Source organism: Halapricum desulfuricans (assembly GCF_017094525.1).
Classification (GTDB): domain Archaea; phylum Halobacteriota; class Halobacteria; order Halobacteriales; family Haloarculaceae; genus Halapricum; species Halapricum desulfuricans.
The window spans coordinates 170,022-393,767 of sequence record NZ_CP064788.1; the positions used below are offsets into that span (position 1 = coordinate 170,022).

222 protein-coding genes, 9 tRNA genes and 4 pseudogenes are annotated in these 223,746 nt (G+C 64.1%); 107 read left to right on the plus strand and 128 right to left on the minus strand.

Annotated features, from left to right (window positions below; translation table 11 throughout):
• Positions 1–229 precede the first annotated feature (229 nt).
• The 4 genes from HSR122_RS00835 to HSR122_RS00850 all read right to left on the minus strand — a co-directional run bounded on the left by HSR122_RS00835 (position 230) and on the right by HSR122_RS00850 (position 2,759).
• Entirely contained in the window at positions 230–1,189 is a 960-nt protein-coding gene (locus HSR122_RS00835) for a phosphotransferase family protein (RefSeq protein ID WP_229110759.1), read from the minus strand.
• Entirely contained in the window at positions 1,186–1,860 is a 675-nt protein-coding gene (locus HSR122_RS00840; RefSeq protein WP_229110760.1) for an HAD family hydrolase, read from the minus strand. Before HSR122_RS00840 ends, HSR122_RS00835 begins: the two co-directional genes overlap by 4 nt.
• Positions 1,861–1,941: 81 nt before the next feature.
• The gene (locus HSR122_RS00845; protein ID WP_229110761.1) at positions 1,942–2,271 is read right to left on the minus strand and encodes a hypothetical protein; all 330 of its coding nucleotides are present in this window, start codon (positions 2,269–2,271) and stop codon (positions 1,942–1,944) included.
• A 77-nt stretch (positions 2,272–2,348) separates the two neighbouring features.
• Positions 2,349–2,759, minus strand: a complete 411-nt coding sequence (locus HSR122_RS00850; protein WP_229110762.1) for an SRPBCC family protein — start codon at positions 2,757–2,759, stop codon at positions 2,349–2,351.
• 136 nt (positions 2,760–2,895) lie between these two features.
• On the opposite strand from HSR122_RS00850, the gene HSR122_RS00855 reads away from it, so the two are divergent.
• On the plus strand, positions 2,896–3,855 hold the full coding sequence (locus HSR122_RS00855; protein WP_229110763.1) for a carbohydrate kinase family protein: 960 nt from the start codon (positions 2,896–2,898) through the stop codon (positions 3,853–3,855).
• A gap of 75 nt (positions 3,856–3,930) precedes the next feature.
• Positions 3,931–5,004 carry a hypothetical protein gene (locus HSR122_RS00860; RefSeq protein WP_229110764.1) on the plus strand — a complete coding sequence of 358 codons (1,074 nt, stop codon included), beginning with the start codon at positions 3,931–3,933 and terminating at the stop codon, positions 5,002–5,004.
• Positions 5,005–5,023: 19 nt separating this feature from the next.
• Here HSR122_RS00860 and HSR122_RS00865 read toward each other — a convergent pair whose 3' ends face one another.
• The 3 genes from HSR122_RS00865 to HSR122_RS00875 are packed head-to-tail and all read right to left on the minus strand — an operon-like array spanning position 5,024 to position 5,833.
• On the minus strand, positions 5,024–5,245 hold the full coding sequence (locus HSR122_RS00865) for a hypothetical protein (protein ID WP_229110766.1): 222 nt from the start codon (positions 5,243–5,245) through the stop codon (positions 5,024–5,026).
• Positions 5,246–5,302: 57 nt separating this feature from the next.
• Entirely contained in the window at positions 5,303–5,578 is a 276-nt protein-coding gene (locus HSR122_RS00870; protein WP_229110768.1) for a hypothetical protein, read from the minus strand.
• Positions 5,579–5,581: 3 nt separating this feature from the next.
• Positions 5,582–5,833 (minus strand): DUF7120 family protein, encoded by a 252-nt coding sequence (locus tag HSR122_RS00875; protein WP_229110770.1) that lies wholly within the window; start codon positions 5,831–5,833, stop codon positions 5,582–5,584.
• Between the two features lie 101 nt (positions 5,834–5,934).
• On the opposite strand from HSR122_RS00875, the gene HSR122_RS00880 reads away from it, so the two are divergent.
• The 4 genes from HSR122_RS00880 to HSR122_RS00895 all read left to right on the plus strand — a co-directional run bounded on the left by HSR122_RS00880 (position 5,935) and on the right by HSR122_RS00895 (position 9,437).
• The gene (locus tag HSR122_RS00880; RefSeq protein ID WP_229110773.1) at positions 5,935–6,393 is read left to right on the plus strand and encodes a DUF5791 family protein; all 459 of its coding nucleotides are present in this window, start codon (positions 5,935–5,937) and stop codon (positions 6,391–6,393) included.
• Positions 6,390–7,274, plus strand: a complete 885-nt coding sequence (locus HSR122_RS00885) for an SDR family oxidoreductase (protein ID WP_229110774.1) — start codon at positions 6,390–6,392, stop codon at positions 7,272–7,274. Before HSR122_RS00880 ends, HSR122_RS00885 begins: the two co-directional genes overlap by 4 nt.
• A 63-nt stretch (positions 7,275–7,337) precedes the next feature.
• On the plus strand, positions 7,338–8,318 hold the full coding sequence (locus HSR122_RS00890; protein ID WP_229110776.1) for an NAD-dependent epimerase/dehydratase family protein: 981 nt from the start codon (positions 7,338–7,340) through the stop codon (positions 8,316–8,318).
• Between the two features lie 60 nt (positions 8,319–8,378).
• Positions 8,379–9,437: an NAD(P)-dependent glycerol-1-phosphate dehydrogenase gene (locus HSR122_RS00895; protein WP_229110778.1), complete on the plus strand. Its 1,059-nt coding sequence runs from the start codon at positions 8,379–8,381 to the stop codon at positions 9,435–9,437.
• A gap of 96 nt (positions 9,438–9,533) precedes the next feature.
• Here HSR122_RS00895 and HSR122_RS00900 read toward each other — a convergent pair whose 3' ends face one another.
• The 4 genes from HSR122_RS00900 to HSR122_RS00915 form a co-directional block, all read right to left on the minus strand.
• A complete protein-coding gene (locus HSR122_RS00900; protein WP_229110779.1) occupies positions 9,534–10,388 on the minus strand; it encodes a GAF domain-containing sensor histidine kinase in 855 nt (284 codons plus the stop codon).
• Between the two features lie 429 nt (positions 10,389–10,817).
• Positions 10,818–11,171, minus strand: a complete 354-nt coding sequence (locus tag HSR122_RS00905) for a hypothetical protein (protein WP_229110781.1) — start codon at positions 11,169–11,171, stop codon at positions 10,818–10,820.
• A 129-nt stretch (positions 11,172–11,300) separates the two neighbouring features.
• Entirely contained in the window at positions 11,301–11,777 is a 477-nt protein-coding gene (locus HSR122_RS00910; protein WP_229110782.1) for an FKBP-type peptidyl-prolyl cis-trans isomerase, read from the minus strand.
• Between the two features lie 141 nt (positions 11,778–11,918).
• Positions 11,919–12,890 (minus strand): DUF2800 domain-containing protein, encoded by a 972-nt coding sequence (locus tag HSR122_RS00915; protein WP_229110783.1) that lies wholly within the window; start codon positions 12,888–12,890, stop codon positions 11,919–11,921.
• 208 nt (positions 12,891–13,098) lie between these two features.
• On the opposite strand from HSR122_RS00915, the gene HSR122_RS00920 reads away from it, so the two are divergent.
• From HSR122_RS00920 to HSR122_RS00965, 10 genes are all read left to right on the plus strand, one after another.
• Positions 13,099–13,899 (plus strand): SWIM zinc finger family protein, encoded by an 801-nt coding sequence (locus tag HSR122_RS00920; protein ID WP_229110784.1) that lies wholly within the window; start codon positions 13,099–13,101, stop codon positions 13,897–13,899.
• A 118-nt stretch (positions 13,900–14,017) separates the two neighbouring features.
• Positions 14,018–14,176, plus strand: coding sequence for a DUF2080 family transposase-associated protein (locus HSR122_RS00925; RefSeq protein ID WP_229110785.1), 159 nt, complete (start codon positions 14,018–14,020; stop codon positions 14,174–14,176).
• Positions 14,173–15,954, plus strand: coding sequence for an RNA-guided endonuclease InsQ/TnpB family protein (locus tag HSR122_RS00930; RefSeq protein ID WP_229110788.1), 1,782 nt, complete (start codon positions 14,173–14,175; stop codon positions 15,952–15,954). Before HSR122_RS00925 ends, HSR122_RS00930 begins: the two co-directional genes overlap by 4 nt.
• Before the next feature lie 40 nt (positions 15,955–15,994).
• Positions 15,995–17,026 carry a hypothetical protein gene (locus HSR122_RS00935; protein WP_229110789.1) on the plus strand — a complete coding sequence of 344 codons (1,032 nt, stop codon included), beginning with the start codon at positions 15,995–15,997 and terminating at the stop codon, positions 17,024–17,026.
• A 33-nt stretch (positions 17,027–17,059) separates the two neighbouring features.
• A complete protein-coding gene (locus HSR122_RS00940) occupies positions 17,060–18,280 on the plus strand; it encodes a hypothetical protein (protein ID WP_229110791.1) in 1,221 nt (406 codons plus the stop codon).
• Between the two features lie 58 nt (positions 18,281–18,338).
• Positions 18,339–18,971, plus strand: coding sequence for a hypothetical protein (locus HSR122_RS00945; RefSeq protein ID WP_229110792.1), 633 nt, complete (start codon positions 18,339–18,341; stop codon positions 18,969–18,971).
• Positions 18,972–18,977: 6 nt separating this feature from the next.
• Positions 18,978–19,748, plus strand: a complete 771-nt coding sequence (locus tag HSR122_RS00950; RefSeq protein ID WP_229110793.1) for a hypothetical protein — start codon at positions 18,978–18,980, stop codon at positions 19,746–19,748.
• Complete coding sequence (locus HSR122_RS00955; protein ID WP_229110795.1) at positions 19,745–20,113, plus strand: calcium-binding protein; 369 nt, start codon at positions 19,745–19,747, stop codon at positions 20,111–20,113. Before HSR122_RS00950 ends, HSR122_RS00955 begins: the two co-directional genes overlap by 4 nt.
• A gap of 76 nt (positions 20,114–20,189) precedes the next feature.
• On the plus strand, positions 20,190–21,905 hold the full coding sequence (locus HSR122_RS00960; protein WP_229110796.1) for an SWIM zinc finger family protein: 1,716 nt from the start codon (positions 20,190–20,192) through the stop codon (positions 21,903–21,905).
• Positions 21,906–22,387: 482 nt separating this feature from the next.
• Positions 22,388–22,894, plus strand: a complete 507-nt coding sequence (locus tag HSR122_RS00965; protein ID WP_229110797.1) for an ERCC4 domain-containing protein — start codon at positions 22,388–22,390, stop codon at positions 22,892–22,894.
• A gap of 7 nt (positions 22,895–22,901) precedes the next feature.
• On the opposite strand, the pseudogene HSR122_RS00970 reads toward HSR122_RS00965, so the two are convergent.
• Positions 22,902–23,141, minus strand: a pseudogene (locus HSR122_RS00970) (hypothetical protein); the annotation flags it as partial.
• A 454-nt stretch (positions 23,142–23,595) separates the two neighbouring features.
• Here HSR122_RS00970 and HSR122_RS00975 point away from each other — a divergent pair.
• The 3 genes from HSR122_RS00975 (at position 23,596) to HSR122_RS00985 (ending at position 29,292) form a co-directional block, all read left to right on the plus strand.
• Positions 23,596–26,511, plus strand: coding sequence for a type IV pilin N-terminal domain-containing protein (locus tag HSR122_RS00975; protein WP_229110800.1), 2,916 nt, complete (start codon positions 23,596–23,598; stop codon positions 26,509–26,511).
• 793 nt (positions 26,512–27,304) lie between these two features.
• The gene (locus HSR122_RS00980; RefSeq protein ID WP_229110801.1) at positions 27,305–28,180 is read left to right on the plus strand and encodes a S49 family peptidase; all 876 of its coding nucleotides are present in this window, start codon (positions 27,305–27,307) and stop codon (positions 28,178–28,180) included.
• Positions 28,177–29,292: a hypothetical protein gene (locus HSR122_RS00985; protein WP_229110802.1), complete on the plus strand. Its 1,116-nt coding sequence runs from the start codon at positions 28,177–28,179 to the stop codon at positions 29,290–29,292. Before HSR122_RS00980 ends, HSR122_RS00985 begins: the two co-directional genes overlap by 4 nt.
• Positions 29,293–30,113: 821 nt before the next feature.
• Here HSR122_RS00985 and HSR122_RS00990 read toward each other — a convergent pair.
• On the minus strand, positions 30,114–30,479 hold the full coding sequence (locus tag HSR122_RS00990; RefSeq protein WP_229110804.1) for a hypothetical protein: 366 nt from the start codon (positions 30,477–30,479) through the stop codon (positions 30,114–30,116).
• Between the two features lie 882 nt (positions 30,480–31,361).
• On the opposite strand from HSR122_RS00990, the pseudogene HSR122_RS00995 reads away from it, so the two are divergent.
• Positions 31,362–31,577, plus strand: a pseudogene (locus HSR122_RS00995) (ISH3 family transposase); the annotation flags it as partial.
• Between the two features lie 54 nt (positions 31,578–31,631).
• On the opposite strand, the gene HSR122_RS01000 reads toward HSR122_RS00995, so the two are convergent.
• The 4 genes from HSR122_RS01000 to HSR122_RS01015 form a co-directional block, all read right to left on the minus strand.
• Positions 31,632–32,582, minus strand: a complete 951-nt coding sequence (locus HSR122_RS01000) for a tyrosine-type recombinase/integrase (protein WP_229110806.1) — start codon at positions 32,580–32,582, stop codon at positions 31,632–31,634.
• A gap of 198 nt (positions 32,583–32,780) precedes the next feature.
• Positions 32,781–32,852, minus strand: a tRNA-Thr gene (locus tag HSR122_RS01005).
• An 81-nt stretch (positions 32,853–32,933) separates the two neighbouring features.
• The gene (locus HSR122_RS01010; protein ID WP_229110807.1) at positions 32,934–33,596 is read right to left on the minus strand and encodes a DUF7114 family protein; all 663 of its coding nucleotides are present in this window, start codon (positions 33,594–33,596) and stop codon (positions 32,934–32,936) included.
• 94 nt (positions 33,597–33,690) lie between these two features.
• A complete protein-coding gene (locus HSR122_RS01015) occupies positions 33,691–34,521 on the minus strand; it encodes an NAD+ synthase (RefSeq protein WP_229110808.1) in 831 nt (276 codons plus the stop codon).
• A 188-nt stretch (positions 34,522–34,709) separates the two neighbouring features.
• Between HSR122_RS01015 and HSR122_RS01020 the strand changes: the two genes are divergently transcribed.
• Positions 34,710–34,780, plus strand: a tRNA-Gly gene (locus tag HSR122_RS01020).
• A 234-nt stretch (positions 34,781–35,014) separates the two neighbouring features.
• Positions 35,015–35,770, plus strand: coding sequence for a ribonuclease H-like domain-containing protein (locus HSR122_RS01025; RefSeq protein ID WP_229110809.1), 756 nt, complete (start codon positions 35,015–35,017; stop codon positions 35,768–35,770).
• A 35-nt stretch (positions 35,771–35,805) separates the two neighbouring features.
• Here the strand turns inward: HSR122_RS01025 and HSR122_RS01030 are convergent, their stop codons facing one another.
• Genes HSR122_RS01030 through HSR122_RS01045 form a run of 4 tightly spaced genes read right to left on the minus strand, consistent with a single transcriptional unit; the run spans position 35,806 to position 38,740 of the window.
• Positions 35,806–36,417, minus strand: a complete 612-nt coding sequence (locus tag HSR122_RS01030) for a rhomboid family intramembrane serine protease (protein WP_229110811.1) — start codon at positions 36,415–36,417, stop codon at positions 35,806–35,808.
• 54 nt (positions 36,418–36,471) lie between these two features.
• Positions 36,472–36,633: a hypothetical protein gene (locus tag HSR122_RS01035; protein ID WP_229110812.1), complete on the minus strand. Its 162-nt coding sequence runs from the start codon at positions 36,631–36,633 to the stop codon at positions 36,472–36,474.
• Positions 36,630–38,510 carry a ferrous iron transport protein B gene (gene feoB, locus HSR122_RS01040; RefSeq protein ID WP_229110813.1) on the minus strand — a complete coding sequence of 627 codons (1,881 nt, stop codon included), beginning with the start codon at positions 38,508–38,510 and terminating at the stop codon, positions 36,630–36,632. The genes HSR122_RS01035 and feoB overlap by 4 nt, the downstream gene beginning before the upstream one ends.
• Positions 38,507–38,740, minus strand: coding sequence for a FeoA family protein (locus HSR122_RS01045; RefSeq protein ID WP_229110815.1), 234 nt, complete (start codon positions 38,738–38,740; stop codon positions 38,507–38,509). Before HSR122_RS01045 ends, feoB begins: the two co-directional genes overlap by 4 nt.
• Before the next feature lie 111 nt (positions 38,741–38,851).
• On the opposite strand from HSR122_RS01045, the gene HSR122_RS01050 reads away from it, so the two are divergent.
• On the plus strand, positions 38,852–39,310 hold the full coding sequence (locus HSR122_RS01050; RefSeq protein ID WP_394355536.1) for a GIY-YIG nuclease family protein: 459 nt from the start codon (positions 38,852–38,854) through the stop codon (positions 39,308–39,310).
• A gap of 95 nt (positions 39,311–39,405) precedes the next feature.
• Here HSR122_RS01050 and HSR122_RS01055 read toward each other — a convergent pair.
• Together HSR122_RS01055 and HSR122_RS01060 are read right to left on the minus strand one after the other, a co-directional pair.
• Positions 39,406–39,478: transfer RNA gene (locus tag HSR122_RS01055), tRNA-Gln, on the minus strand.
• A 26-nt stretch (positions 39,479–39,504) separates the two neighbouring features.
• Positions 39,505–40,350, minus strand: coding sequence for a homing endonuclease associated repeat-containing protein (locus tag HSR122_RS01060; protein ID WP_229110818.1), 846 nt, complete (start codon positions 40,348–40,350; stop codon positions 39,505–39,507).
• A gap of 159 nt (positions 40,351–40,509) precedes the next feature.
• Between HSR122_RS01060 and HSR122_RS01065 the strand changes: the two genes are divergently transcribed.
• Complete coding sequence (locus HSR122_RS01065) at positions 40,510–40,926, plus strand: arsenate-mycothiol transferase ArsC (RefSeq protein WP_229110819.1); 417 nt, start codon at positions 40,510–40,512, stop codon at positions 40,924–40,926.
• Positions 40,927–40,967: 41 nt separating this feature from the next.
• On the opposite strand, the pseudogene HSR122_RS01070 reads toward HSR122_RS01065, so the two are convergent.
• Positions 40,968–41,118: pseudogene (locus HSR122_RS01070) on the minus strand (ArsR family transcriptional regulator); the annotation flags it as partial.
• A 118-nt stretch (positions 41,119–41,236) separates the two neighbouring features.
• Between HSR122_RS01070 and HSR122_RS01075 the strand changes: the two are divergent.
• The 4 genes from HSR122_RS01075 (at position 41,237) to HSR122_RS01090 (ending at position 43,811) form a co-directional block, all read left to right on the plus strand.
• Positions 41,237–42,403 (plus strand): permease, encoded by a 1,167-nt coding sequence (locus HSR122_RS01075; RefSeq protein ID WP_229110820.1) that lies wholly within the window; start codon positions 41,237–41,239, stop codon positions 42,401–42,403.
• Between the two features lie 41 nt (positions 42,404–42,444).
• Entirely contained in the window at positions 42,445–42,687 is a 243-nt protein-coding gene (locus HSR122_RS01080) for a thioredoxin family protein (protein WP_229110821.1), read from the plus strand.
• A 77-nt stretch (positions 42,688–42,764) separates the two neighbouring features.
• Complete coding sequence (locus HSR122_RS01085) at positions 42,765–43,100, plus strand: ArsR/SmtB family transcription factor (RefSeq protein WP_229110822.1); 336 nt, start codon at positions 42,765–42,767, stop codon at positions 43,098–43,100.
• Positions 43,101–43,220: 120 nt separating this feature from the next.
• The gene (locus HSR122_RS01090) at positions 43,221–43,811 is read left to right on the plus strand and encodes an IMP cyclohydrolase (RefSeq protein ID WP_229110823.1); all 591 of its coding nucleotides are present in this window, start codon (positions 43,221–43,223) and stop codon (positions 43,809–43,811) included.
• A 21-nt stretch (positions 43,812–43,832) separates the two neighbouring features.
• Here HSR122_RS01090 and HSR122_RS01095 read toward each other — a convergent pair whose 3' ends face one another.
• Positions 43,833–44,843, minus strand: coding sequence for an AAA family ATPase (locus HSR122_RS01095; protein WP_229110825.1), 1,011 nt, complete (start codon positions 44,841–44,843; stop codon positions 43,833–43,835).
• A gap of 159 nt (positions 44,844–45,002) precedes the next feature.
• Here HSR122_RS01095 and HSR122_RS01100 point away from each other — a divergent pair, with 159 nt between their 5' ends.
• Positions 45,003–45,554 carry an isopentenyl-diphosphate Delta-isomerase gene (locus HSR122_RS01100; RefSeq protein WP_229110826.1) on the plus strand — a complete coding sequence of 184 codons (552 nt, stop codon included), beginning with the start codon at positions 45,003–45,005 and terminating at the stop codon, positions 45,552–45,554.
• Positions 45,555–45,595: 41 nt separating this feature from the next.
• Here the strand turns inward: HSR122_RS01100 and HSR122_RS01105 are convergent, their stop codons facing one another.
• Positions 45,596–46,303, minus strand: a complete 708-nt coding sequence (locus HSR122_RS01105; protein WP_229110828.1) for a phosphoribosyltransferase — start codon at positions 46,301–46,303, stop codon at positions 45,596–45,598.
• Between the two features lie 102 nt (positions 46,304–46,405).
• On the opposite strand from HSR122_RS01105, the gene HSR122_RS01110 reads away from it, so the two are divergent.
• The 6 genes from HSR122_RS01110 (at position 46,406) to carB (ending at position 53,498) form a co-directional block, all read left to right on the plus strand.
• The gene (locus HSR122_RS01110; RefSeq protein ID WP_229110829.1) at positions 46,406–47,296 is read left to right on the plus strand and encodes a PhzF family phenazine biosynthesis protein; all 891 of its coding nucleotides are present in this window, start codon (positions 46,406–46,408) and stop codon (positions 47,294–47,296) included.
• Positions 47,297–47,479: 183 nt separating this feature from the next.
• The gene (mfnA, locus tag HSR122_RS01115) at positions 47,480–48,535 is read left to right on the plus strand and encodes a tyrosine decarboxylase MfnA (protein ID WP_229110830.1); all 1,056 of its coding nucleotides are present in this window, start codon (positions 47,480–47,482) and stop codon (positions 48,533–48,535) included.
• A 52-nt stretch (positions 48,536–48,587) separates the two neighbouring features.
• Positions 48,588–49,154 (plus strand): YqaA family protein, encoded by a 567-nt coding sequence (locus tag HSR122_RS01120; RefSeq protein WP_229110831.1) that lies wholly within the window; start codon positions 48,588–48,590, stop codon positions 49,152–49,154.
• A gap of 116 nt (positions 49,155–49,270) precedes the next feature.
• The gene (locus tag HSR122_RS01125; RefSeq protein WP_229110832.1) at positions 49,271–49,588 is read left to right on the plus strand and encodes a LiaF transmembrane domain-containing protein; all 318 of its coding nucleotides are present in this window, start codon (positions 49,271–49,273) and stop codon (positions 49,586–49,588) included.
• A complete protein-coding gene (locus tag HSR122_RS01130) occupies positions 49,503–50,027 on the plus strand; it encodes a LiaF domain-containing protein (RefSeq protein WP_229110833.1) in 525 nt (174 codons plus the stop codon). Before HSR122_RS01125 ends, HSR122_RS01130 begins: the two co-directional genes overlap by 86 nt.
• Positions 50,028–50,240: 213 nt before the next feature.
• Entirely contained in the window at positions 50,241–53,498 is a 3,258-nt protein-coding gene (gene carB / locus HSR122_RS01135; RefSeq protein ID WP_229110836.1) for a carbamoyl-phosphate synthase large subunit, read from the plus strand.
• On the opposite strand, the gene HSR122_RS01140 is transcribed toward carB, so the two are convergent.
• From HSR122_RS01140 to HSR122_RS01165, 6 genes are all read right to left on the minus strand, one after another.
• Positions 53,499–54,200, minus strand: coding sequence for a MinD/ParA family ATP-binding protein (locus HSR122_RS01140; RefSeq protein ID WP_229110838.1), 702 nt, complete (start codon positions 54,198–54,200; stop codon positions 53,499–53,501).
• Positions 54,197–54,571 (minus strand): DUF7857 domain-containing protein, encoded by a 375-nt coding sequence (locus tag HSR122_RS01145; protein WP_229110839.1) that lies wholly within the window; start codon positions 54,569–54,571, stop codon positions 54,197–54,199. Before HSR122_RS01145 ends, HSR122_RS01140 begins: the two co-directional genes overlap by 4 nt.
• Positions 54,572–54,878: 307 nt before the next feature.
• Positions 54,879–55,184 carry a DUF7521 family protein gene (locus tag HSR122_RS01150; RefSeq protein WP_229110840.1) on the minus strand — a complete coding sequence of 102 codons (306 nt, stop codon included), beginning with the start codon at positions 55,182–55,184 and terminating at the stop codon, positions 54,879–54,881.
• A 102-nt stretch (positions 55,185–55,286) separates the two neighbouring features.
• On the minus strand, positions 55,287–55,640 hold the full coding sequence (locus HSR122_RS01155) for an ArsR/SmtB family transcription factor (RefSeq protein WP_229110842.1): 354 nt from the start codon (positions 55,638–55,640) through the stop codon (positions 55,287–55,289).
• Between the two features lie 365 nt (positions 55,641–56,005).
• On the minus strand, positions 56,006–57,769 hold the full coding sequence (locus tag HSR122_RS01160) for an excinuclease ABC subunit C (RefSeq protein ID WP_229110843.1): 1,764 nt from the start codon (positions 57,767–57,769) through the stop codon (positions 56,006–56,008).
• Between the two features lie 76 nt (positions 57,770–57,845).
• Positions 57,846–58,436 carry a hypothetical protein gene (locus tag HSR122_RS01165; protein ID WP_229110845.1) on the minus strand — a complete coding sequence of 197 codons (591 nt, stop codon included), beginning with the start codon at positions 58,434–58,436 and terminating at the stop codon, positions 57,846–57,848.
• 111 nt (positions 58,437–58,547) lie between these two features.
• On the opposite strand from HSR122_RS01165, the gene HSR122_RS01170 reads away from it, so the two are divergent.
• The 4 genes from HSR122_RS01170 (at position 58,548) to HSR122_RS01185 (ending at position 63,131) form a co-directional block, all read left to right on the plus strand.
• The gene (locus tag HSR122_RS01170) at positions 58,548–58,811 is read left to right on the plus strand and encodes a hypothetical protein (RefSeq protein ID WP_229110846.1); all 264 of its coding nucleotides are present in this window, start codon (positions 58,548–58,550) and stop codon (positions 58,809–58,811) included.
• A 71-nt stretch (positions 58,812–58,882) separates the two neighbouring features.
• Positions 58,883–60,655 carry a site-2 protease family protein gene (locus HSR122_RS01175; RefSeq protein WP_229110847.1) on the plus strand — a complete coding sequence of 591 codons (1,773 nt, stop codon included), beginning with the start codon at positions 58,883–58,885 and terminating at the stop codon, positions 60,653–60,655.
• Between the two features lie 60 nt (positions 60,656–60,715).
• Positions 60,716–62,677, plus strand: coding sequence for a heme-binding protein (locus tag HSR122_RS01180; RefSeq protein WP_229110849.1), 1,962 nt, complete (start codon positions 60,716–60,718; stop codon positions 62,675–62,677).
• 139 nt (positions 62,678–62,816) lie between these two features.
• Entirely contained in the window at positions 62,817–63,131 is a 315-nt protein-coding gene (locus tag HSR122_RS01185) for a hypothetical protein (RefSeq protein ID WP_394355549.1), read from the plus strand.
• 28 nt (positions 63,132–63,159) lie between these two features.
• Here HSR122_RS01185 and sufU read toward each other — a convergent pair whose 3' ends face one another.
• From sufU to HSR122_RS14855, 4 genes are all read right to left on the minus strand, one after another.
• Positions 63,160–63,603, minus strand: a complete 444-nt coding sequence (gene sufU, locus HSR122_RS01190) for a Fe-S cluster assembly sulfur transfer protein SufU (protein ID WP_229110851.1) — start codon at positions 63,601–63,603, stop codon at positions 63,160–63,162.
• Between the two features lie 109 nt (positions 63,604–63,712).
• Entirely contained in the window at positions 63,713–65,137 is a 1,425-nt protein-coding gene (locus HSR122_RS01195) for a multicopper oxidase family protein (RefSeq protein WP_229110853.1), read from the minus strand.
• A gap of 291 nt (positions 65,138–65,428) precedes the next feature.
• Positions 65,429–65,959 carry an IS630 family transposase gene (locus tag HSR122_RS14850; protein ID WP_267491204.1) on the minus strand — a complete coding sequence of 177 codons (531 nt, stop codon included), beginning with the start codon at positions 65,957–65,959 and terminating at the stop codon, positions 65,429–65,431.
• Positions 65,928–66,452: an IS630 family transposase gene (locus HSR122_RS14855; protein ID WP_267491203.1), complete on the minus strand. Its 525-nt coding sequence runs from the start codon at positions 66,450–66,452 to the stop codon at positions 65,928–65,930. The genes HSR122_RS14850 and HSR122_RS14855 overlap by 32 nt, the downstream gene beginning before the upstream one ends.
• Before the next feature lie 394 nt (positions 66,453–66,846).
• On the opposite strand from HSR122_RS14855, the gene glpA reads away from it, so the two are divergent.
• The 4 genes from glpA to HSR122_RS01220 all read left to right on the plus strand — a co-directional run bounded on the left by glpA (position 66,847) and on the right by HSR122_RS01220 (position 71,474).
• Complete coding sequence (gene glpA / locus HSR122_RS01205; protein ID WP_229110854.1) at positions 66,847–68,541, plus strand: anaerobic glycerol-3-phosphate dehydrogenase subunit GlpA; 1,695 nt, start codon at positions 66,847–66,849, stop codon at positions 68,539–68,541.
• Positions 68,531–69,793 (plus strand): glycerol-3-phosphate dehydrogenase subunit GlpB, encoded by a 1,263-nt coding sequence (glpB, locus tag HSR122_RS01210; RefSeq protein WP_229110856.1) that lies wholly within the window; start codon positions 68,531–68,533, stop codon positions 69,791–69,793. Before glpA ends, glpB begins: the two co-directional genes overlap by 11 nt.
• A complete protein-coding gene (locus HSR122_RS01215) occupies positions 69,790–71,115 on the plus strand; it encodes an anaerobic glycerol-3-phosphate dehydrogenase subunit C (protein ID WP_229110858.1) in 1,326 nt (441 codons plus the stop codon). The genes glpB and HSR122_RS01215 overlap by 4 nt, the downstream gene beginning before the upstream one ends.
• 71 nt (positions 71,116–71,186) lie before the next feature.
• Positions 71,187–71,474, plus strand: a complete 288-nt coding sequence (locus tag HSR122_RS01220; RefSeq protein WP_229110859.1) for a PadR family transcriptional regulator — start codon at positions 71,187–71,189, stop codon at positions 71,472–71,474.
• 10 nt (positions 71,475–71,484) lie between these two features.
• On the opposite strand, the gene HSR122_RS01225 is transcribed toward HSR122_RS01220, so the two are convergent.
• Together HSR122_RS01225 and HSR122_RS01230 are read right to left on the minus strand one after the other, a co-directional pair.
• Positions 71,485–72,804 (minus strand): hypothetical protein, encoded by a 1,320-nt coding sequence (locus tag HSR122_RS01225; protein ID WP_229110860.1) that lies wholly within the window; start codon positions 72,802–72,804, stop codon positions 71,485–71,487.
• A 126-nt stretch (positions 72,805–72,930) separates the two neighbouring features.
• On the minus strand, positions 72,931–75,762 hold the full coding sequence (locus HSR122_RS01230; protein WP_229110861.1) for a DEAD/DEAH box helicase: 2,832 nt from the start codon (positions 75,760–75,762) through the stop codon (positions 72,931–72,933).
• A 332-nt stretch (positions 75,763–76,094) separates the two neighbouring features.
• Between HSR122_RS01230 and HSR122_RS01235 the strand changes: the two genes are divergently transcribed.
• The gene (locus tag HSR122_RS01235; RefSeq protein ID WP_229110863.1) at positions 76,095–77,378 is read left to right on the plus strand and encodes a M48 family metallopeptidase; all 1,284 of its coding nucleotides are present in this window, start codon (positions 76,095–76,097) and stop codon (positions 77,376–77,378) included.
• A gap of 81 nt (positions 77,379–77,459) precedes the next feature.
• Positions 77,460–78,410 carry an LEA type 2 family protein gene (locus tag HSR122_RS01240; RefSeq protein WP_229110864.1) on the plus strand — a complete coding sequence of 317 codons (951 nt, stop codon included), beginning with the start codon at positions 77,460–77,462 and terminating at the stop codon, positions 78,408–78,410.
• A 23-nt stretch (positions 78,411–78,433) separates the two neighbouring features.
• On the opposite strand, the gene HSR122_RS01245 is transcribed toward HSR122_RS01240, so the two are convergent.
• Positions 78,434–79,423, minus strand: a complete 990-nt coding sequence (locus HSR122_RS01245) for an aldo/keto reductase (RefSeq protein WP_229110866.1) — start codon at positions 79,421–79,423, stop codon at positions 78,434–78,436.
• Positions 79,424–79,555: 132 nt separating this feature from the next.
• Between HSR122_RS01245 and HSR122_RS01250 the strand changes: the two genes are divergently transcribed.
• Positions 79,556–80,788 (plus strand): digeranylgeranylglycerophospholipid reductase, encoded by a 1,233-nt coding sequence (locus HSR122_RS01250; protein ID WP_229110867.1) that lies wholly within the window; start codon positions 79,556–79,558, stop codon positions 80,786–80,788.
• Between the two features lie 305 nt (positions 80,789–81,093).
• Here the strand turns inward: HSR122_RS01250 and thsA are convergent, their stop codons facing one another.
• A complete protein-coding gene (gene thsA / locus HSR122_RS01255) occupies positions 81,094–82,773 on the minus strand; it encodes a thermosome subunit alpha (protein ID WP_229110869.1) in 1,680 nt (559 codons plus the stop codon).
• Between the two features lie 137 nt (positions 82,774–82,910).
• Positions 82,911–83,543 (minus strand): phosphoserine phosphatase SerB, encoded by a 633-nt coding sequence (gene serB, locus HSR122_RS01260; RefSeq protein WP_229110871.1) that lies wholly within the window; start codon positions 83,541–83,543, stop codon positions 82,911–82,913.
• Between the two features lie 640 nt (positions 83,544–84,183).
• Between serB and HSR122_RS01265 the strand changes: the two genes are divergently transcribed.
• A complete protein-coding gene (locus HSR122_RS01265) occupies positions 84,184–84,360 on the plus strand; it encodes an HVO_0416 family zinc finger protein (protein WP_229110873.1) in 177 nt (58 codons plus the stop codon).
• Between the two features lie 109 nt (positions 84,361–84,469).
• On the opposite strand, the gene HSR122_RS01270 is transcribed toward HSR122_RS01265, so the two are convergent.
• Positions 84,470–85,822, minus strand: a complete 1,353-nt coding sequence (locus tag HSR122_RS01270) for an RNA-guided endonuclease InsQ/TnpB family protein (protein ID WP_229110874.1) — start codon at positions 85,820–85,822, stop codon at positions 84,470–84,472.
• 46 nt (positions 85,823–85,868) lie between these two features.
• On the opposite strand from HSR122_RS01270, the gene HSR122_RS01275 reads away from it, so the two are divergent.
• Positions 85,869–86,093, plus strand: a complete 225-nt coding sequence (locus tag HSR122_RS01275) for a hypothetical protein (protein WP_229110876.1) — start codon at positions 85,869–85,871, stop codon at positions 86,091–86,093.
• 350 nt (positions 86,094–86,443) lie between these two features.
• On the opposite strand, the gene HSR122_RS01280 is transcribed toward HSR122_RS01275, so the two are convergent.
• A complete protein-coding gene (locus HSR122_RS01280; protein ID WP_157513551.1) occupies positions 86,444–86,638 on the minus strand; it encodes a cold-shock protein in 195 nt (64 codons plus the stop codon).
• Positions 86,639–86,913: 275 nt separating this feature from the next.
• Between HSR122_RS01280 and ilvA the strand changes: the two genes are divergently transcribed.
• Both ilvA and HSR122_RS01290 read left to right on the plus strand, forming a co-directional pair.
• Entirely contained in the window at positions 86,914–88,125 is a 1,212-nt protein-coding gene (gene ilvA, locus HSR122_RS01285; protein WP_229110878.1) for a threonine ammonia-lyase, read from the plus strand.
• A gap of 80 nt (positions 88,126–88,205) precedes the next feature.
• Complete coding sequence (locus HSR122_RS01290; protein WP_324254646.1) at positions 88,206–89,444, plus strand: aminotransferase class V-fold PLP-dependent enzyme; 1,239 nt, start codon at positions 88,206–88,208, stop codon at positions 89,442–89,444.
• A 37-nt stretch (positions 89,445–89,481) separates the two neighbouring features.
• On the opposite strand, the gene HSR122_RS01295 is transcribed toward HSR122_RS01290, so the two are convergent.
• Entirely contained in the window at positions 89,482–90,399 is a 918-nt protein-coding gene (locus HSR122_RS01295) for a sensor histidine kinase (protein WP_229110881.1), read from the minus strand.
• Positions 90,400–90,517: 118 nt separating this feature from the next.
• Here HSR122_RS01295 and citZ point away from each other — a divergent pair, with 118 nt between their 5' ends.
• From citZ to HSR122_RS01310, 3 genes are all read left to right on the plus strand, one after another.
• Entirely contained in the window at positions 90,518–91,654 is a 1,137-nt protein-coding gene (gene citZ / locus HSR122_RS01300; protein WP_229110883.1) for a citrate synthase, read from the plus strand.
• 113 nt (positions 91,655–91,767) lie between these two features.
• Entirely contained in the window at positions 91,768–92,436 is a 669-nt protein-coding gene (locus HSR122_RS01305; protein WP_229110885.1) for a DUF7119 family protein, read from the plus strand.
• A gap of 34 nt (positions 92,437–92,470) precedes the next feature.
• A tRNA-Lys gene (locus tag HSR122_RS01310) sits at positions 92,471–92,544 on the plus strand.
• A gap of 227 nt (positions 92,545–92,771) precedes the next feature.
• Here the strand turns inward: HSR122_RS01310 and HSR122_RS01315 are convergent.
• The gene (locus tag HSR122_RS01315; protein ID WP_229110886.1) at positions 92,772–93,074 is read right to left on the minus strand and encodes a ribonuclease P protein component 4; all 303 of its coding nucleotides are present in this window, start codon (positions 93,072–93,074) and stop codon (positions 92,772–92,774) included.
• Between the two features lie 92 nt (positions 93,075–93,166).
• Here HSR122_RS01315 and HSR122_RS01320 point away from each other — a divergent pair, with 92 nt between their 5' ends.
• Positions 93,167–94,225, plus strand: a complete 1,059-nt coding sequence (locus tag HSR122_RS01320) for a glycosyltransferase family 4 protein (protein WP_229110887.1) — start codon at positions 93,167–93,169, stop codon at positions 94,223–94,225.
• Positions 94,226–94,251: 26 nt separating this feature from the next.
• Entirely contained in the window at positions 94,252–95,385 is a 1,134-nt protein-coding gene (locus HSR122_RS01325; RefSeq protein ID WP_229110888.1) for a glycosyltransferase family 4 protein, read from the plus strand.
• 191 nt (positions 95,386–95,576) lie between these two features.
• Here the strand turns inward: HSR122_RS01325 and HSR122_RS01330 are convergent, their stop codons facing one another.
• From HSR122_RS01330 to gatC, 3 genes are all read right to left on the minus strand, one after another.
• Positions 95,577–95,822, minus strand: a complete 246-nt coding sequence (locus HSR122_RS01330; RefSeq protein ID WP_229110889.1) for a deoxyribodipyrimidine photo-lyase — start codon at positions 95,820–95,822, stop codon at positions 95,577–95,579.
• A 132-nt stretch (positions 95,823–95,954) separates the two neighbouring features.
• Positions 95,955–97,259 (minus strand): Asp-tRNA(Asn)/Glu-tRNA(Gln) amidotransferase subunit GatA, encoded by a 1,305-nt coding sequence (gatA, locus tag HSR122_RS01335; RefSeq protein WP_229110890.1) that lies wholly within the window; start codon positions 97,257–97,259, stop codon positions 95,955–95,957.
• Between the two features lies 1 nt (position 97,260).
• Positions 97,261–97,536, minus strand: a complete 276-nt coding sequence (gene gatC / locus HSR122_RS01340; RefSeq protein WP_229110891.1) for an Asp-tRNA(Asn)/Glu-tRNA(Gln) amidotransferase subunit GatC — start codon at positions 97,534–97,536, stop codon at positions 97,261–97,263.
• A gap of 262 nt (positions 97,537–97,798) precedes the next feature.
• On the opposite strand from gatC, the gene HSR122_RS01345 reads away from it, so the two are divergent.
• Positions 97,799–98,767: a transcription initiation factor IIB gene (locus tag HSR122_RS01345; RefSeq protein ID WP_229110892.1), complete on the plus strand. Its 969-nt coding sequence runs from the start codon at positions 97,799–97,801 to the stop codon at positions 98,765–98,767.
• Positions 98,768–98,808: 41 nt separating this feature from the next.
• Positions 98,809–99,285, plus strand: a complete 477-nt coding sequence (locus HSR122_RS01350) for an NUDIX hydrolase (RefSeq protein ID WP_229110893.1) — start codon at positions 98,809–98,811, stop codon at positions 99,283–99,285.
• On the opposite strand, the gene HSR122_RS01355 is transcribed toward HSR122_RS01350, so the two are convergent.
• From HSR122_RS01355 to HSR122_RS01380, 6 genes are all read right to left on the minus strand, one after another.
• Positions 99,275–99,451: a hypothetical protein gene (locus tag HSR122_RS01355; RefSeq protein ID WP_229110895.1), complete on the minus strand. Its 177-nt coding sequence runs from the start codon at positions 99,449–99,451 to the stop codon at positions 99,275–99,277. The genes HSR122_RS01350 and HSR122_RS01355 overlap by 11 nt on opposite strands.
• Positions 99,452–99,507: 56 nt before the next feature.
• A complete protein-coding gene (locus tag HSR122_RS01360; protein ID WP_229110897.1) occupies positions 99,508–100,365 on the minus strand; it encodes a carbohydrate kinase family protein in 858 nt (285 codons plus the stop codon).
• A complete protein-coding gene (locus tag HSR122_RS01365) occupies positions 100,362–101,351 on the minus strand; it encodes a ribose 1,5-bisphosphate isomerase (RefSeq protein ID WP_229110898.1) in 990 nt (329 codons plus the stop codon). The genes HSR122_RS01360 and HSR122_RS01365 overlap by 4 nt, the downstream gene beginning before the upstream one ends.
• Positions 101,352–101,430: 79 nt before the next feature.
• Positions 101,431–102,345, minus strand: a complete 915-nt coding sequence (locus HSR122_RS01370; protein WP_229110899.1) for a serine/threonine-protein kinase RIO2 — start codon at positions 102,343–102,345, stop codon at positions 101,431–101,433.
• A 421-nt stretch (positions 102,346–102,766) separates the two neighbouring features.
• A tRNA-Ile gene (locus HSR122_RS01375) sits at positions 102,767–102,841 on the minus strand.
• Positions 102,842–102,958: 117 nt separating this feature from the next.
• Positions 102,959–103,031 (minus strand) — tRNA-Asn (locus HSR122_RS01380).
• Between the two features lie 98 nt (positions 103,032–103,129).
• Here HSR122_RS01380 and cca point away from each other — a divergent pair.
• Complete coding sequence (gene cca, locus HSR122_RS01385; protein WP_229110900.1) at positions 103,130–104,533, plus strand: CCA tRNA nucleotidyltransferase; 1,404 nt, start codon at positions 103,130–103,132, stop codon at positions 104,531–104,533.
• A 24-nt stretch (positions 104,534–104,557) separates the two neighbouring features.
• On the opposite strand, the gene HSR122_RS01390 is transcribed toward cca, so the two are convergent.
• The 4 genes from HSR122_RS01390 to HSR122_RS01405 all read right to left on the minus strand — a co-directional run bounded on the left by HSR122_RS01390 (position 104,558) and on the right by HSR122_RS01405 (position 108,372).
• Positions 104,558–105,586 (minus strand): histone deacetylase family protein, encoded by a 1,029-nt coding sequence (locus HSR122_RS01390; RefSeq protein ID WP_229110901.1) that lies wholly within the window; start codon positions 105,584–105,586, stop codon positions 104,558–104,560.
• A complete protein-coding gene (locus tag HSR122_RS14950) occupies positions 105,583–106,020 on the minus strand; it encodes a histone family protein (RefSeq protein WP_229110902.1) in 438 nt (145 codons plus the stop codon). The genes HSR122_RS01390 and HSR122_RS14950 overlap by 4 nt, the downstream gene beginning before the upstream one ends.
• 45 nt (positions 106,021–106,065) lie before the next feature.
• Positions 106,066–107,493, minus strand: a complete 1,428-nt coding sequence (locus HSR122_RS01400) for a single-stranded DNA binding protein (RefSeq protein WP_229110904.1) — start codon at positions 107,491–107,493, stop codon at positions 106,066–106,068.
• Positions 107,494–107,571: 78 nt separating this feature from the next.
• Positions 107,572–108,372 (minus strand): class I SAM-dependent methyltransferase, encoded by an 801-nt coding sequence (locus HSR122_RS01405; RefSeq protein WP_229110905.1) that lies wholly within the window; start codon positions 108,370–108,372, stop codon positions 107,572–107,574.
• Positions 108,373–108,622: 250 nt separating this feature from the next.
• Here HSR122_RS01405 and hisS point away from each other — a divergent pair, with 250 nt between their 5' ends.
• A complete protein-coding gene (hisS, locus tag HSR122_RS01410) occupies positions 108,623–109,912 on the plus strand; it encodes a histidine--tRNA ligase (protein ID WP_229110907.1) in 1,290 nt (429 codons plus the stop codon).
• 78 nt (positions 109,913–109,990) lie between these two features.
• Positions 109,991–111,070 carry a tubulin/FtsZ family protein gene (locus HSR122_RS01415; protein WP_229110909.1) on the plus strand — a complete coding sequence of 360 codons (1,080 nt, stop codon included), beginning with the start codon at positions 109,991–109,993 and terminating at the stop codon, positions 111,068–111,070.
• Positions 111,071–111,084: 14 nt separating this feature from the next.
• Here HSR122_RS01415 and HSR122_RS01420 read toward each other — a convergent pair whose 3' ends face one another.
• From HSR122_RS01420 to HSR122_RS01430, 4 genes are all read right to left on the minus strand, one after another.
• Positions 111,085–111,501, minus strand: coding sequence for a hypothetical protein (locus tag HSR122_RS01420; RefSeq protein WP_229110910.1), 417 nt, complete (start codon positions 111,499–111,501; stop codon positions 111,085–111,087).
• 80 nt (positions 111,502–111,581) lie between these two features.
• A complete protein-coding gene (locus tag HSR122_RS01425; protein ID WP_229110912.1) occupies positions 111,582–112,925 on the minus strand; it encodes an alkaline phosphatase family protein in 1,344 nt (447 codons plus the stop codon).
• A 67-nt stretch (positions 112,926–112,992) separates the two neighbouring features.
• Positions 112,993–113,124, minus strand: coding sequence for a hypothetical protein (locus HSR122_RS14870; protein ID WP_267491210.1), 132 nt, complete (start codon positions 113,122–113,124; stop codon positions 112,993–112,995).
• A gap of 134 nt (positions 113,125–113,258) precedes the next feature.
• Complete coding sequence (locus HSR122_RS01430) at positions 113,259–113,792, minus strand: inorganic diphosphatase (RefSeq protein ID WP_229110913.1); 534 nt, start codon at positions 113,790–113,792, stop codon at positions 113,259–113,261.
• Between the two features lie 222 nt (positions 113,793–114,014).
• Between HSR122_RS01430 and HSR122_RS01435 the strand changes: the two genes are divergently transcribed.
• Entirely contained in the window at positions 114,015–114,374 is a 360-nt protein-coding gene (locus tag HSR122_RS01435) for a PadR family transcriptional regulator (RefSeq protein ID WP_229110914.1), read from the plus strand.
• 36 nt (positions 114,375–114,410) lie between these two features.
• Here the strand turns inward: HSR122_RS01435 and HSR122_RS01440 are convergent, their stop codons facing one another.
• Both HSR122_RS01440 and rnhA read right to left on the minus strand, forming a co-directional pair.
• On the minus strand, positions 114,411–114,965 hold the full coding sequence (locus HSR122_RS01440) for a DUF7108 family protein (RefSeq protein WP_229110915.1): 555 nt from the start codon (positions 114,963–114,965) through the stop codon (positions 114,411–114,413).
• A gap of 20 nt (positions 114,966–114,985) precedes the next feature.
• Positions 114,986–115,579: a ribonuclease HI gene (gene rnhA, locus HSR122_RS01445; protein WP_229110916.1), complete on the minus strand. Its 594-nt coding sequence runs from the start codon at positions 115,577–115,579 to the stop codon at positions 114,986–114,988.
• A 135-nt stretch (positions 115,580–115,714) separates the two neighbouring features.
• Here rnhA and HSR122_RS01450 point away from each other — a divergent pair, with 135 nt between their 5' ends.
• Complete coding sequence (locus HSR122_RS01450) at positions 115,715–116,677, plus strand: transcription initiation factor IIB (RefSeq protein WP_229110917.1); 963 nt, start codon at positions 115,715–115,717, stop codon at positions 116,675–116,677.
• Between the two features lie 90 nt (positions 116,678–116,767).
• Here the strand turns inward: HSR122_RS01450 and HSR122_RS01455 are convergent, their stop codons facing one another.
• Complete coding sequence (locus HSR122_RS01455; protein WP_229110918.1) at positions 116,768–116,980, minus strand: hypothetical protein; 213 nt, start codon at positions 116,978–116,980, stop codon at positions 116,768–116,770.
• 636 nt (positions 116,981–117,616) lie between these two features.
• Between HSR122_RS01455 and HSR122_RS01460 the strand changes: the two genes are divergently transcribed.
• The gene (locus HSR122_RS01460) at positions 117,617–119,740 is read left to right on the plus strand and encodes a PKD domain-containing protein (protein WP_229110919.1); all 2,124 of its coding nucleotides are present in this window, start codon (positions 117,617–117,619) and stop codon (positions 119,738–119,740) included.
• Positions 119,741–119,770: 30 nt separating this feature from the next.
• Here the strand turns inward: HSR122_RS01460 and HSR122_RS01465 are convergent, their stop codons facing one another.
• From HSR122_RS01465 to HSR122_RS01475, 3 genes are all read right to left on the minus strand, one after another.
• A complete protein-coding gene (locus tag HSR122_RS01465) occupies positions 119,771–120,370 on the minus strand; it encodes a DUF5789 family protein (RefSeq protein WP_229110920.1) in 600 nt (199 codons plus the stop codon).
• A 54-nt stretch (positions 120,371–120,424) separates the two neighbouring features.
• Positions 120,425–122,236, minus strand: coding sequence for a glutamine--fructose-6-phosphate transaminase (isomerizing) (gene glmS, locus HSR122_RS01470; RefSeq protein ID WP_229110921.1), 1,812 nt, complete (start codon positions 122,234–122,236; stop codon positions 120,425–120,427).
• A 539-nt stretch (positions 122,237–122,775) separates the two neighbouring features.
• Positions 122,776–123,717, minus strand: a complete 942-nt coding sequence (locus HSR122_RS01475) for an alkaline phosphatase family protein (protein ID WP_229110922.1) — start codon at positions 123,715–123,717, stop codon at positions 122,776–122,778.
• 113 nt (positions 123,718–123,830) lie between these two features.
• Between HSR122_RS01475 and HSR122_RS01480 the strand changes: the two genes are divergently transcribed.
• The 3 genes from HSR122_RS01480 to HSR122_RS01490 are packed head-to-tail and all read left to right on the plus strand — an operon-like array spanning position 123,831 to position 126,449.
• The gene (locus HSR122_RS01480) at positions 123,831–124,958 is read left to right on the plus strand and encodes a sugar-transfer associated ATP-grasp domain-containing protein (RefSeq protein ID WP_229110923.1); all 1,128 of its coding nucleotides are present in this window, start codon (positions 123,831–123,833) and stop codon (positions 124,956–124,958) included.
• A complete protein-coding gene (locus tag HSR122_RS01485; RefSeq protein ID WP_229110924.1) occupies positions 124,955–126,199 on the plus strand; it encodes a carboxylate--amine ligase in 1,245 nt (414 codons plus the stop codon). The genes HSR122_RS01480 and HSR122_RS01485 overlap by 4 nt, the downstream gene beginning before the upstream one ends.
• Before the next feature lie 40 nt (positions 126,200–126,239).
• Positions 126,240–126,449: a DUF1328 domain-containing protein gene (locus tag HSR122_RS01490; RefSeq protein WP_229110925.1), complete on the plus strand. Its 210-nt coding sequence runs from the start codon at positions 126,240–126,242 to the stop codon at positions 126,447–126,449.
• Positions 126,450–126,543: 94 nt separating this feature from the next.
• Here HSR122_RS01490 and HSR122_RS01495 read toward each other — a convergent pair whose 3' ends face one another.
• Positions 126,544–127,758 (minus strand): prenyltransferase/squalene oxidase repeat-containing protein, encoded by a 1,215-nt coding sequence (locus HSR122_RS01495; protein WP_229110926.1) that lies wholly within the window; start codon positions 127,756–127,758, stop codon positions 126,544–126,546.
• A 111-nt stretch (positions 127,759–127,869) separates the two neighbouring features.
• Here HSR122_RS01495 and HSR122_RS01500 point away from each other — a divergent pair, with 111 nt between their 5' ends.
• A complete protein-coding gene (locus tag HSR122_RS01500) occupies positions 127,870–129,657 on the plus strand; it encodes an asparagine synthase-related protein (RefSeq protein ID WP_229110927.1) in 1,788 nt (595 codons plus the stop codon).
• 16 nt (positions 129,658–129,673) lie between these two features.
• Here the strand turns inward: HSR122_RS01500 and HSR122_RS01505 are convergent, their stop codons facing one another.
• Complete coding sequence (locus tag HSR122_RS01505) at positions 129,674–130,303, minus strand: DUF7344 domain-containing protein (protein WP_229110928.1); 630 nt, start codon at positions 130,301–130,303, stop codon at positions 129,674–129,676.
• Positions 130,304–130,767: 464 nt separating this feature from the next.
• Here HSR122_RS01505 and HSR122_RS01510 point away from each other — a divergent pair, with 464 nt between their 5' ends.
• Positions 130,768–131,988, plus strand: coding sequence for an antibiotic ABC transporter permease (locus HSR122_RS01510; RefSeq protein ID WP_229110929.1), 1,221 nt, complete (start codon positions 130,768–130,770; stop codon positions 131,986–131,988).
• Between the two features lie 83 nt (positions 131,989–132,071).
• Here HSR122_RS01510 and HSR122_RS01515 read toward each other — a convergent pair whose 3' ends face one another.
• Complete coding sequence (locus HSR122_RS01515; protein ID WP_229110930.1) at positions 132,072–133,106, minus strand: GNAT family N-acetyltransferase; 1,035 nt, start codon at positions 133,104–133,106, stop codon at positions 132,072–132,074.
• 238 nt (positions 133,107–133,344) lie between these two features.
• Positions 133,345–134,559, minus strand: a complete 1,215-nt coding sequence (locus tag HSR122_RS01520) for a hypothetical protein (RefSeq protein WP_229110931.1) — start codon at positions 134,557–134,559, stop codon at positions 133,345–133,347.
• Between the two features lie 124 nt (positions 134,560–134,683).
• On the opposite strand from HSR122_RS01520, the gene HSR122_RS01525 reads away from it, so the two are divergent.
• Positions 134,684–136,318 carry an alkaline phosphatase family protein gene (locus tag HSR122_RS01525; protein ID WP_229110932.1) on the plus strand — a complete coding sequence of 545 codons (1,635 nt, stop codon included), beginning with the start codon at positions 134,684–134,686 and terminating at the stop codon, positions 136,316–136,318.
• A complete protein-coding gene (locus HSR122_RS01530) occupies positions 136,315–137,325 on the plus strand; it encodes a lipid II:glycine glycyltransferase FemX (protein WP_229110933.1) in 1,011 nt (336 codons plus the stop codon). The genes HSR122_RS01525 and HSR122_RS01530 overlap by 4 nt, the downstream gene beginning before the upstream one ends.
• A gap of 13 nt (positions 137,326–137,338) precedes the next feature.
• On the opposite strand, the gene HSR122_RS01535 is transcribed toward HSR122_RS01530, so the two are convergent.
• Positions 137,339–138,616 (minus strand): carboxylate--amine ligase, encoded by a 1,278-nt coding sequence (locus tag HSR122_RS01535; protein ID WP_229110934.1) that lies wholly within the window; start codon positions 138,614–138,616, stop codon positions 137,339–137,341.
• A gap of 301 nt (positions 138,617–138,917) precedes the next feature.
• Between HSR122_RS01535 and HSR122_RS01540 the strand changes: the two genes are divergently transcribed.
• Both HSR122_RS01540 and HSR122_RS01545 read left to right on the plus strand, forming a co-directional pair.
• Entirely contained in the window at positions 138,918–140,033 is a 1,116-nt protein-coding gene (locus HSR122_RS01540; protein WP_229110935.1) for an antibiotic ABC transporter permease, read from the plus strand.
• A 170-nt stretch (positions 140,034–140,203) separates the two neighbouring features.
• Positions 140,204–141,346 (plus strand): sugar-transfer associated ATP-grasp domain-containing protein, encoded by a 1,143-nt coding sequence (locus HSR122_RS01545; RefSeq protein WP_229110936.1) that lies wholly within the window; start codon positions 140,204–140,206, stop codon positions 141,344–141,346.
• Here the strand turns inward: HSR122_RS01545 and HSR122_RS14975 are convergent.
• The gene (locus HSR122_RS14975; protein ID WP_394355537.1) at positions 141,285–141,557 is read right to left on the minus strand and encodes a HalOD1 output domain-containing protein; all 273 of its coding nucleotides are present in this window, start codon (positions 141,555–141,557) and stop codon (positions 141,285–141,287) included. The two genes, HSR122_RS01545 and HSR122_RS14975, sit on opposite strands and share 62 nt — an antisense overlap.
• Before the next feature lie 264 nt (positions 141,558–141,821).
• Between HSR122_RS14975 and HSR122_RS01550 the strand changes: the two genes are divergently transcribed.
• Positions 141,822–143,063, plus strand: a complete 1,242-nt coding sequence (locus HSR122_RS01550) for an RNA-guided endonuclease InsQ/TnpB family protein (protein WP_229112167.1) — start codon at positions 141,822–141,824, stop codon at positions 143,061–143,063.
• Between the two features lie 37 nt (positions 143,064–143,100).
• On the opposite strand, the gene HSR122_RS01555 is transcribed toward HSR122_RS01550, so the two are convergent.
• The 9 genes from HSR122_RS01555 to HSR122_RS01595 all read right to left on the minus strand — a co-directional run bounded on the left by HSR122_RS01555 (position 143,101) and on the right by HSR122_RS01595 (position 151,313).
• On the minus strand, positions 143,101–143,814 hold the full coding sequence (locus tag HSR122_RS01555) for a DICT sensory domain-containing protein (protein ID WP_229110937.1): 714 nt from the start codon (positions 143,812–143,814) through the stop codon (positions 143,101–143,103).
• 2 nt (positions 143,815–143,816) lie between these two features.
• On the minus strand, positions 143,817–144,191 hold the full coding sequence (locus HSR122_RS01560; protein ID WP_229110938.1) for a DUF7344 domain-containing protein: 375 nt from the start codon (positions 144,189–144,191) through the stop codon (positions 143,817–143,819).
• A 131-nt stretch (positions 144,192–144,322) separates the two neighbouring features.
• A complete protein-coding gene (locus HSR122_RS01565) occupies positions 144,323–145,237 on the minus strand; it encodes a polysaccharide deacetylase family protein (protein ID WP_229110939.1) in 915 nt (304 codons plus the stop codon).
• Positions 145,230–146,315 carry a non-hydrolyzing UDP-N-acetylglucosamine 2-epimerase gene (gene wecB, locus HSR122_RS01570; RefSeq protein ID WP_229110940.1) on the minus strand — a complete coding sequence of 362 codons (1,086 nt, stop codon included), beginning with the start codon at positions 146,313–146,315 and terminating at the stop codon, positions 145,230–145,232. The genes HSR122_RS01565 and wecB overlap by 8 nt, the downstream gene beginning before the upstream one ends.
• Complete coding sequence (locus HSR122_RS01575) at positions 146,312–147,301, minus strand: glycosyltransferase family 2 protein (protein WP_229110941.1); 990 nt, start codon at positions 147,299–147,301, stop codon at positions 146,312–146,314. Before HSR122_RS01575 ends, wecB begins: the two co-directional genes overlap by 4 nt.
• Positions 147,301–148,671 (minus strand): nucleotide sugar dehydrogenase, encoded by a 1,371-nt coding sequence (locus HSR122_RS01580; protein ID WP_229110942.1) that lies wholly within the window; start codon positions 148,669–148,671, stop codon positions 147,301–147,303. The genes HSR122_RS01575 and HSR122_RS01580 overlap by 1 nt, the downstream gene beginning before the upstream one ends.
• Positions 148,658–149,638 (minus strand): Gfo/Idh/MocA family protein, encoded by a 981-nt coding sequence (locus HSR122_RS01585; RefSeq protein ID WP_229110943.1) that lies wholly within the window; start codon positions 149,636–149,638, stop codon positions 148,658–148,660. Before HSR122_RS01585 ends, HSR122_RS01580 begins: the two co-directional genes overlap by 14 nt.
• Entirely contained in the window at positions 149,635–150,732 is a 1,098-nt protein-coding gene (locus tag HSR122_RS01590) for a DegT/DnrJ/EryC1/StrS family aminotransferase (protein ID WP_229110944.1), read from the minus strand. The genes HSR122_RS01585 and HSR122_RS01590 overlap by 4 nt, the downstream gene beginning before the upstream one ends.
• Positions 150,729–151,313, minus strand: a complete 585-nt coding sequence (locus tag HSR122_RS01595; protein WP_229110945.1) for an acyltransferase — start codon at positions 151,311–151,313, stop codon at positions 150,729–150,731. The genes HSR122_RS01590 and HSR122_RS01595 overlap by 4 nt, the downstream gene beginning before the upstream one ends.
• Before the next feature lie 454 nt (positions 151,314–151,767).
• On the opposite strand from HSR122_RS01595, the gene HSR122_RS01600 reads away from it, so the two are divergent.
• Both HSR122_RS01600 and HSR122_RS01605 read left to right on the plus strand, forming a co-directional pair.
• The gene (locus HSR122_RS01600) at positions 151,768–152,310 is read left to right on the plus strand and encodes a DUF7344 domain-containing protein (RefSeq protein ID WP_229110946.1); all 543 of its coding nucleotides are present in this window, start codon (positions 151,768–151,770) and stop codon (positions 152,308–152,310) included.
• 419 nt (positions 152,311–152,729) lie between these two features.
• Complete coding sequence (locus tag HSR122_RS01605) at positions 152,730–153,410, plus strand: helix-turn-helix domain-containing protein (RefSeq protein WP_229110947.1); 681 nt, start codon at positions 152,730–152,732, stop codon at positions 153,408–153,410.
• Positions 153,411–153,821: 411 nt separating this feature from the next.
• Here HSR122_RS01605 and HSR122_RS01610 read toward each other — a convergent pair whose 3' ends face one another.
• Positions 153,822–154,625, minus strand: a complete 804-nt coding sequence (locus HSR122_RS01610; protein ID WP_229110948.1) for a TrmB family transcriptional regulator — start codon at positions 154,623–154,625, stop codon at positions 153,822–153,824.
• 375 nt (positions 154,626–155,000) lie between these two features.
• Between HSR122_RS01610 and HSR122_RS01615 the strand changes: the two genes are divergently transcribed.
• Complete coding sequence (locus HSR122_RS01615) at positions 155,001–155,816, plus strand: TrmB family transcriptional regulator (RefSeq protein WP_229110949.1); 816 nt, start codon at positions 155,001–155,003, stop codon at positions 155,814–155,816.
• On the opposite strand, the gene HSR122_RS01620 is transcribed toward HSR122_RS01615, so the two are convergent.
• Positions 155,817–156,143 carry a DUF7344 domain-containing protein gene (locus tag HSR122_RS01620; RefSeq protein WP_229110950.1) on the minus strand — a complete coding sequence of 109 codons (327 nt, stop codon included), beginning with the start codon at positions 156,141–156,143 and terminating at the stop codon, positions 155,817–155,819.
• A 191-nt stretch (positions 156,144–156,334) separates the two neighbouring features.
• On the opposite strand from HSR122_RS01620, the gene HSR122_RS01625 reads away from it, so the two are divergent.
• Complete coding sequence (locus HSR122_RS01625) at positions 156,335–156,766, plus strand: HalOD1 output domain-containing protein (protein ID WP_229110951.1); 432 nt, start codon at positions 156,335–156,337, stop codon at positions 156,764–156,766.
• 110 nt (positions 156,767–156,876) lie between these two features.
• Here the strand turns inward: HSR122_RS01625 and HSR122_RS01630 are convergent, their stop codons facing one another.
• A complete protein-coding gene (locus tag HSR122_RS01630; RefSeq protein WP_229110952.1) occupies positions 156,877–158,337 on the minus strand; it encodes an oligosaccharide flippase family protein in 1,461 nt (486 codons plus the stop codon).
• 396 nt (positions 158,338–158,733) lie between these two features.
• On the opposite strand from HSR122_RS01630, the gene HSR122_RS01635 reads away from it, so the two are divergent.
• Positions 158,734–160,008, plus strand: a complete 1,275-nt coding sequence (locus HSR122_RS01635) for a glycosyltransferase family 61 protein (protein ID WP_229110953.1) — start codon at positions 158,734–158,736, stop codon at positions 160,006–160,008.
• Here the strand turns inward: HSR122_RS01635 and HSR122_RS01640 are convergent.
• Together HSR122_RS01640 and HSR122_RS01645 are read right to left on the minus strand one after the other, a co-directional pair.
• Positions 159,963–160,997, minus strand: a complete 1,035-nt coding sequence (locus tag HSR122_RS01640) for a DUF1616 domain-containing protein (RefSeq protein ID WP_229110954.1) — start codon at positions 160,995–160,997, stop codon at positions 159,963–159,965. The two genes, HSR122_RS01635 and HSR122_RS01640, sit on opposite strands and share 46 nt — an antisense overlap.
• A 456-nt stretch (positions 160,998–161,453) precedes the next feature.
• Positions 161,454–163,238, minus strand: coding sequence for a hypothetical protein (locus HSR122_RS01645; protein WP_229110955.1), 1,785 nt, complete (start codon positions 163,236–163,238; stop codon positions 161,454–161,456).
• A gap of 223 nt (positions 163,239–163,461) precedes the next feature.
• Between HSR122_RS01645 and HSR122_RS01650 the strand changes: the two genes are divergently transcribed.
• Positions 163,462–165,369, plus strand: a complete 1,908-nt coding sequence (locus HSR122_RS01650; RefSeq protein ID WP_229110956.1) for a PKD domain-containing protein — start codon at positions 163,462–163,464, stop codon at positions 165,367–165,369.
• 195 nt (positions 165,370–165,564) lie between these two features.
• Here the strand turns inward: HSR122_RS01650 and HSR122_RS01655 are convergent, their stop codons facing one another.
• The 3 genes from HSR122_RS01655 to HSR122_RS01665 all read right to left on the minus strand — a co-directional run bounded on the left by HSR122_RS01655 (position 165,565) and on the right by HSR122_RS01665 (position 169,524).
• Complete coding sequence (locus HSR122_RS01655) at positions 165,565–166,605, minus strand: glycosyltransferase family 4 protein (protein ID WP_229110957.1); 1,041 nt, start codon at positions 166,603–166,605, stop codon at positions 165,565–165,567.
• A gap of 187 nt (positions 166,606–166,792) precedes the next feature.
• On the minus strand, positions 166,793–168,103 hold the full coding sequence (locus HSR122_RS01660; protein WP_229110958.1) for an asparagine synthase-related protein: 1,311 nt from the start codon (positions 168,101–168,103) through the stop codon (positions 166,793–166,795).
• Between the two features lie 1,181 nt (positions 168,104–169,284).
• Positions 169,285–169,524 (minus strand): hypothetical protein, encoded by a 240-nt coding sequence (locus HSR122_RS01665; RefSeq protein WP_229110959.1) that lies wholly within the window; start codon positions 169,522–169,524, stop codon positions 169,285–169,287.
• A 388-nt stretch (positions 169,525–169,912) separates the two neighbouring features.
• Between HSR122_RS01665 and HSR122_RS01670 the strand changes: the two genes are divergently transcribed.
• The gene (locus HSR122_RS01670; protein WP_229110960.1) at positions 169,913–170,200 is read left to right on the plus strand and encodes a HalOD1 output domain-containing protein; all 288 of its coding nucleotides are present in this window, start codon (positions 169,913–169,915) and stop codon (positions 170,198–170,200) included.
• A 101-nt stretch (positions 170,201–170,301) separates the two neighbouring features.
• On the opposite strand, the gene HSR122_RS01675 is transcribed toward HSR122_RS01670, so the two are convergent.
• A complete protein-coding gene (locus tag HSR122_RS01675) occupies positions 170,302–170,877 on the minus strand; it encodes a metal-dependent hydrolase (RefSeq protein ID WP_229110961.1) in 576 nt (191 codons plus the stop codon).
• A gap of 419 nt (positions 170,878–171,296) precedes the next feature.
• Here HSR122_RS01675 and HSR122_RS01680 point away from each other — a divergent pair, with 419 nt between their 5' ends.
• The 3 genes from HSR122_RS01680 to HSR122_RS01690 all read left to right on the plus strand — a co-directional run bounded on the left by HSR122_RS01680 (position 171,297) and on the right by HSR122_RS01690 (position 173,334).
• Positions 171,297–172,406, plus strand: coding sequence for a DUF354 domain-containing protein (locus HSR122_RS01680; protein ID WP_229110962.1), 1,110 nt, complete (start codon positions 171,297–171,299; stop codon positions 172,404–172,406).
• Positions 172,396–172,674, plus strand: a complete 279-nt coding sequence (locus tag HSR122_RS01685) for a winged helix-turn-helix domain-containing protein (RefSeq protein WP_229110963.1) — start codon at positions 172,396–172,398, stop codon at positions 172,672–172,674. Before HSR122_RS01680 ends, HSR122_RS01685 begins: the two co-directional genes overlap by 11 nt.
• Before the next feature lie 177 nt (positions 172,675–172,851).
• Positions 172,852–173,334, plus strand: coding sequence for an HTH domain-containing protein (locus HSR122_RS01690; RefSeq protein WP_229110964.1), 483 nt, complete (start codon positions 172,852–172,854; stop codon positions 173,332–173,334).
• A 116-nt stretch (positions 173,335–173,450) separates the two neighbouring features.
• On the opposite strand, the gene HSR122_RS01695 is transcribed toward HSR122_RS01690, so the two are convergent.
• Positions 173,451–173,813 (minus strand): hypothetical protein, encoded by a 363-nt coding sequence (locus HSR122_RS01695; protein ID WP_229110965.1) that lies wholly within the window; start codon positions 173,811–173,813, stop codon positions 173,451–173,453.
• A gap of 125 nt (positions 173,814–173,938) precedes the next feature.
• On the opposite strand from HSR122_RS01695, the gene nreA reads away from it, so the two are divergent.
• Positions 173,939–175,186 (plus strand): DNA repair protein NreA, encoded by a 1,248-nt coding sequence (gene nreA / locus HSR122_RS01700; RefSeq protein ID WP_229110966.1) that lies wholly within the window; start codon positions 173,939–173,941, stop codon positions 175,184–175,186.
• Positions 175,187–175,244: 58 nt separating this feature from the next.
• Positions 175,245–175,739, plus strand: a complete 495-nt coding sequence (locus tag HSR122_RS01705) for a hypothetical protein (RefSeq protein ID WP_229110967.1) — start codon at positions 175,245–175,247, stop codon at positions 175,737–175,739.
• Here the strand turns inward: HSR122_RS01705 and HSR122_RS01710 are convergent, their stop codons facing one another.
• Entirely contained in the window at positions 175,740–176,015 is a 276-nt protein-coding gene (locus HSR122_RS01710) for a DUF5808 domain-containing protein (protein WP_229110968.1), read from the minus strand.
• A gap of 168 nt (positions 176,016–176,183) precedes the next feature.
• Between HSR122_RS01710 and HSR122_RS01715 the strand changes: the two genes are divergently transcribed.
• Positions 176,184–176,678, plus strand: coding sequence for a hypothetical protein (locus HSR122_RS01715; RefSeq protein WP_229110969.1), 495 nt, complete (start codon positions 176,184–176,186; stop codon positions 176,676–176,678).
• 12 nt (positions 176,679–176,690) lie between these two features.
• Here HSR122_RS01715 and HSR122_RS01720 read toward each other — a convergent pair whose 3' ends face one another.
• The 3 genes from HSR122_RS01720 to hmgA are packed head-to-tail and all read right to left on the minus strand — an operon-like array spanning position 176,691 to position 179,333.
• Positions 176,691–177,896, minus strand: coding sequence for an SPFH domain-containing protein (locus HSR122_RS01720; protein ID WP_229110970.1), 1,206 nt, complete (start codon positions 177,894–177,896; stop codon positions 176,691–176,693).
• A 47-nt stretch (positions 177,897–177,943) separates the two neighbouring features.
• Complete coding sequence (locus HSR122_RS14875) at positions 177,944–178,072, minus strand: hypothetical protein (protein ID WP_267491211.1); 129 nt, start codon at positions 178,070–178,072, stop codon at positions 177,944–177,946.
• 49 nt (positions 178,073–178,121) lie between these two features.
• Entirely contained in the window at positions 178,122–179,333 is a 1,212-nt protein-coding gene (hmgA, locus tag HSR122_RS01725; protein WP_229110971.1) for a hydroxymethylglutaryl-CoA reductase (NADPH), read from the minus strand.
• 204 nt (positions 179,334–179,537) lie between these two features.
• Here hmgA and HSR122_RS01730 point away from each other — a divergent pair, with 204 nt between their 5' ends.
• Positions 179,538–179,825 carry a type II toxin-antitoxin system HicB family antitoxin gene (locus tag HSR122_RS01730; protein ID WP_229110972.1) on the plus strand — a complete coding sequence of 96 codons (288 nt, stop codon included), beginning with the start codon at positions 179,538–179,540 and terminating at the stop codon, positions 179,823–179,825.
• A gap of 73 nt (positions 179,826–179,898) precedes the next feature.
• A complete protein-coding gene (locus tag HSR122_RS01735) occupies positions 179,899–180,534 on the plus strand; it encodes an IS6 family transposase (RefSeq protein ID WP_229110973.1) in 636 nt (211 codons plus the stop codon).
• A 250-nt stretch (positions 180,535–180,784) separates the two neighbouring features.
• Here HSR122_RS01735 and HSR122_RS01740 read toward each other — a convergent pair whose 3' ends face one another.
• On the minus strand, positions 180,785–181,957 hold the full coding sequence (locus tag HSR122_RS01740; RefSeq protein WP_229110974.1) for an ISH3 family transposase: 1,173 nt from the start codon (positions 181,955–181,957) through the stop codon (positions 180,785–180,787).
• 230 nt (positions 181,958–182,187) lie between these two features.
• On the opposite strand from HSR122_RS01740, the gene HSR122_RS01745 reads away from it, so the two are divergent.
• Positions 182,188–182,649: an MGMT family protein gene (locus HSR122_RS01745; RefSeq protein WP_229110975.1), complete on the plus strand. Its 462-nt coding sequence runs from the start codon at positions 182,188–182,190 to the stop codon at positions 182,647–182,649.
• Positions 182,650–182,664: 15 nt separating this feature from the next.
• Here HSR122_RS01745 and HSR122_RS01750 read toward each other — a convergent pair whose 3' ends face one another.
• Positions 182,665–183,441 (minus strand): CPBP family intramembrane glutamic endopeptidase, encoded by a 777-nt coding sequence (locus HSR122_RS01750; RefSeq protein WP_229110976.1) that lies wholly within the window; start codon positions 183,439–183,441, stop codon positions 182,665–182,667.
• The gene (lonB, locus tag HSR122_RS01755) at positions 183,442–185,577 is read right to left on the minus strand and encodes an ATP-dependent protease LonB (protein ID WP_229110977.1); all 2,136 of its coding nucleotides are present in this window, start codon (positions 185,575–185,577) and stop codon (positions 183,442–183,444) included. It lies immediately after the preceding gene.
• 205 nt (positions 185,578–185,782) lie between these two features.
• Here lonB and HSR122_RS01760 point away from each other — a divergent pair, with 205 nt between their 5' ends.
• The 4 genes from HSR122_RS01760 (at position 185,783) to HSR122_RS01775 (ending at position 188,646) form a co-directional block, all read left to right on the plus strand.
• Positions 185,783–186,340 (plus strand): nicotinamide-nucleotide adenylyltransferase, encoded by a 558-nt coding sequence (locus tag HSR122_RS01760; RefSeq protein WP_229110978.1) that lies wholly within the window; start codon positions 185,783–185,785, stop codon positions 186,338–186,340.
• Positions 186,341–186,431: 91 nt separating this feature from the next.
• Positions 186,432–187,322, plus strand: coding sequence for a TIGR01548 family HAD-type hydrolase (locus HSR122_RS01765; protein ID WP_229110979.1), 891 nt, complete (start codon positions 186,432–186,434; stop codon positions 187,320–187,322).
• Positions 187,323–187,361: 39 nt separating this feature from the next.
• Complete coding sequence (gene npdG / locus HSR122_RS01770) at positions 187,362–188,027, plus strand: NADPH-dependent F420 reductase (protein WP_229110980.1); 666 nt, start codon at positions 187,362–187,364, stop codon at positions 188,025–188,027.
• Positions 188,028–188,232: 205 nt separating this feature from the next.
• Positions 188,233–188,646 (plus strand): CopG family ribbon-helix-helix protein, encoded by a 414-nt coding sequence (locus tag HSR122_RS01775; protein WP_229110981.1) that lies wholly within the window; start codon positions 188,233–188,235, stop codon positions 188,644–188,646.
• A 29-nt stretch (positions 188,647–188,675) separates the two neighbouring features.
• Here the strand turns inward: HSR122_RS01775 and HSR122_RS01780 are convergent, their stop codons facing one another.
• The 5 genes from HSR122_RS01780 to HSR122_RS01800 all read right to left on the minus strand — a co-directional run bounded on the left by HSR122_RS01780 (position 188,676) and on the right by HSR122_RS01800 (position 190,567).
• Positions 188,676–188,933, minus strand: a complete 258-nt coding sequence (locus tag HSR122_RS01780) for a DUF7123 family protein (RefSeq protein ID WP_229110982.1) — start codon at positions 188,931–188,933, stop codon at positions 188,676–188,678.
• Positions 188,934–189,101: 168 nt separating this feature from the next.
• On the minus strand, positions 189,102–189,443 hold the full coding sequence (locus tag HSR122_RS01785; RefSeq protein WP_229110983.1) for a high-potential iron-sulfur protein: 342 nt from the start codon (positions 189,441–189,443) through the stop codon (positions 189,102–189,104).
• A 106-nt stretch (positions 189,444–189,549) separates the two neighbouring features.
• On the minus strand, positions 189,550–189,843 hold the full coding sequence (gene yciH / locus HSR122_RS01790) for a stress response translation initiation inhibitor YciH (RefSeq protein ID WP_229110984.1): 294 nt from the start codon (positions 189,841–189,843) through the stop codon (positions 189,550–189,552).
• A gap of 34 nt (positions 189,844–189,877) precedes the next feature.
• Entirely contained in the window at positions 189,878–190,075 is a 198-nt protein-coding gene (locus HSR122_RS01795) for a hypothetical protein (RefSeq protein WP_229110985.1), read from the minus strand.
• A 210-nt stretch (positions 190,076–190,285) separates the two neighbouring features.
• Positions 190,286–190,567: a DUF7573 domain-containing protein gene (locus tag HSR122_RS01800; RefSeq protein ID WP_229110986.1), complete on the minus strand. Its 282-nt coding sequence runs from the start codon at positions 190,565–190,567 to the stop codon at positions 190,286–190,288.
• A 74-nt stretch (positions 190,568–190,641) separates the two neighbouring features.
• Here HSR122_RS01800 and HSR122_RS01805 point away from each other — a divergent pair, with 74 nt between their 5' ends.
• Positions 190,642–190,872 (plus strand): hypothetical protein, encoded by a 231-nt coding sequence (locus HSR122_RS01805; RefSeq protein WP_229110987.1) that lies wholly within the window; start codon positions 190,642–190,644, stop codon positions 190,870–190,872.
• Here the strand turns inward: HSR122_RS01805 and HSR122_RS01810 are convergent.
• Entirely contained in the window at positions 190,826–191,806 is a 981-nt protein-coding gene (locus HSR122_RS01810; protein ID WP_229110988.1) for a 5,10-methylenetetrahydromethanopterin reductase, read from the minus strand. The genes HSR122_RS01805 and HSR122_RS01810 overlap by 47 nt on opposite strands.
• Positions 191,806–192,558 (minus strand): coenzyme F420-0:L-glutamate ligase, encoded by a 753-nt coding sequence (locus HSR122_RS01815; RefSeq protein WP_229110989.1) that lies wholly within the window; start codon positions 192,556–192,558, stop codon positions 191,806–191,808. Before HSR122_RS01815 ends, HSR122_RS01810 begins: the two co-directional genes overlap by 1 nt.
• A 201-nt stretch (positions 192,559–192,759) precedes the next feature.
• On the opposite strand from HSR122_RS01815, the gene HSR122_RS01820 reads away from it, so the two are divergent.
• Positions 192,760–193,962 carry an alpha-amylase domain-containing protein gene (locus HSR122_RS01820; protein WP_229110990.1) on the plus strand — a complete coding sequence of 401 codons (1,203 nt, stop codon included), beginning with the start codon at positions 192,760–192,762 and terminating at the stop codon, positions 193,960–193,962.
• Between the two features lie 48 nt (positions 193,963–194,010).
• Here HSR122_RS01820 and HSR122_RS01825 read toward each other — a convergent pair whose 3' ends face one another.
• Entirely contained in the window at positions 194,011–194,505 is a 495-nt protein-coding gene (locus HSR122_RS01825; protein WP_229110991.1) for a metallophosphoesterase family protein, read from the minus strand.
• Between the two features lie 72 nt (positions 194,506–194,577).
• On the opposite strand from HSR122_RS01825, the gene HSR122_RS01830 reads away from it, so the two are divergent.
• Positions 194,578–195,816, plus strand: a complete 1,239-nt coding sequence (locus HSR122_RS01830) for an NUDIX domain-containing protein (protein WP_229110992.1) — start codon at positions 194,578–194,580, stop codon at positions 195,814–195,816.
• A 12-nt stretch (positions 195,817–195,828) separates the two neighbouring features.
• On the opposite strand, the gene HSR122_RS01835 is transcribed toward HSR122_RS01830, so the two are convergent.
• From HSR122_RS01835 to HSR122_RS01850, 4 genes are all read right to left on the minus strand, one after another.
• A complete protein-coding gene (locus tag HSR122_RS01835; RefSeq protein WP_229110993.1) occupies positions 195,829–196,632 on the minus strand; it encodes a DUF7839 domain-containing protein in 804 nt (267 codons plus the stop codon).
• Positions 196,633–196,719: 87 nt separating this feature from the next.
• Entirely contained in the window at positions 196,720–198,063 is a 1,344-nt protein-coding gene (gene sufB, locus HSR122_RS01840) for a Fe-S cluster assembly protein SufB (protein WP_394355538.1), read from the minus strand.
• 52 nt (positions 198,064–198,115) lie between these two features.
• Complete coding sequence (locus HSR122_RS01845) at positions 198,116–198,580, minus strand: NifB/NifX family molybdenum-iron cluster-binding protein (RefSeq protein WP_229110994.1); 465 nt, start codon at positions 198,578–198,580, stop codon at positions 198,116–198,118.
• A gap of 142 nt (positions 198,581–198,722) precedes the next feature.
• Positions 198,723–199,256, minus strand: coding sequence for a hypothetical protein (locus HSR122_RS01850; RefSeq protein ID WP_229110995.1), 534 nt, complete (start codon positions 199,254–199,256; stop codon positions 198,723–198,725).
• A gap of 88 nt (positions 199,257–199,344) precedes the next feature.
• Here HSR122_RS01850 and HSR122_RS01855 point away from each other — a divergent pair, with 88 nt between their 5' ends.
• Together HSR122_RS01855 and HSR122_RS01860 are read left to right on the plus strand one after the other, a co-directional pair.
• Positions 199,345–199,893 carry a GMP synthase subunit A gene (locus HSR122_RS01855; protein ID WP_229110996.1) on the plus strand — a complete coding sequence of 183 codons (549 nt, stop codon included), beginning with the start codon at positions 199,345–199,347 and terminating at the stop codon, positions 199,891–199,893.
• 72 nt (positions 199,894–199,965) lie between these two features.
• Positions 199,966–201,822, plus strand: a complete 1,857-nt coding sequence (locus tag HSR122_RS01860) for a DUF2070 family protein (protein ID WP_229110997.1) — start codon at positions 199,966–199,968, stop codon at positions 201,820–201,822.
• Between the two features lie 34 nt (positions 201,823–201,856).
• Here HSR122_RS01860 and HSR122_RS01865 read toward each other — a convergent pair.
• Positions 201,857–201,941, minus strand: a tRNA-Ser gene (locus HSR122_RS01865).
• A gap of 182 nt (positions 201,942–202,123) precedes the next feature.
• Between HSR122_RS01865 and HSR122_RS01870 the strand changes: the two are divergent.
• Positions 202,124–202,552 (plus strand): annotated as a pseudogene (locus HSR122_RS01870) (AAA family ATPase); the annotation flags it as partial.
• Between the two features lie 196 nt (positions 202,553–202,748).
• On the opposite strand, the gene HSR122_RS01875 reads toward HSR122_RS01870, so the two are convergent.
• Together HSR122_RS01875 and HSR122_RS01880 are read right to left on the minus strand one after the other, a co-directional pair.
• Positions 202,749–202,910 (minus strand): hydrogenase maturation nickel metallochaperone HypA, encoded by a 162-nt coding sequence (locus tag HSR122_RS01875; protein WP_229110998.1) that lies wholly within the window; start codon positions 202,908–202,910, stop codon positions 202,749–202,751.
• Positions 202,911–203,200: 290 nt separating this feature from the next.
• Positions 203,201–203,274 (minus strand) — tRNA-Tyr (locus HSR122_RS01880).
• A 108-nt stretch (positions 203,275–203,382) separates the two neighbouring features.
• Here HSR122_RS01880 and HSR122_RS01885 point away from each other — a divergent pair.
• From HSR122_RS01885 to ftsZ, 4 genes are all read left to right on the plus strand, one after another.
• Positions 203,383–203,616: an RING finger protein gene (locus HSR122_RS01885; RefSeq protein ID WP_229110999.1), complete on the plus strand. Its 234-nt coding sequence runs from the start codon at positions 203,383–203,385 to the stop codon at positions 203,614–203,616.
• A 69-nt stretch (positions 203,617–203,685) separates the two neighbouring features.
• Positions 203,686–204,231 (plus strand): double zinc ribbon domain-containing protein, encoded by a 546-nt coding sequence (locus HSR122_RS01890; protein WP_229111000.1) that lies wholly within the window; start codon positions 203,686–203,688, stop codon positions 204,229–204,231.
• A gap of 226 nt (positions 204,232–204,457) precedes the next feature.
• Entirely contained in the window at positions 204,458–204,646 is a 189-nt protein-coding gene (locus HSR122_RS01895) for a ribbon-helix-helix domain-containing protein (protein WP_229111001.1), read from the plus strand.
• A gap of 2 nt (positions 204,647–204,648) precedes the next feature.
• Entirely contained in the window at positions 204,649–205,839 is a 1,191-nt protein-coding gene (gene ftsZ / locus HSR122_RS01900) for a cell division protein FtsZ (RefSeq protein ID WP_229111002.1), read from the plus strand.
• A gap of 107 nt (positions 205,840–205,946) precedes the next feature.
• Here ftsZ and ncsA read toward each other — a convergent pair whose 3' ends face one another.
• The 4 genes from ncsA to HSR122_RS01920 all read right to left on the minus strand — a co-directional run bounded on the left by ncsA (position 205,947) and on the right by HSR122_RS01920 (position 212,007).
• A complete protein-coding gene (gene ncsA, locus HSR122_RS01905; protein WP_229111003.1) occupies positions 205,947–206,912 on the minus strand; it encodes a tRNA 2-thiolation protein NcsA in 966 nt (321 codons plus the stop codon).
• A 144-nt stretch (positions 206,913–207,056) separates the two neighbouring features.
• On the minus strand, positions 207,057–208,262 hold the full coding sequence (locus HSR122_RS01910; RefSeq protein WP_324254654.1) for a 5-(carboxyamino)imidazole ribonucleotide synthase: 1,206 nt from the start codon (positions 208,260–208,262) through the stop codon (positions 207,057–207,059).
• Entirely contained in the window at positions 208,255–210,126 is a 1,872-nt protein-coding gene (locus HSR122_RS01915) for a flippase activity-associated protein Agl23 (RefSeq protein ID WP_229111005.1), read from the minus strand. The genes HSR122_RS01910 and HSR122_RS01915 overlap by 8 nt, the downstream gene beginning before the upstream one ends.
• Before the next feature lie 48 nt (positions 210,127–210,174).
• Positions 210,175–212,007 (minus strand): flippase activity-associated protein Agl23, encoded by a 1,833-nt coding sequence (locus tag HSR122_RS01920; protein ID WP_229111006.1) that lies wholly within the window; start codon positions 212,005–212,007, stop codon positions 210,175–210,177.
• 90 nt (positions 212,008–212,097) lie between these two features.
• On the opposite strand from HSR122_RS01920, the gene ribH reads away from it, so the two are divergent.
• Positions 212,098–212,505, plus strand: coding sequence for a 6,7-dimethyl-8-ribityllumazine synthase (gene ribH, locus HSR122_RS01925; protein ID WP_229111007.1), 408 nt, complete (start codon positions 212,098–212,100; stop codon positions 212,503–212,505).
• A 9-nt stretch (positions 212,506–212,514) separates the two neighbouring features.
• A complete protein-coding gene (locus HSR122_RS01930) occupies positions 212,515–213,675 on the plus strand; it encodes a pyridoxal phosphate-dependent aminotransferase (protein ID WP_229111008.1) in 1,161 nt (386 codons plus the stop codon).
• A gap of 123 nt (positions 213,676–213,798) precedes the next feature.
• Here the strand turns inward: HSR122_RS01930 and HSR122_RS01935 are convergent, their stop codons facing one another.
• The 8 genes from HSR122_RS01935 to HSR122_RS01970 all read right to left on the minus strand — a co-directional run bounded on the left by HSR122_RS01935 (position 213,799) and on the right by HSR122_RS01970 (position 221,037).
• Positions 213,799–214,650 (minus strand): class I SAM-dependent methyltransferase, encoded by an 852-nt coding sequence (locus tag HSR122_RS01935; RefSeq protein WP_229111009.1) that lies wholly within the window; start codon positions 214,648–214,650, stop codon positions 213,799–213,801.
• On the minus strand, positions 214,647–215,042 hold the full coding sequence (locus HSR122_RS01940) for a 6-pyruvoyl trahydropterin synthase family protein (protein ID WP_229111010.1): 396 nt from the start codon (positions 215,040–215,042) through the stop codon (positions 214,647–214,649). The genes HSR122_RS01935 and HSR122_RS01940 overlap by 4 nt, the downstream gene beginning before the upstream one ends.
• 82 nt (positions 215,043–215,124) lie before the next feature.
• Positions 215,125–216,135 carry a zinc-dependent alcohol dehydrogenase gene (locus HSR122_RS01945; RefSeq protein ID WP_229111011.1) on the minus strand — a complete coding sequence of 337 codons (1,011 nt, stop codon included), beginning with the start codon at positions 216,133–216,135 and terminating at the stop codon, positions 215,125–215,127.
• Positions 216,135–216,920 carry a GTP cyclohydrolase IIa gene (locus HSR122_RS01950; protein ID WP_229111012.1) on the minus strand — a complete coding sequence of 262 codons (786 nt, stop codon included), beginning with the start codon at positions 216,918–216,920 and terminating at the stop codon, positions 216,135–216,137. The genes HSR122_RS01945 and HSR122_RS01950 overlap by 1 nt, the downstream gene beginning before the upstream one ends.
• Before the next feature lie 58 nt (positions 216,921–216,978).
• Positions 216,979–217,542 carry a phosphatase PAP2 family protein gene (locus HSR122_RS01955; protein WP_229111013.1) on the minus strand — a complete coding sequence of 188 codons (564 nt, stop codon included), beginning with the start codon at positions 217,540–217,542 and terminating at the stop codon, positions 216,979–216,981.
• A gap of 128 nt (positions 217,543–217,670) precedes the next feature.
• Positions 217,671–218,444: a CDP-alcohol phosphatidyltransferase family protein gene (locus HSR122_RS01960; protein ID WP_229111014.1), complete on the minus strand. Its 774-nt coding sequence runs from the start codon at positions 218,442–218,444 to the stop codon at positions 217,671–217,673.
• A 147-nt stretch (positions 218,445–218,591) separates the two neighbouring features.
• Positions 218,592–218,975, minus strand: coding sequence for a DUF7475 family protein (locus HSR122_RS01965; RefSeq protein ID WP_229111015.1), 384 nt, complete (start codon positions 218,973–218,975; stop codon positions 218,592–218,594).
• Positions 218,976–219,063: 88 nt separating this feature from the next.
• Positions 219,064–221,037, minus strand: a complete 1,974-nt coding sequence (locus HSR122_RS01970; protein WP_229111016.1) for an aldo/keto reductase — start codon at positions 221,035–221,037, stop codon at positions 219,064–219,066.
• Between the two features lie 125 nt (positions 221,038–221,162).
• On the opposite strand from HSR122_RS01970, the gene HSR122_RS01975 reads away from it, so the two are divergent.
• Positions 221,163–222,032, plus strand: a complete 870-nt coding sequence (locus tag HSR122_RS01975) for an alkaline phosphatase family protein (RefSeq protein WP_394355550.1) — start codon at positions 221,163–221,165, stop codon at positions 222,030–222,032.
• A gap of 40 nt (positions 222,033–222,072) precedes the next feature.
• Positions 222,073–223,185, plus strand: coding sequence for a glycosyltransferase (locus HSR122_RS01980; RefSeq protein WP_229111018.1), 1,113 nt, complete (start codon positions 222,073–222,075; stop codon positions 223,183–223,185).
• A gap of 397 nt (positions 223,186–223,582) precedes the next feature.
• Here HSR122_RS01980 and HSR122_RS01985 read toward each other — a convergent pair.
• Positions 223,583–223,655 (minus strand) — tRNA-Asp (locus tag HSR122_RS01985).
• Between the last annotated feature and the right edge of the window lie 91 nt (positions 223,656–223,746).

Genomic DNA, 223,746 nt, shown 5'->3' on the forward strand with positions numbered 1-223,746 from the left:
CGAGGTCCTGCCAGGAGGCCCCGCTGCCGTACTCCCGGAGCGCGTCCGCGGTCATCAGCCCGATATCGAAGGGGTCGCTCTCGTACCACGCATAGAAGCGGTCCGCGATGTCACGACCGTCGAAGGCACCCTGCTCAACGAACTGCTCGACCGATCCCGAACGACTCGATCCGAACGGTAGCGACCGCCGCCCGTCGGTGACGTACGGTGGCCCGACCGTCTCGCGCTCTCACGTGTCGGTCATCACAGCCGCCAGTGCGTCCCGGTGGAACGCGATGGCATCGCTCCTGCCGACCGGCGGGTATCGGGGATTGGTCACCTCGCCTCCGGAGTCGACGGCGCTCTCGGCGATCGCGGCGATCCGATGAGCGGGACGGACCGCCGGGAGGGGTCTGACGTCGGCGTAGCCCTCTCTGAACGCCTGCCGGAGCGGCTCGGGATCGGCGACGTACCAGTCCGCGACGAGGTACTCGGATTTGGCGACCGAGAGGGCGGGCGCGGCCGCGAGTGGCGCTTCCCAGTCGACGACCGCCGTGACCGAGTCGCCGGCGACCAGCGCGTTTCCCGGCCGGAAGTCCCACGGGAACAGTCGCGCGTCGGACTCGCCGTCGGACTCGGCCGCGACGACGGCCCGGAGATCATCTCGGAGCGGGTCGAACGCCGGCGGGAGCCGGTCGATCGCTCGCCGGCCGTAGTCCCGGAACCACGGCCCCCAGTCCCGGCCGTCCGACGTGAGGGTCCCGTCCGACAGCTCCAGTCGCCCGTGCTCGTCGAACCGGAACGCCTCGTGGAGCCGGGCGAGCGCCGCCCCGAACCAGCGCGCGAGGTCCCGTCGCGCCCCCTCTCCGATCGAGACGAACGCCTCGTGGAGATCGTCGCCGGCGACGTAGGCGGTGAGCATATACGCGACGCCGTCGTGCGCCCCCGCGGCGAGTACTGGCGGCACCGGGACGAACGTCCGCCGGCGCACCGCGCTCAACAGCGCCGCTTCGGTGCGAAGCCAGGTCCGCTCGGCACAGACCTGGACGACGACCGGCCCCCGGTTCGCGAACCGGGCAAGCGCCGTCTGCTTTCGACGCCCGCGATCGATCGACTCGACGTCGACCACGGCGTCGTCGATCGACTCCAGCGCGGCCGCAGCCGCGGCATGCGCCGACTCGCCGTCGAACGCGGCAGTCAGTCGGCTCATCCGCTCTCCCGCAGTATCGCCGGCAGTTCGACCAGCGAGTCGATCACGTACTCCGGTTCGTACGCCCCGGCGTCCTCGTCCGCTCGCAACCACGCCACCGACAGCCCCGCGTTGTGTGCACCGGCGACGTCGTAGGCCAGCGAGTTCCCGACGTACAGCGTCCGCTCTCGGGCGACATTGAGCTCCTCGAGGGCGCGATCGAACGGCGCGGTGTGTGGCTTCGACCGGGGCAACTCGGCCCCGTAGACGACCACGTCGAAGCGACCCGTGACGCCGAGCGCGTCGAGTTTCGTCCGCTGGCGGTCTCTCGGCCCGTTGGTGACGACGCCGATCGGGCCGACTCCGGCCGCCCCCTCCAGTGCAGTCTCCGTCCCCGGCAGATGAGTTACCGCGCTGTCGTCGATCTCCGAGACCAGCGCGCGGGCGACCGCGAGCGTGTCGACACTGGATCGACCGTGCTGGGCGGCGACCCGGGCGAGTCCAGCGCCGAAGTATCCGACCGTGTCGCCGTGATCCGGCGGCCCGTCCAGCGCCTCCCAGAGGGCCGGCGGGTCGCCGAACGGCGTCTCACCGACCCGCTCGAACGCCCGCTCGTAGACCGCCTGCATGTCCTGCGTGCGGCGACAGAGCGTCCCGTCGAGGTCGAAGAGGACCGCGTCAACATTTGCCATGGACGAGCCTTGGCGCTGCCGAGGGAAAAGCCGGCGGGCGACAGCACCGACCTCAGTTTCACACCAACGACTTCTGGCCGGCTATTCCGGCGTCAACAGTGATTCGACCCGTTCGAGTTCCCCGTCTTCCAGACCGTCGAGTTCGGAGAGCGGCGCAGCGAGAACGCCCGCGGCAATCGCCGACGCCGTCTCGGCGAGTACCCGCTGGCGTTCGTCGGTGAGGCTGTCCATCGCGTCCAGACGGGCGGTCGCGCGCTCCAGTTCCCGCCGTTCGACCGTCCGACTGCGTCGCCGGACGGCTTCGAGCGCGTCTTCGACGACGGGGTCGCAGTCGTCGGCGGCGCTGTCAGGCCGTTCCAGCTTCGCGGCCCCCGTTCGGTCAGTGCTCGGTTCGACGCCGTCGCTGCTCATGCCCGACATTTGACGCCCGTCCCGAAACAACGCTTTTGCGAACATATTCGGCTTGTCGCGTTCTGCTGGGCGGTCGATCACTCGACGCGGTCTTCGAGGTAGTCCAGTTGGGCTTGGAGTTCTTTGCGGCGCTGGCGCTGTACCACGGTCGCGTCGAGAATCGACCCGCCGGGCGCGTCGAGCGCGAACTCCGTGCGTGCGGTCACCGCAGTCGTCCCGTCCCGCTCCGTGAGTTCGTACGTCGTCGTCATCGAGTCGAAGACCCCGTCGATCTGCTCGTACGCCAGCGCCGCCTGCTCGTCCTCGGAGACCCGCAGCGTCAGCGATATCCGCAACAGCCCCAGCGCCTTCGAGATCTCCAGTCGGTCGCCGTCGATCTCGACCTCGTCGAACCCCGACGCTCGCATGAACGGCTCGAGGTCGTCGAGCGCGTCCCGGATCTCGTCCGACGAGGCCTCGATCGACCGCGTGACAGTGACAGTTTCCATAGCGATCGTCGTCGGTTCTTGGGTACCTTCGCCATCGACGAATACCTTCGTGCGAACGTGTTCGTCTCGATGTCGGCCCCGACCGCGACGGTCGTTCGATAGCAATACTATTGGACAATCGCACGTACACTCCGATATGGACGATCCACAGGTACTCGTCGCAGGAGAGGCGTTGATCGATCTGTTTCCGGCGACTCCGGGGCCGATCGCCGACGCGGAGACGCTCACGCGCCGGGCGGGCGGCGCACCGACGAACGTCGCGGTCGCGCTGGCTCGGCTCGGCCATCCGCCGCTTCTGTGGGCGCGACTCGGCGACGATCCCTTCGGCGATCACCTCGCGGACGTGCTGACCGACAACGGCGTCCGCGAGGAGCTGCTGGAACGCGACCCGGAGCGGAAGACGGCCCACACTCTCGTCGGCAAGGACGAGGACGGCGACCAGTCGTTCACCTTCTTCGCCGACGAGACGGCGACGTTCGCGATGCAGCCGGGGGCGGTCCCGGCCGAGACGCTGGAGCGCGTCGAGTGGGTCCACGTCGGCGGCGTCACGCTGCACACCGAGCCGTCGCGGTCGGCGACGCTGGAGCTGATGGAGCGCGCGAGCGAACGCGGCTGTACCGTCTCGTTCGATCCGAACACGCGGGCGGACCTCTGGCCCGAGGCGTCGGTGCTCGTCGAGACGCTCGAGCGCGCGCTCGGACTCGCCGACGTGGTCAAGACCGATCGGGACGACCTGTCGGTGCTCGTCGATGCGGCCGACGAGGACGCACTCGCGGCGGACCTCCTCGAGCGCGGGCCCCATACCGTGCTGCTCACCCGCGGGAGCGAGGGCGCGATGGCCCGCGCGTCCGAAGCTGCCCCCTGGGGCCCGGCTGAGACGACCTTTGGCGGCTTCGAGGTTGACGTTGTCGAGACGACCGGTGCCGGGGACGCGTTCGTCGCCGGTACGATCGCCGGACTGCTCGGCGAGCGCTCGCTTTCCGAGACCGTGCGCTACGCGAGCGCGGTGGGGGCGCTTGCGACCACCGCGACCGGCGCGATGGACGGGTTGCCATCGGAAGACGACGTAGCGGAAATAATTGCCGATAACGCCTGAAGCGGCCGTTTTCGCCAGATTCGCGGATCGGAAGAACGGCAACGATTATACGTCGGGCAATCCCATCGACACGGTATGCAACGACGTGCCGCGGCAGTCTATTTCGTCCTCTTCGCAGTCGTCAGTGCGGGAGCGTACACGTACGTCGGGATGGCAGAGCGACCGCAGGTCGACCTCTCCGGCGAGACCTACGCAGAGGGGGAGACGCTCACAGTCGGGGATCGAACCTACACGGTCGCGTCGGTCGGTGACAGTTCCGGCGAACTGACCTGGACGGATCCGGACGCGACGTATACGGCGACGCTACAGAACGACTCGACGGTGTCCTGGCAGGTCGTCTCCTGGGACGGCCAGCGCGTCGACCGGGTGACGGTCCCGAACGGTTCGACGGTCACCTTCGGCGACCGCGATCACCGGATGCGGTTGAACGCCTCGACCGACCCTCCGACGCTTCGGCTCGAAGCGGTCGAGAACAGCTCGATCAACACGACGTTCGAACGCGGTGAGACACTCTCTTTCGAGTACGACGACCAGTACGTCCCCGACGGAACGATAACGAATGTCACCTCGGACGAGGCAACCGCGTCGTGGGGCTCGGCGTATCTGGTCTCCATTCCCAACGAGACCGACCCGGCGACGGCATCGCTGATCCAGCAGCAGAACGTCACTCGCCTGCTGTTGACCGACGACGCCGTCGAGGACTCGCTGGGGACCGCTCCCGACGGGACGCGGTACGTCCAGTACCGCAACGGCACCCAGCAACCGCTCGCGGCGTACCTGCCCGAGCCCGAGATCAGAACGCTCGCCGAGGGCGAGACGCTCACCTACGAGGGCAACGAGACGACAGTCGGGAACATCACCCGCTCGACGCTCCCGCTGAACCGGACCGGTCCCGGAACGGTCGGCGTGGGACTGTCGGCGGGACAGTCGGTAGACCTCGATGGGCAGTCGTACTTCGTCCACATCCCCGATTCGGGGACAGTCCAGCTCGCCCCGAACACCACCGAGACACGCGAGGCCTACCGTAACTCACAGGAGCAGATCGACGACTATCAGGAGCGCAAGGCCGGCCTGTGGGGCGTGGTCATCCTGAGTTCATTCGCGGCAGTGCTGTTGCTCGGACTGTCGTATCTGCCGAACAAGGATTGATACCGTGAGTCGGCTTTGATCACTGCCGGACGAGCCAGACCAGGCCGGCCCCGACGGCGATCGTCGCCAGCACGCCCAGCAGTTGCAGCACCGAGGCCGCGAGGCTGCCGTTCGTCTGCCAGGGCATCCCGGCGATGGTTCCCAGGCCGATCAACACGAGCAACGCGCCCGCGAGCGTGCCGAACAGTTCGAGCCTGTCCGACATCTCGAGTGCGTCGTTGAATCGTCCGTCCGTGCTCATATCCCCCCTCTCGCGTTTCAGGGTGGTAAAGAATCCGGTTCGAGCCGGAACTAACCGTCACACCGTGCCGGGACGGATCCGGAACTGCTCGTACTCGCCGTGAGACAGTTCCAGCGCCCCGAGCCACCAGTTCCAGCGTTCGATCAGGGCGTACTCGTCCGGGGCGTCGTGGAGGTTCGAGACGACGACAGTGACGGTCAGTTCGTGGCCGAAATCGGCCTCGAACCGTCCGGAATCGGTCAGATCACGCGCCTGTCTGGCGACGACGTGTGCCGCCCGCTCGCCGGCCTCGAACTCCGTCCGGAGCGTCGCTTCGAGCGTCGTTGGATCCACAGGTCAGAACGTGTAGCCGTCGTCGCGCGGTTCGTCCTGCATCGCCGGGTCCTGCTGGTCCTCGACGGTCTGGGAGAACATGTCCTCCTCGGTGGCCCCCGTCGTCGGCTCGTCCTCTTCGACGTCGTAAGCGGAGACGCCCATCGTCAGCAACTCCTCGACGGCCTGGTCTCGGTTGACGAACTCGTCCTGCTCGACCAGCCGCCGGATCTCGTTCTCGATTCGATCCGGCAACGAAACTTCGATTTTCGGCATGTGTGTCGCTCTAGGTCGGACGTGTATAAATCCACGGGGGCACATCGACGAGGAGAGCGCGTACGACTACACACTTGTGTCTCCGGCCCATAGCCCTGTGCATGCTAACGGGACGATTTCCCGACGCCGGCGAGCGCGACCCCGAAGCGTTGCTCGTCGCGTATCTGGACGTGCTGGGCGACGTGATCGACGAGCAAGGGGTCGAAATCGTCGCCGCGGAGACCGACCTCTCGACGGCGACCGTCGAGACGCTCGCCGACGGTGTGACGACGGCGTCAGACGCTCCGGACGTGGCCGAACGTGCCGCCGATATCACACTCGATGAGGCCGCCGCGGTCCTCGCGCGCTCCGCGGAGTTTCCGGACGCCGAGACGGTCGCCGCCGAGGCCCGTGACATCCTGCTGATGGGGATGACGACGGCCGTGATGGACGTTGACGCCGTCGCGTCCCGGCTCGACGCTACCGACCCGAAGACGATCCAGCAACAGGTCGAGGGCCGTCATCCGATTACGCTCGAGGAATACGCCCGCATTCACTCCCTGCTGGAGGGGGCGCCGTGACTCGCGTCGCCGTCCTCGGCTGTGGCTACGTCGGTTGCGAGCTGGTCCGACAGCTCCAGCCCGATCACGAGGTCGTCGGCGTCCGTCGCTCGGAATCGGGGCTTCGGGCCGTCGAGGAGACGGGCGCGACGGCCGTCAAGGCCGACGTCACCGAACCCGAGACGCTCGCGGCCGTGCCGGACGCCGACTGGGTGGTCTTTGCCGCCTCCAGCGGCGGTCGCGACGCCGAGGCCGCCCGCGAGACCTACGTCGAGGGACTCCGGGCGACGATCGACCACTTCTGTAGCCGCGAGACAGTCCCCGACCGGATCGTCTACACGTCGAGCACGGGCGTCTACGGCGACCGTGACGGCGACTGGGTTGACGAGGATACGCCGATCGGCCCCGAGACCGAACGCGGGCAGGTCCTGGCCGAGGCCGAGACAATCGCCCGCCAGCGCCCGATCGACGACACGGACGGCACGGTCGCCCGCTTCGCCGGCCTGTACGGACCCGATCGCTACCGTCTCGATCGATATCTCGAGGGGCCGGTCACCGAGGGACACCTGAACATGGTCCACCGGGACGACGCCGCCGGTGCGGTCCGGTTCCTGCTTGCAGGCGGGCACGCCCGCCGCGAGGTCGTCAACGTCGTCGACGACGAACCGGTCGAGAAGTGGGCCTTCGCCGACTGGCTGGCGGCGCAGTGCGGCGAACCCGAACCGGCCAAACGGACCGTCAGCGAGCGACTTGACGATCCCGAACTGTCGGACGCGGCCCGGAACTGGATCGGGGCCGACAAGCGCGTCAGCAACGAGAAACTCCGGGCTCTCGGCTACGAGTTCGCCTATCCGACTTACCGCGATGGGTACCGGGCGGCGATCGAGGCCTATCGCGAGTAGCCCCTGCGGTTCCGGGGCCTGTCGCGCCCAACAGTTTTCAGCCCGTCGCTCGCACGTAGGGCCATGCCGACAGTACTGTGTATCGGTGGGACGCGCTTTATCGGCCGGGCGACAGTATCGGAGTTTCTCGAACACGGATACGACGTGACGCTCTGTAATCGCGGCCGTCACCCGAACCCGTTCGCCGATAATCCCCATGTCGAGCACGTCACCTGTGACCGCCGCGAGGACGACCAACTGCAGGCGGTCGCCGAACAGGTCGATCCCGACATCGTCGTCGATCTGGTCGCCTACCACCCCCGCGACGTCCGGGTCGCGACGGACGTTTTCGCGGACGTCGATGCCTACGTCTTTGTCTCCAGCGGGGCCGCCTACGCGGCCGAGGACGTCCCCAAGCGGGAGGGCGCGACAGCACTGGAGTCGTGTACCGACGCGGAGGCGGTCGACGACACGGCCGCCACCTACGGCAAGCGCAAGGCAGAGGGCGATCGCGCGGTCTTCGAGGCGGCCGCCGACGGCGTGCGAGCGATGAGCGTCCGGCCGACGATCGTCTACGGGCCGCACGACTACACCGAGCGACTGGACTACTGGCTCGCCCGGATCGACGCCCACGACCGGATCGTCGTCCCCGGCGACGGCGGCTCCCTGCACCATCTCGTCTTCGTCGAGGACGTCGCCAGCGCCCTGCGGATCGTCGCCGAGAACGGGACCGCGGGCGAGGCCTACAACGTCGCCGGCCGGCACGCCCCGCCGCTGGGCGAACTGATCGAGCTGGCCGCCGAGGCGCTCGGGGCCGACGTCACGCCAACCCACGCCGGCGCGCGCGAACTCACGCCCGACCTCGAGCCCGACGGGTTCCCGCTCTATCGGTCCCGTCCCCACCTGCTGGCGACCGAGAAACTCGCGTCGCTGGGCTGGCAGTCGACGCCGCACGCGGCGGCGCTGGAGACGACCGTCGAAGAACACCGCCGGAGCGACCGGGACGGCAGCGACCGGGGACCGCACCGCGACGTTGAGCGCGACGTTCTGAGCCGGCTGGACTAGTCATTCCCGACCCAGCGCGGCGACCAAACCGTTATCCCACCGGCGAGCGCATGTTCCCTCATGTTCCAGAAGTCGATCTGGATCCGACTGCCCCGGAACGTCCTCGTCGGCCACGGCGTCCTCGAGGACACCGTCACGGCGGTCGAGGAACTCCACCTCGCCGGGCGGCCGCTGATCGTCACCAGCCCGACGCCCAGAGAGGTCGCCGGCGAGCGCGTCGCCGAACTGTTTGCGGCGGCCGGACGCGACCCCGAGACGATCGTCGTCGAGACGGCGAGTTTCGACGCGGTCGAGCGCGTCATCGACGCCGCTGACGACGCCGACGCGGGCTTTCTGGTCGGCGTCGGCGGCGGCAAGCCGATCGACATCGCGAAGATGGCCGCCGACCACCGCGGGCAGGGGTTCGTCTCGGTCCCGACCGCGGCGAGCCACGACGGCATCGTTTCGGGCCGGGGGTCGGTCCCCGAAAAGGACACCCGCCACAGCGTCGCCGCCGAGCCGCCGCTGGCGGTCGTGGCCGACACAGCGATCATCGCCGACGCCCCCTGGCGGCTCACGACCGCCGGCTGTGCCGATATCATCTCGAATTACACGGCTGTCCGGGACTGGAACCTCGCGCGTCGCCTGCAGAACGTCGAGTACTCCGAGTACGCCGGCGCGCTCTCCCAGATGACCGCCGAGATGCTCGTCGAGAACGCCGACTCGATCAAGCCTGGACTGGAGGAGTCGGCCTGGATCGTCGTCAAGGCGCTGGTCTCCTCGGGGGTCGCCATGTCGATCGCCGGCTCCTCGCGACCCGCCTCTGGGGCCGAACATCTCTTCTCGCATCGACTCGATCGACTCGTCCCGAACGCGGCGCTGCACGGCCATCAGGTCGGCGTCGGATCGATCATCACCGCCTATCTCCAGGACGGCGAACAGGGTATGTGGCGCGAGATCCGCGACGCGCTGGAGCGAATCGGCGCGCCGACCACGGCCGAGGGGCTGGGCATCGACGAATCGACGGTGATCGAGGCGCTGACCAGCGCCCACGAGATCCGCGACCGCTACACGATCCTGGGCAACGGCATGAACGAGGAGGCCGCACGGGAGGCCGCGCGCGTGACCGGCGTGATCTAGGCACGCGCCGGCGTGACTTCTCTGATCGTGACCGGGTCTCGATCGAGAACGGTCGGCCGACCGTCACTGACCGACCGGCCGCTGTCGGTCCCGGCGCTACTGTGACTGTCCCGTCCCGACGAGCTGTCGGTTCATCGGTGGGCGGGGGATCGTCAGCGCGATACGCGTTCCCGACGCCGTGACCGACGTCTGTACCGTTCCGTCGTGTGAGTCGACGATCCACCAGACGATCCACAGCCCGACGCCGGTGCTGTGAGAGAGATGGGTGCCCGATTCGCCTCGCAGGGCCAGTCGCTCGTGCTCCGGAAGTCCCGGCCCGTCGTCGGCGACCTCGATCGTCACGGCTTCGGCCGCTGTCTCGACCGTGACCGTACACGTCGGCGCTTCTCCCCCGTGTTTCGCCGCGTTCTCCAGCAACTCCTGTATCGCGGTCTTCAGCGTCGGAAACGCGAGCAGGTGACACTCCTCCGGGATCCGCGTCGAGATCGTCGCCTCGGGGTACTCCGATTCGACGGCCGTGCGACTCTCCTCGACGACGGCTCGCACGGACTGTTCGACGAGCGTGGAGTCCTCTTCCGCGATCCGGCGCAACTCCCGGGATTTCTCGGTCAGCGCGATGAGCCGCTTGAGCGTCGACTCGAGTTGCAGCGGATCGTGCGGCCGGTCCAGTTCCTCGATGAGACGCTCGACGTGACCGCGAACGACCGTCAGATCGTTCCGGAGGTTGTGTCGCAGGATGCGGGCGAAAATCGAGACGAGACGGTCGTAGCTCTCGAGCGCGAGTTCCCGCTCCTGCAACCGGAGTTCCGACGCCAGCGTCGAGGCGAGCCAGTCGGCAAACGCCACAGCGGCCTCGTCGAACGGATCGTCGCGGGCCCTCTCGTCGACGAAACAGAGCGTCCCGACCGGCCGGTCGCCGAGTCGCAACGGAGTCCCGATGTAGCTTTTCATAGTTGTGCAGCGCGGAACCCCACGACTTCAGTCGTGGGAGGAAGCGCGTCGGATGCGCCGCCGACCACCGCGCTCTGGCCGGCGATGGTTTCGCTATCAGTACACTTAATACGATTGAGTTTATATATTAATCTTCACTCTGGGGCGGCCAAAACGGACGCCTCAGAGGGGCCGCCGTAGGCCGGCCCCGAACAGCGGGACGCCGACGACGCCGCTCCGACCGCCATACTGGCGGCGTGAAGCGTCCGAGTCCACGCTGAATGAAAGCGGTGTGTTGACGCCAGCCCCCTCGCCGGATAAAGCCCGGCGAGAGTACGTGCGACCGAACAGAACAGTTCGGTCGCACAGAACCACGGCGTCGTGCAACCCGCCCATGACGGCTGATAAAGCGAGGGCGGAAACCTCCACGGGGAAAGCCCTTGACTTTAGTCATGGGTAGCTTACCCCGTGTGTTTCGTACGCGGGGTCGTCCGCCCAGCCCTGGTTCGGGGCGTCGTAGAGAGCGACAGTGTCGTCGCGATCGATTGTCCGACGGCAGAACGTCTCCTGCAGGTCTGCCGTCGCTCCGACGGGGAACGCGCCGTCGGACGGGTCGGTACTGGCGATGACCCCCCAGTATCCGAGCTCGGGGACGATCCGGGTGAGATGCGCGTGTTCGACGCCGAGCCCGTCGGCTCCGAGTTCGAGTGCCTCCTCGGTTTTGGCCTGGAAGTCCGCCTGCGAGTCCAGTATATCCGCGACGCCGATGAGGGCGTCTTCCAGCTCTCCCTCGCTTGTACCCATATCACGCGATAACGTGAGCGTACAAAAAACCCTGCTCCCTACACAGATATACTGGTTTTAATACTAAATTGTATAAAAATAGGGGATGGGGCATCCGCCCGGTAGACTGCGCGGCGCGCCGGGAGGCCGCTAGTCTCGAACTTCGAGGACTTCGACCTCAAAGGTAAGCGTCTCGCCCGCGAGCTGGTGGTTGAAATCGACCTCGACGCCGTCCTCGGTGACGGCAGTGACGTCGCCGTGCAGGCCGTTCTGGGCGTGGACGTGCAAGCCGACCGCCGGCTGCTGGCCGACCATCCCCTCGAAGGTCTCCGGGTCGTACTCCCTGACGCGGTCCGATTCGTGCTCCCCATAGGCCTTCTCGGGCGGGACGGTTATCGTCGCCGTCTCTCCCTCGGCCATTCCGACCAGTGCCTCGTCCAACCCCTCGATGATCTCGCCTTCACCGACGGTGAATGCCAGCGAGGCGTACTCCTCGGGTTCGATATCGCCGGGTTCGGCCAGTCCGGCCTCGATAGCGACCTCGCGCCGGGAGGTGTCGAAGATCGTTCCGTCATCGAGGCGACCGACGTAGTCGATGGTCACCCCATCGCCGGGTTCGATTGACATGCCTATGGGTGGGTCACTCCCACGTATAAATCCTGTCGCTCGTCCCCGAGCGCGGACGCCGACTGCCGTCCTGGCCATAGTGGTTGCTGTACGTCTGTTCCGGGCAGAACTTCCAGTCTTGTACAGACCATCGTATCCGGATTACCCCTGCATCTGTGTTCCCGTACTGAAACTGGTGAGGTCGTCGATGCGTTCCTCGAGGGCTTCGATCTCCTGTCGTAGCTCGTCGGACTCCGTGTCGCTACTGGCCGCAAGCCGGTCTTTCAATCCCTGGAGTCGCGACTCTTTGACATCCTCGTCTACGTCTGCCTTCCGGACGTATTCGCTTTCATCAACCTCATAGATATCCGTTTCCGAGAGTTCAGTCACTTCCAGTGCCTCGTTCACCTTCTTCGAATCGACGCTCGTGACGCGCTCACGGTCGATCCCTGCGTCTTCCAGTGTGGCTAGTACCTCCTCTTCGTCTTTCAGCGATCGATTGCGGCGCGACGTTCGCTGGACCGAGCCGTACTGGCCGTGGACTGGTTGGTCGTGGTGGAGACGGTCGAGTAACACGTCGGCGATGTCCTGCCGGAAGTCGTTCGCGTTCCGCTGGACGTCCGAACAGAGCGTGTAGAGGTTCACCAGCGCATCCGTCTCCAGCGCCGTGAGATCGGAGACGTCCTGACGTTCCAGCGCGTCGATGAGGAGGAGCGCATCGGAGTACACGTCGAGTCCATCAGGCTCGACACGGTCGCTCTCGGCAGACGCCGATTCGTCACTCAGGAGTTGCGTATCGGTCGTCTCCTCTTTTTCGATGATAACGCCCTCTTGTTCGTCGACCTCGAATCGAGGATGCAGGCTCAGTACTGCCGGGTACGGGTCGGCATCGGGCGGGAGCCGATCGAGATCGAACTCGTCGTCCGAGTCCTGAATACGTCGGTAGAGGGTCTCGAACTGATCGCGCTGGAGCGGGCGACGCTCTCCAGTATCGCCGAACGTGACGACGACGCGGTGTTCCTGAACGTCCGTAACCCGGAACCTGTCGTGAGAGAGCGGTGTGATGAGTTCGGCACCGTCGTCCAACTCGTCAAGTTCCTCGAGCAGGGTGTGCCAACTGACGCTAAACGGCATAGCAGGAGGTACGACTGCTCGACTGAAAACGTTCAGGACCATCGGACGGCTGTCTGGCATGTATTCAGTCGCCCCACTGCGGCAGAGCGAACGAACCGCTTGACAAGCGCCTCGCGGCGACGCTCACGATGGCGCTGGCCGATCCGAACCGGCAAACCACCGATTCGGCACCGAAATCGAATTCTACGACCGCGTCGAAAGACGAGTCATGAACGTCGATAGGGAAACGGTCAAGAACAGAAGCACCGATGCGGTGTTCGAACGTGGAGTCAACTACCGTGACGAGGGACGCATTCAGCAACTCGACCGATTTGGCGAACTCGTTACGGCCACCGTCAGCGGTTCGAAGTTGTACGACGTGACCGTCGAATTCGGCGGGCGGAGTATCGACACGCGGTGTACCTGTCCATACGACGGGGGCGGGGACTGCAAGCACGTCGTCGCGGTACTACTGGACATCGCTGCCAGTCCGCCACAAGACGAGAGCGAGCGTGTCGAGACAGTCATCGACGACGTATCGACTGACGACCTGCGTGGGTTCGTCCGTGACGCCCTCGCCGAACACCCGGAGTTGCGCGAGCAGTTTCTCGCACGCTTTGGCGACGACCACAGCTCGGTCGAGGAGTACCGTGAAGAGATCGCACAACTGTTCGAGCAACACGCGGACCCAGGCGTGTACGACGCGATTGACTTCTCCCGATTTTTCGAGATTGCTGAACAGTACCGTGACCGCGAGCGGTATCTGGCCGCTGCGACTGTCTACCGAGCGGTGTTCGAGGAGATTGACGAGAAGTATAACTGGATCGACGGCGCGCACGACCACTACGCGATGACCATCCAGACCGCACTCGACGGCTACGCCGACTGCGTCCTCGCGACCGACCCGACTCCCGAGCAGTTCGACACGTACGCTGGCGTGCTGAAGAAGCGGGCGACGACGGAGCCGCGGATCAACGACGAGCAGTTCTGGCGGGCACTCGACGATCTCGAGGAGCGGTACAATGATTGATGTGCGGCGGTGATGTAGTGAGGGTTGCGTTACTGTTACGAGATTCAGTAGTATTCGGTAGTATACGGCAGTCTTTCGTAGCGGAACGCTTAACTATATGTATAGCATATAGAATGGTATGGGCGACAGGTACGAGATTGAAGGCGAAGAAATCGTTGAACGGCAAGTCAAACCATTTGGGAGTGGCGGCGCGCACGTCACAGCCCCGAAAGACTGGATCGGTGCAACGGTTAAACTCGTCCGCACTGACGAACCTGCCACCGAAGACGACGAATGACCCAGCTCACCGAACAATTCCACGTCCCCGACGAGTATCACGAGGCGTGTGACCGCCTCACCACGCTCGTCGAAAAACACACTCGGCGACTGCTCGCTGATGAATACTGGAGCGACGACCATCTTGACGCCATCAGTGACCAGACGGCCCAGTCCTACACCTACATTCGAGACGACGACCACGACGCCTTCGAGAGCGTCGACGAATACGTCTACAGTCGATTCAAGCGGTGTGTCTACCACCGCGTCACGCACATTCTCGATGCCCACACCGACGAGTTCCACGCCTTCCAGTTCGTGACCGAAACTGTTGCCAAGCGCAAAATCCGACGCATCGGGTGGCAGAGACTCCGCACACGACTGTACGACGAGGAGTCGCCATACATCGAATGGCGCGTCTTGGAGTCCGTTGTCGACCAACTCAACACCTACTATGACACACATGGACGGTTCCCCGAGGCGTACACGGAACTCGTCGAGACGCCCGATCCCAACGGCACACTCCCGTATGCACCGGACACAGGCGACTACCACATCCACGAACTATCGATTGAAGACGGCGACCTTTGCTTCGTAGTGAACGCGCCGGACTCACTCTCGCCGGACAGCTACCACGACTGGACAGACCACGAAATCCGCTTCCCGACCCACGCACGGTTCAGCGAGATGCTCGACACGGGAGACGTGAAAGCCCCCACACTCCATGCCTCCGAGTATGGGTACACACTTGACGTGCCCGTTGCTGTACCCGACCAGGACACTGAGACAGTCAGTGACCGCGTGTTGTCGGTTGACCTCGGCGTGAAAAAACAGGCCACGGCGGTCGTCTTCGATAACGGCGACGACAGGACACACGAGCAGATTTCACCACCGCAGTTTCTTGACCATCCGGCCAAAGACAAACTGTTCCGTCTCAAGGCTGACGCCGAGGGCATCAACGACCGACTGGCAGCACTCCGTCGACAGGGCACTGCCCACACGGAACGGTTCACCCACTTGCTCAGTGAGTACCGCCAGACACGGCGGAAAGAGCGGCGGTTGCGTGAGCAAATCCAGCACGACGTAGCGAACCAGTTGGTGTGGCTGGCGATAGAGTACGGCTGTGAAACCATCGTGTTCGAGTCACTCGGGCAAATCGACGCACCAGAGACGAGCGGTTCAGTTGCGTGGTCGATCTCCTCGTGGGCTCGCGGCGAACTCCTCGATCGCGTCGGATACAAAGCCGAGTTGGTGGGGATCGACTTCGAGACGGTGAACCCGTGGGGAACGAGCCGACACTGTCCGCGATGTGGCGAACGTGGGCAGACGGTGAAAGCACCAGACAACCACACTGAGTGCCGTCACGGCGGGCACTTTCACTGTCCTGAGTGTGGGTACGAGTGCGACCGCGACGTAGTTGGGGCGGTGAACGTCGGTCGGAAGCACCTCGACGGCTCCAAGATGGAGGAGGCGAACCCTGCCGCCTATATGGAGGTGGGGAAGCACGCCAGTTTTCCATCACTGCGAGGTGCCCGTTCTACTGGCGGTGAGCGGAGCGAGGCTTCGCGAGCCTCAGAAACGCTTGCCGTTTCTGGCGTTCAGTCCGCGACCGACCAACAGGATCAGGCGAGCGGTCGTCAGACCCACCTGTCCCAGTACCGTGCTCCGTCACTCACTGTGAAACGGAGCGGGACAGACACGGGTGGACTGCCACACAATCACGGTAGTAACACGGGCGAGCGGACGCCCAGCGGTAGTGTGACACGGCACGTACTCGCCAGTGCTCCCGATTATGGGTGAATGCTACCAAATGCTACTGAAAATCAGAACGGTATAGACGATGCCCCACACCTGCGAGGACTGCGGTGCGGAGTTCGAAACGCTGTCGAGCCTGCGCCTGCACGATGGTCCGGACGACGAACCTACCCGGGACGATGAGTGGTTCGAGGAGCGCAGGGCCGAGATCAGGAAGCAACGACGCGAAACGGCACGGAGAGTCAAACGAAACGCCAGCCACGAACTGACGGACGCCATCGACCAGGCACAGCGGGGCGAGGAAATGGCTGTCTATCAGGCCCTCGCACAGTACGAACGCCATCTCTCCGAAGAGTGGGCAAAGGGCGAGGACGGAGAGTACTGGGGGTTTCACCGCGTGTTCTATGGCCCAGTGGTCGGGAGTCTCGAACCGTTCGTCAAGCGGGAAGGATGGTCGTGGTTGCTGGACGTGCTGGAGGCCTACTGGCCCGACGCCACGTACGACTTCGAGACCTATCCCGAACACGAGGACTTCGGTGGCGCTGAGCGAGGTGATTTCGAGGAGTACCCACACGTCAGCCACGTGCTCGCGACTGTCACTGGCAAGCAACTGGTTCGAACACGCCGTGCCGACGGTGTCAGAGCGGCTCCAGCCGACGCACTCGACTATCTGTTGGAGTTCCACCGCCACCCTGGCGACCAGCACCCCTGGATCGATTCGATGAGCTACGGCTGGGGTATCGGCCATCCGGACCACCCGTTCGAAGACACCATCGAGACACTGGTCGACGGAGAGTACGAAATCTGGGTGAGCACAGCTATCGAACACGCGATGCACGCCGACCAGCACGCTGCGACGGACCTCGTCGAAGCCCTGTTTGCTGCGGGTATCGTCACGGACCCGGCCCAGATTCTCCATCTTCTCGGGCGAATCGACGACGGCTACCCGCCCGATACGAGTGACCACTGGGATTGGGGATCGCTATTGCCCGAATTTCACGCGGATGGCTTCGACTGGGACCCTGTTGTTCGGGACCGACTGCGGGCTGTCGTCGTCGACTGTGGGCTCGCCCGGCAGTTACCCGACGACTGGGAGTTCACCGATATTGTTCTATAAAAGTTTGTGTGTATCGCCGAATATCTCTTCGGTATGAACAATAACCCTGACGAGTACGAGGATGTAGACCTGCCAGAAGGTCTCGATATCGCTCCTGCCGAACTCGAAGCGGTCTCCGAAGAGTTGGCTGTTGTCGACGAGGCGATCGAATCACTCTCTCCCGAACAGACGGCGGCGATCGAGGAAGTTCTGGAAGCGCTGGACGGCGAGGCGGTCGTTCCCGAGCGGGACACGCTCTTCGCAGATCTCGATACGACGCCCGAAGAAGCCCAGGAAGCCCTCGATATCCTCCTCACGGAACTGGAGGAGTCCGACATCGATCTCGGTACTGGACCGGGCGACGACGACAGTCCGTCGGTGCTGGATACTGAACAGGCCGAACGCTTCCTTGAACTGTACGGTCGGCTCCTCGTCTACGTCAACGATCGGTTCGACGTTGTCAGCGGAATCGACACTTACGAGGAGTTCAGCGAGGCGTTTATGGACGAAATCTATCCAATTCGCGAACGGCTATACGAGGAAGATGCCGAGTCGCTCATCGCGGACTTCGTCGCCGAGAACCCTGCGGGGCTGTCCGAGTCCGAGCTGGAAGTGCTCAGAGAATGGCGTGACTACGAGTTCTGTGAGTTCGCCGCCGTCGTCGAACACCGCGACGACGATACCATTTTCGTCGAACCCGAAGCGCCGCAAGCGTTCGCCGTGACCGCGATCCACGACCCGTTCGAGCAGCAGTTCCCGGAGCCAGTGCTGCCAGTGATACTGAACGACCTGGTGTTGCTCCCGTTCGAGGGCGAAATCGTCCACGACGGGTGGCTGCTGTCCGAACCACTCGGTCCGATGATGCTCGACCTCCTCGACATGGACATCGAGACGGCGTACGGGGAAGCCAAACACAGCCACGGAATCGTCGAGTCGCTTCCTCCAGGCGAGGGCTCGGGGACGAGCGACGCCGAGCGCCTCCGCTTCTACACGAAGAACGAGGAGAACCGCGAACGCTTCGCCGACGAGATCGAACAACTCAGAAGCCGGAGCGACGAACTAGAGCGAATCTATCACGAGCAGATGGGGAAGGCACAGGCACGGAGACTCGGGCGCGAATTCCGCGATCTTGACCTGCGGGAAGCCTACGTCGCCATCTACGACGGTCAGGTCGTCGCGACCGCGCCCACCGAGGACGCACTCGCCGAGGCGTTGTCTTCCATTATGCCCGAGGACGCCGTCGACCATCCCTACATTTACCACTACGATCCCTGATCTCGTCGAACGCTCGGCATCGGAAAGTATTGATACTGTCCTGACATACAGTCCCGTAATGGCCGATGTAGACCAGTACAAGACCTATCGGGAAGTCGGGACGCAATTGAACAGCGACATCCTCGAGGCGTACTCTGACCGGGAACTGATCGTAGAAACCGCGTCCGAGTTGGACATCGAATTCGACGGACTGAACCTGGCCTACGAGTTCGAGTCACAGATGGCGGCCCACTTCGAGTTCGCGCTGTACGAATACCGCCGGGACGGGGCCACCGCGGCGGAGCGATACCTCGAAGCGGAGCGCTGGGAGAGCGAAACCGAACGGGAGATTCTCGAAGCCACCGTCGACGCCGAGCCCTCGCTGTTCGAGGTCGAATCCATCAGCGACTCAGGGCCCCGTCTGACCGTAACCGATCTGCTCGACGGTCGCGAAGAACAGACGCTGTTGGACGTCAATCTCAGCCGAACCGCAGAGCCGGGTGTCGTGCTGTTTTTCAGACCCGTTCAGTACGACGAGTTCACGACGACTTCCGGCGTCTCGTTTCCGTTCCCCGGCGAGGAGAAAACCCACCTTCTCGAAGAGCACGACCGTCGAGTAGAGCCAGACGAGTCGAAAGCGGTCTCTCGACAACGGTTCGTCGCGTTCCACGACCTGTATCGCGACTATGGCATCTACATCCAGTACCGGTGATCAACAATGAGTGAGCTAACAGACAGATTCGTCATCGAGATCGGAACCGGAACGGTCGCGCACATCATCGATATGGACGCCGATCAATCGGAGACGGACTCTCGCTTCTCACTCGGGCTCAGTGGTCCCGGCGAGAAGATGTGTAGTCGAGGGAACCGCCATCCAGGAGACAAGCGAGTCCCGTTTGCGGAGTTTGCCTCCCACCACGACATCGACAAAGTAGGATTCGAGGGCGATGCACCTGACGAGATCTGCTCGTACTGCTGGTCGAACACGCGTGAAGCAGTGGAGAACGACCGGGACCCTGACGACCTGTCCGAGCAGATCGGTACTGTCGGGTATCGCCTCCGGTGGAAGCAAAAAGGGCGTGCACGCGAGGAGTGGTACGATATCGTCGTCAGACCGGAGACGACGATGGCGGAACTGGACAGACTCGTGTGTCGGATCACGACGCTCGACGACTTCCACCTCCGGATGTACGGCCTCGAAGACGAGTACCTGGAGTCCAGTCTCAACGTCCTGCCCGACCACCAGTACGAGGAAGCGGGCGACCGGACGTACACGAGAGCGAGCGAGATGACGATCGCGGACGTCGCCGAACGGGCCCGACTCCGAGAGGGCGACAGACTCAGCCTCATCTACGACTTCGGGACGCCCTCGCACTACTACTGCATCGTCAAGGAGGTCTACGAACCAGACAGACTCGACGAGGTGCTCGACGGCGACGTGATCACGTCGACCGACACGGCTGCGATCGTCAGGGAGAAGCGACCATGACACAGGAGACAGAGCAAGAGCGAAACAAGCGAATTCGGAGGGAAGTACTCACCGACGCCTACACCACAAGCGAGCGGGCGATCAGCTGGTGCTATCACCTCGAACGCGAGATGACGTTCCCGTTTCAGGCGCGGTGTATCGAGGGGCGAACGATCTCGCCCCTGCACGAGGGCGAAGAAGTGCCTGTCGTCGGGATGACGGATGAGGTCGTCAGTAGTCGTGAGATGTTCGTCCTCGTGGAGTGGATGGACAGGGAGTTCGGTGTCCCGTTGTCACAACTCGAAGTACTCGACGTGGATCAGGACACTCGAGAGGCAGTCGACGACTGGCACTACTGGAACGGCGAGGGCGGCCGATTGGGCTGAGAGACATTGCGACCAAGCCCTAATGATGAGACAGCGTCACGTTTTCGGGACGTACCACAGTAGGCATACACACAGCATGGACTACCCGGCCCGCGAGGAAATTCGGTCTCTCTGTACCGAACAGTCGTTCGAACGCGGTGTCAACTATTACCACCAGGATCGGGTGCAGGAACTGGAGGTTGACGGTGACGAGATCAGAGCTACTGTTCGCGGTTCCAGCTACTACGACGTCGCTATCGATATCGTGGACGATACCATCCGTACCCACTGTAGTTGCCCATACGACTACGCAGGTGACTGCAAACACATCGTCGCGGTCCTGCTCGCTGTCGATGATCGAGACACCGAGACGATGAGTGACACTGATCCCGAACGAGATGAAACGGTCGACATCGAATCGTTGGTCGAGCAGACAAATGCGGAGGACCTCCGAACGTTTCTGCTGGACATCGTTGCAGAGGATCAGGATATCCGTGACCGGTTCGTCGCGTTCGTCGGCGAGGACACGGGCAAGACGGTGTACGACTACAAGCAGGAGATCGATCGACTGTTCGATGACGCTGTCAGTCGCCGAGGGATGGTCGAACACGACACGCACATCGACTTCTCGCAGTACACCGACCTCGCGGAGACACATCGAGAACGGGGCCACGTCGAGACGGCGACGGATATCTATCGAGCGGTTTCCGAGGCGATACGCGAGAATCTGGACCAGGTCGACGACAGCAGCGGGCACTACGGCCGCGAGCTGGAACGCGCTATCGAGGCATATGCAGAGACGGTCGCAGAACAAGAGTTCGACCACGAGCGAAAGCAGTCGTACATCCAGTATCTCTGTGCGGAGTTCGTCAGGGCAGACCACGGCTTCGCCAGCGACTACTACGACGACGCACTCCGAATGCTCTGCACGGAGGACGCGGACCTCGCATACTGGCTGGAGCAACTTGACGCCCACGTGTCCGGTGTCACGCCCGATGCAGTGCTCTCGGGAGAGTTGGCCTCGAAAGCGGACGACCGACGAGATGTAACTGCGGACAGCGTCGATACATCCGACGGATCAGCGAGCGACGACGATTCCACAGACCACCCCGAGCGGACGGACGACGTTCTCTACGCATCCGATTTCACCGATGGTCCGCTCAGCACCGACGATTTCACCAGTGGAGCGCTTGACGTCGAACACTTGGCCGTTGAGACACTGCAATTCGAGTACTTCGTCGGTGACGCGTTCGAGGAGTTACGCGTCGATGAACCGACGACCGTCGAGAAACACACCGCTAGCGTCGAACCGACCGAATCAGGAACGACCGACACGGAGATATCGTCGTCACTCCAGAAGCGACGGATATTCTCGACCTACGTTTACATCCTCGAGGAACTCGGCGACGAAGACGCCCTTTCGCAACTCTACGAGGAAATCTACCTCGAGAGCAAGCGCTTCTGCGAAGAGTATGCCCGACGGCTGATCGACGAGGGCAACGAAAGCCGGGCAATCGAAGTGATCGAAGACGGGATCCATACCTTCCGGTCACCCTGTACCCTTCGCTGGCTTGCCGCCGACCTCTACGAAGACCGGGATATGGACGAGTACCGTGACCCGGTCGCAACCACGGCGCCGGTCGAGTACTTCGAACTCTACCGGGAACTGCTCGTCCCGTTTGCCGCTGACGACACCGGCCGACGACACTACCGAGAGATCGCCGACCACGTGAAGTACCCCGCGCACGGTGGCGCGAGGCTTCGCCGTTTGGCCTCTCCCAACAGGGAGCGTAACGGCGGCAGGCGAATTTAATTCCCTCCGCACTTCCCAGATGGGTCGTGTGGGAGCAGTAACACCCGAACACACCGCGAATCCCACCGCAACAGGGGTCGCCTGTTGCCGCCGTGGGTGGTGTGTCCGTGGAGGTCGGCGGCTTCACCACTGCCCGACACACTTGAAGCCCGGCGCAACCTTGCGGTGTTTTGCGAGGCGGATACCGTGGCTCCCGTACTGTAAATATGGTTCGACAGCAACTTGAAGATATGGATTGTGCAGCGGAGCGTACGCGCTTCACCCCCGCCCACGGTGGGGCGGGGAACTCGCGCTGCTTTCCGTTTAGAAGAGATGCAGGGGTTGGTCCCCGAAGCGCGGTTCGAAGAGTTCGTCGATTTCCTGAAAGACACACACTCTAACCGGCCGGCGTTCCTGGACGAACTGGAGAAGGCCGGATTCTGATTCCCGCTATCCTCTCTTGCTGCGAGGGTTTATCTCCGATACCGGCCCCAGACGCGATCATGGACGAGATACGACACGCGAACTCGCTCCCCACGACGATACTACGAGACACCCGCGAACAGCGGCCCTGGACGTTCGACGGGTGTGCAGTCGAGACGCGTGACGTAACACTCTCGACCGGGGACTACACCGTCCCGACTGCCTGTACGCACGATCCCGAATCGGACACCTATCACCCACGGTTCGCGGTCGAACGCAAGTCTGGCCACGACTTTCTCACCGCACTCACGTGGGAGCGAGACCGATTCAGTGACGAGTTACGGCGGGCCGCCGAGTGGCCACACCCTCTCGCGGTCGTCGTAGAGACATCCTGGGAAACTCTCCTCCGGAACCGGGGGTGTATGGCGTGGCGGGACATCCACCCGAACCAGGTCGTCGGGACGCTCTCGGCGTGGACACGTCACTACAACGTCGCGTTCCGTTTCGCCGAGTCCCGTAGACGAGCCGAGTTGTGTGCGTTTCTCCTGCTGGTCCGTCACAGTCTCCGACGACGTGAGCAAATCTGACGCGAACTCACTCCGTCCAGAAAGCTCGCTGTCGAGCTTCGACCTCGCCGAGAACCATCGACAGCACGTCGCGCCACTCCGCCGGATGTGAGATGTCGTCGCCGGGTGTCGGCGCGTCCGGACCGGGGTGAACGTGGTCACGTGTGTTGTGATCCGAGGGATACCGATCCCATCGGCGGTCGAACTCGCTATCCCGGTGCTCTTCGTGGTAGTGCAACGAGAAGTCCCCGTTCTCGAACCACACGATCAAGCGCACGCTCGGGATTCGTTGTGCGAGCGCGCTTGCGCAACTCATCGGAGGGAAACGCTCTTTGAATTCACTCAACAACTACTGATACTGCCGGCTGTAACAAACTGAAGGAATTCGCCACCCCGGGGTGGCGAATATCTTTACGAACTTACAGCCGGCAGTATGAATCCGGTTGTGAGTAAGTCACATTTCCCACCGGGTTCCTCAGACTGGTAGCATCAGCGATATATGATCACCGAGCGGCGGTGACCTGAATCGCTAAACTAGAACGGATGGCGTTCGTACAGATATCTGGCACAACGGCGTGCCAGATCATTTCGAAATGGTATAGCCACCGGCATGACCCGTACCCAGCACAACGATGGCATAACGGGGGTGGCCGACATGTGGTGACTACAACGGTGATTTGGGTTATCGGTTCTTTTTATGCGTAGCGTCGAAATCCTCGTGTATGGTACGACCCTCCCGCCGGGGCTTCCTTGAAGGAAGCGCCCTGACACTTGCAGCGCTGACTGGAGTTTTTAACCCTGCAACCAACGTACACGCTTCCAGCCGATCGGCTGAGACGCTGGCCGACCTCGACATTTCGGCACCGTTCGCCGACGCATTTCTCCCAGTTCCAGCAGAGGACGCGCTATCGACAACGTATGCAACGCTCATCGCAGAGCGCGTTGACGCTGACACGGCAGAGGAGCTGAGCTACCGTGCTCGCTCCACGACCGAGCAGCTCGACATCGATGTCGACGAACTGTCTGCGACAGTTGCGGTCATGCCGGCCGATCGTGGGATCCGACTGGTGACGGCCGCTGGCGGCTTCGACCGGCTCGATCACGGCGAGACGCTCGCGGTCGGTGAGAGGAACGGGACTACCGGCGGCGAGTCGAACGACGGCCCCTCCACGGAAGCCGAGACGACGGACGAACTCCCTGCCGGCTGGCGGCTCACCGACGACGGTGAGATTGCACTCGTCACCGGGGACGGCGTGGCGGCCGCTGCGATCGGCAGTACATCTTCGTCGAGTCCTCGCGGTCGTTCGACCCCGTCGGGAGACGACGTGAGCGACCAGCGGATCGAAACCGTCCGCGAAGCCGGCCGTGCGGCCGCAGGCGAGGCTGACCGGTTTGCTGCATCGCCGCTGGGCGCGGCCGCTCTCTCTCGGCTTGGGGGATTCGAAACAGTGCTTTTGATTCCGGACGCCGATAGTGGTCCGTTTCTGTCCAGGGTTCCCGACAACGTGGACGCATTCGCCGTCGGCTTCGAGACCAATCCCGAGGACCTCAGAGACATAGAAGGAACGGTAGAGAACGCATACGTGATCCGTGCGGTTGATGGTGCTGACGGGCTCGACGACGAGACCGTCGAGCGACTCGTGCGTACCGTCGATCCCGCCGTTCCGGTCGAAACTGATATCACACGAACTGACGGACTCGTACTCGTCGATGCCGTCGTTGAGGCACCGCCTGAGTTCGACCGCGAGGCATCACCGGACGCCCGAGTACAGTCACGGTTCAACCGTGCAGCCGGAACGGTGACGTTTGAGCACGTCGAAGGCGAAGCGGTGCCGGCCGACGAGCTGGAGGTATGGCACAGCGGCGAGGAGGTGAGCGATACAGTCCTCAACGGGGAGGAATTCACGGCAGGCGACGAAATCACTGTCGAGACCGGGCTGATCGCGACCGTCACGCTACGGTGGTTCGACCCCGATGCGAACGTTTACGACACGTACGCCAGCGAACGGGTCGACCGCGAGGCGTTCGCCTTCAACTACGACATGACAGCCGAGACACTGGAGCTCACCTACGAGGCCGAGCGCTCCGCCGACGCGAGCAACCTTCGGCTGGTCCACCGCGGTGAGAGCGGCGTCCGAACAGTTGGAGACGAATTCGTCGACGGAACGCTCGAACCCGGCGATTCTGTCACCGTCAGGGACGTGTCTGTTGGCGACAGTGTTCGACTGGAGTTCGACGTCGAGCAACCGCCGGACGGCGGTTCGCTCGTCCATTACCGTGCCCGCCCCCCGAGCGTTTGGATCAGCTCGCGCGCCGAGGAAGGGACTACAGTGAGATACGACGGAGAAGAGTCTCGCCCTGCTGACGCGTTCGTGACGCTGGTCAACGGAGAACCAACCGACCTGCAGTTCGCCGACGAGTACGACACTCTCTCGGGCGACGAGGAATTGGTACTCGGCGAACTCCCACTGGGGAGTACGGTCGCAGTCGAGTGGCACGAGCCGAACGAACCGGTCGTTATCTCCGAAGAAGAAGTCGTGCCAAACACTCACGCATCAATAGAGTACGACCCAGACGCCGGCGAGATTACCGTCCAGCATCGAGGCGGTCGGACGCTTCCCGCTTCGGAGCTGGAGCTACAGGCCGGTCGGGCGCCAACCGATGTCCAGCCCGCGGACAAACTCGACGAGTTCGGCCCCGATGACTCGTTTACCGCTCCGGTTCCGCCACTCTCGCGGGTACGACTTGTGTGGACCGGTGGCGAGGACGAGCATTACCTCGGCGGAACGACCACGGCACGCGACGCAGTCGCAGCCACTTACGATGTCGACACCGAGGCCATGACGATCGAGTACGTCGGCGAGCAGCCCGCCGACCCCGAGCGGCTGCGCGTATCGGTGACCGGTACTGGTAAATCCCGAGGGCGAGAACTAGATCGGGAGTCAGCGTTTGCGGCCGAATACGACGAATTAACGGCAGGGGACGCGATCACGGTCGACGACGTCGGGCTCGACAACACCGTGGTCGTCAGTGTCCACACCGAGTTCGAGAACGGTGCGGCGACCAGCTCCGTCGCTCACTTCTCGGCGACACCCCGTCGCGGATTCGTCGTCGACGATGGGGGCGACAACGAGGCGTCTGGGACGACCCTCCGCTACGTCGGCGAGGTTCGCCGTGACGCCGACGCGTTCCGGGTCCTGATCGACGGCGAGCCCGCGACAAACCAGCCCACTGACGAGACGGATCGACTAACTGGCGGGGAGACACTGTCGCTCGGCGACCTGTCCGCCGGCACGTCAGTCGCTGTCGAGTGGGCTGCCGGCGACGAGACCCGAACCGTGATGGAGCACGTGATCCCACCGCAGGCGACGTTCGAGGTCACATATGAATCGGCCGACGACGGCAAGGGCGGCGTCGTAACGTTCACCCACGCCGGTGGCGACACACTTGACGCCGACCGCGTTGACGTGGTCGTCGAACCGGCGACCGATGGATTGCGTCCCTGGGATTCCGACACCGACGAGGTGACCGCCGGCGATGAGACGAGCGTCACGGCCGACACGGAACCGAAGCTGGCTGTCGTCGTCTTCAACGAGCACGAAACACTTCACCACGAACCGCTCAACCGAGACACGTGAGCGATAGGGATACGAGCGCATATCCCCGCCTTCCCGTGTGTGAGCGTTCCGACACCCTGTCGGTGTAGTCCCGTGCAAAACAATGTGGGTAGTATCGCTTGTACCGGCACTTGTTTCACAGCCAGCAACTGTCCACAAAAGCACCAAGACCTGTGGCGTAGGTTTTCGCGTGACGGCGTTGTGCCGGTGACAACGAGTCGAACTCGTCGAACACGTGCGTACACGACAGGAAGTCCGTAATCAGCATCATCTGTCTTTGCCACTGCCTACGTCACGCTACCACTTCAACGTGCAAAGCTGAGTTACTTTCTGTTTGCTGTGGCGCTATATAATCTGTGGGTGTTGACGAATCTGCTCCTCACGCCAGATCGGGCGGTCGGGGGAATACCAGTCCTCCCGACCGCCCTGTTCCGGCACTTTCTGGGTCCTATCCCGGGCGGGTAGGGTTGCTCTCGGCGGTTGATTCGGGCCGGTCCATGAGTGGGGACACAGGTAAAACGCAGTTCAGTGTTTCAGCGTCGGCAATTCGGCTCCGTAGGCTGCATATTTTCGCGGTACTGTCCCGGGCTATCCGTTTCGGCAAGTCTCCGGTTCCGCCTCACTGGTGATCGGCATTGTCCCCGGCAAAGTGATTCCGAGCCAGAAACAGTGCGGCACCTGTCTTGTGTGCAACGGAAGAACACGCAGGTGCATGCCCATTGGTCCACTCAGATCGAGACGGGGGCAATTGGCCCTCGTCGTGATCCTTGCGGTCGGTACGGGTGCCGTACTCGCACCACAGGTGTACAGTTCGGTGACCGGGCCAGAGGGAACCGTCGCCGTGGTCGAACTCTCCGGGACGATCGATGAGCCGACCGCCCAGTTCGTCGAGCGGCAACTCCGGGACGCGCGGCACAACAACTCGATCAAGGGTGTGGTCCTCGACGTTGAGAGTGGGGGCGGCCTTCCTGCTCAAAGCGAACGGATCTACGCCGCGGTCGAGCGGACGAGCGAGGAGATGCCGGTGATCGCCACCGTCGATACGCTTGGTGCCTCGGGCGCGTATCTCTCGATGGTCCCGGCCGACGAGATCTACGTCGCCCCCTCGGCACAGGCGATCGGCAGCGTCGGCGTGACCGGAGCCGCACCACAGTCGCTACAGCCCTCGGCCGGCGACACCGGGCCGAACAAAGGCGGGTTCCACCCTGACGAAGCCAGGGAGAACCGGGAGATCCTCGCGGAATTGTTCATCGAGAGTGTGATGACACAGCGTGGCGACGAGATCGAGTTGAGTCGCACGGAGGTCTCCAGAGCGAAGGTCTACCTGGGCACGGAAGCCGTCGAGAACGGCTTCGCCGACGAACTCGGCTTCGTCGATGACGCGATCGCCGACGTCGCCGACCAGGCCGGTCTCGACTCATACACGGTCGAGACCCGGGATATGGAACAGCAGGGGAACCTTCTGGGTAGTCTGCCGATCGGCGATGCTGAAAGCGACGCTGTCGTAACCGTCCGGACGGATGACGGCCTGAGCCGACAACTGGTCCTGGCTGTTGCCCCCCAGTTCGTCGATCGCGCCGTCGGCGACGACATCGAGGTCGTCTATCACTCGGGCGAATATCTATCGAGCGATAGGACCGGTCAGCCGGTCCGTGATCGCGCTCCCGAGACCGGAGGTGACGGAGAATGAACCGCTATATGACCGCTGTCGGTGTTTTCGTCTCTGTACTGCTGCTGACGGTCGGTGCCGTCACAGTTGCCGGATACGTTCTCGCCGAGGAGACGCCCGAACAGCCCGACATCGAGACAGATCAGTGGCAACTCGACAACGTCCAGCCTGACGGAGCGACCGAAGGCGGAGCGATCGAAATGGCGAGCACCGGAGCATCGAAGACAGTTGTCGTCCACCTCGGAACTCCGTCGAGTAGTAGCAGTTCGGTACTGGATGGAATCCCACTCCAGGGCGTCGATAGAGCGATCACGACCGGTTCGGCCGCAGGCCGTGAACGAGCAGTTACAACGCTGCTCTCGACGCTCGTGTCCAACGGACACGAGGTGGAATTCTACACCGGTTCCGCGGGAAGCGGCTCGTTCGGTGACACCCCAACGCTCGCGGACGATCTGACGGATGCCGACGCGTTCCTCACGACTGCTCCGACCGCCCTCTCGACGACTGAGCGGGAGACGGTGACCGCCTTCGCTGACGCGGGTGGCCGGGTCTTCGTCGGTGCCGATCCCGGCGAGGCACGCGGCGTCGCGGACCTCGGCTCGGCCGTCGGGATCTATCAGGAGACCGGCTACCTGTATAACGTCGTCAGGAACGATCAGAACTACCTGAGTATCTTCGCCGAACCGGCAGGCTCGTCCTCGCTAACTAAGGGCGTCGAGCGCGCCGTCTTCCGCGGTGCCGCGCCGATCGGCCAGTCCGGAACCGGCCCGGCACTGGTCACCGGAGGGGAGACCGAACTCTCGACGACCCAGCGAGCCGACGCCTACGGGGTCGCCGCCGTCTCCGGGAACATCTCCGTCGTGGGCGACACGAGCTTCCTGCAACCCGAGAACGCGTATCGCGCCGACAACAACGTGTTGATCGGCAACGTCGCGGACTTCCTCGTGACCGGAACCGTGAGCGAAACCGCGGTCGGACGACTGGGCGACGACGGTGGAACCACGTTGCCAGGCAATGGCGGGATGCAACCGCCGGGCGGAAACGTGACCCAGCCTTCGATCGGCGAAAACGGATCTGCAAGTCAGAATGCGTCCACATCTTCCAAAGTCGAGATGATCAGTCGCAACGACTAGCAATTATCCAATCGATTCTGCGTTTCCCGTGTTGCTCAACGCAATTATCATCGGTCTGTGATTGAGACTGTCCTCTTCGCACTCAAGCAACGGTACGGTGACACGTTCCGGGCTTGAACCTGGTTCGGACAGTATCGGGAACGTGTGCTGAAAGCAGCCGTGAGAAATCCAACAAACGTATTTTCTCTAGCCATTCCAGTTTCCACGCCGACCACAGTAACACGATTACTTGACAGATAGACGTACCAATGGACGATAAACGAACCGCCAGATCTGGCGAGACACAGCAGACAAAGTATTTCGGATACACTCAGATCAGGACTGTCGGTGTCTCTTCTTCGATCTCCAATGCCCGCATTTCCAGTACTTCTCCCGGGGCTGAATGAGCAACTGCCACGACATCGGGTACCTCCCGGAACGAGACTGTTGCGTCATATTCGTAATAGCGTGTACACGACTTACAGTCTTCGTCAGTCAACAGCATGACTTCCACGATGTTTCGGTCGGATTCGTGGTTGCGGGCGTACGAAATATCGAGTGGCTCACACGCTGCTGTCTCCGATATTATGGCTTCGAGGTGAAGTTAGTTGACGGATACATCAAACCGGGGCAATATTTTCTTCTGTTTGTCGTCACACCCACGAGCACGGACATCGACGGTTCTATCTGTCACGAATAGTTCATTCCTGTCGCGTCCGAGACACCCGCTTGCGGCGACGAGTCCACCACACGTCCCAGCGAGGAACCTACGACGATTCATCATCGATGATTAGAACGTGACAAGTTGGTTAGCCTGTTCGTGATCAGTCCTGACAGCATCATCAAACGCCGAGCAGGCTCCTATGCACTGTCCACAGCGAGTCCGTCGGTATCGAGACGTGGGCGGTTACGACACTCGAAGAGACGGACTGATCGACGAGCCGTACCCCCTCGTGTGCCCGTAGATCCGCCAGTAGTGTAACGAATGCCTGGCTCGCTGAGGGATTGTCGTCAAGAGAGAACGTGTACCGTAGCTCGGTGATTGCCGCGTTCCCCTGGATCGCGACGCCTGCCTCCTGGATCGAACGGACAAACCGACGGAGTCTCTCGGGGGACGAGGGCAGCACATCGAGGAGTCGCCGGCGCATCGGTTCGTCGAGACTGACGTGTGCAGTCACGACGCTGTCCTGAGCCGACGCGGTGTCCACCTCGCCCCGTGTGGATCCCCCGACCCGGGTCGATCGGCGTCGCCATCTCGCCAGTCGCTCGGCTGCAGCGGTCCGAGTTGCGTCGACAGCCAAGTTGATCCGTGATGGTTCAAGAACGAGGACTGACGCGGGCTCTACCCGGGCCAGGAGCTCGCTCGGGGACTCCCGGGCTTCACGATGACGATCAGCCGATGACGCCGTCACTGTGACACCGAAACCGGAAGCTGTCCCAGTGCTGTTCGATCCCTTGGTCCGATTGATCCGACTGAACGCGGTGTGACGCTGTAGGTCAGTTGCGATCGACCGCACATCGAACGAGCCGATGGCCGTGCCCGAACCGCCGCTGAGTTGGCCGTCCCGTGTCTCGATCTTCCCGGCGATATGATCCACGTCACCTGGGGAGACGATGGCGGCGTATCGACCGATAGTCCCGAAGGACACTCCCGGGACCGCCGGGAGTCCGATCTGGCCAACGATAGCTGGGTCTCCCGAAACAGTAAGTTCCGTAGTGCTCTGACTGGCCGACTGTTGGTCTTCGTCTCCGGATGGTCGTCCCGTCGCGGTCGCTCCTACATTCAAGAGTGAGCCACCGAGCGCGATCGCGGCAACCTGTGAGAGGAACGATCGTCTGGTCTGCATGGGCCAGAATACGTGTCCAACGGCCTTACGAACTGACCTCCGTTTCAGAGACAGAAACGCGGTTAGCACCAAAAGGAACGGAAGTTGACCCATCCGTTCCAGTGTTTCTGACTCATAGGGATCAGCAGAGATACTCATAGATTCTCGGTGAGTTCAGCGAGGGAAGTTTTGGTACTTCCCGACCAGCGTAATTAGCGGAATTGAATCGTCGAGTTAACCAAGAGAAAGTGTCTGGATATGGACGTGTTCAATATCCCCGATCCAGACGAGTACCTTTCGGCGTCGGACGTAAAAGACGTAGCGGAAGAAGTCATCGCTCCACTCCCGTTGCCGGGTGTCGAGGGGAGCCCCCTCGACTCCGGCGACATCTGGCTCGTCGTTATCTTGGCCTGCGTCAACCAGAACTCGATCTGGGATACCTGCAACGATACCAATGGGACTCCGTGTGACGACACCGTTCACAGGGTCCGAGACGGAATTGAAGAGCTATTCGATGCTGTTGACGGCGTCATCCTATATGTCAACTGAACTACGTTCGTACTTCTCGGTAGTGGGTTTGGATTTGTGACGGCACTGTTGGGCGGCCACGGCCAGCCCTTCCTCGTCGGCAATGTAGGTGGCTGTACTGTGACGGATACTGTACGGTGTTAGGTCCCGGTTCTCCAGGTCCAATCCTGCTTCCTCGGCGACGTTGCGGAAGACGGTACGGAACGAATCCTTGTCGTACCGGTTGCTGTATTTGGTCAGCCAGAGGGCGTCACAGTCGTCGTATTTTTCTCGTGTCTCGCGTTCGTCGATCCAGCGCTTGAGGATGGAGACGGTCTCGTTTTTCAGGGCGACGATCCAGTTTTCCCGGTTCCAGTCCTGCTTTGTCACTTCGTCCTTCGGTTTCTGGAGGCGTTGTGCGAGGTAGGTTTTCCACCGGTCGCGTTCCTCAGGTGCGACGGAGTTGTAGTGGGGGACGCTGCCGTATTCCATCGCGGCTTCACGGAGTCGGCGGCGGTCCTGCCGGGTCAGGTAGTCCCGGGGCTGGTAGTTTGTCGACGGGTCGCTGTATTCAATCTCGGGATCCCATTCGGTGTCGCTGCCGCGGGCGTGTCGTTTCCACTTGAACAAGGTGCGGGCGGCTTTCTGGTAGTGGCATTTCGTGGATTCTTTGTAGTCCTGCCGGGCGAGCCACCGCATCCAGGTGTCGGCGTGGTCGGTAGTGAGGTCCTGGATGTAGCGGCCTTTGCGGTCCCAGATGAAGCGATAGAAGATGTCGAGGCGGTTCATCCGGTTCTTGGCAGTGGTGTAGCTGTATACTTCTGCCTTGGACGGATTCTTGCCGAGGGATAGCATCCATTCGGCGAGTTCGCGGCGGTGTTCGCGGTAGGTAATCTCTTGTTTGGGGTTGAGGAATTCTTGTGCGTCCTCGGTGACGAGGACAATCCCGTCGACTTTGTTATCGGCGCTATGCGGCATGTTCTCGATCCCTCCGGCTAGAAGCTAGCGATCTGAACCTGCAAAATTTAAATTCCTTTTCCAATATACCTGACTGTTCCACAGAATCGCGTGACAGCGTCGGGGTAGTCACATTCGAACCACCCTCGCGTCCTTTCACCCTGGTCATTGTTGCAACGACAGATAGTGTGATAACTACCGGATGTAACAGGGAAAGAGAGCCTAGGCCGGGATTTGAACCCGGGCTCTCGTCCTTACCAAGGACGCGCTTTACCGCTAAGCTACCCAGGCGCGCATCTGTTGGTTACCCCGAGTTGTCTTTAGGCGTTTCGATTTGGCGGTGGCAGCTGTCGCGCCTCGAGAAGCGTTCGATCAGTGATCGACGGAGGTCCGGACGCCGTCAGTACCGCTGGAATCGACGTTCACGACGGTGGTGAGTTGGTCGTGAAGCGTCCGGGGCAGTGATCCGTCAGAAGACTCGTCCCCGAGATCCGTTGCGAGCTCGCGAAGCTGGGGCGTCGGGCTGACGCCGGCAGCGGTCGCGCCGGCGACGGCGGCCAGTTCGAAGACGTCACGTTCGAGGTTCGCGTCGAGCGATTCGCCGGTCTCACGGGCGACGGTCTGATCGCGGCCGAAGGCTCTGACGACCGCGACGGCCTCGTCGCTGGCTTCGGTCCGGGCGAGCAAGTAGAAGCCACGGGCGACGAGGATATCCGCGACGAGAATATCGAGGTTGGCCGCATCGCTTTCGCCGGTCGCCCACGGCTGGTCGGCAGCGAGCGTCCGCGTCCGACTGAGACCGACATAGATGAGCTGGACGCCGGCCGCTCGCTTGGCGAGCGCGTCGTCGGCGTCGAGATCGGCGGTTGTTCGACCCGAGCGTTCACGGATCGCGTTCGCACACGCGACGGTGAACACGCCCGGAGCCATCGACTCCTGGTCGAACAGTTCGCCGATCCGCTCGTAGATGGCCTGCGGGTCGACGTCTTCGACGGCGTCGAGCGCGGCCGCCCGGATCGCCCCGGCTTCCTGCATCGAGTGATGCTAGTGGTGGGACAGGCAAAGACCTTTGGAAACGACCACTCGCTGTCGTTCTGGCGATCGAGTGCCCGTCGGTTTCGGAACGCAGCTAGTACGGCGCGTCGGGACCGGGCGGGACCTGACGCTTGTGTGCGCTGTGTTCGTACAGCGCCCGGACGCGCTCGACGACCGCCTCCTCGACGCCGATCCCGCGAGCGGTCGCACCGACGGGCACGCCGCCTTCGACGTGCAAGGCGAGGATCGAATCGAGCGTGTCGTACTCGATCCCGAGTTCCTCTTCGTCGGTCTGACCGACCCACATCCCCGCAGTTGGGGTGCGCGAGGCGACCGATTCGGGGACGCCGACGTGACGGGCGAGCTGGCGCACCTGCTGTTTGTAGAGGTTGGCGATCGGATGGCAGTCGACCGCGCCGTCGCCGTACTTGGTGAAATAGCCGATCAGCGCTTCCGTCCGGTTGCCCGTCCCGATCACCAGCCCGTTCTCGGTGTTGGCCACGAGGTAGTTCAGGACCGCTCGCGTTCGGACCCGGACGTTTCCGGCGGCCATCTGGTGATTGCGTCCTTCGGGGTACGCCTCGAGGAAGGCGTCGACAATCGGGCCGACTTCGATCACGTCGTGCGGGAGTTCGAACGTCTCCGCGACGCGGACGGCGTCACTCATCGTCTCGTCGTCGTTCACCTCGCTGGGCATCACCAGCCCGTGGACCCGGTCGGGACCGAGCGCGTCGGCGGCGAGGCCGGCTACGAGGGCGCTGTCGACCCCGCCGGAGATCGCGACGACGGCCGTCTCTGTCCCCGCCGCGTCCATCTGTTCTCGGATGAACGCGGTGATGTGCTCGTGTCTGTCCCCGAGTTCCGCGTCGGTCAGCGAGAGATCGAGCGGTTCCTCGGCCTGTGCGATCGTTTCCTCGTCGGTCATGTACGGGGGTTTCGGCACGAACGAGTAAATAGGCACCCGTCCGCTCGGCAGAACTGGACGACCGTCGAACGGTTCGAAACGCTATATTGAAGTGCGACGGCCGTTCAGAAACGTAGTGACGAGCGCGCCGGTGGTGAGCAAATCTGTCGGATTTGCGAGTCTCGGTGCGATGTGAACGCAGTGAACGAGCGCCGGTGGTCTAGTGGTAGGACATGAGCTTCCCAAGCTCATAGCCCGGGTTCAATTCCCGGCCGGCGCACTTCTGCGAGGAACGGGCGTGACGAGCGAAGTCGCCAGCGGGAATCGAATCACGCGAGTCCCAGCCCACGACTGATCTCGGCCGCCCCTTCTATAGATTCGACTACATCACTGATAGATTGATTTGATTGATATTTGAACTACGGATGATGGCAGTTAGAGGGGGCACTACCAGCAACGGACTGTCGAACGCGGCAAACGCGAGATTTACAGTGCTCGAAATCTCACGGAGAGTGTGCGCGTCGAGAACAGCTTCATTCCGGTTGAGGGCGTCGGCGAGACGACCGAGCGACGCCTCTGGGAGCAGGGGATCACCCACTGGGAGGAGTTCTACCCGGACGCGGTCGGCGAGACGACCGGCCGACGCATCGAGTCGTTCATCGACCGGGCGAGCGACCGCCTCCGGGCGGGCGACGCAGACTTCTTCGCCCGGGAGTTCCCCAGCGCTGAGCAGTGGCGGCTGTTCGAGACCTTCCGCGAGAACGCGTGTTTCTTCGACATCGAGACGACGGGACTGGACGAACGTCGCAACGAGGTGACGACCGTCAGCGCCCGACTCGGCGACGAGACGACGACGCTCGTGCAGGGCCGCGATCTCCATGACGACGCCCTGCGGGACCTGTTTGCCGACGCCGACCTGCTCGTGACCTTCAACGGCAAGCGCTTCGACGTCCCCTTCCTCGAGGCGAACTTCGACGTCTCGCTGTCGGACACGCCTCACCTCGATCTCATGTATCCCTGTCGTCGCCTGGATCTCACGGGCGGTCTGAAGACCATCGAGGGGGAGATCGGCATCGACCGCGATCGCCCGGACATCAGCGGCCGGGAAGCGGTCCAGCTGTGGCACCAGTACGAGCGCGGCGACGAATCTGCACTGGAAACGCTCATCTCGTACAATCGCGAGGACGTCGAGAACCTCGAACCCCTCACGGAACGAGTCAACGAGCGCCTCGAGCGCTCCGTCCTGCCGGAGACGGCGACGCTGCGGTAGCGAGACGACCCTTCTGTTTCCGGTGGAGATCGGCTTTATCGCCGGCTGTAATGTGCCGAGGACGGACCGGTGGACGACCGAAGCAGGTGTCGGCGACCGCTGAGGACGCCGACCGCGAGACCGGTGAAGTGTGCGATCAGGGCCGTCTGTGGGCCGGCCGTCGCGAGCGTCAGGCCGGCCGCCACCACGAGCAGGAGACCCAGTTGCGCGACCGGACTGACCGTGATCCCGCCCGCGACGAACTCGGTCAGGCGGTTCCCGCCGAGGACGTAGCCGAACAGCGCGAAGACCGCGCCGCTGGCACCGAGCACCGCTGCCCGGTGGTCGAACACGAGCGTCGCGACGGTTACTTCCATCACGCCGGCGACGATCCCGGTCGCGAGGAAGAACGCGTAAAACCGGGCTGGAGAGGTTTTGCGCTCGAGAAACAGGCCGACGACCACCAGCCCGATCAGGTTCGACAGGAGGTGCCCGGGCCCGCTGTGGGCGAAGACGCTAGTCAACAGCGTCCAGGGGTTCTCGCCGAGCGGCCAGGCGAGCGCGAGAGCGTAGGGGTCGACGCCGACGATCGCCAGCAGCATCTGTGCGATGCCGACGACGACGGCGAGGGCAGCCAGCGACAGGGAGGGACTCGAGGGCTCGTCCATACCGGCCAAAGGGTGTGGATCGGAAAAAGTGAGGTGGTCGTGCCGACAGCGCGATCAGTCTCCCGAGCGGATCTTCCGCCCGATTTGCTGGAAGACGTCGTTACAGGCGTCGCAGTTGGCACAGCCGATCTCGCTGCAGTCGATGGCCGCGCCGCAGCGCGGACACTGCAGCCCACGGGAGAGATCGAACTCGAAGTCGCAACTCGGACAGATCATAGGATCACCGCCAGCAGGCCACCGACGCCGAAGGCGACGACCCAGGAGCCGATCCACATCAGTAGCGCGCTCTTTGCGTCCCGTTCCTTGAGGATCATCACCATCGCGAGGATGCAGGGGACGAACAGCGTGATGACGACCAGTCCGACGAAGGTCTCGGCGGTGGTGAACGCCATGTCGGTCATCCCGGCCGCAGCGAAGTCACGCCGGACCAGTCCCAGCAGGAGGACGCGCGCGAACTCCTGGGGGAGTCCGACCAGTGCCGTGACCGGCGACAGCGCACGCTGAATCAGGCCGAACCCGCCGACGTATTCGAGCACCGAGATCGCGATCGCGGTCACGCCGAACAGCGGGATCGCCTCCCGGAGGAACATCTTCGTCCGGTTGTAGGTCTTCCGGAGGATGTTCCGCGGGCGCGGGACGCGCATCCGCGGAAGCTCGGTCACCAGCGGCGTGCTATCGCCGGGAAGCGTCCGGTCGAGGAAGAGCCCGGCGACCCCGAGCACGACCAGCAGGACGCCGAGGTAGCCGAACCACCAGATCAGCCCCAGGCCGGCGAGCAGTCCCATGATGATCCCGAGCTGGGCAGAGCAGGGCACGGCCAGCCCGAGCAGCGCGGTCGAGATGAGGCGCTCGCGGCGGTTGCCGACCATTCTGGTCGTGATGACCGCCATTGTCACACAGCCGACGCCGACGATCATCGGGACGATCGCCCGGCCGTTCAGCCCGATCCGGTTGAGCCCGCGGTCGGTCAGCACGGCCAGCCGGGGGAGCATCCCCGAGTCCTCGAGGATTCCGATCACGAAGTAGAAGGCCACGACCAGCGGCAACAGGACGCCGACGATGTACTGGACGGTGATCGTCAGCAGGCCGAGGTTGCCGTTGATCAGCATGAATTCGACCGGCTCGGCCCAGCCTGCAGCAGGCAGAAGACTCTCGACGGTGTTGTTGACGACCGGGTTGTAGTACTCGCCGAACACGATCGTCTCGAGGAAGCCGACGATCTTCTGGGCGACGACAACCCCGATGAAGTAGAATATTCCACCCAGCATCACGAGCGCGATCGGGGTCCCGGTCAGGGGGTTGAGCATGAGATCGCTGAACCGTTCGGCCCAGGACGAATCGCGCTCCTCGCGAGAGAGGACGCCGCCGACGATGTCTTCGACGCGGCGACGGCGGTGTCCGTAGACGTCTTCGCGCTGGCCGGTCTCCGCGAGCGCCGGGACGCCGCCGTCGGCGACGACCTTGCCGGTCGAAACGCGCTCGGCGGTCGGCTCGTCGCCCTCGACCAGCAGCGTCTTCTCCGCGCGCGTGGCCTCCACATCGTCAGGCAACTCGTCGAACCACCGTTCGATCGAGGTCGACTCGGGCGCGCGAGCCTCGTCGACGCGGTCGCGCAACTCGTCGATCCCCTCGCCGTCGACCGCGACCGTGGGAACGACCGGGACGCCCAGTTCGGCTTCGAGCGCGTCGGCGTCGATGTCGATCCCGTCGGCCTCGGCCTCGTCCATCATGTTCAGCGCGACGACCGTCGGGATCCCCATGTCGAGCAACTGCAGCGTCAGGAACAGGTCCCGGTTGAGCTGGGTCGCGTCGACGACGTTGACGACCGCGTCGGCTTCGAGAACGATCTCGCGGGTCACTCGCTCTTCCTCGTCGAAGCTGGAGATCCCGTAGACACCGGGGGTGTCGGTCAGTTTCGCGTCGCCGAAAGCGGCCTCGGTCGTGTCGACGGTCGTTCCCGGGTAGTTCGAGACGTCGACGTACTGCTCGGCGAGCTCGCCGAAAACGACGCTCTTGCCGACGTTCGGACAGCCGACCAGCGCGACCGTCTCGTCGGCGTCGACCTCGTTGTCGCGGGTCTCGTGACAGCTCATCTATCGGCCCCCGCTCGCGAGATTTCGATCTCGGCGGCCAGATCGGCCCCGAGTGCCATTTCCGTGCCGTTGCGCCTGAGAACGATCGGCCCCTTCCGGAGCCGATGGCGACACTCCACGGTTCCGTCCAGAAAACCGAGCCTGAGCAGGCGCGCCCGGACGTCGTCGTCCGGTACCTGCTCCAGCGAGACGGACTCGCCCGGGGCCGTGTCGGCCAGCACCTCAGTCATTTAGGTCCACCTAACTGAAGATAGCCAACCAAAGGGGTAAAGAAAGGGCGACGGTTCCCAGGCGCTGAAAACAGATATTGACAATTGTGTAGAATTCGGCCAGCCAAAACCATGCGGCAGTGCGGTTTTGTGTACGACAGTGCAAGCAAGATTGTGACGAGTGGCACCTACACGCTGTTGATCGAGCTGCCCGAGTCGGTGACGATCACGTTCGGGGCGGCCGGCGAGCGCGAACTGGCGGCCGGAACGTATGCCTACACCGGCAGCGCGTTCGGCCCGGGTGGGTTCTCCCGGATCGATCGCCACCGACGAGTGGCGAGTGGCGAAAACGACGCGCGCCACTGGCATGTCGATTACCTGCTCGGCCATCCGGGCACGCGGATCGTCGAGGTCGTCCGCTCGGCCGAGGCCGACATCGAGTGTGCGGTCAGCCGGCGTCTGGCCGGCGAGCCGATCGAGGGGGTCGGTGCGTCGGACTGCGACTGTAACAGCCATCTGGTGTACGGCGGCGAGGGCGAAGCGTTTCCGGACGAAGTTCGGCGGACACACGCGAGTGCGCGAAACGATTGAGTTCGTAGAACGACTCGAGACCTAAGACGGCTTTCGTTCGCCGGAAATCGTTGCGAGGGATCGCGTCGCTACTCTCGAATTAGTCGCCAGAGAAGTAGTCCTGGGAGGATTCGAACCTCCGTCGAGGGCCCCAGAAGCCCGCATGATTGGCCACTACACCACAGGACTGCATTCGACAGAATGCCGTGGGTTTACTAAATGTTGTCGCTTTCTTCTGGGGTAACTACGAGGCGCTCGTAGTGTTCTTTCCGATGGCAATTCGCGCAGAGAACGACACACTTCTCGACTTCTGCGCGTATATCCGACTCGGGTTTGCCATTGGCAATCATTTCGCTGACACCTGCGTATTTCTCCGAGACGTGATGAAACTGCAAACACACTGGATCGGTCTCCGAGCAACGCTGACAGCCACGCGTGCGCTTGTACTCGTAAGCCCACTGCCGGAGCCGTTCCACTCTAGTCTGAGGCCCTTCCACCATCACGTGCGCCTCTGGCGCTGAAACGTGTTCTTTTGCGTGGCAATTTGCACACAGAATCTCACATTTCTCCATTTCGGCCTCGATATCGGATTTCGAGTATCCGTACGGGATCATCTTGTTGACGGCCATCTCCTTGTCCCCACTCGATAGGTGATGGAAATCAAGACAGGCCGGGTCAGACTCGGTGCAGTTGCGACATCCGTCACTGTTGGCTTTTCGCTCGTGTATCCACTCGCGAAGGCGCGCACGGCGTTTGAGGGTCCGTTCGGTATTCCACTCCCGGTTTTTGTAATGCCAGCGTTGATATCTCGTGAGGTCTTCCCAGATGAGTTCGTCTGGAAGATCGACGTCATCCGGTTTGGGCTGGACGCGGGATCCGTGCGAGTCATACGTCTCCAGCCCCGCCGCTTCCTTCGCGTCGTTCCAACCGCCCATCACGCGCTGAATCGTGCCCGAGGCAGGAGTTAGCCCCAACCCCTCGTACTGGGCTTTCGTCGGAGACTCGCCCAGCGCCTCGGCGGCTTCCCGCAGCGCATCGACACACTCGGACTCGGTGGTCACACCACACGTTGTGCCGTCTTCCGGGATAAAGAGATGGGACGTACCCGTTTCCGATGAGATAGCTCGGAAAACACAGTCTGGACCGTCTTTCGGCATTCTATATACACGATAATAGAGGTCTTAGCAAACGCTATTCCGCACCCCTTCGTCTCGGCAGATATGACCGATAATGTCAAACTCGGTTTCGTCTGTGTCCAGAACGCGGGTCGAAGCCAGATGTCAGCCGCGTTCGCGCGCCGAGAATGGGACCGACGAGGGCTGAACGGGGATGTCCAAATACTCACCGGCGGGACCGACCCCGCCGAAGAGGTCCATCCGGAAGTCGTCGAGGCGATGGCCGAACTCGACATCGATATCTCCGACCGCCAGCCCCGGGCGGTCTCGACGGACGAACTGAACGACTGTGACGTCGTCGCCACCATGGGCTGTTCGACGCTCGAACTCGACGCCGACGTCGACGTCCGCGACTGGACCTTGGAGGACCCACACGGCAAAGACGTCGAAACCGTCCGCGAGATCCGCGAGGAGACCGAGGGTCGGGTCACCGACCTCTTCGAGGAGTTCGTCGAGGCGTAGCTGATTCGAGGTCCAACAAGCCCTGATTGCCGGTCGCTCTCGCGAGCGCCATCGAGCGCGATCACGAGCGCGGTCGCCCGCCTCGTGGTCCGGTACGTGCGCCACTTGCCCTCTTTGCGGCGGGTCACCAGTCCGGTTGAGCTTCGACAGCGCGTGGCTGATCGCCCTGTCGCTGACGTTGAGCAGCGGCGCGAACGCACGGTGCGCGTCAGAGCACAATCCTCACGATCGATTCTGTTTCAATAGTTTTTGAAACCATCAACTATATGTGGGTCTGCGTTTTAGATTGATTTGAAATGGTGGTCGCACCGTGACGCCGATCGACGTGCTCGTGCCGATAATACGGGCCGGAATCGACGAGACGCTGTCGTACCTGACGCTGCACGTCATCACGTGCCTGGTGCCTGCGTTTTTCATCGCGGGCGGGATCTCCGCGGTGTTGTCGGACCGGTTCATCGAGAAGTATTTGAGCAGCGACGCACCCAAGCTTCAGGCGTACTCCATCGCGTCGGTGTCGGGAGTCGCGCTGGCGGTGTGTAGCTGTACGATCCTCCCGATGTTCGCCGGCCTCTACAAGAAGGGCGCGGGGATCGGTCCCGCGACAGCCTTCCTGTTCTCGGGCCCGGCGATCAACGTCCTGGCGATCGTGTTCACCGCCCGCGTGCTCGGGTTACCGCTGGGCGGCGCGCGAGCGTTCTTCGCGGTCGCGATGGCCGCCGGGATCGGCCTGACGATGGCGCTGGTCTTCGGGAGTGGCGACGACAGCGAGTCGCCCGAGGGGCAGACCGTCGCCACCGACGGGGGCCAGATCGTCGCCGAGCGCGACCGCCCCCTCTGGGTGACGGGCGGCTTTTTCGGCAGTCAGGTCGCGATCTTGCTGATCGCCGCCACCGGCCTGCTCACCTGGGCGGTCAAGGCCCCGCTGCTCGCGCCGTGGTTCGCACTGCTGGGGTACCTGCTGTACACGCAGTTCGACCGCGACGTGATCGACGAGTGGCTCCAGGAGACGTGGTTCTTCACGAAGGCGATCTTCCCGCTTTTGATCGCCGGGACGTTCGTCATCGGCATCATCGGCGCTATGGCCGCCATGGCTCAGGGAATGGGGCCGCTGGAGACGGTCACGACCGACGCCGGCGAGACCTTTACCGCCCATCAGGTCGCACCCGGGTTGTTGACCCAGGGAATATTCGGCGAGACGACGCTGCTCTCGTCGGGCTTGGCGTCGGTCATCGGCGCGGTGCTGTACATGCCGACGCTCCTTGAGGTTCCCATCATCGGGTCCCTGTTTGGCTACACCAACGGCCTGATGGCCGACGGGCCGGCGCTGGCGTTGCTGCTTGCGGGCCCGTCGCTGTCGCTGCCGAACATGCTGGTTATCTGGAAGACTATCGGCACCAAGCGGACGGCCCTGTACATCAGCCTCGTGGCGGTTTCCGCGACCGTCGCAGGGCTGATCTGGGGGCTACTGATCGTCTGACGTATCGACCTATAACCAACACACACCACACAACACAACCCATGAAAATCGAAGTCATCGGACCTGGCTGCGCCAGGTGCAAGAAGACCGCACAGAACGTCAACAAAGCGCTTGAGACGCTTGACGGAGAGGTAGAAGCAACCGTCGAGAAAGTCGAAGCACAGATGGAGATCATCGACCGCGGCGTGATGCACACGCCCGCGGTCGCCGTCGACGGCGACGTCGCAGTCGAGGGCGAGATCCCCGACGTCGATCAGCTTGTCGACCTGTTCGAGACGGCCTAGGGCCGCTTTCCCCGGCGGTTCGACTGCGTGGATGCACACACTGATTTGTGTGTACGTTCTATCCCCACACACCAACCATGTCCTCACAATCGAACGACTACCGGGTTTCACCGGAGACGATGTCGGATCTGGAGTCGATGGCCGCGACCTGTAACGTCGAGAGCGCCCGGGATATCTTCCAGGCGCTCTCTGACGACCGACGTCTCACGATCATGCGGCTGCTCGGCGAGTCGGAACTCTGTGTCTGTGACATGGTCGAGCTGTTCGACATCGAGTACTCGAAGCTCTCCTATCACCTCAAGAAACTCAAGGAGGCGAACCTCGTTGAGGCGGATCGGGAGGGCAACTACGTGACATACCGGCCGACCGAGCACGGGGAGGACGTCATCGAGATCGTCCGTAGCATGTGCTGACAGTTTCGGCACGGACGGGCGTACTCGCAGGACCGCTGGTACTGCAGCGAGGTGCGTCACTGTATACCACGACGCTCCGGGACCGATACGACCATGTCAGCGGCGCGAGCACGGACAGACATGTACGTCGGACGATTCGTGATCGTCGGGCCCGAGGTCGGCGCCTATCGCGTCTCCTCGCGCTCGTTTCCACATCGCCAGGCTGTCGACCGCGACGGCACCGTTACGATCGAACCCACGCCGGACGCACCGCCGTCGGACAACCCCTATATCTCGTATAACGGGTTGCGCGTGACCGAGAACGGTGCGGTCGTCGGCAACGGCAGCCACGTCGACCCCATCGCCGAGAAACTGCAACTTGGCTATCCAGCGCGAGACGCACTCGCAGAGCCGCTGCTGGCGCTCGATTTCGAGAAGGACGACTACGACACCCCGCGCATCGCCGGCATCGTCGGGCTGGACGACGACCCCACGGCCGAGGACGCCGTGATCGGGACGGTCCGTCGGGATGCGCTACTCGTCGAGGAGGTCACCGAACCGACGCTGGTCGCGACCTACGAGAACGACCGCCCCGAAGCGTTCGATTTCGAGGCGGGCGACGCCGCCGGGGCCGCCCGCGAGGCCTACGATTTGGACTTCGAGCACGCCGTCTGTGCGGCGGGCGTCGCCGTCGACGGCGACGGCTTCGAGACGGCGATCGTCAACGAGTAGACGGGATACGCGTCTCGCGTGTCACGCCCGCGTTTCCGCCGGCAGCGACGCCAGAAAGTGCGAGAGGTGCAGCCGATCGTCGGTCCCCTCGACCAGGTCAAAGTCGATCTCGCCGGCGAGTTGGTGGACCCGGGCGAGTTGCCGCCCGGTGTAGCGTGATCGGGCGGTCCGCAGGATCGCCTCCATCAGCTCGGCACCGCTGTAGCCCTCGTCGACGAGCAGGTCGTCGAGCGTCGAGCGCGCGTCGTCGAAGCGCCCCTCTTCGGCGGCGACGAGCATCGCTTCGACGTCGTCGTCGGCCTCGACCTCGCCGAGTACCTCGTAGGCCGCGTTCATCGTGATCTCGCCTTCGGCCTCGGCGGTGGTCTGGGCGCTCAACACGGCCGTCCGGACGTCGCCGTCGGCGTAGCCGGCGACGTACTCAAGCCCCTCCTCGTCGTGGTCGACGCCTTCGGCTTCGACGATCCGTTCGAGGACGGCGACGAGTTCCTCGTGGGTCGGCGCGCGCACGGGAACGGGGAAGCAGCGCGAGCGGATCGGCGCGATCAGCGTGCTGGGCTGGCGCGTCGCGATGACGAACTGCGTGGCCTCGTAGTACTGCTCCATGACCCGACGCAGCGCCTGCTGGAAGTCCTCGCGCATCGACTCGGCGTTGTCCAGCAGGATCGTCTTGTAGTTCCCGCCGACCGGCGTGTAACTGGCCGACTCTTTGAGCACGTAGTTGATCATCTCCCGCTTTGGGAGGTCGCTCTTGCCGGCGAGAAACGACCGAAACCGGGGGTCGTTCTTGATCTCGGTCTTCGAGCGGTCGAAGAAATCGGCGACGTTGAGCTCGATGAAGTCGTTCTCGGCACCCTCGTGTACGTCGGCCGCGAGCGCTCTGACGGCGGCGGTCTTGCCGGCCCCTTTCGGTCCGTGAACGAAGAGGTTCATCGGTTCCTCGCGGGCGCGTTCCACGCGCTCGCGCACCGTCCCCTGGGGCAGGTCGTCGATCGCCGGCGCGTGCGTCTCGGTCCACAGCGGCCCGTCCATCGGGTCGGCGTAGGCGGGCGGCGTTGAAGTATCCTGCGAGCGACGGGCGGGCGGGTCGAACGACAGATCCCAGTCGGCAGGCGTCGACCCGCAGGAACCGACTGCGATCGGTCCCGGAAGTCGAAGAGCGTATGAACCAGCCAGCCTACCTGACGACCAATGAGTGCCGACGAGACCCACGAGAACGCCGAGCAGGACGTCATCGCGGTCGACGCCGAGGACAACGAGCAGGGGCTGGTCAACCGACTGGATTCCCACACCGGCGACGGGATCCGCCATCGCGCGTTCACCGCGCTGCTGTTCGACGGGGACGGGAACGTCCTGCTGGCCCAGCGCGCCCCGGAAAAGCGGCTGTGGAACACCTACTGGGACGGGACGGTCGCCTCCCACCCGCGGGAGGGACAGACCCAGGAGGAAGCGACGGAGATCCGCCTGGAGGAGGAACTCGGCGTCACGCCGGACCAGTACGAGAACCTCCGGGTGACCGATCGCTTCGAGTACAAGCGCTACTTCGAGAACGCGGGCGTCGAACACGAGGTCTGTACGGTGTTGCAGGCGACGCTGACCGACACGACGCTCGATCCCGATCCCGAGGAGGTCGCCGGCCTGCTGTGGGCTCCCTACGAGCGCCTGCAGGACCATCCCGAGCAGTACCGCCAGCTTCGGCTCTGCCCCTGGTTCGAAATCGCGATGCGCCGCGACGCCGACTAGCGATTTCACCTCTTTCTCGTTCGAGTGGATAGCGACGTTGCTCAGACCAGTCGCCACTCGGTCCGGCCCTCGTCGGGGCTGTCGACGGGCTCGATCACGTCGCGGCGTTCCATCTCCTTGAGGACTTCCCCGAGGCGGTCGGGCTGGGCGATCTCCATCTCGATGCGCTCGATCCCGTGGTACTCCCGCAGTGCCGCGCGGATGTCTTCCCGGTCGAAGGTCTCGGCGTCGGATTTCTCCATCACGCCCGAGACGAGATCGACCATGTCCTCGACGAAGTTCCAGGGGTAGACGATCCAGGCCCACTGCTCGAGGCGCTCGCCGACGAAATCGGGTTCGAACTCGCTGGTGCCAAGCAGTTGCAGCGTCGCCGTCCGGACGGCGCCGGGGTCGCGCTCGCGGACGTATTCGGCGGCGTGAGCCATCGACTGGCCGGTGTCGGCGATGTCGTCGACGATTAGGACGTCCTTGCCCTCGACGGACCCTTCCGGCATCGGGTAGCGCACCTCGGGCTCGTCGCCCTTGGCGGCTGCGCCGACGTAGTGTTCGATCTTCAGGCTCGTCAGGTCGTCCAGCCCGAGGAAATCACAGAGCGTGCGCCCGGCGAACCAGCCGCCGCGGGCCAGCGCGACGACGACGTCCGGCTCGAAGTCGTCGGCCTTGACCTCGTCGCTGACCGCCCGCGTGAGGCCGTAGATGTACTCCCAGTTCGTGATCGTGCAGGGGAACTCCTCCGGCAGGTCGCTCATCCGGTAGTCACCGTCCGAACGATTGCTCCGACCGGCCATTAACCCGGCGGGTTCGAGCGGGAACGCCAAACCGTTAACCGGCCAGCCCACCCACCGACAGCCATGGACACCCGCGACGCATACCTCGTCGACGCGTTCACCGACGAACCGACCGACGGCAACCCCGCCGGTGTCGTTCCCGAGGCCGAGGACCTCGACGCCGACCAGATGGGAGCGATCGCGAACGAACTCGGGGCCAGCGAGACGGTCTTTCTCCGGGACAGCGACGGCGCCGACCGCCAGCTCCGGTATTTCACCCCCGAGACGGAGGTCGATCTCTGCGGGCACGCGACGATCGCGGCCCACGCGTGGCTGTACGAACACGGCGTCATCGGGGCCGGCGAGCATACCGTCGAGACGGCCGTCGGCGTCCTCGACGTCCGTGTCGAGTCCGACGGCACGGTCTGGATGTCCCAGAACGACCCCACAGTGGTGGAACTGGACGCGGACGCGGCGCAGGTGGCCGACGCGCTGGGGATCGAAGCCGACGCGATCAGGACGGTCGGGTTGCCGATCGCGCGCACCTCGACGGGCCTGCCCTTTCTCGCGGTGCCGGTCGAGTACTTCGCGCACCTCTCGTCGATGGAGCCGGACATGCGCGCGATCGAGCAACTCTGTGCGACGCACGACGCGACCGGGATCTACGCGTTCACCTTCGACACGCTCGAGGGCGACTCGACGCTGCACGGGCGGATGTTCGCTCCCGGGGCGGGCGTCGAAGAGGACCCGGTCACCGGGACCGCCAGCGGCGCCGTCGGGGCCTATCTCGCCTATCAGGGGGCACTGGAGGAGACGACGGACATGGTCTTCGAGCAGGGCCATTTCCTGAATCGGCCGGGGACGGTCTCGGTCAGCGTCGGTCCGACGGTCGAGGTCGGCGGACGAGCTGTCACGACGCTCGAGGGAACGGTCGTCGTCCCCGAGAGCGACGACGACGAGATCATCGAAGTGTGATACTGGTGGCTATACGGTCGGAACGATATCTGGCACGACGGCGTGCCGGATCATTTCGAAATGGTATCGCCACCAGTACGGGCCCGGATCGGTCGACGGTCGGCCGAGTTCTCAACGGTTTATCGGACGAAATCGACCGATAGCGCAACTCCTATACGGAAGAAAGACAAACGTGTGACCAGTATGCAGCGGCTCGAGTCGGCGCCGCAGGACTTCGATCGGGTGCTGTCCTCGATGTGCACCGAGCCACATCCGGCGGCCCGACAGGCGGCCGAGCGGTTTCTCGCGACGAATCCGGGCGACCCGGAGACCTACCGGACGGTCGCCGATCTGGAGCGCGACGCCGTCGAGTTGCTCGGGACGGTGACCGGCCTGCCCGAACCAGCGGGCTACGTCACGAGCGGCGGGACCGAGGCGAACATCCAGGCCGTGCGGATCGCGCGCAACCGCGTCGAGACCGACGACCCGAACGTCGTCGTGCCGACACATGCTCACTTCAGTTTCTGGAAGGCGGCCGACCTCCTGGGGGTCGAACTCCGGACCGTGCCGGCGCGCGACCACCGCGCGAACACCGACGCGGTAGCCGAGTCGCTCGACGGGGATACCGTGCTCGTCGTCGGCGTCGCCGGATCGACCGAGTACGGTTACGTGGACCCGATACCGGAACTGGCCGAGCTGGCCCACGACGCCGGCGCGCTCTTTCACGTCGACGCCGCGTGGGGCGGGTTCTATCTGCCCTTTACCGAGCACCGGTGGCACTTCGGTCACGCGGACATCGACACGATGACGATCGACCCTCACAAGGTCGGGCAAGCCGCAGTACCAGCGGGCGGGTTGCTCTCGCGATCCCCGACACTGCTTGATGAGCTGGCGATCGACACGCCGTACCTCGAATCGACCGAGCAGATCACGCTGACGGGCACGCGCTCGGGGGCCGGCGTCGCCAGCGCCGTCGCGGCCATGGAGGCGCTGTGGCCCGACGGCTACCGCGAGCAGTACCGCCGCTCGATGGACAACGCCCGGTGGCTCGCCGACGAGCTGGCCGAGCGGGGCTACGACGTGATCGAACCGGAACTCCCGCTGGTCGCCGCGGACGTCTCCCAGTCGCTGGTCGAGAAACTCCGCGACCGGGGCTGGCGCGTCGCCCGGACCGGATCGGACGAACTCCGGGTGGTCTGTATGCCCCACGTCACCCGGTCGATGCTGCGGTCGTTCGTCGCGGATCTGGACTGGTACTAGCGCCGAGCCGAAACCGATACGTTTTATCAACCCGTCCGATCCAGTGACTACCGTGTCCGTCGAACTGGTCCCCGTCCTCGCGAGTGGCACACTCGAAGGGCTCTACGCGACGATCGAAGGTGCAATCAGGACAGCGACGGGGCCAGTCGGGCTACTCCTGATCGGGGTCTACTCGTTTCTGATCGCGTTCGTGCTCCCGCTGCCCAGCGAGATCGTCCTGGCTCCCGCGAGTCACATGAACCTCGGGCTACCGACGGAGGCGAACGTGGCACTGATCGTCCTCGTCAGCGGGCTCGGCAAGGCGGCCGGCAGCGTCTTCGCCTTTCACATCGGACAGGAGGCCAAGCAGTCGGGCCCGGTCATCCGGTTCGTGCGTCGATCGCGGTTCGACATCGTCAGCTGGTCGGAAAAGAAGACGGTCGAGCTCGCCCAGAAGTACGGCTACGTCGGCATGGCCCTGGCGCTGTCGGTCCCGGGCTTTCCCGACACGATCTCGATCTATGCCTTCTCGGTGCTCGAGACCGATTACTACCGCTTCGCGGCGGCGACATTCGCCGGCAGCGTCGGCCGGCTCGTCGTCACGATCGCGGGGTTCGCCAGCGTGACGGCGCTGCTGTGACGCTCGTCGGGTTCGCCAGCGTGACTGCACTGTTGTGACGGGTTTTCTGCCGAGAACCGCGCCGTGATATCCTGTCACTCAGATACACTTATTGTCTCGGTCGTCGTCTAGAGCGCATGCAGACTCGTCGCATCTCCTCGCAGTCGGTTCTCGGAGCGCTCGTGATCGTCATCGGACTCGCACTACTGGCGGAAACGACAGGCTATGCCGACGTCAGCGTCTTCTGGACGTACGTCCCGTCGCTGTTCGTCCTGCTGGGGCTGTTCGCGCTGGTCGCCAGCGGGTTCCGGAACGTCGTCGGTCCAGTGGCCGTGATCGCCGTCGCTGTCGCGTGGCAACTCGTCGCGCTTGATACGGTCGGTTGTAACGATTTACCGGTACGATCGCATACCGGGTGCGATCGACCCGGAACAGACTTACAACCGACCGTATGAGTATCTCACCGCCGAGGAAGTCATTCAGCTGTGGCCGCTCGCGCTCGTCCTGTTCGGGCTGTCGCTCGTGCTCGGACAGTATCGGTCGCAGGTCCAGCACGTCGACGGATCGTACATCACCGGGCTGGGCGTGTTCGGTGACACCGAAAAGCGGGCGTCAAAGCTGTTCACCGGCGGGTCGCTGACGGCGCTGTTCGGCGGAGCCACCCTGGATCTGCGCGACACGACGCTCGAGGGCCGTCCCGTGACCGTCACGGCGACGGCCGCGTTCGGCGGCGTCGACCTCATCGTCCCCCGCGAGTGGAACGTCGCCCTCGACGTGTTGCCGATCTTCGGCGGGGCGAGCGACGATCGACTCCGGGCACAACACCAGCACGACGACGTCGATCTGATCGTGACCGGGTTCGCTGTCTTCGGCGGCGTTGCCGTCAAGGACTGATCGATTCCATCCCGGTCACACGGATCGGCTCACTGTGATTGCTGTACCGGTGCGACCGCACCACTTCGTGCGGTCGACCCGGAAGGGACGTACAGTAATCAGTATGTTGCCGAGAGCGTGCCGACTGTCGCTCCGTTACGATTTCCGAAAATCGGTTTCGAGGTTCGTAATCTTTCGCCGGGCTTATTACGATGTGCGGACTCCGGTGGGACAATGACAGACGACGAGAGACCGACGATCCTGCTGATCGGGAGCGGCCCGATCCAGATCGGACAGGCCGCGGAGTTCGATTATTCCGGCGCGCAGGCGTGTCGCGCGTTGCAGGAAGAAGGCGCGCGGGTCGTGCTGGTCAACTCGAACCCGGCGACGATCATGACCGATCCGGAGATGGCCGACAAGGTGTATCTGGAGCCGATCGAGACCGAGCCCATCGCCGAGATCATCCGCAAGGAGCAGCCGGACGGCGTCATCGCCGGGCTGGGCGGCCAGACCGGACTGAACGTCACGGCGGAACTCGCCGAGGAGGGCGTCCTCGAGGAACACGACGTCGAGGTCATGGGCACGCCGCTCGAGACGATCTACGCGACAGAGGACCGCGAGCAGTTCCGCGACCGGATGCACAAGATCGACGAGCCGGTCCCTCAGTCGGTCACCATCGGGAGCATGGATGAGGTCGAGGACGCCGTCGAATCGGTTGGCGGGCTGCCGGTCATCATGCGCACGACCTACACTCTGGGGGGCGCGGGATCGGGCGTCATCGACAACATGGACGAACTCACGGAGGCCACCAGGAAGGGGCTGCGCCTCTCGCGGAACGACGAGGTAATGATCACAGAGTCCATCGACGGCTGGGTTGAACTCGAATACGAGGTGATGCGCGACGCCGACGACTCGACGATCATCATCTGTAACATGGAGAACATCGATCCGATGGGCATCCACACCGGCGAGTCGATAGTCGTCACGCCCAGTCAGGTCATCCCGGACAAGGGTCACCAGGAGATGCGCGACGCCGCGCTGAAGGTCATCCGGGAACTCGGCATCGAGGGCGGGTGTAACATCCAGTTCGCCTGGCACGACGACGGCACGCCCGGCGGCGAGTACCGCGTCGTCGAGGTCAACCCCCGTGTCTCTCGTTCCTCCGCTCTCGCATCGAAGGCGACCGGCTACCCGATCGCCCGCGTCACCGCGAAGGTCGCGATGGGCAAGCGCCTCCACGAGATCGAAAACGAGATCACCGGCGAGACGACCGCCGCCTTCGAGCCCGCGATCGACTACGTCGTCACGAAGGTCCCGCGCTGGCCCAAAGACAAGTTCCGCGACGTCGAGTTCGAACTCGGGCCGGCGATGAAATCGACCGGCGAGGCGATGGCGATCGGTCGCACCTTCCCCGAGAGCATGCTGAAGGCGCTTCGCTCCAGCGAGTACGACCCGGCCGCCGACTGGACGGAGGTCGACGACGCGACGCTCGAAGCGGAGTATCTAGAGCGCCCAACCCCGGACCGCACCTACGCCATCTTCGAGGCGTTCGACCGGGGTTACTCTGTCGAGGAAGTCGCTGCGCTGGCCGACATCAAGGAGTGGTATCTCGAACGCTATCAGGAGATCGCCGAGGCCGCCGAGGCCGCCGCCGAGGGCGACTTCTACACCGCCGGACAGGCCGGTTTCACCGACCAGGAGATCACCGCCATCGCCGGCGGCGAGTTCAACGACACACACCGGTCGTGGCTCCCCGCAGAGATCGAGGTCGAGGAAGGCGACGAGGGGACCGAGGCGGCCGCCGACGGCGGGAGCGAGGCGACTTCGTCGCCCCGACAGGACGGCGGTACCACCGCCGTTCCCGAGGAAGTCACCGTCGAGACCGTCGAGGCCGAGACGACCGACCGGGACTTCAAGCTGGTCGACACCTGCGCCGGGGAGTTCGAGGCGACGACGCCGTACTACTACTCGACGCGTGACCCGCTCTCGGGGATCGATCGCGACGAACTGCTCGTCGACCGCGAGGTCGAGAGCGTCGTCGTGGTCGGGGGCGGCCCGATCCGTATCGGGCAGGGCGTGGAGTTCGACTACTGTTCGGTCCACGCCGTCCGTGCGCTGCGTGAGATGGGCATCGACGCCCACGTCGTCAACAACAACCCCGAAACTGTGTCGACGGACTACGACACCTCTGACGGCCTGTTCTTCGAGCCGATCACCGCCGAGGAAGTCGCGGACGTCATCGAGGCGACCAACGCCGACGGCGTGATGGTCCAGTTCGGCGGTCAGACCTCTGTCGACATCGGCCACCCCCTCGAGCAGGAACTCGAGCGCCGCGAGCTTGACTGCGAGATCATGGGCACCAGCGTCGACGCGATGGACCTCGCGGAGGACCGCGACCGGTTCAACCGCCTGATGGACGACCTGGGTATCGCCCAGGCAGAGGGCGGGTCGGCCACCAGCGAGGAGGAAGCGATAGAACTGGCCCGCGAGATCGGCTATCCCGTCCTCGTGCGCCCCTCCTACGTGCTGGGCGGGCGCGCGATGGACGTCGTCTACAACGACGAGGACCTCAAGACTTACATCGAGGAGGCGGTCCGGGTCAGCCCGGACAAACCGATTCTCGTCGACGACTTCCTGGCCGACGCGGTCGAGCTGGACGTCGACGCCGTCGCCGACGGCGAGGACGTGCTGATCGGCGGCGTCATGGAACACGTCGAGACCGCCGGCGTCCACTCCGGCGACTCCGCCTGCATGATCCCGCCGCGCAGTCAGGAGATCAAGGCGGTCATGCCCCGCATCCGCGAGGTGACCGAGCAGATCGCGGACGCGCTGGACACGGTCGGGCTGCTGAACGTCCAGCTTGCGGTCCGTGACGGGACGGTCTACGTTCTGGAGGCGAACCCCCGCTCGTCCCGTACCGTCCCGTTCATCTCAAAGAGCACTGGCGTCCCGATCGCGAAAATCGCCGCGCAGGTCATGGCCGGCACGACCCTCGAGGAACTGGACATCCAGGAGCAGATCCCCGATCAGGTCTCGATCAAGGAGGTCGTGTTGCCGTTCGACCGCCTGCCCGGATCCGACCCGCGCCTCGGCCCGGAGATGAAATCGACCGGCGAAGTCATGGGCACCGCCGGCAGCTTCGGCAAGGCCTACCAGAAGGCCCAGTCGGCCGTCGGCAAGCCGATCCCGCTCGAGGGGACGGCGCTGGTCGACCTGCCGGTGCTGGGCTACGAGGAGCACTTCGAGACGCTCGATCTCGAAGACTTCGAGGACACCGACGCCGTGGTCGAAGCGATCAGAAACGGCGAGATCGACCTCGTGCTCTCACGGGAACGCGACATCCTCGAGGCCTGCGTCCAGGAGACCGTGACGTACTTCTCGACCATCGAGAGCGCCGAAGCGGGACTCGAAGCGATCAACAGCGCCGACGAACCGCTGAACGTGCAGGCGATCGGCGACCGCCCCACCGACCAGCGCGAGTGGGGACGGTAGTCACGGGGATCGGACGGACACCCGACGACTTTTGAGTTCCCGTTCGGCGTCAGTTATCGTCTCCGCGACGGTCTCGAACGCCTCGACAACCGGACTGTCAGGATAGGCGTCACGCACCGGCTGCCACGTGCGCTGGGCTCGGGCGGCGTCGCCGTGACGTTCGATCGTGACCGTCGGTGCGCCGATCGCCCGTTCGAGCCGGTTGGCGATCACCTCGTCACCGGCCGACTTGTTGAGCACGGCCGAGACGACCGGCGTCTCGAGTGCCCGCGCCAGCTGGCGAGTCCGGAGCGCACTCGACAGTCCCGCACGCGTCGGCACAGTCACCAAGACAGCGCCGTCGGCACTGAACAGCTGAGAGCCGACGTCTGCGCCCATGCCAGCGGGACAGTCCAGAATCACCCGTCCGTACCGGCGGTCGAGCGGACCGACGATGTCGGCGATCCGCTCCAGATCGGCGGCCCGCGCCCCCGCGAGCGTCCGACCGCAGGGGAGCACGTCGACAGTGCCGACTCGTTCGACAGCATCGACCGGCGACGCGCGCCCGGCGAGCACGTCGTGGAGGTCCGGCCCGCGTCCCCACGGCAGGTCCGGCGTCGTGAGATCAGCGTCGACGACGACGGCGTCGAGTTCGCGGGCGAGGTTCAGCGACACTGTCGACTTCCCGACGCCACCCTTGCCGCCACACACGGCCAGAATCATGACTCCTCGCCGAACAGCTCCGCCGGCGGTTCCCACCCGCCCAGTTTCGCGACGACGGCCTCCGGGTCAGTTTCGTCGACACCTACGCGCCGTGTCGCTGTGACTTCGACCGGCCTGTGCCCCGGAACGTCGGGGAGCGCAACTGGACTCGCGAAGCCGACGCCGCGTGTCCGTCCCGGCAGGATCGTCCCTGTCCAGGTGTCGTCGTCCCAATCCGGCGTATCGACGACGCCGGTCCGTGGCGGCCAGATCGGCCCCTCGAGCGCGCTCCGGAGAGTGACTCGCTGGGGCGTTCGCCGAGTGTTCGACACTCGAACCGAAACGAGGGTCACGCCGTCGCGCCTGCTGGCGTCCGACTCGATCGAGACCATACGGCTACTCGCCGCGTGTTCGTATATAAATATGGACACGGCTACTGGTGGCCGCGGTTGGTTCCGGGAGGGAGTATACGTTTGCCGGGTCGTGCAGAGGCTCCGTGGTCGACACATCTCGACTCCTCGTCGACGGTGCCGCCGAGCCGACGCTCCGGCACGCGCTCGCGGAAGCCCGCGACGCAGTCGTCGAATTCGCAACCCCGGTAGAGATCGTCGTCTTTGTCGATGCCGGGACAATCGAACCCGGCGCCGTCCGAGCGGCCGTAGAGACCCCGGTCGGAGTGGCAAACCGGTACAGCACGCGTCACCGATACAGCGAGAGATACAGCATCGCGAACCCGACGATGAAGGGGATCGTCTCGGACGCCTGGAAGAAAATCCGGACGAGTTCGACCGTTTCGGTCATCCAGCCGATCTGGGTGACGACGTTGCTGACGGCCACGCCCATGCTGATGAACGCGAACCCGATAAAGGCGTACTGGAGTCGCTCGGTCCTCTGTGACCGGTAGGCCTGAAAGCTGATGACCGTCAGCCCCAGCGACAGACCGAACAGCGTGAGACGGAGAAGCATCAGTACGCCCTGCGCAGCCCAGATGGTGAGATCCGCCATACAGTCCCGTGGGATAGAGACCTACTAAGGCATTTTCATCGCACTTTCGAACGGCTGGATAGAAATCACGATCTGTCTGCACGAGCGAGGTCCGCGGACCCGTCACTCCGCGCCGAGTTCGTCCCAGAGCTGGCTGAACCGGTCGGGCAGGTTCTCGGTGCGGTAGATCCGCACCTGATACTGATCGTCTTCCAGCGAGATCACGGTACTCTCGAAGTTCGACTCGAAGACCTTGTAGTGGTTGCCGTCCTCGGCGACCAGCGTCCGATCGGAGATCAGATCGTACTCCTCGAGCATCTCGATGCGGCGATATACCGTCGGTAGCGAGAGGTCACACTCCTCGCTGAGTTCCTTCGCGGACTTCGGCTCGCGGCTGACAGCCGCGAGGAGGCGCCGAGCGTGCTGGTCCCCGATCGTATCCAGAATCTCCTCGATGCTTCGGTCGTCCTCTGGCACTACTCGCTAGTTCTCACGGGCGGTCAAAAAAGGCTTGTTAGTCGCGGCTCGACATCGGGTCAGCTTCTTCTCACTGCGAAAACGCTGACCGGGGATTAAGAGCTATCCGGTCATTTCGCCGGATGGATCGGATCCGGCCGCCACTGGCCGTCTCGAGCGCTCGTTTCCACATCCCCCCAGGTGTCGTCGTGACGGCTGTTAATCCGAACGCCAGAACTGGCGACCCGGAGCCGATCCACCGGCGTGTGGCTCCACGCCGGGACTCTTCCGAAACGGTCACACAGCTCGCTCATACTGGTGGCTATACGAACGATATCTGTCACGACGGCGCGTCAGATCATTTCGAAGTGTTACAGCCACCACTATCAGTTCGATCTGACCGCCGACAGCGCACGCTCTATCGACTCGGCCGTCACCTCGCCGACGCCCTCGACGGACTGCAACTCCTCGAGCGAGGCGTCCCGGATCGCCTCGACGCTGCCGAACTGTCCCAGCAGTCGCTTGCGCGTCTCCGGGCCGACGCCGGGTACCTCGTCTAGCGGGGTCGAGACGTCGTCTCTCAGCGTCTGGTGGTACTGGACGGCGAAGCGATGGGCCTCGTCGCGCACCCGCTGGAGCAGGTGCAGCTGCGGCGCGTCGTCGGGCCAGTGCTCGACGCCCTCGGGCGTGACGACCAGTTCCTCGGACTTGGCCAGCGCGACCGCCGGCACGTCCCAGCCGGTTTCCGCCAGCGCGTCGCGCGCCGCGCCGAGTTGGCCCTCGCCGCCGTCGATCAACAGCAGGTCCGGATCGGCCCGATCGTCGCGGCCCTCGATCGCGCGTTCGGCCCGCCAGCGCACCAGCGACCGCATGTTGGCGTAATCGTCGTTTCGATCGGGGAGTCTCTTCCGTCGGTACGCGGCCTTCTCGGGACTGCCGTCGACGAAGGTGACGTCGCTGCCGACCGCCGATCGGCCCTGCGCGTGGCTCACGTCGAAGCCCTCGATGCGCTCGGCCCGGTCGAGCCCGAGCGCGTCGGCCAGCGCGGCCGTCTCATCGCGGTCGCCGCCGCGTCTCCGGGCGTTTTTCAGCGCCAGATCGACCAGCGTCGCTTCCCGGCCCGCGCCGGGAACCCGGAGATCGACGCCCTCCCGATCGAGCCACGAGCGCAACTCCGCGTCGTCGGGTCGGTCTGACAACAGCAGGGCGTCCGGGAGATCGCGCTCGGCGTAGTACTGGGCGACGAACGCGCCCAGCACTGCGCCCGCGCCCTCGCCCTCTGGGTAGTTCAGGCGGTGGCGCTCGCGCTCGACCAGCGACCCGTCGACGCTCTGTAAGCGCGCGACCGTCGCCCGCTCGCCCTCGACGGTGACGCCGAGCACGTCGACAGTGCGCTGTTCGCCGGTCGCCGTCGCGACGGCGTCGCTGCTCTCGGCGTGGAGCGACTCGACGGCTTTCAGGCGGTCCCGGAGGTTCGCGGCCCGCTCGAAGGCCTCTTGCTGGGCGGCCTCGTTCATCTCCCGGCGGATCGGGTCCGCGACGACGCCGGTCTCGCCCTCGAAAAAGCGCTGTACGGTCTCGCAGTCGGCACGGTAGTCGGCCTCGCTGATCTCGCCGGTACACGGCGCGGTGCACAGCCCCATCTCGTAGTCCAGACACGGTCGGTCGCGGTCGGCGTACTTGTGATCGGAACACCCGCGAAGCCCGTAGGTTTCCCGGACGGCTTTGAGGACGGTCTCGAGACGGCCCTTATCGGTAAACGGGCCGTAGACGGTCGCGTTCTCGTCCGGATCGCGGGTAATCTCGATCCGCGGGACGGGATGGTCGGTCAACTGGACGAGCGGGTAGGACTTGTCGTCTTTCAGCCGGACGTTGTAGCGGGGCTGGTGGCGCTTGATCAGGTTCGCCTCAAGCAACAGCGCCTGGGTCTCGGTGTCGGTGACGACGGTGTCGATCGTTCCCGCACGGTCGACCATCTGCCGGATGCGCTCGCCGCGGGGATCGGCGTAGGAGCGCACTCGATCGCGCAGGTCGACCGCCTTGCCGACGTACAGGACTGTCGCGTCCTCGCTGTCCCCGCCGAGAAACCGGTACACGCCCGGTTCCGTCGGGAGATCGCCCGCCCGCTCGCGCACCGCCTCGGCGTCCATCGTCGGCCCTAGCGGCGACGACGGTTTGGTCCTGTCGGATCCACTCCCGTGGCGGACGGGGACGATCCGCTCGTGGCTACGTGTCCCCGGTCGATCCCGGTCGGATCGCGCTGTCCAGTCTGTCGACGACCGCCTCGGCGTCAGACTCCGGCGCGGGCAGGCTGATCGACTCGTCGTCTTCGGCGAGGTCGACCACGAGCGAGCGCTCGCGCGACCAGAGGTAGACGCCGAACGGGACGATTGCAAACAGCAACAACAGCGCCCCGGTAAGCTGCATGAACTCCCCGAGGTTCCGGAGGATCGAGATGATCTGCTCGAACAGCCCCAGCACGCCGCCGATCCCGAGTTGTCCCGTCGATTCCGGCATCGCGACGTCCGAGAGAACCGAATCGAGCGGCACCAGTAGCCCCGCGACGATCAACACCAGCCCGTAGACCGTCGCCCGGACGGCGTACCCGAGAAACCGTGAGTCGCCGTTCGACTCGACCGAGACGCCGGTCACGTTCGGTCGGTCGGCCTGCTGGAAGTTCTCCCCGTCCCGTTCGGGCGTGAACGCGAGCACCCGGTGGCTCGTGACGGCGACCGTCGCCGTCCCGACCTCGAGGCGCTCCTCGACGGTTTCCCCCTCGTAGAGCAGGTCCTCGATCCGCTCGCTCCAGCGGCTCATCGGCTCACCGTAGCACGGCCCCGATCAAAACGATAGGGGATCGGGGGCGGACGCCAGCGGTCGTCGCCTCGAACCGTGATATACAATCGTCTGCCCGCCGAACGTCCGCTCATGTCAGAGACGGTGCGGTGCTGGCTGGTCGAACGCGACTACTACGACGAGGACCTGGTGACGCTCGTCTACGCGACGCCGGACGGATCGCGCCATCTCACCCAGCAGCTCTCGACGGCGCTGCTGAGCAAGAAGCCGCCGACGGCTGCCAAGGACGTCGAACCCGACCGGCTCGAACCCGTGGCCGACGAGGAGACCCGAACGCGCTACGCGACCGAGGCCGAGCGGATGGTCGACCGCCACGACCCCGACGACCGGGTGTGATGGCCTTGATTCGCCGGCCGAGAGCGTCCCATTCACAATCCTCTTGACGACGTGTCCCCACGGTTCGGGTAATGGTTTCGACGCTGACGCTGGTGATCGCGGGGGTGTTGCTCTACACTGTCGTCGCGATGGGGCTTCGACAGCGCGGGGTGCTCCCCGAGTTCGTCCACGTTTCCGGCCCGCTGACGACGATTCACACGCAGCGCGGCAAGCGGTTTCTCGATCGGCTGGCCCGACACGAGCGGTTCTGGCGCGCCTGGGGTAACCTCGGACTCGGGATGGCGCTGGTGTTTCTCATCGGGCTGTTTCTGGTCGTCCTGCTGTCGGCCTATCAGAGCCTGCTCCAGCCGGCGGCCTCGGCGATCCAGGAGCCACAGAACGCGCTGGTCATCCCCGGTGTCAACGAGTTCCTGCCGCTGTCTGCCGCCCCCGAGATCGTCTTCGGGCTGCTCGTCGGGCTGGTCGTCCACGAGGGCGGGCACGGCCTGCTCTGTCGGGTCGAAGACATCGACATCGAGTCGATGGGGATCGCCCTGCTGACGGTCGTCCCGCTCGGCGCGTTCGTCGAACCCGACGAGGAGGACCGCAAACGGGCCGGCCGCGGCGCACAGAGCCGGATGTTCGCCGCCGGCGTCACGAACAACTTCGCGATCACCGTGATCGCGTTTGCCCTGCTGTTCGGGCCGGTGACAGGGTCGATCGTGGTCGCGAGCGGCGTCCCGGTCGGCGGCTCCATGCAGGATTCACCGGCGCGCGTGGCCGGGATCGACGGGGGCGATCGGATCGTCTCGATCGCCGGGGTCGACGTCGATTCGTCCGCCGACGTCGACGCCGTGCTGGCCAATCACACCGAACAGAACGTGACGGTGACGACCGGTTCCGGGGAGTCGGTGCCAGTCAGTCGCTCGGCGCTGGTGACCCGCGCGCTCGCGGGCGGGCCGTTCGCGATCGACGCCGGGGCGACGATCGCCGCCGTCAACGGCACGACCGTCGATACCGAAGCCGAGTTCGCCGCCGCCGTGGCCGACCGGCCGACTGCGCGGCTCACGACCGCCGACGGATCGGACGTGACCGGCCCGATCGGTGCCTACGCCAGCGCGGTCGACGAGGGCGGCCCGCTGGCCGATGCCGGTGCACCTGCCGGCGAATCGATCGTCGTGACCCGCGTCGACGGGACGCGCACCCCCGACGCCGAGGCGATGCAGGACGTGCTCGCCGAGCTCGACCCCGGGACGACCGTCTCGGTCGAGGCGTCCGTCGACGGATCGGTCGACCAGTACAACGTCACGCTGGACGAAAACCCCCGTACCGACGGCGCGCTCGTCGGCGTTCTGGGCGTCCAACCCGGATACAGCGGGCTCGTGATCGACGACTTCGGGATCCAGGTCTACCCCGCCGAGTCGTATCTCGCGGCCCTGTCCGGTGACGGCGCGCTCGGCGGGATCGGTCAGGGCTCGCTTGCGACCGTCGCCGTGACGCTGCTGGTATTGCCCTTTGCGGCCGTCGCGTCACCGTCGCTGGGCTTTAACTTCGCCGGCTTCCTCGATCCGATCACGAGTTTCTACGTCGTGCAGGGACCGCTCGAACCGCTCGGCGGCGGCGTGTTCCTGCTCGCGAATCTGCTGTTCTGGACCGGCTGGATCAACTTCAACCTCGGGCTGTTCAACTGCATCCCGGCGTTCCCGCTTGACGGCGGGCACCTCCTGCGGTCAAGCACCGAGGCGATCCTCGCGCGGACGCCGCTGAACCATCGTCGGCACGTCCGGACAGTCACGATCTCGATCGGACTGATCATGGGTGTCAGCCTGATCCTGATGCTGTTCGGCCCACAACTCCTTTCCTGAAACGAAAGGTATTTTCCTGAAAGGCAAACGTCCTTATGCCCGCGTCCCAAAGTGGCGACGATGACTACAGAGCGACGGGACGCGCCCCCCACGGCGGAAGGGTGGTATGTGCTGCACGACGTTCGGACGATCGACTGGGCCGGCTGGGCGGAGGCCGCCCAGCGCACGCGCGACCGGGCCATCGAGGAGGGTATCGAGTTTCTCCAGTCGGTCACGGCCGTCGAAGACGCCGACGCGGGCGACTCGATGGTCGTCTCGATGCTGGGACACAAGGGCGATCTCATGATCGTCCACATGCGACCGACACTCGCGGATATCGACGAACTGGAGCGTCGGTTCGAGCGCACGCCACTGGCGTCGTTCACCGAACGGGATCGGTCCTTTGTCTCCGTGACCGAGGCCTCTGGCTACTCCGAGCGCGGCCGGGAGTTCATCGAGGGCGATCTCGACGATGACTCGGGGCTGGCAAGATATATGCGCTCGCGGCTGTATCCCGAGATTCCCGAGAAAGAACACGTCTGTTTCTACCCGATGGACAAGCGACGCGATCCCGAGTACAACTGGTACGATCTGCCATTCGAAGAGCGGGCCGAGCATATGGACGCTCACGGCGACATCGGCCGCGAGTACGCCGGGAGGGTGACCCAGATGATAACCGGCGCGATCGGCATGGACGACTGGGAGTGGGGCGTCACGCTGTACGCCGACGACATGACCGACGTGAAGGACCTGCTCTACGAGATGCGATTCGACCCCTCCTCCTCGAAGTTCGCCGAGTTCGGCCCCTTCTGGATCGGCCGGCGCTTTGACCCCGCCGATCTGGACGCCCTGCTGGCCGGCGAGCTGCTCTCGACCCCGTGGGAAGACGCTGCGGGCGACCACTCGGGACACGGCCGCCCGCCGGCGACGCCCGAGGACGCCGCGGAGGGGCACGGCGAGAACGGGCATCCGCACGAGGATAGCGAACACTCACACGGCGACGACGAGAGTGACGACCACCCCGATGGCGACGAAACGGACGAGCATCCGAGCACGGGCGGCGGTCGGCCGGCGACGACCGATTCCTGGAGCGAGGCGATCGCCGAGATCGACGACGTGACCGCCCGACTCGCCACTGCCGGCCTCCACGAGGGCGAGGACTACACGGGAGAGGCGTACGCGCTCGTCTTCGAGACCGACCGCGACGCCGCCGACCTGGCTGACGAGGTCGAGGGGCTGGCCTCGAACTTCGATCACTACGACACCCACGTCACGACGGCGGTCCGCGCCAGCGGCGGCCACACCTATCTGGTGAGCCTCTGGGCGACCGAGGACGCCGCGCAGACTGCCTCGGGATTTCTGACTGATCTCGACGGCATCGACACCGGCGCGCGCGGCTGGGCGGGCGAGCCACGGGGCGAGACGGGCGACGGCGCGAGCGGGCCTGCCGGGACGGACGAGGACACCGACATCCGGTCGCAACTGGCCAACCAGGGGATCTACGCCGGTCAGCCCCACGGCGAGGACGTCTACGCGCTCGTCGTCTACTCCGAGGCGGACCTCGACCGTCTGCGCTCGGCCGTCGAGGATCTGCGCGCGTCCTTCGATGGCGACGATCACGTCAAGACGGCCGTTTACGACGACCCCGACGACGAGGTCGCGGCCGTCGTCAGCCTCTGGGCGGACGAAGCCGCCGCACAGCACGCGAGCGGGGACCTCGAGTCGGTCCCCGGCGTCGTCCGAAAGGCGGGCGAAGGAGAGGGGTTCGGCACGATGGGGATGTTCTACACGGTCAAACCCGACTATCGCGAGGCGTTCGTCGAGACCTTCGGGACCGTCGGCGAGCAACTCGCGACGATGGACGGCCACCGCGAGACCGCGCTGCTGGTCAACGACGACGACGAGAACGACATGTTCATCGCTTCCCGGTGGGACGACCGCGAGGACGCGATGGCCTTCTTCCGGTCGGATGACTTCCGAGAGACCGTCCAGTGGGGCCGCGAGATCCTGGCTGACACGCCGCGACACGTCTTTCTGGCCTGATCACGATGCGGTAGGCCGCCATCCGGTCCAAAGCGAGAAGAACCTGGAGCTATGACGGACAGGTGTGACGGACGACTTCGATCGGCAACCGGACGTACCCGGACGCAGCGAACCCGACGACGCGCCGGGGAACGACGCGATCGACGACACGCCGACGATCTCCTGCGAGCGCTGTGGCCGATCCTGGGATCTGGCGTACGAACTCGATGAACTCGCCGTGGGCAATCAGGCGGTCCAGCAGTTCGCGCTGGACCATCACCGTCACACCGGCCACTTCCCCGACGGGATCTCGACCTGGCAGGCGAGTTGCCGACAGTGTCCGGAGACCGTCGAACGCCTCGAGGAGAGCGCCGCCAGACGCTGGGCCGAGACGCACGCTCGTCACACTCGACACAGCGTAGCGATCGAACGCGGCGAGCAAAAGGTGGACGTCGTCACCGCGCCGGAGCGGTGACTGTCACTCGGGACCGTCGCCAGCGGTCCTACTCGGGCACGTCCGGATCGTCACTTTCGGTCCGCGTCTTGTCGAGGTCTTTCTCGCCGAGGTAGATCTCCGCCCCGTCCTGGGCGACTTTTTCGGCCAGGACGGCGCATTTCACCCGCATCGGCGAGATCTCGACGCCGAGCATGTCGATGATGTCGTCGCGGTCCATCTCCCGCAGTTCCTCGATCGAGGTGCCCGGCAGTCGCTCGCTGAGCATCGAGGCCGAAGCCTGCGAGATCGCACAGCCGTCCCCGCGGAACGCGACTGCCTCGATGGTGTCTTCGTCGTCGTCGAGGACCACGTCCATCTCGATGGTGTCACCGCACATCGGGTTCTCACCGACGTGCGTGAACGTCGCATCCTCGATCTCCCCGTAGTTGCGGGGATTCTTGTAGTGATCGAGGATCTGCTGTCGGTACATGTCCGAGCCGCCGATACCCATTGTTGTCCGACTGTAAGCGTCTCCGCCGCAAAAGCGTTCCGCGGGAGACGCTGGCACGCGGTCCGACCCGCACGGGTACGGTGCGACCGTTGAGTTCCGGGAGTATCAGTCACTCGATATACTGGATGAGACGGGCCATCCCGGATTCGAGGTGATAGAGGTTGTGACAGTGGAACAGCCAGTTGCCGGGGTTGTCGGCGAGGAAGTCGAACGTCACTGTCCCCATGTGGCCGGGAACGACGACGGTGTCCTTGACTGCGTTGCCGACTTGGAAGAAGTGGCCGTGGAGGTGCATCGGGTGGACGACCGGGCTTCGATTCCGCATCGTGACCCTGACGTGTTCGCCCTCTTTGATCTGGAGGGGGTCGGCGTCCGGGTACGCCTGCCCGTCGATCAGCCACCCGGACTGGCCAGCCGAGAGCGTCAGGTTGAACGTCCGGTCCGGGCTGCCATCGAGCCCGTCGATCGGCGTGCGTGCGACCAGATCGCCGTATGAGAGTTCCCGTCCCGTGGCGGACGGCGAGACCGGCGCGGAGGTGCCCCCGTCGTACGACAGGAGCGCTCTGGCAGGCGACTCACGCCCGTTGAGAGCCGTCGCCAGCAGCTCCCACGTTCCGGGGTTGGTCGCGTCCACGACCACGTCGTAGCGCTCGCCCGCTCCGAAACGGAACGAGTCGACAGCGACCGGGTCGACCGGCCGGCCGTCGGCGTGCGTGACCGTCATCGGGTGGCCGCCCAGTCGCACACGGAAGTACGTCGCGCTGCTCGCGTTGATGAACCGAACGCGGACGCGCTGACCCTCTCGAACGTCGAGCCGCTGGGGGTCGTTCGGCGGGCGACCGTTGGCGAGTAGCGCGGCGTACGGCGGTCGCCTGTCTCCCATCATCCCGCCCATACCGGGGCCGCCACCTCCCATACCTGGACCGCGCCCGCCGCTGTCGGTCCCCTCGTAGAGTGGCTGGGGCGCTCCGTCGAGGTAGTCGTCGAGTACCACCGTGTACTCCCGGTCGTACTCGACGTGTGGGTCGGATTCTTCGACGATTAGCGGTGCAAGTAGTCCCCGGTCAAGCTGGAGTCCGACGTGGCTGTGGAAGAAGTACGTCCCGGCCGGTTCGGCACGGAACCGGTAGGTGAACGACTCGCCGGGCCCGGCCGGCTGCTGGGTGACGCCCGGGACGCCGTCCATCGGGTTCGCCACGGGCACGCCGTGCCAGTGGACTGTCGTCTCTCGGGGCAGACCGTTCGCCAGCTCGACCTCCAACACGTCGCCCTCGGGAACCCGAAGCTGGGGCCCGGGAAACCCCTCGTTGTATATCCAGGTGTCCGGAGACAGGCCGCTGGCCGCCTGTGCCGGGGCTGGCCGGACCGTCGCAGCGGTGTCTGCCGGTCCCGATGGCGGCGAGCGCGGTGTCGCAGTCGGGACGTCGCTGTCGTTCGACAGCGCTCCGATTCCCGTACAGCCCGTGAGCCCCCCGAGGCCGGCCGCGCCTAGCGCAGCCAGGAACCGTCGCCGCGTCGTCGATGACCGAGTCATCGTGCCCCGGGCGCACCGGTGTCGTTTCCGGTTTCTCCCGTGTCAGGCACGCTGTCGCGGAAAACACCTGCCGTCTCGTCCGCGCGCGCTGCACGCGAGTCGATCTCGCCTACTACCCTGTCAGACAGCCTCCGTCTCACGTCGTTCATACTCTACGGTACTCGCTGGACGCGGATGACGGTTCCGCGTATGCCGTTGACAGGCGTGTCTGTCCGCCGCTGTGCCGCTGTGGTCCCGTCGTGTGATAGTGACCGTTGTACCGATTTGCCGGTGCGACCGCACGGCGAGTGGTCAGCGTAACTTCTGGACATCTGGGAGGAACGTCTCGATCCAATCACTAGCGAAGCTGACCTGCTGACTCAACCGGTGGAATGTCTCGGTGAGGAACTCTCGAAAGTTGTCTTTGTCATCGAAGATTTCAGGAGAGATATCTCGTTTGAGGTCTTTCCAGAGCGGTTCGATTGCGTTCAATGTCGGTGAATACGGCGGAATGAAGACGAACTCGATGCCGAGTTCGTCGGCCCGTTGCTGTGTGAGTTTCGCATGGTGAGAGCCGTAGTTATCGGCCACGAGCAGAATCCGGCCCCGCGGATTCTGCTCGCGGATCTCCTCTAACGCCTCGACGATTGTCTCTTTGACTAACCGCTTTTTGAACGTAATCACACTTTGACCAGTCAGCGCGTAGAAACCGATCGACCGCCATGGAAACGTCACTAGCGGTTTTGCGATCGTGACCGTCCGATCAAACGACCAGAGTCGCTGTGAATTCTCGAACGGTTGAGGCCACGCTTCATCGAAAAAACCCCAACACGACGGGATCATCCTCCTCGGTATCGTGGTCGTCCTCGCCGAGCGCCTCAGTCAGGCGCTCGGCGAGAATCTCATCTGCGTCAGCCGGACTACGCGGATCCATCGGCCGCGGCTTGGCGTAGTTCATGCCCGCGGCACGAAGTTTCCGGCTGAGATGCGCCGGGTGGTAGGTGACATCGTAGCGGTCTTCGATTAGGGCGTGAATGGCTTGCGGTGTCCAGGGTTGATCCTCTTCGAGGATACCACAGAGTTCATCGAACTGCGTGGGAGTGAGCTTCGGCGGCCGGCCGCCGCCGAAGCGCGGGCGGAGTCCCTCTACACCGTCATCATTCCACGCGCGAGCCCATCGACGCGTCGTAGATCGGGAGATTCCGACGCGTCGGCCCGCCTGCTTGCGGGTATCGCCCTGATAGAGATTCTTGATGAAACACAGCCGCCGGACGAGACGGGTCTCGTCCGCCGACTGTGCATCTTCGATAGCCTGCTCGAGCTCTTCTTCCGACAAATGCCGCACTAACTCTCCGCGTTGGCTTGTGTTCATCGAGAGCTATACGCTTCCAGAAGAGTCAACTCTTTCGCAGACCACTCTTCGTGCGGTCGATCCGGAAGGGACGTACAACGGTCACTATGAGCGTTCGTTGCCCGGAATGGCGAGGTCGCCCCCGTCCCGTCTGCCCGTCCGCTCGTCCAACGGCGTAGTTGTGTCCCGTTTCTCCACAACTCAAACCCTTCAGGACACAACTGATCCACAGAAACGGATAGGGAAGCGTGAAATAACTCCGGGCAGACGAGAACCCCCTCTCGGAACAGTTGAGTATGTCCAATACTATTCTTTATCAGTAACTGGGGTAGCGTGAGTAAACTAAAGGGGAGTGATTACCAAGTCCCGACGAGAACCGATGAGTGAACCATCGACGATCGTCATCGGAGGCGGTGCGACCGGCGTCGGGATCGCGCGCGACCTCGCGATGCGCGGGGTCGACGTGACCCTTCTGGAGAAGGGGAATCTGACCCACGGGACATCCGGCCGGATGCACGGGATGCTCCACAGCGGTGGCCGGTACGCCGTCACCGACCAGCACAGCGCGGAAGACTGCATGACAGAGAACCGTATTCTCCGGGATATCGCTTCCCACTGCGTCGAGATGACCGGCGGGCTGTTCGTCCAGATGCCCGAGGACGACGACGAATACTTCCAGCAGAAACTGGAGGGATGTCGCGAGTGTGGCATCCCCGTCGAGGTGCTGTCCGCCGAGGAGGTCCTGGAGATGGAGCCGTATCTCTCGGAGGACCTCGAACGGGCGATACAGGTGCCCGACGGGGCGATCGACCCCTTCCGGCTCTGTGTCGCAAACGCCGTCAGCGCGGAGAACCACGGGGCACGGATCGAGACCCACTCCGAGGTGACCGACCTCCTCGTCGAGGACGGCGAGGTCGTCGGCGTCGAGGTCGAACACAAGTCAGGGGCGGGGAGTCGCGTCCACGGCGCTGCCGGCGAAACCGAGGAGATCTACGCTGACCACGTCGTCAACGCTGCGGGAGCATGGGCCGGGGAGATCGGTGCGATGGCCGACCTCGACGTCGAGGTCATCCCGGCGAAAGGCGTCATGACCATCATGAACGTCCGGCAGGTCGACATGGTGATCAACCGTTGCAAGCCGCGTGGCAACGCGGACATCATCGTCCCCCACGAAACGACGGCCATCCTCGGGACGACCGACGAGGAGGTCGAAGACCCCGAGGACTTCCCGGAGGAGAAATCGGAGGTGGACTTCCTCATCGAGGAGATGTCGAAGATGGCGCCGATCCTCGAGGACGCCCGGACCCTGCGATCGTACTGGGGCGTGCGACCGCTGTACGAACCGCCGGGGACGGGCACCGAGGAGACCGAACAGATCACGCGGAACTACTTCGTGCTCGACCACGACGATCGGGACGACACGCCCGGCCTGACGACCGTCGTCGGCGGGAAGTTCGTCACTTACCGGAAGATGGCCGAGGACTGTGCCGATCACGTCTGTGGCCGGCTGGGCGTCGACGCCGAATGCCGGACTGCCGACGAACCGCTCCCGGGCAGCGAGGACGGTGCGATACTGAGCGACGCGATGGACCGCTACGGGCTGCGATCGCCGCTGGCCCGACGCAACAAACAGCGACTCGGAAGCCGCTACGACGACGTGCTCTCGGGCGGGGATCCCAACCCCGTCGTCTGTGATTGTGAGGGCGTGACCCGTGCCGAGATCCAGGACGCGATCGAGAGCGCCGGGACTGACCTCAACTCGGTACGCCAGCAGACCCGCGCGTCGATGGGGACCTGTCAGGGCGGGACCTGTGCACACCGGCTGGCGGCCGAGCTCCACCCCGAGTACGACGAGGAGGCGGCCCGGGCCGCACTCGAAGAACTGTACCAGGAGCGCTGGAAGGGCCAGCGCCACGCCCTCTGGGGCGAGCAACTGGACCAGGCGACGCTCAACCACGCGCTGCACGCGAGCACGATGAACCGCGATCGCGACCCCACAGACGTCAGCGTCGACTTCGAGTCGTTCGACGCTGGTCGTGCCGTGGCCGACGGGGGTGACTCCGATGGCAATTGAAGACGACGTGCTGGTGATCGGCGGCGGCATCGCGGGGCTGTCGAGCGCCATCGCGGCCGCGGAGACGGGCGCACGCACGCGTCTGATCACCCACAAACAGAGTACGCTCGGGAACGCAAGCGGGCTGGTCGACGTGCTCGGCTACGCGCCGGACGACGATACGCCCCGTGCCGATCCCTACGACGCGATCGCGCAACTCCCCGCCGAGCATCCCTACAGCAAGGTCGGGGCCGACGCTGTCCGCGAGGGGCTGGCGCTGTTCGACGACGCCGTCGGGGACCGCTACCGCGGGAGCCACTCGGCGGCGAACGCGCTCGTTCCGACACACGCCGGCTCGGTCAAGCCGACGGCGCGATACCCGCGTTCGACCGCCCCGGGACTCGTCAGCGACGACCGGGACATGCTGCTTGTCGGCATCGACAGCGTCACCGGCTTCGACGCGCCGATGGCCGCCGACCATCTCTCGGCCGTCGGCGTCCCCTTCGACGTGCGCGGTGAGACCGTCCGCTTCCCCAAATCGTTCCCGCAGGACGCGGACGTGACACGCTATGCCCGCGCGCTTGACCGCGACGAGTCGGTCGACGACGGGACCGTTCGGGAAGTGCTTGCCGACCGCGTCGAGGCCGTCCTCGAAGACGAGCGCCGCGTCGGCTTCCCGGCGATGCTGGGCGACTCTCGTCACGAAGCCGTCCGGACGGAGTTACAGGACCGGCTCGGCGTCGACGTCTTCGAAGTGCCCACCGGGCCGCCGAGCCTTCCGGGACTGCGTTTGGAGGACGCCCTCTACGACGCGGCCGAGGACGCTGGCGTCCGGATCACGTCCGGCAACCCGATCGTCGACTTCGACGCCGACGGCGGCCGGGTCCAACAGGTGCTCATGGACCGGCTGGGCTCGGAGGTCGCCTACGAGGCCCAGCAGTACGTGCTGGCGACCGGCGGCCCCGTCGGCGGCGGGATCGAGTCCGACCGGGACGTCGTCGAGGAGTCGATCTTCGGTCTGCCGGTTGAGCACCCCGAGGATCGCTACGAGTGGTTCGACGACGACGTCTGGGGCGACCACGCCTACACGGAGTTCGGCGTCTCCGTCGACGACGATCTGCGCCCGGTCGCGGGCGAGGAGGTACAGTTCGAGAACCTTCGCGCCGCCGGCAATGTGATCGGCGGCTACGACTTCGCCACCGAGAAATCCGGCTGTGGCGTCTCGCTGGCCACGGGCTACGTGGCCGGCAGTGAGGCAGGTGAGTTGACATGAGCAAACAAGCAGAATCCGAGACGTTCGATCCAGTGGACCTGTTCCCGGATGCGACGGATATGGACCTCCGCCCGGGAGTCGACAAGTGTGACAAGAACGGCAACTGTGAGACGGTCTGTCCGGTCGCGGAAGTCAACGAGGACTTCCCGGGGCCGAAGTTCCAGGGGCCCGAACAGTGGCGACTCACCCGCAAGGGGGACATCGAGTTCGACGAGTCCGTCGACAAGTGTCTGAACTGCATGCGGTGTGACACCGCCTGTACGAACGACGTTCCGCTGGGGCAGATGCACAACGTCGCCCGGGCGAACTACGTCAAAAACCAGAAAAATCACGCCTCCCGGGAGTACCTCCGCAACAAGATGCTGGCCAACTACGGCACGCTGGGGAAACTCGGGAGCATGATGCCCCGGATCTCCAACGCCGTCTTCGGGCTCGGCGCGACGCGCTGGCTGAACGAGAAGCTGCTCGGCTTCCCGAGCGAGCGTTCCTTCCCCGATTTCGCAACCCAGACGTTCCGCGGCTGGTGGAGCGACCGCGGCGGCGACGCCACATCGGCCGAACGAGCCCGCGAAGCCCGCGAGGCGCGCGGCGAGACCGGCGTGGACAAGAAAATCGCGTTCTTCCACGGCTGTTACGCCAACTACCACCAGACCGAGGTCGCAAAGTCGATGGTCCGGCTCTACGAGTCGCTGGGCTACGAGATCGTCGTGCCCGAACAGAGCTGCTGTGGCACGCCGATGTTCGCGAACGGGATGCTTGACGACGCCCGTGGCGTCGCCGAGGAGAACGTCGACACCTTCGGCTCGCTCGTCGAGGACGGCTACGATCTGGTCGCGACCTGCACCTCCTGTTCGATGGCCCTGCGCAAGGAGTACCCCGAACTGTTCGACATCGACGGCGTCGAGGAGGTCGCCTCGCACATGTTCGACGCGGTCGAGTATCTGCGGGTCAACGAGGATCTCGAAGCCGAACTCGCCGGTGCCGACGTCGACTTCCCGGCGATGACCTACCACGCCCCCTGTCACGGCGAGGTCATGGGCGTTGAGGGAATCGTCACCGAACTCTTCGCGGATGTCGACGGCGTCGAACTCGACGACACGGGCGACGTCTGCTGTGGCCTGGCCGGCACGTACGGCTGGAAAGACGAGAAGTACGACGACTCGATGGAGATCGGCGCGGAGATGTTCGAGGCCTTCGAGGAGGCCCCCGGCGAGGTCGCGCTGACAGAGTGCCCGATGTGTAGCGCCCAGATCGAACACGGCACCGGCTACGAGGTCAGACACCCAATGGAACTGCTCGAGACGGCGCTGGTCGAGTCCTGACAGCGTCGCATCGACTGCCATCCGACGAGCGAAGCGCAACGGAGTTGTTGCCTGCCCCCGACCGTCCGGGCATGAAGTGGCTCCAGAGCGGCCGTCGCCGCGATCTCTGTGTCCTGCTGTACGGCGACGACGGGGTGCCCGCACAGAAACTCAAGACGGCGCTCGAACGTCGCTACGACGAGCGGATCGATCCCAAGCAGTTCTACGGCGCGCTGGAAGCGCTCGAACGACTGGGCCACGTCCGGTCCCGAACCGAGGGGCTGAGCGACGTTTACGAGCTGACTGACGCCGGACGGGAACACGTCGAGGCGTACGCCGCGTGGCTGGACGAAGAGGTCGGATGTGGCGAGAGGCGCTGATTTGCCACAGTCACGATGACGAAGCGTTTCCGAACCGCTGTCCGATAGCGAACAGTGGGGTGCCGAGGAGCGCCGTCCCGATCGATAGCAGCAGCAACATCGCCGGGGTGACGAACACGACCCCGGAGCGAGGCACGAACGGAAGCGCAGCCGCGACCGCCCCGAGCGCGGCGACAAAGGGGAAGAGGAAACGGCCCCAATGTCTCGCGGCGGCGAGAATACCGAACGGCAGGAAGACCAGCTGACCGGCGACGAGCACGAGCAGTCCGCCCGCCCGAGCACCGACGAGCAGCGCGAGTGTCCACACCGCGACTGCGGCCACAGCCATTCCCGGGACGTTCCGGTCGGTCTCCTCGTCCACGAAGTCGGCGAGCGCGGCGGCCGTGGCCGTCGAGAGCGCCTGCGGAATCAGTCCGATGCCGACTACTCCCAGGACGACCCCGACACCGTTGCCCGCCAGCGCCACGACGGCGGTGAGGCCAGCGTACAGGCCGCCGCCTGCGGCGAGCCATCGCAGGACCGTCCGCCCCTCCCCGAGCGTTGCGGGGAGACGATCACCGGCGAGCAACAGCCCGGTCGCGACGAGCGCGAGAAGTGCGGCCGGAACTGTGGCGTACGCGCGCAGTTCCGACTCGATCATCCCGAGTGCGTGCAGCCGAACCGCGCCGACAGTGACCGCCTGTGCGAGGAGACCGTCGTCGGGAGCGAACGCGACTGTCGCCTCGCGGCCGAGCGGGGAATCGAATCGTTGCCTGTCGTCGCCGGGCCTCCAGACGGCCCGGTTCCTGCTGACTGTCCCCCCTGGCGGTGCGTGGGTGATCGCCGTCCCGGACGGGCCTTCGACGGTGAGCGCGTCCGTGTTGATGTACGGTGCGCCGTGGGGCGGGTAGCGAGCGAAGCCGTCGAACAACAGCACACCGCCCGGGTATCGGTGCGTAGCGTCCGAGGCCGTGAACGTGGCCGTGACGGTGGGGTCGGCAAGCGCCACCGAGAGGTTCTCAGGGTCGTCCACGACGGTCCGGTACGAACTGTAGCTCTGACCGACGGTGCGATAGAGGAGCGTTCGGTTCCCGGCGAACCGCTCGGCGGCGTCCCGATTCAGGGTGGCGGTAGCCGTCCAGTGACTGTCCCCGTCGGCGGTGATTTCGACGGTAAGACTGCTCTCAGTGACGGTGGCGTTCACGCCGTTGTCCTCGGCCGCTCGCTCGAACTCCGGCCCGCAGATCCCACAGACCCCTTCCGGTGGCGGGGTCGTCGAACCTCCGGGGGCAAGTATCGCCACGACGAGCAATGCCGCAACGATGGCGAGGATCACGTGGCGAGTGCGCATTGTCGGAGTGTGATTTCCCGATGCACTAAATATCTATATATTTGGTATTAGACAATTCTGGCAGGGTCTCTGTTAGTTCAGAATTTTCAGACGAATTTTGCGAATGACCCGAAACCGCCCAGCAGCTCACTCCCAGAAGGATTTCGTCCGGGCGTACTCGCGTTCCCGGGCGAGGATATCCCGGTAGAAGTCGTCCTCGTCCTCCCGAAGTTTGTTGATGATCCGGGCGGCGTTATGTGGCCCGACGCCGCGGGCCGCGAGCGCGATGATCGCCCGCTTGCCGTGACTCTGGACGAGACTCGCCGCCCGGTAGGCCCGTTCGGTCTGTTTTTCCTGTTCGTCGTCCTTGTTGTCGGCCTTCACGGCCTGGACGACCTCGTCAGCCCAGGGGTTCAGCGCGGCGATCTGGGTCGACCCACAGTGGGGACACGCCGGCTGGTCGCTGACGGTCTTGACCGTCCGCCTGGATTCCCAGTCCTGACAGTGCAGACAGAACAGCAACACCTGGTCGTTCTGGATGCGCTCGCGCACGGTCTGGACGACGCTGGCGTCGGCGTTTTCGGGAGCCAGCAGTTCCTGGCCGCTCGAGCGGCCGCCCCGGCCGAGTGGGGTGCGCTCGCCGACGGTCTCGACGCTGATCGCGCCTGACTGGATCGCTTCGAGGATCTCGCTCGCTTCCTCAACGGCCAGTTCCTCGTGGAGGACTGCCCGCAGCGCCTCGTCGTAGACGGGGGTGTCCTCCAGCGCCGCGAGGAGCCGATCCCGACCGAATCGGTTGCTCCCACTGCCCCGCCACCGCTTGAGTGCCCCGAACTTCGCAGCGACCTGGGCCAGCCGGAACTTGAGTACGTCGGCGTTCTTGAGGCTGAGTTCGATGATCGCCTCCAGATGGTCGGGATCAGTTTCATTGAGCACTTCGACGACGTCCCGGGCCGCGACCCCGCCGGGCACCTCCAGCTCGATCCGGTAGGGGTCGATCTCCATGCCGACCGAGGAACCGGTCCGCTGGCCGAGCATCGACGAGACGAGTCTGCCGAGCGTCTCGTTGACGGTGTGTCCGAAGTGGGCGTTGATCACGACTTGCCGGCCCCGAAACTCCACGAGGAGCCGGTCGTCGGTCGGCAGCGCGGCCTCGTGGCGGTCCAGCGGGTCGAGCGCCTCGGCGATCGTGTGCTCGTCGGCCGGGTAGTGCCGCCGCAGGTCCCGGGCGGTCGCTTCCGGCGTCGCGCCACCCCGCAACTGCGTGCCCGTCACCTCGCGGATCTCGCCGACCTCCTGGGCGACCTCGTAGGGGACGGGGATCTCCTGGCCGACCCACGAGGGGACTTCACCGCCGGGGTCGGCGACGGGGCTGACCTGGACGCGCTCCTCGTCCTCGTCGATCTCGACGATACGCCACATCTCCCCGCGCTGGATGAAGATCTCGCCGGGCTGGGCGAAGTTGACGACGAACCGCTCGTCGAGCGTCCCGATGCGATCGCCGGAAGCGACGTCCTCGACGGTGTAGGTCGCCTCGTCGGGGATCATCGAGAGGTTCTGATAGAAGTACTGCCAGGTGCCCCGGCGCTTTTCGAGCGTATCGCGGTCCTCGTCTAGCCAGACCACGTCGTTGCCCGCGAGTTCCCGGACGACCTGCTTGAACTCGTCTTCGCCGACCTCCGCGAAGGGGTAGGCGCGAGTGAGAATCTCGTAGGCCTCCATCGCCCGGATCTCGCCGACGTCCATGACGAGGCCGGCGATCTGGTTGGCGACAGTGTCGAGGCTGCCGTGGTGGATCGCCGCGGGTTCGACCTCGCCCTCGCTCGCTCGACGGGCGATCGCCAGCGCTTCGAGCGTGTCGTCCGGGCGGGTCGTGATCACCGTCCCCGAAGAGACGACGTCTCGACGGTGGCCGGCCCGGCCGACGCGCTGGAGCAACCGCCGCACCTCGCGGGGGCTGTTGTACTGGACGACGTGATCGACGTGGCCGACGTCGATGCCCAGCTCCATCGAGGACGTACACAGTAGCGCGTCGAGGTCGCCGGACTTGAACCGGTCCTCGACGTCGATCCGGGCCTCCTTCGAGAGCGAGCCGTGGTGGACGCCGATGTCGGTGCCGAGCTTTTTGAATCGCGAGCCGAGCGCCTCGGCCGTCTGACGCGTGTTGACAAAGATCAGTGCCGAGTCGTGATCGGCGATGATCTCGTCGATCGCCCGGACGTGGCTGGCGACGTCGGCGTCGGTCATCAGTTGCCCGGCGAGTCGTTCGTCCTCGTCGGTGACTCGAGGTTGCCGGACTTCGACATCGAGGCGACTCCCGACGTCGACTTCGACGATGCGACAGCCCCGATCACCGGTGAGGAACTTGCCGACCTCCTCGGGGTCGCCGACGGTCGCCGAGAGGCCGATCCGCTGGAAGGGGCCGGCCAGTTCGCGCAGCCGCTCCAGCCCGACGGTCAGTTGCGCCCCGCGTTTCGCGGCGGCCAGTTCGTGGACCTCGTCGACGACGACATGTTCGACGTCTTCGAGTGCGCGTCGGAGCTTCTTGCCGGTGAGCATCGCCTGCAGCGTCTCGGGCGTCGTGACGAGCACGTCCGGAGGATCGTCGGCCTGCTTGCTGCGCTGGTAGTCGGTGGTGTCACCGTGACGGACGTCGACGTCGAGATCCAGCGTCTGGCCCCACCACTCGAGGCGTTCGCGCATGTCCCGGTTGAGCGCGCGCAGCGGCGTGACGTACAGCGCGCCGATCCCGAACCGGTCCTCGCCCTCGAGCGCGTCCAGCACGGGCAACATCGCCGTCTCGGTCTTGCCAGTCCCGGTCGGCGCGACGACGAGCGCGTCCCGTCCTCGTGCGATCGGTCCGATCGCGCGACGCTGTGGCTCGGTGGGCGTCCGAAAGCCACGCTCGCCCAGCGCCTCGCGGACGGCCTCACCCAGTGCGGTGAACGCGTCCCGACCGTCGACCGCTGACTCTGCCATCGGGTCCGATTGGGGCTTGAACCGATTAAGCGCCGCGGTGGCTCCCGACGGACGCATCGCCGGCAACGACTACCGGAACGCCGGGAGTTATCAAACACAATTGTTAATAATTATGTATGACGCCACAAAGTACGATACACGCTTGCCCGTCCTGTGAGAGTAGCCAGCGGGTGAAAACCGCGCACGAACAGGTACCGGGCGGCACAGACTGGCGGCACTACGAGTGTCGGGACTGTGGGTACGAATGGCGCGTCTGAGAGTCGGTCTGTCCGGTCGTCCCCGGGGCTAACAGTCCATAGCTTTCTCGTCGGTCGGGGTCCGAGTGGCGTGACATGCTCGAACTACATGCGGCCTTCCTGGCGCTCGTGGGGGGGACCGAACTCTTTTTCGCCGCGCTGGCGCTGTTGAACGTCCGGCATGGGGCCGAGACCGTCGCCGAGCGAGCGGAATGGGTCAGCGAGCGTCTCGGTGTCGCGGATACCGAACGGCTGGTGGCGTATCAGCGTGCCGGCACGGGGCTGTCGTTGCTTCGGTCGGTCGTCGGCCTGGCGGTCGTGTTGCTCATGCTCTACTCGGGGCTGTTCGGCGACGTCGTCGCCGCGCTGGAAGGAGTGGCGCTCCCGCCGGTCGCGCGCGGCGTGATCTTTTTCGCCGCACTCGTCGTCGTCGCGCGCGTCGCCAGCGCCCCGTTCTCGCTGTACGAGACGTTCGTCGTCGAGGAGCAGTTCGGATTCAACCAGCAGTCGCCGCGGCTGTGGCTCCGGGACCTCGTCGTGGGGCTGGTCGTCTCGCTCGTGCTCGTGGCGATCGTCGCCGGCGGCGTCCTGCTGACGCTCGAGCTGTTCCCTGAGTGGTGGTGGGTCGGTGCCTGGGGGCTGTTCGTCGCCTTCTCGCTGGCGATGCTGGTGATCTATCCACGAGTGATCGCGCCGCTGTTCTACGACTTCGAGCCGGTCGAGACGAGCGATCTCAGGGACGCGGTCGATGACGTCTTCGAGCGTGCCGGCTTCGACTGCGAGCAGGTGTACACCATGGACGCCTCCAGTCGCTCTTCGCACTCGAACGCGTACTTCGTGGGCTTCGGTCGGACCAAGCGAGTCGTCCTGTTCGATACGCTGATCGAGCAGATGGATCACGAGGAGATCAAAAGCGTCCTCGCACATGAACTCGCCCACTGGAAGCGAGGGCACATCTGGAAGCAACTGGCCAGTTCCGCCCTGCGAATCGGGATCGTACTGGTGATCTTCTCGGTCCTGATCGAGCAACCCTGGCTCTACGAGATGTTCGGCGTGCCGGAGACGGCCTACGCGGGGCTGGCGCTCGGGACGCTGTGGATTGAGCCGCTGGTGCGTCTCAGCGCGCCCCTGGAGAACCGACTCTCGCTACGACACGAGCGGGAGGCCGACAGTTTCGCCGTCGATGTCATGGGAAGCGGGTCGGCGCTGTCGGACGCGCTGGCGAACCTGACCAGCGAGAACCTCGCCAACCCCTTCCCCCATCCCCTCTATGCGACGTTCCACTACACTCATCCGCCGATTCCAGACCGAATTAGATATATCGAACGTCAGGGCGATAGCGGGAACGCGGACGGACACGCCGGCGAAGCGGCGGGCTGATCGGAGCGACGGACCCGGTTCGGCACCGACCCTCATCGATAGCAGATACTATATGCGGGAGCGTCCACAAACAGTAGCGTAATGGATCTGCCCGAGCCCGTTCGATCGGCACTCGACACACTTCCGGCTCCACGCACAGTCGTGGTCGCCGTCGTCGTGTCACTGGGATTGATCGCCCTGCTGGTGACAGTACTAGTCGCGACCGGTGTCCTCGCACAACCGACCGTCGAGAGTATTGACAGCCAGTGGGGTGAGGCCACCAACGAGACAACACAGATAGAGACACAGGCCATCGTCGACAATCCCAATCCGATCGGGATACCCGGCGTCGTCTCCGTCGAGTACACGGCGTCGCTGAACGACATCGTCCTCGTGGACAACGAGAAGTCCGGGATCGGACTTTCTCCCGGGAAAAACACCATCGAGTTTACCGCCGCGATGGACAACGACCGGATCGCTGACTGGTGGGTCACACACATCAACGGCGACGAACGATCGACGATGACAATCGAGCCGACGGTGAGCGGGCCGGGAGTCAGTCAGTCGCTGCCCGATCAGACCTCTGACATCGAGACCGACCTACTCGCCGGTCTGAACACTGCCGAACCGCAGCCGGTCGGGACGAGCGACCGAGAGTACTTCACCGCCGAGTCGACCTCGGTCGAATGGGGCGAGGCGACGCCACAGGTGGCCCCCCTCGATATTCGGAGCATGCTACGAAACGAGCAACCGGTGCCGATTACGATCCGGGAGATCAGTTACGACGTCTCGATCGGCGGTGTCACGCTGGCCAACGGCAGCCAGGACGACGGAACGACGATCGGACCGGGAGAGAGCGGGGTCGTCGATCCGACGATCGACCTCGACAACTCCCGGATGGACGAGTGGTGGGTCAGCCACGTCGAAAACGGTGAACGATCGACGCTTTCGGTCGACGCGTGGGCGACGATCGAAGCAGGTGGTCAGACCGAGACAGTCCCACTGTCGATGTTTGCGACGAACGAAACCGTCGAGACGGATCTGTTGGGCTGACCCAACTGTTCCGCTGCTGTCGTCTAGATTCCTTCCAGCGGCGAGTCCTTCGACTCGGCGAGGCGTTCGAACTGTTCACCGGTCAGTTCGACCTCGGTCGCACCGAGGTTCTCCTCAAGCTGTTCGACGGTTCGTGCACCGACGATGGGGGCCGCAACCGACTGGTGGTGCATCAGCCACGCGAGACTGACCTGTGCCGGCGTGGCGTCGACTTCCTCGGCGACGGCCCGGACCTCGTCGACGACCTCGAAGTTCGCCTTGGTGAGGTAGTAGTCTTCCCAGCCCTCGTCTTCCGAGGCCGTCGAGTCCTCGGGCATGTCATCGCGGCTGTACTTGCCCGTCAGCACGCCCTGTCCGAGGGGGCTCCACGGGACGAGTTCGATCCCGTAGTCGGCACACATGTTCAGATAGGTGTCCTCGACCTCCCGGTTGACGAGATTGTACCGCGGCTGTGAGACGGTGAAGGGTTCGAACCCGTAGCGTTTGGCGATCTCGTTGGCCTTTGCGACGTGCCAGGCGTCGGGGACGTGTGTCGAGGCCCCGAGGAAGTTGACCTTGCCGTCCTCGACGACGCCGTTGAGCGTGCGCATCAACTGCTCGGCAGGTGTGGCATCGTCCCAGCGGTGGATGTACAGCACGTCGAGGTAGTCGGTCCCGAGGCGGTCGAGGATCGCGTCGACTTGCCGCCGGACGTGGGTCCGCGAGAGCCCCCTGAAGTTGGGGTTGTCCTCCCGTGTCGGCCAGTAGACTTTCGAGGCGATGACGTACTCGCTGCGATCACGCTCGGCGAGCCAGTTGCCGATCCAGCGCTCGCTGTCGCCGTCGCCGTAGATGTCGGCGGTGTCGATGAACCGTCCGCCACACCCCTCGTAGGCGTCGAGCAGTTCGTAGGCCCGTTCCTCGGTGATCTCGACCGAGTCCTGATCGGTCGTGCGGCCGAACCGCCAGGTCCCGAACGCGAGTTCGCTCACTTGCAGGCCGGTGCGTCCCAGGGGGACGTATCCGAGTTCCATACGTACACGCGGGGTGGCCCGGGCTTGAAATTTCTGCCCGCTTTCGACCCTGAATTGCGCCGCAAAACGGGCCGTCTGACAGCGATCCGGAAGTGGAAAGCGTTATCAATTGCTGTCTGTGTTTGGTAATTAATGTCCGACCGTTTCGACGTGGTCGTCGCCGGGGCCGGCCCGGCCGGCGCGCAGGCCGCACGCGACATCGCCGCGAGGGGGTACGATGTCGTCGTGCTGGAGACCGAGCCCGAATCGGAGTTCCCGCGACAGAGCAACAAGTCGACCGGGGGGACGTTCCCCTCGATGCTCACCGCGTTCAACGTCCCCGACGACGTCGTGATGCAGTTCACCGACAGCGTCGTCCTCGAATCGCCGAACCACCACTTCGAGCAACCGCAGGCCGGAGCCGTCCTCGAGTTCGCCGACTTCAAAGAGTTCCTCGTCGAGGTCAGCCGAGCGAACGGTGCCGAATACCGCTTCGACGCCCGCGTGTCCGGCCCGATCATGGAGGGCGGAGAGATCGTCGGCGTCGAGTACAACGGCGATCGGGAGGTCTACGGCGACGTGGTGATCGACGCGACCGGCCCGGCGGCCCCGCTCGCCAAGGCGCTGGGCGTCACCAACTTGCAGCGCGAAAAGCAGGCGATCGGGATCGAGCGGGAGTTCGAGGGCGTCGACCTCGACCATCCCGGGTACGCCGACCTCGAGGATGCGATGATGCTGCGACTCGATCACGAGTACGCACCGGGTGGCTACTCCTGGATCTTCCACACCGGCGAGGACACCGCCAAGGTCGGGGTCTGTTACATCCAGAACGAACAGTACCAGCAGTACGCCGACGGCGATCGGACCATTGACGGCTACCTCCAGCACTGGCTGGAAACCGACCCCCGGTTCGAGGACGCTGAGCCGATCGAGGGGACCCAGCACCGCGGGTCGGCCCACATCCAGTCGCCCGGCGAGTTGAGCACGGACAACTTCGTGGCGATCGGCGACACCGTCCCGACGATCGACCCGCTGTGGGGCGAGGGGATCAACAAGGGGATGCAGTCGGCCCGCGCCGCCGCGATCGCGGTCGATCACTGCCTCACGCCCGACGAACGGGACACCTCGGCCGACAACATCTCCGTCTATGACGACCTGTGGCACGAGACCGTCGCCCCGGACATGGACTCGCGGCTGTTCATGACCCAGTTGATGTATTTCGCGCCCAACGAGCGCTACGATCGGTTCATGCGCGACCTCGATCGACTCGACCTGCAGACGATGCGCCGGGCCAACGAGGGCAGCTGGCGTGCGATCTCGAAGCTACTGCATCTCGACGACGTGCCGCTGCTTGCGAAGTTCGCCGGTCACTACCTGCGGACGTAGTGTTTTTCGACAACTAGGGAACGATCCCCAGCGGCTACCGTCAGCGTCCGCGCTGATCCCGCTGAGATAGTGAACTGCCTCGGGGCATTCGCCTCGACAGCCTGTAACTCGTTGCGTACACCAAAAGAAAGCCGCTCGTTCGAAACGCAGTGCGGTTGCGGTGGCGGTACGGTAGGTCGGCAGGGAATGCACCCGCTCGCGCCCGACCGGACGCGAGCGGCCTTTTTCCCCAAGTTTTTACGCCGGAGTGGTCCGCTGCGCGCCGACAGGCGCGCATGCGAGACCCGACGGCGTAAAAAGTGGGTTTACATCGCGCCGCCCATACCGCCCATACCGCCCATGCCGCCCATGCCGCCGCCCATACCGCCGGGGCCGCCGGCACCGGGTCCGCCTTCATCTTCGTCGTCGTCACCGGCGCCGCCCTTGAGGTCGCCTGCGGCGATCACGTCGTCGATACGCAGGATCATCACGGCGGCTTCGGTCGCGGACTCGACGGCTTGGGTCTTGACGCGCAGCGGCTCGACGACGCCGTCGTCTTCCATGTTGACGAGGTCGCCGGTGTAGGCGTCCAGTCCAATAGTCGTGTCGCCGGCGTCGTGCTGGCTGCGCAGATCGACCAGCGAGTCGATCGGGTCCAGCCCGCCGTTCTCCGCGAGGGTGCGCGGGATGACGTCGATCGCGTCGGCGAACGCCTCGACGGCGAGCTGCTCGCGGCCGCCGACGGAGTCGGCGTAATCGCGCAGACCGAGCGCGAGCTCCGCCTCGGGAGCGCCGCCACCGGGGACGACCTTGCCGTCATCGAGCGTGACCGCGACGACGCCCAGCGCGTCCTCGACGGCGCGTTCGACCTCGTCAACGACGTGCTCGGTGCCGCCGCGCAGGATCATGGTCACGGCCTTGGCGTCCTCGACGTCCTCGACGAAGATGCGCTCGTCGCCGGCGATCTCCTTCTGGGAGACCGAGCCCGCGAAGCCGAGATCGTCTTCGCTGACGTCGTCGATATTGGAGACGATCCGCGCGCCGGTCGAGCGCGAGAGCGCCTTGATGTCGGATTTCTTGGCGCGACGGACCGCGAGGATCCCCTCCTGAGCGAGGTAGTGCTGGGCCATGTCGTCGATCCCCTTCTGACAGAAGACGACGTCGGCACCGGCGTCGGCCAGCTTGTCGACCATCTCCTTGAGCTGTTCCTCTTCCTGATCGAGGAACTGCTGGAGCTGGTCGGGATCGGAGACGTTGACCTCGGCGTCGAGCTCGGTCTCCTTGACCTCGATCGCGGTGTCGAGCAGCGCGATGTCGGCGTCCTCGACGCTGTAGGGCATGTTCTCGTGGACGCGCTCCTTGTCCACGATGACGCCCTCGACGAGTTCGGACTCCTCGATGGAGCCGCCGACCACGGTCTCGACGTCGACGTTGTCGGTGTCGATACCCTCCTCGTCGGCGATCGACTGGATAGCGTCGACGATCAGTGCAGCGAGCGTGTCCTTGGCGGACTCGGCGCCCTTGCCGGTCATCGCGGTCTCGGCGATGGACGCGAGGATCTCGGTGTCGTCCTCGTCGACCTCGATAGCCATGTCCTCGAGGATCTCCTTTGCCTGTTCGGCGGCCTGGCGATACCCCTGCGCGAGGACGGTCGCGTGGATGTCCTGATCGAGCAGGTCCTCGGCCTTCGTGAGCAGTTCGCCGCCGATGACGACGGAGGTGGTCGTGCCGTCGCCGACCTCGTCCTCCTGGGTCTGGGCGACCTCGACCATCATGTTCGCGGCGGGGTGCTCGATGTCCATCTCGTCGAGGATGGTCACGCCGTCGTTCGTGACGACGACGTCGCCCGTATCGGAGACGAGCATCTTGTCCATCCCCTTCGGACCGAGCGTGGTCCGAACGGACTCGGCGACGGCCTTCCCGGCCGTGATGTTCATCGACTGTGCGTCTTTCCCGGATGTCCGCTGGGACTCCTCTGAGAGTACGATGAGGGGCTGGTTACCCATCTGCTGAGCCATAGTCAAGCGTCGATTGAATGTGATTCTATATAAGCCTTTCCTTGGAAGGCGAGAATCCGCATTTTCGGAGCCGGTCCCGAAGATATGTGAACAATTGCCGAGCGGGTGTATAAGCGCGAGCGCGATCAGAAGACACCGTGATCCTCGAGGACGGTCTGTAGTTCGGCCATCGAGGAAACGACGACGTCACAGGCGTCTTTGACCGCGGGTTTGGGGTCGTATCCGATCGCGAGGCCGGCGGTTTCGAGCATCGGCAGGTCGTTCGCGCCGTCGCCGACGGCGACGGTTTCCGAGCGATCGAGGCCGAGATCCGAGGCGACCTGATCGAGTGCTGTGTCCTTCGTCCCTTCGATCAGCGGTCCCTCGACCTCGCCAGTGAGCCCGCCGTCGCGGAGGGGAAGCCGGTTTGCGACGATCGTGTCGACCTCGGTGCCGGCCGAATCGAGCGCTGTCGCCACACCCCGCTCGAAGCCGCCGGTGAGAATCGCGGTGTGAACGCCGGCCGCATCGAGCGCGTCGATGACCGCCGCGGCACCGTCCCGGAGCTGGACCTGCTGGAAGGCCGCCTGTGCGCGCGCTTCGTCGAGCCCCTCGAGCAGCGCACACCGCTTTCGGAGGCTTTCGGCGTAGTCGATCTCGTCGTTCATCGCCCGCTCGGTGATCTCGTCGATTTCGTCGGCGACGCCGCACTGTTCGCCCAGCAGAACGACCATCTCCGAGTCCGAGAGCGTCCCGTCGAAGTCGAAGGCTACGAGCATGCCGGTGTTTCGGGGTGGGGGGTCACAAACCCCCCGGTTCGATCCGATAGCTACATCCAGGGCGGACGGCCAGCAACGAACGGACAGATGACCGACGTGTCGGTTCGAACGGCCGGGCCGGACGACGCCTGTCGGTCATTTCCTCGCGCACGGGGTTCTACGAGTCGCAGGGCTACGTCCGCGGCGAAGGCCGGACGCGCGAGATAGACGGCGTCGAACTCGCGTTCGTCCTGCTGGAAAACCGCTCCGCCCCTGACAGCCTGCCCGAAACTCCCGTCAATCGCTCCGAGGTCGGTGTCGGAACGGAAGATTGTGCCTGAACGACGCCGCTATATCGCCCGTATATTATCACATTCGATAATTCGACCACAAGATATTTGTATAAGTGACGCCCAGAAACTGGTAGTGGCACCGCCCCACCGGTGCCATGATCCTTTCCCCCCACCCCCACCCCCACCCCACCTACTTTCGGAGGTCAACTCCCCAGGAGCACCTGTAGCGGATCCTCGAACGACAGGGATTCCTTTCCGGGCGCATAGTCGCGATACTGTCGACGCACGCATTCCCCGGATTGATTCTGCTCTGTTATGCGTTCACAAACCAATAAGCATATATGCTGTCGTGCTATACCATCACACGCATGGCCTCAGCACCGAGCGACGATATGTTTGACGAGTTCCTGTCGCAGCGTGGCCACAACATGGATTCCGCCGGCTGGGAAGACAGCTACAACAAGAAGCAGTGTCCCGAATGTGGTGGGCTCCACGACAGCGACGCCGTAGAGTGTACAATCTGCGGCTGGTCGCCCGCTCGGTGACGGTTCGCGTTCTCGCCGGTTTTCGAAGGCGTGTCTTCGCTCGCAGGCGCGCCTGAGGGACGATGACATCCTCCCCGGCTTGAACGCCGGGGTTTCCTCCGTTGGAGTCTCAGCCGGTCTGTGATTCCCCGGAGGCAACATTCCCGTTGTGGTGGACGGTACTCGGGTCTGTGCGCTGTTCTTTGGGACTTTCGTGAGGGTGTGGTGTCCCCGACCAGTTGTGGTCGTCCCACTCGAACCGCACGGGCCGTGCCATCGGCCTGACTTCTTTGCTCGTATGCCGCTTCAGGAACGTTTCTGACGCTGTAAGGTCTGCGTGCCCCTCGAATCCACACGGACAGGTGAGCGTGTCCTGATGCCGTGTCGTTCGGTCTGTCGAACCGCATTGCGGGCACTCTTGGCTGGTCCAGGCTTCCGACCGGACTTCCACCGAGATGCTGTATTCTTCGGCGGTACACGCCAGTCGCTCAGTGAATTGCTTGAACGCCCAAAAGTTGTGCGTCTTGGCGTTCGTCTCGACCGACCAGTGCGTTTCGAGTACGTCGGTCAAGCCACCGATATACACCGTGTCCACGCCCTCGGCGTACAGTCGTTCCAGTAGGTCACGGCACAGTGCTTCTTGAGCGTGGTCCCGGCGACGAGTGCGTTTCCGGTACAGCCGCCGGATACGCTCGCTACTGTACCTGCCTTCCCGTAGTTTCGACTGCAACCGGGCGATTTCTCGCGTCGTGTCACGGAATCGCTGGAACAACTCCCGGCCCTCGTACAGGTATTGCTCGCCGGTCGTGGTGGTACAGGCAACGAGATTGTTCGCACCAATATCCAGAGCGGCCTTCTCTGAGGCCAGTGGAGTGTCCCGTGCATCATCAGAAACAGTCACGGGTTGCGAAGCCCGGAAGGTGCAATCAGTCTCGTCGTACCACAGTTCCAACCGGCTCTGGTCGTCGTAGTCAGGCCAGTTTGGTTCACCAACGATTTCCAACCGAAGACGGCTTTTCGGGCTGTTGTGCCTGTCACGGAGTTCTTTTCCGACAACCATCTCAAGCCGGGAGCGGTCGCCCCACTCGACGGTGTATGCGTCCTTTCGGACGACGCCTTTGAGAACACGTCCGTCGTCCTCGTTACCACGGAACCCCGGCGGTTCGGGGTGTTCCGTAACCGACGTGTTCGACTCGTCGTGATACGCCTTCTTGTTCTCGAAGAACCCGCGCCACGCTTCGGTGTTTGCTCGCCGGACAGTTTGAGCGGTGGACGCGCCGAGAACGCCTTTGTATTTCCCTTCGAGTCGGCCTGTATCGGCATCCCACACGTCGCCCTCAAAACCGTCTTCGTCGTTGTAGCGCATGAGGCGTTGGTAGTTGATTTCGTTCCAGAGAGCGGAAGAAGCGTCCAACAAGTCCCGTAGCACCTGCTCTCCATCGTCGGAGAGGGGTCGCACGGCAAACGTGTTGGTACGCTTCATGCCACAATTCTTTTCACGTCTTCGCGTCAAATAAGTCTTGTGAGACATGACCGTTGACACACCGCTTACGTGTTACATCTGTGGAGAGACTGATGATTGGACGACCGTTGATTTGATTGGTTGTTTCGAGGACCGGCAGGCCGCAGGAGAGCGGTTTGAAGAAAAGCATGGGAAGAAGCCGGAAAGTTATCTGTTCGTCTGCCCTGAGTGCAAAGAGGAGAACCCGCACCATGCCGAAAACTGCTACGAGAAGTACGGGAGAGTCGAATGAGGCCAGCAATTGACCTCTCTCACGGATTGCATGGCCGTCTGAAAGATTACGCGGAGGCGAATGACTTGGAGCTTTCAGAAGCGTATGCAGAGGTGTTAGAAGCAGGTCTTGAAGCGTTGGAGACTCAAGACCAGCAGTAACGCGGTGGTTTCTCATTAGAGCTTACGCGATTCACGCCCGGCCTGAAGGCTGGGATTCTCTCGCTGTCTCAAGATAGCGGCGTCGCTCTCGGAGTGATCACTGTCGATCTACCGGTGTGACCGCACTCGTACCCGAAACAGACGTACAGTAGTCACTGGGACCTGTAGCGTCGATAAAAACGGAATCGCAATAAAGCGATAGTGCGAAATCTACTGCCGAACGACGTTGGTCGCTCGCGGACCCTTGGGGGCCTGTTCGATGTCGAATTCGATCTCCTGTCCTTCCTCGAGATCCGGACCGCCAACGTCTTCCATGTGGAAGAAAACGTCCTCGTCCGCGTCCTCAGTCTCGATAAAGCCGTAACCGCCTGTGTCGTTGAAGAAGTCAACCGTACCGTTTGCCATTGCAACTATCTAGAAGGGAGGGGGATATGTAAGGCTTCCGAGGGTCCCGTTACCAAGGGCCCCGAGAACAGGACAACGCATCGTCGACACAGCGCTTGATCTGATCGGCGTCTGCCAGTCGTCTGACGGGCGGGAGAACGCACTCGCTGTCCGGCAGTTTCACTTTCAGTCCGCTTCCCTGGCGTTTATGTCCGATCCCGACCCAACTGGGAGTGCTGTCACACGTTCCATCCTCCTCCCTCACACCTAACTGACCAGCGGCGCAACCGTCGGGTATGCTGTCGTTCGATGACGTACTCGCTGCGCGCGACCGGGTCGCCGAGACCGCGCGGCACACACCGCTGGATTACTCGCACACGTTTTCGTCGATGACGGGCGCGACCGTCCACCTGAAACTGGAGACCTTCCAGCGGACGGGCGCGTTCAAGATCCGCGGGGCGACGAACCGCATCGCGACGCTGAGCGACGCCGAGCAGGCCGCCGGAGTCGTCACCGCGAGCGCGGGCAACCACGCGCAGGGCGTCGCGCTCGCTGCCACGCGGATGGGCGTCGACGCCAAGATCGTCATGCCGGAACACGCCCCGGTCTCGAAGGTCGAGGCGACCAGGAGTTACGGCGGTGAGGTCGTCCTCTACGGCGAAGACTACGACGCTGCGGCCGAGCGCGCCCACGAGATCGAACGCGAGGAGGGTCGCACGTACGTCCACGCTTTCGACGACGAGATGGTGATGGCCGGGCAGGGCACCATCGGGCTGGAAATCTACGAGGACTTGCCGGAGGTCGAGACGGTCGTCGTGCCGATCGGCGGTGGCGGACTGATCTCGGGGATCGCAACGGCGCTCAAGGGCCGCGACGAGGACATCCGGGTGATCGGTGTGCAGGCGGAGGGAGCCGCGAGCGCCCCCGCGTCTCTGGAGAAAGGCGAAATCGTCGAACGCGACAGCGTCGAGACGATCGCGGACGGGATCGCCACCCGGAAGATCGGCGAGCGGACCTTCGAGGTGATCCGCGAGCGCGTCGACGAGGTCGTCACAGTCACCGACTCGGAGATCGCCGTCGCGCTGACGAAACTCCTCGAACGCTCGAAGACTCTCGTCGAGGGCGCGGGCGCGGTCCCGCTTGCGGCGCTGTTGGCCGGGAAGTTCGACTACGAGGACGACGAGATCATCGTCCCGGCGCTCTGTGGCGGGAACATCGATCTGAACGTCCTGACGACAGTGATCATGCGCGGGCTGATCGAGACCGGCCGATATCTGCGCTTGCGGACGGTCCTGAAAGACCGGCCCGGCGCGCTCGACCAGCTCGTCGAGGTGATCTCCGAACAGGACGCGAACATCTACGCGATCGAGCACGACCGCGCTTCCCGGGACATCGCGCTGAACGACGCCGAGGTCGAACTGGATCTTGAGACGAAAGGCCACGAGCACGTCCAGTCGTTGCTCGATGCGCTGGAGGCGAACGGCTACGAGATCGAAGTGCTGGTGTGACGATCGCATCGGTCAGCGCGATGGGTCTAGGCGGACCGAAGGAACCACGTGTCTCCGGCCCCCACCTTGAGGTAATGACCGTGAGCGAATCCGGAGCGCTCGACGTCGAGCGCATCCGCGAGGACTTCCCCGTGCTCGAACGCGAGTTCGACGGGACACCGCTCGTCTACCTGGACAACGCCGCGACGACCCAGACGCCGGAGCACGTGATCGACGCGATCTCCGACTACTACCGGGAGTACAACGCCAACGTTCACCGCGGACTCCACCATCTCAGTCAGGAGGCCTCGATCGCCTACGAGGAGGCCCACGACCGTGTCGCCGAGTTCATCGGTGCCGACGGCCGCGAGGAGATAGTCTTCACGAAAAACACGACCGAGAGCGAGAACCTCGTCGCCTACGCGTGGGGACTGCGCGAGCTCGGCCCGGGCGATACAGTCGTGCTGACCGAGATGGAACACCACGCGTCGCTGGTCACCTGGCAACAGATCGCCGAGCGAACCGGTGCGGACGTCGCGTACATTCGGATCGACGAGGACGGTCGCCTCGACATGGATCACGCGCGCGAGGTTATCGGCGACGACACCGCGATGCTGTCGGCGGTTCACGTCTCGAACACGCTGGGGACGATCAACCCCGTCGCCGACCTCGTGGACCTGGCCCACGATCACGACGCGCTGGCCTTCATCGACGGGGCGCAGGCAGTCCCGAACCGCCCGGTCGACGTTGAGGCCATCGACGCGGACTTCTACGCCTTCTCTGGACACAAGATGGCCGGCCCGACCGGGATCGGCGTCCTCTACGGCAAACGGCACCTGCTCGACTCGATGGAGCCGTTCCTCTACGGCGGCGACATGATCGAGAAGGTCACCTTCGAGGAGTCCCGATGGAACGAGCTCCCCTGGAAGTTCGAGGCCGGGACCCCTTCGATCGCCCAGGGGATCGCGCTGGCGGAGGCGTGTGACTACCTCGACGCGATCGGGATGGACCGGATCGCCCGCCACGAGAACGAACTCGCCCAGTACACGCTCGAACGCTTTGCGGAGTTTGACGACATCGAAACTTTCGGCCCGCCCGCCGGCGAGGAACGGGGCGGACTGGTCTCGTTCAACCTCGAGTCCGTCCACGCTCACGACCTGTCCTCGATTCTCAACGATTACGCCGTCGCGATCCGGGCCGGCGATCACTGCACCCAGCCGCTGCACGACAAACTCGGCGTCGCCGCGACCGCGCGGGCGTCGTTCTACGTCTACAACACGCGCGAGGAGATCGACGTGCTGGTCGAGGCGATCGACGACGCACGCCAGCTGTTCGGCTAGCAGGTCGAGTCTCGCCGGTCTCGGATAGCGAGCGTCGCTACGATCGGTCGTCGTCGATGCGCGGAACGGACAGCGTCACGGCTGTGCCGCTGAGCGAGCTCTCGGAAACGGAGAGGCGGCCGCCCGCTTTCTCGACGATCAGTCTGACGAGCCACAGGCCCACGCCCTCCGAGTGGGCGAGCACGTCCTCGACGTCGCCTTTGACGGCGGTCCGCTCGCTGTCCGGCAACCCCGGGCCGTCGTCCGCGACGACAACGCGTATCGCCTCGCTGTCGGCCGTCAGCTCGATCGTGACAGTCGCGCCCGGTCCGCCGTGTACGACTGCGTTTTCCAGCAGTTCGGTGATCGCAAACCCCAGTCGCGCGGGCACGAGCGTCCGCAGGTTCTCGGGGCCGTCGAACGCGATCGTCGCGTCCGGGTAGTCCGACCGGTACTGGGCACAGATGTCCGTGATCGCCCGCGAGAGGTCCTGCTCGACGCGGTGGTCGGCCGATTGTGCGGAGACGCCACGAAGCAGATTCGCCTTCTCCGCCAGCGTCGCCAGCCGGTCGGCCTTGCGTTCGAGGACTTCGAGGTGCGGTTCGACCTCGTCGGCGTCTCGGGCCGTCTCGACACGACCGCCGATGACGGTCGCGATGTTGCGCAGGTTGTGTCTGACGATCCGATGCAGGATACTCAGTTCTCGTGTCTGCTGGCGGAGTCGCTGTGTCGTCTCGCGCTGGCGTTCGTGGGCGCGTGCGGTCAGTCCGTAAACCAGCAGTGCCGAGATGACCACGAATAGCCCGCCCTTGGTCGCCTCGATTCGGAATCTGGTTCTCGGATCCGAGACGAACAGGTACACGATTGCGTCCGAAAACAGGATCCAGAGCACCCCGAACGCGAAGTACACGCCGGCGATCCGTCTCGCCGTCAACTCCGGCAACGACGGTGAGGGGAGGTCGTCGAACGGGGCCATCGACGTGGTGTGATCCGGAGATACGAAGGGGCGACCTATAGGCGTACGGGTCGGGGATGTGGGAACGTGTAGCGCGGAAACGACAATGTTTTTCCGCCGAGGTTGATTGCAGTACAGTATGTCCGACGACCTCAAGAAGGGGCTCGAAGGCGTCCTCGTCGCCGAGTCGGAACTCAGTTACATCGACGGCGACGAGGGGCGGCTCGTCTATCGCGGTTACGAGATCGGGGATCTGGCAGAGCGGGCCAGTTTCGAGGAAGCGCTCTACCTGCTCTGGCACGGAGAGTTGCCGACGGCGTCGGAGCTTTCGACGTTCGAGGAAGGACTGGCCGCGAGCAGGACGATCGACGAGGACGTCCTCGAGACGGTGCGGCGGCTGGCCGAGGCCGACGCGAACCCGATGGCGGCGCTTCGAACGGCGACGTCGATGCTGTCGGCTTACGACGAGGAGGACGGCGAGCCCGGAACGCGAGAAGAGGACCTGGCGAAAGGCCGGCGGATCACCGCCAAGATGCCGACGATCGTGGCGGCGTTCAAGCGGATGCGAGACGGCGACGACCCGGTCGCGCCCCGGGAAGACCTCGATCACGCCGCGAACTTCCTGTATATGCTCAACGGCGAGGTCCCCGACGACAAACTCGCCGAGATCTTCGATATGGCGCTGGTCATCCACGCTGATCACGGGATCAACGCCTCGACGTTCGCCGCGATGGTCACCGCCTCGACGATGTCGGACATCTACAGCGCGGTCACGAGCGCGATCGGGACGCTGAAAGGCGGGCTCCACGGCGGCGCGAACCAGAACGTCATGGCGATGCTCAAGGAGATCGACGAGAGCGAACTGAGCGTCGTCGAGTGGACGCGCAACGCGCTGGAGGACGGCAAGCGGATCCCCGGATTCGGACACCGGGTCTACGACGTAAAGGACCCGCGCGCGGCGATTCTGGGCGACCAGTCGCGGGCGCTGGGCAACGCCTCGGGAGAACTCAAGTGGTTCTCCTACAGCCAGGTCATCGAGGAGTTCATGGATAAAGAGACAGGCATCGCTCCCAACGTCGATTTCTACTCGGCCTCGACGTACTACCAGATGGGGATCCCGATCGATCTGTTCACGCCGATCTTCGCGCTGAGCCGGGTCGGCGGCTGGATCGCTCACGTGCTGGAGTATCAGGCGGACAACCGACTCATCCGCCCGCGGTCGCGATACGTCGGCCCGACCGATCAGGCGTTCGTTCCGATCGACCAGCGGGAGTGACTGCGTGGTCGGGCCGTTCGTGGCGTTCTGACCGGCGACAGGGACATCCGAGCAAGGTTCGGAAATCGCCGGTGACGAGAGATTTTTCCGCGGTGACTCCCTTTCGAGGAGTAATGCCGCCGGAGGGGCCAGCACCGCCAGCCGATCGTGAGTCGCCAGTCGGACAGCCGGTCATCAGAGGCGATCCGGCGCTCACCGGACAGCAACCGGGCGAAGCCGTACAGTTCGATCCCGCCGATCCGGACAGTGTCGCCGAAGCGGCCGAGACAGTCGCGGCGTTCGCCGACAACACGGCCGGGGACGCGGACAACGTCTACATGTTGCGGGGTGCGGCCGCCTGTGCGGCGCTGGTCCGCGGCGAGGGGTCCTACAAAGCCGCGGCCGAGCGTGCCGGTGACGAAGCGACGGTCGCGTTCATCCGCAAGTGGTCGCGGGTCCACGATCTCCCGGAGGCGATCCGCCGCCACGTCGCTCGCGGCGATATCGCGCCCACGGCGGCCAAGCACATCGCCCGGGTGTCCGGCACGGCGCGCTACTTGCTCGCCTGGGCCGCCCTGGATCACGATCTGACCGTCCGGGAGATTCGGTCGATCGCCAGCCGGATCAACGACGGCGAGGAGGTCTCGCAGGCGCTCGCCGCCGAGACGGGCGCGCGACTCGGACAACTGACGATCGATCTACCGATCGACGCGTATCTGTGTCTCCGCCGGCAGGCGTCGCTGTCGAACGCCGAGCCGGGGGCGTTTCTGGCCGAAGATATCGAGCCCGACGACCAATCGTAAGGTCTTAAGCGATCACTGCCCGACCTGTAGGTGAGGGCCGGTAGCTCAGTTAGGCAGAGCGTCTGGCTTTTAACCAGACGGTCATGGGTTCAATTCCCATCCGGCCCGTAGCATTCTGCTGCGGGCAATCCGCGAGCAGCGAATGCGCTACGATGAGAATTGAATCAGGGAGTGGGAGGTGAGCGAGTAGCACGAGCGAACGGGAACGACCGTGGTTCAATTCCCATCCGGCCCGCTATTGCGACGAACGGACGTGAGGAGCTATGCGGCTAAGGAATTGAGCCCTGGAAGTCACAGCCCGCACAGCGAAGCGAGCAGGAATGTCTTCCTCTGGTTCAATTCCCATCCGGCCCGCTGTACCGATATCTCGCCTGTGCGCCACAGCTACAGGTAACGACGACGTGACCTTCTCGCGTCCGGACGCGAGCGTTACGGCCGGGCAAGAGGTAGGCGTCGCAGGCGTCGCAGGTGAATCGGTCGAAGTCCGCCGGCAGCGACAGGCGGTTGCGCTCGGCGATCCGGCGGGCGCGGCGGACGTATTCGCGAGCTCGATCCTGCTCGTCGCCACGGGCGGCCTGTTTGGCCCGCTCGTGGAGGATATCGATCCGCTCGCGGGCGATCTGCTGGTCGCTGGCCATCCATTCGATCGTAGGTCGATCCCGCGGTTAGATGTGTCGTTGTCGTCGGCCGAGTCGGCAACGTTTATTGAGTCTGCCGGAGAGAATCCGGTGTGCGCGTCCTGAACTACCTCGAGTTGGAGGACCGACTCGACCGCAGCGGGATCAGCACCTCCGTCGCCCACCAGCGGGCCGCCCTCTCGCGTGCCGACGCCGACGTGAGCTACGTCACCACGCCATGGTACGACGGCGACGTGGTGCTGGCCGGGCTCAACCGGCTCGTCGACGGCCAGGGGATGACCGAGTTCGACGTGGCCCACTGCAACCTGATCGGTCCGGGCAGTGCCTTCGTCGCCCGCCAGGCAAAGAAGAAGGACATCCCCCTCGTGTTACACGCCCACGTGACCGCCGAGGACTTCGCCGAGAGCTTTCGCGGGTCGACGTATCTGGCCGGGCCGCTTCGGCGGTACCTGCGCTGGTTTTACTCGCAGGCCGACCTGGTGCTCTGTCCCAGCGAGTACACCCGTCGAACCCTCGAGGAGTATCCGATCGATGCGCCGATCCGCTCGATCACCAACGGGATCGACATCGACTCGATGGCCGGTCACGAGCAGTTCCGCGAGGAGTACCGCGACAGATACGACCTTGATGGGATGGTCGTGTTCGCAGTGGGGAGCGTCTTCGAACGCAAGGGCCTGACGACGTTCTGTGAAGTCGCCTGGAACACCGACTATGATTTCGCCTGGTTCGGCGAGTACGACAGCGGCCTGCTGGCTTCCCGGACGGTTCGCAAGTGGACGAAGAACCCGCCCGAGAACGTCACCTTCACCGGCTGGATCGAGGACAAGCGCGGCGCCTTCGCCGCCGGCGACGTGTTCTTCTTCCCGTCGAAGGTCGAGAACCAGGGACTGGTCGTACTCGAAGCGATGGCCGCCGGCAAGGCGGTCGTCCTCCGGGACATTCCGGTCTTCCGGGAATACTACGAGGACGGTCACGATTGCCTGCTGTGCTCGACTCGCGAGGAGTTCGAGAACGCGCTCGACCGGCTCGAGGAAGACCCCGACCTCCGGGCGCGCCTCGGCGAGAACGCCAAAGAGACGGCCAGAGAGCACAGCCTCGATCGCGTCGCCGAGGAGTTGACCGACGCCTATCGAGAAGTCACAACACATTAATCGTCGGTCGTGCAATCGACGGACGAATGGGCACACCGAGCGTCGCCGCGTTCACCGACACGTACTTGCCGACGGTGAACGGCGTCACCTACACCGTCAAGTCCTGGCGCGAGGCCTGGGAGTCGCGGGGGCACACGATGGACCTGGTCTACCCGAAGGCCAGCGAGCACGACCCTGGGGACGGTGAATATCCCGTTCGGAGCGTTCGGTTCCCCTTCTACGAGGGGTACCGACTCGGCGCGCCACAGGTGCCCGACGCGGTGACCGACGCCGATGTCGTCCACACGCACACCCCCTTTGGCGTCGGACTGAGCGGCCTTCGACTCGCCCGCTCGAACGACCTGCCGCTGGTCGCGTCTTATCACACGCCGACCAGCGAGTACGCCGAGTACATCGCGTTCAACGGGGCGATCGAGCGGACGGTCAGACGCTGGGCCCGCACGTACGAGCGATGGTTTTTCGGCCGTGCCGATCTGGTCATCGCACCGAGCGAGCGAACGCGTGACCACATCCGCGAAGCGGTCGGCATCGACACCGAGGTCGCCGTGGTCCCCAACGGCGTCGATATCGACCGATTCAGGCCCGTCGATACCGACGACTTCCGCGACCGCTACGACATCGGTGACGGCCCGGTCGTCGGCTACACCGGCCGCCACGGCTACGAGAAGTGCCTCTCCGACGTTCTCGCCGCGACCGGGGGGATGGACGTGACGGTCCTGTTCGGCGGCGACGGGCCCGCCCGTGAGGACCTCGAGGCCCGCGCCGAACGGCACGACGTCGACGCGCGGTTCCTGGGCTTTCTCGATCGCGAGGAACTGCCCGCCTTCTACTCGACGCTCGACATCTTCGCGTTCCCCAGCCCCGTCGAGACGCAGGGACTCGTCGCGCTCGAGGCCAACGCCTGCGGGACGCCCGTCGTCGGCGTCGACACCGGCGCGCTCTCGGACACCATTGTCGACGGCGAGACCGGCTATCGATATCCGCAGGGCGACATCGAGTCGTTCCGGGACCTGCTCGAACGCGCGCTACAGGAGCGTGATAGACTCAGCCAGACGTGTCTCGACCGGCGTGAGCAGCTCAGCGTCGAGCACTCCGTCGATCGCCTCGAAGACCTCTACGAGTCGGTCCTGGCCGACTCGAAGACGACCCTCCTCAGGTGAACTCCTCGAGACTCGCCTGCCCGTCGCGATCGGTGTCGCTATGTGTTCCCGGCGTCGGCTCGAAAACGACCCGCGCCGCCGAATCGCCGGGTCCGACAGCGCCTCGCTGGCTCGATCCGCCAGCGCGGCGTATCGGCCGGTCACGCCCCGGTTGTAGTAGATTTCGCAGCCCCGATCGAGTAGGGAAGCGATCACTTCCCGGGATCGCCGTGCAGCAAGGCGAGGTCGCCGCCCCGGTCGCGATACTGGCGGCGGAGATCGCGCAGCGACTCGTGGACGAACCGGAGTCGGGCGTCACAGGCCAGCCCGTCGCTCCCGTAGAACTGCGGATCGAAGACGAACACCGGTGCCGGGGTGCCGTCTTCGGCGGCCGCCGCGAGCGCGGGGTTGTCGACGCTGCGCAGGTCCGCCCGATGCCAGACGACGATGTCGCTCACTCACGTCTATTCGGACTGATAGTGGTTGCTGTAACGATTTACCGGTGTGGCCGTACGACTGCGTGCGGTTAACCCGGAACGGAATTACAGCAACCACTATGAATCGACAAATGCGGCGGGGTCGCTCAAGCGCTACGCCAGCGCGCTGCCGGCCCGGATGATCTCCCGCTCGCCGAAGGCCGGCCCGATCAACTGCAACCCGACCGGCAGGCCGTCGCTCGTCTCGCCGGCCGGAACGGAGATCGCGGGGAGGTTCGCGAGGTTGACCGGTGTCGTGTTGGCGTCGGCCAGGTACATCGTCAGGGGATCGTCCAGGCTCTCGCCGCGCTCCATCGGCGGAACCGGCATCGTCGGCGAGGCGAGCACGTCCGCCTCTGAGAGGGCCGAATCGAAGTCCTGCTTGACCCACGCGCGGGCGTCCTGGGCCTGCTTGTAGTACTTGTCGTGGTACCCCGCCGAGAGCGCGTAGGTCCCCAGCAGGATCCGGCGCTTGACTTCCTCGCCGAAGCCCTCCTCGCGGACCGCCGCGAACTCCTCGTTCCAGTTGCCCTCGTACTCGGGCGTCGGACCGTAGCGCACGCCGTCGAACCGGGCCAGGTTCGAGGAGGCCTCGCTCATCGCGATCACGTAGTAGGCCTCGACGGCGTGGGAAAGCGACTCCATTGCGACCTCGTGGTAGCTCGCACCCCGCGCTTCCAGTTCGTCGATGGCGTCCCAGAAGGTCTCGACGACTCGCTCGTCGGCCCCCTCAAGCAGTTCGGTTGGGATCCCGATCTCCAGGCCATCGACGTCACCGTCCGCGGCGTCGGCGAAGGCGTACTCGCGCACGCCGTCGGGGCTCCGCTCGCCGACCTCCTCGTGGGCGTCCCGGGTCGTCGAGTCGCGGTCGTCCAGTCCGGCGATCACCTCCAGCAGTTCGGCGGCCTCCTCGACGGAGGGGGCGATCGGGCCGATCTGCTCTAGGGAGTTGGCGTAGGCGATCAGCCCGTATCGGGAGACCAGCCCGTAGGTTGGCTTGATCCCGACCGTGCCGGTGAACGCGGCCGGACAGCGCACCGAGCCGCCGGTGTCGGTCCCCAGCGCGAGGTCGGCCTCGCCGGCGGCCACGGCGGCCGCCGAGCCACCCGAAGAGCCGCCGGGAACCCGCCCCTCTGCCGCGGGATTGTCGGTCGGGCCGAACGCCGATGTCTCGGTCGTCGTCCCCATCCCGAATTCGTCCATGTTGGTCTTGCCGGGGATCGTCGCGCCCGCCTCGAGCAGGCGCTCGACGACCGCCGCGTCGTAGGGCGGGACGTACTCCTCGAGCATCGCGGACCCGCAGGTCGTCCGCACGCCTTCCGTCGAGATGTTGTCCTTGACCGCGACGGTCTTTCCGGCGAGCGGTCCGTCTTCCTCGCCTTCGATCGTCTCCCGGGTGATAAAGGCGTTGTAACTCATCTCACGACACCTTCGGTCCCTTGAAAAAGCCCTCCTCGTCCTCGGCGTTCTGGAGCGCCTGCTCCTGATCGAGTGACTCCTTGCGTTCGTCGGGTCGCATCACGTTGACGAGATCGGCCTCGCGCTCGACCTCGGGCACCTCCTCGAGCGTCTCGAAGGCGTCGAGAATCTCGCCGAACTGTTCGGCGAAGCGCTCGAGTTCCGCCTCGTCGAGGTCGACCCGGGCGAGGTCGGCGACGTGGCGAACCTCCGCGGGATCGACGGCAGAATCGCTCATATTCCACCGGACGGCTGGCCCGGCGGTAAGGATTTCGATGCCGCCCCGCTCTCGCTGTCGTAGCCAGTCTCCGCAAAAACGTGCCGGAATCGACGCGCTCGTCGCGAAACGCGAACGCAGCGTACACGATCGATGAGGTGTTTTTTCGATCGTGGAAACAGATTTTTCGGCTAGCCAAAGATTTAAGACGCTTGCACCACAACAGGATATCGAAGTCAGGTAGTTCTGTGGGCGTTTGCCCGCGACGTATACATCCCAACCAATGACAGACACGACCATCAGACGCCACGAGCAAACGAGTCAGCGAGAGACGACCGATGAAACGGCCGAAGAGGACCTGGTCTGTCCCGAGTGTGGCGGGACGCTCGCGCGCGATTCCGAACGCGGCGAGACCGTCTGCCAGGAGTGCGGGCTCGTCGTCGAGGAGGATGAGATCGACCCCGGGCCGGAGTGGCGGGCGTTCGACGCCAAGGAGAAAGACGAGAAGTCCCGCGTGGGCGCGCCGACGACGAACATGATGCACGACAAGGGGCTGTCGACGAACATCGGCTGGCAGGACAAGGACGCCTACGGCAACTCGCTGTCCTCGCGCCAGCGCGAGAAGATGCAACGGCTTCGAACCTGGAACGAGCGGTTCCGGACCCGTGATTCCCGAGAGCGCAACCTCAAGCAGGCGCTGGGCGAGATCGACCGCATGGCCTCGGCGCTTGGCCTGCCCGAGAACGTCCGCGAGACTGCCAGCGTCATCTACCGACGCGCGCTACAGGAGGATCTGTTGCCCGGCCGTTCGATCGAAGGCGTCTCGACGGCCGCGCTGTACGCCGCCGCCCGGCAGGCCGGCACGCCGCGCAGCCTCGACGAGATCGACGCCGTTTCTCGTGTTGACAAGGACGAGATCGCGCGCACGTACCGGTACGTCGTCCGCGAACTCGGACTCGAGGTCAAGCCCGCCGACCCCGAGAGTTACGTCCCTCGATTTGCTTCCGATCTCGATCTCTCCGAGGAAGTCGAACGACGCGCTCGCCAGCTGCTCAGCACGGCCAAGTCCAAGGGCGTCCACTCCGGTAAATCGCCAGTCGGACTGGCCGCCGCCGCGGTCTATGCCGCCTCGCTGCTCTCGAACGAGAAAGTCACCCAGAACGAGGTCTCCGAAGTGGCCAACATCTCCGAGGTCACGATTCGCAATCGCTATCACGAACTCCTCGAAGCCGAAGACGACATCCCGACCTAGCGAACCATACGCTCTTGCTCCGCGAGTCCCGAGTCGCCCGCATGGAAACGACGCGCCATTTCGTCGCGACCGTCTACGTCGTCAACGACGGTGCCGTCGCGCTACATAATCACGACAAGCTCGGCATGTGGCTTCCGCCCGGCGGTCACGTCGATCGCGACGAACTCCCGCACGAAGCTGCCGGACGAGAGGTACGGGAGGAGCTGGGCCGCGATGTCAAGTTGCTCGCGCCGCGTGAGGGGATCTCCTCGCCGACGGTCGAATCGATCCCCCAGCCACAGCACTTCCTGCTCGAAGACATCAACACCTGTGACGGGGCTGTCGGACACCAGCATATCGATTTCGTCTTCTACGGTCGGGTCGACGACCGACGGATCGATCCGGAACCCGGCGAGGCGGGTCGGGAGGCCTGGGAGTGGTTCGACGCGGCCCAGCTCCGGGCTGAACCCGATCGTCTCGAACCCGACGTGATCGAGATCGGGCTGCAAGCGATCGAGGCCGTCAGCGCTACTCGATGACCAGCAACCGGCCGAATATCGCGACGCTCGCGAGGAAGAGGCCACCGAAGATCACGTAGAGGAGGCTTTTCACCGCCAGCGGCAGCGGCAACAGGAAGGTACCGACTGCCAGCCCGAGCGCGACGACCCCTGCTGCCGCCCCGGCGAGTACGATCCGCGGGACCATCTGGTGAGGACTGCTCGGCCCTGTCCTATCAATGTATTCCTCAGCGATCGCTTCTATCAGGCCGAGTCAGCGAGTAGCGCGTCGATGTCGTCCCACGAGAGGCGCGTGCGAGCCCCGAGCGACTGGACGGCCACCGCACCGCAGGCGTTGGCGACCGCGAGTGCGTCCGCCGCCGAGCGGTGCCGGCGAGTCGCCAGGAACCCGCCAGCGAAGGCGTCGCCAGCACCGGCCGTATCGACGACGTCGGCGTCGAAACCGGAGTGTGTCTCGACACCGCCGTCGCGGAGCTGTGCCCCTCTTTCGCCCCGCTTGACCACGACGGTCTGTCCGGGCCGGCTCTCGCGTCCGATCGACTCGAATTCCCGTTCGGTGACGAACAGCAGGTCGGTCCGTTCGAGCACCGGCTCGTACTCCTGATCGGCGACCCGTCGGCCCGGATCGAAGCTGACGGACACGCCGCGTTCGGCGGCCCGGCGAGCGAGTTCGAGCGCAGTGTCGGGCCGTTGGCTCGTCAGGTGGAGGTGTTCGACGTCGCCGAGCGTTTCGCTCGCTCCCGAGTCGATATCGAACCGTTCGTTCGCGCCCTTGTTGCCGAGCATGAGTACCTCGCCCGCCTGATCGACGATCAGGTACTTCGTCGTCGTCTCGGCTGTGACGGCTTCGAGCAGTCCCGTCTCGACGCCGAGGTCCGTCAACTCCCGCCGGATCTCCTGTCCGCGCTCGTCCCGGCCGACGCTCCCGAGCAGCGCCGTATCGACCTGCAGCTGTGCGAGGACGGCCGCTGCGTTCGCCGCGCTGCCGCCGCCCGACTGGCGTCGGCCGGTGATCCGTGCCTCGTCGTCCGGCTGTGGCAGTCGATCGACCTGCAGGGTGACGTCCCAGTTGGCGTGCCCGGCACAGAGGATGTCGGTCACTGTTCGTCACCTCCGAACTCCGTGCTCGGCCTCGATTCGATCCAGGGGTCGGCGACCGCCTCGCCGAACAGTTCGCGCATCAGCGCCACGATGCTCTCGGGCGGGAACTGCCCGCGTTCGGTGACGATCGCGTCCACGTACCTCGGGGGCGTCACGTCGAATGCCGGGTTCTCGACGCTGATGTCCCCGATCGCCTCCCGGTCTGGACGGTCGATCACCTCTGATTCGTCCCGGGTTTCGATCTCGACGAGATTGCCGGTCATCGTGTCCGGGTCGAGCTTGATCGTCTGGGCCGCGACGACGATCGGCGTCCCCCGGTCGCGGGCGTTGACCGCCAGTCCGGACGTGCCGATCTTGTTGATGACGCTGCCGTCGGCGGCGATGGCGTCGGCTCCGACGAGAACGTGATCGACGTCGTTGAGATACCGGCGGGCCGCTGAATCGACGATGAGAGTCACGTCCACGCCGAGCTCGACCAGCCGCTCGGCGGTCAGTCGCCCCTGATTTCGCGGGCGCGTCTCCTTGACGATCGCTGACACCTCTTTGCCCTGCTCGCGTGCGGTTTCGACGCAGGCTAGCACGTCCGTCGAGTGGCAGTGGGTCATGATACGGTCACCGTCGCGCAGGCGGTTGGCCCCCACGCGCCCGAGGTCCGCCTGTGCGTGATCGAGGCGCGTCCGGAACTCTTCGGCCCCAGCGACGGTGTTTCGGCGGAGCGTCTCGACGCTGTCCCCGTTCATTCGCTGGAGCACGTACCGGAGCGCGTTCGGCAACGAGACGGCCGTCGGCCGCGTCTCCAGCAACCGCCGGGCCGCGGCTCGCAACTCCGCGCGGAACGCGTCGGGCGTCTCCGCGTCGCTGTGCTTGGCCTGCTGTCGGAGCGCGTCGGCGGCCGCGTCGGCGATCGCCGCGGCTCCGCGGGTCTCCATCGCCGCGATGTCCGCCGCGATCCGCTTGACGCTTGCGTCGAGATCATGGGCCCCCATACCATGGGATTACGTCCACGGCAGCCAAAAGATGATGGGGCCGTTGCCGGGGTTCGAATTCTATATAGCGAGAAATGGTTTATTTTCCGCCGAACGCGCGAAGCGACTCGAAGTCGTCGTCCCGGATCGCCCGGCTGATCCCTTCGATGTCCGTTTGTTCGGGCATCTGACCGGGATATTTTCGGCGGAAGTAGCCTACGATGTTGTCGATGTCGCGTTCGAGGAGTTCGTCGCTGTTCTCGTGGTCGGTGGGCACAGCCTGGGGCCAGTCGAAGATCGTGATCCCGTCGCTAGCGACGAAGACGTTGTACTCGCTGATGTCGGCGTGGACGTATCCCTCCTGGTAGGCCGTCTGGATCTCCCGGAGAACCATCTCCAGAAGCGACCGGGCCTGCTCGGGGTCCAGCCGCGCCTTCGAGAGTTCGACACCGTCCATCCGCTCCATGACGACCGCGTGGCGGTTGTGATCGATCGGCTGCGGGACACTGACGTCGGGATATAGCGTTTCGAGCGCGTCGTACTCCCGCTCGGCCGCCTTGCGCGCGGTGTACTGCCAAGAGACGTGTTCGCGGTCGGCGGTGTACTCCCGTTCGCGCATCACTTCCCGGAAGTTGGTGTACCCCTCGCGGTGGAACTTCAGCGCCAGCGGCCGGTAGGATCGTGCTTCGTAGACGTCGCTTTCCTTGCCGACCCCGAGTGGCGAACCGACGCCGTCGATCGTCTCTCGCTGTGCGAACGTGTGCAACGCCAGCGCGTCGTATCCCTCGAAGGTGAGCGTGTATCCCTCGTACTGGATCGTCTTGCGTTCGATCAGTTCGCGGTCCATGCAGCGGTCGAGTCGATACTCGACGTCTTCGGCCGTCAGCCGCGAGAACTCCGGGATCTTCTCGCGCTGGACCCACTCCGAGAACCGCATCCCCTGCTCGATTCCCGAGAGGAGATGGAAGTCCTCGGGTTCGAGTTCCGCCATCACCGGCGCGACGTTCTGGACCATATGCCTGCTGTACTCGCTTGAGCGCCAAAAGGCCGACGTGTAGTGTGTTAAAGCGTATAACGATATATCAAATACTTCCCTGTGCATGCCAGAAGTTCGGGGGATATTTCGACAGGACAATACGTATTTCCTCGATCGATTCGAACCCGCTTAGATCGATTCGATCACCGCTTCTCGAAAGCGCGGCGACGAGTCCTCGCTGGCGTCGATACCAGCCGTCACACACGAATACATAGTCGAATCGAGACGCTCCGCTGCAGCGGTCGCGGTATCGGCCTTCTCGATCTGATCCTCCTGACGGTTTGACGATGATGCGATGAACGGCCGAACGTCGCATCACTCGAGACACGATACCGTTCGCATCGTCTGGTTCGGATCCTCCGGCGACACTCGTCGCTACTCACTGCTGTTCGCAGGGAAATGGGCCCTGCCGGATTTGAACCAGCGCTCAATCGGTTATGAGCCGATCGCTTTAACCAGACTAAGCTAAGGGCCCTCATCTCGACGTTTTCGGTGCGTCGACTAAACTGTACCGTCTCGTTCACAACAGAAAGACACCGTCCCGAGAACTGTGAACAGTTCTCGTGGGCCGACAAATCGCTCCACGATTTGACGCCGCCGCCAGGACTCGAACCTGGGACAACCACGTTAACAGCGTGGTGCTCTACCAGCTGAGCTACGGCGGCCCGTGATCGCATCTTCAGGTAGTCGGAGTCATTTGATAGGGCTTTCGCTTCGCTCGCACACCGACACGCTTTCACGTACTTGTCGGCATCCTTCAGGTATGGGCGACGAGTTCGACGCCGTCGTTGCGACGGTCCGCGAACGGGCCGATCCCGACCGCGAGGAGCGAGCGCAGTTGCACGAGGCCGTCGAAACGCTGACCGCACGTATCGAAGCCGCTATCGAGGCGTTGCCGGTCGAGGCCGACGTCGTGCAGGTCGGTTCGACCGCCCGCGGGACCTGGATCTCCGGGGACCGTGACGTCGATCTGTTCGTACGCTTTCCGCCGGGTCTGCCCCGCGAACAACTCGAAGACTACGGACTCCGGATCGGCCACGAGGTCCTCCCCGACGGCCGCGAGGAGTACGCCGAACATCCCTACGTCGTCGGCGAGTTCGACGGTTTCGACGTCGATCTGGTCCCCTGCTACGCCGTGGAAGACGCAACGGCCATTCAGTCGGCAGTCGATCGAACGCCGTTTCACACCGAGTATCTGAACGAGCGCCTCGACGATAATCTCGCGGCTGACGTCCGGGTCTGCAAGCAGTTCCTCACGGCGATCGGCGTCTACGGCAGTGATCTCCGGACGCGCGGCTTCTCGGGCTATCTGACCGAACTGCTCGTGCTCGAGTACGGCGGCTTTCGCCCGTTCGTCGAGGCCGCGACGGACTGGCATCCTCCGGTGGCCTTTGATCCAGAAGCGCACGGGCGGCGCGAGACGGCGCAACCGTCCCGGAACGAGGACGTCACTGCTTCCGACCTCCCGTTCGACGATCCGCTGATCGTGATCGACCCGACCGATCCCGAGCGCAACGTGGCCGCGGTCTGTAGCGAGGAGAGCGTCGCCCGACTCCAGCATTACGCCCGGGAGCTGGTCACCGACCCCCGGGTCGAACTGTTCGAATCCTCCGAGCCGGCACCGCTCGACGCCGACGAGGTCCGGGACGCGTTCGATCGCCGGGGGACGACGCCGGTCGCGATCGGCTTCGAGACGCCCGATCTCGTCGAGGACGATCTGTACCCCCAGCTGGAGAAATCCAGAGCCGGCGTCGTCGGGCTGCTCGAGCGCCACGAGTTCGACGTCCTCCGCTCGACGGCGGTCTCCGACGACGATCGAACGGCCGTCCTCGCGGAGCTGGGAGTGACCGAGCGTCCGGCCGTCCAGCGCCACGAGGGACCACCGGTCCACGTCCGCGAGCACGCCGCGAACTTCTTCGAACGGTACGACGGTGCGGCCGCCGCCGGGCCGTTCGTCGACGGCGATCGCTACGTCGTCGAGCGCGAACGGGAGTTCAGGACCGCCGCGGCGCTGCTGGACTCGGACGCGATCTTCGAGGTCGGGCACGGCGCTGCCGTCGAGCGACAGCTCGGAGCGTCCTACCGGGTCTACCAGGGTCGGGAAGTCGGGACGCTGGCCGAACGGTTCGGCGTCGAGCTGGCGGCGTATCTCGAACCGACACCCTGACACGGTCCGCAGCGCGAAGCGACGCTAGCCGCTCTCGTCGGGCTCGACCGAGGGGAAACCCTGCTCTTTGAGGCTGTCGATAACGGAGCGACCGTTGTCGTTGACCGACCACTCGCGGGTCGGCGGTTCGTGACCGTCGAGCACCTTGTGAACCATCTTGACGCCGTCAGAGAGCGTTTCGAGGCCGTAGCCCCCTTCGAGTACGAACCCGAGGCCGGCGTCGACCTCGTCGGTCAGCGTCCACAGGAAGTCGGTCATCAGGCCGTAGCCGTCGGTCGTGACGACCATCCGTGAGATCGGATCGTGTTCGTGGGCGTCGAAGCCGGCACTGACCAACAGCAGGTCGGGATCGAACGCCTCCAGCGACGGGCCGATCACCTCCCGCAGTGCGGCCATGTACTCGGCGTCGCCACAGCCCGCGGGGAACGGGGCGTTCAGCGTCGTCAATTCGGCGTCGTCCTCGCCGGTCTCGCCGACGGCACCCGTGCCCGGATACAGCCCCTCCTCGTGGAAGGAGACGTAGAACACGTCCTCGCGGTCGTAGAACATGTCCTGCGTGCCGTTTCCGTGGTGGACGTCCCAGTCGAGAATCGCGACGCGGTCGGCCGTCTCGTGCTCGATGACGTGCTGGGCCGCGACCGCGACGTTGTTGACGAAACAGAACCCCATCGCGTCGTCCTCGACGGCGTGATGACCGGGGGGCCGACCCAGCGCGAACGGCGTCTCGTGGCTCGGCCGGTCGTCGAGGGCCGTCGTCGCGGCCCACTCGGCGAGTCCGGCGCTCGCGAGCACGGCGTCCCAGGTCTCCTCGACGGCGACGGTGTCGGCGTCCCAGTTGCCGCCGCCGTCCTCGCAGAACTCCCGGACTTCGGCGATATAGTCGGCGTCGTGGACGTTTGTCACTTCGACCTCGGTCGCCGAGTCGGCCGCGACGTACTCGACGTTGTCACACTCCGAGAGACTCTGGCGTATCGCCCGGAGGCGGTCGGGGCTCTCCGGGTGGCGCGCGCCGGTGTCGTGTTCGAGGCAGATCTCGCGGTAGCCAAACCTCATTCAAAGTAGGGCCCGAGTTCGTCGTATAGTTCGATGTCCTCCCCCTTAACGGTACGCCGTCCGGCATGGCGTGCCAGGACCGCCGCGGCGGCCGCGACGGTGTCGGCCTCGTCTTCCAGCAACGACGCGAGCGCGATCCGGGCGTCCATCGCCACGCGGTAGTCCTCGATGTCGAGCCGCGCGATCCGGTCGACGGGCGCGATCGGTAACTCCAGGGCGTCCGGGTCAGGAACGGTCTCGACGCCGAAGTCCTCGGGCATCAGGGTTTTCCGGCCGTCCGCGGTCGCGCGCTCGGCCGCCGCGACCGCGCGCTCGGCACCCCGTTCCTGAATCCGGCGTGTCAGCGCCTCGGTCGCCTCGGAACTCACGCGCAGGTCCCCGGCGTTGCGACGGATGATCGAATCGACCGGAGCGAACGGTAGCTCGACGCTCATACGCCATATCGGGGCCGATGCGGGCTTAAGAGTTTCCCGTCTGCGCTAGAAGAGCTCCTCGGCGTCGACTCGGTCGGCCCGGCGCTGGCCGCGCACGGTGACCTGCTGGCCGAGCTGGACGTGCTCGTCGGTCTCGACGCTGATGGTCTCCTCGCCGTCGTCGACGATCACCGGATCGCCTGTCTGGACGACCGTCCCTGTCACTTCTATCTGCTCGCCGCCCGTGCCGTCGCTGTCGTCACTGCCGACGCCCGCTGGCTCGCTTCCGTCGTCGGTCCCGCGGTCGTCCGCGAACGTGTCGAGGCCGGTCGACGATTCGCTGCTGGCGCCCCCGCTGTCTCCGTTGCTCGCCGCCCCCGCACCGGAGCCGTCCTCCAGCACGACGACCGCCGACCCCCAGCCTGCGGACGCCTCGAGGTCGTCCTGCCAGCCGTCCTGAATCTCGGCGTCAGCGACGAACACCTCGTCGCCCGGCCCGAGGTCGATGTCGGCCTTTTCGCCCCACAGTGCCACCCGGATGTCGCCGGTGTCGTCCTGGATTCGGACGTTGCGGACCTGCCCCTCGCTGCCGTCGTCCCGATCGAACGTCCGCTTCGGGTCGGCCGATCGGACGACGCCGCCGATGTCGACCGTCTGGTCGAGTTCGACGCCGCCGATCGGGTCGGTCTCCGGGCTGAAGTCGATCTCGTCGTCGATCGCCTCGACCGCCCCGCGGTCGCCGACGTGCAACTCCAGGCTGCCGTCGCGCTCGCGGACGTAGCCGTCGACGACCTCGACGGGCGTGCCAGCCTCGAGTTCCTCGGCGCGGTCGGCCCGGTCGTCCCACAGCGTCACGCGGATCCGCCCGGACTCGTCACCCAGCGTGAGGTTCGCGACCCGTCCCTCGCTGCCGTCGTCGCGGTCGAACGTGCGAACCGACTCGGTGTCGAGGACGATCCCCCTGACGTTGACGTCCGATTGCCCCATCGACAGCGAGTCGACGTCGGTCCGCCCGTCGAGGTCGACCTCGATCTCGGCGTCCTCGTCCGGTTCGGCCTTGTCGACGCTGACCTCCAGGCCGCTGTAGCCGTCTTTTGGCCGGCCCTTGACGCGCAGGACGTCACCCGCCTGGAGCTCTCCGTCGTCGATCGAGCGGGCCTGTTCGTCCCAGAAGGAGAGCCGCACCTGTCCCGTCTCGTCGGCGGCCTCGACGTTGATGACGCGGCCGTCCTCGTCGTCGCCGTCGCGCTCGAACGTGCGCAACTCCCCGATCGAGGTCACCTTCGCGAGGAACTTCACCTCGTCCATGCCGGGCTCAATGTCGGCGATCGCGTTGACCTCGTTCTCGCTGAGTTCGTGCGCGATCAGCATCGCCGCCGTCTCCTCGTCCGCGAGCCCCCCCATCTGTTCGACTTTCTGCTCGACGGCCTCCCGGAACTCCTCCTCGGAGACGTCGGCCTCGAGATCCGCGTAGACGTCCTCGATTGCACCCATGGCTAGCGGTGTTGACGGCTGGATCGCGTTTAAACAATACGGTCACGGGGCGTTCGAGACGCTCGACGTCCGGGGCACTCACTCGCGAGTCCCGGGCACCCGGCCGACAGTCACGTAGAACGGGACCGTCTCCCGTCGGCGATAGTCGCGCCGTTGCATCTGTTCGACGACCGATCGGCCCATCGACCGCCACTCCTCGCGCAGCCGTTCGTAGGCCTCGGGGCCGTCGCCGGCGACCAGTTCGGCGCGGCTGTCGGCCAGGCCGTCGCCGGTGGCCTTCAGGCGGGCGTCCTCGACGGCCTGCTCGGAGTAGGGCGGCTCGACGGTCCGGACGTGGTCGTACCGGCGGGTTCGAACGTCTTGCAGGCCGGCCGCTTCAAATCGCTCGCGCACGTTCGCGCCCAGCGTGACGTCGGTATCGACGCCGTCGAGATACCGCTCGCGGGCGCGGCGGGCCAGCGACGGCTCGGACTCGACCGTCGACTCGACGGTGACGGCCCCGTTGTCGGGTTCGACGGCCGCGACGAGGTCCCTCGAGACGCGGGCGAAGTCCCCGATCGCGGCATCGGGATCGGGCAGATTGATCAACAGCGCCTGACAGACGACGAGATCGAAGCTGTCGTCCGGGAACGGCAGTCGCGTCGCGTCCCCGCGAACAGCCGGGGGTTCGAGACGGGCGAGCAGGTCGGGGTCGGCGTCACAGCCGACGACGGTACCCGGGACCTCTTCGCGGAGAACGCGCGTGAGCTCGCCGGTCCCACAGCCGGCGTCGAGCACGCGCTCGCGGCTGGCCAGTCGCAGGTCGGACAGGGCCTCGCGGCTGCCCGCCCACATACCCTCGCGGGTGGTTTCGAGGTACTCGGCGCTGAACTGGCGCACAGCCGCGTTTGCGAACCCAGAGAGAAAAGTCGGCCGATCCGTGCCGGCGGTCCGAGCTAGCAAGCCGGTGACATCCCGGGGCAATCCGCCGGAGCCGTTGTCCCAGCCTGGACTGCACTGGTTCGTCTCCGGCATTGACCGGGAAACACTCGTGTCTCCCGTCTGTCGGATTGGCAACGGCTGACGCGGGTGGGCTTTCTCTCGACCCGTTTCCGAACCCCTATGTCGCTCCCGTGATCACAACGGAGTAATGACCGACATCGAGAGCCTGAAGGGATTCTACGATCGGTATCCCGAGGAGTTCGCCGCCTGGCGGGACGTCATCGACGTCGTCGAGACGACTGCCGCGGAGTTCGGCTTCCGGGAGATCGACACGCCGGCCGTCGAGCGTCGGGCGCTCTACGAGATCAAGTCCGGCGAGGAACTGATGGACCAGACCTACTCCTTCAAAGATCGCGGGGGCCGGCAGGTCACGCTCACGCCCGAGCAGACGCCGACCCGTGCGCGGCTGGTCCAGCAGCGCAAGGACCTCAAGACGCCGATCAAGTGGTACGACACCTCGAAACGGTGGCGCTACGAGAACGTCCAGAAGGGCCGGGATCGGGAGTTCTTCCAGACCGACATCGACGTCTTCGGCATTGAGTCCGTTGAGGCCGACGCCGAGGTCATCGCCGTCGCCGCGACGATCTACGAGCGGCTGGGCGTGGCCGACCGCGTCGAGTTTCTGATCAACGACCGGACGCTGCTCGATGCGCTGCTGGCAGCCGAGGGGATCGCCAACACCGACGCGGTGATGAAAGTCATCGACGACAAGGAGAAACTCGCCCGCGAGGAGTTCCTGACCGAGTTGCGCAACACCGGCGTCGCTCACGAGTCGGCCGAACGGATCGACGAACTCACCTCGATCCGGGGGCCGATCACCGAGGAGATCGACCGGTTGCGCGAGCTCGCGCCCGACGACGAGGCTGCCGTCGAGGCAGTCGATCGGATGGCTGATCTGGCCGACGCGCTGGAGTCCTACGGCGTCGCTGAGGCCTGCAAGCTCGACCTGTCGATCGTCCGCGGGCTCGCCTACTACACGGGCCTGGTCTTCGAGGCCTTCGACAGCGAAGGCGAGTTGCGCGCACTCTTCGGCGGCGGTCGCTACGACGACCTCGTGGGCCTGTTCGGCAGTCAGGACGTGTCTGCGGTCGGATTCGCCTTCGGCTATTCGACGACGCGCGAACTCCTCAAGATGGAAGGCGAGTGGCCCGCCGAGGAGGTATCGACCGACGTCTACGTCGCCGCTGTCTCCGGGGACGTTCGCGAGGCGGCACTCGGATTCGCGAGCGGTCTCCGTGAGGCAGGGCTCGTTGTCGAAACCGATCTGGCGAACCGCGGGCTCGGCGGCCAGTTCGAGTACGCCGACAGTATCAACGCCGACACGGTCCTGATCGTCGGCCAGCGCGACCTTGACGACGGGGTCGTCACCGTCCGTGACATGGACAGCGGCGACGAACGGCGGGTGTCGATCGAGGACGTCGTCGACGAACTCGCGTAGCTGTCGTCCCACTCGGACGATCAAAGACCGACCGAAGCGGACCAAACGTTGATTACGCGATGTGCCGACCCTGCGTGTATGAAGGTCGTCCTGATCGGGGTCGGTCAAGCCGGCGGCAAGATCACCCAGGCCCTCGCCGCATACGACTACGAGATGGGGTTCGACGCGATCCAGGGGGCGCTGGCAGTCAACACCGCCGAGGCCGATCTGCAGGCACTCGATATCGACACGCAGCTGATCGGGCGCGATCGCGTGAAAGGCCACGGCGTCGGCGGGGACAACGAACTCGGTGCCGAGATCATGCGCGAGGCGTCGACGGAAGTGATCGACGAACTCGACGGCCGGATCACCTCCCGCGCGGAGGGGATCGTGATCGTCGCCGGGCTCGGCGGCGGGACCGGCTCCGGCGGCGCGCCGATGCTGGCACGCGAACTCAAGCGCATCTACGACATCCCCGTCTACGTGCTCGGTGTGTTACCGGGACGCAACGAGGGGTCGATCTATCAGGCGAACGCCGGTCGGTCGCTCAAGACCGTCGCCCGCGAGGCCGACGCGACGGTCCTGATCGACAACGACGCCTGGCACGACAACGAGGAGAGCCTCGAGGCGAGTTTCGAGACGATCAACCGGAACATTGCCCAGCGCGTCGGCCTGTTGCTGGCCGCCGGCGAGGTCGTCGACGGGGTCGCCGAGAGCGTCGTCGACTCCAGCGAAGTCATCAACACGCTCCGGCCCGGGGGGATCGCATCGATCGGGTACGCCTCCGCGGCGGCAGCCGAGGACAGCGCGGACAACGTCAACAACATCGTCACCGCGACGCGAAACGCCCTGCTCTCGGGGACGAGTCTCCCGAACGCGGTCGAGGCCGACACGGCGCTGCTGGTGATCGGCGGTGACCCCGACCGCATCGCCCGCAAGGGCGTCGAACGCGCGCGCCGCTGGCTCGAGGACGAGACCGGCTGTCTGGAGGTCAGGGGCGGGGACTTCCCGCTCGATAGCGAGCGACTCGCCGCGCTCGTGCTGCTCGGCGGAGTCGAACGCTCCAGTCGGATCGACGAGTTCCTCGACCGCGCTCGCGAGGCACACGAGCGAGCCAGCGAGCCGACGCCGGATCCGAACGACGCCTTCGAGAACGATCAGCTCGAAGACCTCTTTTGACGGTCGACGCGTCGTCACTCGTCGAGGTCGAGGTCTTCGAGCGCCGCGGCGACGTCGTCGTCGTCGGCCTCGTCTTCGTCGGGGAGCGCCACGTCGTCGTCGGTCTGCTCGTCCTGCGACGACTCGTCCGACTCCTGTGAGGGGCTGTCGGGCTCCGGTGGCGGATTCTCGGCAGTATCAGGTTCCGTCGACGACGCCTCGGAAGTCCCCGATCGGCCGGGATCGAGCGACGGGCCGCTTGACTCTCCCAGGTCGGCGTCGAGGTCCCCGCCGGGTGGGCTGTTCCAGACGTCGTGTTCGTTGAGCACCGTGTCTCGATGGCCCAGTAGCCACTCGACGTAGCCGTCGAGGTCCTCGAACCCGTGCTCGTCGGCCTCGCGGCGCAGGTTGTCTATCATCGCCGGATCGAGGTCCAGGGAAACGTCCGCCATCGTTTCCCGTTCGTCGGTCGAAGTATAAATACTCCTGTGTCGCAACCGCCGATCGGCTCGACGGGCAGTTCGATCGACGACTAGACGAGGCTGCGGCCGTCGAATTCGGTCCGGTCGTACTCGATGTCCATCAGCGAGAGGATCGTCGGCGCGATGTCGAACAGGTCGGCGTCCTCGATGCGGACGTCGGGGTTGTCGACGTACAGCGTCGCGTTGTCGAAGCTGTGCATCCCGTTGCGCGGCCCCACGCCGAAGACCTCGCTGTCGCCCTTGAACCCGGCCTTCAGGTCGAATCCGTGGTTGGGGATCACGACCAGATCGGGCGCGATGTCGTCGTGATCGCCACGGAAGGCGTCCTCGCCGGTGACGACCCGGTCCGCGACCGGGTTGCCGTCCGGCCCTTCGAGGCGCTCGAGTTCGGCCCTGAGTTCGGCGCGTACCTCCTCGTACTCGGATTCGGGCACGCTCCCGCGCGGTTCCCGTCCCTCCAGATTGAGGTAGAACCGGCCGGGGATCAGCGAGTACGCCGTCGTCTCGTCGGCGATGTCGCCCAGCTCCTCGTGGTCCTCGTCGTCGTAAGAGAGCCACCCTTCCCGGGCGAGCCACTCGTTGAGATGGACCTCGTACTCCAGCGAGGTGAACCCGTGGTCGGAAGCGACCATCATCGTCACGTCGTCGGCGAGCAGTTCCCGCAACTCACCGAGGTAGTCGTCGACCGTGCGATAGAACTCGATGAACTCCTCTCTGTACTCGCCGTCCTGCTCGTAGTCCTTGAACAGGAAGTGGTTGACCCGGTCAGTCGTCATGAAGACGCCGAAAAACAGGTCCCAGTCGTCCTCCTGAATGTAGTGTTTGAACGCCTCGAACCGTCTTTCGAGCGTCTCGTGGGCGTCCTCGATGAACTCGCTCTTGTCCGCGTCGTGGCCGAGTTTGGCGTTGACGTCGATCCGGTAGTCGATCCCCTCGAGGTAGTCCCGAAGCTCGTCGGGGTAGGCGGCCTTTTCGACGCTCGGCGAGAGAAAGCCCGAGACCATCCGCTGGACGTCACGCTGGGGCGGGAACGTGACTGGCACGTTCATTACCGTCGCTCGCCTGTCCTCGGCCTCGATGCGGTCCCACACCCGGGTCGCCTGCACGTCCCGACCCATGGGGACGTAGGTGTCATACGAGCCGACTTCCCGGTCCTGGAAGCCGTAGACGCCGGTCTCGCCGGGGTTGACGCCGGTCGTCAGCGACGGCCAGCAGGCGCTGGACTCGGGGGGGACGATACTGTCGATCGCGCCGGCGCTCCCCTCGTCGGCGATCGCGGCGAGGTTCTCGAACTCTTCCTCGTGGTCGGCGAGCAGGCTGTAGGGCACCCCGTCGATCCCGAAAAACGCGACACGGGGCCCGCCATCGCCTCGAAGCCGGTCGAACAGTCCCATACTCCCGTTATCAGTGACAGCCACAAGAAGCTTCTTTTCGCACGTTCCCTCCAGCAGGGGGAACTGCTTACGGCTCGTCGTCCGCCGAGGAATCGTAGTTCTCCGGCACGACCGTCACGTGATCGAGCCCCGACCGGGGACGGCGCTCGGGGACGACCGTCGGATGATCCATGCCGGCTGACTGACGAGTGGTTGCCATCGCAGGCGTTCCTACGCGCTCGATCCGCATATAATTACCCATGCTCATAACGAATCGGAGCGAACCGGAGCATGTCCGGGATGCATACGAAGCGCTGTCGGACGCAGCAACGGCCGGAAATCGGCGTCGCGGCGCTACGCGAACGTTTCGTCGTACAGTTGCTGGGCGTGTTCGATCGCGTCGAAGGCGGCCTGCTTGTCCTCCCAGCCCAGCGTTTCGACTTCCTTGCCTTCTTCGAGGTTCTTGTAGGTCGCGAAGAACTCGTCGATCTCGTCGAGCGTCTGCTGGGGGATGTCCTCGAGGTCCTCGATGTGGTCGTACCGGGGGTCCTCGGTCGGGACGGCGATGACCTTGTCGTCCTGCTCGCCGTCGTCGTCCATCTTCATCAGCGCGACCGGGCGCGCCTCGATGACACAGCCGGGGAAGGTCTGATCTTCGACGAGCACCAGCACGTCGAAGGGGTCCTCGTCGTCGTAGTAGGACTGGGGAATGAACCCGTAATCGGAGGGGTAGTGAACGTTGCTGTGCAGGACCCGATCGAGCACGACGCCGGGGATGTCCTTGTCGTACTCGTATTTGTTGCGCTCGCCTTTGAGACACTCGACGACCGCGTAGATCTCTTCGGGCGGGTTCGGTCCGGTTTCCAGGTCTTCCCAGAGGTTCGTCATCACTCGCCTCTCCGGGCACCGGCCAAAAAGTCCTTTCGACAGCAGCACCAAGCCCGAACCGACTTCCGGACCGGACCGCGAAATCGGGGACCACGACAACGGTTACACTACATCCCCTCGACACGACTAATGTACAGTTAACCCGTCGAGGAGTTACGAAAACGACGGTACTGCTGGAGAGAGTTAACAAGGGTTAAATGTCCCCATGACATCCAGTTAACCATGTCAGAGGCACAAGCAGTTCAGAACGATCCTGGCATTACCAAGGAACTGACGGCGTTTCAGCGGAACATTCTGGTCATCCTGGCCGAGGAGTCCCGCTACGGGCTCGCGATCAAGCGCGAACTCGAGTCGTACTACGACTCGGAGGTCAACCACGGCCGGCTCTACCCGAACCTCGACGACCTCGTCGAGATGGGGCTCGTCGAGAAGAGCGAACTCGACAAGCGGACCAATCAGTACGCGCTGACGGACGACGGCTACGAGGCGCTGCTCGATCAGTTGGCCTGGGAACTGTCGAAGATCGTCACCGACGACGCTCGCGCGGCGGATCTGCGCGAATTGATCGAGCGAGCCAACTAGACGGCTTTTTCGGCCGAGCAGACCACCGGGGAGCGGCTAGGCGTTCGTCCCGTCTCGGTCTGTCGTCGCTGCTTCGATAGTGTACTCGATCGACAGCGAGAGTCGCTCGCGCTGGTCGTCGCTGGGCCAGGCGTTACGCGGGAAATACTCCTCGCGGAACTCCGCCAGTTCGGCCTCGGTCAGCGACTCGATCGGTTTGGCGTAGTGGTTGCTCGCGAACTCGGCCAGCGCCCGGGCCGTCGCTCCGTGCGTCTCGCCGTGTTCGTCCTCGACTCGCTCGGCGATCTCGGCGTTGTGTGACGCGACCGCCTCCCAGTCCTCGGGCTCGCCCGGCCCGGACAGCGACCGCTCGACGCCCCGCTCGAGGTCCTCGATCCGTTCGGTGCGGACCAGCCCCTCCTCGTCGAGCCACTCCTCGGGATGACAGACGAGCGTGTCGTCCGCCTCGCGGACCCGGGCCGTGTAGCCGTACTCGGCGAGGGTCTCCTCGCGGTTCCGTCGGTACGCTCGCGCCTCCTCGCCGCTCGCCCGGCGTGCCAGTCGCGTCAGTCGTTCGGCCTCCTCGATGGCCTCCTCCGGCAGGTCGGTCATTCTCGTCCCTCCATGGCGGATCACGCCTCGTCGAGCGCCTCGTTTGCCAGCTTGTCAGCGCGCTCGTTTACCGCTCTCGGAACGTGTTCGATCGACCACGAGTCGAACTCCGAGAGCAGTTCCCGGGCACGGACCCGTCGCTCGCGCAGGTCCGGATCGTTCGTGTTCCACTCTCCCCGGAGCTGTTTGACCACCAGTTCCGAGTCGCTTCGGATCCGGACCTCCTCGAAGCCGTGGTCGGCGGCAACCTCCAGGGCCGTGACCAGCCCCTCGTACTCGGCGCGGTTGTTGGTCGCCCGGCCAATGCGCTCGCTCCCCTCGCTGACGATTCCGTCGCCGGTCAGGACCACCCAGCCGATCGCCGCCGGCCCGGGGTTGCCACGGGAGGCCCCGTCGAAGTAGACGTGCGCCCGGCCGCCGCCCTCCCGCAACAGTCCGGCGAGTCGCTCCGGGTGCTCCCCCTGAACGACTACCTTGTTCTCGTAGGCGACTGCGATCGCCCCGCCGTGGCGCGCGCGCCAGCGCTCGTGGTCGGTATTTCCGGGTTCGATCTCGATCCCGGCCGCTTCCAGCCGCTCGCGAGCGGCCGATTCGTCACACTCGATGACCGGCATTCGCGTCGAAATCGCGGCGCTGTGGGCTTACGGCTTGCGATCGACCCGATCGCTCTATTCTGTCCTGTCATATTGGTCAGAATACCTGGCCACCAAAGGCTTTAAGTTAAGCGAAATTGCTAATATAAAAGTGCGATGACACGGTCCACCCGCCAGCGGGAACGCGAGTCCGAGACGGAGACAGACGCCGAGGAGGAAGTCGTCCAACAGTGTCCGGAGTGTGGGTCGGAGGAGCTCGTCAAGGATGCGGATCGAGGTGAACTGGTGTGTGACGAGTGCGGGCTCGTCGTCGAGGAGGGGAACATCGACCCCGGCCCGGAGTGGCGCGCGTTCAACCATCAGGAGCGCCAGGAGAAATCCCGGGTCGGCGCGCCGACGACGAAGACGATGCACGACAAGGGGCTGACGACGACGATCGACTGGAAGGACAAGGACGCCTACGGCCGCTCGATCTCTTCGAAAAAGCGCAGTCAGATGCACCGCCTTCGCAAGTGGCAAGAGCGGATCCGAACGAAGGACGCCGGCGAGCGCAACCTGCAGTTCGCGCTTTCGGAGATCGACCGCATGGCCTCGGCGCTGGGCGTCCCGCGATCGGTCCGGGAGGTCGCGTCGGTGATCTACCGGCGCGCGCTCGACGACGACCTCATCCGCGGCCGGTCGATCGAGGGTGTTGCCACGTCGGCACTGTACGCCGCCTGTCGGAAGGAGGGGATTCCGAGAAGTCTCGAAGAGATTTCCGACGTCTCTCGGGTCGAGCGCAAGGAGATCGGCCGGACGTATCGCTATATCTCCCAGGAACTCGGTCTAGAGATGGAGCCCGTCGATCCCAAGAAGTACGTTCCGCGGTTCTGTTCTGAACTCGACCTCTCTGAGGAGGTCCAGACGAAAGCCAACGAGATCATCGAGGAGACCGCCGAACAGGGGCTGCTCTCGGGCAAATCGCCGACCGGCTACGCCGCCGCTGCGATCTACGCCGCGTCCCTGCTCTGCAACGAGAAGAAGACCCAGCGAGAAGTCGCCGACGTCGCGCAGGTCACTGAAGTTACGATCCGCAATCGCTATCAGGAACAGATCGAAGCGATGGGCATCCACAGCTGACACTGCCAGCTGTGTCATTTTGGGGATTCGCCGCACTGGACCGTGCATATCTCGACACACGGATAGCCGCAGGATGAGTCGCTGGCCACCTCACCGCCGACGCCACGCGGCGCTGAGAATGAACCCGAGGAGGACGCCGGCATACAGCAGGAGTGCGCTCCCGTCAATCCGATCGATACTGACGAGGTACGCGAGGCCCGCAAAGACGAGCAGGACGACGAGTGCGGCCGTCGCCTGCAAAGCCACCGTATAGACCTGCTTGCTCGTATCTCGGGCACGCTCTCTGTGTGTCTGTTCGGCCATAGTACAGTTCTATCACGCCGGATGGGTAGTTATTACTTCGATACACTCAGTAAGCTCCCGCGTTGCTGGGACCGGCTCCTGTGATCTACGCCAGCTGCCGGACAGCCGCCGCTTCGATCGGTAGCCGAGTAACACGTCGGCGGTAGAACCCGTGCAACCGCCAGTAGGATATAATTACTTGCTGATTTCGACGGTTCTGACTGTCGTATGACATTCCTACCTGAGTCAGCGCGCAGTAGGAGTATCCTACCCGGCCGCAGATGGATCAAGTATCGCAAGTAGTCAAATATCGCTATCTGGAAATATATAATACGTATCTGGAATCTATCCGGCACAGAAATTTGCCGTACCACTACTGAACGGGCGAGAAGAGTTTTACGAGAATGGTGCTCCTACCGATCCATGGCAGACAGGTACGATGGTCATACGCCATGCGACGAGACGGAGCGAGACACGAACGGTAATAATACCCGCTTCAACGCGGGGGAGAATGAAGGTCCTACCGGCAGTAATAGCAACCTACAGCGCCGTTCGCTTCTGAAGCTGATCGGTTCGGCCTCAGTTGCGGCAGCCGTTCCGGGACTGTCCAGTGTCGCGTCTGCGGAGACGACGTACAACGGGATCACGTTCGATCGAGTGGTCGACGCGGTCGACGATCTGGGGATGGACCCGAACGGCAACGAGCCGATCGACGCAGCGTTCAACGACGCCATCAAAACGGGGACACTGATCGAGTTCCCGCCGGGCGAGTACCTGATGGAAACCGATCACAGTGACGCGGGCGTCTCCCGGTTCGGTGTTCGCGGTCTAGGCGACCACCGCAACGACGTGCAGTTCCTGCCCGAAGCAGGGTCGGGGATCGCGTTCCTGCACGGTGGCGGGCCTGGGCCGTACATGATCGAGAACGTTTCCTTCCACGAGCGAGACGACGAGACCTCGATGGTGTATCTCGGGATGGGATCGGAAAACGGCGTCTACGTCGGCAACGTCGAGTGGCTCGGTCGGTCGCCGCTGGACGACGCAAGCGACTACCACATCAGCGCGGACGTGTACGATCAGGACGCGGTATCCGTCTTCGAGAACGTCTACGCGGGGCTGGACAAACCGGCTATCGAGGCCGATTACCCGGAAGGAATCGCGTTCTTCCGCGCCGGCCCCTCCCACAAGGGCGAAGTGATCATCCGGAACCCGGTGATCCACGAGCGCAACTCCGCGGCGACGCGACTGACAGCCGGCCCCGGTGTCACGACCATCGAGGGCGGGGAGTTCGTCAACAACCAGAACGCGAACATCCGGTTCGGTGCTGGCGATCACCCATCGAAAGTCTCCAGCGCGACCGGTTGCTACGTCAAGGCTGACGGGTCCCGCGACTCAGCCGATGCCATCCGGGTCGACGCAAGCAGCAACGGATACACCGGAGCGGTCTTTCGCGACATCGAGATCGAGTGGACCAAGGAGACGGGCCGTGGCGTCATCGCCCTGCCCGACTGGGGCGGTCACGGGAGTGCGGCGTTCTACGACTGCGTCGTGCACAACGACGGCGCGGAGACGCTGACCGTCAACGCGGATTCGGTGTCACCCGACGACGACGCGGTCGTACTCGAGAACTGTTCGTTTACCGGCTCCGGGCGTGGCTTTGACGCGGCGGACCGCGACGGGAGCGTCATCCGCGACTCCTGTATCGACATGCCGAACGCGTCGATCGAAACCTTCGAGACGGAGAACGTCTCGAACGGCGGGTGCGGCGAAGACACCAACGAGGGACCGTCGGCGTCGATCACGGTGACGGACAAGACCGACCTCACGGTCGAGCTCTCGGGTTCGGACTCCACGGACAGTGACGGCGACATCGTCGCCTACGACTGGGATGTCAACGACAGTTCCTACCAGAGTGAATCGATTTCACACACCTTCGATTCCGAGGGGACCTACAGCGTCACGCTGGTCGTCGAGGACGACGACGGTGCGACCGATTCGACGACGACCGAGGTGTCTGTCAGCGAAACCGCTCTGGAGAAGCACCTGGAGATCCGCGGAACCGGCATCACCACCGAGTACGCCTTCGAGGTGAGCGAACAGCTCGAACCCGTCTCCGGGACCATCGAGGAGTGGGACGACGTCACCGAGACGAGCGCCACGGGCTACGTCACTGAAACCAGCCACAGCGACGAGTTCTGGATTGACGGCGACATCACGTCCTTCGAGTTCCTCGAGGGCGAGGCCGATGTTTTCCTCGACGGCGAGCAGATCGACCCGACCATGGATCGACTCGAGATCCGGGGGACCGGCATCACCACTGAGTACGCCTTCGAGGTGAGCAAACAGCTCGAACCCGTCTCCGGGACTATCGAGGAGTGGGACGACGTCACCGAGACGAGCGCCACGGGCTACGTCACTGAAACCAGCCACAGCGACGAGTTCTGGATTGACGGCGACATCACGTCCTTCGAGTTCCTCAAGGGCCGCGCGGAGGTCTATCGGAACGGCGACCGGATCTACCCGACGGAGCGCACACTGACGATTCAGGGGACCGGCACGCCCACTGAATACGCCGTCAAGGTCGGCGGCGAGATCGAGGGCGTCTCGGACACTTTCGAAGGCTGGGACGACGTCTCCGGCGACACCGCGAACGGCTGGGTCACCAACCCCTCGCACGTCGACGAGTTCACCTTTACCGGCGAACTGACGAGCGTCGAGTTCCTGCAAGGCGAAGCCGACGTCTTCGTCGACGGCGAAGCGGTCGACGTCTCGGCGATCTGATCCCGTCGACGAGAGGATCGCAAACTGCGATCACACACCGAGCCACTCGTCGTTGCTGACCTGATAGCCGTTCGCCCGGCAGTATTTCGCCGCCCGCCGGCGCACGTCGCGTGAACCCGGGAGTTTGCCCTTCTTGTCGATCTGTTCTACGACCCAGTCCCGGACCACAGAGATGCCCTCGTCGTCGTCGACAGCGTCGATCGCCTGCAGTTCCAGAAAGGTCCGCTCGTAGGCCTCCCGTTGAGACGTGCGAAAGTCCGCCTGTTCGATCCCTGCAGCTGCCTCGACGATCCGTTTCATGGCCGAAGCGATCGTCGGCCGCTGGACCCGCGTCCGGACGGCGGCTGGCGACTCGAAGGTCTCGACGTCCGTCTCCGGGAGCAGTTCGGCGACGGTGTAGACGCCGGTCTCGGCTTCGATCTCCCGATCACCGACCGTCTCGACGATCTCGGCCCCCGTTGCCGGGAACGCTACCGTGTCCAGTTCCGTCTCGAAGAAGGCGAGGGTGGAGGTATCGACCGGGGGTTCGGGTTCGTCCCCGCGCTGTAGTTCCGCCTCTATCTCTCGTTCTCGCTGTCTCTGCATCTCCTGATCCGCCTGGTTCTCTCTGCCGTTTTTGTCGTCTGCCATTCGTATGTATAGCGTCTCTGGTTTGATAACTCTGTGGCTGGCACCGGGTCTCGACTATTCGACGGTCACACTCTTCGCGAGGTTGCGCGGTTTGTCGATGGAGCGCCCCATCTCGTTGGCGGCATGGTAGGCGATCAGCTGGAGCTGGACGTTCGCGAGCGCAGCGACCAGATCTGGATGTGTCGCGGGGACGGGGAGGAACTCGTCGGCCGTCTGTGCGAGTTGCGACGCCGTGCGCGGTCCGACGACGATGACTGGCCCCCCGCGGGTCTGTATCTCCCGGACGTTGCTCTCGAGGCGGCTCAGGTGCTGGCCCGTGCCGATGGCGAAGACCGGCGTCTCCGAGGTCACGAGCGCCAGCGGGCCGTGTTTCAGTTCTCCCGCAGCGAATCCTTCGGCGTGTTCGTAGGTGATCTCCTTGAATTTCAGGGCACCCTCCAGGGCGACCGAGAAGGCGCTCCCGCGGCCGATGAAGAAGTGGCCGTTGTCACCGAGACAGCGTCGGCTGACGGCTTTCGCCTCGGTGGTTTCGATCACCGACTCGACGTTCTCCGGGAGTGATTCCAGCGCGCGCAGGCGCTGCTCGTGGCCCTCGGTCGGCTCACCGGTGACGTCCCGAACGAGCCGTTCTCCGAGGAGGACCAGCGTCGCGACCTGTGAGGAGAACGTCTTGGTGGCGGCGACGCCGATCTCGGGCCCGGCACGGATGAACAGCGCGTCGTCACACGTGCGGGCAGCAGTCGATCCAATCACGTTCGTCAGCGCGAGCGTCCGCGCGCCACGGTCCCGAGCGCGCTGCAGCGCTTCCAGGGTGTCTGCCGTCTCACCGGACTGGGTGACACCGATCACCAGCGTGTCCTCGTCGACGGGGGCAGGATAGGCGGCGTACTCGCTGGCGATGAACGTGTCGGCGTTGATGCCCCAGTCCGAGAGCAGTCGCTCACCGTACATCCCCGCGTGGTAGGAGGTTCCACAGGCGACGAACTGGACGTTCGAGACGTCCTCGAACGACCCCGGCGGGAAGTCCTCGAGCACGACGTCGCTGCCGTCGATCCGCCCGTGCAACGTCTGCCGGAGAGCCATCGGTTGCTCGTTGATCTCCTTGAGCATGTAGTGGTCGTAACTCCCCTTCTCGGCGTCTTCGGGATCCCAGTCGACGGTCTCGACCGAACGGGAAACGGGGGTACCGTCGAGATCGGTGATCCGGTACCCCTCGGGTGTGATCGCAGCGATGTCGTCGTCCTCCAGATAGACGACGCGGTCGGTGAACTCCAGGAACGCGGGGACGTCACTGGCCAGGTAGTTCGCCGACTGACCGTCTCCGATCACCAGCGGCGAGCCGTTCCGGGTCGCATACACTGTTGGGTCGCCGTCGACCAGCAGCGCGATGGCGTAGCTCCCGTCGAGCTGATCGACCGCGTCGCGGAAGGCGGATTCGGGATCGTGGCCCGCGGCGAGTCGCTCCTCGACGAGGTGGGGGATCACTTCCGTGTCGGTGTCGCTGGTGAACTCGTGGCCGCGATCCTGCAGTCTCTCACGGAGTTCGGTGTAGTTCTCGATGATCCCGTTGTGAACGGCCGCGACCCGCCCGTGACAGCCGGTGTGTGGGTGAGCGTTGTCGTCAGTCGGCGGGCCGTGTGTACTCCAGCGCGTGTGGCCGATACCGACCGGTCCGTCGACGTCACCCGCGGTGAGTTCGGACTGCAGTTCCGAAACCTGACCTTCACGCTTGTTGATATCGATGCCTGTCCCGTTCTGGATTGCGATACCCGCCGAATCGTACCCGCGGTATTCGAGGTTCTGGAGCGAGGTCAGCAGCGGGTCGAGCGAGTCGTCGCTCCCGACCCGGGCAGTGATCCCACACATCAGATCGACACCTCCGACGTGACGACGGACGGGATCCCCGCCACACCAGTGTGATATATCGCCCGACGCGGCCGGCAGTGAGCGTTCGAACCGAATGTCGACGGCCGTTTCGAGTAGCCGGTCAGTGACGGACGTTGCATCGGGCGACTGCTGGGCGCAAGTTGCATACGGGTTCGGAGAGTGGCGCTGCGAGTCGTGGTCACACGCATTGGATCACGATTCGCGTCTCTGAGGCGCATACAGACAGACGGTTCAATATTCTCTTTGTTATGAACGGGCTTGTGGGGCTGAGGTCGGCCGGCCCGCCGATAATCGATGGTTACCGCTCCCCGTCACAGCGAGGATCGGACTGGAGTCGCTGGCCGCTGTCGTCGGTGCCGTGTGTGTTCCCTGTGGCGAAGACAGTCATAGTCTACCATCACTCGAGATCCGTGACGCGCTCGCAGAATGAGGGTCGTTCATACTGCTGGCTATACCATTTCGAAATGATTCGCCACTCCTGTGTGGCGAATATCTCGCCGAACGTATAGCCGGCAGTATCACTCCGCGTAGCCGAGCTGTCGGAGCCGATCGCGAACGACGTCGTCTTCGACGTCTGCCGTGTCGCTTTCGGGTGGTTCGGCGACGATAGTCCGCCGCGGCCCGGACTCGTACTCGAGCCAGGGGACGCGGACGAGTTCGGGGGTGTACACGCCGGGGGGATGTCCCCACTCGCGGATCGGCAGCGGCCAGGACCGCTCGCCGAGCATATTGCCGTGGTCAGACGTCACAACCGTCTTTCCCGACAGTTCGTCGAGCAGTTGCTGGACGTACGGAACGACCAGATCGAAGTTCGCCCGGTAGGCGTCGACAATCGTCTCTGGGTCGATGTCGGCCGATTTGTGCATCATCTCGTTCCAGACGTCGGTCGTGATCTCGGTCGGGTCGGGCACGGTCTGTTTGTCTAGTTTCGTCTCGGACGCGATAAACGGGTAGTGCGGTTGCATGAAGTGGACGACGAGGCGTTTCTGCGGGTATTGCTCCGCGGCGTCGAGTGCGTACTCGACCATCGTCTCCGGATGGACGGAGTTCGACTCCTCGTCCCAGCCGTCCTCCTGCCAGACGTTGACCACGGCGTGAAACTTCGGATTGTATCTTTCGGGGTATCCCCGCTGGAGGATCGGGCTCGCGGTCACGTAGACGGTGTCGGTCAGGTCCCGTTCGTGGAAGTTCCCCCGGATGAACTCGGAGGTGTGGGCCGCCCGTGACTCGCGCTCGCGCAGCGTTCCTGGGAGCGTGGACCGTTCCGCGAAGAGGTCGTACCGGCACGCATCGAGGACGATCAGCGTGTCCCAGTCCTCGGCGACGACGTCGATGCCGTCGTGGTTGAACGTGCGTCTGTAGCCGCGCGTGTAGTACAGCCGGTTCGCCTCTCTCACGAGGAGGTTCGGGCTCTCGATGGCCCACGTGAGCGCCTGTTTGAGTTGCCGTGTGGAGATCATGCGGTTGCTGTCGGTCGAAGATTGCGTTACAGCCGTGTTGTAAGAGGTTCGCTACCGTCGGATCGATCCAGTAGTACCCGTCTTCCGTCGCGAGAGTCCGCCGTCGCGGATGAATGGGCCTCATAACAACGCCTGCGGGATCCAACGCCTCGACAATGGGGTTGCGCGCACTTCTCGAGTCGACCCGCTCGGCCCTCGCGACCGAGGTTCGAGGGGTCGACCAATCCGATCTCACGTGGCGGCGTCGGCTGTGGCTCTACCGGCACGGGTTTCTCTCCTCGAAAGACGCCGTCTGGGATCTCACCCCCGGGACTGTAGCGCAGTACCTGTCGGACGTCGAGTACCGCCGGATCAGGGGTATCGACGACCCCTATACCGAGGCCCTGGCGAACAAATTGCTGTTTCACCTGCTCGTTTCGCCGACGCACGACCACCTTCTCCCGGACATCTACGGCGTCGTCATGGACGGCACGTTCGTCGATGTCCCGGGGATCCCGGAGGCCGGCTCGTTCGAGCAGTTCCTCGGGAGACTCGCGGACGCCCCGGCCATCGCGAAACCCATACAGGCCGCTAGGGGTGACGAGATACAGCGCATCGACAGACTGGACGGACAACTCCGTCTCGACGGTCGCCCGATCGAACGGACGGCCCTGTCCGAGACCCTGATCGAGGGCCGGGACCGACTCCTCACCGAACACGTCAATCAGGCCGAGTACGCGGCACGGATCGCCCCGGACTCGACGAACACGATCCGGCTTCTCACGATGACCGATCCCGAAACCGGCGAGCCGTTCGTCGCCAGAGCGGTCCATCGGTTCGGGACACCATCAAGTGGACACATCGACAACTGGGAGGCGGGCGGGCTCAGCGCCGAGATCGATCTCGATACCGGGACGCTGAGCAGGGCTGTAGCGAACCCACACAGTGACACGGTCGTCGAGGGATGGAACGACAGCTACCCCGAGACTGGGACCCAAATCGCCGACTGCACCGTCCCCGGATGGGACCGGATCAGCGCGTCCGTCCGCGAACTCGCCGGGGCGTACGGCCGGCTGTGGCCACACGTGGGCTGGGACGTCGTTGTCCGGGACGACGCGGGGTCAATCACGGTATTAGAGGGAGATCCACAGTCGGCCGACCCGGACATACAGGCACACGGCCCGCTCCTCGTCGACGACCGCGTGCGCCGGTTCTATCGACATCACGGCGTTCTCTCGTCCGAACGGAGGGGGCTCGCGTGACATCCCGTGACGGCACCGACGGCGTGCTCGTTCTGGACAGCGACACGCAGTGTGCGATGAGCGTGATCCGCTCGCTGGGTAGCAAACACGTGCCCATCACGGCCGGCGGCCACTCCCGATGGTCGCTGGGGATGCTCTCGCGGCATAGCGACGAGACGTACGTCTATCCAGATCCCGACTCGGACCATATGGCGTTCGTCGATCACCTCGTCGATCACCTGCGTCGGGCCGACTACGTCGCCGTCATCCCGGCCACCGATCACTCCTCGCTCATCCTCTCGCGGTACAAGGAGCGGATCGAGCGGACGGGGACGACTGTCGCCGTCGAGGACAGGGAGACGTTCGACCGGGCGTTCGACAAGGGCAAACTCGCGGACGCGCTCGCCTCGATCGACGTGCCGACGCCGGAGACGTACAGTCCGGCCGATATGAACGACGTCGCTGCGATCGCGGACGAGATCGAATACCCGGCGCTGGTCAAGCCCCGTTGCAAGAGTCACCTCCACGACACCGGCTATACGGTGACGCTCGTCGGTGACGAGAACTACGTCCACTCGCCCGAGGAGCTGCGACGAACCTATCAGCGGCTCAGTCGCGAACAAGACCACGCGGAGGGGCGCTATCCCCTCGTTCAGGAGTACGTGCCGGGAACGACGACCACGACGGTCGCGCTCGCGGACGGCGGTGACGTGCTGTCGTACTTCCAAGAGGAGCGACTCCGGACCTACCCCGTCTCGGGCGGGAACTCGGCGCTACTGGCGGCGATTCGCGAGCCGACGATGCTCGAGTACACCGAGCGCGTGCTCGACCGCCTCGACTGGACGGGGCCGGTCATGGTGGAGTTCATGCGGACGCCGGACGGGGAGTTCTACGTCATCGAGGTCAACGGCAGATACTGGGGCTCGCTCCCGTTCGCCGTCGAGAGCGGCGTGGACATCCCGTGGTTCCATTATCTCCTGCTCAGGGGCTTCGATCCGTCACCCCTGATCGACGTCGGGGCCTACCGGACCGACGTTCTCCAGCGCCGATTGCTCTACGAGGACATCAAGTGGCTCGGAGAGCACCTCGCCAGTGGTCACCCCTGGGCAGTCGTCCCGTTCGTCCGCTCGTTTGGAACGACGCGTCACACGTTCGTCTCTCTCGACGACCCGGTTCCGACCGCCGGTGCGCTCCTGCAGGGCGTCTATCTGGCCGCACAGTCGATACGACAGCGCGTGCCCCCTGGCGAGAACCAGTCGTAACGGTCTGTTAACTATACGACCTGCTGTCGAAGACCCGGACATGGGATTTACACAGGTCACACTCATCGAAGCCACACGCGTACCGCTCCAGTTCGGCGGCGATCTCATCGGACTCGCGATCCTCTTTCTCATCCTGGCGGTGATCGCGGGGATCGCCGGCGCGAGCGGGGTCGCCGGATTGAGTATGACTATCGCCAAATGGCTCGTCATTCTCTTTGTCGTGCTCGCGATCATCACGTTCGTCCTCTGACGCGGATCATATCGCTTCGGCCGCCCTGTCTCTCCCGAGCGCTGGCTCGCGTCGAGGGAGTCACTCGCTACTAGCTGCTGTCGACCGACAGGGATCATTCGCCACCGGCTGCTGCCGACCGACAGTATACCGCGAGCGCGTAGGCCATCCAGGCCTGACACCACCGCATCAGGGTGATCCGCTTCGTGTAGAAGCGGCGTTTCTGGACGTAAAACCGTCCGTCCCCGGCATGGAGGTGCTCCAGCGTCCAGTCGATGATACGGCGGGCGAACTGCAGGTCACCGGCGTAGGTGAACACGAGGATTCCCTGCGCGGCCGCGTGGACGTCCCGCGGGTACGCTGCGGACTCGTCGAAGCGCGGCGCACCGTCGCTCTCGAACAGCGCGTTCCGGAAGAACTCGACCGCGCGATCGAGCACCTTGTCGTACCGCTGTGAACCCGTGACCTCGCGGTACCGCTGGAGGCACTCTATGACGAAGCCGTTGTGATGGGTATCCATCGAGAGATGTGACGCGTCGGGCGGATCACGATAGTACCACCCGCCGCTGTCGGTCTGGCGCGCGACGACGTAATCGAGGAGTTTCCGTGCCCGTTCGCGGAGCGGGTCGTCGCCGAAGCGCGCGTAGAGGTCCACGAACGTCCGGGCAGCGAGCGCGCCGGCGTTGAGCGTGTAGTGGTCGGCCGTGTCTTTCGGGTAGTAATCTATCTTCGCGCCGTCTTCGACCTCGCGGTAGTGCATGTCCTTGACCAAGAACGCCTCGGCCGTGCGTGCGACGGCCGCGTATTCCGGATCGTACTCGGCCACCGCGAGCAGTGCCTTGACACCGTAGGCGGTCGACACGACGTCGGGCTCGGTCGGCAACGTCCGGTGGTCGAGGTGCTGGTTCTCGTGGCGATGGCCACCGCAGAACCCGCTGTAGCCGGGGAACTGGTTGTCGAGCAGCCAGTCGGCCAGTTGAGTCGCCTCGCGCGCGTGCTCGAAGTCAGTCTCGAACGACGTGCGGTCGAACGCCCGGTGTGCCAGCGCGAACAGCGCCGTTCCCTTGAAGTTGCGGCGCTGTTCGACCAGAAACAGCGGGCGAACGTTGACGGGACTGCGCTTGATCGTCTCTTGGAAGGCGAGGTTCACCCACCGGTTGTCGAACGGGAGCGCCTGCCGGAGGCGACTGCTCATGCCGTCAGCGTAGTCCCAGCCCGTGTACTCCCGTTGGGCGGCGTACTCAAGCGCCGCGAGCCCGGCGGCCGCGGTGCTGTCCGTCGGGGGACTCGCACACTGTCGCCCGGCAGGCGACCGGCGGTTGGCAACCATGTGAATCGACGTACTGACCGTGGGTGACACCGGCGGACACTTCGTTATAGACCCCTGTCCCGACAGGTAGCAGGCGTATACTGATTGGCTGGACCGGGTATTGTACTCCCAATGACCGGAATCGTCGGCGGCACCGTCGATCAGGCACAGCTGAAACAGATGGTCGAGACACTGCCACGGGAGCCGTGGTACGAGACAGAGCGGTTCGAGGCCGGCGAGCACGGTCTCGCGCTCCAGCATCACGGTGAGAAAGACCCCAACGGATACACCTTCTGGAGCGACGGGCAGGTCGCGGGCGTGATCGACGGCGCGGTCTCGAACCGTGACGCGCTGGGCTGGGACGACCGGGAGATATTCGAGCGACTCCTTCGCTCTCCGGAGGCGACGCTTCGAGCGCTCGACGGACCGTTTACGATCGCCTGTGTGGACGCCGACGACGACAGAGTGATTCTCGCGACCGACAAGATCGGCAGTCGGATCCCCCACTACACGACCGAGCGAGGATTCGCCTTCGCGTCCAGGCTGGCACCGTTCCTGGGATATCTCGACGAGGCGGCGATCGATACCCAGGGCGTCAGCGACCTCCTGCTCATGGGACACATGTGGAGTGACACGACGCTTCTGGAGGGAGTCAACGCAGTCCATCCCGCAACGGTCATCGAGTATCGAGCGGGGGAGATCGACGAGCGACGATACTGGAAGCCCGACTACAGGCCGGCGAAGCCGACCGACGAGTACCGCCACGAGTGGACGAACGCCTACCAGCGCTCGGCCGAACGGACGGTCAACACGATGGCAGGTGACGTCGGGCTGTGGCTGTCTGGCGGCCTCGACAGCCGAGCGACGGCGAACGAACTCGCTCGCGCCGACGACGGAACCCTCGAGTCGCTGGTGACGTACACCTACGACGCGAACCCCGGCGGCGGGGTCAACCTCAGGCTGGCCGCGGAGACGGCCGAGGTACTCGGCCTCGACAACGAGACGGTTCCGCTGACGGTCGAGCAGTTCACCCCGATGCTGGAGAAGGCGGTCTCCGTCACTGACGGGATGTTGAAGTGGAACACGCTGCTCAACCTCACCGCCACGTTCAACATCGACGATCGCGACCCGGACATCATGCTAGAGGGGATCGCAGGGTCGTTCGCCGGCCACCATCTCTCCCGACACCACCTGACTGAACCGTCGTCGCTCGTCGAGTCGATGTACGCGAGCGAGGCGACCCTGTCGGCCGAGGCAGTCGAAGACCTGCTGGCCGTGTCGGTGGACCCGCTGGGCTCGTTCCGCAAGGAAGCCCGCCGGATCGACGAACCGACGCTCACCGAGGGAATCGTCGATGCCCACTACCAGAACTACTTCCCGCGTCTCGCGCACGCGAGCAATCCCGTCGCGCGCAATCAGGTCGGAACGCGCGTCCCCTACGCCGACGGGGAGTTCCTGTCGCAAGCCGCGAAACTCCCCGTCTCCTGGCGGATGGGCGCGCTACCGTTTTCGGACGGGGAACTCATTTACGGTCTCGTCGAGCCGAAGATACAACTGATTCGCACGCTCAACGCCGATCTCGCGGAGATCCCCTACGAACGGTCGCGGCTGAAACCCTCCATGCCGTACCCCCTCCACGTGATCGGGTTCTACACCGCGACCGCCATCGCACAGTTGCTGTCCAGGCCGACCTACGGAAGCGCAACCAGCAGGACCGAGACGTGGTACAACACCCACGAGGAGTTCCGGACGAAAATTGACGATCTCCTCGACGCCATCGGTGAACGACCGTTTATCGACGACGAGGCGGTCGCCGTCTACCGGGAACAGCTGGGCGATGGAGCCGACATGAACGCGATCAGCGCACTCACGACGCTCGAGATCTGGCTCCAGCAACACTTCGATCGACACCGAGAGTGACGTATACCGGCCACTATCACGACTGCAGCGATAGGTCCGGGGCGTCCTGTGACGTTTCGTCGAACGAGTGAAAGACCGTACACACGGCCATCGCGGCGAGTACACCGCCGAGTACCACCTGTGGCGTCAGTATCGACGGTGCGAGCTGCGCGAGCACCGCGGCGTACATCCCCAGACCGCCGAGCACGATCACACCGTAGTAGTGATACCACGGGCGGCGTGACACGGGCCCCTGGAGGTAGGGATCGAGCTGCTGCGCCTGGTCGGTCAGTTCCATCCGGCCGCGCGCCCGGTTGAAGTCGATAACGCCCATGTCGTCCATCTTCGGGAGATGGCACTGATACAGGCCGACGTAGACGCGCTTGCGCTCGTCGTAGGAGATCGCCGACTCGTCCTTGTCGTTTTCCAGCGCCGCGATGTGTTCGGCGACAGTCCCGAGTTCCGCGGGACCCTCGTTCGCTTGCAGGTACTGGATCACTCGCCGCCTGCGCTCGTTCTTGAGCACCTCGAAGATGATGTCGACCGAGAGATCAGGCGCCGGCTCGGCTGGTTCCTCGAGCACGGTTTCGTCTTCGATCTCTTCCGTTTCGGAGAGCGATGTCGCATCTTCCAGCGCCTCTTTAGTAGCCTCACCAATACTACTCATCGAATCCCCTCTGCAGAGTCGTTTCTCCCGTGTGTGACTCGTTCCGACTCGATTCGCCGATCGTTGTGCGCGTTCGCTCCGCTATCATGCGATTGTGTCCCTCCTGTGTTAGCTGTGCCCCTGCATCGATGCCCAGTATGGGATTATTAGTCCACTCCCCACCGTCTCTAGTCAACCCACTACCACCGAGCGGCTGTGTCCCAACGCTCATAGGAGTACGTTTCTGGCATACTACCGAGAACCAATTGGTTGGGTCCCCAACGCTTTTACTATACCCTCCTGTCCAGAGCACCGTTTCGCTGGTAATCAGAGTATTACCAATTCAGCCCAGGCCGAGATATCTTCCATATGACTCACACCGTTGCCCTCTCGTACGCAGTCCGTCTCGTGGGGCGTCCACACAGATGACCGACCAGCGCGCTCGAGCGACCGCAATCGACACAGCAGCTTCTGACTCTTCTCTCATGGATCGGGAAGTAGTCTCATTACTCCGGAAGACACTGGCGTACGGCCGTCGCCACGACTACACGGGCTGGGACTACGGGGACGGCATGAGTAGTCGACTCCTGCGGGCACTCCCTGTCGAGAGCAAGTGGCTGAACATCGCGTTCCAGGAGACCGTCAAGCGACCACCGATCAACCTCAGGCCGCTGTTTCTGGTCGAACAGCGCCGCAACTTCAAGGGAACGGCGCTGTTCGCGATGGCCAACCGAACGCTCTACCAGCTCACCAGCAGGGCAGGCGAGCACACGGATGTCGACGTGCGAGCGGAGACGATTCGACTGCTGGACTGGCTGCTCGACAACCAGTGTCCCGGCTACAGCGGGTTTTGCGGCGGACACCAGCACCGACTGCAGCATCTCAACGGACGAATCGGGGACCCAACCGATCCGGACGTGGTGTCGACGTCCTACGCCGTTCGGGCACTGCTCTCGAACGCGGACCTCGGGGACCGTTATCTACAGGAGGCCCGTAGTGCTGCCCGGTTCGTCGTCGAGAACCTCGACTACCGTGAGGTCGAGGACGGCGCGATCATCGATTATCACCTGAACCACGGCGATCACTACACGATTAACGCCGGTGCACTCGGAGCCCGCCTGTTTCTGGACCTCTACGTGGTCGTCGGCGACGAGACGTATCTCGACCGGGCGACGGCCCTGCTGGATCACATCGCCGGACTGCAGACCGACAGCGGCGGATGGTACTATCGTGACCCGGCCGATGCGTCCCATCTCTCGATGGACTCGCACCACAACGGATTCGTCATCGAGTCCTTCCAGCGATACGCCGAGGTCGCTGACGACTCTCGCTACACGGACACGCTCGAGCGGGCGCTGTCGTTCTATCGGTCGCTGTTCGAAAGCGACGGCGCGCCGCGCTTCGACGAGTCCGCAGCGTACCCGCGGGACATCCACGCAGCTACCCAGGGAATTCTCGTGTTCACATACGCCGGGGAGTTCGACAGGGCGCGGACCGTCATTCAGTGGGTCCTCGACAACCTCTACGTCGGTGATGGGCGGTACTACTTCCGGAAGCATCGCTTCTACACACAGCGGATCACCCTGATGCGGTGGTGTCAGGCCTGGATGGCCTACGCGCTCGCAGAACACTTCCGTGTCAGCAGCCAGGAACCGCTACAGCGACGCCGGCAGTTGCCGCTCGCGTCCTGCCAGTCCAGAGAGTAGCGCAGCCGATTGGAGGAATGCCCACTCCGACCGGGTGACGGACGGCAGCTTCCCGCCATAGATTGGTACGCTCATTCCGATACCTACCGGTGGCGGGTCAGAAACCGGTAGCCCGCTTTCGCGAGTGTCGTACGCATGCCCGACGATTCGACGACGTAGTACGGGGATAGCTGACCCCCGAACTTCGATTTGTACGCGCACAGTCGACGGGTGTTCGCCCCGACAAGGTCGTAGTAGTCGACGTTCGAGAACTCCGGGTCCGTCAGGACGTCCTCGATGATCGTCCGGTGTACCAGCGAGTTTACGCTGACGGTGACACCGTCACCGTCGTCGGTTGTTTCGTAGCTTTCACCGATGCCCCCCTGCCAGAAGTACACCCTGTCGTCCGAGGCGAGCGTGATAATTCCGCTGAGGTACTCTCCCGCGGGATTTCGGGCGACGTAGACTCTCGAACGATCCGGGAGTGCATCGAGCAGGTCCCGGACGTACGGCCACGCGACCTGTCCGATGTCGTCGCGCTCGTCGTACCGACCCCCGACGTGATCCACGATCCGTTCGGCGGCCTCCATGCCCTCTCGTGTCACCGTGAGTTCCGTCTCGGCCGCCCGCCGAAACTCCCGGCGGCGGCTCCGGCTGAACGACTCAAGGACCGTCTCGATATCAGGCTTGTCGACGTCGACGAGATACGTGAACGCCGGTTCTACGTGGAAGTCCTCCCAGTGGAAGGGGCGCGGATCAGTGAACGACAGACTACACCGCATTCTGAGCAGCGACAGCGCGTCGTTCGCGTCGAGTTCCTCGATCACGCCCTCGACGAACGCGCGTGTGACCGCTTCCTGCTTGCTCCGCTTGGGGCTGTTGGGCATGACGATCGGCCCGAGACGCGGCACGCCCATCCCCGGCGGCGGGGAGAAAATGACCCGACCGACCGACAGCTCACGGACGAACACCGGCAACAGGGCGACCGGAGACGTCCCTTTGAAACCGCCGAGCAACTGTAAGTCGCCGCTCGTGTGGGCATCGAGAACTGATAGCGCTTCCGGAGTGTGAAACACCTCGAACCCGGATGCTGGAAGCAGTTGTCCCCACTCGTCCAGCGTAACTCGTTTGATTTCCATGGCCTAGTCCCGTGGTATCGGCTGTGTGTGATACTGCTGGCTGTCACTCCGTGCGGGCAGTCGACAGTTAGGAGTGCCGACGTCGCTCACACGAGTACAGTCGATGGAATGCGCTGGGCTCGCAACGCCGACGACGATGCCGTGGCTGTCGTCCCTGCAGACAGTCACAGCGGTCTGCATCGCCGATGGGGCTGAACGATCCCACGACCGACCTGGTACGGACATACAACGGACACCATCAGGGACCGCGTCGGCCAGGCCCTTCGGGCGGGCCTCCGCGGCCGTCGTCACCGTTTCGACCGTTCGTATCCGCGTGGTCCGGGGGCCCTCGCTGTTCGTCATCGTCGTTGTCCTTCGAGTCACCGCCATCGTCTTCGCGATGGCCCGAACGATCCCGGTCTGCTTCGTCCCGCCCCCCTCGCGGCCGAGGAACCAGTCGGACGGTCGCCGATCCGGTCCCGTGGGTGCCGACAGCGGTCTCGGCTTCGAGCCGGATCGTCGCGGTTTCCTCGCCCGTGAGGTCTACGTCCGACATCCGGAAGAACAGCCTGACGACCCCGTCCCGGTCTGACTGGCGGCGTATCTTGACGGGCCGAACACCGCTATGCGTGCGGATGGTTCCGTGATCGACGTCCTCGACCGGATGCGTGTCGGTCGAGTAGAGATCGACAGCGAGTAGTCCGCGACTGCGTGGGTTAACGCGGCCCTGCGGGATCCTGACGTCGAGTCGACCCGACTGTGGCTCGTCCTCGCAGCGACCCGTGTGGATCCGGATCGGCTCGTCCATCGATATCGAGGTCCGATCGGGGTCCGACCGGTCCCCCGAGAGCACCTGCCAGTCGGTGATCCGACCCTCGTAGTGCTGGTCGAACAGCGCAGCGTCCTCGTTGAACGCCGGATCGATCGTCACCTCGAAGGAATCGCCCAGCGGACCGTACACGCCGCCGTCGGTCCGGAAGTCGTCCCAGGTCCAGTCGATCTGCTGGGGATCCTGATCGAGCGCCCACCTGTCGTAGTTCGCCGAGCCCGAGTACAGGTCGTCGGTGACGACCCACTGTCCCGAATCCGGGCCGCTGAACCGGAACGTGGCCGAACCACCGCCGTCCTGACTCCCGGAACGGTCAGTGTCGTATCTGTCGTGAACGACGACGAGATAGTGCTCGCCCTGCGGGTCTCGATACAGGAAGAGGATACTCGTATCGTCACGCTGGAGGTCGGTCGTGCCGGCAGAGCTGTACTGGGTCTGTGCCTTTCGCCAGTCGTACAGGTTCTCGGCCGTTTCGTCTCCGCGCAGGGGCGTGATCGGGAGGCACTCCTCGCCCTGCTCGAGCACGAACGTTCTCGATTCGTCCCCGACCCGGCTCGCCCCGAAGGCGGTCCCGCCAAGCATCAGTGTGCCGGTCGCGCCCAGAACGGTTCGTCTGGTCAGCGAACCGATTTGCCTGCCTACCATGGTGACATACAAGCCGTATCCGCGTATTAGTATACAGTCGTTATCCGCGGCCCCATTCTGTTGTTTCTATGGGGTGTTTCGTAAGAATAGCCATAACAATAGCCGCGTGCGGTCGTCTTCAGCTATGGATACTCGGGATGGCGGCGTGCGGACAGTCGTCTTTGGTCTCGACGCCGCGTGTCACAGCGTTCTCGATAGACTCCCCGAGGACGCGGTCCCGACGCTTCGTTCGATATTCGAGACCGGTGTCGACGCCCCCCTGCGGTCACAGGTGCCTCCCTGGACACCCAGCGCGTGGCCCTCCCTCTATACGGGGATGAATCCGGGCAAACACGGAATCTTCGACTTCCTGTCCTTCGATGGATACGAGTGGGACGTCGTCAACGCCACCCACTGCCGAGAACGCCCGATCTGGGAGTTGCTCGACCGTCACGGGTTCAGTAGCGTCGTCGTAAACGTCCCGGTGACACATCCGCCGACCGCGTTCGACGGCGCGCTGGTGCCCGGGTATATGGCTCCGGAATCCCCGACGTGTCATCCGGTCGGTCTCTTCGATGAACTGGAAGACGCGATCGGTTCCTATCGGATCTATCCCGACGAGTCCGGGGGCGAGCACGGATACACCGCCGCCGTCTCCTCCCGGGGCGCGGCGTTTCGCTACCTCGCCGATCGGTTCGACCCGGACTTCGGCTTCCTGCAGTTTCAGGCGACGGACACGGTCTTTCACGATCGGCCGGACGACTGGGAGGCCATCGAGGCGATCTACCGTGCGGTCGACACCGAAATACAGCTGGTGCTGGACGCCTGCGATCCGGACACCGTCTTCGTCGTCAGCGACCACGGGATGGGACCGCTCGCGGGCGTCGAGTTCCGCGCCAACGACTTCCTCGCCGGGCGCGGGGACGTTCGGACCGTTGCAGGCGGTGACGGGATGCCGACCTGGTCGACGGTGCGTGACAGCGAGCTGAAAACCGGCGGGGGCGCGGCGGATCCGCCGCGCCGGGAGCAGGTGGCGGCGCTGCGGGACAGCGCACTGACAGCCGCAGTCAGTACGGCCGCTCGCCTCGGACTCACGAGTCAGCGGATCGGTCACGCCCTCGAGCGCGTCGGCCTCGCGGAGACAGTTGCTCGCGCGGTACCGACGAGCGTGATCAGATCCGGCTCAGAGCGGGTCGACTTCCCGAACTCGGCCGCGTACATGCGCTCCAGAACCGAGTGCGGGATCCGCCTCAATCTCGCCGGGCGCGAGCCGGACGGCGTCGTCCCGCCCTCGGAGTACGAGACTGTCCGGGCCGAACTGATCGCGGCGCTGCGCGAGGTCGAGGCCCCCGACGGGGACTCTCTGTTCGAGGCGGTTCTGCCGCGGGAAGCGGTGTTCGAAGGGCCACAGATAGAGCGGGCAGCCGACATCGTCCTCGTCCCGGCGGGATTCGAGCACTTCCTCTCGGCGGAGATCCGGGGCTCGGTGTTCGGCCGGCCGACCGAACCCTGGAACCACAAGCTGGACGGTCTAGTTGCCGCCCGGGGCGAAGTGATCGACGCGGACAGGTCCCTCGAGGGAGCGACGCTGCTCGATATCGCGCCGACCGTCCTCGCGACGTTCGGTGTCCCGGCCGACCGACGGATGGACGGGACGGTGCTGCGGATCGTCGAAGGGGTCGGCCGGCAGGACTATCCCGACCCACAGCGGACCACGCGGACCACGACCGACGACGCGACCGTCGAGCAACGCCTGACAGATCTGGGCTACATAGAATGACCATCGATATCACGAGCGCGGACGACATGACGCCTGCAGAGTGGAACACCCTCGTCGAACGGGCCCGCTACACCGACGCGATGCACCAGTGGGAGGCGCTGGCAGTCATCGCGAGACACGCCGACAGCACTGTCCACCGGCTGATCGGACACAAGGGCCAGGAGCCCGTGGGTATCTTCCCGGTATTCGAACGGCGTTACGGGCCGATAACAGCAGTCTTCTCCCCGCCACCGGGGCTCCGGATCGTCTATCTCGGTCCCGGGCTGCTCAACATGGACAAACTCACGCAGCGAAAGACCGAGCGGCGCCAGCGGGCGTTCATCGACGGCGTTCTGGAGTGGGTCGACGAGCGCATCGGTCCCAGCTACATCCACGTCCGGACCACGCCGGGATACCCGGACGTCCGCCCGTTCACCTGGAACGACTGCACGGTGTCCCCGACTTACACCTACCACGTCGACATCACCGGCCCGGAGTCGGACCTCCTCGATCGGTTCAGTCGGGACGCCCGCACCAACATCAGGGACGCCGCGGCGACCGACTACGACGTCGACGAGCGTGGCCCGGAAGCGATCGACCGGATCGTCGAGCAGGTCCGCTCGCGCTATGCGGCCCAGGACGTTCCCTACGACGTGACGCCCTCGTTCGTCCGGGAGCTGTACGAGCAAACACCCGACGGAACGATTCGCCCATTCACCTGCCATCTCGACGGGTCGTTCGTCGGCGGCATCCTGGCCGTGGCGTTCGACGACACCATCGCCCGCTGGCAGGGTGGTGTCAAACCCGACGTTGACAGTGACTTCCCTATCAACGACGTGCTGGACTGGGACGTGATGCGCGCCGGACGGGAGATCGGCTGCACGACGTACGATCTCGTCGGCGCGAACTTCCCCCGTATCAATCGCTACAAGTCGAAATTCGGTCCGATACTGACACCGTTTTACGAGGTCGAACAGGCCTCACTGCTCGGCTCACTTGCAGCACGGATGTACAAACACCGGAAGTAATTGCGGCACGCTATCAGACGCGTTCATCGACATTTGCGGGTCGATCCATTCCCTCTGGATGGTTCTCTTCGTTCTGGAAGTTCCGGCTCGGAGTCACCCCGGAAGCCAGTGTCTCCCGGACACCACTGAGAAATAGCCGTGGATCGTCCAGCCGAATGTAGTCGAACCGAGGATGGCGGATCGTCGAGGTGATCATATTCCAGAGGGTTCCGGCGGTCGACGGCCGTTCGATGAAGGGCGACTCATCGCGCCAGAGGCTTGCCAGATGGGCCAGTTCCCCGTACGCGATGTGACAGGCTACTCCGGGCTCGTACTGATTCTCGATTTCCTCCCCGCGCCCCATCGCTCGCTGGTAGTAGTAGTACGGGAAGTCCGCCCCGGCCCGAACTGCCTCTGGCATCGACTGCCAGACACGCGGGTTGATCTCCAGGAACTTCCACTCACCGGTCTCTGCGTCTTTGACGTACTCGATACAGGCGTATCCGTGCCAGTCGAGCTGTTCCAGGAGCGTCCGCGCGGCGTCATCGACTGCCTGTGAGTGTACGGACTTCCGGTAGACTCCGCCGCCGCCAACCCAGGAGTTCTGCCGTATCTGTCGGTGCTGGTACGTCGCCAGCGGTTCGCCGTGATCCCACAGCGCAGTGTAGAGGTGCTTTCGCTCCTGTGGGATGAAATCCTGAACGATTGGGTCGTGATGCATCTCCTCGCGAAGTTCGTCCACATCGGGGCGTGCTCCAGCCGGCACTGATCGGACGTGTTTGACTTCCTGAAGTGATCCCGCCGGGAAATCCTCAACGTAATCCCCAGTGAGAATGTTGTACCGTGATTTGACGATGACGTCTCGATCCCACGAGTCAACCTCCGAAAGGAGTCGCGTGTCGGCATGAGGGACTCCGACTTGAGCCGCAGTCTCCGCGAGTCGGTGTCGGTCGTGACCGCTTTCGAGGACGTCCAGCGAGGGTGTGACGAGAGAAATGTGCTCTTCGAACTCCGCACGGAACTTGGCGAAGACGTAGGCGTCACACTCACGAACAGGATAGGCGGTAGCGATGTCGGGACGGCGAGCCAACTCCAGTAGCGAATCCTTGTACGCGAGCAGGTCGTTCGGCGATGCAGGTAGCAGTACCGCTTCCGAACAGTACCGAGAGGCGAAATGCGGGATCCGTTCCCGGGGCGACGCGACGACAGTGTCTATCCCACGACGATGCAGCGAGCGCATGATGGCGTAACTTTTCAGTTCTTTGCCAGTCGGAATGAGAACAGCTCCACCCCGAACGGACGACTCGGTCATACGTCAATGCTTCCGCCGAGTCACTATTCAGTATACACGTCATACTCCAATGCGACCCCCTCCTACGGGGAATGCATGCGACAACTCACAACTGTAGCAAGTGCATACTTACTGCCGTCGCTATGGAACGTGGATGTGATTGATGGCTAACAAACACATGACGAGAAACTCATATGAGGATCGATACGTATCCCAAAACAGAGATACAGTACCGGATGTATCGTTTCTCACTGATCGACTAGAGGCCACGCTTGCGTACTCGCGTGCCAGAGACTACACCGGCTGGGACTACGGTGACGGGATGGACAGTCGCCTCAGACGCGCGATCCCTGTCGACTCGAAGTGGCTGAATATCGCGTTTCAGGAGACTGCGAAACGCTTTCCGGTGAACATCCGTCCACTACTGGGCGTCACACAGCGGCCCAACTACCAGGGCCATGCGTTGTTCGCGATGGCCAACCAGACTCTGGATCGGATCGAAGCAGGTGAACGCGGACGCCGACTGGGGGTCGACTACGGTGAGGAGGCACGCACACTTGCGGAGTGGCTGGTCGAAAACCGGACACAGGGCTATAGCGGGTACTGTGCGAGCTATCCCCATCCGATCCAGCATCTTGACGGGTTGGGCGAACCGGGCGAACCTGATATCGTGAACACGTCTTTCGGGGTGGAGGCGCTGGTTCGCGCAGGCGAATTCGACGCTTCCTATCCCGAGGTCGCCGAGAGTGCCAGGGATTTCGTTCTGGACGATCTGGACTATCGTCCGGCCGAATCCGGTCGCGGCGCGGTGATCGACTACCACACCAAACACCCACAGGAGTACTACACGATCAACGCCGGCGCACTCTGTGCACGGCTCTTTCTGGATCTGTATGACCACTTCGAGAACCCGGCCGATCTCGATCGGGCACGAGAACTACTTGACCACATCGAGGATCTGCAGACTGACCGGGGTGGCTGGAAATATCGCGATCCACCGGACTCTTCGCATCTCTCGATGGATACCCACCACAACGGGTTCATCATCGAGTCCTACCAGCGCTATCGAGACGTCGTCGAGGACGGTCGGTACGACGACACGCTGGACGACGCGCTTGCCTTCTTCCGTGGGGAACTGTTCGCGGACAACGGAGCGCCGAACTTCGACGAGCGCTCGACGTTTCCCAGAGATATCCACGCGAGTACGCAGGGCGTGCTCGTGTTCACCTACGCCGGTGATCTGGCGTTCGCGCGGCGGATCCTCCAGTGGGTCTTCGAGAATCTCTATGTCGGTGACGGGCAGTTCTACTACCGAAAGGAGCGGTTTTTCACGCGGCGCGTGACACTGATGCGGTGGTGTCAGGCTTGGATGGCCTTCGCGATTAGCGAATATCTTGACGCATATACAGACGGTCAAGGCGACCGCACCGGGGCTTGATTCCGGTTCACTTCTGCTCGGACTGATACTGGTGGCGATACCATTTCGAAATGATCTGACACGCCGTCGTACCAGATATCGTCACGAACGTATAGCCACCAGTATGACACACCCGGACCAGGCCGGTAATCAGTGCATAGTTTTGCCCTCATTTCTCCCATCGTAAGGGTATGAACGCCCACGAGGCAGTCAAATCACTCTATCTCAGAGCGGGGAGGGTGGTCTTGGACAACAAACTGCTTGATGCGAAGTGGTTCGTCGAACAGGAGATTAATACCTGGACGGACTGGATGGACGTCCCGGTTCGTCGCCGCCTGCCCCTGTGGAGACAGGGGTTTCTCAGCCCGAATATCCAGCTCTACGATCTAGAGAACACCGATCCGGAGAAGTACCTCAGTCATCTCCAGGCGTTCCGTCTGTACGCCCGTGCGAACGGTGATCACCGCTACCTCGTAGACGATAAGCTCAGCCAGCACTGGATGCTGGCCGACTATCCGGACAGTCGGCCGACGGCACACGGACTTCTCGACCGTGGATACGTTCACGGTGTCGCAGGAACCGAACTCGACGCCGATGCGGTCGCGATCGAAGACTGGCTTCCGGAGACACTTGAGGCCGAATCCCGACTCGTACTCAAACAACTCCGTGGAGAGGGCGGCAATCAGGTGATCGTCTGCAGTCACGATACGGACGGGTACCGCATCGACGGAGAACCGGTCGACGAAGCCGAACTCTGCGAGCAACTCGAACCACTCTCGAGCTATCTGGTGTCTGCGTACGTCGACCAGCACGACTACGCGGCCGAGCTGTATCCTGATTCGCCCAACACGATCCGGATCCTCACTGTCTGGGACGACGAAACCGACGACCTGTACGTGCCCGCGGCCTGTCAGCGGATCGGAACCGATTCATCTCGCCCCGTGGACAACTTCGGTGCGGGTGGTATCGCGGCGAACCTCGACGTCGAGACCGGTGTACTCGGGCAAGCAGTCCAGTATCCGTTCGGAGGATCCGTGTCCCGGTTCGAGAACCACCCGAATACCGGTGAGCGAATCGTGGGTGTCTCGATTCCGCATTGGGACCGGATCAGGACTACCGTCGAAGAGATTGCCCGCGACAATACGAACATCCCGATTATTGGCTGGGATGTCCTGCTGTCAGAGTCGGGTGAGCCGACAATTATCGAGGCCAACACCGGGACGCATCTCGATGTTCTACAGGCCCATCGCCCCTTGCTGGCGGATCCAGACGTTACTCGAGTTGTCTCGCGGTACTTGCCCGAGGTCCAGTACCAAGCTGCTCCCGCACCCTGACCTCGCTGCTGGTTACGAAGACGGTGCAACCCTCGTATTCGAACCGGAATTCTCGCCTCTGATCCGATGGAGACCCGAACAGCGCCTCGAGTGCATCTGGATCGATGACGTTCGCCAGCGGCTCGAGTTCCTTCGGTGAAATACCCTTTGTTTTAGCAACGGAGTTTACAATATTATGGGTTATAGGTTCAACGAGGTCAGGTTCTCGCATAGGATTCTGTAACTCGGTAAATGATAAAAGCTCCCTTCAGAATTCCTGATAAGTGAGAAATGCTCTCCGTCGCCGAGATCACAAGGGTACTTGCGGGCACGGAGACTCCGCTCGGGTGACGTCGTCACGACCGCGTCGGGGGAAGAATCGATCCTGTTTATATACATATCGAGGCGAATACCCCGACCCACCGTGGTCAGGGATGAAGCCGTCACACCAGGATACAAACCATTAAGTCGATATATCGCTAATCAGCAGACAGCGATGGAATACAGTCACCGCTACCGCGCCTACCCGACAGACGAGGTAGCGGAGCGGCTGGAACACCATCTCGATGTGCATCGCCAACTCTACAACCACGTCCGCTGGGAGTACGAGAACAGCCCAGCGGACGACAAGCCCAGCGAGTACGACCAGAACAACAACCTCCCCGAGTGGAAACAGCGGTGGCCGATATTTGCTGAATTGCACTCGAAAGCCGCCCAAGCCACCGTCGCACGCTTCTACCACAATCTCACCATCCTGCGCAAACTCAAAGAGAAGGGGTACGACGTCGGTCGGCTCACACGCCAAGCGCCCAGTGAGTACCGGAGCGTGACGTACAACCAGTCTGGTTTCGACCTCGATGAAAAGAGGGGCCACGACACGGACGCCTACGTCCGCTTCAGCAAGATCGGGTGGGTGAAAATCCGATACTCACGTCCAATCCCTGACCACGCCACGATCAACGAAGTCACGTTCAAGAAGGAGACGACCGGCGAGTGGTTCGTCTCTTTCGGGCTGGAAACCGATGATGCCGTTCTGCCCGAGAAGCCCGACGTGGATTCGCTGGACGCGAGCAACAGCGTGGGGATCGACCTTGGCATCCAGAAATACATCCATACCTCGGACGGGACGACTGTGGAGTGGCTCGACCTCGAAGACGAATACGAGCGACTCCGGCGCGAGCAACGGAACCTCTCGCGGAAAGAACACGGGTCGAACAACTGGGAGAACCAACGGAAGCAGGTCGCCAAAGTCAAGCGTCACATCCGGCGCAAAGTGCTGGACTACCAGCACAAAATAACGACGTGTCTCGTCCGCGAGTACGACGCGGTGTTTGTCGAGGACTTAGACGTCACGGAGATGTTGGAGCAGTCGCACAATGCTCGGAACAAGCAAGATGCGGCATGGCGACAATTCATTCAACTCCTCGAATACAAGGCCGACCTGTACGGGTGTCACGTCGTGCAGGTCGAACCCAAGGGGACAACGAAAGAGTGCGCTCGATGTGGTGTGGAGACGGCGAAGCCGATCTGGGTCAGGGACCACTCCTGTCCGAGTTGTGGATTCGAGACGGATCGGGATGCGAATGCTGCGATGAACGTCCTCAAACGGGGGTTTGCTGCACTAGGGCTGGGATGGCCCGAATCAACGCCTGTGGAGACCGTGACCGCTACGGACACGGATGACATCCATGAAGTGTCTGCAAGTCACGTCGTCGAAACAGGAAGCCTGTCCTCGTGAGAGCAGGATTCCCCGCGCCACCGTGCGCGGGGAACATTCAATTGTCGGTGCCACTCTCGGCGAGGGTCGTCGCGATTTCCGCAACCTGCTCGGGGTCGTTGGTCCAGACCCCGTCGTACCCGTCCGCTTGCTCCCGTGCGAGCAGTCCACAGGCCTGCATCTCGTCAGTACCGCCGTCGAACGCGAGGACCCAGTGACGATCGATCCCCTCGGCCGGCTGGCCGTGGTAGGTCACTCCCTGGATCTCCGGTGGCTTCCAGTCGGCGACGCCGTAGATATGAATGTCGAGGTCCGTGTCGGTCGCGAGCGTTCGATACACGTCGGCCTGGGACTCGAACGTCGAGAGCGCCTGGAAGCTCACCCGGAGCGTCCCGCGTCCGACGCGATAGGCGCGGTCTTCGATCTCCCGACTGACCGCGAGCAGTTCGCGTCGAGTCATTCCTCTGACCAGCGTGTCGTCGATCAGATCGAAGACAGCGCTGTAGCCCGCCGCGACTTCCTCGCGCTCGGTCGGCCGGACGAGCGGCGGTTCGAGCAACCCTTCGAGTGCCGTGACTCCCAGTGATCCCACGAACTCGCCGTCCGCCTCGAGGACGACGAACGGGTCCGGACCGCCCGGAGGCAGGTGGCGGTGTTCGACGGTGACGCCGTGTGCGTCGAACCACTCCTCGATGTCGGTTGGCCCACCGCTTCGATAAACCGTAAGCCGGTACTCAGTGGATTGCAACTCCTGGAAGTACGATTCGAACATCGTTACGAACGGCTGGCTTCGACACTCCGGCGGACGATGTCCCGGACAAGAGGTTCGAGCGACTCGGGCGTGACTGCCCCGCTCTCGCGGTCCCAGGCTACCAGGCCTGCCTCGACGAGCAACGGTAGATGGATATGGTGGAGCGCGAGATGGTGCTTCGTGTGATCGGCAGGAGTGCTCATCGTTCCTCTTTGGGTGGCCTCCCACCCCGTGAGAACAGTGGCGAGTTCCTCGATCGGGGTCTCCCCTTCTTCGAGCAAGTGATACAGCACCCGGCGTCGCTGGACCGACGAGAGCGCGTCGTAGAACCGATCCTCGGACAACCGTGAGTCGCTGCTACTGGCGGCTCTTCGATCGGTCTTCTCAGGAGCGACCATACACTATTATTCATTATAGATCAATATAATCATTCCCCTATGGGTGCTACTATCCGATACGTCTGTGGCCGGTGACGATCCTGTCCAAACGAGTTGGTCTCGCTCGGGCGGTCCGTCTCTCCAGTTGCGGACTACCAGATTTCCGTGCCCGCCGCCAGAGACGAGCGTGTCGTCCCCGGGGTGGACTCATCCAGCCGATCCAGCAGTGCCGCCGGCGGCCCGATCCACGCGCCGACGTCCTGAGCGTGTTCGATCAATCGACGGTACAGCCGTCGATAACCCGGGAACTCCCGTTCGTTGAAATACCGCGGGTGCCACAGCACCGTCATCACGGCGTCGTTCTCGCGCGCCTCGGCGACGAGATCCGCACAGGCCTGCCAGGCCGCCTGGGGTCGTGACGCGGGATCGGGGAGGGTCTGTTCCATCAGCGTCAACGGGAGCACGGTGAACGACTCCGAGAGCGGTTTCACGAGTCCGTAGTCGTACACGAAGCCGTAGTCGGTGCTGGATCCGAGCGTCGAGTCGTATTCCAGTCCCAGTTCGGCCTGGATCCGCCAGGTTTCGGGCGTGTTCATCCGGAGGTAGTGCTGGCGGCCGCCACGGACCGGGTGACCGAGTACGTCCTCCAGCTGCTCTTTCTCCTGGAGCAGACACTCGATGTCGTCGCCGGAGTGATACGAGCCGTGGAGGCCGACCTCCCACCCGCCGTCGTCGAGTTCCCGGATCACCGCTGCGATGTCGTCGTCGGTCGGATCGTATCGACCGAGCTGCTGGATCCAGGTATCGGGCCGGACCCAGTCGAGGGGGTCGCCGCTGGCGAACGGTCCTGGCTCGCTGAGGAAGTAAAACGCCGACCGAACGCCAAGGTCGTCTTCGAGCGCCATGATCTCCTCGAACTGCCAGTAGGGGTTCTCCCGGGCGACAAACGACCGCAGGTGATCCATCGACCGCTCCGCGAGTGTGTAATACAGCGCCTGGTGGAACCGCTTGTACGGCCGATCGACGTCGTGTGTGAGACACAGCGCGAAGGAGTGATCGTCAATCATCGTCGGCCATGGCAGCGGGTGGGTGGCTCAGTGCTCGGACGACGCGCTCTGCCGCCTCCCCACCACCGTACAGCGTCGGCTTCGCTTCGGGGTTCGGACGCGGGCGTGTGAGTGCTGTCCGGATCGCCGCCGGGTCGGCATCGACGAGGACGTTCCAGCCGGCCTCGACCGTCTCGGGCCACTCGGTCGTCTCCCGGAGGGTCACACAGGGGCGGTCGAGATAGAACGCCTCCTTCTGGACGCCGCCTGAGTCGGTGGCGACTCGCTCTGCGCCCGAGAGTAAGGCCACGAAGTCCAGGTAGCCCACCGGGTCGACGAGTTCCAGTGCCGAGGCCGCCTCCTCGTGGAGACCGTACTCCTCAAGTGCCGCGACCGTACGCGGGTGAGCGGGCAGGACCACCGTAGCCGACACGCTCGCGAGTCCCTCGACGATCGACCGCAGGCGGTCCTCGGCGTCGGTGTTTCGCTCGCGGTGGACCGTCGCGAGGACGTACGGCTCCCCGGTCAGTCCCAGGTCATCGACGATCGTGGAGTGCGCCAGTGCGTGCTCCCGGACCGCCAGCAGCGCGTCGTACATCACGTCGCCGGTCACGACGACCTCGCCCCGGACGTCGCCGGCTCGCAGCGTTTCGGCGGCCCGATCGGTGGGGGCACACAGCAGGTCCGCGCACTGGTCGACCACCACGCGGTTGACCTCCTCGGGCATCGACCAGTCGCCGCTGCGGACGCCGGCCTCGACGTGGACGAGCCGAACCGGGCGCTTTGCGGCGACCAGCCCGGCCCCGAGCGTGGAGTTCGTGTCGCCGTAGACGAGCACGACGTCGGGGGCTTCCTCGTCGACGACGTCGTCGAGTCGCTCCATGACCTGGGCGGTCTGGACGGCGTGACTGCCCGAGCCGACGCCGAGGTTGTACGACGGCTCCGGGATCGGGAGTTCCTCGAAGAACACCGACGACAGCATCTCGTCGTAGTGCTGGCCCGTGTGGACGAGCACCTCCTCGTGGCGGCTGAGCTGTTCGGAGACCGGAAAGGCCTTGACGAACTGCGGCCGGGCACCGACGACGGTGAGGACTTTCATCCCTTGACCTCCAGTTCCTCGTTGTCCCGCCGGTCGAACACGACCGCGGCGACCAACATGACGACGCCGAACAGCAGCCCGTACGTGGTTGTGCGCCCGCTCTCTCCGGCGTTCCACAGCGACCGGATGCCGTGGCCGAACCCGGCCAGCAACCCGGTCGCGCTGAACCCGTAGAAGGCGGCAGGGGGATGGACACCGTCGTCGAGATGGCGAACCCGGAGTCGCCACAGGAACTGTCGTGCCAGCAACAGCGAGAGCTGTGGCACGAACGAGGAGTACTCGATGTGGCTGGTCTCCTCGCCGTAGACCGCGGGCATGTCGACGTCGGCGATCCGGAACCGATGGACGTTCATGTGAACGAGCATATCGTTGCAGAACCCGAACCGGTCGTACACCGCGTCGAGATCGATCGCCTCCAGTGCTTCCCGGGAGACTGCCGTGTACCCGTTCTGTGGGTCCATCATCCCCCAGTAGCCGCTGGCGACCTTGGTGAGGAGGGTCAAGATTGCGTTGCCGAACAGCCGCCAGCGGGACATCGACGCCCGGTACTCCGGTCGTTCGAGTCGGTTGCCCTTGGCGTAGTCGGCCCGACCCTCCGCGACCGGATCGACGATCCGATTGAGGATGTCGGGGTCCATCTGTCTGTCGGCGTTCATCACAGCCACGACGTCGATGCCGTCCTCGACGGCCTGGCGATACCCCGTCTTGATCGCGGCCCCGACACCCCGGTTCCGTTCGTGTCTGGCCGTCACGACGCGTTGCCGGTAGCTGACGCCGCCGTCGGCCGTGACGAGTGACTGCTCGCTCTGTCGGTCGTTCATTCGCTGTGCCTGTTCGGTGATCTCCGTCCAGGTGTCGTCAGTCGAGGCGTCGTCGACAGCGTAGATCCGGTCGACAAAGGCCGGGACCGTCGCGATAACCTCTCCGACGAATCCCGCCTCGTTGTAGGCGGGAATGACGACGCCGACGGTCTGACCCTTGTACATCACTCTACCCCGCGGCCGTCACCGATCGTTCGGACGGTGTGGCCCGACCCCGTGAGGGTCAGCGCCTGCCGACCGTCGACGACGACCATGGGGTCCATCCGGTCCCACCGGACCCGGTCGAACGCGCTGTGATCGGTGACGAGGACGGCGGCATCGAGATCCAGTCTGTGCAGTTTATCGACGCTCGTCGGCGTCCCCTCAAACGGAGAGAGGTCCGAACAGACCGGATCGACGAGGTAGACGTTCGCGCCCAGCTGGTTCAGATCCCGGACGACGGAGAACGCTGGCGAGTACCGGACTTCGTCGACGTCCGGCCGGTAGGTCACCCCGAGGACGGCCACGTTCGCGCCGAACAGCGGGTGATCCGATCCGTCCATGGCCTCCCGGAGTTGCTCGATCGCGTACAGCGGCATGCTGTCGTTGATCTGGCGGGCCATGCGCACGATCGGGGCCGAGGTCTCGATGCTGTCCAGCAGGAAGTAGGGGTACACCGGAATGCAGTGACCGCCGACGCCGATACCCGGTCTGTGGATGTCACAGAACGGCTGGGTGTTGGCGAGTTCGATCGCCTCGGGGACGTCCACGCCGAGTTCGGGGGCGACCGTGGCGAGTTCGTTCGCCAGGGCGATGTTGACGTCGCGGTAGATCCCCTCGAACACCTTCACACACTCGGCGGTTCGGGCGTCCGGGGCGGCGTGGACGTCGTTCGTCGTGATCTCCCCGTAGACGAGTTCCGCGACGCGCGTGCTCTCGTCGTCGATCCCGCCGACGATCTTCGGGTAGGCCCCGCGGATGTCCTGCAACGCGCGTCCGCTCATCGTCCGCTCGGGACAGAACGCCAGCCCGACGCTCTCGGGATCGGGGACGCTCCGGCGGAGGATCGGCCACAGCGTCTCCGCGCAGGTCCCGGGCGGCACCGTCGACTCGACGACGACGATATCACCGGGATCGAGTTGCATGCCGATGTCTCGGGTGAGCGTCGTCAGCGTCGACAGATCCGGCACGTCCTGATCGTCGAGCAGGGTGGGGACGATCACCACGTGGACGCTCGCATCGGCGGCAGCTTCCTCAACGTCGGTGGTCGCCGACAGTGCTCCACTGGAGACGGTTCGCTCAATCTCCGCCTCCAGTCCGGGTTCGTTCTCGACGGGCGAGCGACCGTCGTTGATCGTCCCGACGACCGACTCGCTGATGTCGACGCCGGTGACGTTTCCGGTGACGGAAGCGTAGACGGCCGCGAGCGGCACCCCCATCTTTCCGAGTCCGTACACGGCGACCGGTACCTGTCCGTCGGTGAACGCACGCCGCTGTTCGTCCGGCGTCGCTCCCGAACCGTACAACCGTTCCAGTGACTGTTCAGATCGTGACATTTGGTGCCACCTCAGATTCCTCCGCGGCGAGCGCCTCGATACGGTTGGCCAGCGCCAGTGCCCGCCGTCCATCTTCGCCCGTCACGATCGGTTCCTCACCGGATCGGACGGCGGCCGTGAACGATTCGAGCTGGTTTTTCAGCGGTTCGCCGTTCTCGACCATCGGCTGCTCGATCAGGTTCTCGTATCGATACCGGACTGACCCCTTCTCCTCGACGAACTCGGGGTAGGACTTGCGGTAGATGTGGACCGAGCGATCGATGTAGTCGACGTCGACCTTGCAACTGCGGGCGGTGATCGAGAGTTTCCGGATCTTCTGCTGGGTGAGGCGGCTGGCCGTGAACGTCCCGATGACACCGTCCTCGAAGGTCACCGAGGCGGTGACGTACTGGCCGTCCTCGGTCCCGTCGGCTGTCACGCTCCGGACTGGAACGTCCAGCACGTCCAGAACCACGTCCAGGTCGTGCAGCATGAGATCGAGCGCCACGCTGGTGCCCATGTCCCGGTCCAGTGGCGGTCCGAGCCGGCGGGCATCGACGGCGATCACGTCCAGGTCGGCCACGACGTCCTGAAGGGTCCTGACGGCGGGGTTGAACCGCTCGATGTGCCCGACCTGCAGCACCACGCCGTTGTCCTCGGCCTGCTCGATCAGCGTCTCGGCCTGTCCGTCGGTCTCGACGAACGGCTTCTCGACGAGCACGTGGATTCCGCGGTCGATCGCCCGGCTGGCGATATCGTAGTGATACGCCGTCGGGACCGCGATCGAGAGGACGTCGACCGCCTCGAAGAGGTCCTCGGGGTCGCGGGGACTCGTCCCGTGGTCTGCGGCGACCGACAACGCGCGTTCCGGATCGTTGTCGTAGATGCCCACCAGATCGACGTTCGGGAGCTCCTCGTAGACGCGGGCGTGATGGCTCCCCATCTGGCCGACGCCGTAGACGCCGGCGGCGAGGGTTTCGTCGGTCATTCGCCGATCGCCTCCCAGGCGCGAGTGAGGTGTCTCTCGACCGCCTCGACGATGGTGGTGATGTCCTCGTCCGTGAGCCCCGGATGGACCGGCAGCGAGAGCACTTGATCCGTGGCTCGCTCGGCGACCGGTGTGGTGGCCTCCTCGCCGGCATAGGCCCCCTGTCTGTGGATCGTCGTCGGGTAGTAGACGCCGGTTCCGATGTCGCGCTCCTCGAGGTCAAGTTTCAGCGCGTTGCGCTGGGGGTACTGGACGGTGAACTGGTGGTAGGCGTGCTCGGTTCCGGGGCGCGGTTCGGGCAACTCAAGCCTGTCGCCGTCCAGTTCCTCGAGCAGGCGCTGGGCGTTGCGGCGGCGCTGGTCGACGTAGTACGGGAGTTTCTGCAGCTGGGTGAGACCGATCGCGCCGGCGATGTTGGTCATTCGGTAGTTGTGCCCCAGCGTCGCGTGCGTGTACGAGCCCGTGCGCCCGTGGTTGATGAACTGGTCGGCTCGACGAGCGACAGCCTCGTCGTCGGTGACGACGATCCCGCCCTCGCCGGTCGTCATGTTCTTGGTCGGGTAAAACGAGAAACAGCCGGCGTCACCGATCGTGCCGACGTGTTCGCCGTCGATGGTCGCGCCGTGAGCCTGGGCGGCGTCCTCGATCAGCGCCAGGTCGTGGGCGTCGGCGATCTCGCGGAACCGCTCCATCCGCGCCGGCTGGCCGTAGAGGTGGACGACGAGTATCGCGTCGGCGTCGTGTTCGCGGACGGCCGCCTCGGCGCTGTCGGGATCGAGATTGAGCGTCTCGGGATCGATATCGGCGAACACCGGCTCGGCGTTGGCGAACCGGATCGCGTTCGCGGTCGCGATGAACGAAAACGGCGTCGTGACGACGCTGTCGCCCTCGCCGATACCGAGCGCTTCCAGAGCGGTGTGCAGCGCTGCGGTCCCGTTGACGGTCGCGACGCCGTGCTCGGCACCGACGTACTCCGCGAACGACGCCTCGAACTGTTCGACCTCTTCTCCGGCGACGAGTCGACCCTCTTTGATCACGTCTTCGACGCTCTCGAACTCCGGCTCGCCGATGTCCGGGGCTGCAAGCGATATCATGCGATCGTGTTCCCCCCTTCGAGCGGGTCCGGCAGCGGTTCGTGTCGCGCGGGCGTGCCCACGGCCAGCGTCTCCGGCGGGACATCCTCGGTGACGATGCTCCCGGCGGCGACGAACGATCCGCGGCCGATGGTCACGCCGGGGAGGATCGTCGCGTTCGCGCCGACGGAGACGTCGTCTTCCAGCGTCGGGCCCTCCAGATCCTGCTCGACGCGGACCGGGTACTCGTCGTTGGTCAGGACCGCGCTCGGGCCGAGAAAGACAGAATCGCCGATCGTCGTCTGCCGGGGGACGTAGACGTTCGTCTGGCAACTCACCGACGAGCCGATCGTGCAGGCCCCGTCGACGACAGTATTCGTCCCGAGCAGGACGTCGTCCCCGATCGTCGTGTCTTCCCGGACCAGCACGTTGTGGCCGGTCGAGAAGGAGTCGCCGATCTCGACGTCGTCGTAGATCACTGTCCCCGACCGGATCGTTGCGTCGTTGCCGATCTGCGTCTGATCCGTGTCGCTGCCGTTGGAGCGGCCGAGCGTCGCGTTCTCGTCTACTGTACAGTCGATACCGAGTGTGACGTATTCCATTGCAGGTCCTCGCTGACCGGTTTCACGGGTGGCCAGCGCTTACGCCATGACTCGGGTCGATTGCCGCTTTGTTATTGAGTGCTTTGCGGGGACCACAGGATCGTACTATCGCAGGACATCGGTCCGATATTCTCTCGTGAGCCGCGTGGCCGTGGTTGCGATACCGACCTGCCGGGACGACCACACGTCGGAAGCGGTCACGCCGCTCGCTCTCGGCATTCACCGCTTTGCAGTCGTGCGGTTACACGCGAGAACGACGTATCTCGACATGATAAACGGACGCCCCGGGAGACGACCTCCGCGTATCGGTAGGCGACTGTATCGCCCCACAGTAGGTGAATACTACGCTCCGCTGGTGACCATAGTCACGTCGTAACAAAGTGGATACGTCGTCTCTTCTTCGGCACGTCTGATCGCTCGGACGAGTATACGTGATCAAGACAACACCGATATAATGTCAGAAGAAACAGATATGCTCTCGCCCGACCAGGCGTTCGATATCCTGAGCAACCAGCGTCGTCGGTATGCCCTGCATTACCTCTCGGACCATCCCGAAGGAGAGAAGCTCCAGGAACTCGCACGCCAGCTCGCCGCCTGGGAGAACGAGATCGCCGCCGAAGAGGTCTCAAAGAAACAGCAAAAACGTGTGTACGTCTCTCTGTATCAGACGCATATCCCCAAGCTCGAAGCCGAAGGGGTCGTCGACTACGATAGCGAGAGCGGGCTGATCACGCTGACTCGCCATGCGGACGACGTCACGACCTACCTACAGGACGACGAAGACCGGTCTGACCAGTGGCACCGCTATTATCTCGCTCTGGTCGTGGCCGGTACCGTCGTCTTCACCGCGACAGTTCTCGAGCTTCCCGTCTTCGCTGTACTCACACCGACGATCGTCGGTCTCACGATTCTCTTCGCGTTCGGTGTTCTCACTGTCCAGTACTTCCTCGTGCGTCGCCGTGAGTCACAGGGGGTATCCAGGAGCAGTGAGCACTAGTCCTCGTCCTCGACGGGAATCAGTTCCTCCGGACTCCGCTTGTACCGCGGTCTGTTCGCGAACTTCCGAATCAGTTCCTTGTCTTCTTTCGAGAGGTGTTTCGTCATCACCCCCGCTTGGACTGGAAGACGTATAAGTACGTCCCGACTTCCTGCACGTATCGATGCCTAGGAGCAGCATACTCACACATGGGTTCGTTTACCTGTGACTGATTATGCGACAATAACCACGTTTTAAGTAACTCCGGAGTGTGTCTATGACATCATGTGTGGGACACAGCGACGTATTCGTGGAGGTGATCGTCCGCTCGAACGGATGTGCGACGACACGGGCCGTCGCACTGCGTCCGAACAGTGTGGTCGCCACTGCCAGCCAGAGATCGGGCCGTTGATCGACATCCCGGGACAGGCAAGGTGACCATGGGGATCGTTACCGAGATCACGGTCCCCGGCGATGCGTTCGAACTCGGGGCGTCGCTCGCGCCGCTCGAGGACGTGCACGTGACGTTCGAGCGAGTGGTACCGACCGGCGGCCAGCTGTTTCCGTACATGTGGGTCTCGACGGACGATCACACGCTGTTCTGTCAGCTCCTCCAGCGGAACCCGGCGGTCGAGGATCTGGAGATGGTTCACCGGGAGGAGGAGCGGGCGCTGTACGACGTCTCCTGGTGTGACGACACGGACGGGTTCCTGTCCTGTCTCCGGACCACCGACCTGGTCGTGCTCCGGGCTGGCGGCACAGCCGGTTCCTGGGAGTTCGAACTCCGGTTCGCCGACCAGGAAACTATCTCCGCCTTCCAGAAGAAGTGTGCCGACTGCGCGATCTCGATCTCCGTCGACAGAGTCACCACCAAGAGCGTCTCGGACCCGCTGGAGGAGAAGCTCACGAAATCCCAGCGCCGGACCGTCCAGCTCGCCCTCGAAAAGGGGTATTTCGACGTGCCGCGAAAGACGACGCTCGTGGAACTGGCGGCGGAACTGGACGTGTCCGATCAGGCAGTCTCGGCCCGGATCCGTCGAGCCACCAAAAAGCTCTCACAGCAACTGCTCTTGCCCTACCAGTCCGAGGAACACAAGCAGGCACCACCGAAACAGCGATAGTTTCCACCATCGACCGGGCACCGAATCGCTTGTCGCTGTTCTGTCGTGTGTATCGTTGGGTGTGGATATCCAATGCCAATGTACAACTCGATTCCGACCGAAGGTGTTGTCAGGTCGGCGATGGCTGTGCCGGGATCAGTCACCCGCTGATCGTGATCGGTTGCCGATCACTGTGATAGATCCCCCCGATCGATCGCCCCCACCTCAGACGGGTATATTCGTGCCCAATCCTGGCGCGGACCCACGACCGGCCTGATCGGTTGCGTTCCAACCGGAAGGAACCGTCGACGTAGCTCCCACACCCATCCCCACCCACCACACCCGACGTTCCTTCCGTTTCGTGCCGACCGGGACACCACTCGCGAGATCTGTCGCCCGCCCGGAGACACATCTCCATCACAGTGGTCGCTGTCAGTGTTTTGGGTCGCGGTCCTGCAGCAGGCCCTGCGCCATGAGCCGCCGTGAGATCACCACGAGCCCGTTCCCGAATCCCTCACCGAAGATAGCCCGCTCCTCCTTGCTTTCGGGCATGATCGAACTCACGAGAAGCGTCGACCGGTCGACCATGAGCAGCCGGCCGATCGCGGTCTCACCCTGGGTATCGTTCGCCCCCTGCAGCCACTCCAGCCCTGAGACGAACGTCGTCGCGTTCGGTATGGCGTCCCGGATCTGCTCCTGGAGCGGCTCGCTCAACGCGCCGACGATCAACTCGATGTCGTCCTCAACCGCGTTGAGCGTGTCGACGAGTGCCGGGGTCAGCAGCGACTGGTCGCCGAGTACCAGCACGACCTCGTCGTTCGCATCGGTTATGAGTCCGTTCGTCCGGTTCTCGATGGCCTCCTGACCGACCATCGACCACACCTGCTGGACGGGCGATTCGTCGTCCTGCTCGACCACTTCGACCGTCTCGAGGGCGCTCTGCAACCGCTCGACGCGGGCCTCGTACTGATCACGGAGCGTCTCGGTGGCCTCCGCGATCGAGACCGCCCGAAACCGCTGTGGGCTCGAGTGGTGGATCTCGACCAGCCCCTGTGCCTCTAGCACCCGGATCGCGTCGTAGACCCGCGTGCGCGGCACCTCCGTCATCTCGCTGAGTTGTTTGGCTGTGCCCGTCTCCAGGCGCGACAGTCCGACGAAACACCTCGCCTCGTACTCCTTCAAGCCGAGTTGTTGGAGGAGTTCGATCGCTTCCTCCAGGTTTTCTTCCGTGCTCATTGTGTCCCAACCTCCCGGGAAAACTCCCGGGCCTTGTACACCGGTACGCGTCCACAACAGATATGTATTGTCACTCCGTCCGTGACTGAACGGACAGATTGAGATTGTTTATCGGCTCGTATCACTTTTTTCGCCCGCAATTCGACGGAATCACAGATTTGTGAGGATTTGAGTAACACCACTCAGTCCGGACTGGGGTCGGTCGCCTCCGAACTGTATCCGAACAATCACGTAACTCAGTTAATCACAAAAGAGATATACGGTACGATTCCGTATCGTTCAACTGGCACGCAGACCAGTGCTGTGTCCCAACCACCTTGCTGCTGCGTGTCACCCAGCCGGCCCACCCGGCTGGGTACATACTACTCCCGAGTGATGACGCCCGATCCAACAGCGGACCCACAGACGGTCGCCACCGAGCAACTCGAGCAGTTCGGGTTGAGCGCGTACGCAGCGCAGACGTTCGTCGCGCTCGCGAGTCTCGGTACGGGAACGGCAAGGGACGTGAGCCGAGTGTCGGACGTCCCGCGTACGCGCGTCTACGACGCGATCGATGAACTACACAGCCGGGGCCTCGTCGACGTCCGGCAGTCCTCGCCCAAGGAATTCTGGGTCATCTCGGCGGAAACTGCGACGCGAACCTTCGAGCGGGAACTACAGCATCGTACGGATCTGCTCCGGACGGCACTGAGCGAACTCGAACCCGAAACGCGACAGGACGAACAGCGAGGCGTCTGGACAGTCGAGGGCCAGCGAGCGGTCACCCAGCGGGTCGTGGAGTTTCTCGCCGGTGCCGAAGACGAGATCGTCTACATGACCGTTGCGGACCTCCTGACTGCTGACCTGCTCGAAGGATTGCAGGACGCGAGCGCGCGCGGCGTCACGGTCAACCTCGCCGGCGTCTCGAATCCAGTCCGGGATCGCATCCGGGAGGAGGTCCCGGACGTCGAGACCTTCGAGTCCCTGTGGGACTGGTCGGATACGCCCGCCGGCCGACTGCTGATGATCGACAGAGAGCAGACGCTCGTGAGTGTCCTGGTCAACGGCGACGACGCGGTCCCGTCCGACCCACGGTCGGAAACCGCGATCTGGGGCACGGGCGAGACGAACAGCCTCGTCGTCGTCCTAAAAGCGATATTCACCTGGCAACTCGATAGAGCTGACGACGACGGAACTGACTCGTCGGCGTGATTATCTGTTTCCGGCCTTGACAGGCGGAACGATCGTCTGCACCGGCAGTGAATCCATGACCTGCTCGAGTCCGTCATGGGCGTGATACTGCACGGCCCCGCTGTCGCGGTCGTACTCGACGATCCCGTAGGACTGGAGTTTCGGCAGGTGCGTGTGATGGAGTTCGGCGTGGATCTTCTCACGGGAGTTATCAGGGCTATCGGCGAGTAGCCGTACCGTGAGATCTTCGACTGTCGTCTCCCCTGCCGCCTGCAGACACCGGATCACCCGACGCCGTCGACCGTCAGCGAGCAACTGGAGACACTCGTCCATGATCGGTTCTCTCATGGGCGAACGTTCGACCTCCACACACATCACTGTGTCATATTTTCACAAACAAAGTGGTTTTGATGATATGAGTAACAGTAGTCGATGTGAACGTACACGAACGCCTGCAGTCCGGATCGGGTGCGACGGGCGGCCAATGGCAATTCTTTTGGGATAACTTATTTGTTGTACCGACGCTAAGTCTTCGTATCGTGTCTGAAGATATAGAAAAGCATGCTTCAGGGGGAGATGCTAGGCCCGAGGGGAATTTCCACGAGGCCCTGCAAGAACTGTTGATTTCGGCACACGAAAACGGTATCGATGTTACTGGTGGGTGGCAGATCGTTCCCGAGGGCGACACGGCGCTGGCGTGGGACGTCGAAATCACCCAGCTTGCCCGAGAGACCACACACCAGTCGCCGACGACGGATAGGTTTCCGATCGATTCGATTCTGACGGCTGTGGCGTCTCACGAGGGTGTCGAAAAGACTGAGCTCCCGCCGTTGCAGGATTCGATCGACGTCGAGTCGCTGGAGACGATGTTCGACGACCTGGCCGATGGACAGCCCGGCGAAGTGACGTTTTATTATTCCGGACACAGGGTCACCGTCTACGGGGACGGACGGATCACGGTAGAAGGATAGATCACACCAGCCGGAGATAGTTCACGATCAGTTCGGTCGTCGTTGCGCACGACGAAGTCGTGGAATTCCGCGCTGCCGTGGCGGCGTGATTTCGGTTCAACTGGACGGTGTCAGGTCAGTGTCGACCTGAGCGACCCGAGGTCGATCACGTCGGTCAGGGCCACCAACACCAGCCAGACCGCGCCACCGATACAGACTACACCGAACAGCAACGGGATCGTCGTCGCAAAGCTGACCAGTGGATACACCACGGTCGACATTCCGGCCGTGATGGCAGCGATGACGAGCGTCGACCGGGCGAGTTTACCCTTGTCGAGGGGCAGCTCGCCGGAGATGATGTACAGTTCCGTGCCGACATAGATGCTGTCGGTGATCACGGTGGCCACGGCCGCGCCGACGACCCCGAACATCGGAATGAAGATCAGGTTGAGCACGAAGTTCGCCATCGCGAGGGTTCCCTTGGCGATCGCGCGCTCCCGGGCGCGTCCGAGGTAGTCAAGCGCGTCGCTCGTGATCGAGTTCAGCGCCCGGACCACCACGAACAGGCTGAATATCTGGAGGACCGGTACGGCACCCGCGTAGTCAGATCCGAAGATCAGATTGATAGTCGGGTCGGCAACGAGGACCACGCCCGCAGCGGCCGGCGCGTACAGCGCCACGATATAGGTGAACGACCGCTCGTAGAGGGAGGCTGCGCGGTTCAGTTCGTCCTTTGCCTTTTGCTCGCCGAAGGTCGGCGAGATTCCGAACCCCAGCGAGTGTGCGGGCGCGATCAGGAATTCGGTGAGCTGTTTGCCCAGCGTGTAGAACGCGATGGCCGTCGAACCACGGAACATGCCAAGCAGGATAGTGTCGATACGGCTGTTGAGTACGCCCGCACCCATCGTGAACGTGAGCGGGACGCTGTAGCGAAGCACGCGTTTGGAGATCGCTGAGGTGACCGTCCCCCTGATGGAGTCCGCTTCGTAGAAGTAGACGTAGATGATCGCCGTCGCGACGACTGCCGCGACCCCCGAACTGATTACGTATCCTACCATCGCGCCCTCCAGGCCGAATCCGAGGATCAGCAGCCCCGGAACAGCGATGATCAGCAGGAGGTTCGAGAGGATTGTTGTCGCGGCGTTGAGATCCATCCGATTGAACCCCTGAAAGAACATTGCGGCCACGCCGCCGAGGGCCTTCAGAGCGATATACGCGACGCCGATCAACAGCAGCGGGCCGATCGCCGGGTCACCGACAAACGCGGCGATCCGCCTGTGAATGACCGCGAGAACGGTACAGACGACGGTAGTTGCGACCACGGTGTAGAAATACGTACTCCGGATAATGTCGGGCACCAGCTCGGGCTCTTTCTTGCGGTACTCCGCCGCGTACTTGGCACCGGATTTGTTTAGGCCGAGACTGGCGAACATCAACACGAATCCAAGTACTGCGAGGGTGAGAAACAGCTGGCCGTACTCGTTGGGGGTGAGCAAGTAGCGGGTCAGAATGAGGATCAACCCACCCTTGGCGACCATCCGGAAGACCTGTGAAATAAAGACGAACGACACGCCCCGACCGACTTTTCCCATTAGTTGTAGCCGGGTGATCCCCGCTCATTGTTATGCCGAGACTACGGTACTGTGGTGTGTTCTGGCACCGTTTACATCACCCACAACCTCGAGCAATACTGTCACAGCTCGGGACAGTCCATCAGGATTGATAGTCACTGTTTTATAGGCTGAGCAGGCCGAGTGCCTCGGGGTCGTACGGAAATCGGTAGATTTCCGTGATGAGCGTTGGACAAAGTCCAACGAACCTGCGAGCGGGCTGAACCCGCGAGCAGATGACGAGAGACGAAGTCTCTCGAACCACTTGACCCCGAGGCGGTTCACGCACGACGGGTCACGCTCGATATCCATTACTATCCGAATCCCACCGATTAGGCAGGACAATACTATGCCCTGAAGAACTGATAACTATAGACGATGGCAACTCGTTTGTGGCAGTTATTAGGGGACGCAGGCGCAGTCTATCGCCGCGGTGGACATACAGCGCTGACACGCGGCGCATTCAGATACGGTCGACAGCGCCTGCCGGTCGAACTGTGGCCGGAGCTGTTGCTAGATCCGATCGGAGCGGCCGACAGACGGATCCCGGTCCAGGAGACGCCTGATATCCAGTTGGCTTACGAGGGAAACTATCGGGAATCGCTTCCACGACCGCTGAAAGCGGCCGAGGGTCGGACACTCGGCGCTGAAGGGGCTGTCTACCGCTACGATGACGCCGATGTCGTGGGCCGACGGCCGATTGTCGGCGTCGACGGGCGGTACTTCCCCCCGTCGTGGCTCGGCGTCGAGACTGCGTTTTTCCTCCATCAGGAGAAGTACCTGAAGCGCAATCTGCCGCTCACGTGGTCGCTTCGGACACTCCTGGGATCGGGGCCGGATCGCGCGATCGATACCGGATTCTTGCTCTTGGGCGAGCGCAGCCTCGAGTTCCCGGCCTGGCACCACGAAGTCCTGCCGAAACTCCAGTTTCTGGAAGCGTACGAGGAGCAGACGGGCGAATCCCCGACGCTTATCGTGAACGCCGATCTCGGCCAGTTTCACGAACAGTCACTCCGGTTGATGGGGTATGACCCCGACTCGTGGGTCGACCCCGGAGACGGTGCGATTCGCGTGCGGAAGTTGCTCGTCGCTCCACACCCACGCCGCGCGCGGGGCACGCACCTTCACACGACGGCGCTGGACTGGGTCGGTGAACGCATTCGATCGAACCTCCCCGACAGGAGCGACGACTTCTCCAAGCGGGTGTACGTCTCCCGGCGGGACGCAGAGAGGCGACGCGTCCGGAACGAAACGGAGGTCGTAGACGCGCTCCGTGACCGGGGGTTCGAGTGGTACGAACCCGGCCGCCTCGACTACGAGGAGGAGATTGCCCTCTTTTCGGGTGCCGATCTCATCGTCGGCGCGCACGGGATGGGGCTCGCAAGCATGTTCCACGCGAGCGACGCGGCGCTCGTCGAACTGTTCCCTCGTGGCGGGGCGACGGAACATTACTTTCTCACGGCCGCTGAACGCGGCTTCGCCTACGAGTTTCTCTCCTGTGATTCGATCGAAGAGGGGGGGAACGTGCGCGCCAGAGATCGAGACTTTGTCGTCGACACCGACGAACTACTGTCTCGTATCAAACGCGTCGAATCCGCAGTGGAGACTCACTCCGACGGTGAGACCGACGTCCAGAGCGAGACGGTCCGATAGGCGGTGTCAGCGTTCACGTTCTGCGGTGGCTCACCCTGATAGAGATAGTATCGGAGGCGGAGATTCTCTCCAACCAGCGTCGGTTCGACCGTGTGTGTCGCTGTCCAGGTCTCGCCGGTCGGGACCGTCGATCGCTCCCGAAAGACCTGTTCGGACTCCGTGACAGTCACCGAATCGTCCGAGACATCGATCCGCTGGAGGACAGCTACGGCAGTGTAGTCCGTTTCGCTGCCCTCGTGGTTCTCGACCCGCACCGCGAGTTCAGCATCGGTTCCCTGCCGGATCTCCTCTGGATAGCCCGAGGCGAGGAGTTCGCCGTCGCCGTTCTCGCTCAGCACCGCAAAGCTCGTGTACGCTTCACCGTTGTCCGGTGAAAGGACCACGAACCCCATCGTCGCGACGGCACTGACGACGCTGAGGACGAAGAGGACGGTAAGCACCCGGTCGGTGACTCTCGCTCCCTCGAAGGCTTCTCTCACTGAGGCTATCCACGCACCGAACGACAGGTGGAGCCGTTCGTCCCGGGGAACGAGGTTTCGCCGGACGAACGCTGTCACGACGCCGAACAGGACGACAGCGTTCAGTCCCGTCACCACGGCACTCTGTGAGAGTGAGCCGCTGATCGGCGCGACGACGAGTGCCAGCACCGGGAGCAACGCGAGACTCAGCCCGAACGAGAGGAGGAACCGCTCGGTCCAGGAGGGTGCGCCCCCCTGAGCGAGTCGACGCAGCCCAAACTGCGTTCGGCCTGATAGTACCGGGTCGTCCTGATCCGACTCGGTAGACTGCCTGGGAAAGATGATCGCCAGCAGGAGGTAGCCCGGAACGAACAGGGCGATAACGATACCGACGACAGCGCGCGCGAGCGGGAACACCGTCGATAGACGAAAGGTCAGTCCGTCGAATAGCGCGACCAAAACCACGACCCCGACGAGGTCGACAGGTATTGTAATGTGGATGCGCCGAATCTCTTGCAGTGCGTTTCTCATAATTTCCATGGTTGCTATGGGGTGAGCACATACCGTGCTAACACAGCATCATTCCGCCCGACCGCCCGTTGGCAGTTCTGTACAAGCTGCTTTACCGGAGAACCAAATGGTAATGGTGTGATTTCCGGTCGTCTCTCGACAGTTTCGTACTGTTTAACGGTGCCACGCATACCAGATATCAGCGAGTCGTTCTTTGATTTCGCCCGTCGCCACTGTCCGGGTCGCGACTGACTCACCAGCTCGGACTCGGTTGCGCTCGCTCCCCTCCACGACGAGTCGGCGGCCCCGTCGTAACCCCCCTCGGCATATGTTTTCAGCGGCTGTCCGAACACCGGGCCGCTGAATCTGGGGGACCGAAAGATTCCCGACCCCCCATACGGCCGGTTGTGACGATTTACCGATACGATCACACGAACGAGAGGCGTCGACCAGGGACAGACTTACAACCAAACCGTCTCATCGGACGTAATACAGTTCAGTGTCCCCGTTGGAGAAGACGCGATTCACACCGATCTGACGGTCGATACTCTCGAAGTCCGAGCGCGAGAAGCGGTGCTCACGGTAGGCCGTCAGCTCCCGCTCGTAGGTGTTCTGGGAAATGATCAGGTGCCAGTCTCCGGCCTCGGCTTTCTCCCGCAGCCGGTTCATTTGGGAGCTGTTGACGGTTCCGTCGCGCTGGCCGTTGTTCTCCAGGGAGACGATGGCGTCGTAGTACCGCTGGGGTTCCTGCATGACGCCGTTGAGAATCGCGTCCTCCCCGGTCATCTCGAAGGTCGTCTCGTACCCGTCCACACGCGCGTCGGTGACGTGCTGGTTGGCCCGGTGGATGTACGGTGAGTTGAACAGCACGAGCGAGGACAGCAGGAACAGCACGACGAACACTGTGGCCACGGACGGGCCGACTGCGACACGAAACTTGGTCTCGGAGAGCGCCATGATCCCGTAGGTGATGGCAATCGCACCGAGGGCCACGACGACGAACATCATGAATCCGGCCTGCCGGAAGTAGTACTGCCCGACATTGCCAAACATGTATACGCCGAACACTGGGACCATCACCAGCAGAGACGTTGCGAGATAGACGATCATCCTGTCGGTATCGACGCTCCCGTCGGTACTTCTGGTGAGGACGGTGAGGACCAGAGATCCCGCCGCGATGATAAAGAGCGTACTCACCCCGAACAGCTTGAGAAAGACCACGACCGGACTTGATCCGATAGCGGAGAGTGAGGCGGTCTGTGAGCCGATCGCCGATCCGGCCCCGGCAGAGGAGCTTCCTGTGACGTACGCGGCCAGTGAGTCTGCGGTCCCGGTGAGGACTGGGACTATACCCGGTGCCTGTCCGATCCAGGCAACGAAGAGTACGGCTGAGACGGCGAGGACGGGAATCAGCGACCGGTGTGTCCACGGCGACCGGTCGTTGCTGGACAGCAACTGCACGAAGACGATGGCAGCGAGTATCAGCAGGACGTTAAACGCCTGCATCGGATGATACAGGATTGTAGCCCCGACCGTGAGCACGACGATGCCGGTCAGGGCAGTCAGGCTCCCGAGCGTCCGTTCGGCACCGGGCGATCGAAGATATCCGACCACCAGGTACAGCACGATCGGAGCGAACAGGATCGCCTGACTACTGGGGTGGGCGTGGATGGTGACGGCCAGCTGGTGCAGCGGAACCAGCAGGAAAGCGCTGAACGCACCGACGGTGATGGCGGTCTCTCCACCGACGATGCCCCGGACAACGAGGGGTGTGAAGATGTAGAAGACGAGCGCGGTACCGAGCGGGACGAGCATCAGCGATTCCCACACCGAAAGCCCGGTGAAGCCCGCGATGAACGCGGCGACCGAGTGGATGCCGGGATACACGGACTCGTAGGGCGTCATTGTCCCAGCTGTCAATTCTCTGATCACGCCCACGTGCGTCATCGAGTCGTGAATCCCGTGGAACAAATACCCTCGAACGACCGGCAGCGAGATGACCGCGAAACTCGACGCCCCGCCCAGGACGATTCCGAAGCGCCGATAGAGGTGGTTCGTCGTCAAGAATGCGATCAATGCCCCCATCAGGAACGCGACCCCGATTCCGATCCACACCCACAGCGGCGTGGACGCGTAGATCGAGAGTTCGTAGCCAGTCGCGGGATTCGCGTGTGCGACGAGAAGTGCGACAGTGAGACTGCTGAAACCGATAAGACCGAGTAATTGTGCCGACCGATCGGTGATATGTGCTAGTCGCTTCATTGTGTATCGCTCGGATAACGAGTCGGGTAGTTATGGCCATAATACCACGTTTCGTTCCTCTGGTGCAGACAGTATATATTTCATAATGTGTCGTTATAGAGTCCCTACGACCCGAAAACTGGCAATATAGTGTGTACGAATACAAACCTTTTTGCAATCCTGGGACCTGCCAACCACTATGAAGTTCTCTCGCCGGCGATACTTAGTTGCGGCCAGTCTGGCAATGGCTGGGTGTTCTGGGTGTGGCAGCCCGCGGACGGACGACGAGCCGTTCGATCCCAATCACACCGTCGCGGAAGGCGGGTCCGGGGACTACGAAACCCTGGTCGAGGCCTACGAGGTTGCGGATACGGGCGACGTGATCGGTGTCGGTGATGGCCACTACTCGCTGGCGCCAGTGGTGCAGACGGTCGGGGAGTCCCCGGTCGGTGCGTTCGACACTTTCGAGAAAACAGGCCTGACGATAGTCGGGCGGTCGACTGACCGAACGTCGCTGTCCTTTGGGTCCGAGCAAAACATCCTGGCGATGCCGTCCTGGCAGCTCTGGCGGCTTTCGATCGATTCGGCCGATACCGTCGTCGGTCCACGCGCGAACACGTTCCGCGCGTGCCGGATCGCTTCGCCGATCATGGACCCACCGGGATACGGCGGACCCTCTCACCGATTCGGCGAGAACGAGAGGCTTACCACGACGGGCATGCCACGGAGGACCTCGGCCGAGCAGACCTATCACGGACTCACGTTCGATAGAGTCCTGAACGGCGTCGAGGATCTCGGATTTGACCCGACGGGCCAGGAACCGATCGACGCCCTCTTCGAGAACGCCTACGAGTCCGGTACGCTCATCGAACTCCCGCCCGGCGAGTACCGGATCGAGTCGGAACACGTCGGCAGCACGGTCTCGCGGTTCGGATTGCGAGGGCTGGGTACCAGCAGACGCGACGTCCAGATCGTCCCGACATCGGGGATGGCTCTCAAGTGGCTGAAAGCAGTCGGTGCTGGACCACACCTGCTGGAGAACCTCTCCTTTCAGGAGCGCAGCGACGACAAGACACAGGTCTCGCTGTGGCTTACGACCAGTGACGGTTCCGTCATCAAAAACGTGGAGTGGCTCGGGCGGACGCCACCCGACAAAAATATCGGTTACTCGCTGGCAGCAGAGGTGACTGAAGTAGATGGCGTGTTCGTCATCGACGGTATCTACGCCGGCCTCGACGAGCCAGCCACGGTAGTCGACTACCCGAACGGGGTCGCCTTCGTCCGGAGCGGACCGACCCACGAGGGGGAAGTGATCCTCCGGAATCCAGTCATCCACGGACGCAACTCCAACGCAACACGCTCTACGGCACCGACGGGTGTCATGACCATCCAGGGTGGGGAGTTCGTCAACAACCAGAACACCAACATCCGATTCGGTGCTGGCGACCACCCCACGAAGGTCTCCAGCGCCACCGGCAGCTATGTCAAGGTCGACGGCTCTCGAAACAGCGCGGACGCAATCAGGCTTAACGGCGGAGAAAGGGTGTTCAGTGGCGCGGTCTTCCGGGACATCCACGTCGAGTGGACCAAAGACAGAGGACGCGCAGTGATCGCGCTCCCCGAGTTCAGCAGTCACGGCCGGACGGAGTTCTACGACTGCGTGATCCACAACGACGGCCAGAACACACCAACCGTCAAGGCCGCACCCACTTCAATCTCAGACGACGAAGTGGTGTTCGAGAACTGTGTTTTCACCGGACAGGGTGGTGGATTCATCACCAGAGACAGACCCGGATCGGTGATCCGTAACTCCTGTATCGATATGCCAAACGCGTCGATCAGCGGCTTCAAGACCGAGAACATTACGAACGGGGACTGCGCTCTCCCCAAGCAGCCGCCCTCCACGACAGCCACGATCACGGCGAACAAGCGAGAGGGCAGGAGCGTGACGTTTACCGCGATGGACTCGCAGGGCACCATCGACAGTTACAGGTGGGATCTCGACGGCGAAACCAGGACCGGCAGGACAATCACGTACACGTTCGACCACGCGGGTACCTACACCGTTACGCTCACCGTCGAAGATACTGATGGTGTGACGGATTCGACGACCTCCGAACTGATCGTCGACTATCCCGAGCTGGTACGGTAGTTACTATTTGCTTCCAGAGAATGGCCTCGCTCGTTGAAAGTGGGACCACCGTCTTGATACTGGTGGCTATACGTTCGTACAGATATCCGGCACACCGTCGTGCCGGATCATTTCGAAATAGTATAGCCACCAGTATGAGGTGACGCGGATCGCTGTGTCGTCTCGAAACAACTTGTGGTCGCACCCGCTGTGCGATCACGACGCCGTGACCGGGGTGGCGCGCGCCGGCGTGGCGTCGTCCACCGTCGCGTACAGCTCTGTGAGTCGGTCGGCAGCGGCCTCCCAAGAGTAGTCCGCGACGGCGACCGCCCGATTGGTCCGGCCCATCCGATCGACACGGTCCGGATCGGCCAGCAACTCCACGAGGGCTTCGGTGAGCGCGTCGGCGTCGCCGGGCTGGACCAAGAGTCCGTTGTCCTCGCCGACGACCTCCGGGATCGAACCGACCGGCGTGGAGACGATCGCCATGCCCGCCGCCATCGCTTCCAGGATCGCGATCGGGAGGCCTTCGGCCCGCGTCGGCAACGCGTAGATCGTTCCCGACGAGAGCAACGCCCGTTTCTTGGCCTCGTCGACGTAGCCGAGATAGGTCACGTGATCGTGCTCGGCGGCAAGCCGCTCTACGCGGTCGGCGAGTGGTCCGCTCCCCGCGATAGTGACCTGGAAGGGCGCCACGTCAGGGTCGTCGCTCGCGGCTTCGACGGCGGCCACGAACTCGGTGATGCCCTTGCGCTCGATGAGGTTCGAGAGGAAGACGACGTGGGGCATCTCCGGATATTCGGGGTCGTATTCCCCGGTCGGAACGGCGTTCGGGACGACGACGATACGGTCCTCGGGGACGACCGCTGCGAGCACCGACTGCCAGTACGACGAGAGGACCACGACCCGCGTGGTCGCGTTGAGAACGACCGACTGGAACCACGACACGACCCGCGAGTCCGGTTGCAGGAACGTATCGAACGAGGACCCGTGGACGTGGAGGACGACGGGACAGTTCCAGACGTACCGTCCGAAGAGGACGTAGAACGCGTTCCTGTAGAACGAGTGCTGGAACGACGAGTGGACGTGCATGACGTCGGGCCGTCGCTCCAGCGGGAACTGCACCATCCGCCAGATCGACAGGAGGGCACCGACGAGAAGGGCCCGTATCGTGGCGGCGCTGGCAGGTCCAGTCTCGTATACGGTCGTCGTGACGGTATCGAGATGTCGCTGTTGCTCGGCTATGTAGCGGGACACACCACCGGTCCGGCTCTGTTCCGGACCCACGATCAGGATTTCCTGTGACGACATTCGTGTGTGGGGTCTTGGATTCTGACCCCTTAGTCAAAGACTCCCTACTGCATTGATGTAAAACGAGAGTGCCATCTCGTTAACGCTTCTTGTCCGCTGGCGCGGACTGCGATGTTGTCTGAAGATCGCCCCCTCAAGCCCCGACAACGGTTGTCGTCTCGATGATATCAAGGTCTTCATTCAGCAGGATCCGATCACGCCACACGGCGTAGTTGAGCGCATACCAGGAAACTTCGTCAGTTCCCTCTCTGATGACGCCACGGTAGTGCTCTGGAACGAATTCGGGCATCGGATACTCGTCGAACGCATTCGACAGCGGACCGTCGTCGAGATACCGCTGCATCGGAAGGAGGCTATAACCTTTCCGTTTCTTGGTATCGTACGCCGGAAGACGCTCGTTGAGCAGTTCCTTGAGAAGGTATTTGTGCTGTACGACCCTCGTCGGCTGATCTCTCGACGGGACGGCGAACCGCGCATATCGATCGGCAGGTGAAATCGCGAGGGCGGTCTCGAATACCTTCCGTCCACTGAAGGGTGTCTGGATGGCCTTCCCGCTGTCGTGTGCGGCGTGGCGCCAAATAGTTAAAATATTGTCATGGAAATACTCGATCGCGTGACCGAGGTGCATGTGGGCTGCATAGCCTTTCCGGTCGTCGGCGTCCACCCGTCGCTCGGTGTATCGAAGCCGGCGATTTTTTCGCTCCTCAACGGCAGTCTGGCCGAACATATCGGCGACGAGGTTTTGATCCGAATGGATCCGAAAGTTCATCGCACAGCCGGTCGGGTCACTCGCCGGACGCCTGAGTTGCTCACTAGTCTTTTTGAGCGCCTCTAGCTGCCAAGTCAGATTCGGAACGAGACGAGCGGCTCGCCCCGCGTACCGCGCCAGATACGCCAGCGCGGCTGTCCCCGTACCAAAGAGGCCATCGGCGAGCCCGCCATTGAGGTAGATTTGATGGGGGGACCGAGAAACGGCGAGGTGCATCAGCGTCGCCTGCGGGAGGAGGAGCGGTTGTCCCGTTGCGTCGATTGTGGTTTCGACGTGATCCAGAAAGTTCTCTTCGTCGGACAGTACTACTTCGTGCGCCGAGCCGAGGAGATCGCTCGCCCGCCGAGCGTATTCGATCTCGAACTCGAACTCCGGGGAGTCGAACGCAGCGCTGACTGTGGCGTCGTTGTCGAGATACGTGTGGATGAGCGTCGAATCCACGCCGCCGGAAAGCATCGTCGCTACCGACCCGTTGAATTTCGCGTCTCCGATAACGTCCGTAAAATGCCGATCGAGACGATGTTTGGCTTCAGCTCCATTGATCGTCTCGTCGACCGAGATGGTCTCGACCAGTTCCGTCTCGGGCACGTCCGTCGTCGTCCACTCGAGCACTTCGCCATGACCCAGCCGACCGACTTCTTCGACGTACGTATCCGTGGGGCGGGTCCCGAACAACAGCTGATCGATCGGGACCGACGATGGGACGGTTCGGTGCGATACCGGGAGTTGTGAGAGAACGTTTTTGAAGTGATCTCCGACCACGATCGCGCGATCCTGAGGACGTCGACAGTAGTAGACGTTGAACGAGGACGCAATACCCCGGTAAGCTTTGACCTTTCGTGCCCCGGTCGAATCGAAACAAATCAGACTGTACTCTCCGGGGAGCGATTGCGCCCGATCCACAACATCGACAAAAGACGTCCGGTCGTCTATGGAATCGACGATTCGTCCGGGCCGTGTCCCTAAGATCGTCCAGTGAGTGGACTCTGTTTCGAGGTGAACTGCGGTCGGGTTGGCGATGAGCACCGTGATGGTCGACCCCGACTGGGCTACCCCTTTGCGGCTGAGAACCATCACCGGAACCTACCCTAGGGATGTACTTAATAATAAACCAGCTATACGTGCGATATCTGCGAGCGGTTTGAACGTTCACGCTTCCGCCGAGGCTTCATACAGTGAAAAAGCACGATCAGTCGGCCAGTTCGTATTGATTCCGCATCGGTCGAGCGAAGAGTGCAAGATGCACTCTCTGAGGGGCCGTAGAAAGATCATTTCCAGACGCCATACATAGACCAATACTGCTACTGCCTGATTCCAGAGGGCAAAATTCTGTTCAACCCCCTTTCACCTAATTCGAGGCGGAGACCCCACCCTCAATGAGTCGTTCGAGAAGCGAAGATTCTCGTAATCCCGAAAATCGAAGATTTCTGGTGGGCGAACGAGACGCTCTGCGTCTCGTCAACGTCGGCAAAACGCGGACGACGGAGGCGCACCCGTAGACGTGCGCTTGAATAGCGAGGGATCGGAGATCCCTCGGACCATGCGAACGGCGAAGCCGTGAGCAGATCGCGGGATGTTGAACGTGAGTGGGGAGTACGTCCCCCCTGCCTCTGCTGAGGCATAGAACGGGAGTCCACGCGAAAGCCCTCCCCTCAACGAGCGAGCGGGGCGATTGCCCCCGAGCGAAGTAGGGGAGGGTAGTTTACTCGTGCCTTCACTCTATATTCATCACGACAGCCGGAACCCATCACTGATTAAGGGTTTCAACAAGGCCAGAGCTCCCGATTTTCGCGATTACGAGAGGGCGTCACTCGAACGACGCCTTGAGAGAGGGGGGACTTAGCGCCTGCAACCAACTAACAGTTGTCGATCAGATTGACGAGCAAACTCTCCTGGGAAACGATAAAACTCTGGTCCCGAATGGACTCCTCGTCCGGGGGGAGGAGCAGGATCTGTCCTGATCCGTTGTTGGTTTCGATAACGTCCATGTCCCCGAGTTCGTACCCGAGATCGTCCTCCAGATCGGGATCGGGTGGCACGGATTCCCAGTCGACCGGCTCAGAGCGTTGCTCGTCGCCATCGATATCACTTGTCATCGGTCAGCCTCTGTCCGTCCGAACGGATCTGCGGCCGGCTCAAGTTTGCCCGCTGGGCCGAAACCGGCACTCGATCCCCGTGTTTGGTTCACACTACTCTCGGTAAGTGGTTCCTTCCTCGCCGACAAGGCGTCGGTAGGACATGGGTTCTCTCTGTCGCTATGAGCCATACATTGGTATGACGGTATTACCGTATTAGGTGTTCTTGCCACTTGTCCACGAATACATCCGGAGTGGTTGCCGCTCTGTCCACGCCCAGTTGCCTGTCTCGGTGCGCTTCGCTGATGACGCCTGGTTTCCAGATACTTACCACATCTCTGTGATTGGCTCGTTTTAATTCAAAAGTGGGATGATGGGATTTATATGGTGTTCGCAATTACTGGCGGTCGTGCAATCTAACACTCGTGGCGAGTCGTGGACGGTTCTCACTCACTGGAACCGGCAGGAAGACATCGCACTCGCGCTGGACCGTGCGCTCGACGAACTCGACGGTGTCGAGGACGACGTCGTTATCTTCGACTATATCGACCCCGAGGCGATCAACGCACTCTTCGGAGGGCCTGCATCCGATCGCGGGGCGAACGAGCTCCACTTTACCTGCCAGCAGCACGAGATCCGGATCAGTGACGACGGGACCATCGGAGCCAGATCTGACTCGGAGTACCGCGTCTCGTGATACGGACTGCTGTTCGGCGGTACCGTTGGGATCGCCCGGAGTCGATCCGGAATTGACGGATAACAGTCTGTGGGACAGCTGTCCGTTCGATCGCACGAGGATCACTCCGTCGACGGACGAAGCCGTCGTCTGAACCACGACAGCCCGGGTCGTCTGTCGAGGTGCCAGAGCAGGGTGGCACCACCCAGTAGCGTCGCCTCGAAGAGGAGATACAGGCGCCCCTGTGGCGTTCCCAGGAACTCGACGAACGCATCGAAGAACACCCCTGCCTGGGACAGGAGTCCAATGCCAGCCTCGGACGAGGCCGGGATCAGCGGCCACAGGAGGAACCCGGTCGCGAGTTCACCGCCGGTCAAAAGCGAGTACGAGGCGTCACCCAGCAGGTGTGTGCCGTAGGCGAGTGCGAACACGATACCCAGGGCCGTTCTCCCGTCGGCGCGAGCCAGCAGGATCACAAGTGCTGACAGCGGGACCGCAAACAGCAGGGAGTGGCCGAGCGAGAGTCCGCTGGGAAGCACCCCAAACGTCCAGGCCAGCGGCTTGTCGATCAGGTCTGGCAGCTGGGAGGCGATCACGATCGCACCGGCCGCTGCAGTGGTCGGACCACGACCGGCCGCGACTCTGTGGACGGCCGATCCGAACAGGTACGCCAGCGCGAGATGTTCCCAGGGCCACATCAGGCGCACCTGCCCGGCGACAGCGGGACCGAACGCCGTTTCGGGTGGCCCGCACACCGATACTGACAGACGAAGTAGTTCATCCTGCAAATGTCTGTCTCCGGCTGCCATGGTTGTTATGCGGGTCGTACACCCGACTGTCTCGTTCCCGAACGGGTAAGGGGATGTTACCGCGAGACGATCACCGCCGCATACGGATCGCTGTCTGCTCCTTCCGAATCGACCGCCCGATAGCGGTCGGACCGATAAATCGATACCGCAACCGTATCACATCTCGGACGCTGCTCCCTCGGACAGCCGAGACGTCCGTCGGGCTAAGAGGTCGATCGTCCCACCTGGGAAAAGCCCGAATAGGTCGTGTTCACTGCTCGCAGGGGCTGACTAACAATACCGTCACAGCTTGAACTGTGTAGCGAGTGATGCACTATCTGTTCTTTACGAACACGCCTGCCCACGTCCACATGTACAAACATGTGATCAGGAAGTTACAACAGCGCGGTCACCAGACGTCCATTCTGGCACGGGATTACGGGTGTACGATCGCGTTGCTCGACTGGGAGGAGTTGGACTACACGGTCTACGGGAGTTGTGGCACCGACCGGCGGTCGCTGTTCAAGCAGTTGCCCGGCCACTATTACCACATCGCCCGAACGGTCCGACGACTCGACCCGGACCTCATCTTCGGGATGGGAGCGTACGGGGCCCACGCGGGGCTGCTCTCGCGAACGCCCTCGGTACTCGTTCTCGACTCCGAACCCACGTCGCTCGATCACGCGATATCGACACCGTTTGCACGCGTGATCCTGACACCGTCGGCCTTCCGGAAAGACCTGGGGGAGTCTCACTACACCTTCGAGGGGTTCAAGGAATCGGCGTATCTCCACCCGTCGGTGTTCGACCCCGATCCGACAATCCGGGACGATCTCGGTGTTGGGCCCGACGAGCAGTACGTCATCCTCCGGCTGAACGCCTTCGGCTCCCATCACGACGTCGGAAGGGACGGCCTCACGCCGGAGGTACGAGGGCCCCTGATCGAGCGCCTTGCAGAACACGCAACGGTCTTCGTCTCCGACGAGGACGACTCGCTCGACTTCTCGACGCTCCCCGCCCGCCCGTTCGATCTCCACCCGGCGAAGCTTCACGACGCACTGGCCGAAGCAAGCGTGCTCGTCGCAGACACACAGACGATGGTCACGGAAGCCGCACTGCTGGGGACGCCGGCCATCAGATCGAACTCCTTTGTCGGGGAAGACGACATGGGTAACTTCCTGGAGCTGGAGCGGGCCGGACTGATCGTCAACCTCCGGGACGCGACCGAAATCGTCGACAGGGCGATCTCATTACTCGCTGACGACGAGACTGGATCGACGTGGCGACAGCGACGGGACGCGTACGTCAAAGACATGGTCAACCTCACGGATATCCTCGTGGAGGTCGCCGAATCCTTCGAGACGGTCGAATCCGTATCACACCTCCGGCCAGCACGGCTGCGGGCAGAGCAGACACGCGGGGGCAAAAATGTCGGATGAATGGGACGAGATCGGATTCGTGATCAGCTCCGATTACCGGGTCACAACGCTGAAACGTCTCGCTGAGGGGCCTGCCACGCCCTCACAGATCGCCGACGAAGCCGATATCGGTATCGCCCATGTCTCCCGGGCACTCAAGGGACTGCGCGATCGGGGACTCGTCGAACTCCTGGTACCGGAGGAGCGCAAGAAAGGACGCGTCTACGGGATCACCACGGACGGAAACAATGTCTGGCAGCAGATCGAATCGCAGAACCTGATCGATTGAGAGCGGTTTCCTGACTGTGGGTGTCTTATACTCCTCCTCTGTAAAATAGTGGAAATATTCGGCCAGCCAGTGTGTCGAAATCAGATCGCCGCGCAACTCAAAAAGCCCGTGGCGATCCAACCGGGGCGTTTTGGACGACAAATCTCGAAGGAGACAGTTAGGATAATCGTGAATACAATGGCGCAAAACCGACAAAGTTCGCTCGAACTCTACGTACGGTCACTGGCTCCGCGGACTGCGATCAGGCCCCATCTCGACCGAATTGAGGCCCTCGAGGCGCTGGCCGCGGACGGTCTCGTTTCCGAGTATGCCATCCACGTCGTCGGGGACGGGATCATTCACGAGGGCGACTACGACGGAGTCCCGATCGCCCAACACCTCACCCAGCGCCTCGCTGAAATCGAAGCGTGGGCCGAGGAGCACGATGCCAGTATCCCCGGTATCAGAACGACGACCGTCACGGAAACTTATTTCAACGACATGGAGTACACCGTGACGAGGGTCCCCCACAAGATGGTTCTCGAATACACGAGCGGGCAACTCCGGTTTTGCTCACCGGCGATCGCCGACGGGGAGCGGTTCGGTGTCGACGAACATCTCGCCGACATTCGCACCTCAGCGGGATATTCGGACCGATCGAGAATGGAGCGAAATCTGTAGCGACCTCTCGGCGACGTGTAGCCGATTCTCGAAGAACAGCCGTGTTCTTTCCCACAGTGCACTCCGTCTGTTTTGAAAGACGGATTCTCGTAGTACAGCCGCTAGTCTGACCGACACTAGAAGGGCTGGGCCAGGTATATTACGTGATAGGCATTCCACGCGGTCACCGGTATGCCAACGAGAGACAATCCGAGTGGAACGGAAACACACTGTGGCCGGGGCAAGCGCTTCCATACCGCATAGCAACCACCCAAAAAGGCAGCTTTCACCCCGACAGCGGCGACGAACGTCGCCGCCACATCGAGGTCGTACTGCTCGATAAGGAACGCAAGGAGCGGCCCCGCTTCGGTGAGTCCCTCCATGCCGAGCCCGACGGTCGTCGTCACCACGTCACCGACACCGTAAAACAGGATCGCAGTCACCCAGATCGAGCGATCCGGTGACGGTCCGATCGAAGGCGAAACCAACCGTGAGTGCATAACCCGATACTCGGTCGGGAATATCTTGGTTAAATATGGCATATAGCAGAAATGATTCGATCCAGATCGCGGTTCGTCGATCGTAAGTACAACATTCATCACGCTGAACGCCGAACAGTCGGTAGATGCGACTGGACGACTTCATCGAGGACTTCCAGCGCGACGAGGCCGCCGAGAAGCGACGCCTCGCCGAACAGAAGTCCTACGAGATCACCGACTACCTCGATGAGGTCGAACGGGAGTTCGAGCAGGCTGTCTCCGGGGATTCGCTGTTCGGGGCGACGGCTCCGGAGATCTTCGTCGGTCGATCGTCGTACCCCAACGTCTCGACGGGCGTGCTCTCACCCGTCACGGACGGCAACGCCGCCGACTTTGCCACCTCTGGCGAGTGGTACCGGCAGGGCCTGGGCGTCTCTGAGGTCCTCCAGCGTCGGACCGGCCTGCTGAATTCGACCCGGTCGGCAAACGTCGACGTGCGGGACGTCTGGGACGGGTTCGTCGGCGTCCAGCGGGAAGTCGCCATCGCCGATCACCCCGTCGACGTCGAGGTCGGTCTGGACAGCAAACCCGATATCGACCTCTCGCTCGACGACGTGGGCGCACCGACCGGGCCGCGAGCCAGCGCCGAGTCGGCCGACCTCGCGGAGAACCCCCACGTCCCCCGGCCGGTCGAGAAGACGCTGGAGGACGACGACTGGCAGGCCGAGGGTGCGATGACCTATCTCTACCGGCGCGGGTTCGACGTCTACGACATCAATACGATCCTCTCGGCCGGCGCGCTCGGTCGGGGCCGAAACCGACGGCTCGTCCCGACGCGGTGGTCGATCACCGCCGTCGACGACACTGTCGGGCAGTACCTCCGTGGTGGGATCAGAAACGCCTCGACCATCAGCGAGACCGAGGTGCACTACAACGAGTACATGGGCAACCGCTACTGGATCGTTCTGACGCCCGGCCAGTGGGAGTTCGAACTCGTCGAGATGAAAGCCCCCGACAGCGTCTGGAACCCCGCTGGCGAGGCCTACTACCTCGCCAGCGCCCACGAGGGCTACGAGGGTCGGACGGGCTACGTCGAGGAGACCGCCGGCGCGTACTACGCCTCCCGACTGGGCGTGCTCGAGCACCTCCACGACCGGGACAGGCAGGCCAAGTGTCTCGTCCTCCGGGAAGTGACCGACGACTACTGGGCTCCGGTCGGCGTCTGGCAGGTCCGGGAAGGCGTTCGCAACGCCTTCGAGGGCCGGCACGGCGAGAGCGAGACCTTCCGACAGGCCGTGACCGACGTGACCAAGCAGTTGCCGGTCTCGCTGGATGCGCTCCGGCGCAAGTCAGAACTGGTCGCCGGGCTGCAGGCGAAACTGAGTGATTTCTGACCGCGACCGCTGTGATAGCCGTCACAGGACTTTTGCTCGCTGCCTGTGATGTATTCGCATGGAAAAAATCGTTCTCCAGTCGCTTGACACGCCCGATCCCGGTGGTATCGACGTCGCGTTCAGCCTCGGCGGCGGGGCCGCCAGCGCGTTCCTGTCGACGCTGCTTGTCGGGGCGATTCTAGTGGCGCTCGCTCCCGACTACACCGAGCGACAGATCGACGAGATTCGCGAGAACGTCGTCGGCGCGTTCATTTATGGGGTGATCTCCCTGATCGCGCTGCTACTCCTGTCGCTGGTGCTGTTCATCACGATTATCGGAGTTCCGGTTGCCGTCGCGCTGCTCGTGCTCGCGGTCGTCCTCTGGGCGGTCGGCGCGGCCATCGCTTTTCTCGCAATCGCCGACAGTCTGGTCGGACACGACGACGGCTGGGCCGTACCACTGGTGCTCGCTGCGGGGATCAACGGCGGGCTCGCGCTCACCGGGATCGGCGGGCTCGTATCGTTTTTCGTCGGCGCTGTCGGCTTCGGGACTGTCCTGCGAGACCTGCTGTGATCAGTCGACGATGACCTCGACCGGTTCCTCGTCCTCACCTGTTTCCTCGTGCTCGTCGCTACCGCTGGTTTCCTGATAGACCAGCAGCCCGGCGATCGCGAGCACGATCCAGGACCGCCAGTTCGCGAGGTTCAGCGTGTAGCCGACGCCGAACGGTTTCTCGACGACCATGCGCTCGCCGGGCTGCCAGTAGGACGACAGCAACCGCTTGAGGCTCGGTCGCTCGAAGTTGTACGGCACGCCGAAGAGTTCGCCGGACTGTGGCTTGTCCGTCATACACGGCCGTACGTCGGCCGACACTAAGTCGTTTGTCCTCGGTGGTTCGCCGGACTGCCTTTCCGCTTGCCGTCGGGACCGTCCCGTCCACGGCTGCGACTCGGCCAGCACTCCCCACCCGGAACGACGGGTCACAGGACTTTTCTCTATGGCTGGTGAGCATCGGACATGACCGCGTCCGCCGTCTTGCAGTCCTGTGCCTTCGGGGGATCGCCGGATCTCGTGACCACGCTTGTCGGTGGCGCAGTGATCACGTTTCTGGCGACACTGCTGAGTGGAGCGTTCCTGACGACGTTCGAGCCCCGGTATACCGACCGGATGATCGACGCGGTCCGCGCGCGGCCGCTCGGATCGCTCCTCTACGGGTTGCTCTCGATGTTGACTGCCAGACTGCTCGTGCTTTTGCTTACGATCACTGTCATCGCAGCCCCGGTCGCGCTGATAGTGCTCGTGGTTGCCGTCGTCGCCGCCGTACTGGGCGCGACGATCGTGTTCCTGGGAATCGCCGGTCGACTGGTCGACATCGACGACCACTGGCTCACGGCGCTGGTGCTCGCTGCGGCCCTCAACGGCGGACTGGTGCTCACGGGCGTCGGCGGGCTGGTCTCGCTCGGCGCTGCCGCGGCCGGCTTCGGCGCGATGTTGAACGACTACATCGGGTAGGCGCCAGCCCGATCAGCGCTGCTGGTCGTCCGCGTTCTCGATGATCTCGTCGGGGTCCTGGATGTCGGCCCCGATGTCGCCGGACTTGACCGCCTCTGCCTCCTGTTCCATCGCTTCGATGTCGACGTCCTCCGTCGCTTCGAGGATCTCTTCGATGTCGTCCAGGCCGAGCATCTCGCGGGTCTCGGCGTCGAACTCGAGCCCCTCGAGTATCTCGCCGTCGGTCCGGGTGTCGGAGCCGGTGAGGTGTTTGCCGTAGCGGCCGACCAGCGAGGTCAGTTCCTGGGGCAGGACGAACGTCGTCGATTCGCCCTTGCCGATCTCCTCGAGGGTCTCCATGCCGCGTTCGATGACGGCGCGTTCGCCCATCGCCTCGGCGGATTTGGCCCGCAGGACCGTCGAGATGGCGTCACCCTGTGCTTCGAGGATCTGGCTTTGCTTTTCACCCTGCGCGCGGATGATGTTCGACCGCTTGTCCCCCTCTGCTTTCTCGATCGCGCTCCGGCGTTCACCCTGTGCTTCGAGGATCATCGCACGGCGGCGACGCTCGGCGGAGGTCTGCTGTTCCATCGCCTGCTGGACGTCCGTACTCGGGTTGACCTCCCGGACCTCGACGCTCTCGACGCGGATCCCCCACTCGTCTGTCGGCTCGTCCAGTTCCTCGCGGATCTTCGAGTTGATCTGCTGGCGCTTGTTGAGCGTATCGTCCAGTTCCATGTCACCCAGCACCGCTCGCAACGTCGTCTGGGCCAGATTCGACACCGCGCGCTCGTACTGCTGGACCTCTAAGAACGCCTTCTTTGCGTCCATGACCCGGATGTAGACGACGGCGTCGGCGGTCACCGGCGAGTTGTCACGGGTAATCGCCTCCTGGCGCGGAACGTCCAGCGTCTGGGTACGCATATCGAAGACGTAGGTCTTGGAGACGAACGGCGGGATGAAGTGGATCCCCGGCTCGAGCAGGCGACGGAACTCCCCGAAGACGGTCACCGCGCGTTTCTCGTAGGCCTCGACGACCTCGACGGCGGAGTACACCGTCGCGACGGCGATCGACAGCAGGAGAAAGCCCGCGATCAGCACGGGATCGACCGTGAAACTGACCCCGAGTGCCCCGCTCGACAGCACGGCCAGCAGCGCAGCGATGACCAGTGCCGCGAGGATGATTGCAGTTGCGTTGTTCGCCGTCTTCCGGACGCGCGGAATGGATGACTTGTCCATACTTGAGACATGGTGACACACACGCAAAGTCTCGTCGCCCGTGACTGTCACTCCAGTTTGGCCCCGCAGGCCGGACACTTCGGGCCAGACTCGCCTTCGACCGGCTCGACCGCGAGCTGGCATCGCTCGCACCACCGCAGGTTGCCTCCCTCGCCGTCAGGTGTATCGTGGGTCATATTACCAATCACCAATCGTGCCGGGGAGTGCCTCTCGACGGAACGACGCCTACCGGCCGTGTTCCTCGTGGGCGCTGGCGAGGTGGCGGCCGGCAAGCGCACCCAGCAGCGAGAGTTCGCCGGCAAGCCCGGCCGCGGCGATGACTTCTGCGAGTGCGTCGCCGTTCGTGCCGACGGGGTCGCCACCGCCGGCGAGGCCGAGCACGTCCAGCGCCTCCGACTGGGTCGGCAGGCCGGTCCCGCCGCCGACGGTCCCGACCGGCAACGAGGAGAAGGTCACGGATGCGTAGAGGCCGTCCTCGCGGGCCTCGACGCTCGTGATCGCGTTCGACCCGTCGACGACGTGCGCCTCGTCCTGGCCCAGCGCGAGGAAGGCCGCGCCGACGACGTTGGCGACGTGAGCGTTGAACCCCAGACTGGCGGCCTTGGCGCTGCCGACCAGGTTCTTGCGCGTGTTGACTTCGGCGATGGCCTCGGCGGTCGTCCCGAATCGGTCCTCGACGACCTCGCTGGGCAGGAAGACGTCGGCCGCGACGGTGTAGCCGCGTCCCTCGACGGCGTTGATCGCGGCGGGCTTCTTGTCTGTACAGAGGTTCCCCGAGACCGCCACCAGCGAGGCGGGAGTCTTTTCTTCGACCACTTCGGCGACCGAGCGGCTGGCGATGGTCACCATGTTCATTCCCATGGCGTCGCCGGTGTCGAAATCGAACCGGAGGAAGACGTTGTCGCCGACGACGTACGGCGTCACCTCGTTGAACGCGATGTGCGGGTCGGTCTCCTCGGCGACCTCGGCGATCAGGTCCTCGTTGTCCTCGACCCACTCGACGACCTCGGCGGCCTCTGTGACGCCCGACACCGAGAAGACGGGCGCGCGGGTGATCCCGTACTTCAGCACCTCGGCCTTCGCGCCGCCGGCCTCGCGGATGGCTCCCATCCCGCGGTTGACGCTAGCGACGAGCGCCCCCTCGGTCGTCGCGAGTGGCACGTAGAAGTCGTCGTCGGCCGCCGATCCATCGATCGGGAGCGGCCCGGCGACTCCCATCGGAATCTGGGCCGCGCCGACCATGTTCTCGATGTTGGGCTCGGCGCGGTCGGCGGGGAACGAGTAGTCGCCGACCGTCTCCAGGTCGGCCCCGACTTCCTCGGCCAGCAGTTGCCGGCGAGCCGCGGCTGCCGTGTCGGCGTCGGCGTGGTCTTCGAGTTCGTACAGCCGGAGATCGCCCTCCCTGACGCGCTCGGCGAGGTCTGCTGCGCTTGGCATGCCAACAGATGACGGTCCCGAGACCCTAAACGTTGCTTTTGATACTGCCGGCTGTAACAAACTGAAGGAATTCGCCACCCCGGGGGGCGAATATCTTTACGAACTTACAGCCGGCAGTATGAGTGTGGTGCTGTGTGCGCTGGCACGGAGTGTAGCGGCTGTGGACCGAAAGGTTATGAATGAAGTCGCCCCTATTCCAAATTAATGGCGAGTTCCACGCGTGACAGTGATCTCGACCACGAAGACGAGATCCGGATGTGGCGGGAGGACGACGTATGGGTCATCACAGACGTGGAAACCGGCGTCACGACGCAGGGGGAAACCCGAGAAGAGGCCCTGGAAATGATCGACGAAGCCGTCGCACTCCACCGTGGTGACGCCGTGGGGACTCCCGAAGAAGAACGTGAGGTGCTTCGGGATCTCGATATCGACCCTGACGAGGTCAAGGCCGCACGCGAAGAGGACGATGAACTTCCGGAATTTCTGCAGTAAAATATACGGCCCGATTTCTCGGCGGTGTTCAGATAAGGATGAATAGTGAGGCGGTGTGTTTTCTGAGTGCTCTATGCCCGAAAACACACGCCTCAGCGGAAGTATCGACCAGATCAACTTAGAGTTTGTTGAACGCGAAGCGACACCGCGACTGCTGATGAAGCTCGGTATTCAGCTGCATCTTGCTGGACTATCGCTTTCGAATACAGTTTTGATTCTTGAGGTGTTTGGTGTCGAGCGGGCACGATCGACCGTTCATAATTGGGTTCACAAAGCCGATCTACAGCCAGAGTCTGGTCAATCACCGGATCACGTTGCGGTTGATGAGACCGTGATCCGACTCAATGACGAGCGGTACTGGCTGTACGCCGCTGTCGACCCCGAAACCAACGAATTGCTCCATACAAAGCTTGAACCGACAACAAACAAGGTGATCGCTCACTCTTTCTTCGCTGAACTCTGCGAGAAACACGATGTCGACGACGCTATGTTTCTCATCGATGGGTCGTTCTCGCTGAAAGACGCCTGTCAACGACACGGCCTCGATTTCAGATATGAACGCCATGGAAATCGGAATAGTGTCGAACGTATCTTTCGTGAGATAAAACGCCGTACCTCTTCGTTCTCAAACTGTTTCAGCAACGCCCGAGCAGAGACAGCCGACGACTGGCTTCGATCGTTCGCCTTCGCATGGAATCAGCTAATCTGAACACGACCATTTCTCCGGCCGAGAAGTCGTGAAGGCCGTTACTTCCCAAATGAGTCGAGAGGGGCCTGTCTGAACGGCCCGAAAAAGTCACTTTCTGTATGATTTGACTATCAGTTTCGGCTGCTCCCGCGGTGTAGATCGAGATGATTCCGATTCACCGCTCCGAACAGACGATAGCAACCAAATCTCGCCGGTGTCTGCCGACAGCTGTCGCTCACCGCCCAGTGAACAGGCCGTGGGCTGACCCCGGTCAGCCCGCGGCCGTTGCCTGTGACGCCCGCACACCAACCCCGTTCGCTTTGACTTTCCACCGGCGTCGTAACTCTTCTTCCAGCTCGTGCCGAATCCAGTCACGGAACGTCTTGAATGTGAACTCCTCGGGCAGGTCGCGCCCGCCCCGGCGCGGGCGGGCGACGACCGCCCACCTGAGCACGAGCCACAGGTTCTCCAGCAATGCTGCGACCAACATGATGGCAAACCGCACGACAGGATCACGCGTCGTCGTGATCCCGCGTGCTTGCCGGAGTAAGCGGTAGGTTGTTTCAATGCCAGAGCGTTTCCTGTAGAGGCGTTCGATTTGCTTGGCCGAGCGATCAGTAACGCCGCACGCGACGTAGCCACGGACAACCTCACCGTGCTTGCCACGATCACCGTTCTGGTAGGAGACAGCGACCGCGAGCGGGAAGCGCAGTTCCCGCTCGCTGTCTTTGTACATGCGATAGGTCGTCATGTACGACTTGTGGACGTCGAGTTTGTCTTTCATGCGCTCGCCCTTCTTCGGAACGTGGACGACCGTTGCGGCGATATCGCGAGCACGGCGGATGACGCGCTCGTTGTAGAAGCCGCTGTCGGCAAGCAGCAGGTCGATCTCGAAGGGGTAGTTCTCGACGCGGGCGAGCACGCGCTCGACCGCGTCAGCCTCATCTTCGTCACTGCGGACATACGTCATCGCCAGCGTCACCGGCTTCTCGTTGGAGACGACGTAGGCCGTGCAATAGCGGTGGCAGGTAGTTGTCCCGTCCTTGGGAGCCATCGAGCAGAGTTCGCCGTCGTCGGCGTAGTGCTCGCCATGATAGGGGTTATCGATGAAGTCGATGGAGACGATTCTCGACCGGTCAGGGTCGAGAATCGTCATGGCGAGGCGTCCGAGCAGACGGTTAGCGACGAACTCGAGCCACGCTCGGTCGAGCGTATGGAGCCATGTGAAGACAGTGTCGTCACACGGCGTTCCGTTGGTGTCGTTGCAGGTTTCCCAAATCGAGGTCTGGTTGACGCAAGCCAAGATGACGACGAGCCAGATGTCGCCGGGGTCGAGGGGGCTCCCCTCGACACCCGGCAACGGGAGTGGAGTAATGACTTCTTCCGCTACGTCTTTCACGTCCGATGCCGAAAGGTAACCGTCTGGATCGGGGATCTTGAACACATCCAGATCCAGACACTTTCTCGTTGTTAACTCGGCGATTCAATTCCGCTGATTACGCCGGTTGGGAAGTACCGAAGGCCCTGACAAAGAATCGCTTCCACATCGTCGATCGGACCGGAAGTCACGTCAGCGACTTCGAAGCGTGGTGTGAGTGGATCGAAGGCAATATTTGAGGGTCGCGGCGATCGCCCACGGGCAGCTTCAAGTCCGTCACGCTCGACTCTTGTGACATGAACGACGCTGCCGGGATCTACGCACGCGAATCGGACGTTCTCGATCGCTACGTCCAGATCGGGGTCGCGGGCGATCGCGTCCTCGCGCTCTCGTTCCCCGAATCGCCGGACGCCGAGTCGGATACTGACCACCCGATGCTCGACCGGATCGAGGCGTACCTCGAAGGAGAAGACGACGACTTCGCGGACGTGACGGTCGCGCTGACCGTCCCGACCGACCGGCGGGGAGTCCTGGAGACGCTCCGGGAGGTGCCTTACGGCGAGGAGGTCAGCGTCGAGCAGCTGGTGCGGATGACGCCGGGGCTCGATCCCGAGAGCGACGAAGACAGAGAAACCGTCAGGACGGCGCTCGCCGAGAACCCAGCGCCGCTGTTGCTCCCCGATCACCGGGTCCGTGACGGGCCGTCGGCTGCCCCGGGCGACGTCGCCGATCACCTCCGACGGATCGAGGGACTGTAGCACGGGCCGCCGGGCTCACGCGAGTCCCTCGTGAACGACGAGTTCCAGCGCGTTGACGAGGTAGTGCGCGACGACGACCACCAGCAGGCTCCCCGAGAGGACGAACGCGCCCGCGAGCACGACCCCGAGCACGCCGGTCACGGCGATTCCGGCGCGACCCTGTGCGCCGTGGCCCAGTCCGAAGGCGACCGAGGAGACGGCGACCAGCGGCCACGGCGAGAGGTCGAATCCGGCCGCGATGACACCGATCGCGGCCGCCCGGAAGAGTAACTCCTCGACGGCGGCGATCGTCGGGAGGACGAGTCCGAGCAGGACGAGCCAGCCGCCGGGCGAGTCGGGTGCGAGCATCGACCTGAGGCGCTCGTCGTACTCGATGCCCACCACGTCGAGCGCGCGGGAGCTGGCCTCGTTGGCCGCCCAGAGTCCGACGCCGAGCGCGACCCCCCACAGCAGTGTCCGTCCGGTAGTCTCGCCAGCGCCGAGACCGAACGCTCTCGGCGGAATGGAAAAGACGACCGCACCACCGACGACCACGACCGCGAACAGCCCCTGCGTGACCGCGACGTTGGCCAGCAGCGACGCCGTCGAGAGTTCGGTCAGTCGCGGGTGGGAGAGCCGCGTCCTGACTCCGCGTCGCGAGTGGACGCCCGGATCGACGCCGACCGGTGTGAACTGCCAGTCGATCGTTGGTGGATCGCGGACAGTTCGGGCCGAAAGCCACGCGAGAACGAGAAACGCCGTTAGAACGAGGCCAGTGAGCCCGGCGAAGGCGGCCCACTGGGGGTCAGCCATCTACTGCGGGCTGGGCGAGCTGGGGCCGACCTGCCGATCCAGCGCCTTGCCGGTGATCGACCGCAGGCGGTCGACCAGCGAGTCCTTCTCGGGTTCGCCCGCCAGCGCGACTTCGAGCACCTCGGAGAGGTGCTGGACGGGGATGATCTCGATCTGGTCCTTGTACTCGTCTTCGATCATCACGTCCTGCTCGTTGGCCGCGGGGATGATGATCCGGTCGATCCCGGACTTGGCCGCGGCCTCGATCTTGTGGGTGACGCCGCCGACCGGCAGCACGTCACCGCGCACGGACAGCGAGCCGGTCATCGCGACATCCTGCTCGATGGGGATGTTCTCCAGCGCGGAGATAACGGCCGTCGCCACGGTGACGGAGGCCGAGTCGCCCTCGACGCCCTCGTAGGACTGGACGAACTGGATGTGGATGTCCTTCTCGGAGATGTCCTCGTCGCTGAACTTCTTGATGATCGCGCTGACGTTCTGGACCGCCTCCTCGGCGATCTCCTGCAGTTTCCCGGTCGCGATCACTTCGCCGGGGCCCTGACTGGGCGTCACCTCGGCCATGACCGGCATGACGATTCCGCTGTCTTCGCCCATCACGGCCAGGCCGTTGACGCGGCCGACCACGCTGCCGTCACTGACTGTCAGCTCGTAGTCCTTGCGCCGCTCGATGTAGTTGTCCGCAAGCTGCTGTTCGATCGAGCGCGAGCGTCGCTTGGCCTGCAGGACGTCCTCGCGTTCGGTGAACTCCTTGTCCTCCGCGCGGGCGATGTCGCCGGCGACGCGGACCAGCCCGCCGAGGTCTCGGAGTTTGAGCGTGAGGTGCTCCTTCCGCCCGGACCGACGCTGGGCCTCGAGGATGATCTCCTCGACGGCCTCCTCGGTGAAGTGAGGCAGGCGGCCGTCCTTCTCGACTTCCTGGGCGACGAACCGGGCGTACTTGCGTCGCATCTCCGGCTCGTCCTCGATGGTGTCGTCCATGTACACCTCGTACCCGTACCCCTTGATACGGGAGCGCAGGGCGGGGTGCATGTTCTCCATGGCGTCGAGGTTCCCCGCCGCGACCATGATGAAGTCCGTCGGGACGGGCTCGGTCTGGACCATTGCACCCGAGGAGCGCTCGGACTGGCCCGTGATCGAGAACTCCCCCTCCTGGATCGCGGTCATCAGCTTCTGCTGGGACCGGATGTCCAGCGTGTTCATCTCGTCGATGAACAGCACGCCCTTGTTGGCCTTGTGGATCGCGCCGGCCTCGACGCGGTCGTGGCTGGGCGTCTCCATGCCGCCGGACTGGAAGGGGTCGTGGCGGACGTCGCCCAGCAGTGCCCCGGCGTGTGCGCCGGTCGCGTCCTCGAAGGGTGCGACCTGCTGGTTGGCGTTGTTGACCAGCAGGTTCGGAATCATCGCGTCCGAACCGCGGTTCAGATAGCGGAAGACCAGGAAGACGATCCCGGCCGCGAGAATGCCCAGCAGGATACTCCGGGCGAAAAACAGCGCGTACCCGATGATCGCGATGATGATGATCCACATCAGGAACGACCGCATCTGGTTGCGCTTGCGGGCCTCCTCCTTGTGGGCGTCGACGATCTGTTCGCCCTTGCCCGCCGGCACGGTGCGGACCTTCGGCTCGTTGCCGTCGTCGGGGTTGTGATAGACCAGCACGTCCTGCAGGTCTTCCTTGGGCAGCAGCTGGCTCATCGCCTTCGCCAGCATCGACTTGCCCGTCCCGGGCGAGCCGATCATCATCACGTGGCGGCGCTGCTTTGCCGCCTTCTTGACGATGTCCCGGGCGTGGTCCTGGCCGATCACCTGATCGACCAGCCGGTCGGGGACCTCGATCTCCTCGGTCGTCTCGATGTCGAGTCCACCCAGCAGACCGTCCGCGTCGTCCTCGACCGTCGCCTCGTCGCCCTCGACGGAAACGCCGCTACCCAGATCGGTCTTCGTGTCGTCCCCGTCGGCGACCGTCTCGTCGGCCGCTGGTTCGACCTCGCCGGCAGTCGATTCGACTGTCTCCTCCTCGTCCGTCCGAGGGGACGATGCCTCGGTCTCGTCGTCGACGGCCCGTTCCGACTCGCTGTCGGCAGACGTCGTGCCGTCTCCGTCGGGGGTGCCGTCAGTGTCTGTGTGTTCGCTCATTCTATTCGTTGCTGTCACCAGTAGTCAGGGTCTGTCGACTGATATACTTTCTCCCCTCGGCCAGACGCTCCGTCTCCGATATTATGCCGCGAGACCGGCTGTAGGGCCAATATTCCAGTTTTTCACCGATCGATGAAACGACCCGTGTGCCGTCCGACGGACTCGCGGGCTTTATAAAACGTGCCGCCGAGGTACAACCAGAGTTATGACTCGTGGGTTCTATATCGGCCGCTTTCAGCCGTACCACAACGGCCACCACACGGTGATAGAGCACATCGCCGACGAGGTAGATGAACTTGTCCTCGGGATTGGCAGCGCCGATGTCTCGCACACGGTCCGTAACCCGTTCACGGCGGGCGAGCGGATCATGATGCTCACGAAGGCCGTCCGGGAGTTCGAGCGCGAACACGACCTGGTTACATACGTCGTCCCGATCGAGGACATCGACCGCAACGCCGTCTGGGCCGGCCACGTCGAGAGCATGTGCCCGGACTTCGATGTCGTCTACTCGAACAACCCGCTGGTGATCCGGCTGTTCGAGGAGGACGAGATCGAAGTTCGACAGTCACAGATGTTCGATCGCGAACGGCTGGAGGGAACCGACATCCGCGAGAGCATGATCGACGACGACCCCTGGCGCGATCGCGTACCCGATCCCGTCGTCGACGTCGTCGAAGAGATCAACGGCATCCAGCGGCTGCGAACGATCGCACAGGACGACGTCGTCGATCGCTGGGAAGCCGACGAGGACAACGAGCCGTAGTACTGCGAGTCGAGCGCTCGTTCGAGAGCCGTGGCGTCTCGACGTCCCCCGCGACGCAACCCCTATCAATGAGGACGCCGAGTGAACGGATATGTACGCCGACACGCTCGTTCTCGATGTCGACGGCGTCCTGGTGGACGTCGCCGGGTCCTATCGCCGTGCGATCGTCGAGAGCGTCGAACGGGTCTACGGGGAGACCATCGCCCAGCCCGCGATCCAGCAGTTCAAAGACGCCGGCGGGTTCAACAACGACTGGGAGCTGACCGACGCCGTCGCGCTGTACGTGCTGGCCGGCCGAGAGGGGTTCCCGCTGAGCATCGAGACCTTTACCGATCGCATCGCCGCCTCGGGCGGGGGACTGGCGGCGGCCCGGTCGGTCGTCGACGACGAACTCGACCCGGCACAGCGCGAGCGTGCGCTCGACGCCTGGGACCGCGACCGACTCCGGGACGTGTTCCAGCAACTGTATCTCGGATCGGAGCTCTACCGGGAGATCGAGGGCGGCTCGCCCGAACTGCACACCCGGGGATACATCCACGACGAGCCTGTCCTGCTCAATCCGGAGATCCGCGACGAACTGACCGACCGGTTCGCGATCGGGATCCTGACCGGTCGCCCCGCCGCGGAGGCCGACATCGCGCTCGAACGGGTCGGACTCGACGTGCCTGACGCCCACCGGTTCACGATGGACGACTGGGCGGCGAGCAAACCGGACCCGACCGCGTTGGTGACGCTCGCCGACCGGCTCGGCGGCACGGAAATCGCCTTCGTCGGGGACACGCTCGACGACATTCGGACGGCGGAAAACGCCGCCCGCGTGGACCCGGATCGAACGTACCGCGGGATCGGTGTGCTGACCGGCGGGCTCGACGGCGACGCCGGACGCGAGAAGTTCGAACGCGCCGGCGCGAGCGCGGTCGTCGAGTCGGTCGACGATCTGCCCGAACTGCTGGAGTCGATCGAGGAGACGCCGGCGGACTGATCGCGGAACGCTTAACCACTTCTCGGCAAAGGTACGCCTATGCGAATCGCGATACTCGGCGGGACGGGAGACATCGGCGAGGGACTGGCGCTGCGGTGGGGCTACGACACCGACCACGAACTCGTGATCGGGTCGCGCGAGGCCGACCGCGCCCGGGCCAAGGCCGACGAGTACGAGACGGAACTGGACAGTCGCGGCCGGGACGTGACCATCGAGGGGGCGCAAAACCCCGACGCCGCGGCCGACGCCGACGCGGTCGTTGCGGCGGTTCCGGCGTACCACCTCACGGATACGGTCGAAGCGGTCGCCGACAGGCTGGACGACGCGGTACTGGTCAGCCCCGCAGTCGGCATGCAACGTGACGGTGACGGGTTTCACTACAACCCGCCCAGCGCCGGTAGCGTGACCGCGCTGGCGGCCGACGCCGCCCCAGAGGACGTCCCCGTCGTCGGTGCGTTCCACAACCTCGCGGCCGGTCGTCTGGCGAACCTCGACGCCGACCTCGGGATCGACACGCTACTCGTCGGCGACGACTCCGACGCCAAGTCGATCGTCGCCGACCTGGCCGACGGGATCGAGGGATTGCGACCGCTCGATGCTGGCGGACTCGCGAACGCACCCGAGATCGAGGGGATCACGCCGCTTCTGATCAACGTCGCCCAGCACAACGACGGGCTGCACGACCTGGGCGTTCGGTTCGGCTAATACTGGTGGCTATACGTTCGGAAAGATATCTGGCACGACGGCGTGCCAGATCATTTCGAAATGGTATAGCCACCAGTATAACACGCCAACGCTCGGCTGACGACCGCTCGGCCCCAGCTGTCAGTGATGACGAGCAAGTGCGAACGCCGTTCCATTCCGTTCTATAATGCTGATGTTTATTAACTCAGGTCCGCTCAGTTAGCATATGACCGTCGCAAGCGTTTCGATGCCGGAGGAGTTGCTCGATCGGATCGACGAGTTCGCCGACGAACACGGCTACACGGGCCGCAGCGAGGTGCTTCGGGAGGCCGCGCGGAACCTCATGGGCGAGTTCGAGGACAAGCGACTCGAAGAGCGGGAACTGCTGGGGATCGTGACGGTGTTGTTCGATTACGAGACGTCTAACGCCGAAGAGCGGATGATGCAGTTGCGCCACGAGTACGACAGGCTCGTGGTTTCGAACTTCCACAGCCACGTCGGCGACCACCAGTGCATGGAACTGTTCATTCTCGAGGGCGGTCTGGAGGACATCTCGACGTTCGTCGGCAAGATCCGGGCGACGCAGGGGACGACGACCGTCGATTACTCCGTGACGCCAGTCGACGTCAATGTCGCATAACGGGGCTGTCAGAGGCTCGTTCGCGGCCGCTAGGCCGTGACCATCCAGGTCGTCGAGGAAGAGTAACCCCACTTTTCGATGTCGATGTCGAAGTCGCCGTCCTGGAGCGGGGCCATGTTCGTCCCGACCTCCTTGGCCGACATGCCGAGTTCCTCGCCGATGAGTCGCGACTTGAAGTAGGTCTGCGTGTCGGCGTGCTCCCGGAGGTACTCCAGGATCGACTGTTGTTTGTCCGTCAGCGTGGTCTGGGCTCCCCCGCTTCCGTGTCGTTGTGCCGTCGCGCTCATATCTCTCCGTACGCATGATCCCCTAATAGGGAGTTTGGTACGATCGGCTAACTCTCCGCTGTCTTGCGGTTTCACGGTCGCAATCGATCCCAGACGGCCCCACAGCGGACCAGCGTGACGGGAGTGGTACGAGGCGGAAACAGTTCCGTTCCGTCGGGACCGGAACGGCTACCCGTCGTGGCGCACGTACAGCGCACAGTAGGCGTCGGGTTCGATCTCGCCGGCGACGCGCGTGCACGCTCCGACGCCGTCGTCGTTTCTGTCCTCGACGTAGTACCGGCAGTTCGAACACTGACGGTCCCCGCTCGGGGAGTCCTGATACGACGCAGCGTCCTTGCTGGAGAGGCCATCCGGGTCCCGTCGTTCACCGCCGATACTCGTCGCCGTCCGGTACGCCTCGGGCACGCCGCCGTCGTCGTCTCCGCCGCCCGCACAACCGGCCAGCGCGACCGCCGTCGCGGCCGTCGCACCGGCAACGAACCGCCGCCGAGTCGATCGTTGGTCGTTCATAGGCGGCGATACGTGCGCTGGAAACAAGGTTCTATGGGGGTCGATATTACGGAAGTGCGAGGGAAAGCCTCGCGCTTCAGCGCGCGGAGGAAGTCAAGAGAGGCGATCAGGCCACGTTGAACCCTTTGTCGCGCAAGAAGTCCTCGACGCGACCGGTGTGGTTGCCCTGGAGCTCGATCATGTCGTCTTCGACAGTCCCCCCACAGGCGAACTTCGATTTGAGATCCGAGGACAAGCTATCCATGTCGACGTCGTTCGGATCGAATCCCTCGATGATCGTTACCTCTTTCCCGTAACGGCGCTCGTCGATGCGGATGTTGATCTCCTGAGACTCTTTGGCGACGTCTTCACAGACGCAGAGCTCTTTGGGCAACCCGCACGTCGAGCAGACTTCCGACATTACAGGTCCCGGTACGAAATCAACCTACTAAACACTATCGGGACCACCACCTGACGTGCTCGGCGACGGCCGCGCCCGCGAGCGCGACGGCGCGTTCGGCAGTGTCCGGGTCGGCTTCGCCGGCGTACCGGACCCGCTCGTATCGCCGCCGGTAGGCTCGCGTGAGGTCGGCCGCCGGATCTGATCGGGGCTGCCGGCGCAACCAGACCGCACGATAGAGGCGTCGAAACACGCCGATACGGCGGCCGCCGGCGACGCTTTCGGCGACTTGCCCGACCCGATCCGACGTGTGTCTTCGAGTCCGTCATGTGTATCCGTGTTGTGTGATATGGCCTGCCACAGAGGGCCGACTGCGTGCTCTGCAATCCCACGCAGTCGTTGTCACGTTCACCGGCCGCAGTTAACGTTCTGACCATCAGGAGGTTGATAGTAACCGTCAGCGCTACCAGCTCTTGCAGTCCCGACACACCAGTCCGTCGTCCCCGCGCCACCGGCGTTCGACGACAGAACCGCAGGTCGCACAGGCCCCGCCCTCGGACCGGTAACTCATCGTCGAAATCGCTCGACCGACCGCCTCGGGCGGTTTCCCGCCCTGTCGTTCGTCAGTGGACTCGCCGGGCCGTTCCTCAGCGGGCTCGCCGGATTGCTCGTCGGACTCACCGACGCTCTCGTCGGACGTGTCGTCCCGCGCGAGGAAGTCTTCGAGGGTGGCGTCCCGCTCCATACAGCCCGGTCAGGGAGCCAGCGAGAAAAGTCCGCGGGACGAACACACAAGTACCAGCCGCGAGAAGGGGGGATATGGTTTCGCTGGAGACGTTCCTCTCGGAGTTGCTCGATAGCATCGGGGCGATCGGCCCGGCGTTCGTCGACGTGGCGACTCGGGACCCGATCGCCGCCGTGCTGGTGCTGTTCGGCGGACTGTTCGTCCTCGCGGCGGTCGGCGTCCTGGGCGTGCTCGCGCTGGGCGCGATCGCGGAGCTGGTCACGCCGAGTCGACCCGGCCGATCGCATCCCCCAGAAGCTCGATAGCCGTCTCGACGTCGGGGCCCAGCGGCGAGCCGGCGACGAAACTGTCGGCGTACTCGAGGACACTCTCGATCTGACCGGTGACGGTCCCGGGCGTGCCCGTGATGCAGAAGGCGTCGATCATCGCCGGCGTCACGGCTCCGAACGCCTCTTCGAAGTCCCCCCGGGAGATGGCCGCGCTGATCTCCTCGGCGCGCTCGCGGTCGAGACCGTGACGCTCCAGCAGCGGCGGCGCGGCGCTCCCGGTGATGAACGCCACCGGCGGCCGCGCGGCCTCGCGGGCGGCCTGCTCGTCCTCGGCGATCGAGACGCTCGCGTACGCGCCGAAGTCGAACTCGCCGCGGTGGTCCGGGCGTTCCTCGAGCCCCTGTGCGACCTGCTTGGCTGCCCACTCGTAATCGCGTCGATGTGAGCCGTTGAACAGCACGCCGTCGGCGTGTTTTGCGGCCATTCTGGTCATGTGCGGGCCCTGCGCGCCGACGTAGACCGGGATCGACCCGACCTCGTAGTTGAGGGCGGCGTCTTCGGCCCGGAACGTGCCGTCGTGATCGACGCGCTCGCCCGCCCACAGTCGCTGTGCGACCTTGAACGTCTCCAGCGTCCGCCGGAGCGCGCCGTCTTGGTCGTAGCCGAGGTTCGCGAGCGTCGATTTGTCGCCGGGGCCGATCCCGAACAGACCGCGACCGCCCGAGAGCTCCTCCAGCGTGGCCATCCGCGAGGCCAGCGTGACGGGATGGGTCTCGTAGGGATTGGCGATGCCCGGCCCGAGGCGGATGTCGTCGGTCTCGCGGGCGATGTCGGTCAGCGCCACGAACTGGTCGCGGTTGTTGTAGTGGTGGCTGACGAAGGCGGCATCGAGGCCGGCCGATTCGGCTGCGACTGCGAAGTCTGAAAGCGTTGCGACTGGGTGTTCTGGGGTGAGTTCGAGTCCGTACATCAGTAGCTCCACTGGCGTAGCGCCTGTCGAACGAAGTCGGTCTCCGGGTCCCGGAAGAGCAGGTCGTGGCCGTCGTGGTCGCCGAACGACCAGTCACGGACGACCGCGACCGGCGTTCCGCCCGCTCCCTCGCCGGTGACGAGGTTCGCCGCCCCGGCGAGTTCGTCGACCACCGACTGGACGGTCACGCCGAGTTCGCGCCCGTCGCGGTCGCGCTCGCCGCGCCAGTCGCGGTTGGCGGCCATCCCGTCCCAGCCGAGTGCAACCGCGCGCTGGCCGTGACGGAAGGGGCGACCCGACGTGTCGGTGACGACGACTGCGACGTCGGCCGACAGCGACTCGCGGATCGCCCGGGCGCTGGCGGCGGGGTCGTCCGGCAACAGCAGCAGGTCTCCGTCGGGGACGTTCGAGCGGTCGATCCCGGCGTTGACCGTGATGTGCCCGAACTGCGTGACCGTCAGCAGGAACGGCGCCTCCATGAGCAGTTCCTCGCTCTCCGCGAGGACGGCCTGCGCGAAGCGGGGGTCCTTCCGGTCGCCGGTGATCCCCTCGAGACGGCGTGCGATCGACCGGGCGCGGTGGCTCGGCTCGAACGCCGAGAGGTCGAACGCCCGTCCCTCAGCTTTCGAGACGATCGTGCTCGCGACGCAGACCACGTCGCCGTCCTGCAGGTCAGCCTGCGCTTCGATCAGCGCGGCGATATCGTCACCGGCCCGGACCTCCGGGAGTCCCGGGACCGCGAAGACCTCCATACCAATCCCTGGGGCGAGATACACAAAAAGTGACCCGATAGAAGCACGGCCTGCCAGAGACGCGTACAGCCCACGGTAGGGATTACCGTCGCCGATCGGGTGACAGGATCATCGTTCCCGGGCGAACACTATGGATTTCTACGTCAACCTCTGTCAGTACCGAAAGGATTTCGGTTCTCTGTCGTGATCGGTCAGATACCAATGTCCAGCTTCGGGGCTGCCGCTGTCGGGGCCGGATCCGGGGCCGACACCGAGATTGATCTCGGTGCGGGTGCCGTCTACCAGTATTATCACACGCCCTGGACAGAGATACGGGCGTCGCTTGATGCCGTCGCCGCGGCGGGCTACGACGCGATCCAGGTTCCGCCGGCCCAGCGGAGCAAACGTACCTGGTCGGACCCGGAGCCGCGGGGCTATCAGCCGATCGATCACCTCGATTTCGACAGCGTCTTCGGGACCGAATCGGCGTACCGAGAGATGGTCGAGACGGCCCACGAACACGGGCTGGCCGTCATCGCCGATGCGGTCACCAACCACATGGCCGAGGGAGTCGATTTCGACCAGTTCCCGCACTTTAGCTGGGGCGATTTCCGTCACGAGGGGCCGATCAGGGACGACGAGGACGACTGGGAACTCCAGCACCGCGACCTCGAGGGGTTGCCGGACCTCCGCCAGGAGTCGGCTCACGTTCGGGACGTGCTGGAATCGTACGTCGACAGGTACGCCGAGATGGGCGTCGACGGGGTTCGCTGGGACGCGGTCAAGCACGTTCAGGCGGCGTTCTTCCGCGACTACGCGAACCCGTGGGCGGCCGAACGTGGTCTCTTTACCGTCGGTGAGGTGCTGCACGGCTCGGTCTCGTACTGCGAGGCGTATCTCGAGACGGGCATGACGGTCATGGACTATCCGCTCTATTTCACGATGCGCGAGGACGTGTTCCACCGGGACGGCGATTTCAACGCCCTGGAGGGGGCTGGCCTCGTGAACCGGGATCCGGGTCGGACGATGACGTTCGTCTCCAACCACGACAGTCCACCGCCGGAGTACGAGGTGCTCGCACACGCGTTCATCCTCACGTATCAGGGATATCCCCGCGTGTACAGCAACCGCTTCGAGATCGAGAACGAGACGATCTCGAACCTGCTATCGATCCGGCGGCGCTTCGCCGCGGGGCCGGCACTGACGCGCCATCTCGACGCTGCCTGTTACGTGTTCGAACGCGAGGGGAACCTGCTGGTCGGACTCAACCGCGCTGCTGACTCCCGCTCCGTCACGGTCGACACGCCCTGGGAAGCGACCACACTGCAGGACTACGCCCACACCGGCCCGGACGTTACGACCGACGCTGACGGGACCGTCGAGCTCTCGATCCCACCGGTCGACTGGGTCTGTTACGCACCCTGATAGCGGTGCGAACCCGGACTTCCGTTCCACGCCCCGACCGGACTGTCGTCACCTCCGACGTATCGTCACGGCCAGTTCACCGTCGCCGACCTCGGCGGTCAGCATCGTCGCCTCATCGGCCGGGGCGGCCCCGGTGACGCTGCCGGGATTGAGCAGGCGGACGCCCTCGACGGTCGCGTCCAGCAGTTCGTGGGTGTGTCCCGAAACGCCGATGACTGGGCCGTCGACGTCCTGATCGCGGACGATCCGGGCGACGCGCTCCTCGTAGTCGCGCCGACTCCCCGTGCCGTGGGTCACGACGAACGTGACGCCACCAAGCCGGACGGTCTCGACATCCGCCAGGCCGACCCCGTGCGGGTCCATGTTCCCGCCGACGGCCGTGAGTCGCGTTGCGAGGTCGCGCACGTCCGCTAGCGCCTTCGTCGAGTCGAAATCGCCCGCGTGGATCACGTGATCGGCCTCCCGGATGTGACGGCGCGCCCACGACGGGATCGCGTGTGCACGCGAGGGAATGTGCGAATCGCTGATGATCGCGACGTTCATGCCCAGGCGTAGACGAGCGTGGCCCAAAAGCGCGGCGTCGGCATTTTGTTGGCCCGCCGCGAACGACCGAACATGGACGAACGCGAGGTCGTGACGTGCTTTCTGCGCAACGACGGGCAGCTCCTGCTCGTTCGCCGCAGCGACGACGCCGAGTCGTACCCCGGCCAGTGGGGCGCGATCACCGGCTATCTCGCGCCCGAGCGGGGCGCACCGCCCGACGAGCCGGGGACGGCCGCACGGCGGGAGATCCGCGAGGAGACCGGGATCGACGACCCGGCGCTCGTTCGCCGCGGCGAGCCGTTCGCGGTCGAAGACGCCCACCGAGGGACGCGCTGGCGCGTCCATCCGTTCCTGTTCGAGACCGGGACGCGCGAGATCGACCCGAACTGGGAACTCCAGACGTACGAGTGGGCCCACGCGACCGAGATCCGGCGGCGCGAGACGGTGCCCGACCTGTGGCGCTCGTACGACGGCGTTCGGCCGACGGTCGAGAGCGTCGCGGCCGACGACGAGCACGGCTCGGCCTGGCTGTCGGTGCGCGCGCTGGAGGTGCTGCGCGACGAGGCCGCGCTGACCGAGGACTTCGAGACCGTCGCCGGCGTCGCTCGCGCGTTACTCGCCGCCCGTCCGTCGATGGCGGTCGTCGAGAACCGGATCAATCGCGCGATGAGCGAGGCGAGCGAACGCGTGCCGGGGGCCGTCGAGCGAGCGGCCCGCGAGGGGATCACGAGCGCTGTCGAGGCCGATCGGGCGGCCGCCGCCGTCGCCGCGGCACGGATCGAGGGCGCGCGAGTCTGTACGCTCTCGCGGTCCGGGACGGTCGAGCAGGCGCTGGATCTTGCCGACCCCGAGGCCGTCCTGATCGCGGAATCCCGGCCCGGCGGCGAGGGCGTCGCCGTCGCCGAGTCGCTGGCCGCCCGCCACAGCGTGACGCTGACGAGCGATGCCGCTCTGGCCGGACAACTGAACGCGTTCGGCGCCGACGCGGTCGTCGTCGGTGCCGACACGATCTTCCCCGATCGCGTGCTGAACAAGGTCGGCACGTACGGGCTCGCGCTGGCGGCGGCAGCCCGGGAGATCCCGCTATACGTCGTCGCCAGCGCGGACAAGGTCGCTCCGGATGACGGGATCGATACCGAACCGGCAGCCGCAACGCTGTACGACGGCGACGCCGATCTCACGGTCGCGAACCCGCTGTTCGAGGCGACGCCGACCGCACTGTGCACGGCGATTTGTACCGAGCGCGGTGCGCTCGAGACCGACGACGTGGCCGAGGTCGCCGCCCGTCATCGGTCGCTGCGGGAATGGTGAGGGGCTCGCCGACTACTCGGCGGCGTCGACGACCTCGTAGCTGATGCCGTTCTCGCGCAGGCGATCGGTGTGGCGCGACAGGTCTGTCGTCGTCGCGACGAGTAGCACGGTCAGCCCCTTGGTCGCGGCCTCCTGGACGGCCTCGGGGGTCCCGAACCGGATGTCGGGTTCGAGTCCAGCCGCACGGACGCCGACCAGCGCCTCGGTGCCGGCAGCGGCCACCAGATCGTGGTCGTCGGCTTCCGTCTCGACGCGCTCGGGATCGAGTGTCCGCGAGCCGCCGTTGCGGACGTGTGGGACCGAGACGATGGTCACCGTCCCGAGGTCGTACTCGACGACGCCCTCGAAGTTCGTGATACCGACGTCTTCCCCGGCCGTCGCGTCGGTCACCGCGACCGCCGTTGCGTTGCCGGTCGCGCCGGCCTCGGCGTGCAACAGCCCCTCCCGCATCGTCAGCGTGACCGTCTGACCCTCCCGCAGGTCGGTCGCGGCGACGGCCGTCTCGATCTCGACCTGACCGATGACGTCCTCGGAGACGTGATCGAGGAAGTCCTGAAGCGACGCCGTCTGTGAGATCAGCCAGTCGACGCCCTCCTTCGTCACCTCGTAGCGCCCCCGGCCGTGTTTCTCGACGAACCCGTCCTCGACGAGTTCCTGCAGGTAGTCGCTGACCGCCTGCGCGGTGACACCGATCTCGTCGGCGATCTCCTGCTGGCTGACCGCCGGCTGGCGCTCGGCGATCTCGACGAGGATCTGATACCGCGTGGCTGTGCGCTTGCTCTCCAGCACCCCGGCGTCCTCCTCGGGCGCGCCCATGGCGCACTCTCGGGACGCCCCCCGCATGTATCTTTGCCACCGGTCGCCTGTATCAGCGTCACGTGTGCGCCCGGAGTCAGTGCTCTGTCACCCGAGGCTGCCTTCCATCTCGAGGGCGACCAGCCGGTTCAGTTCGGCGGCGTACGCGACCGGCAACTCCTCGCTCAGCGGCTTGAGGAAACCGCTGACGATGAGCCCTTTGGCGTCGTCCTCGTCGAGTCCGCGGCTTTGCAGGTAAAAGACATCCTCGTCGCCGATCTTGCCGACCGTCGCCTCGTGAGCGATCGTGGCGTCGTCGCCGATCACCTCGATGTGGGGCATCGTGTCGCTGGTCGACTCATTGTCGAACATCAGCGCGTCACACTCGACGCTCGTCGCCACGTCCTCGGGATCGTCGAACGAGCGCACGAGTCCCCGGAAGTTCGTCCGGCCGCCGTCTCTGCTGATCGATTTCGCCTCGATCGTCGCGGTCGTGCCGGGTGCTTCGTGGTGGATCTTCGCGCCCGAATCCAGGTTCTGCCCGTCGTCGGCGCAGGTGACGGTGAGGTGCTTGGCGCTCGCCCCGCGACCGCGCAGGATCGAAGACGGATACAGCATCGTGACCTTCGATCCCAGCATCCCGGAGATCCACTCCATCCGGCCGCCGGCCTCGACGATCGCACGGTCGGTGTTCAGACAGTAGGTGTTGCGCGACCAGTTCTGGATCGTCGAGTGCTGGACGTGTGCGTCCTCGCCGACGATCACCTCGACGGCCCCGCAATCGAGGTTGCTCGCGTTATAGGTCGGCGCGGAACAGCCCTCGATGTAGTGGACCTCACTTTCGGGCTCGGCGACGATCAGGTTGTGGCTGAACTGGCCCGTCCCCGGTTCGTTCATCCGGAAGTACGCGTGGATCGGCAGCGTGACTGACACGCCTTCGGGGACGTACAGGAACGACCCGCCCGACCAGAACGCGTAGTGCAGCGCCGCGAACTTGTGCTCGTCCGGCGCGATAGCGCTCGTGAAGTACTCCCGGACCAGATCCGGGTGCTCGTGGACGGCGTCGTCCATGCTACAGAAGATCACGCCCTCGTCGGCCCACCGCTGTTCGAGCCGGTGATACAGCACCTCGGATTCGACCTGTGCACCGTCGCCCGCCAGCGCCTCCCGCTCGGTCTCGGGAATTCCCAGCCGGTCGAACGTCCGGGCGAGGCCTTCGCGAGCCCCCTCGTCGAACGTCACGTCGACATCCGGCCGGAGATACGGGACGATCCCGTCGAGATCAAGCGCCGAGAGGTCGGGCTGTCCCGGCCATCCCTCCGGCATCGGGAGTTCGTGGAACCGCTCCAGCGCGTCCAGCCGGAGCTCGAGCAGCCACCCGGGCTCGTCCTTGGCTTCCGAGACCGCGCGCACTGCGTCTGGTGTTAGCGCTGTGTTGGTCGATTGCATCATGTGTTATCACCGGCTTCTCTCGTGTGGCCCGTCGTTGCTGTGAGGGAGACTCTCAGCGGCCTTTTCCATGGTCATGTCCGTGGCCGTGATCGTGACCCTCTCCGTGGTCGTGACTATGTCCGTGACCGTCGCCGTGATCGTGGCCGTGGCCGTCTCCATGCCCATCGCCGCTGCAGTTGGTCCCGTCGGGGACCGCTTCCTCCAGTTCCCCGGTCTGGAGCTGTTCGACCGCGTCCTCCACGGTCCCGGACGCACCGCGGAAGACGTCGATATCCATCGATTCGAAGCGCTCGACGGCCTTCTGCCCGAGGTTCCCACAGACGAGCGCATCCGCGCCCGTCGAGGCGATGATCTCGGGCGGCGAGCGGTTGCCGCCGTGGTGTCGCCCGTCGTTTCCGTGGACTTCCAGCGTCCCCACTTCGGTGTCGTACACCGTGTAGTTCGGCGCGCGGCCGAAGTGTGGCGATACGTCAGCGTCGAACCGTCCGTCGTCGAGACTCGGCACACAGACTCGCATCGTCTACTCCTACGTTCCGGCAAAGCATACCGGTTGTGGTCGTCTGCTCGGTGTGTTCTCGACGGTAGCTCCACGGTCCCGCGTCCGTCCGGTGACGGGCGAACTTATAGCCACCAGTATCAATAGCGGCTGACGATATCGGTCACAGATACCGACTGACGATGCTGGCGACGCGGTTGCGCAGTCCGGCCTCGCCCTCGACGGTGCCGTCCGCACTGACGACGTATTCGGTGTCGTATTTCTCGACGTGGAGTTCGGCCGCGTCCTCCTCAAGTGTGACCGCGAAGTCGTTCTCCTCGAGACGACCGCGGATGACCTCGAACTCCTCGGGGATCTCGACCGTGTCCGACCCGTCGCCATCAGCCGCGTCGGCATCGGCGAGTCGCCCCTCGGGAAAGCCGTAGCTGGGGATGTCACGCTCTCGCACGCCGTCGCGCAACGCTTCGGGCGACACTGTCTCCCAGTCCGGCCAGTCCGATTCGAGCGCGTCGAGAAAACTGATCAACACGAGCTGCTCGTCGTCCGGGTAGTCGGGGTTCGACTCCGCTGTCGTGTAGGTCTCGCCGTCGACTTCGTACTCCCAGTCGGCGATCGTCATGTCCTCGGGCTTGTCGACGACGACAGCCTCGTCCGGATCACCGTCTTCACGATCGAACACCCGCGTCCCTACGTTCATCGTCCTCCCATCGGTGTCTGACACACTTTGTCTTTTCCGTCGATCGCTTTCCGCGAGTATTTACCGCCCAGCCGTCTATCCGTTCCCAATGACCCGAATCGACGTCGTGGACAACCACGGCCAGTTCACCCACCTCGAACAGCGCGCGCTTCGTGACATGGGGATCGACGTCGAGTTGATCGACAACACGACGCCACTCGAAGAGATCGACGCCGACGGACTCGTTCTCTCCGGCGGTCCGGATATCGAACGCGTCGGTAACTCCCGCGAGTATCTCGATCTGGACGTTCCCGTCCTCGGGATCTGTCTCGGGATGCAGCTCATCGCCGATGAACGCGGCGGCACGGTCGGGGAGGGGGAGTACGGCGGCTACGCCGACGTGACCGTCGAGATCGACGACGAGACCGACCCACTCGTCGGCTCGCTCGCACCCGAAACGCGGGTGTGGGCCAGCCACGCCGACGAGGTCAAATCAGTCCCAGAAGGGTTCGCCCGGACGGCCCACAGCGACGTCTGCGGCGTCGAGGCCATGTCCAACACCGACGAGGACCTCTACGGCGTCCAGTGGCATCCCGAAGTCGCCCACACCGAAGAGGGCGAGGAAGTCTTCGAGAACTTCCGGGCGATCTGCGAGTAGGTGTCACCGACGGTTTCCGCCGCTGAGATTCGAACGTATGCTTTATCCTGTCGGCCATCCGGGTTTCGATAGATGACGGCGACGCAGGGAAACCTGGCAGCGCTGTCGCGGTTCGTCTTCCGGACGCCGCGGTGGTACACGACGTTAACCTTTGCACTGCTGATCGCGGCCGTGAGCGGCGTCGCCGCCTTCGATTCGGCGTTCGTGCTCGACGACGCCTGGCAGGGAGTGTTCTTCGTCGGCCTGCCGACCGTGGCCGCGAGCCTGTTGACCGCGCCGCTCGATCGCCGACTCGGCGGCCGACTCACGCACAACCACTCCTCGCTGCTGGCGCTGTTCAGCGAACTGCTGGTCATCGGCATCCTGACCGTGGCGGCTGTCGTCGCGCTGGCGACCCCGCTGGGCCAGCCGTTCGTCTTCGACGCGCTGTTGCTGGCGCTGGCCGCGATCTTCGCCGTCCGGTTGCTGGTCGTGCTCGCGGTCTCCCGCCACCGGCTCGCGATCGCCGCGCTTCCGGCCGGTCTCCAGACTGCCGCTGCTGCGGTGCTGCTGGTCGTCTACACCGGCACCCTTCGGTTCGTCGGGGACAGCGGTCCGCTCGTCGATCGACTGTTCTCGCGCGCGAACCACGCCGATCTCCCGGTCGTCTTCCGTCCGCAGGACCTGCTCGTGCTGGCGCTGATGTGTCTCGTCTATGCCGGTGCAGTCTGGCTGTTCTTGCTCGTGATCGATCGGCCCTGGCGGCGCAGCCTCGGCGTCAGCGTGCTGGAGTTCGTCGGCGGGTTCATGAGCCACCTCGCGGAGGGTTCGCGCGAGCTCGAGACATTCTTCGAGGAGATCGGCGAAACCGCCGTCGTTCCCGTCTCGGTGCTCTCGTTTCGCCGCCCGTCCGACGACGAAGAGAAGGCCCGGTTCGTGTTGCCGATGATCCACCCCGGACCGATGGGCGACATCGGCGGCGGCAACCTCCCGGTTCGGATCGACGAGCACGCCGACGGGCTCGCGTTCCCGCCACACGCCACCGCCGGCCACGACTTCAACCTCGTCACCGAACGCGAGGTCGAGGCGCTCGTCGACGCCGCCGAACGCGCCCACGGTCAGATCGAGTACGCCGCCACGGCCACTCCCGGTTCGCGTGTCGAGGCCGGGGAAGCGACGCTGACGGGTCACGCCTTCGACAGTTCGGCCTTCGCGGCGGCGACGTTCGCGCCGGGCTACGCCGACGACGTCGAGTTCGGCGTCGGCCTCTCGGCGATCGCCGCGGCGCGCGACGGCGAGTTCGAGGACGTCATGCTCGCGGACGCCCACAACTGTAACGACGGGCTGACCGGCCCCGATCTCGGGCACGTCGTCCCCGGCAGCAGGCGAGCGTTCGATCTGATCGACGGCACCGAGCGACTCGCCGATCAACTGGCCGAGACGACACAGTCCACCCTCGAACTCGGGACGGCGCGCGATCCGACGCCCTGGGACGCCGAAGACGGGATCGGTTCGCTCGGGATCCGGGCGGCGCTGTTGGGGGTCGAGGACCACACGACCGCCTACGTGCTGATCGACGGCAACAACATGGTCCCCGGCCTGCGCGAACGGATCATCGAAGCCGTCGACGGCCCCGACCTGCTGGAAGTGCTCACCACGGACACCCACGCGGTCAACACGATCGAGGCCGAGAACCCCGTCGGCGGCTCGATTCCCGAGGACGAACTGGTAGCGCTGATCGACGACCTCCTCGCGCAGGCCCGCGCTGACCTCGAACCCGTCGAGGCCGGGATGGCCACCGAACGGGCCGAAGTCACGGTCTTCGGCAACGACCGCACGGAGATGCTTGCAAGCACTGCCAACGCCGTCGTCTCGCTCGGCGCGCCGCTGGCCGGCGCGTTCATCGTGGCCGTCCTCGCGATCAGCGTCCTGCTGTTCTTCCTGACGTGACGAATCTACTCTTGAAAGACGAATTTAAATAAAACGCCGAGGGAGAGATTTGAACTCTCGAGTCCTCTCGGACACCTGCTCTCGAGGCAGGCGCCTTGGCCGGGCTAGGCTACCTCGGCTCATCGTCCCGTACCCGGGAGGGACTTGTATCGGTTTCGATCCGCGCCCGGGCTGGCAACGACTCGCATTCGACATGCTGATACGGTCGGTTGTAAGTCTGTTCCAGATCGATCGCATCTGTTATGCGATCGTACCGGTAAATCGTTACAACCGACCGTATGAAGCGACGGGGCCGAAACACCGGGCATTCCTCGAGACTGTCCTCCTGGGTGTGGTGGGACGGGGACACGTCCCGCTCGAGGACGTGCCCGGGACGGGCAAGACCCTGACGGCCCGGAGTTTCGCGACGGCGCTCGGACTCTCCTTTTCGCGGATTCAGTTCACTCCCGACCTGCTGCCTGCCGACGTGACGGGCACGCACGTGTTCAACGAGCGCGACGGAACCTCCGAGTTCAGCGAGGGCCCGATCTTCGCCAACGTCGTGCTGGCCGACGAGATCAACCGCGCGCCGCCGAAGACCCAATCGGCGCTGCTTGAGGCCACGGAAGAGGGCCAGGTCACCGTCGACGGCGATACCCACGACTTGCCGGACCCCTTCTTCGTGATGGCGACCCAGAACCCCGTCGCGCCGCTCTCGAGACTGTCTCGCAGGTGTCACACTCCTGTCTGACACACATCAGAAAACATAAAGGTATATCCGCAAAATATAGCAGTTTGCGTATGTTTCACTCCGAAATTTCTATCAGATATTGTATTTTTATCGCAAGAGGGAAAGTCTGTTAGTCGCGATCCGCGTGGAGTCGTAATACTCGTTGCCACCGCCAGAACGGCGCGGCGTCCGACCGCGATGGGGAGGGACTGCTCGATCAGTCGTCGATCCACTTCGTCGCTCGAACGTCGTAGCTCCCGCACTCGGGACAGGTGTGGTACTGGACCGGGAGGTCCGCGCCACAGGACATACACTGATACGGGTACGTCTCCTGCTGGTCGCCTCTGGCGAGCCGCGCCGCGCGATCGAAGACACCCATTGCGACCTTCAGGTCGAACCACGCGTCACAGCGGCAAAAAAGGGGTCGACCGTTCACGACTGCCCCGTCTGTCGATTCGGACTTTCCGAGACGTCCGGGCGTGCGACCTCGCTTCGCTCGATCGTTCCGGGGCTGCGACTGTCGTGTTCAAATCGTGTCATAGTGACCGTTGTACGTCCTTTCCGGATCGACTGCACGCAGTCGTGCGGTCGTATCGGTAAATCGTTACAACGGTCACTATCATGCGTGAATCCGCACGCGGCGCTCGAATGGATGCGCCGCGAGAAGTATCCGCCCTCCCCGATTTGAACGGGGGACAAGTCGATCTACAGTCGACTGCTCTACCAGTCTGAGCTAAGGGCGGTCGCACCTGAACGTACTCCGTCTGGGAGACTTAAGGATTATCATTCGGATCAGGGCGGCGGCGTCCCGACGCCAATCGTTATACGACCGTAACGGCAATGTCCGCCCGATGAAAGCGCTCGAGCCGTGTCGATACTGCGGCGAGAAACTCGCGACTGGCGGCCGCCCTGTCACCTGCGACGACTGTGAAACCGGCTTTCACCTTGACTGTGCCGATCAGGCCGGTGAACTCACGATCGACGTCACCTCTCGGCTGCTGCGCTCGGACAGCTACGAGATCGAATGTCCGGCATGCGGCACCCGCTGGTCGCTCGATTTCGAACCGGACGAGTGGATCGAGTAGCGGTGTGACGTCCGTCAGACGGTCGGGAAGATTGAAATAGTTCGGCTGACAACGTGTATGACGAGCCGGATGAGCAAGATCACGTTCCGCGCGGACGACGACCTCATCGCCCAGCTCGAGGAGTTCGACGCCTCCAAGAGCGAGATTATGCGTGAGGCACTGCGTGCGTATCTCGACGAGCCGACGACCGCCGAGCGGTCCGAACGCGCGTCCGACGCTGGAGACAGCCTCGACGAACTCGTCGCCGAACGCGTCGACGCGCTCGTCGCGGAACGCCTCGAGCAGGCGTTTACGCCCCGTCAGCCCCAGGATATCAACGTCAACATCACTGTCGACGGGGCCGACGCCGACACGCAGTCAGAGTCGTCACACGCGGAGACGACGTCGGACTCGCCAGAGCGTAAGACAGACGCGCCTGCGGATAGCGAGCAGCGTAACACGTGTGCACAGTGTGGCGAAACCCTGTCGCCGTCCGACGTTTACTGTCCGAACTGTGGCGAGAAGGCGTCGCATCGAGTCTTCTGCGAGTGTGGCAACGAACTCCGGTCAGACTGGGCGTTCTGCCCCGACTGTGGCCGGCGAACCACCGCTGCCGACGTTCTCGACAACCCGTAAGTCCCGAAAACACGTGGTAAACACTCTCTGCGGACGTAAACGTGGAATTGTCATACGCTAACCCTAACCTTTATTATCCCTTGGTCTGTGGTACTTTGTGCGTAAGACGGTCGTCTTACACAGCGGGACCGAATCCGAAGATAACGTCGCTGTCGCGCGATTTCGCTGTGTAAACGCCGGGTGGACACGCGTTCACCGCCGTCTTACCCAAAGGGGAACGACAACCATGGAGCGTGTGACACTACGGATTCCGAAACAGCAGATCGAGGAAGTCGAGCGAATGGTCGAAACGGGGGAGTACCCCAACCGGAGCGAGGCGATCCGGTCGGCCGTTCGCGAGATGATCAACGAAGAGGGCACCGAGAAGGAGCGCCCCTCTGAAAAACGCAAGCGCCGGACCTGGGCGAAGGTGTAACGATGCAGGACATCGTCAAAGAAGCCCTCGAACACGAAGAAGAAGAACAGCGGTCGATGGACGACGCGGACGGCGGCGAGTTCGGCGATCCCCGGATCGTCATCGTCGGTTGTGGCGGCGCTGGCAACAACACGGTCAACCGGCTGTACAACATCGGCGTCGACGGGGCCGACACCATCGCGCTGAACACCGACAAGCAGCACCTGCAGATGATCGAGGCCGACACGAAGATCCTGGTCGGCAAGTCCCTGACCAACGGGCTCGGCGCTGGCGGCGATCCCGGGATGGGCGAGCGCGCCACCGAGATGGCCCAGGGGACGATCAAAGAGGTCCTCGGTGATGCGGACCTCGTATTCGTCACCGCCGGAATGGGCGGTGGCACGGGAACCGGTGCGGCGCCCGTCGTCTCGAAGATCGCCAAAGAGCAGGGTGCGATCGTCGTCGGCATGGTCTCGACGCCGTTCAACGTCGAGCGTGCTCGGACGGTCAAGGCCGAAGAGGGGCTAGAGAACCTCCGCAACGAGGCCGACTCGATCATCGTCCTCGACAACAATCGGCTGCTGGATTACGTCCCGAACCTCCCGATCGGCAAGGCCTTCTCGGTGATGGACCAGATCATCGCCGAGACAGTGAAAGGCATCTCCGAGACCATCACCCAGCCGTCGTTGATCAACCTGGACTACGCCGACATGACGGCGATCATGAACCAGGGCGGCGTCGCCGTAATGTTGGTCGGCGAAACCCAGGACAAGAACAAGACCGACGAGGTCGTCAAGGACGCGATGAACCACCCGCTTTTGGACGTCGACTATCGCGGTGCCAGCGGCGGACTGGTCCACATCACCGGCGGTCCCGACCTCACGCTCAAGGAGGCGGAGGGCATCGCCGAGAAGATCACCGATCGGTTAGAGGCCGACGCCAACGTCATCTGGGGCGCGCGCATCCAGGAAGAGTACAAGGGCAAGGTCCGGGTCATGGCAATCATGACCGGGGTCCAGAGCGCCCAGGTGCTCGGTCCGACGACCCAGAAACAGGCCGACAAGTCACGGCAGGCCATCAGCGATCCCGACGAGGTCGACTTCGACGCGAGTCAGAACGTCGAGACTGGATCGGCAGGTTTCGGCGAGACTGACGGCGGCCGAAGCGACCTCGAACGGAACAACGGCCTGGACGTCATCCGAACGGACGATTAGCGGTTCCGTCTCGACCGCGACGCGTGCGGTCGGTCCGGAGCTGACGATACGCGCACACGCCGTCCATCGAGGGGTGGTTCGGCGTGCCGGTTCCGTTTTTTTGCGGACTACGCCGACTCTTCGAGCGCTTCGACCAGCGCACACTTCCGACAGATGTCTCGGCCGGTCGGCGCGCCACAGCGTTCGCACTCCCCGTGTTCCTGTCGGCCGTCACCGTAGGCGTCGGCGGCCAGCGCGGCGAGTTCCTCGTAGCCGGCCATGATCGAGTGGCGCGTCCCGGGGTGGTCCTCCTCGAGGTCGAGCATCAGTCGCTGGATCTCGCCGCGAAACGCCTCTTCGGCGTGGGGACATTCGGTGATGTGCGCCGGCAGGTCCTCGAGCTGGGCGTACAGCGCGACCTCCTTTTCGGGCACGTCCCGGAGCGGCTTCGCGCGCGGGACGTGGTGATCCTGCTCGGTCCGTTCCTCGAGCGGCCCGAGGCTGGCGTCGAAGTGCTTTGCGACCTGCTCGACGTCCCCCTCGAGGACGTTCATCAGCGCGGTCTCGGCCTCGTCGTCGAGGTTGTGCCCGGTGAGCATGAGATCGGCGTCGAACCGCTCGGCGTACCGCGAGAGGACGTCGCGTCGAAACACCCCGCAGTACGCACAGGGGGCCATGTTCTCGGGGTCCTCCTCGGCGACCTCGTCCATTCGAACGCCGAACTCCTCGGCGTAGCTGACGGTCTCGTGCCGAACGCCCAGTTCGGCGGTCAGTTCCTCGCAGGCCTCCAGGCTCCTGTCGCGGTAGCCCTCGATGCCCTCGTGGATCGAGAGCGCGACCAGTTCGATCCGGGGGTCTTTCGCGAACGTGTCGTGGAGGATCTGCGTGAGGACGACGCTGTCTTTCCCGCCGGAGAGGCCGATCACCCACGTCACGGGATCCGCTGGCGTGGCGTCGTCGGGCACGAGACCGTCCTCGCGGATCCGCCGCCGAACTCGCTTCTCGACGCTCCGGGTGAAGTGATCCGCGCAGAGATGGAGCCCTGAATAGGCGGCGTGCATCACCGCCTCGGCGTCGCACTTGTCACACTGCATCTGGCCGTCCTTGCCGACGGGTTCGTATGACGGTTTCGGCTCCGGAAGCCGGAAATGAGGGTCATACTGACCGTTGTAAGTCCCTTCCGGACCGACCGCACGCAGTCGTGCGATCGTACCGGTACATCGGTACAGCGGTCACTATCAGTCCGCCGAGAACGTCAGTTCGTCGCGGACGGCTCGCGCCGATTCGAGCAGTTCGGTCGGATCGGCGTCACTCGGGGCGGTCAGGGTGAGATGGCCCATTTTCCGGAGGTCGTACACCTCGTCTTTGCCGTAGTAGTGCAGGTGACAGCGGTCGGTCTCCAGCACCCGGTCGACGTTGTATAGCGTCGCTCGCTGGCGCTGATCGACGTCGCCGAGCATGTTCGCCGTCACCGTTGGACACCGTCGCTCGGTCGAACCCAGCGGCCAGCCCAGAACGGCCCGCACGTGCTGTTCGAACTGCGACGTCTCACACCCCTCGATCGTCCAGTGGCCGGAGTTGTGCGGGCGGGGCGCGATCTCGTTGAGGAGGATCCGGCCGTCGGGGTCTTCGAAGAGTTCGATCCCGTAGACGCCTCGCCCGGACATCTCCTCGAGGACGTCACGAGCGACCGCCTCGGCGCGCTCGCGCACGGTCTCGTCCGTCCGTGCCGGCGCGACCGTCTCCCGGAGGATCTCCTCGCGGTGGATCGTCTCGGTGACGGGGAACGTGTCGGTCTCGCCGTCGCCCTTGACGCCCATGACCGCGAGTTCGCGGTCGTACTCGACGAACCCCTCGACCATCGCCGGTCCGCCGATCGCTTCCAGTGCGGGTTCGACGTCGTCCTCGTCTTCGATAGCGACGTTGCCGCGCCCGTCGTAGCCGCCGGTCCGGGATTTGAGCATCAGGGGGTAGCCCAGCTGCTCGGCCGCGTCGTAGACGTCCGCGGCGTCCCCGACGGCGCGAAACGGCGGGACGGCGATTCCGGCCGATTCCATCCGTCGCTTCTGGACGAGTTTGTCCTCGATCAGCGACAGCGTCTCCGGGTGTGGGTGAACCGGCGTGTCGGTCTCCTCGCTGACTTCCTGGAGCACCTCGGGGTCGACGAGTTCGATCTCGAAGGTCAGGACGTCCACGCGTTCGGCGAGTCGGTAGAAGGTATCCGGATCGTCGAAGCCGCCGACGAGTTGCTCGCGCGCGACCGGTGCGGCCGGCGCGTCGTCGGTCGGATCCGAGACGATCACGTCGACGCCGAGCGGCGCCGCGGCCTCCCCGAGCATCCGTCCGAGTTGACCGGCACCGACGATCCCCAGCGTCGGGCCTGGAAGCGTCGTCATGTACCTGCGGCTATCCTTCGGGTCGCTAAAAGCGTTGTCTTCACTTATCGATGGCCGCTGGATCGAACAGGATCACGGTCTCGGTGCCGTACGCCCGGAGTTCGTAGACCGTGTACTCGTAGCCCCCGATCCCGTCGAGTTGCTGGGAGAGGACGGACACTGACCGCTCGCGCGTGACGATGATCGGCGGCGGATCGCCGCTGACTGCGCCGAGATCCGGCGAGTTCTGGACGCACGTGACGTTCGCGTCGGCGGCGTAGAGATACCACGACAGCGGCAACCCGTCGAACCAGTTCGAAGTGCCCATACAGGCTGGGTGGTAGTAGCCGCTCTCGCCGTTGCCGACGAAGTAGCTCTCGAACAGGAGGACGTCGGTCCCGTCGTTTTCCGCGGCGATCCGGTCCAGCTGCTGGAGGTCGTAGCGCATGTCGCCGGCCGGCTGTGCGTACTGGATCAGGCCGTTCGCCTCGCTGTCGGTGTCGTGGACGTAGGCCGCGCCGGCCGCCGTCGCGACGACGTGTCCGAGGACGACGAGCAGCACCAGTGCGGCGAGCGCGGTCGTGACCGTGTCACCACTCGACAGCGCGTTTCGGCCCCACCGGTAGAGCACGCCGAGTCCGGCCGCCGCCGGCAGTGCCAGCACGACGATCGGGTGGGCCGCGTTCCACGGGCCGAAGATGTCCAGGCCGAGCGGGTAGCCGATCACCGAGGCGACCCCGGCGTAGGTGCCGAACAGGATCAGGTTCCGCGAGCGCTCCCGGCCGTAGCGCTCCCCCAGAAAGCCGATCGCCGCGAACAGCAGCGTCGGCAGGGCGTACTCCCGGAGGACCTGCACGTACTGGGGCGCGAACTCGAGATAGCGCTCCGACAGCGACGAGTCCTCGCCGCTTGCGAGCGCTTTGTCCGACCACGTCGGATACTCGCTGTACCAGTAGTTCCAGGTGTTCTCTATCAGTGCCGGCAACCGAGTGGGATCGGCGATCGTGTCTCCGAACGTGATCGATCCGATCGCTGACGCCGAGACGGGATAGTATTCGGCCGCCCCGCCTCTGGGTGCGAACGTGTACAGCCAGACGAGTCCGACGACAGCGCCGGCCCCGAACAGATGGAACGCGACCACCCCGACGCGCTTTCGCTTCGTGCCCCCTGCTTTCACCGCCGAAGCGTATCGTCGGACGGCGCGGGCCCGCTCTCGCAGGAGGTCCAGACCGGACCGACTCGACCTCGGGCGGAACAGGCCCGTATCGATCACCAGCGCCGTCGCGCCGATCCAGACCAGCAGGTATATCAGCGCGTTCTCCTTCGAGGCGATCCCGAAGCCGAGAAACAGCGCCGCCGGGTGGAGGTAGCGCGGGTTCCGGGTGTCGTAGGTCCGGACCAGAAAGCCCAGCGCGGTCATCATGAACGCTGCGACCAGCACGTCGCTTCGGAGAAACTGCGAGTAGTACAGCAGCACGGAATTGAACGCGAACAGGAACGCCAGCAGGACCGTCTCGTGGCCGCGCAGGTGCTTCCGATAGAGCAACGCCGACACCGGGAACAGGCCGCCGACGACCGCGACCGGCAGTCGAGCCACGAAATCGCTCGGCCCGAACAGCGCGAACAGCGGCCGGGTCGCGTGGTGGACGAACGGCCCGTGGATGATCGACCGGTAGGCGAAGGCCCCGGTCTCCTCGTAACGGAGGATCCAGTAGGCGACGCGGGCCTCGTCCCAGTGGGCCGTCCGGTAGCCGAGCCAGAACAGCCGCGCGAAAAGCGCTGCGGCCGCGATCGCAAGCACTGCCAGGACCACAGGGTCCCGGAGCGCCCCGCTCGCTCGGTCTCGGACGCCACCTGTCAGGCCCCGGAGCGCATTGTCCGCTCGCGTGCGGAGGCGTGTGCGAGCGTTCGGCACGTCCCGACCCGCGTCCATACCGGCCCCTGTCCGGCCGGGAATATATTGGTTGTCGTCGCGGTTCGATCAGTCCCGGACGTAGACCTGGATCGTCGGTGTCGCGTCCGCGTAGTACCGCAGGCTGTAGGTCCCGCGGTCGTCGTAGCGGTCCTCGAGCCAGTCGGTCGGGACGCTGTCGTCGCCGACGCGGGTGATCACGACCGAGGGCTGTTCGCGTTCGACGCGCTCGCGCAGTTCAGCGGGATCGCCAGCACAGCTCGCGTTCGCGCCGCTGGCGGCCAGGTACCACTGCATCGGCAGGAAGTTCCCGAAGTCGGTACAGACCGGCCGGACGTTCCAGGTTCGTTCCGGCTGGCCGGCGTCGACGATCGACGCGTCCTCGCTGGCGTTGCCGTAGACGAGCACGTCGGGGTTTTCGTCCGGGGCGGCCGCCCGCAGCTCCTCGACGACCGGATCGAGATCGTCGGTGGGTTGTCCGAACTGGACGAGGTCGTTGCTCTCGTGGCTGGGGTTGAGATAGACGTGGCTCGCGCCGCTCCAGACTACCGTCGCGACGACCACCGCGAGGATCAGCGCCGTCAGGCCGACGTCGATCGGCTCGTCCTCGCGGTAGGCATCGCGGCCCCAGCGATAGATCGTCGCCAGCCCGACCGCGGCGGGGATCGATAGCGGCAACAGGACGTGGACGTTGTTCCACTTCCAGCCCCCGCCGATCGACAGCCCGAGCGGGTAGCCGACGATCGAGGCCGCACCGGCGTAGGTCAGGAAAAAGACCAGCACCCGTCCCTCGGCGACGGCGTAACGCTCGCGGATGAACCCCGCGATCGCGAAACACACCAGCGGGGCCGACGTGCCGATCAGGCCGTCCCTGACCGCGCCGCCGAGTCGCGCCTGATAGTCCTCGAAGGTCAACCCGCCGGTCTTGCCGCCCCACGAGAGGTATTCGGCGCGGAACTGCTCGACGGTCGCGTCGAGTAGCGGCCCCCACTTCGCCGGGTCGCTCACTGCCTCGCCCAGCCCGACGGTCCCCGATCCGGCGGGCCCGGTGAGCAGCCCCTCGAGACCGTCCCCGCGCGGCGCGAACATGAACAGCCAGACGAGCGCGAACGCCGCCAGTGTTCCGAGTACGTGCAGCGCGTACACGCCCACGCGTCGTCGGGTTTCGAACCCCGTCTTCGTCCGCCGGACGTACAGGCGCGCCGTCGTCGCCCACGCTCCGAGCCGATCGAGTCCGGTCCGGTCCGATCCCGGTCGATCCAGCGCGCGGTCGGCCACGAGCGCGCCGGCACCGAGCCAGGTGAGGACGTACAGCACCGCGTTCTCCTTGGAAGCGACCGCGAGCGCCAGGAAGATCGCGGCCCCGTAGAGATACCGCGCCCGCCGGCGTTCGAGCAGTCGGACGACCATGCCGAGCGCGACGAAGGCGAAGGCCCCGACCAGCACGTCGCTGCGCATGAACCGCGAGTAGTACAGCAACACGGGGTTGAACGCAAGAAACAGCGAGAGCGCGACCGTCTCGGCCTTTCGGAGGTGATCCCGGAACAGCAGCGCCGAGAGGGGGAGCAGCCCACCGACGATCGCGACCGGGAGCCGCATGACGAAGTCGCTCGGGCCGAGCGCTTCGAACAGCCAGCGATCGACGTGCTGGATAACGGGGCCGTGGACGATCGATCGGTACGCGAAGTGGCCCTCCTCCTGGGCGTACAGCGCCCAGTAGGCGACGCGGGCCTCGTCCCAGTGGGCCGGGCGCGCGCCGAGCGCGACGAGCCGGGCGACCAGCGCGAGGACGGTGACAGCCGCGACTGCGAGGAGGACAGTGTCGCGCTCGCGGAGGCGAGCGACGAGCGGGTGCGAGCGACGCGCCGACGGCGGGGGGTGATCCGGCGAGGCGTCGGACATGTCAGAACGCGCGGCGCGAACGGATAGAAACTTTCCGGTCCACCGAACCGGAACGGTACATCTTTCACCGACGGCTCCGACCCCGCAGGTATGGTCAGGCTCGGGCTGGTGATCGGTCAGTACGACAAGCACGGAGCGGTCCTCTCGAAGATGGAACAGTCGGCCCGCGCGGCAGCCGGCGACCGCGGCGCGGAGATCGTCGAGACGCTCGCGGTGCCGGGCGCCTACGACACGCCGCTTGCGGCCGACCGGCTCGCCCGCCGCGACGATATCGACGCCGTGGTCACGCTCGGGGTCATCATCTCCGGAGACACCGATCACGATCAGGTCATCGGTCACGCCGCCGCACAGGGACTCACCGACGTGAGCCTCGATCGGGACACGCCCGTGACCCTCGGAATCATCGGCCCAGGCATGAGCCAGGACGAGGCCGCGGCCCGCACCCACAAGGGGCGCGAGGCCGTCGAGAGCGCCATCGATATCGTCGACGAACTATAACACACACCCATGAGCTACAAACCACCGTTCTCGGACCGAATCCAGCGCGTCGAACCGTCAGCGACGATCGCCATCTCGAACCTCGCGGCCGAACTCGAGGCCGAGGGCAAGGACGTCGTCGACCTGAGCGTCGGCGAACCCGACTTCGACACGCCAGAGCCGATCAAACGGGCCGCAAAGGACGCGATGGACGCCGGCCACGTCGGCTACACCTCATCGAACGGGATCCCGCCGCTGAAGGAGGCGATCGTCGAGAAACTGCACGAGGACGGTCTCTCCCAGTACGGCACGGAGAACGTCATCGTCACGCCGGGCGGTAAGCAGGCCCTCTACGAGGTCTTCCAGACGATCATCGACGACGGCGACGAGGTCGCGCTGCTCGACCCGGCGTGGGTCTCCTACGAGGCGATGGCGAAACTCGCCGGCGGCTCGCTGGCCCGCGTCGACACCGCAGCCCACGGCTTCGATCTCGAACCGGCGCTGGACGACCTGGCGGCGACGGTCAGCGACGACACCGAACTGCTGGTGGTCAACTCGCCGGGCAACCCCCACGGCTCGGTCTACTCCCAGGAAGCGCTTGAGGGCGTGCGCGATCTGGCCGTCGAGCACGACTTCGCCGTGATCTCCGACGAGATCTACAAGGAGATCACCTACGACGGGATCGAGCCGGTAAGTCTCGGAACCCTGGAGGGGATGGAAGACCGCACGATCACCCTGAATGGCTTCTCGAAGGCCTACGCGATGACGGGCTGGCGGCTGGGGTATTTCGCCGCCCCCGAGTCGATCGTCGAGCAGGCCGGGAAACTGCAATCGCACTCGGTGACCTGCGCGGTCAACTTCGTCCAGCACGCCGGCGTCACGGCGCTCGAAGAAGTGGACGAACAGATCGAGGAGATGCGCGACGCCTTCGAGGAGCGCCGGGACATGCTCGTTGACCTGTTCGCCGAGTATGACAAGGACGTCCCCGTCCCCGAAGGCGCGTTCTACATTATGCTCCCCGTTCGCGAAGACGACCAGGCCTGGGCCGAAGACGCCGTCGAACAGGCACAGGTCGCGACAGTACCGGGCAGTCCGTTCGGCACACCAGGCTACGTCCGCCTGTCGTATGCGGCGAGCACGGACCGACTCCGTGAGGGCGTCGAGCGACTGGCCGAGGCGGACCTGCTGTAACGATGTACCGCTCCGACTGCCCGAATACGGGCGGTCGATGCGGAACAAACTGACAGCAGTCCGAACGAGTCGGGAGTTTACGGCTTGTCTTGCCCGTTTGTTTTGCCTGTCACGTGGCGACGATCACGCGACAGGCGCGCGATACAGCAGATCGTACTGATGGGCGATGTAGGTCAGCCTTCCGTCGGCCAGCTGTCGGCGACGGGTCGCGAGCCAGTCGGCCCCTCCTTCGACGGTCCGATCCGAGAGGGCGTCTTCGACGAATTCGAGGATGGCGTCCAGAAAATACGCCTCGTCAGCGTGGTACTCGCCCTCGCTGGGGCGGAGAATCCAATCAGAACCGCCTATCGCAAGCAGGTCGCCGTCCCGGCGACGGCAGACCTCCGCCAGGTGTCGACCGGCGTGGACGTCCCGGCCAGGCTCGGCGTCGATTACGGCATGGTACGCGTCTTCGACGGCCCGGTCCGCCGGATGGTCGGGCTGGAATATCGTGGCGCCATCGAACGTGATCGGGAGGTACGCGAGCCCACCGGGTGCAAGCGCCGACTCGATCCTGTCCAGCAGCTCCGCCACCGGGACGAGGTCGGCAAAGGCCTGCGCGACGACCAGATCGGTGTCGTTCGCGCCGGTGAGTGTCGTCAGCGCGTCACCGACCTCGTAGGTGACAGAGAGATCCCCGACGACGAACCCCTGGTCGCGATCAACGACGGAGCGACCCGCTCGCCGAAGCGCTGCCGGTCGAACCGTGCGGGCGAAGTCGATAACGCCTTCGTCGCTGTCGATGCCGCGATACGAGCCGGCGTCGACTCCCCATTCGAGCAGTCGTGGGACGGTCGTTCCGGTGCCACAGCCGATATCGAGAACCCGCGGTTCGGTCGGGACGGCAGCGAGTAACCGGTCACGAACCCGACGCGAGTAGGCGCGATCGTCCAGCGACCGCTTGGCTTCCAGATACCGTGTCTCGGTGTGATTCATCCCTCGAGACGGCGTGCGTGACTCGCCCAGGACAGGTCGTCTTCCCACAGCCGAACGCGGAGATGCTCCGGATTGGGATCGTCCAGCGCTCGCTCGACGCGGTCACCGAACAGACGTGCGAAGTGCTCGACGCTCGGATTCAGGCCCTCGAACTCCGGGAGGTCGTTGAGCAATGCGTCACGATAACGCTCCTCAAGATCATCGAGGATCGCGTTCACGTCGTCGATGTCCACGAGGTAGCCGAACTCCCCTAGTTCAGGCCCCCCAAAGCGCACCTCCACAGTGAAGTGATGGCTGTGTGGTGTCCCTTCGGGACCTGGGTCGGGAACGGTGAGGAAATGCTGTGCGACGAACTCTCGCGTGACGGTCAGTTCGTACGTGTGGGTTGTCATAGGTTCGTATTCGTGTGTCTGTCTGTAACAGTGTGCGTTCGGTTCGATCGCGTAGCGGACCCTGAAGGCACTTGGATCGGCGTCATCGGTAGGTCAGCAACACCTGGAGCGCGTCTTCGGGCCGTTCGTCGATCAGTCGATACGCTTCGGGGGCGTCCTCGAACGGAAGTCGGTGCGTGACCAGCGACTCCACCGGCAGTGCCGTCAGGTTCTCGAGAGCCGTGTCGGTTCGACGGTCGAACGTCCAGCGACCGCGCAGTTCGGGGGCGAGTGTGCTGACCTGACTGGACTCGATCGAGACCCGGTCGCGATGGAAATCACCGCCCAGATCGAGTGTAGTCGGTTTCGTGCCGTACCAGGATCCGACGACGATCCGGCTATCGTAGCCTGCGACGGCGCGCGCGTCATCGAGTGCCGCAGGCTGACCCGACAGTTCGTACAGCAGGTCAGCGCCGTTCGATCCGGCATCGTCGTCCCAGCGGTCCGCCGAGAGTTCGTCCGGCGGCATCGCCATGTCGGCCCCCAGCTGGCGCGCGCGTTCGCGGCGCGAGTCTATCGGATCGACGACGAGCAGTTCCGACAGCGGGAACGACGCGAGCAATCCGATCGTACACAGTCCGATGACGCCCGCGCCGAAGACCACGACGCGTTCGCCGAGCCGCGGCCGCCCGTCGAGAACCAACGTGGTCGCCGTCTCGACAGTCGGGTACAGCGCCGCCTCCGCGGGTTCGACGCCGTCCGGGACTACAACGAGATCTGTGGGCTCTGCACTGAAGTGAGTCTCGTGTGGGTTAAACGCCATCACGGTCCGCCCGAGCCACTCGTCCTCGACAGTCGTCCCGGTCTCGACGACCTCGCCGACGGCGGCGTATCCGTATCGCAGCGGGTAGGACAGATCACCCTGGAGTGCCTCAAGCGTCTCGTCGGCCGGGAGATCACTCGGGGCCTGGCCGTGATAGATGAGTCGTTCCGTGCCGGCGCTGATCGCGGAGACGCGCGTCTCGACGAGCACTTCGTCGGCCGAGGGCGTTGTCGACGTCTCGCGCACCTTGACCGCCTGTGGTCCGGTGAAATAGAGCGAGCGTCGCTGCATCAGTCGTCCGCCGGGAGCTTGTCGACGCCACGTATCCGAGCGCCGGTCGCTCGACACCGTTCGAGGGCCGCTTTGGCCTCGTCGCCGGCGACGTGGGCCGTCGGGCCGCGTCCGACCCCCACCTGGAGTTCGATCCCCGTCTCCGCGTTGACGTGCTCGATCGCATCGTCGAAGGCTCCCGGGCCGATATCGGGGCAGACCGCGATGATGTTGTCACCCCCGACGAAATGCGCAATGCTGTCGTACTCCTGCCGGAGGTACGTCACGAGTTCGAGCGTGGCACGGCGAATCGCCAGCGTCACGTCGACGGCGTTTCGTCGATCCGTCAGCGAGCCGGTCACGTCCACGACGTCGAAGTGTCCGACTGTCACCGATCCGGCCTCGACTGGTTCGTCGCTCCCGACTGCGAGTACCTCGCGACGGTCCCCGTCCTGGGCGCTGCCTGCCGCCTGCAGGCGCTCGCTTGCGACATCCAGCGCTTCGACCGGCGTCGACGCGCGACCGACGCCGACGCTCACCGTCACTGGGTAGCTGTTTCTGACGCGGCGCTGGAACCGCTCGAACGCCGTCGGATCGATCTCGTTTACCACGGCGTACATGTTGTCGAATCGCCCGTAGAACGCGTAACCGTCGTACGCGCCGACGAACTCGGCGAAGTCGGCGAACAGCGACGCCTGCAACGACTGCAGGTCAGTTTCGCGCCGCGGCTCGGGCGTGACGGTCCAGGGTCCGTAATCGTCGATCTGTATCAGCGCAACCTGCATCACTGTGGTCACTGCTTCCATATGAGGAGTCGTCGGTAATTACTGTTTGGTCGATCCGAATCGTCGTCTTGCGGCCCGTTCACGCCTTTTCGTCCGGTAGGTATGGGATCGCAAAGCGATCGGAGTCCAGAAGCCGCTCGGCCACCAGCACGGTCCCGACTCCAATCAGGACGCCGACCACCGTGTCCGAGAAGTAATGGGTGCCGAGATAGAACCGCGAAATCGCGATCGCCACGGCAAAGGCCGCTGTAATCACGAACGGGAGCACCTCCGACCGACGCGCGACCGTCGCGTAGACGGCGACTGCGGCCGCGTGGCCGGACGGAAACGAGTGCGCGACTGTCTCGGCACCGCCGGTTTGACAGACTGGCTGGGGCGGGTACGGTCGCTGCACTGCGACCATCAACGCGGCGACGATCACCCCGCTCAGCGCCAGCGCGACGAGGGTGACTCGAAACTCCTCTCGCCACCCGGCCAGGTAACAGAGGCCGATGAATACCAGCCCGGCCGAGGCCGACCCGAGACCGGTCACCGAGTTCATCACCTTGGTGAGCAGTGGGCTCCGCAGATCGACGACGAGTTCGACTACCTGCGTGTCGAGCCACTGGACGGCCTCGATACCCTCTTCGAGTAATTGTTCCATACGTCTGTTTTCATACTGGTGGCTATACGTTCCTAAAGGTATCTGTCACGACGGCGTGCCAGATCATTTCGAAATGGGATAGCCACCAGTATCAGTACTGGCCGGGGCCATGTCACAGTGGCGCGCCGTTATCGCTCGCCGCCGGAGAGTCGGCCGGTGACGACCAGGAAGTCCCGGACGAACACCCCCAGCGAGGGCGCGAGGACGAAGGGTGCAGCAATCCAGACGAGTTCCGTCGGTACAGCCGGTGTGAGGGCGGCGGTGAGAAAGACCATCTGCACGCCAGCCAGGTACCTGCCGAGGTCGCTGTCGGGCGGGTCGTACAGCGGCCGGCCCCGGCGTCGCCGCCAGCCCAGGCCGCCACGGTAGACGTATCTGGCCGCCGAAAGCGAGAGATACCAGGCCGGGAGTAGCCCCCACACGACGGCGACCAGCGGCGCGGCGACGAACCCGAACGTATCGAACGCCATATCCAGGCGCTCTCCGAGCACGGTCTCCTGGCCGATGGTCCGTGCGACCGTCCCATCGAGTTTGTCCAGCACGATCCCGCTCCCGTAGGCCAGCGCCGGCACCCACGCGAGACGAGTATCGGGCGGGACGACGACGAAGCCGGCCACGACTGCGTACAGCGCGCCCCGTAGCAGCGTCAGCGTGTTCGCCAGCCCGAAGAGTCCACCCAGCGGCCGCCCGCCCGTTCGGGACGGGACGAGACGGTAGCTGACGTACCACAACAGGCCAGCCAGACAGAGACCGGCGACCACTGCCGGATCCAGGATCCGTGCGTCGACCCATTCGGGCGGATACAACCCTCGAAGGACGACCGCGAGCGCGAGCGCACCCAGCAGCGGGAACGCTACTCGCGTCCCGACTGAGAGGGACGACCCGGTCGGTCGCTCGGTCATCGTCTCCTCCGGTCGTGACGCCGTCGCACTCGCAAGCGGCGCTCGCTCGGAGATGGTCGAGTCGCCCGGGTCGCGGCTGGCAGTTCCATACGAAGTGTCGTCGGTGAGTTCGGGCCAGACACACCTAAACGTACGACCTGCGGTTTGTTATCGCAGGAGCACGATCAAGACGCCGAGCAAGACGAGTTGGGCGATCTTATCGATCGCGCCGAACGTCCCGATGTCACCGGGGAAGGCTTTCGACCCGTTCGCGAAATTGACGACGTACCACAGGACGATCTGGACGAGCACGAACGGGATTCCGACCGCGTACACCGTCCGGCGGCGGTACGCGATCAGGACGAGCACGATCGCACCCAGAAAGCCCAGCCCCGCGAGGATGAAACTGATCCCCATTTCGGACGGGAACATCCTGACGCCGAGCAGAAGATGGATCGCGGCACTCACCAGCGCCGCGATGATCCCCACCCAGTGGAGCGCGCCGAGCGACTCCGTCTGGAGCGTGAATCCGCCTGTTTCAGTTGTTGGCATATCACATAATTCTGCAGTGTGTACATAACCGTGGTGTCGGCGGTCGCACTTACCGCAATATCGATCGGCAGTCACAGGTTTGGCCGTTCTATCGCTCGAAATCGGGTTGTCGAAGCGAGTCGATGCGCTCGATCTCTTCGGGGGAGAGTCGTTGCGTGGCCGCGGTCAGATTCGAGACGATATGTGTGTCTGTCGTACTCGATGGGATCGGGACGACTCCCCGGGTGACGTTCCACGCGAGGACGACGCCGGCCGGCGAGAGGTCGTGCTCCTCGCCGATCGCTCCGAGTATCGGCTCTTCCAGTAGTCCGGGCGCGGACAGCGGGGAGTGTGCGACGACGCGGATCCCTTCGTCGTGACAGAACGAGACGAGGTCGTTCCGGGGCAGGTACGGATGGCGTTCGATCTGGATGATCGCGGGACGAATGCGCCCGGTCTCGAGTATCGTCTCCAGTTCGGACCGCGAGACGTTCGAGGCGGCGAGCGTGCGTGTCAGCCCTCGATCGTACACCGCTTCGAGGTTTTCCCAGGCCGTTTCCAGCGAGACGTCGGCGGTCTCGATGTCGCCGTCGTCATCTTCGGGGAACGTCAGCGCCTCCTGTCTTTCGATGGGGTGGTCGGCCAGCCGCTCCAGCGGACCGCGGTGGGCCCAGGCGTCGGGCCAATGTAACCCGTAACTGTCGAAGGCGTCGATACCGAGTTCCGCAAGGCTCCCCTCGGCGGCTTCGAGCATATGCTTGCGGCGGTGGTTCGTCCGCCAGACCTTCCCGAGGACGAACACGGCCTCCCGGTCTGGCGAACCCGGAGCGGCCAGCAGCTCGCCGATCCGGTGTTCGTTCCCGTACAGTTCGGCGCTGTCGAGGAGCCGATAGCCCGCGTCCAGCGCCGTCGCGATCGAATCCCGTCGCTCGACGTACTCGCCGTCGCGGTACCGCGAGCAACCGAAGCCGATCGGCGGCAGCCGTATCCCGTGCTGGCCACTCGCTCGTGGGTCGGGATCGCTGGGCCGAACGTCCGGCTCGGGAAGCCGATCCCGCGTCGTCCCGTAAGCCGGTACGTCGATTGGCCCACCGCTGTCGGCGGCGTCCTCGATGGCGTTGCAGACGGCCACGACGTGCGCGCCACGCCGTCCGCCCGCTCGGGCGGGTGTCCCGTCGGTGATGCTCTCAGCGAGGCGCTCGAGGGCGTCGGTGTACTCGACTGGTGACGTCGGCGATTGCGGCGGCACTGGAGTGTATTCACGACCGACCCGGCCGAACTGAACGTGATCGACGGCAGTCTCCATCGCGCCGGTGCCATGCAGGTACAGCGATCCGTCGTCGCCGTGGAGTTCGAGTCCGTAGAACTCCCGACTCCGGTGGGGCGCATAGAAGCTGGCCGTCAGGCGGACGACCGGTCCCGACTGGAAGGACAGCGTCGCCTCGACGTGGGTCGGCGCGGACGGTCGGCGCGACACACGGTCGGGCCAGCTGTCCAGCGCGTCGGCGACGCGCACCGTTTCGACGGGCCCGAACCACGAGACGAGCAGCGTCAGCGGGTAGACCGCGCCGTCGTACAGCGGCCCGATCGCCAGAAACGAGTCCGGACGGTCGTGCCAATCGGTCACGCGGCCGACGTGTGCGTGGGCGTAGCCGAGCCTGACGGTACCCGGACGACCGTCGGCGAGCACTCGCGCTGCGCGCCGCTGTGACGGCCCGTCCGGGTTCTCTGGCGCGACACCCAGTGCGAGATCACGTTCGCGCGCCATCGCCAGCAGTTCGCCGGCGACGTCGGCGTCCAGCGCGAGCGGTTTCTGTGAGTAGACGTGTCGATCCGCTGCCAGCGCCGTCCGGGTCACTTCCGCGTGGGCAGCGTGGCTCGTCAGATTCACGACCAGTGGCGCGTCGACGCGTGCCAGGGCCGTCTCCAGGTCGGTGAACGACGGACAATCGTGTTCGCTTGCCAGCGCCGCGGCCCGTTCACCGTCGAGATCACAGACGCCGGCCAGCGAGAGCGCAGTCGAGGACAGGCCGGCCGCGTACTCGGACGCGATCGCTCCTGCCCCCACGAACAGACAGTCCATAGACGTACCCCGGCCGGCACGTACAAATGCCTCCCGGCGAGGGCGCACAGTCCCGGACGTGCGGGTAATCCAGTCGATGTCGTTTTGTCCGATCGGGACGAACAGCGAGCGTGACAGAACCGGGAATGAGCCGGCTCGGCACCGCCTATCTCCGCGCGATCCAGGCGGCCGGCCGGCGTATCGACTACGGGACGAACGTCTTCGAACGCGAGTGGGACGTGCTCGTCGTCCTTGATGCCTGTCGCGTGGACCTGCTCCGCTCGGTCGCGCCCGACACCGACCTGATCGACGAAGTCGATGCGGTGCGGTCGGTCGGCAGTTCCTCCTCGGAGTGGCTCGAAAACACGTTCCCGGGCCGCCCGGAGACGTCCCGGACCGTGATGGTAACTGGCAACACCTGGACCGACCGGTACGTCGACGCCGACGCCTTCGCCGCGCTGGACGAAGTCTGGAAGTACGCCTGGAACGAGCAGTTGGGAACGGTCCCGGCGCGGGCCGTCACCGACCGGGCGATCGCGATGGCTCGTGACCGCGATCCCGACCGGCTGGTCGTCCACTATATGCAACCCCATCACCCGTTCGTGCCGGACCCGCTGGCGGCCGACGACGGGATGGTTCGAAACAGCACTCACAGCAACCCGTCGAACCCGTGGGTCGCACTTCGGCGCGGCGAGATCACGACCGAGCGCGTGTGGGACGCCTACGAGGCAAATCTCCGGTACGTTCTCGAAGACGTCGAGATCCTGGTCGAGCACGTCGCCGGCCGCGTCGCGATCACCGCAGACCACGGCAACCTCTTCGGGGAGTGGGGGCTGTACGGCCATCCAATGTACGTGCCCGCGCCGGCGGTGTTGACCGTCCCGTGGGCCGAGACGACGGGCGAAGACAGGCAGGACTACACGCCGGAACTGGAGCCGCCGGAGCCGTTGCCGGTGACTCGTGTCTACGGTGCCGAGGGCGATCAGGCCCGTCTCGACGCGCTCGGTTACCGGTGACTTCCCGACAGTTATTTCCCTTCGGTTCGAACAGCGGTCGATGGCACGGGTCGCAGTGGTCCACAACACGCTTGACTTCCAGGGCGGTGCGGACGCGGTCTGCCTGGCGACCTGTGAGGCACTGTTACCCGATCACGAGGTCGAACTGTTCACGCTCAGTGAGACCGACCCGTCCGATCTGGCCGATCGGTTCGACGCTGACGTGGCCGGTCTCGCGGTGCGGACGCCGCCGGCAAACTCGCCGATTGCGAGAGGTCTCGCCAGACTCTCGCCGGTTGCCGGGCCGCAACTGGCGTTCCGGAGTGTGCTTGTCGGCCGATACTTCGGCCGGCACGCCGACCGCTTCGATATCGCTGTGAGCACCGCAAACGAGATGCGCCTCCCTATTCCGTCCGTCCAGTACATCCACTATCCGCAGTTCCATCACCGAGCGCTCGAAGCGACCGACGGGGGGCGGCTGAACCCGCTGTGGAGCCGACTGGCCGGCCCCGATCGCGGGACAACGGACGGAGCGACGCTTCTGGCCAACTCCGCGTGGACCGCTGACGTCGTCGAGCGGATTTACGGCGTCCGCCCTGCTGTCCTGCATCCGCCCGTCGACCCCATCGACGGGGGTCTCGACTGGGACCAGCGCGAGCGGGGCATCGTCGTCGTGGGACGGATTGCCCCTGACAAGCGCGTTCTGGACACGATGACGGTCGTCGACCGGCTCCGCGACCGGGGTCATGCCGTCCACCTGCATATCGTCGGTTCGGCCCCGCAGTCCTACCAGCCGTACGTCGATCGGGTCGTTTCGGAAGCCGACCGACGGGCGTACGTGACCCTCGAGCGGGACGTCTCTCGTGACCGCCTCGAAACGCTGCTTCGAACCCACCGGTACGGACTGAACCTCAAGCGAGACGAACACTTCGGCATGTCCGTCGCGGAGTACGTCGCGGCGGGAATGATCGCCTTTGCACCTGACGGCGGCGGGCAGCGAGACATCCTCAAGGGGCGCGCTGATCGCCTGTTTGCGTCCCTGTCCGGTGCCGTCGACTGTATCGAGACGAGTCTCGAAACCGACGATCGACCGACACTCCCGCGTGATCGGTTTTCCCGTCGCCGGTTCAAATCGGCGATCGCGCGCCGCGTGAATCGAGCACTGGGACAGTAGCCACAGACACTGCAACGAACCGGCCGTTCGCCGGCGAGGAGATGCGCGACGCTGTCGAGGAACACCGGGACGTGCTCGTGGACCTGTTCGCCTCGCTACCACTGTAATGTCCGCGAGAGAATACGCCCGGAGCGGGATTTGAACCGGATGAAGACGGTCGCCTCGCTTCGCTCGGCGCTGCGTCTTCCAGGGTTCAAATCCGCCTATAACGTATTTGCGGCTCGCGGTTTGCTCGCTGCAAAAGTACGCCCGGAGCGGGATTTGAACCGAACCGAGAAATGCTCGCTCCCGATGGTCGCTGCGCGTTCCTCGTAGGGTCCAAATCCCTCATAACGATTTCTCGCGGACGACTCACTCGTCGCTACGCTCCTCGGTCGTAGTGTCCGCGAGAGAATAGCGCCCGGAGCGGGATTTGAACCCGCGTCACGACCGTGACAGGGTCGTATGATGGGCCACTACACCATCCGGGCTTGCTGCACTCCTTCGTACCGGGGTCCTAGTATTAAGGCTTTCCAAACGAGGGCGCAGTGAGTGGCGTTCACGCACGGCACTCCGACCGGG

Excerpts from the sequence above, each read along its gene's own strand:
- HSR122_RS00835 (WP_229110759.1), bottom strand. The coding sequence starts at position 1,189 with ATGAGCCGACTGACTGCCGCGTTCGACGGCGAGTCGGCGCATGCCGCG.
- HSR122_RS00840 (WP_229110760.1), bottom strand. The coding sequence starts at position 1,860 with ATGGCAAATGTTGACGCGGTCCTCTTCGACCTCGACGGGACGCTCTGT.
- HSR122_RS00845 (WP_229110761.1), bottom strand. The coding sequence starts at position 2,271 with ATGAGCAGCGACGGCGTCGAACCGAGCACTGACCGAACGGGGGCCGCG.
- HSR122_RS00850 (WP_229110762.1), bottom strand. The coding sequence starts at position 2,759 with ATGGAAACTGTCACTGTCACGCGGTCGATCGAGGCCTCGTCGGACGAG.
- HSR122_RS00855 (WP_229110763.1), top strand. The coding sequence starts at position 2,896 with ATGGACGATCCACAGGTACTCGTCGCAGGAGAGGCGTTGATCGATCTG.
- HSR122_RS00860 (WP_229110764.1), top strand. The coding sequence starts at position 3,931 with ATGCAACGACGTGCCGCGGCAGTCTATTTCGTCCTCTTCGCAGTCGTC.
- HSR122_RS00865 (WP_229110766.1), bottom strand. The coding sequence starts at position 5,245 with ATGAGCACGGACGGACGATTCAACGACGCACTCGAGATGTCGGACAGG.
- HSR122_RS00875 (WP_229110770.1), bottom strand. The coding sequence starts at position 5,833 with ATGCCGAAAATCGAAGTTTCGTTGCCGGATCGAATCGAGAACGAGATC.
- HSR122_RS00880 (WP_229110773.1), top strand. The coding sequence starts at position 5,935 with ATGCTAACGGGACGATTTCCCGACGCCGGCGAGCGCGACCCCGAAGCG.
- HSR122_RS00890 (WP_229110776.1), top strand. The coding sequence starts at position 7,338 with ATGCCGACAGTACTGTGTATCGGTGGGACGCGCTTTATCGGCCGGGCG.
- HSR122_RS00895 (WP_229110778.1), top strand. The coding sequence starts at position 8,379 with ATGTTCCAGAAGTCGATCTGGATCCGACTGCCCCGGAACGTCCTCGTC.
- HSR122_RS00900 (WP_229110779.1), bottom strand. The coding sequence starts at position 10,388 with ATGAAAAGCTACATCGGGACTCCGTTGCGACTCGGCGACCGGCCGGTC.
- HSR122_RS00905 (WP_229110781.1), bottom strand. The coding sequence starts at position 11,171 with ATGGGTACAAGCGAGGGAGAGCTGGAAGACGCCCTCATCGGCGTCGCG.
- HSR122_RS00910 (WP_229110782.1), bottom strand. The coding sequence starts at position 11,777 with ATGTCAATCGAACCCGGCGATGGGGTGACCATCGACTACGTCGGTCGC.
- HSR122_RS00915 (WP_229110783.1), bottom strand. The coding sequence starts at position 12,890 with ATGCCGTTTAGCGTCAGTTGGCACACCCTGCTCGAGGAACTTGACGAG.
- HSR122_RS00920 (WP_229110784.1), top strand. The coding sequence starts at position 13,099 with ATGAACGTCGATAGGGAAACGGTCAAGAACAGAAGCACCGATGCGGTG.
- HSR122_RS00925 (WP_229110785.1), top strand. The coding sequence starts at position 14,018 with ATGGGCGACAGGTACGAGATTGAAGGCGAAGAAATCGTTGAACGGCAA.
- HSR122_RS00930 (WP_229110788.1), top strand. The coding sequence starts at position 14,173 with ATGACCCAGCTCACCGAACAATTCCACGTCCCCGACGAGTATCACGAG.
- HSR122_RS00935 (WP_229110789.1), top strand. The coding sequence starts at position 15,995 with ATGCCCCACACCTGCGAGGACTGCGGTGCGGAGTTCGAAACGCTGTCG.
- HSR122_RS00940 (WP_229110791.1), top strand. The coding sequence starts at position 17,060 with ATGAACAATAACCCTGACGAGTACGAGGATGTAGACCTGCCAGAAGGT.
- HSR122_RS00945 (WP_229110792.1), top strand. The coding sequence starts at position 18,339 with ATGGCCGATGTAGACCAGTACAAGACCTATCGGGAAGTCGGGACGCAA.
- HSR122_RS00950 (WP_229110793.1), top strand. The coding sequence starts at position 18,978 with ATGAGTGAGCTAACAGACAGATTCGTCATCGAGATCGGAACCGGAACG.
- HSR122_RS00955 (WP_229110795.1), top strand. The coding sequence starts at position 19,745 with ATGACACAGGAGACAGAGCAAGAGCGAAACAAGCGAATTCGGAGGGAA.
- HSR122_RS00960 (WP_229110796.1), top strand. The coding sequence starts at position 20,190 with ATGGACTACCCGGCCCGCGAGGAAATTCGGTCTCTCTGTACCGAACAG.
- HSR122_RS00965 (WP_229110797.1), top strand. The coding sequence starts at position 22,388 with ATGGACGAGATACGACACGCGAACTCGCTCCCCACGACGATACTACGA.
- HSR122_RS00975 (WP_229110800.1), top strand. The coding sequence starts at position 23,596 with ATGGTACGACCCTCCCGCCGGGGCTTCCTTGAAGGAAGCGCCCTGACA.
- HSR122_RS00985 (WP_229110802.1), top strand. The coding sequence starts at position 28,177 with ATGAACCGCTATATGACCGCTGTCGGTGTTTTCGTCTCTGTACTGCTG.
- HSR122_RS01000 (WP_229110806.1), bottom strand. The coding sequence starts at position 32,582 with ATGCCGCATAGCGCCGATAACAAAGTCGACGGGATTGTCCTCGTCACC.
- HSR122_RS01010 (WP_229110807.1), bottom strand. The coding sequence starts at position 33,596 with ATGCAGGAAGCCGGGGCGATCCGGGCGGCCGCGCTCGACGCCGTCGAA.
- HSR122_RS01015 (WP_229110808.1), bottom strand. The coding sequence starts at position 34,521 with ATGACCGACGAGGAAACGATCGCACAGGCCGAGGAACCGCTCGATCTC.
- HSR122_RS01030 (WP_229110811.1), bottom strand. The coding sequence starts at position 36,417 with ATGGACGAGCCCTCGAGTCCCTCCCTGTCGCTGGCTGCCCTCGCCGTC.
- HSR122_RS01035 (WP_229110812.1), bottom strand. The coding sequence starts at position 36,633 with ATGATCTGTCCGAGTTGCGACTTCGAGTTCGATCTCTCCCGTGGGCTG.
- feoB (WP_229110813.1), bottom strand. The coding sequence starts at position 38,510 with ATGAGCTGTCACGAGACCCGCGACAACGAGGTCGACGCCGACGAGACG.
- HSR122_RS01045 (WP_229110815.1), bottom strand. The coding sequence starts at position 38,740 with ATGACTGAGGTGCTGGCCGACACGGCCCCGGGCGAGTCCGTCTCGCTG.
- HSR122_RS01050 (WP_394355536.1), top strand. The coding sequence starts at position 38,852 with ATGCGGCAGTGCGGTTTTGTGTACGACAGTGCAAGCAAGATTGTGACG.
- HSR122_RS01065 (WP_229110819.1), top strand. The coding sequence starts at position 40,510 with ATGACCGATAATGTCAAACTCGGTTTCGTCTGTGTCCAGAACGCGGGT.
- HSR122_RS01080 (WP_229110821.1), top strand. The coding sequence starts at position 42,445 with ATGAAAATCGAAGTCATCGGACCTGGCTGCGCCAGGTGCAAGAAGACC.
- HSR122_RS01085 (WP_229110822.1), top strand. The coding sequence starts at position 42,765 with ATGTCCTCACAATCGAACGACTACCGGGTTTCACCGGAGACGATGTCG.
- HSR122_RS01090 (WP_229110823.1), top strand. The coding sequence starts at position 43,221 with ATGTACGTCGGACGATTCGTGATCGTCGGGCCCGAGGTCGGCGCCTAT.
- HSR122_RS01095 (WP_229110825.1), bottom strand. The coding sequence starts at position 44,843 with ATGGACGGGCCGCTGTGGACCGAGACGCACGCGCCGGCGATCGACGAC.
- HSR122_RS01100 (WP_229110826.1), top strand. The coding sequence starts at position 45,003 with ATGAGTGCCGACGAGACCCACGAGAACGCCGAGCAGGACGTCATCGCG.
- HSR122_RS01105 (WP_229110828.1), bottom strand. The coding sequence starts at position 46,303 with ATGAGCGACCTGCCGGAGGAGTTCCCCTGCACGATCACGAACTGGGAG.
- HSR122_RS01110 (WP_229110829.1), top strand. The coding sequence starts at position 46,406 with ATGGACACCCGCGACGCATACCTCGTCGACGCGTTCACCGACGAACCG.
- mfnA (WP_229110830.1), top strand. The coding sequence starts at position 47,480 with ATGCAGCGGCTCGAGTCGGCGCCGCAGGACTTCGATCGGGTGCTGTCC.
- HSR122_RS01125 (WP_229110832.1), top strand. The coding sequence starts at position 49,271 with ATGCAGACTCGTCGCATCTCCTCGCAGTCGGTTCTCGGAGCGCTCGTG.
- carB (WP_229110836.1), top strand. The coding sequence starts at position 50,241 with ATGACAGACGACGAGAGACCGACGATCCTGCTGATCGGGAGCGGCCCG.
- HSR122_RS01140 (WP_229110838.1), bottom strand. The coding sequence starts at position 54,200 with ATGATTCTGGCCGTGTGTGGCGGCAAGGGTGGCGTCGGGAAGTCGACA.
- HSR122_RS01145 (WP_229110839.1), bottom strand. The coding sequence starts at position 54,571 with ATGGTCTCGATCGAGTCGGACGCCAGCAGGCGCGACGGCGTGACCCTC.
- HSR122_RS01150 (WP_229110840.1), bottom strand. The coding sequence starts at position 55,184 with ATGGCGGATCTCACCATCTGGGCTGCGCAGGGCGTACTGATGCTTCTC.
- HSR122_RS01160 (WP_229110843.1), bottom strand. The coding sequence starts at position 57,769 with ATGGACGCCGAGGCGGTGCGCGAGCGGGCGGGCGATCTCCCGACGGAA.
- HSR122_RS01165 (WP_229110845.1), bottom strand. The coding sequence starts at position 58,436 with ATGAGCCGCTGGAGCGAGCGGATCGAGGACCTGCTCTACGAGGGGGAA.
- HSR122_RS01170 (WP_229110846.1), top strand. The coding sequence starts at position 58,548 with ATGTCAGAGACGGTGCGGTGCTGGCTGGTCGAACGCGACTACTACGAC.
- HSR122_RS01175 (WP_229110847.1), top strand. The coding sequence starts at position 58,883 with ATGGTTTCGACGCTGACGCTGGTGATCGCGGGGGTGTTGCTCTACACT.
- HSR122_RS01180 (WP_229110849.1), top strand. The coding sequence starts at position 60,716 with ATGACTACAGAGCGACGGGACGCGCCCCCCACGGCGGAAGGGTGGTAT.
- sufU (WP_229110851.1), bottom strand. The coding sequence starts at position 63,603 with ATGGGTATCGGCGGCTCGGACATGTACCGACAGCAGATCCTCGATCAC.
- HSR122_RS01195 (WP_229110853.1), bottom strand. The coding sequence starts at position 65,137 with ATGACTCGGTCATCGACGACGCGGCGACGGTTCCTGGCTGCGCTAGGC.
- HSR122_RS14850 (WP_267491204.1), bottom strand. The coding sequence starts at position 65,959 with ATGATCCCGTCGTGTTGGGGTTTTTTCGATGAAGCGTGGCCTCAACCG.
- glpA (WP_229110854.1), top strand. The coding sequence starts at position 66,847 with ATGAGTGAACCATCGACGATCGTCATCGGAGGCGGTGCGACCGGCGTC.
- glpB (WP_229110856.1), top strand. The coding sequence starts at position 68,531 with ATGGCAATTGAAGACGACGTGCTGGTGATCGGCGGCGGCATCGCGGGG.
- HSR122_RS01215 (WP_229110858.1), top strand. The coding sequence starts at position 69,790 with ATGAGCAAACAAGCAGAATCCGAGACGTTCGATCCAGTGGACCTGTTC.
- HSR122_RS01220 (WP_229110859.1), top strand. The coding sequence starts at position 71,187 with ATGAAGTGGCTCCAGAGCGGCCGTCGCCGCGATCTCTGTGTCCTGCTG.
- HSR122_RS01225 (WP_229110860.1), bottom strand. The coding sequence starts at position 72,804 with ATGCGCACTCGCCACGTGATCCTCGCCATCGTTGCGGCATTGCTCGTC.
- HSR122_RS01230 (WP_229110861.1), bottom strand. The coding sequence starts at position 75,762 with ATGGCAGAGTCAGCGGTCGACGGTCGGGACGCGTTCACCGCACTGGGT.
- HSR122_RS01235 (WP_229110863.1), top strand. The coding sequence starts at position 76,095 with ATGCTCGAACTACATGCGGCCTTCCTGGCGCTCGTGGGGGGGACCGAA.
- HSR122_RS01240 (WP_229110864.1), top strand. The coding sequence starts at position 77,460 with ATGGATCTGCCCGAGCCCGTTCGATCGGCACTCGACACACTTCCGGCT.
- HSR122_RS01245 (WP_229110866.1), bottom strand. The coding sequence starts at position 79,423 with ATGGAACTCGGATACGTCCCCCTGGGACGCACCGGCCTGCAAGTGAGC.
- HSR122_RS01250 (WP_229110867.1), top strand. The coding sequence starts at position 79,556 with ATGTCCGACCGTTTCGACGTGGTCGTCGCCGGGGCCGGCCCGGCCGGC.
- thsA (WP_229110869.1), bottom strand. The coding sequence starts at position 82,773 with ATGGGTAACCAGCCCCTCATCGTACTCTCAGAGGAGTCCCAGCGGACA.
- serB (WP_229110871.1), bottom strand. The coding sequence starts at position 83,543 with ATGCTCGTAGCCTTCGACTTCGACGGGACGCTCTCGGACTCGGAGATG.
- HSR122_RS01265 (WP_229110873.1), top strand. The coding sequence starts at position 84,184 with ATGGCCTCAGCACCGAGCGACGATATGTTTGACGAGTTCCTGTCGCAG.
- HSR122_RS01270 (WP_229110874.1), bottom strand. The coding sequence starts at position 85,822 with ATGAAGCGTACCAACACGTTTGCCGTGCGACCCCTCTCCGACGATGGA.
- HSR122_RS01275 (WP_229110876.1), top strand. The coding sequence starts at position 85,869 with ATGACCGTTGACACACCGCTTACGTGTTACATCTGTGGAGAGACTGAT.
- HSR122_RS01280 (WP_157513551.1), bottom strand. The coding sequence starts at position 86,638 with ATGGCAAACGGTACGGTTGACTTCTTCAACGACACAGGCGGTTACGGC.
- ilvA (WP_229110878.1), top strand. The coding sequence starts at position 86,914 with ATGCTGTCGTTCGATGACGTACTCGCTGCGCGCGACCGGGTCGCCGAG.
- HSR122_RS01295 (WP_229110881.1), bottom strand. The coding sequence starts at position 90,399 with ATGGCCCCGTTCGACGACCTCCCCTCACCGTCGTTGCCGGAGTTGACG.
- citZ (WP_229110883.1), top strand. The coding sequence starts at position 90,518 with ATGTCCGACGACCTCAAGAAGGGGCTCGAAGGCGTCCTCGTCGCCGAG.
- HSR122_RS01305 (WP_229110885.1), top strand. The coding sequence starts at position 91,768 with ATGCCGCCGGAGGGGCCAGCACCGCCAGCCGATCGTGAGTCGCCAGTC.
- HSR122_RS01315 (WP_229110886.1), bottom strand. The coding sequence starts at position 93,074 with ATGGCCAGCGACCAGCAGATCGCCCGCGAGCGGATCGATATCCTCCAC.
- HSR122_RS01325 (WP_229110888.1), top strand. The coding sequence starts at position 94,252 with ATGGGCACACCGAGCGTCGCCGCGTTCACCGACACGTACTTGCCGACG.
- gatA (WP_229110890.1), bottom strand. The coding sequence starts at position 97,259 with ATGAGTTACAACGCCTTTATCACCCGGGAGACGATCGAAGGCGAGGAA.
- gatC (WP_229110891.1), bottom strand. The coding sequence starts at position 97,536 with ATGAGCGATTCTGCCGTCGATCCCGCGGAGGTTCGCCACGTCGCCGAC.
- HSR122_RS01345 (WP_229110892.1), top strand. The coding sequence starts at position 97,799 with ATGACAGACACGACCATCAGACGCCACGAGCAAACGAGTCAGCGAGAG.
- HSR122_RS01350 (WP_229110893.1), top strand. The coding sequence starts at position 98,809 with ATGGAAACGACGCGCCATTTCGTCGCGACCGTCTACGTCGTCAACGAC.
- HSR122_RS01355 (WP_229110895.1), bottom strand. The coding sequence starts at position 99,451 with ATGGTCCCGCGGATCGTACTCGCCGGGGCGGCAGCAGGGGTCGTCGCG.
- HSR122_RS01365 (WP_229110898.1), bottom strand. The coding sequence starts at position 101,351 with ATGGGGGCCCATGATCTCGACGCAAGCGTCAAGCGGATCGCGGCGGAC.
- HSR122_RS01370 (WP_229110899.1), bottom strand. The coding sequence starts at position 102,345 with ATGGTCCAGAACGTCGCGCCGGTGATGGCGGAACTCGAACCCGAGGAC.
- cca (WP_229110900.1), top strand. The coding sequence starts at position 103,130 with ATGGGCGACGAGTTCGACGCCGTCGTTGCGACGGTCCGCGAACGGGCC.
- HSR122_RS01390 (WP_229110901.1), bottom strand. The coding sequence starts at position 105,586 with ATGAGGTTTGGCTACCGCGAGATCTGCCTCGAACACGACACCGGCGCG.
- HSR122_RS14950 (WP_229110902.1), bottom strand. The coding sequence starts at position 106,020 with ATGAGCGTCGAGCTACCGTTCGCTCCGGTCGATTCGATCATCCGTCGC.
- HSR122_RS01400 (WP_229110904.1), bottom strand. The coding sequence starts at position 107,493 with ATGGGTGCAATCGAGGACGTCTACGCGGATCTCGAGGCCGACGTCTCC.
- hisS (WP_229110907.1), top strand. The coding sequence starts at position 108,623 with ATGACCGACATCGAGAGCCTGAAGGGATTCTACGATCGGTATCCCGAG.
- HSR122_RS01415 (WP_229110909.1), top strand. The coding sequence starts at position 109,991 with ATGAAGGTCGTCCTGATCGGGGTCGGTCAAGCCGGCGGCAAGATCACC.
- HSR122_RS01420 (WP_229110910.1), bottom strand. The coding sequence starts at position 111,501 with ATGGCGGACGTTTCCCTGGACCTCGATCCGGCGATGATAGACAACCTG.
- HSR122_RS01425 (WP_229110912.1), bottom strand. The coding sequence starts at position 112,925 with ATGGGACTGTTCGACCGGCTTCGAGGCGATGGCGGGCCCCGTGTCGCG.
- HSR122_RS14870 (WP_267491210.1), bottom strand. The coding sequence starts at position 113,124 with ATGGCAACCACTCGTCAGTCAGCCGGCATGGATCATCCGACGGTCGTC.
- HSR122_RS01430 (WP_229110913.1), bottom strand. The coding sequence starts at position 113,792 with ATGACGAACCTCTGGGAAGACCTGGAAACCGGACCGAACCCGCCCGAA.
- HSR122_RS01435 (WP_229110914.1), top strand. The coding sequence starts at position 114,015 with ATGTCAGAGGCACAAGCAGTTCAGAACGATCCTGGCATTACCAAGGAA.
- HSR122_RS01440 (WP_229110915.1), bottom strand. The coding sequence starts at position 114,965 with ATGACCGACCTGCCGGAGGAGGCCATCGAGGAGGCCGAACGACTGACG.
- rnhA (WP_229110916.1), bottom strand. The coding sequence starts at position 115,579 with ATGCCGGTCATCGAGTGTGACGAATCGGCCGCTCGCGAGCGGCTGGAA.
- HSR122_RS01450 (WP_229110917.1), top strand. The coding sequence starts at position 115,715 with ATGACACGGTCCACCCGCCAGCGGGAACGCGAGTCCGAGACGGAGACA.
- HSR122_RS01455 (WP_229110918.1), bottom strand. The coding sequence starts at position 116,980 with ATGGCCGAACAGACACACAGAGAGCGTGCCCGAGATACGAGCAAGCAG.
- HSR122_RS01465 (WP_229110920.1), bottom strand. The coding sequence starts at position 120,370 with ATGGCAGACGACAAAAACGGCAGAGAGAACCAGGCGGATCAGGAGATG.
- glmS (WP_229110921.1), bottom strand. The coding sequence starts at position 122,236 with ATGTGTGGGATCACTGCCCGGGTCGGGAGCGACGACTCGCTCGACCCG.
- HSR122_RS01475 (WP_229110922.1), bottom strand. The coding sequence starts at position 123,717 with ATGATCTCCACACGGCAACTCAAACAGGCGCTCACGTGGGCCATCGAG.
- HSR122_RS01480 (WP_229110923.1), top strand. The coding sequence starts at position 123,831 with ATGGGCCTCATAACAACGCCTGCGGGATCCAACGCCTCGACAATGGGG.
- HSR122_RS01490 (WP_229110925.1), top strand. The coding sequence starts at position 126,240 with ATGGGATTTACACAGGTCACACTCATCGAAGCCACACGCGTACCGCTC.
- HSR122_RS01495 (WP_229110926.1), bottom strand. The coding sequence starts at position 127,758 with ATGGTTGCCAACCGCCGGTCGCCTGCCGGGCGACAGTGTGCGAGTCCC.
- HSR122_RS01500 (WP_229110927.1), top strand. The coding sequence starts at position 127,870 with ATGACCGGAATCGTCGGCGGCACCGTCGATCAGGCACAGCTGAAACAG.
- HSR122_RS01505 (WP_229110928.1), bottom strand. The coding sequence starts at position 130,303 with ATGAGTAGTATTGGTGAGGCTACTAAAGAGGCGCTGGAAGATGCGACA.
- HSR122_RS01510 (WP_229110929.1), top strand. The coding sequence starts at position 130,768 with ATGGATCGGGAAGTAGTCTCATTACTCCGGAAGACACTGGCGTACGGC.
- HSR122_RS01515 (WP_229110930.1), bottom strand. The coding sequence starts at position 133,106 with ATGGAAATCAAACGAGTTACGCTGGACGAGTGGGGACAACTGCTTCCA.
- HSR122_RS01520 (WP_229110931.1), bottom strand. The coding sequence starts at position 134,559 with ATGGTAGGCAGGCAAATCGGTTCGCTGACCAGACGAACCGTTCTGGGC.
- HSR122_RS01525 (WP_229110932.1), top strand. The coding sequence starts at position 134,684 with ATGGATACTCGGGATGGCGGCGTGCGGACAGTCGTCTTTGGTCTCGAC.
- HSR122_RS01530 (WP_229110933.1), top strand. The coding sequence starts at position 136,315 with ATGACCATCGATATCACGAGCGCGGACGACATGACGCCTGCAGAGTGG.
- HSR122_RS01535 (WP_229110934.1), bottom strand. The coding sequence starts at position 138,616 with ATGACCGAGTCGTCCGTTCGGGGTGGAGCTGTTCTCATTCCGACTGGC.
- HSR122_RS01540 (WP_229110935.1), top strand. The coding sequence starts at position 138,918 with ATGGACAGTCGCCTCAGACGCGCGATCCCTGTCGACTCGAAGTGGCTG.
- HSR122_RS01545 (WP_229110936.1), top strand. The coding sequence starts at position 140,204 with ATGAACGCCCACGAGGCAGTCAAATCACTCTATCTCAGAGCGGGGAGG.
- HSR122_RS14975 (WP_394355537.1), bottom strand. The coding sequence starts at position 141,557 with ATGCGAGAACCTGACCTCGTTGAACCTATAACCCATAATATTGTAAAC.
- HSR122_RS01550 (WP_229112167.1), top strand. The coding sequence starts at position 141,822 with ATGGAATACAGTCACCGCTACCGCGCCTACCCGACAGACGAGGTAGCG.
- HSR122_RS01555 (WP_229110937.1), bottom strand. The coding sequence starts at position 143,814 with ATGTTCGAATCGTACTTCCAGGAGTTGCAATCCACTGAGTACCGGCTT.
- HSR122_RS01560 (WP_229110938.1), bottom strand. The coding sequence starts at position 144,191 with ATGGTCGCTCCTGAGAAGACCGATCGAAGAGCCGCCAGTAGCAGCGAC.
- HSR122_RS01565 (WP_229110939.1), bottom strand. The coding sequence starts at position 145,237 with ATGATTGACGATCACTCCTTCGCGCTGTGTCTCACACACGACGTCGAT.
- wecB (WP_229110940.1), bottom strand. The coding sequence starts at position 146,315 with ATGAAAGTCCTCACCGTCGTCGGTGCCCGGCCGCAGTTCGTCAAGGCC.
- HSR122_RS01575 (WP_229110941.1), bottom strand. The coding sequence starts at position 147,301 with ATGTACAAGGGTCAGACCGTCGGCGTCGTCATTCCCGCCTACAACGAG.
- HSR122_RS01580 (WP_229110942.1), bottom strand. The coding sequence starts at position 148,671 with ATGTCACGATCTGAACAGTCACTGGAACGGTTGTACGGTTCGGGAGCG.
- HSR122_RS01585 (WP_229110943.1), bottom strand. The coding sequence starts at position 149,638 with ATGACCGACGAAACCCTCGCCGCCGGCGTCTACGGCGTCGGCCAGATG.
- HSR122_RS01590 (WP_229110944.1), bottom strand. The coding sequence starts at position 150,732 with ATGATATCGCTTGCAGCCCCGGACATCGGCGAGCCGGAGTTCGAGAGC.
- HSR122_RS01595 (WP_229110945.1), bottom strand. The coding sequence starts at position 151,313 with ATGGAATACGTCACACTCGGTATCGACTGTACAGTAGACGAGAACGCG.
- HSR122_RS01600 (WP_229110946.1), top strand. The coding sequence starts at position 151,768 with ATGTCAGAAGAAACAGATATGCTCTCGCCCGACCAGGCGTTCGATATC.
- HSR122_RS01605 (WP_229110947.1), top strand. The coding sequence starts at position 152,730 with ATGGGGATCGTTACCGAGATCACGGTCCCCGGCGATGCGTTCGAACTC.
- HSR122_RS01610 (WP_229110948.1), bottom strand. The coding sequence starts at position 154,625 with ATGAGCACGGAAGAAAACCTGGAGGAAGCGATCGAACTCCTCCAACAA.
- HSR122_RS01615 (WP_229110949.1), top strand. The coding sequence starts at position 155,001 with ATGACGCCCGATCCAACAGCGGACCCACAGACGGTCGCCACCGAGCAA.
- HSR122_RS01620 (WP_229110950.1), bottom strand. The coding sequence starts at position 156,143 with ATGAGAGAACCGATCATGGACGAGTGTCTCCAGTTGCTCGCTGACGGT.
- HSR122_RS01630 (WP_229110952.1), bottom strand. The coding sequence starts at position 158,337 with ATGGGAAAAGTCGGTCGGGGCGTGTCGTTCGTCTTTATTTCACAGGTC.
- HSR122_RS01635 (WP_229110953.1), top strand. The coding sequence starts at position 158,734 with ATGGCAACTCGTTTGTGGCAGTTATTAGGGGACGCAGGCGCAGTCTAT.
- HSR122_RS01640 (WP_229110954.1), bottom strand. The coding sequence starts at position 160,997 with ATGAGAAACGCACTGCAAGAGATTCGGCGCATCCACATTACAATACCT.
- HSR122_RS01645 (WP_229110955.1), bottom strand. The coding sequence starts at position 163,238 with ATGAAGCGACTAGCACATATCACCGATCGGTCGGCACAATTACTCGGT.
- HSR122_RS01650 (WP_229110956.1), top strand. The coding sequence starts at position 163,462 with ATGGCTGGGTGTTCTGGGTGTGGCAGCCCGCGGACGGACGACGAGCCG.
- HSR122_RS01665 (WP_229110959.1), bottom strand. The coding sequence starts at position 169,524 with ATGACAAGTGATATCGATGGCGACGAGCAACGCTCTGAGCCGGTCGAC.
- HSR122_RS01675 (WP_229110961.1), bottom strand. The coding sequence starts at position 170,877 with ATGTGGCCCTGGGAACATCTCGCGCTGGCGTACCTGTTCGGATCGGCC.
- HSR122_RS01680 (WP_229110962.1), top strand. The coding sequence starts at position 171,297 with ATGCACTATCTGTTCTTTACGAACACGCCTGCCCACGTCCACATGTAC.
- HSR122_RS01685 (WP_229110963.1), top strand. The coding sequence starts at position 172,396 with ATGTCGGATGAATGGGACGAGATCGGATTCGTGATCAGCTCCGATTAC.
- HSR122_RS01690 (WP_229110964.1), top strand. The coding sequence starts at position 172,852 with ATGGCGCAAAACCGACAAAGTTCGCTCGAACTCTACGTACGGTCACTG.
- HSR122_RS01695 (WP_229110965.1), bottom strand. The coding sequence starts at position 173,813 with ATGCACTCACGGTTGGTTTCGCCTTCGATCGGACCGTCACCGGATCGC.
- nreA (WP_229110966.1), top strand. The coding sequence starts at position 173,939 with ATGCGACTGGACGACTTCATCGAGGACTTCCAGCGCGACGAGGCCGCC.
- HSR122_RS01705 (WP_229110967.1), top strand. The coding sequence starts at position 175,245 with ATGGAAAAAATCGTTCTCCAGTCGCTTGACACGCCCGATCCCGGTGGT.
- HSR122_RS01710 (WP_229110968.1), bottom strand. The coding sequence starts at position 176,015 with ATGACGGACAAGCCACAGTCCGGCGAACTCTTCGGCGTGCCGTACAAC.
- HSR122_RS01715 (WP_229110969.1), top strand. The coding sequence starts at position 176,184 with ATGACCGCGTCCGCCGTCTTGCAGTCCTGTGCCTTCGGGGGATCGCCG.
- HSR122_RS01720 (WP_229110970.1), bottom strand. The coding sequence starts at position 177,896 with ATGGACAAGTCATCCATTCCGCGCGTCCGGAAGACGGCGAACAACGCA.
- HSR122_RS14875 (WP_267491211.1), bottom strand. The coding sequence starts at position 178,072 with ATGACCCACGATACACCTGACGGCGAGGGAGGCAACCTGCGGTGGTGC.
- hmgA (WP_229110971.1), bottom strand. The coding sequence starts at position 179,333 with ATGCCAAGCGCAGCAGACCTCGCCGAGCGCGTCAGGGAGGGCGATCTC.
- HSR122_RS01730 (WP_229110972.1), top strand. The coding sequence starts at position 179,538 with ATGGCGAGTTCCACGCGTGACAGTGATCTCGACCACGAAGACGAGATC.
- HSR122_RS01735 (WP_229110973.1), top strand. The coding sequence starts at position 179,899 with ATGCCCGAAAACACACGCCTCAGCGGAAGTATCGACCAGATCAACTTA.
- HSR122_RS01745 (WP_229110975.1), top strand. The coding sequence starts at position 182,188 with ATGAACGACGCTGCCGGGATCTACGCACGCGAATCGGACGTTCTCGAT.
- HSR122_RS01750 (WP_229110976.1), bottom strand. The coding sequence starts at position 183,441 with ATGGCTGACCCCCAGTGGGCCGCCTTCGCCGGGCTCACTGGCCTCGTT.
- lonB (WP_229110977.1), bottom strand. The coding sequence starts at position 185,577 with ATGAGCGAACACACAGACACTGACGGCACCCCCGACGGAGACGGCACG.
- HSR122_RS01760 (WP_229110978.1), top strand. The coding sequence starts at position 185,783 with ATGACTCGTGGGTTCTATATCGGCCGCTTTCAGCCGTACCACAACGGC.
- HSR122_RS01765 (WP_229110979.1), top strand. The coding sequence starts at position 186,432 with ATGTACGCCGACACGCTCGTTCTCGATGTCGACGGCGTCCTGGTGGAC.
- npdG (WP_229110980.1), top strand. The coding sequence starts at position 187,362 with ATGCGAATCGCGATACTCGGCGGGACGGGAGACATCGGCGAGGGACTG.
- HSR122_RS01775 (WP_229110981.1), top strand. The coding sequence starts at position 188,233 with ATGACCGTCGCAAGCGTTTCGATGCCGGAGGAGTTGCTCGATCGGATC.
- HSR122_RS01780 (WP_229110982.1), bottom strand. The coding sequence starts at position 188,933 with ATGAGCGCGACGGCACAACGACACGGAAGCGGGGGAGCCCAGACCACG.
- HSR122_RS01785 (WP_229110983.1), bottom strand. The coding sequence starts at position 189,443 with ATGAACGACCAACGATCGACTCGGCGGCGGTTCGTTGCCGGTGCGACG.
- yciH (WP_229110984.1), bottom strand. The coding sequence starts at position 189,843 with ATGTCGGAAGTCTGCTCGACGTGCGGGTTGCCCAAAGAGCTCTGCGTC.
- HSR122_RS01800 (WP_229110986.1), bottom strand. The coding sequence starts at position 190,567 with ATGGAGCGGGACGCCACCCTCGAAGACTTCCTCGCGCGGGACGACACG.
- HSR122_RS01805 (WP_229110987.1), top strand. The coding sequence starts at position 190,642 with ATGGTTTCGCTGGAGACGTTCCTCTCGGAGTTGCTCGATAGCATCGGG.
- HSR122_RS01810 (WP_229110988.1), bottom strand. The coding sequence starts at position 191,806 with ATGTACGGACTCGAACTCACCCCAGAACACCCAGTCGCAACGCTTTCA.
- HSR122_RS01815 (WP_229110989.1), bottom strand. The coding sequence starts at position 192,558 with ATGGAGGTCTTCGCGGTCCCGGGACTCCCGGAGGTCCGGGCCGGTGAC.
- HSR122_RS01820 (WP_229110990.1), top strand. The coding sequence starts at position 192,760 with ATGTCCAGCTTCGGGGCTGCCGCTGTCGGGGCCGGATCCGGGGCCGAC.
- HSR122_RS01825 (WP_229110991.1), bottom strand. The coding sequence starts at position 194,505 with ATGAACGTCGCGATCATCAGCGATTCGCACATTCCCTCGCGTGCACAC.
- HSR122_RS01830 (WP_229110992.1), top strand. The coding sequence starts at position 194,578 with ATGGACGAACGCGAGGTCGTGACGTGCTTTCTGCGCAACGACGGGCAG.
- HSR122_RS01835 (WP_229110993.1), bottom strand. The coding sequence starts at position 196,632 with ATGGGCGCGCCCGAGGAGGACGCCGGGGTGCTGGAGAGCAAGCGCACA.
- sufB (WP_394355538.1), bottom strand. The coding sequence starts at position 198,063 with ATGATGCAATCGACCAACACAGCGCTAACACCAGACGCAGTGCGCGCG.
- HSR122_RS01845 (WP_229110994.1), bottom strand. The coding sequence starts at position 198,580 with ATGCGAGTCTGTGTGCCGAGTCTCGACGACGGACGGTTCGACGCTGAC.
- HSR122_RS01850 (WP_229110995.1), bottom strand. The coding sequence starts at position 199,256 with ATGAACGTAGGGACGCGGGTGTTCGATCGTGAAGACGGTGATCCGGAC.
- HSR122_RS01855 (WP_229110996.1), top strand. The coding sequence starts at position 199,345 with ATGACCCGAATCGACGTCGTGGACAACCACGGCCAGTTCACCCACCTC.
- HSR122_RS01860 (WP_229110997.1), top strand. The coding sequence starts at position 199,966 with ATGACGGCGACGCAGGGAAACCTGGCAGCGCTGTCGCGGTTCGTCTTC.
- HSR122_RS01875 (WP_229110998.1), bottom strand. The coding sequence starts at position 202,910 with ATGGGTGTCTTCGATCGCGCGGCGCGGCTCGCCAGAGGCGACCAGCAG.
- HSR122_RS01885 (WP_229110999.1), top strand. The coding sequence starts at position 203,383 with ATGAAAGCGCTCGAGCCGTGTCGATACTGCGGCGAGAAACTCGCGACT.
- HSR122_RS01890 (WP_229111000.1), top strand. The coding sequence starts at position 203,686 with ATGAGCAAGATCACGTTCCGCGCGGACGACGACCTCATCGCCCAGCTC.
- HSR122_RS01895 (WP_229111001.1), top strand. The coding sequence starts at position 204,458 with ATGGAGCGTGTGACACTACGGATTCCGAAACAGCAGATCGAGGAAGTC.
- ftsZ (WP_229111002.1), top strand. The coding sequence starts at position 204,649 with ATGCAGGACATCGTCAAAGAAGCCCTCGAACACGAAGAAGAAGAACAG.
- ncsA (WP_229111003.1), bottom strand. The coding sequence starts at position 206,912 with ATGCAGTGTGACAAGTGCGACGCCGAGGCGGTGATGCACGCCGCCTAT.
- HSR122_RS01915 (WP_229111005.1), bottom strand. The coding sequence starts at position 210,126 with ATGGACGCGGGTCGGGACGTGCCGAACGCTCGCACACGCCTCCGCACG.
- HSR122_RS01920 (WP_229111006.1), bottom strand. The coding sequence starts at position 212,007 with ATGTCCGACGCCTCGCCGGATCACCCCCCGCCGTCGGCGCGTCGCTCG.
- ribH (WP_229111007.1), top strand. The coding sequence starts at position 212,098 with ATGGTCAGGCTCGGGCTGGTGATCGGTCAGTACGACAAGCACGGAGCG.
- HSR122_RS01930 (WP_229111008.1), top strand. The coding sequence starts at position 212,515 with ATGAGCTACAAACCACCGTTCTCGGACCGAATCCAGCGCGTCGAACCG.
- HSR122_RS01935 (WP_229111009.1), bottom strand. The coding sequence starts at position 214,650 with ATGAATCACACCGAGACACGGTATCTGGAAGCCAAGCGGTCGCTGGAC.
- HSR122_RS01940 (WP_229111010.1), bottom strand. The coding sequence starts at position 215,042 with ATGACAACCCACACGTACGAACTGACCGTCACGCGAGAGTTCGTCGCA.
- HSR122_RS01945 (WP_229111011.1), bottom strand. The coding sequence starts at position 216,135 with ATGCAGCGACGCTCGCTCTATTTCACCGGACCACAGGCGGTCAAGGTG.
- HSR122_RS01950 (WP_229111012.1), bottom strand. The coding sequence starts at position 216,920 with ATGGAAGCAGTGACCACAGTGATGCAGGTTGCGCTGATACAGATCGAC.
- HSR122_RS01955 (WP_229111013.1), bottom strand. The coding sequence starts at position 217,542 with ATGGAACAATTACTCGAAGAGGGTATCGAGGCCGTCCAGTGGCTCGAC.
- HSR122_RS01960 (WP_229111014.1), bottom strand. The coding sequence starts at position 218,444 with ATGACCGAGCGACCGACCGGGTCGTCCCTCTCAGTCGGGACGCGAGTA.
- HSR122_RS01965 (WP_229111015.1), bottom strand. The coding sequence starts at position 218,975 with ATGCCAACAACTGAAACAGGCGGATTCACGCTCCAGACGGAGTCGCTC.
- HSR122_RS01970 (WP_229111016.1), bottom strand. The coding sequence starts at position 221,037 with ATGGACTGTCTGTTCGTGGGGGCAGGAGCGATCGCGTCCGAGTACGCG.
- HSR122_RS01975 (WP_394355550.1), top strand. The coding sequence starts at position 221,163 with ATGAGCCGGCTCGGCACCGCCTATCTCCGCGCGATCCAGGCGGCCGGC.
- HSR122_RS01980 (WP_229111018.1), top strand. The coding sequence starts at position 222,073 with ATGGCACGGGTCGCAGTGGTCCACAACACGCTTGACTTCCAGGGCGGT.